Raw genomic sequence first — 222,961 nt, 5'->3', positions numbered from 1 at the left:
TCGATCGCACAGCGACCCGAACTCCGAGGGGGAGAAGATGTGCGGAAAGTGCGACCGGCCGGGCGGGCACCTGCGACACCTGTGCGAGATCATCGCCGAGCACGGCTGGGCGGTGATCTCCTTCGAGGGCAACGGATATCGCCCGCCGTGGGCCTACACGACGGGTCTGACGGGGCGCGGCAGACCGGAGTTGGTGGTGACAGCCATGGAGCCCCACCGGGCGCGCGACGTGCTGAACGAGGTCGCCGCGCACCTGCTCCGAACGGGCGAGCCGGACCTGGCGCCGGGGGAGCGCCTACCGGGCCCGCGCAACCTGCTGATGGAGGCTGTGACGGTCGAGGTGCCATCGGTGCACCTGCGCACCGCGGTCGACCTGTACGGCCCCGAGGTGCGCGCAACACAACTCGTCCACGCCGACGCACAAGGCCGCTGGCCATGGCGAGCAGGCTGGCAAGGCCCCGGCGGACGCCAACCAGTACTAGGCCCCCGCGCCGGAGCCCTCCTCATGGAGGCGGCCACCCCACCGTGGCCTTAACCGCACGGCGCCTACTCGCCCCGCCCGCAGGGGCGCGCGCCTAGCCCCACTTCGCCCCGCCCGCAGTGGTGCACTCAGCCGACTCGCCCCGCCCGGCAGGGGTGTGCTCAGCCGACTCGCCTCGCACGCAAGGGTGCGCGCTGCCCACGGGCCCCGCCCCGCGGGGCGGGCGGTAGGCCCGCGGCGGCCAGTCTCCCGTGGCTGTAACCGCCACTCGCCTCGCCAGCAGCGGTGCGCTCAGCCGACTCGCCCTGCACGTAGTGGCAGGCAGGCCCTCGGGCCGCGGCGGCCGCCCGTGGGCAGCCACCTGCCTTCAGCGGCCGCTCAGTGCACTCGCCCAGGCCGCAACGCCCGGCCCGTCGCCGCCCGTTTCGCAAACCCTGGAACCCGCCCCAGCACGTCCGGCGCTGGCCACGAAACAATCACCGCGGCTTGCGGCGGTGCACTGCCATCCAGCTGAGGTCGCGCACGCGGAAATTCACACCCTGCGCCGCATGCAGGTCGCGGCGGTGCTCGACGAGCTCGTCCGTCGCCCAGGGCTTCACCGGGCGCTTCCGGCGGGTGCGCAGGTCGTGCGCCCCCGCGGCGACCAGCAGCAAACCGATGATGCCGACGAAAACCACCAGGAGCACCATGAACGACCTCCCCAGTCCAGTCAGCTCCGATTCTGCCACCGATCGTGCCAAGAAGGAGGAAGTCACGTGTGAGAATCACGCACCTGGGACACCATGTGGGGTAACGCCGCCGCGACGACGGGAGGACCCGCATGGCCACCATGCTGGCCGGCAGGCTGGAGATCAGCTCGCGCAAGTTCGACGTCCGCGAGGTGCCGGTCCCCGAACCCGGGCCGGGCCAGGTCCGGATCAAGGTGCGCGCGGCCGGGGTGTGCCTGTCCGACGTCCATTTGATCGACGGCACCCTCACGCCGCTCTTCCTCGAAACCCCCGAGGTCACCCTCGGCCACGAGGTGGCGGGCGAGATCGACGCGATCGGCCCCGACGTGCCGGACCGGTGGCGGGAGGGCCAGCGCGTCGCCCTGGAGGCGGGGGAGCGGTGCGGCCAGTGCCCGAACTGCGTCCGCTTCCGCGACCCGTGCCTGCAGGTCCGCACCCGGGGTGTCGACTACGACGGTGGCTGGGCCGAGTACGCCCTCGCCACTCAGCACACCCTCATCCCGATCCCCGACGACCTGCCGTTCGTGCAGGCCGCGATCGTGCCGGACGCCGTGTCCACCCCGTGGGGCGCGGTCACCGGCACCGGCCAGGCCCAGCCTGCCCGGCCGGCGGGCGTGTGGGGTGCGGGCGGGCTCGGCGCGCACGCCGTGCAGCTGCTCCGGCTGATCGGCGCCGCCCCGATCGTGGCGGTGGATCCGCTCGGAGCGGCGCGGGAGCGGGCCCTCGAATTCGGCGCCGACCTCGCCCTGGACCCGGGTGACCCCACCCTGCGCGAGCAGATCCTCGCCCTCACCGGCGGTTCCGGGCTGGACGTGGCGTTCGACATGGCCGGCGTGCCCCCGGTGCGGGAGCAGGCGGTGAGCTGCCTCGGCCTCGGCGGGCGTCTCGTGCTCGTCGGCCTGACCCCGAAACCGCTCACGGTCACCGACGGCATCGGATTCAGCTACCGCGGCCAGCGCCTGCTCGGCCACTACGGCTCCCAGCCGGGCGCGGTCGAGCAGCTCATCGAGCTGGCGCGCTACCACCGCCTGGAATGGAGCCGCAGTATCAGCGGCACCTACCCGCTCGCCGACGCCGCGACGGCCGTCGAGCACCTGGAACGCAAGGAGGGCAATCCGATTCGCCTGGTCTTGGTCCCCTGACCGCCCGCACCGGACCTGCGGCGAGCTCGCCACAAGCCCGGCACGGACAGCGCTGGGTCACGCCCGCAGGAGGCTGGTCAGCTCACCGAGGTCAGTGAGCCCGGCGAGGCCGTACGTCAGCTCGGTGATCCGGTCCGCCGCGTCCGCGGACACCACGCGCGTCGCGTTCAGGCGGAACTTCAGCGCCAGCTCCTCGGCGGACAGCGGGTTCGCCGCCCCGCCGCGGTTGGCGTCCACCCGCTCCTCCAGCGTGCGCCCGTCCCGCAGGTGCGCGCGCAGCACCGCCGGGAACTGGTGCGGGAAGATCTCGTCGCACCGGGCGTCCGGCACGCAGGTCACCTTCGCCGCCAACGCCAGCCGCTCCGGGGAAGCCGCTGCCGTGTCGGTGAAGTCGTCGTGGAAGACGCCCAGCCCGCCGCCGCCGAGGAAGCCCGCGGCCACCGTGTACGGGCCCGAGAACGCGGCGTGGTAGCCGGACCGCGGGCGGATCTTGTCCTCCCGCGGCTCACCGATCGTGCGCAGCACCGCGGTCGGCGCGCCGAGTTCCAGCGACTCGATCTCCTCGACCGCCACGCCCCGCTCACGCAACCGCCGCGCGGCGTCGATCCCGGCGTGCGTGAAGTGGTTGCACGGGTAAGGCTTGAAGAAGATGCCGGGCAGCTCCCACTCGTCGCCGAGCCCGCGGCTGATCGCGTCCACGTCGGTCTGGTCACCGCAGAACGCCTGCAGCAGACCGAACCGGCCCTCCAGCACGGTCGGCGGACCGGTGATGCCGTGCCGCGCCATGCCTGCCGCCGTCACCGCCGCGTGCGCGGCCCACCCGCAGTGCACGCGCTTCACGGTGCCGCCGGTGCGGTTGGCCTCCAGCAGGCCGGACCCCATGCTCGACGCGATCCCCAGTGCGTCCGCGATGCCGTCTTCATCCACTTCGGACAGCATGGCGCACGCCACCGCCGCGCCCAGCGCGCCGCAGATCGCCGTGGCGTGCAGGCCGCGCTCGAAGAACACCGAGTTGCCCAGCTCCGAGTCGTACCCGGCCATGCCGAGCCGCACGGTGATCTCGACGCCGACGCCGATCGCGTCCAGCAGCTGCGCGCCCGAGCAGCCGCGGGCCTCCGCCACTGCGAGCGCCGCGGGCACCACCGACGCGGACGGGTGCAGGACGGACGGCAGGTGCGTGTCGTCGAAGTCCAGCGAGTGGGCCAGTGTCCCGTTGACCAGGGCCGCGCTGGGCTCCGGCAGCCGGTCACCCGACCCGATGGCCGTCGCCCGGCCGGACCCGCCCCACTCGCGAACGAGGGCGCCGACCGCGGCGGCCGGACGCTCGGAAGTGGCGGCGAGGCTGTTGCCCAGCACGTCGAGCGCCCGCCGCGCCGCGTCCTCCCGCAGCTCGGCGGGCAAGCCCTTCGCCCGCACCGAGGCGGCGAACTCCGCCAACCGCTGCACGATTGTTTGTGTCATGCCGTCACCGCCGTGGGGGGTTGTACCGGCGTGCCGGTGGTGCCGAGGGTGGGTCGTGGGGTGGGCAGGAACGAGCGCCTCATGCCGCCACCGCCGCGAGGGGGCGGATCGGCGAGCCCGTCCCGCCGACGATGCGCAACGGCGCGAGCATGAAGACGAACTCCCGCACGCCCGACTCGGCGATCGCCTCCAGGTTCAGGTGCTCCATGATGAAGATCCCCGACTCGACCAGCAGCACCCGGTGCACCGGCAGCACCGCGTGCCCCGCGCCGGCTGGGATCTGCTCGTACGCCGTCGTGTCCGCGCCGGTCGCGACGATCCCCCGCGCGGTCAGCCACGAAGCGGCCGACACGTCCGCGCCCGGCACGCCCGACTCCTTGCCCATGTACGCCACCGGGTCCGAGAAGTTCCGCGCCCAGCCCGTCCGGATCAACGCCACGTCACCGGGGCCCGGCTCGGCGCCGGCCAGCTTCGCCGCCGCCTCCAGGTCCTCCGCCGTCACGCCGTAGCCCGGCTCCAGCACCGGCACCCCGTGCACCGCCGCCACGTCCAGCAGCACCGCGCGCCGCAGCAGGCCGGGCAGGTTTTCCGCGCCGTGGGTCTTGAACACGCCACCCTGCTGGGCCTCCGCCGCGTCCACGTCCCCGTGCAGCTTGCCGCAATGACTCACGTGCGACAACGCGTCGATGTGCGTGCCGACGTGCCCGCCGGTCACGATGATCTCGTTCGCCGCCGAACCGCCGTCCGCCCGCTGCATGTCCCCGTGCCTGCGGATCAACGTCATCCGGAACCCGGGATGGTTCGGCGAGGTCGGCATGCCGGTGAAGAACGGCTGACCCAGCTCGATCAACCGCACCCCGCCGGACACCGCCGCCAGCAACGCATCCTGTGTCATGAACCCTTGCCTTCCTTCACGTACTGGTCCGCGATCTCGAGCACCCACCGGGCGCGCGCCACGATCGCGGCGTCCACGAACTGTCCGTTGTGGTCGATCCAGGCCGACTCCTCCGCGGCGAGCACCTCGCGGGCCCACGCCGTTTCGGCCGGGTCGGGGGCGCACACCTCGTGCACCACCGGGATCTGCGCGGGGTGGATCACCGACCGGCCGAAGAACCCGGCGTCCCGCCCCGCGGCCGTCGAGGCACGCAGACCGTCCAGGTCACGCACCGCCGTCCACACGCTCTGCACGGGGCTCGGCAACCCGGCCGCCCGCGCCGCCACCACGACCCGCGAACGGGGCCACGCCAGCGCGCCGGAATCCCGCACCCGCAGGTCCGCCATCAAATCGGCCTCCCCGAGGGAAATCCCCGCCACCAGCGGGTGCGCGGTCGCCAGCCCTAATGCGTTCTCCACCCCCAGCGCCGACTCCAGCACGGGGTACACCGGCACTCCGAGCGCGTCGGCGACCCGGCGCAGCTCGCCCGGATCCTCCGCCTTCGGCACGCGCACACCGGCCACACCGTCGACGGAAGCCAGCGCGCGGATGTCCGCCTCACCGGCGGAGGTCCCGGGCGCGTTGATCCGCACGAAAGCCGGCGCGGACGCGAGCGTCTCCAGCACGGTCCGCCGCGCGAAGTCCTTGGCGGCGGCGGAAACCGCGTCCTCCAGGTCGAGGATCACCGCGTCCGCGGGCCCGGCCAGTGCCTTGCCGATGCGGTCCGGCCGGTCGCCCGGCACGTACAGCCAGCTGCGGGGGATCACTTCACGACGCCCTTTTCCCGCAGCGCGGCCACATCCACCCCGTACCGGCCCAGGACCTCCTCGGTGTGCGCGCCGAGCGGGGCGCCTGCCGAGGTGATCCGCCCCGGCGTCTCGGACAGCCGGAACAACACGTTCTGCATCTTCACCGGCCCGAGCTCGTCGTCGTCGACCGTCGCGATGGTGCCGAGCGCCGCGAACTGCGGGTCGCTCATCACGTCCGCCGCCGTGTAGATCGGCGCGACCGCCGCCTCGGCCTCCTCGAACGCCTTGACCACCTCGTCGCGGTCCCGCTGCGCGATCCACGAACCGACCGCCTCGTCGAGCAGATCGGCGTGCCGCGCCCGTTCCGCGCCCGAGGCGAACCACGGCTCGTCGATCAGCTCGGGACGCCCGACCAGCCGCATGACCCGTTCCGCGATCGTCTGCGCGCTGGTGGAGATCGCCACCCAGCTGCCGTCGCGCGTGCGGTAGGTGTTGCGCGGCGCGTTGTTCACCGATCGGTTCCCGGTGCGCTCCTGCAGCTGCCCGAGCTGGTCGTAGGCGATGATCTGCGGCCCGAGCAGCGTCAGGATCGGCTCGATGATCGCCAGGTCGACGACCTGCCCGCGCCCGGTCTGCTCCCGCGCCCGCAGCGCGGTCATGATCGCGTACGCGGTGGTCAGGGCCGCGATCCCGTCGGCTAGCCCGAACGGCGGCAGCGTCGGCGGCCCGTCCGGCTCGCCGGTGATGGCCGCGAACCCGCTCATCGCCTCGGCCAGCGTGCCGAACCCGGGCCGCTTGGCGTACGGCCCGATCTGGCCGAACCCGGTGACGCGCGCGAGCACCAGGCGGGGGTTGATCTCGCGCAGTTCGTCGTATCCCAGGCCCCAGCGTTCCAGCGTGCCCGGCCGGAAGTTCTCGATCACCACGTCGGCGTCGGCGACCATCTTCCGGAACACCTCCTGCCCCTCGGGCGCGCCGAGGTACAGGGTGATGGCCTTCTTGCCGCGGCCGAGCATCTTCCACCACAGGCCGACACCGTCGCGCTGGGCGCCGTGGCTGCGGACCGGATCGCCCTTCGGGTGCTCGATCTTGATCACTTCGGCGCCGAAGTCGCCGAGCAGCGTCGCCGCCAGCGGGCCGGCGAAGAGGGTGGCCGTGTCGAGTACCCGGATCCCGGACAATGCGCCCGTCATGGGGCGTACCTGCCTTTCTCGTCCCGGCGAGCGTCGTTTCGCCAGGAGGAACATCAGTAAACATCCTGTTTCGTCGCCGACGCATCGCGCTGGTCACCAAGTTCGCACTGATAACGGCGCTCCGTCAAGTTATGACTGGATATTGACCTGACCTGGAGGCGGGTGTCACGATAGCCCGCATCACTCCCAATGTTTCTCTAAGCGGAACGAGGTGACATGTCCGCGCGAAAGCTCATCGCCGCGCTCGGTGCGTGCGCCCTGCTCGCGACCGGTTGCGGGGGCTCGGCTCCGATGGGGGCCGCCGGCGCGGCCGCCGGACGCGACGAGGGCCCGGTGAAGATCGGCGCGCTGCACCCGGTCAGCGGGTCCAATGCGGTGGACGGGCAGCAGATGCGCCGCGGCGCCCAGATGGCGGTGGACGCCATCAACGCGGCAGGCGGCATCAAGTCCCTCGGCGGCCGCAAGGTCGAGCTGGTCACGGGGGACACCCAGGGCAAGGCCGACATCGGCCAGAGCGAGGCGCAGCGGCTGATCTCGGCCGGTGCGGTCGGCCTGGTCGGCACGTACCAGAGCGCGGTCAGCACGAACGTCGCCGTGGTGGCGGAACGCAACCGCGTCCCGTTCGTCGCCGACGTGACCGCGTCCGACGCGATCTACGCCCACGGCTACAAGTACGTGTTCCGCGTGCAGCCGGGCAGCAAGGTCATCGCGACGGCCGCCGCGCATTACCTCCAGCAGGTGTCGCAGCAGGCGGGCAAGCCCGTCAAGAAGGTCGCGTTCTTGCACGAGCAGAGCGATTTCGGCAGCGGCGCGGCGGAGGCCTTCACCCAAGCCGCCCGGCAGCTGGGCATCGAGGTCGGCCCGAACATCAGCTACGACGCGGCGAGCGTCAGCGACCTGACCGCGCAGGTCACGCAGGTCAAGGCGTCCGGCGCGGACGTGCTGGCGGTGGCGGGCTACTACCGCGACAGCCTCCTGGCGGCCAAGGCGATCGCCTCGGTCAAACCGGATCTCAACGCGGTCTGGGGCGTGTCCAACGGCGCCTTCGACCAGCCGAAGTTCGTCACCGACGCCGGTGATCTCGGCGCGCTGTACTTCAGTACCAACTACCACTACGACGCGACCAACCCGCAGACCGCCGCGCTGCGCGAGCAGTACCAGCGCACGTACGGCGATCCGATGCGGACCGGCGCGGTGCTGTCCTACGACGCGGTCCAGGTGATCGCGCAGGCGGTCGAGAAGGCTGCCAGCACCGATCCGAAACTGGTCCGCGATGCCATCGCCGCCGCCCAGGTCGCACCCCTGACCGTGGGCGCGGGCCCGATCCAGTTCGCCCCCAACGGCGACAACCGCAACGCCATGGCGGTCCTGATGCAGATCCAGGACGGCCAGGTCAAGCAGGTCTATCCCCCGGAGAAAGCCGAATCCCGGCCCGAGTACCAGGTGACGTGGCGGCCATGAGCGAAACAGCACAGCGGGCGGCGCTCGCCCCCGAAGTCTCCCCACCCCAGAAGAAGGACCGCGGTTTCCTCGGCCGCGCCGGTGTCGTCGGCGGTGTCCTCGTCGTCGCGATCGTCGTCGCGCTGCTGCAGTCGGGCAGCGGGCTGGTGGTCTGGCAGTCGGTCGTTACCGGCCTGCTGACCGGCGGTCTGTACGGCCTGATCGCGATGGGCCTGACGCTGATCTTCGGCGTGCTGGACATCGTCAACTTCGCGCACGGCGCGTTGCTCGCGGTCGCGATGTTCATCTCCTTCGGCATGGTGCAGGCCACCGGCATGCACCCCTACCTGACGCTGGTCATCGCCATCCCGGCGTTGTTCCTGATCGGCGCGGCCGTCCACCGTGGACTGCTGTCCGGCACCGGCGGCAGCTCGCTGGAGAACCAGCTGCTCATCACGCTGGGCCTGTCGCTGCTGCTGGAGAACGGGCTGCTGATGTTCTTCGGCGCCGAGCCCAAGACCATCGCGCTGCCCGGCGACTTCCAGTTCCCGCTGCTGGGCGCGGTCGTCGCGGGTTCGCGGCTCTACGCGTTCCTCGGCGCGATCCTGCTCGGCGCGCTGCTGTACTGGCTGCTGCGCCGCACCCGGCTGGGCACCGCGATCCGCGCGGTCGCCGCGCACGGGCCGGGCGCGGAACTGGTCGGCATCAACGTCCGCCGGATCCACACGCTCACCTTCGCGATCGGCACGGCGTGCGCCGGTGCGGCCGCCGCGCTGGCGGGACCGCTGGTCACCGTGACGCCGACGCTCGGCGAGCAGTTCAACATCACCGCGTTCGTCGTGGTGGTGCTCGGCGGGATGGGCAACGTCGTGGGCGCGCTCGTCGGCGGCCTGCTGATCGGGCTGGTCGAGCAGCTCACCACGATCTACCTCGGCGGGCAGTCCTCGCTGCTGGGGGTGTTCGTGGTGTTCATCCTCGTGCTCTTCCTGCGCCCGCAGGGCCTGTTCGGAAGGAAGGCGGCATGAGCACCATCACCATCGCCGGTCCCGCCGGCGCGGAGAAGGTCAAGGCCCCGCCGCTGCGCCCGCAGAACCGGCAGCTCGCGATCCTCGCCGTGCTGGTGCTGATCGCGATCCCGCTGCCGCTAATCCTGCCGCCGGCGCAGGGCGCGGTCGCCGTGCGGATCCTGATCTTCCTGCTGATGGCCGTCGGCTGGAACATCATGAGCGGGTTCGGCGGCATGTTCAGCTTCGGGCACGCGGCCTATTTCGGGCTCGGCGCGTACACCAGCGCCTACCTGCTGGTGAAGCACAACGTGTCGCCGTGGATCGGGATGGTCGCCGGGATGGCGGTGGCCGCCGCGGCCGCCGTGCTGATCGGCTACTTCTCCTTCCGCTACAAGCTGCAGGGCGCGTACTTCGCGCTCGCCACGTTCGCCTTCGCCGAGATGCTGCGGCTGGTCGTGACCAGCAGCGCGTTCGCCAACAAGGCGGTCGGGTTCACCGTTCCGCTGATCCCGGACTCGTCGCTGTGGATGCTGCAGTTCGAGGCCGACTCGCCGGCGTACTTCTGGGTCGCGCTGGTGCTGGCCGGTGCGGCGGTCGCGATCAGCATCGTGTTCCTGCACTCCCGCGCCGGGAAGTACGTGACCGCGATCCGGGACGACGAGCTGGCCGCGGCCTCGCTCGGCACGCCCGTGATGCGGCACAAGCTGATGACGGTGGCGTTGTCCGCCGCGATCACCGCGGTCGCCGGCGCCTTCTACACCCAGTACTACCTGTTCGTGAACCCGGAACTGGGCTTCGGCTCGGCGGTGTCGATCCAGGCGATCGTGCCGGTGGTGATCGGCGGCATCGGCACCATCTGGGGCCCGGTGGTCGGCGCGATCATCGTCGGTTCGCTCACCGACGTGACCGCGACTCTGCTGCGCACGCCGCCCGAGTTCCTGGGCTTCCTGCAGGGGCGCAGCGGTCTGGACGTGGTGCTGTACGCGGTGCTGCTGATCCTGATCGTGCGCCTGCTGCCGAAGGGCATCGTCGGAACGATCGCGGCGAGGTGGCGTCGATGAGCATCGTCAGGGTCGACGGGGTCGGCAAGTCCTTCCGCGGGCTGCGGGCGCTGTCCGATGTGGACTTCGAGGTGGCCGAGGGGGAGATCCTCGGCATCATCGGGCCGAACGGCGCGGGCAAGACCACCCTGTTCAACGTCGTCTCCGGCGCGCTGGCCCCGGACACCGGGCGGGTCGCGTTCGCCGGGCAGGACGTCACCGGACGGGCGCCGGACCGCATCGCCCGCGCCGGGATGGTGCGCACGTTCCAGCTGATGCGGCCGTTCTCCAGCATGACCGTGCTGGAGAACGTGTGCCTGGCCGCGCAGCACCACCGGTTCGGGCGGCGCAAGCTGCGCGAGCACGCGCTGGAGGTGGTCGAGCGGGTCGGGCTCGGGCCGTGGGCCCACCGGGCCGCACCGGAGCTGCCGACGGCCGGTCTCAAGCGGCTCGAACTGGCCCGCGCGCTCGCGATGCGGCCGAAGGTCCTGCTGCTCGACGAGGTCCTCGCCGGTCTGGTGCCCGCGGAACGCGAACCGGTGCTGGACCTGCTGGCGCGGCTGCGCGAGGAGGAGGGCGTGACCCTGCTGTTCATCGAGCACATCATGGCCGCGGTGATGCGGCTGGCCGACCGCGTGCTCGTGCTGGACCAGGGCCAGGTCATCGCCGTCGGGTCGCCGCAGGAGGTCACCAGCGACGCGCGTGTCATCGACGCCTACCTCGGTGAGGAGCCGACCCATGCTGACGCTTGAGAAGGTGTGCGCCGGGTACGGGCGGATGCGGATCCTGCACGACGTCGACCTGCACCTGGGCGAGGGCGAGATCGTCGCGCTGGTCGGCGCGAACGGCGCGGGCAAGACCACGACGCTGCGCAGCATCTGCGGGCAGCTGAAGGCGTTGTCCGGCAGCATCACGTTCAACGGCGCGCCGACCACGGGTCGCCGTCCGGACCAGCTCGTGCGCGACGGTCTGGTGCATGTGCCGGAGGACCGGGCGCTGTTCGGCACGCTGACCGTCGAGGAGAACCTGCGGATGGGCGCGTGGACGCGCACCCCGGCGCAGGCGGCGAAGTCGCTGGCCGAGGTCTACGAGCTGTTCCCGGTCCTCGCCGAGCGGCGCACGCAGATCGCCCAGACGTTCAGCGGCGGTCAGCAGCAGATGCTGGCGATCGCCCGCGCGCTGATGGCGGCGCCGAAGCTGCTGATGCTGGACGAGCCGTCGACCGGCCTGTCGCCCAAGCTGACCTGGACGATGCTCGAAGCGGTGCGGCGGATCCGGGACAACGGGGTGTCGGTGCTGCTGGTCGAGCAGAACGCCAAGCAGGCGCTGGCGATCGCGGACCGCGCGTACGTGCTGGAGAGCGGGTCGACCGTGCTGTCCGGCAGCGGCGCGGAGCTCGCCGGCGACAGCCGGGTGCGAAAGGCGTACCTGGGACTGTGACAGCGGTGGAATCGACTCGACGGCTCGGCGCGTGGGTGTCCGAACTGGACACCCCGGACGCGGTTCGGGACCGGCTCGCGCTGGTCCTGCTGGACGTCCTCGGGGTGACCGCGGTGGGCGCGGCGCAGCCGGAGCAGCGGGCGCTGCGCGCGGCGTGGCGAGCCCCGGACGGACCGGCGCCGTTGCTCGGTGCCGGGCGATCCGTGACCGTGGACGCGGCGGCGTTCCTGAACGGGATGGCCCTGGTGTCGCTGGAGCTCGACGAGGGCAACAAGTACACCAAGGGACATCCCGCCGCGCACGGTTTCCCCGCGGTGCTGGCGCTGGCCGCGGACCTGGACAGCACCGGCGCCGAAACCGCGGCGGCGCTGCTGGCGGCGTACGAAGTCGCGTCCCGGTTCGGTCGCGCGACGTCCTTGAAGCCCGGCGCGCACCCGCACGGCAGCTGGGGTGTCCCCGGCGCGGCGGCGGGCTGCGCGCGGTTGCTGGGGCTCGACGCGGAGCAGACCGCCGCGGCCATCGACACCGCGGCGGGCATGGCGATCGCCGGGCACTTCGACTCGGCAACCACCGGCAACCCGGTGCGCAACGCCTGGATGGGCGCTTCCGCGACCTCCGGGTTGGCGGCCGCGCGGATGGCGGCGGCCGGGATGGCCCGCAACACCGGCACCGCGGCGCTGTCCCTCGGCACGCTGCTCGGTTCGTTCGACCCGGGTGAGCTGACCGCCGACCTGGGGACGCGGTGGGACATCCAGCACGGCTACTTCAAGCGGCACGCGTCCTGCTCGTTCACCCACCCGGCGGCCGACGCGGTCCTCGCGCTGCGCGGCGAGTTCCCGGCGGCCGGCATCACGTCGATCCTCGTCGAGTCACACGTGCTCGGCGCCGGCCTCACCGGCACGGACTGGACGAACCGGTTGTCGGCGATGTTCTCCACCCCGTTCGTGGTCGCCACCGCGGCACTGACCGGGCGGGTCGGCCCGGACAGCGCCCTCGACGACCCGGCGGTGCGAACGCTTGCGCAGCGGGTGCGGCTGGTCGCGGCCGACGACCTGACCGCCCGCCTGCCCGCCGAACGCGCCGCGCGGGTCACGGTCGCCTTCGACGACGGCACCACGCTCACCCGCGAGGTGCCCAACCCGGTCGGCGACGCCGACCACCACCCGCTGGCCGAGGACGACCTGGTCGCCCTGCTGAAGACGTGGCTGCCCCGGCAGCCCGGGCTCGTGGACCGCGCCGTCGCGGTCAGCCACGAGCTGCCCGGCCTGGCCCGCGTCGGGGACGCCCTGCGCGGGCTGGCCGGGCCGGACGAGAAGGAGCTGAACTGATGCGTGCCCTCGCGGTGACGCCCATCCACCTGCCCGCGGAGGAGATCCGGCGGCGGCAGGCCCGCTACGACCGGCTCGCCCCGCCCGGCCTGGAGGTCGAGCTCGTCGACGTCGGCGCCGCCGCGCCGGCTTCGCTGGACACCGACGAGTCCGTGCGTGCTTCCGAACGCCAGGTGGCCGCCGCCCTCGCGCGGGCGGGGGATGGCTACGACCTGGCCTTCCCGGACTGCGTGCTCGATCCCGCGGTGCCGGACACCGTCGCGGCGGATCCGCGGCCGGTGCACGGGCTGCTCAAGCTGTCCGCGACCTACCTCGCGGGCAAGGGCGTGCGGTTCGGCGCGGTGGTGCGCAACGAGGCCATCGCCGCCGAGTTCGGCAAGCGCATCGCCGCCTACGGGCTGAGTGCCTACTTCGCCGGCACCCGCGTGCTGGACCTGCCGTTCGAGGCGATCGCCGACACCGGCACGTGGAACCGGGCAGTGGGCGCCGCGGTGCGCGAACTGGCGTCGCTGGGCGCGACCGCGGTCATCAACGGCTGTTCGGCGGTGGACGTCGAACCCGCCGACCTGCCTGCCCGGATCGTCGACCCGACGGCGCTTGCGCTGCGGCTGCTGGCGGTGGAGGCGTGATGGATCTCGTCGTCGCGGGTGCCGGTGGCGGCCTGGCCGGTGCGCTGCGTGCCGCCGAGCTCGGGCTGAGCGTGGTCGTCGTCGAGGCCAGCGAGCACTTCCGGCGCGGCAACAACACGTCGATGTCGACCGCGATGTTCCCCGGCGCCGGTTCGCGCTGGCAGGCCGAGGCGGGCGTCGACGACTCGCCCGAGCGGTTCGTCGCCGACATCATGGCCAAGACGAAGGGCCAGGCCGATCCGCGGCTGGCCCGTACGCTGGCGGAGGTGAGCGCGCCGCTGGTGGAGTGGCTGGCGGATTCGGCGGGACTGCCGTTGTCGCTGGTCACCGACTTCAACTACCCCGGACACGCGGTGCCGCGCTGCCACTCGATCCCGGGGCGGCACGGCTCCGGGGTCATCGACCACCTGGCCCGGCGGGTCGCCGAGCACGAGAACATCGAGCTGCTCGCGCCGGCGAAGCTGGTCGACGTGCTCACCGGTGACGGCGGTGTCCGCGCCGCGGTGGTGCGGTACCCGGACGGCACGGAGGAGGAGATCCCGACCGGCGCGGTCCTGTTGGCCACCAACGGGTTCGGGGCCGATCGCGAGCTGGTCGCCCGGCACTTGCCGGAGATCGCGGACGCGTTGTACCAGGGCAGTGACCAGTCGCTCGGCGACGCGTTGCGGATCGGCGAGAAGCTCGGCGCCGCGGTCGGTTACCTGGACGCCTACCAGGGCCACGGTGCGGTCGCGGCGAACGCGGGCACCCTCGTCGGCTGGGCGACGATCATCCACGGCGCGATCCTGGTGGACACGACGGGCCGCCGCTTCGGCGACGAGACCCGCGGCTACTCCGAGTACGCCGCCGAACTGGCCGCCCGGCCCGGGGCGACCGGCTGGATCGTGCTGGACGAGACGATCTTCGAGCAGTGCCAGCCGTTCCAGGACTTCCGGGACACCGTCGCCTCCGGCGCGCTGGTGTGGGCCGATTCGGCTGAGGAGCTGGCCGCGGCGACCGGTTTGCCGGAGCTGGCCGACGAACTCGCCGTCGCCGGCGCGATCGCCCGCGGTGAGCGCACGGATTCGTTCGGACGCACCAACTGGGAGCGCCCGCTGTCCGGCCGACTCGCCGCGGTGCGGGTGGTGCCCGCGCTCTTCCACACCCAGGGCGGTTTGCTGGTGAACGAGAACGCCGCCGTCGTCGACGCCCAGGACCGGCCGATCCCCGGCCTGTACGCCGCGGGCGGCGCGGCGGCGGGCATCTCCGGTCACGGCGCCGCCGGATACCTGCCCGGCAACGGGCTCCTGCCGGCCTTCGGGCTGGCGTACCTGGCCGCGAACGACGTCGCACGTCGCCCGGCCTGATCGATCACGCGGAGGAAAACGAGAGATGGCAACGACGGAACTGCTGGTCCGCAACGTCCGGGTGGTCCGGCCCGACGGCCCCGACGGTGAGCCGGAACTGCTGGACATCGCCGTCAACGACGGCACGATCACGCGGGTGGCGCCGGACCTGCCCGCCGACGACGCCGCCCGGGTGATCGACGGCCGGGGCCTGCTGGCGTTCCCCGGCGTGGTGGACGCGCACCAGCACTGGGGCATCTACAACGAGCTGTCCACCGACACCCGGACGGAAAGCCGGGCGAGCGCGCAGGGCGGTGTGACGACGTCGCTGACCTACATGCGGACCGGGCAGTACTACCTGAACAAGGGCGGCAGCTACCGGGACTTCTTCCCGGAGGTGCTGAGCAAGTCCGCCGGGAACGCGTATGTCGATTACGCCTTTCACCTGGCGCCGATGAGCGCGCAGCACATCGAGGAGATCCCGTTCCTCGTCGAGGAGCACGGCGTCACGTCGTTCAAGATCTTCATGTTCTACGGTTCGCACGGGCTGCACGGCCGGTCGACGAGCCAGAGCGATTTCCTGATGATCCCGCCGGACGAGCGTTACGACATCGCGCACTTCGAGTTCGTGATGCGCGGCGTGCAGAAGGCGCGGGAAATCCTGACCGAGTACGCACCGCACCTGTCGTTGTCGCTGCACTGCGAGACGGCGGAGATCATGACGGCGTACACGAAGATGGTCGAGCAGGACGGCTCGTTGACCGGGCTGCGGGCGTACTCGGCGTCGCGGCCGCCGCACTCGGAGGGCCTGGCGGTGACGATCGCGTCGTACCTGGCGCACGAGACCGGGCTGCCGAACATCAACCTGCTGCACCTGTCGTCGGAGAAGGCCCTGTCGGCGGCGCTGACCATGGCGTCGGCGTTCCCGCACATCGACTTCCGCCGCGAGGTGACGATCGGCCACCTGCTGGCGGACGTCGACACCGCGTCGGGTATCGGTGGCAAGGTCAACCCGCCGCTGCGGGAGCGCGAGGACGTGGAAGCCCTGTGGCGGCACGTGCTGGCGGGCGAGGTGGACTGGGTGGTGAGCGACCACGCGTGCTGCCGGGACGAGCTGAAGTTCGGCTCGGACCGGGAGGACGTCTTCCTGGCGAAGTCCGGTTTCGGCGGCGCGGAGTACCTGTTGCCCGGCCTGGTGGGCGAGGGCACCAAGCGGGGCCTGTCGCTGCAGAAGATCGCCGCGCTGCTGTCGTGGAACCCCGCCCAGCGGTACGGCCTGCTGCGCAAGGGAAAGATCGCGGAAGGCTTCGACGCGGACTTCGCCCTGGTGGATCCGAACGTCCAGTGGACCGTGCGGGCGGCCGACTCGGAAAGCACCCAGGAATACACCCCGTTCGAGGGCTTCGAGATGACGGCAAGGGTCACGGACACCTTCGTGCGCGGCAACCACGTCTACGCGGACGGCAAGATCCAAGGCGAGCCCACCGGCAAATTCCTCAAGCGTGGCCGCTAACCACACAACACCAACCGCCGCCCGGCAACGAAAGAAGACCGACCACGCACCAGACCTCCCCCGCCCCCGATCCACAGCCGATCTTTAGTCGCCGATCAGCGGGGTCAAGGTACTCTTTCCCGCCTTGACGCCGCTGCTCGGCGACTGAAACACAATCAGGCATCGGGGGCGGGGGTGGTCGGAAGGTGACCTTTCAAGCGCCGTGAGGCGCTTTTCGCGCGACAGCGCGGCTTTAGAGATCAAAAGATAGTCCTCGCCGGACGGGCAGGCTCCGGGATGACCAGGGGACCGTTGTCGCCTCACCTCGGGTGGGTGGCTGGGTGGTCATCCCGTCGCCTTCCGGTTTGTGCATATCACCTTGAGCCAGGGCCGCAAGCTTTCTGTTTTCGGCTGCCGGACCCAGCGCGGGGTTGCGGCCCTGGCTCAAGGTGATCGCGCCGGTGTCAGGCGACGGGATGACCACCCAGCTGCCTTGTGTTCAAAGGCTTTTGCGCTATGCGCTGCCTGCTTCGCTGTCGCGGAGCCAGGTCCAGTTGTCCCGGATTTCTTCCGATGCCGCGCGGATCAGGGCCCGATAACGGTCGATCGCCTCCGGGGTGAAGCGGTATTGCGGGCCACAAATACTGATCGAGCCGTGGACCTCGCCGTCGGGGCCGAACAGTGGTGCGGCGACCGAGCCGGCTCCGGCTTGGCGTTCGCCGAGGGAGACCGCTACCCCCTCCCTTGCGGTTTCGGCCAGTGCGGTGCGGAGGGTGTCGACGTCGGTGATCGTCTTGTCCGTCAGCGGTTCCAGCGTTCGCCGCAGCACCGACTCCTGCCGGTCCTCCGGCAGGAAAGCCAGGATGACCTTGCCCGACGAGCCCGCGTGCAGGGGAAAACGACGGCCGATCTCCACCGTCATCTTGATCTCGCGCGGGCTCTCGAACTGGTCCAGGTACACCCGCTCGTCGCCGACCAGGCCGGACAGCGTCGTGGTCTCGCCGGTTTCGTCCCGCAGCCGGCGCAGTATCGGCGTCGCGACCGTGCGGGCGTCGAACCGGCGCAGGGCGCTCGCGCCGAGCGCCGCCGCGGCCTGTCCCAGCCGGTAGCCGTTCACGCCCGGGTCGGTCGCCAGCAGCTCACGCGACACCAGCGACTGCAGGATCCGGAACACGACCGCCTTCGACAGTCCCAGCTCGCGGCTGATCGCGCTCACCCCCAGGTAACGGGGACCGCCGGCGAAGAGCAGGAGCACGTCGGCGACCCGGGCCGCGGCCTCGGTGCCGGTGTTGTCGTTGGCCGGTGCGAGCTTGCGTCCGGCGGTACTCTTGGTGGTCAAAGCCGATGGTCCTCGGGGTAGCGTTCCGGTGAGAGGAACGGTATCGGTGCAGCTACTCCCATACTGTACCGGTTCCGAGCAAGATCTGTTCCGTCCAGCGAGACAAGGTGCGGGATGCACTGCGCGCCACGCTGCGGCAGGCTGGGGGCATGGCCGAGGACAGGGTGACGGTGCAGGTCGACGGGCGCCGTCTGTCGTTGTCCAACCTGGACAAGGTGCTCTACCCCGAAGCCGGGTTCACCAAGGGCCAGGTGATCGACTACTACGCGCGCGTCGCCCCGGTGATCCTGCCGCACCTGCGGGACCGGGCGCTCACCTTCCGCCGCTGGCCGGGCGGGGTGCAGTCGAACCCGTTCTACGAGAAGGACGCCGGACGGCACGCCCCCGACTGGGTGAAAACGGCGAAGATCGCGAGCGGCGGGCGCGGTCAGAGCTCGGACGTGAACGCGTATCCGCTGGTCAACGACGTGCCGACGTTGATATGGGCGGCCAACCTCGCCGCGCTGGAACTGCACGTGCCGCAGTGGACCGTCGGCCCGCGCGGGGCCCGCCGCAACCCCGACCTGCTGGTGTTCGACCTCGACCCGGGCGAGCCGGCGACGATCGTCGAGTGCTGCCGCGTCGCCGAGCGGCTGCGCGACCTGCTGGCGGCGGACGGGCTGCGGCTCTACCCGAAGACCAGCGGCTCGAAGGGCCTGCAGGTGTACGCGGCGGTGAAGACCGCGACCCCGGAGGACACCTCGGCCTACGCCAAGGCCGCCGCGAAGAAGCTCGCCGCCGAGACGCCGGGAGAGGTCACCGCGGCGATGACGAAAAGCCTGCGGCCCGGCAAGGTGTTCATCGACTGGAGCCAGAACAACCCGCACAAGACGACGGTCGCGCCGTACTCGCTGCGCGGGCGCCCGGAGCCGACCGTGTCCACACCGGTCACCTGGGACGAGGTGGAGGCGTGCCGCCGCCCCGCGCAGTTGAAGTTCCTCAGCGACGACGTCCTCGACCGGGTGGAGGAAATCGGCGACCTGTTCGAGGACCTGCACGACGACCCGGTCAAACTGCCCCGGGCGCGCGCCGGACAGTAACGTCACCCGCATGAGCCCACGCTGGTACGAAGAGGGGGAGGAGCCCGACTACCGCTTCACCCTGGCCAACGAGCGCACCTTCCTGGCGTGGCTGCGAACCGCGCTCGCGCTCATCGCCGGCGCCGTGGCGCTCATGCAGTTCGTCCCCCAGTTCTCGGTCGCCGGGTTGCGTGGCGTCCTCGCCGCGCTGCTCGCCGTCACCGGCACCCTGCTCGCGGCGTTCGCCTACCGGCGCTGGGCCCTGGTGCAGCGCGCGATGCGCAACAAGCGGCCGCTGCCGATGACGTGGCTGCCGTTCGTCGTCGGGTGGGCGGCCGCGCTCGCCGGTGCGGTCGTCCTCGTGGTCGCGCTGGCCACGGTCCGATGAGGGACCCCGGACTCCAGCCCGAGCGGACCGCGCTGGCCTGGCAGCGCACCGCGCTCGCCGCCGCGGTCGCGGCCGTCCTCCTGCTGCGCAGCGGCCTGATCCGCGGCGCCCCGCTGGAGATCGCCGCCGCTGGGTGCGCCGCCGCGGTCGTGGTGCTGTGGTTCATCGCCGTGCGGCGCCCGCCCACGACCGGCAGCGCGCGGCACATCCTCGGCGCGGCGACCATCGCGGTCGCGGCGGCCGGTCTCCTCACCGCGATCCAGGTCCTCCTGCTGCCCTGAAAGCGTCCCGCAGCAGGCGGAGCCCGGCCACGATCCCGTCCGGCGACACGGCCCCGTAGCCGAGCGCGAGCCCCTGTTCCGGCGGCGAGTCGGCGTAGTAGGTGTGCAACCGGTCGAACGCGACTCCCGGCGCGTGCAGGGCCGACGTGTCGACCACCGACCTGGCGCACACGTGCAGGCCCGCCGCCGAGGGCACGAGCCGGAGCCATTCGCCGAACTCCCGCTCCAGCGTGCGCAGCATCAGCTCGTGCCGGGCCGCGTACTCGCGAGTGGCCTTCCGGACGTGCCGGGTCAGCAGGCCTTCGTCCAGGAACCGGGCGAGCGCGGCCTGCGTGGTGAGGTCGCCGTGCCAGTCGGTGAGCTGCTTGGCCTTGAGCAGCGCGGGCCGCAGCGCGGCGGGCGCGATCAGGAAACCCAGTCGCAGCATCGGCAACAGCGTCTTGGAGAACGACCCGACGTAGATGACCCGCCCAGCGCGGTCCAAGCTCTGCAACGGGTCCAGCGGCCGCCCGGCGAAGCGGAACTCGCTGTCGTAGTCGTCCTCGACGATCACCGCGTCCCGCCGCCCAGCCCACTCGAGCAGGGCGGCCCGGCGGGCCGGCGACATCGGCGTGCCCAGCGGGAACTGGTGCGACGGCGTCACGTACACCAGGCGGGCAGCACCAGGGATCCGGTCCACGACGATCCCCTCGCCGTCCACCGGCACCCCGGTGACCCGCGCGCCGAGTGATGCGAGCAGCCGCCGGGCCGGGGGATAGCCGGGTTCCTCGACCGCGACGCACGCCCCCGGTTCGACGAGCACCCGGCCGACGAGGTCGAGCGCCTGCTGCGCGCCCTGGGTGACCAGGACGTCCTCGGCCGCCGCCCGCACCGACCGCGCGATGCCGAGGTGCCGCGCGATCGCCGCCCGCAGTCCACTGTGTCCGGACGGATCGGCGTAGCCGGATGGGATTTCGTGGCTCCGCAGGCTCTGCGAGACCAGCCGCCGCCAGGTCTGGAGCGGGAACAGCCTCGCGTTCGGGGCGCCGACGCGGAAGTCGTAGCGCACCGGGGCCGCCTCGACGGGGTCCGGCAGCGTGTCCCAGAACGGCCGCGCGGCGAGCACACCCCGGGGCGCTCGGCGGGGCCGTCCCGGTGCGGTGCCCGCGACGAACGTCCCGGCCCCGACGCGGCCGGTCAGCAGGCCTTCGGCGGTGAGCCGGTCGTAGGCGGCGGCGACCGTGTTGCGGGAGACGGCCAGGGTCCGCGCGAGCTCCCGCGACGGCGGCAGTCGCTCGCCCGGCCGGAGGCGGCCGTTGGCGATCGCGTCGCGGACCTGGCGGTAGATCTGCGCCACGAGGTCACCGCCGGTCAGGCTGATGTGCAGGTCCACCACGGCTCCGAAATGGCCCAAACAAGCAGGTCGGAATTGGAGCTTACCCCGGGCCAATCTGGTGTCTAGCGTTTTCGCCATGACGACCGCCGACCTCTGGTTCGACCCGAAGTGCCCGTGGGCCTGGATCACCTCGCGCTGGCTGCTGGAGGTGGAGCGGGTGCGGGACGTCCGGGTCCGGTTCCACGTGTTGAGCCTGTCGCTGCTCAACGAGGGGCGTGCGGTGGAGCCGTGGTACCGGGAGTGGCTGGACAGCGGCTGGGGCCCGGCGCGGGTCGCGATCGCGGCGGAGCGCAGGTGCGGCAACGAGGTGCTGCGTGACCTCTACACCGCGCTGGGCAGGCGGATCCACCTCGACCGCGCGCCGCTCGGGCGCGACCTGTACCGCGACGCGCTGGCCGAGTGCGACCTGCCCGCGGACCTCGCGGACGCCGCCGGCGCCACCGAGCACGACGACGCGCTTCGCGAAAGCACGGCGGCGGGGCTCGGGCCGGTGGGGGAGGACCTGGGCACCCCGGCGATCCACGTGACCGGCCCCGACGGCCAGGTCAACGCCTTCTTCGGCCCGGTGGTCACGCCGGTTCCCCGCGGTGACGCGGCAGGCGGCCTGTGGGACGGGGTGGTGCTGATCGCGGGCACCGACGGCTTCTTCGAGCTGAAGCGGGCGCGCACACGGCGCCCGGTCGTATCATGACCGCCGCGCGGTTGCTTGCCGCGGCGCGGTTGGTGAATTCGTTGGGCGACGGTGCGTGTTACGTCACGTCCGCCGGCTGGGTGGCGGGTGGCGTCGCGGGGGTGGGCGGGGGCGCTGGGGGCTTCGTCGAGCTGAAGGGCGCGTGCATGCGGCGCCCGGTCGTCGTAGAACCGCCGCGGTTGCTTGCCACGGCGCGGCTGGTGAATTCGTTGGGCGAGGGCGCGTGTTGCGTCACGTCCGCCGGCTGGGTGGCGGGTGCGGTCGCGGGGGTGTGCGGGGGCGCTGGGGGCTTCGTCGAGCTGAAGGGCGCGTGCATGCGGCATTCGGTCGCCGTAGAACCGCCGCGGTTGCGCACCGCGGCGCGGTTGGTGAATTCGTTGGGCGACGGCTCGTGTTACGTCACGTCCGCCCCTGGGCTGCCGCTCGGCTGGGCGGCGGGTGCCGTCGCCGGAGTGGGTGCGGGCCATCTCGCCGACCGGTACGGGCCGCGCCCGCTCGTGTCATGACCGCCGCGCGGTTGCTTGCCTCGGCGCAGCTGGTCAACTCGCTCGGCGACGGCGCCTACTACGTCACCTCCGCCCTGTACTTCACGCTGGTCATCGGTCTGCCGCCGGCCCAGGTGGGGCTCGGGCTGACGCTCGGCTGGGCGGCAGGCGCCGTCGCCGGGGTGGGCGCCGGTCACGTCGCCGACCGGTACGGGCCGCGCCGGGTCGCGGTGCTGCTCGCGCTCGGCACGGCCGTCGCGCTCGGCGGGTTCGTCTTCGCCCGCTCGTTCCCCGCCTTCCTCGCACTGGCCGGTGCCTACGCCTGCGGCCAGAGCGGGCTCGCCGCCGCGCGGCAGGCGCTGCTCGCCGGTCTGGTCGAGCCCGCCCACCGCACCCGCGTGCGCGCCCACCTGCAGGCGGCCACGAACGCGGGACTCGCGATCGGCGCCGCGGCCGGGGGCGTCGCGCTGCAGGCCGGCACCGCGCTCGCCTACCAGGTGGTGTTCGCCGCCGACGCCGCCGGGTTCGTGGTCGCGGCGGTGATCCTGTCGCGGCTGCCGGAAGCCGAGGTGGTCCGCGACGGCTCTCGCCTGGCGGTTCTGCGCGACCGGCCGTACGCGGTACTGGCCCTGCTGCACACGGTCATGATGCTGAACATGCCGCTGCTCAGCCTGGTCATTCCACTGTGGATGGTCGAGCGGACGGACGCGCCTGCTTGGCTGGTGTCGGCGCTGCTGCTGGTCAACACGGTGAGCGTGGTGTTGTTCCAGGTCCGGGTCGCGCGCCGGGTGTCGGGGCTGCGGACCGCCGCCCGTGCCGCGCGCGGCGCCGGGATCCTGATGCTGCTCGCCTGCGCGGTGTACGCGTCGTCGGCGAGCGTCTGGGTGGTGCTGCTCGTCGCGGCCGGCATCCAGGTGGCGGGGGAGATGCTGCTCGCCGCGGGCGCCTGGGAGATCAGCTTCACGCTGGCGCCCGACGGGAAACAGGGCCAGTACCAGGGGTTCTTCGCCTCCGGCGTGGCGATCGCCCGCATGGCAGGGCCGGTGTTGCTGACGACGTTGGTCCTCGGCGGCGGTGCGGTGGGGTGGCTGGTCCTCGGCGCGCTGTTCCTGCTGACCGGTCTCGGGTTCGCGCCCGTGACGCGCTGGGCGGCTCGCGAGCGCTTTCCGGAATGGTCTTCCGGCCCTAGGCCCGGCGCCGCGGACGTTCCTAGCATCGGGTCCTGACCGTTCAACGGCGAACGAGGAATCGAGGCGGCAGAACTCATGGCGGGCAACAAAGCGGTCACCTATCTGGGACCCGGCAAGGTCGAGGTCGACACCATCGACTACCCGACCTTCTCGATGAAGGACGGCCCCGGCGTGCACCAGGCCAACGTGGGCCGGGAAACCCAGCACGGTGTCATTCTCAAGAACGTCGCGACCAACATCTGCGGCAGCGACCAGCACATGGTGCGCGGCCGCACGACTGCGCCGGAAGGGCTGGTGCTGGGCCACGAGATCACCGGCGAGGTGGTCGAGACGGGCCGGGACGTCGAGTTCATCAAGGAGGGCGACCTGGTTTCGGTGCCGTTCAACATCGCCTGCGGACGGTGCCGCAACTGCAAGGAGGGCAAGACCGGGATCTGCCTCAACGTCAACCCGGACCGGCCGGGGTCGGCCTACGGTTACGTCGACATGGGCGGCTGGGTCGGCGGGCAGGCCGAGTACGTGATGGTGCCGTACGCGGACTGGAACCTGCTGAAGTTCCCGGACCGCGACCAGGCCATGGAGAAGATCCTCGACCTGGCCATGCTGTCCGACATCTTCCCGACCGGTTTCCACGGCTGCGTCAGTGCGGGCGTCGGTGTCGGGTCGACCGTGTACATCGCGGGCGCCGGACCGGTCGGGCTGGCCGCGGCGGCGTCGGCGCAGCTGCTCGGCGCGGCGGTGGTGATCGTCGGCGACCTCAACGCCGACCGGCTGGAGCAGGCCCGCAGCTTCGGCTGCGAGACCGTGGACGTGTCGAAGGGCGACCCGAAGGACCAGATCGCGGAGATCCTCGGCGTGCCCGAGGTCGATTGCGGTGTCGACGCGGTCGGGTTCGAGGCGCGCGGGCACGGCAAGGAAGCGTCCGACGAGCACCCGGCGACGGTGCTGAACTCGCTGATGGACATCACCGCGGCGGGCGGCGCACTGGGCATCCCGGGCCTGTACGTGACGGGTGACCCGGGTGCGGCCGACGAAGCCGCCCGGCACGGCTCGCTGTCCATCCGGATCGGCCTCGGCTGGGCGAAGTCGCACGCGTTCACCACCGGCCAGTGCCCCGTGATGCGCTACCACCGGCGCCTGATGATGGCCATCCTGCACGACCGGGTCCAGATCGCGAAGGCCGTCAACGCGACGCCGATCCCCCTGGCCGAGGCCCCGCGGGGCTACCAGGAATTCGACCAGGGCGCGGCACGCAAGTACGTGCTCGACCCGCACGGGATGCTGGCCAACGCCTGAGGGGAGGCCGTGCCGGGGGCGCACCGCTCCCGGCACGGCCGGTCAGCCGTAGGCGCGCAGGAAGGTGTCGACGGCCGCGGCGGCGACGGCGTCCCGTTCGGCCGCCGGGAGCGCCCGCGTGCCCAGCCGGGTCCGCGACTCCAGTGGCGCGGTGAGCAGCGCCCCGAACTGCTCCGCGGCCTGCGCCGGGTCCGTGATCTTCAACCGGCCGTCCAGGGCGAGGCGGGCCAGGCGGTCGGCCAGCGCGTCGGTCACGACGTTGGTTCCGGCGCGCGTCTGGACGGTGTCCAGCAGTTCCGGGAAGCGCGCCAGTTCGGCCTGCAGGAGCCGCCGGAAGGCCCACGACCGGTCGTCGGTGTAGCAGTCGATCAGCCGGCGGCCCACCTGCTCCAGCAGGGCCCGCAGGTCCTCGCCCGCGTCGCGGAGCCGGTCCACCGCCGCCAGGTTCTCCGCGATCGCCTTGGCTGCCTCCGCCGTCATCGCCTCGCGGAACAGGTTCGCCTTCTCGGTGAAGTGGTTGTAGACCGTCGGCTTCGCCACGCCGGCTTCGGCTGCGACCTCGGCGACGCACGCCTGCGCGTAGCCCTGCCGCGCGAACACCGTGAACGCCGCGTCCAGGATCGCCTGCCGTTTGTCGATGCGTCCACGCGTGGCCATACCCGGATGCTACTCGAATTGAACCCGTGGGTTCACTTGTCCTGACCAGTAAGCTAACTTGAACCCATGAGTTCAATCGATGCGGACGAACGCCTGGATCCGGCACTCGTCCGGATGATCACCGCGGTCCTGCTCGGCGGGATCCTGGGCATCCTCAACAGCACGATGGTCGCCACCGGGACGGACGTCCTCGCCGCTGACTTCCGCGCTTCGCTGAGCACGATCGGCTGGGCCACCACCGGTTTCCTGCTCGCGGTCACCGTCGCCATCCCGTTCACGACCTGGGCCGTGGACCGCTTCGGCGGACGCCGGATGTGGCTGTCCGGGCTGGCCGTGTTCCTGGCCGGATCGCTGGCCGCCGGGTGCGCGTGGGACGTCGGCAGCCTCATCGCCGCACGGGTCGTGCAGGGTCTCGGCGCCGGCATCCTGGACCCGCTGGTCCTGACGCTGCTCGCGCGCGCCGCGGGACCCGCTCGCGCCGGGCGCGTGATGGGCCTGATGGGCGTGGTGCTCTCGCTCGGGCCGGTGCTCGGGCCGGTCGCCGGAGGCGCGGTGCTGGACGTGCTCCCGTGGCGCTGGATGTTCCTGCTCAACGTGCCGCTCGGACTGGTCGCCGTGCTGCTCGCGCTGCGCTCGGTTCCGCGCGACGACGGTCCGGCAGCGGTTCCGGCACCGCTCGACGTGCGCGGGCTCGCGCTGCTCGGCCCGGGGTTCGCCGCCCTCGTCCTGGCGCTTTCGCGGGCCGCGGAGCACACCGCGTTCGCCACCGCGTCGGTCCTGGTCCCGCTCGTCGCCGGTGTCGTCCTGTTGCTCGCGTACGGCGGGCACGCCAGGCGCGCCGCGGCGCCGCTCATCGATCTGCGCCTCTTCGCGCGGGGCGGGTTCACCGCGAGCGTCGCCGTGATGGCGCTCGTCGGGCTCGGCACGTTCGCGAACTTGTTCGTCCTCCCGCTCTACTACCAGCAGGTGCACGGCCACGGCGTGCTCGCCGCCGGATTGCTCGTCGCACCGGTCGGCCTCGGCGGGGCGCTGTCGATGCCGCTGGCCGGGCGGCTGTCCGACCGGATCGGGGCGCGGGTGCTGGTGCGCGCCGGCGCGGTCGTGGCCCTGCTTGCCGGGCTCGCGTTCACCTGGATGGGCCCGGACGCGGGCCAGGCGTGGCCCGCGGTGGCCGCGTTCGTCATGGGCCTGGGGCTCGGCTTCGTCGGCGCGCCCACGATGGGTTCGCTGTACCGGACCCTGCCCGCGGAGCTGGTGCCGCAGGGCAGCTCGGCGCTGTACATGCTCAACCAGCTCGGCGCGTCGATCGGCGTGGTCGTCGTGACGCTGATCCTGGAAACCGCGGGCGACGCGATGGCCGGTTTCCACGGCGTGTACTGGTTCGCGGTCGGCGCGCTCGTCGTGGTGCTGGCGGCGAGCCCGCTGCTGCCCGGGAAGGCGGAGCGATGAGGACCGTCGTCATCACCGGCGGCACCGCCGGGATCGGTGCGGGAGTGGCGCGCGAGCTGCTGGCGCGCGGCGACCGGGTGGTCGTCGTGGGCCGGAACCCGGCGAAGGCGCTGCCGGGCGCGGACTTCGTGCACGCCGACCTGAGCCTGGTGGCGGCGGCGCACGCGGCAGCCGACGAGATCATCGCCAAGTACCCGCGGATCGACGCGCTCGTGCTGTGCGCCCGGTTCTTCCGCTCCCGCAGGCACGAGACCACGGAGGGCTTCGAGGACAACTTCGCCCTGTTCTACCTGAGCCGGTTCGTGCTGGCGGAGCGGCTGGCCGGTGCACTGTCCGAAGCGGACAGACCGGTGATCGTCAACGTCGCCGGGCCGGGCGCCCCGCTGGACGTCGTGAACCGGCACGACCTCCAGTTCACCCGGCACTACCATCCGATCGACGCGATGGCCCAGGGCGGCAAGCTCAACGACCTCCACGGTGTCTCGTTCGCCGAGCGGCACCCGCGGATCCGCTACGTGCTGGTGCACCCGGGTGTCACGGCGACCAGCTTCGCGGGTGAGTACGACGCCGCGAGCGCGCGACAGGTGGACCGGATGAAGCGGTTCGGCAAACCGGTGGGGGAAGCGGTGGCCCCGATCGTGCGGGCGCTCGACTCGCCGCCCGCCGAGCCCTTGAGCGCGTTCGTCGAAGGCAGGCGCATCCCCGTCGACGGGCCCGCGTTCGACGTCCAGACGGCGAGGTGGTTGCACGCCGAAACGCGGCGGCTCAGCGGAGTTTCGCGCGGAACTCCGGCGCGTCCCGGCTGAGCACCGTCGCCTCCGAGCCCGGCAGCTCGGCGCCCAGCGCGTCGAGCAGCCGGGGCACGTCCGTGGCAGCCGTGGCATGCAGGGCTTCCGCGACGATCAGTACCGACCGCGTCGCCGGGGTGACGGCCGATCGCGCGCTCTGCCGGTGCGTCCACCGGCGGGCGTGCGCCCGGCCGTGCTCGTCGGCGAAGACGATCTCGCCCGGGGCCGGGTGCTCGGTGGCGCCGGAGAACGCCGCGTATTCCTCGTTCCCCGTGGCGTACCGGACTTCCAGCAGGCCGTCGACGGCGTCCGCGTCGAACACGGCGACCGGGATCGCGAAGGCGAGCGAAACCGCGTTGCCCAGGTCGATCATCGGGTGGATCGACGGCAGCGACCCGTCCTTGCGGAAGCGGCGCAGCAACGATTCCGCCGCGCACCGGTACTGCGTCGGTTTCAGGCCCATCCGCGTGAACGCCTGCCGCCACGCCTGGATCTCGGGGAGCGCGGACTCCGGGCCGGCCGCGAGCCGTTCCGCCGCGATCCGCCAGTAGCGCGACGGATCACCGGACGGCCGCGCGTGTTCCGCAAACAGCACGCCCGGCACCAGCTGCGGGAAGTCCGACCAGATCGCGTCGGAGTGCCGGAAGCACATCATTCGGCGGCCAGCCGGACGGCGAGGGCGGCGAACGTGCCCGCGAACATCCGGCGCATCCACGCCCGCACCCGCGGCCGGGACAGCACGCGGTCGCGCATCGCCGCGGCGCCCGCCCCGTAGGCGACGAACACGACCAGCGTCAGGGCCATGAACACCGCGCTCAGCTCGGCCATCGTGACCAGCGAGCGCGGATCGCCGGGGTGCACGAACTGCGGCAGGAACGCGAAGAAGAAGATCGTGAGCTTCGGGTTGAGTACGTTGACCAGCACCGCGGACACGATCACGCGGGCGGCCGAGCGGGGCGCGGGCGCCTCCGGCGGCCGGTCCGGCTCGCGCAACGCCGACCACGCCAGGTAGAGCAGGTAGGCCACCCCGGCGTACTTGATCACCTGGAACGTCACGGCGCTGGCGTGCAGCAGCGCGGCGAGGCCGGTGATGGCGGCGATCGCGTGCGGAACGGTGCCCAGCGTGCAGCCCACCGCGGCGATGACGCTCGCGCGCGTGCCGTGCGCCAGGCCCGCACTCATGGTCAGCAGCGCACCGGTGCCCGGCGTGGCCACGACGACCAGCGCGGTGAGCAGGAATTCGACGGACATGGGACCAGCCTGGCGGGATACTGGTCCGGTGGACAGGTCCAAACCCGAGCCCGTCGAGAGGTCCGTAACGGGATCGGACTTCCTCCAGCTCGACATCGGCGAGGCCCCGCCGGGCGGGCGGTCGGCGTGGCTCGCGGCGCGCCTGCGGGACGCGATCGCGGACGGGCGGCTGCCGGTGGGCAGCAGGCTGCCGCCGACGCGGACGCTGGCGGCCGAGCTGGGCGTGTCGCGCGGGGTGGTGACCGAGGCGTACCAGCGGCTCGTCGAGGACGGGCACGTCGCAGGGCGCGGCCGTGGCGGGACCGTCGTGGTGGCGGTGCCCGTCACCGCGTCGCCCGCACCGGCTCCCGCGCCGAGCGCGGACGTCGTGTTCGAGCCTCGGCCGGACGTCTTCGACCGGTTGCGCGCGGCGCCGGCCCGCATCGACCTCACCCCGGGCGTGCCGGACCTGGCCGCGTTCCCGCGGGTGGCGTGGCTGCGGGCGGAACGGGCGGTGCTCGGCGGGCTCTCGGCGGCGGACTTCGGGTACGGCGACCCGCGGGGCGCGCCGGCGTTCCGGCTGGCGGTGGCGAACTGGCTGGCCCGAAACCGGGGCATCCGCGCCGATCCCGCCGACGTCGTCGTGGTCGCCGGGGTCGCGCAGGCGCTCGGCCTGCTCGCGACGGTGTTCCGCGCGCACGGCATCGGCGAGGTCGCGGTGGAGGACCCCGGCTCGCTCGGCGCGCGGCAGCACCTCCGCACCAGCGGCCTGGCCACTCCGCCGGTGCCGGTCGACGACGAGGGCGTCCTGGTGTCCGAACTGCGGTCGCCCGCGGTGCTGCTGACGCCCGCGCACCAGTTCCCGGCGGGCGTGGTGCTCGGCGGCGAGCGGCGGCGCGAGCTCATGCGGTGGGGCGGCCTGATCGTCGAGGACGACTACGACGCCGAGCACCGGTACGACCGCCCGCCGGTGCCCGCGCTGCGCTCGATGCTGCCGGAGCGGGTCTGCTACGCGGGCAGCATCTCGAAGCTGCTCGCCCCGGCGCTCCGGATCGGCTGGCTGCTGGTGCCCCCGCGGTACCAGCGGGACCTCGTGGACGCGAAGCGGTACGCCGACCTGGGCAACGCGGTGCTGCCGCAGCTGGTGCTGGGGCACCTCATGACATCCGGCGAGCTGGAGCGGCACCTGCGCTTCGTGCGCCGCCGCCACCGGCGCCGCCGGGACGCGATGATCGACGCGGTCCGCCGCCACCTGCCCGGTGTGCGCGTGCACGGCGCGGCGGCCGGCCTGCACCTGATGATCACGTTCGACCGTGAGCTGTCCGATGTGGACCTGGCGACCGCGGCGCTGACCCGCGGGGTCAAGGTGCAGCCGCTGTCCTGGCACCGCCAGCGCCCCGGCGCGCCCGGCCTGGTGCTCGGCTACGCCGCGAGGTCGCCGGGCGAGATCGAGGAGGGCGTGCGGATCATCGCGGAGCTGGTGGCCCGTCGTAGCGCAGCATGAAGTCCGCCAGCCCGCCGCCGACGTCGTCGCGCACCCTGGCCCGCACATCGGAAGGCAGTGCCCCAGCAGCACCACGTCGTCCCAGCCGCGCCGGGAACACCACCGGCAGGTGCGTGGCGACCGGCGCGCCATCGGACGGTGTCACCAGCAGCGCGAACGGGCTGCGCCGCACCAGGTCGATCTCGTCGGCGACCGACGGGGCCGCGTCCCGGGCGAACTCGTGCACCTCAGCCCCCGTGCTAGTGGCAGTGCGCCCCGCCCGGAGCAGGCACGTCGAAGTGGATGCAGATCGCGTCGGCCAGCGTCACCGGCTTGCCCTCGTCGTCGGCGACGATCGCGTCCAGGTAAGTGATCTCGCCGAGGCAGTCGCAGCAGAGCTCCAGCGAGTTGGACAGCTTGCCGAGCTGGTACTCGCCGGTGTCGAAGTAGTTCTGCCAGAACCTGATGGGCCCGGGGTCGGCGTAGGGCACGACCATCTCGGCCACCGACGCGCGGTGCACGACCGGCCGCAGCCGTCCGCCGTCGGTGAAGCTCAGCTCGTGCAGCACCAGGCCCTCGCGCATGTCGAACCCGACCCGGACCAGCCGCCTGCCCTCGTCGCCGGTGAAGCGGCGGCAGTGAGGTCGACGGACAGCACGACGCCCGCCGATTCGTCGCCGGTGAACCGGCTCCCACGGCCTGGTCGACCACGCCGAACACGAACGACATGTAGTACTCGGAGCGGGTGAGGATCTCCGGCAGGTGCAGCCCGATCACGCCGGTGCCGGCGCGCCGCAGCGAGCGCGCGGCCGGGTTCGGGGTGCAGCCGAGCCGCCGCGCCACGGCACCACGTGCTGCTTCGTCCGCTCCGACACCCGGCCGGAATCAGGCAACGCGTCCGACCCGGTCGTCTTGGACACCCCGGCGGCCTTCGCCACGGCGATCAGCGCGACGGGCTCATCCTTGCTCACCCGACGGCGGTATCCGTGCGGTGATCAGCGGTGCGGCGGGTAGGGGCCGGTGTTCAGCTCGATCTCGCTCTGCTCGCGGTCGGACAGCGACGCGTCGCGGTCGCCCTGGGACGCCGAGCGGTCCTCGTGTGACGCTCCCCGGTCCCGCGCCGCCTGGTGCCGGGATGTTCTCGCCGAGCCCTGGTCGCTCGCCGCCTTGTTGAGGAACGTCCGGACGTCGAACCGGTCCTCCGCCGCGGCGGCGCGGTCGCCTGCCGCCGCGAGCCGGTCCGACTCGGCCTCCGCCATGAACGCGGCCACCGCGTCCGGGTCGTCCGTCGCCAGTTCCTTTTCCCGCCGGGTCGCTTCGGCTTCACGTTGCAGCGCGGCCCGCTCCCGGGCCTCGGCGTTCGCCAGCGACGTGAAGATGGCGTGCCGCTCCCGCCGGTTCTGCGCCGCCTCGATCTCCGCGAGGGTGTCCCGGTCGATGGCTGCCCTGTCCCGGCGGTCGGCTGCCCGGTCGCGTGCGTCCGCCAGGTCGTCGCGTTCGTTCGCCGCGCGGTTCCGGTCGTCCGCTGCCTCGGTCATCTCCCCATCATTCCACCTCAGCGAGCCGGTCGCTGCCGCCTTCGCAGGGCACGTGACTCGTTCGTGAGCCGTTTCGCCTCTTCGCGTCGCCGTGCTGCCCTGGCTCGCTCGTCGGCCGCCCGCTCGCACGCCGCCTTGGCGTGCAGCCGGACCGCGGCGGCCGTGACGGCGATTTCCGTGCTGATTCCGCACACCAGCGCGGCGACGGTCCCAGCGTTGCGGTCCGGCCGTGCAGTGGCCATGTACGGGTGTGCCCGGGCACGAACCGGCGAAACTCGCCGGCGCTGGAATATCCCGTCGCGGGCGCACCGTTGCGCCGGGCATGAAGGCAATCGCGCTGCGGGAGTACGGCTCGGCGGACGACCTCCGGCTGGCCGATGTCCCGGATCCCAAGGTCGGTCCGGCGGAGGTCCTGGTCAGGGTCAAGGCCGCCGGGGTGAACCCGGTCGACTGGAAGCTCGCCGCGGGCGGGCTGGACGCCCTGATGGAGGTCCGGTTCCCGCTTGTGCCCGGCTGGGACGTGGCGGGCGTGGTCGAGCAGGTGGGCTTCGACTCCGGGGAGTTCGCCGTCGGCGACGAGGTGTTCGGGTACGTCCGCAAGGACTGGGTGCAGCAGGGTGCGTACGCCGAGCTGGTGACCGCGAACGTGCGGATGCTCGCGAAGAAGCCGCGCTCGCTGGATTTCGCGCAGGCCGCGGGTGTGCCGCTGGCCGGGCAGACGGCGTACCGCTCGTTGAAGCGGGTCGGGATCAAGGCCGGTGAGACGGTGCTGATCCACGCCGCGGCCGGTGGCGTCGGCTCGTTCGGCACGCAGATCGCGGTCGCGCTGGGCGCGCGGGTGATCGGCACGGCGAGCGAGCGCAACCACGACTACCTGCGTGAGCTGGGTGCGGAGCCGGTCACCTACGGCGAGGGCCTGGCGGACCGGCTCCGCGAGCTCGGCCCGATCGACGCCGCGGTGGATTTCGTGGGCGGCGACGCGGTGGAGGTGTCCCGCGAGTTCGTGAGCCCGGACCGGATCGCGTCGATCGCGAACCCGGCTGTCGGCGCGCACGGCTACGTGTGGGTCCGCCCGGACGGCGCCGAGCTGGCCGAGCTGGCGCGCCTGGCGGACGAGGGCAAGCTGATGGTGCACGTCGACCGGACGTTCCCGCTCGCAGAGGCCGCCGAGGCGTGGCGCTTGAGCCAGCAAGGCCGCACGCGCGGGAAGATCGTGCTGACCGTCTAGCCGACGAAGATGCAGAACGGGTGCCCGGCCGGATCGGCGTAGACGTACAACGGTTCGTCGGGGTCGTCGCTGCGGTCGCGGAGCAGCCGGGCGCCGAGGCGCAGCGCCCGCTCGTGCTGGGCCTGCAGGTCGGTCTTGGTGGGCACGGTGAGGTCGAGGTGCAGCTGCTGCGGCACCGGGCCATCCGGCCACGTTGCCGCCGGCAGTGTGCCGACCTGCTGGAAGGCCAGCTGGGGGCGGCCGTCCGGGGTGCGCAGCACGAGCCAGTCGGCGTCGCCGTCCTCGTCGCCCGGCCGGTACACCAGCCCGAGCAGCTCGCGGTAGAACTCCGCGAGCTGCCGGGCGTCGGTGCAGTCGAGGACGACCTGGCGGAACGTCGGCAGGGTCATGACGATCATCCTGCCGCAGCCTGTAAGCCGCGGCAGCGCAACGCGGTCCGGGCTGCCCGCCGACTGGTCCGGTTCCGGCCGTGCGGCTCACCACTCGCTCGACCAGCTCCTCCACCTCGGAAGTGACACCGGTCAGGGCGAACCGGTCGACCACATCGGACCGTCGAGACTTTGCCGTCCAGGGCGTAGGCGTGCATCCAGCGCCACAGCTTCGGTTCGAGGGCCGGCGCGGCGGCCCGGACCACGGCGTGGACGCGCTCGGCCATCGCCCTGCCCGACGGCGCCATCCCGGCGATCTTCGCGAGCATCTTCTGATCGAACCTGGCTGGGGCGGGGATTTTCCGCGGCCACCGTGGCGCAGTCGGCTCCGTGCTGCGCGCACACAACATTGCGCACAGATCCCCGATCTTGATCGGGCTCCGCCGTGGTCGGCCGGTGAACATGACTCGGCCCCTACCGCGTTCTCGCTGGTAGGGGCCGGCTTTGTGTGTTGGAACCTGGGTGCCCTCGGCAGGATTCGAACCTGCGACACCTGCCTCCGGAGGGCAGTGCTCTATCCCCTGAGCTACGAGGGCCCATCGCTGGGCGACGTGACACAGCCTAGCGCACCCGTGTTTCCACCTTGTGAGCGGCTACCCCTTCGGAGGGGGCGGCACGGCCGCCGCTCGGTTAGGCTGCGCGAAGAAGGCAAGCCTTACCTGCCCTTGAATACATGCGCATATCACTATATATTCCCGATGCGGGACAGAGGAGGACACCAGCGCATGGGACACGGCCACGGACACGGGCACCAACCGCCCGGTAGCGCGTCCGCCCGCTACCTGCCACGGCTCGCCGCGGCGCTCGGGATCGGCGTCGCCTTCCTGTTGCTCGAAGTCGTCGTCGGGGTGGTCACCGGGTCGCTCGCGTTGATCTCCGACGCCGGGCACATGCTCACCGACGTCCTCGGGCTGGCGATGGCCCTCACGGCGATCGTCCTGGCGCGCCGGTCCGGGCCGACCTACCGGCGCACCTTCGGGCTCTACCGCGCCGAGGTGCTCGCCGCGCTGGCCAACGCCGTCCTGCTCTTCGGGGTCGCCGGCTACGTGATCTTCGAGGCCGTCGAACGGCTCGCGAACCCGCCCGAGGTGCCCGGCCTGCCCGTGCTGCTCGTGGCGGTCGCCGGGCTCGCCGCGAACGTCGTCGCCTTCGCGCTGCTCCGCGACGGCTCCAAGGAGAGCCTCAACCTGCGCGGCGCGTACCTGGAGGTCCTCGCCGACCTGATCGGGTCGGTCGGCGTCCTCGTCAGCGGCGTGATCACCCTGACCACCGGCTGGCGCTACGCGGACGCCCTCATCGGTGTCGCGATCGGACTGTTCGTGCTGCCGCGCACCTTCACCCTCGCCCGGCGTGCGCTGCGCATCCTGTTCCAGCACGCCCCCGCCGAGGTGGACGTCGAACGAATCAGCGCGGAACTCGCCGAGCTCGCCGGGGTGTGCGACGTGCACGACCTGCACGTGTGGACGCTCACCTCGGGCATGGAGGTCGCCTCCGCGCACCTCACCCTGGAACGCACCGCGCAGCCTGCCGAGGTCCTCGCCGCCGCGCAGACGCTCCTCAAGGACCAGTACTCGATCGAGCACGCCACGCTGCAGTGCGAACCACGCGAATCGGCGGCGCGTTGCCAGGAACTCAGCTGGTGATCACGGACTGAGCGCCCCGGTGCGCCTCGCTCCCGGGAGTGTCAGGGGAACGGCAGTGGCTGCGCGCCCCGCGCGCTGAGCATGTTCCGCATCACCGTCATCTCCGCGCCCTGCGACGTCAGGATGCTCTGCGTCAGCGCCTTGACCGCGGACACGGACGTGTGGTCGTGCGCGTACTGCGCCATCTCGGTGCCGCCCTGGTGGTGCCGCAGCATCAGCTGCAGGAAGTACACGTCCAGCTCCGCGCCGGACAGCGAGCGCAGCTTCGCCAGCTCCTCGTTGGTCGCCATGCCGGGCATCGGCGCGCCCGCGGCCGCCGCGGCGGACGACGTCGGCGCCATCGCCATGTGGTCGTGCCCGGCGCCGGCCGTCATCCACGTCATGTACTCGCCCGTGGCCTGCTCGGGCTGGCCCCACAGCATGAGCCAGCCCTTCATCCGGCCGACCTGCTCGCGCTGCGTGGACTCGATGTCGAACGCCAGCTGCTTCAGCTGCGGATCGCTCGTGTGGTCGCGCTCCCAGCTGGCCATGGTCACGGCCTGCAGGTGGTGCACCGACATGTCCTGCGCGAACCCGACCTCGACCGAACCCTCCGCGGGCGTGGCGGAGGTCTCCGGACCCCGCGCCAACGACGTCAGGAACATCCCGAGCACCGCGCCGACCAGCAGCACCACGACCACCGTCGCGCCGATGACGACCGGACGGGGGCCCGGCCGGTCCGCCACCGGAGCGTCTTCTTCGTCCGCCATCAGGATCAGGACGTCGGGGCCGAGCTGGGCATCCCGGTGTCCTGCTGCGTGCCCGCGGAACCCTGGTAGTCCATCGGCTTCGCGTCCGGGCCCGGCGGCGTCGGGTCGAACGGCGGCGGGTTGTCCGGGTCGAAGGCGCCCGCGCCGAGGGCGTCGCACGAGGCACCGACCTCCGGGTAGGTGTTCTGGTTGGTCCGCAGCGCGGTGATGAACTGGTCGATCCGCTCGTCGGTGGCCGAGCCGACCTTCAGCTGGTGACCCCAGGACTGCAGGGAGACCGCGGAATCCAGACCGGGGTAGGGCGACATCATCGTGTACGGCTTGCCCTCGACCTTGGACTTGAGCGTGTTCAGCGCGTCACCGCTGACCTGGTCGGGGTTGTAGGCGATCCACACGGCCCCGTGCTCGAGCGAGTGCACCATGTTCTCCGTGCGCACCGCGACGGGGTAGACGACGCCGTTGCACGCCGCCCAGTAGCCGTCGTGCGGGCCGCCGTAGGGCGGGTTGTGGTCGTAGGCCACCCGCTCGGTCGGCAGGATGTGCACGCTGGCCTGGTACTGGCCGGTGACGATGCCGGGGATGCTCAGCGACGGGTCCGGGTTGTCCGCGGTGGGCGCCCAGCTGGCCAGCGCGCGCTTGGGCGCCGACTGGACCAGGTAGTAGGTGACCACCACGGCGGCGAGCGCGACCACCGCGACCACCGAGATGATCGTGCCCCAGGGCACACCCTTCTTGGACACCACCGAGCCGCGGGCCGCCTTCACGCTGCCCTTCTTCGGTGCGCCCTTCTTCTTAGTGCCGCTGGCCATGGCTCCCGCGTCTCCCGTCAAGTGGATATACCCGGGTAGAGTTTAGGGACCCCGTGTTCGGTCCCTGTCAACGGCCGAGGTCGCGGCCCTTACACTCGGCTGGTGACTCCCGAGGCCCTAGCTGACCTGGTCCGTACGTCCGCCGCGCAGGTGCTCACCGCCCGTGGCGCCGACCCCGCCGTGCTCCCCGCCACGGTGACCGTCGAGCGCCCGCGCAACCCGGAACACGGAGACTACGCCACCAACATCGCGCTGCAGGTGGCGAAGAAGGCCGGCCTGGCCCCGCGCGACTTCGCCCAGGAGCTGGCCGACGCGCTCGCCGCCACCGACGGCATCGACTCCGCCGAGATCGCGGGCCCCGGGTTCGTGAACCTCCGGCTGGCCGCCGACGCCCAGGGCGAGCAGATCCGCCAGGTCCTCACCCTCGGCGACGCCTACGGCCGCGGCACCGCACTGGCCGGCCGCAAGATCAACCTCGAGTTCGTGTCGGCGAACCCGACCGGCCCGATCCACCTCGGCGGCACCCGCTGGGCCGCGGTGGGCGACGCGCTCGGCCGGGTCCTGCAGGCGCAGGGCGCCGACGTCACGCGCGAGTACTACTTCAACGACGCCGGCGCGCAGATCGACCGGTTCGTCCGGTCGCTGATCGCCGCCGCGAAGGGCGACCCCGCGCCGGAGGACGGCTACGCGGGCGCCTACATCAGCGACATCGCCGCCGAGGTCCTGCGCCAGGAGCCCAGCGCGCTGTCGCTGCCGGAGGACGAGCGCAACGAAACGTTCCGCCGCATCGGCGTCGACCTGATGTTCGGCGAGATCAAGAAGAGCCTGCACGAGTTCGGCACCGACTTCGACGTCTACTTCCACGAGGACTCGCTGCACCAGAGCGGCGCGGTGGAGAAGGCCGTCGAGAGCCTCAAGGAGAACGGCAGCCTCTACCACGCCGACGGCGCCTGGTGGCTGCGCTCCACCGAGTTCGGCGACGACAAGGACCGCGTGGTCATCAAGAGCGACGGCGCGCCCGCCTACATCGCCGGTGACATCGCCTACCTGCAGGACAAGATCGGCCGCGGCTTCGACCTGTGCATCTACATGCTCGGCGCGGACCACCACGGCTACATCGCCCGGCTGAAGGCCGCCGCGGCCGCGATGGGCCACGACCCGTCGGTGGTCGAGGTGCTGATCGGCCAGCTGGTGAACCTGGTCAGCGAGGGCAAGCCGGTCCGGATGAGCAAGCGCGCGGGCACGGTGATCACGATGGAGGACCTCGTCGAGGCCGTCGGCGTGGACGCCGCCCGCTACGAACTGACCCGCTACTCCGTCGACTCCAGCATCGACATCGACCTCGACCTGCTGCGCAAGAGCAGCGACGAGAACCCGGTCTACTACGTGCAGTACGCGCACGCCCGGCTCGCCTCGCTCCAGCGCAACGCCGCCGACCTCGGACTGAAGTTCGACAACGACGCCGACTTCGGGCTGCTCACCCTCGACCGCGAGGGTGACCTCATCCGCACGATCGGGGAGTTCCCGACGGTCGTGCAGCGCGCCGCCGAGCTGCGTGAACCGCACCGCGTGGCGCGTTACCTGGAAAGCCTCGCCGGCGCGTTCCACAAGTTCTACGCCGTCGCGCAGGTCCTGCCCAAGGGCGACGAGGAAGCCACGCCGCTCACCTACGCCCGCCTCGCCCTGTGCGAGGCCGCGCGGCAGGTGTTCGCGAACGGCCTCGCCCTGCTCGGTGTCTCAGCTCCGGAACGGATGTAATCCCAGATGGCTCACCCCGCCGGCCCGCGGCACGCGGAGGTCTACCCGCATGCCGACACCTCCGGTTTCCCCCCGTCCAGTTCCGAAGAGCTCGACCGGCTCTACCCGAAGGTCTGGCCCCGCAACTCCTACCGCGCCCCGGACGGCGTGGTGCGGATCGCGGGCGTCGACGTGCGGCAGCTGGCCGAGACCTACGGCACGCCGTTGTTCGTCGTCGACGAGGCCGACTTCAAGTCGCGCTGCGCCGAGTACGCCGAGGCGTTCGACGACCCGTCGCTGGTGCACTACGCGGCCAAGGCGTTCCTGTGCACCGAGGTGGCCCGCTGGGTCGCCGCGCAGGGCCTGAGCCTGGACGTCGCGAGCGGCGGCGAGCTCGCGGTCGCGCTGCGCGCCGGCTTCCCGCCGGAGCGGATCACCTTCCACGGCAACAACAAGTCGGTCGCCGAGCTGGAGACCGCGGTCGGCGCCGGGGTCGGCACGGTCGTGCTGGACTCCTACTACGAGATCGCGCGGCTGGCCGACGTCGCGGCGCGGCTCGACGTCGAGCAGAAGGTGCTGATCCGCGTCACGGTCGGCGTCGAGGCGCACACGCACGAGTTCATCGCGACCGCCCACGAGGACCAGAAGTTCGGCTTCTCGCTGGCCGCGGGCGACGCCGCGGAGGCGGTGCGCCGGGTGCTGAACGCGCCGTCGCTGCGCCTGGTCGGCCTGCACAGCCACATCGGGTCGCAGATCTTCGACGCCGACGGCTTCGAGGTCGCCGCGCGCCGCGTCATCGGGCTGATGGCCGAACTGGTCAAGGAGCACGGCGAGCAGCTGCTGGAGCAGCTGTCGCTGGTGGACCTCGGCGGCGGGTTCGGCATCGCCTACACCGACAAGGACAACCCGCCCCCGCCGGCGCAGATGATCACCCAGATCCGCGAGATCGTCCGTAAGGAGTGCGAGTTCGCCGGGCTCCCGGTGCCGCGCATCGCGGGTGAGCCGGGCCGCGCCATCGCCGGCCCCGGCACGGTGACGCTGTACGAGGTGGGCACCATCAAGGACGTGTCGCTGGGGGACAACGAGTCCCGGCGCTACGTCAGCGTAGACGGCGGGATGAGCGACAACATCCGCACGCCGCTCTACGACGCGGTGTACGACGTCCGCCTGGTGTCGCGCGCGAGCGACGACGGGACGAGCGAGCAGGTCGGCGCGGCGCTGAGCCGCGTGGTGGGCAAGCACTGCGAGTCCGGCGACATCGTCGTGCGGGACTGCTGGCTGCCGGACACCCTCGCTCCCGGCGACCTGCTCGCCGTCGCGGCGACCGGCGCGTACTGCTACTCCATGGCCAGCAACTACAACCGGCAGCCGCGCCCCGCGGTCGTCGCGGTCCGCAACGGCAGCGCGCGGCTGCTCCTGCGCCGCGAGACGATCGACGACATGCTGCAGCTGGAGGTGTCGTGACTGCAATGTCCACTGTAGACGGCAAGACGGTGCGCGTCGCGCTGCTGGGCTGCGGCACGGTCGGCGCCGAGGTCGCGCGGCTGCTCACCGAGCAGGCCGACGAGCTCGCCGCCCGCGCCGGCGCCCCGGTCGAGCTGGCCGGCATCGCGGTGCGCCGCCCGGACAAGCACCCCGAGCTGCCGCAGCACCTGCTGACCAACGACGCCGCCGCGCTCGTGGAGTCCGATGTGGACGTCGTGGTCGAGCTGATCGGCGGCGTCGACCCGGTGCGCGAGTGGCTGCTCACCGCGCTGCGCAAGGGGAAGTCGGTCGTCACGGCGAACAAGGCGCTGCTGGCCGAGTACTCCGCGGAGCTGTTCGAGGCGGCCGACTCCAGCGGCGCCGACCTCTACTTCGAGGCGGCGGTGGCCGGCGCGATCCCGCTGCTGCGCCCGCTGCGCGAGTCGCTGGCCGGTGACCGCATCACCAAGGTGATGGGCATCGTCAACGGCACCACCAACTTCATCCTGTCCGCGATGGACTCCACGGGCGCCGGCTACGCCGAGACCCTCGACGAGGCCAGCCGGCTCGGCTACGCGGAGGCGGACCCGACCGCGGACGTGGACGGCTACGACGCCGCGTCCAAGGCGGCCATCCTCGCCTCGCTGGCGTTCCACACCCGCGTCACCGGGTCCGACGTGCACCGCGAGGGCATCTCGAACGTGTCCGCTTCGGACATCGCGGCGGCGAAGGCGCTGGGCCGCACGGTGAAGCTGCTCTCGATCTGCGAGCGCGTCGAGGGCGAGGACGGCGCGGAGTCGGTGTCCGCGCGCGTGCACCCGGTGATGCTCCCGCGCACCCACCCGCTGGCGAACGTCGGTGGCGCGTTCAACGCCGTGTTCGTCGAGGCGGACGCGGCGGGCAGCCTGATGTTCTACGGCCAGGGCGCCGGTGGCGCGCCGACGGCCAGCGCGGTGCTCGGCGACTTGGTCGCGGTGGCCCGCAACCGGGTGCTCGGCGGCCGCGGCCCGCGCGAGTCGGCGCACGCCCAGCTGCCGGTGCGGCCGATGGGCCAGACCCCGACGCGCTACCACGTCAGCCTCGACGTGGCCGACAAGCCGGGTGTGCTCGCGCAGGTCGCGCAGGTGTTCGCGGCCCACGAGGTGAGCATCGCCGCCGTCCGGCAGCGTGACCGGCACGACACCGCCAGCCTCGTCATCGTGACGCACCTCGCACCGGACGCGGCGCTCGAGGCGACCGTCGAGGCCATCGGGAAAATGGACGTCGTCAACGAGGTCGTGAGCGTAATGCGGGTGGAAGGCGAGGATTCATGACTGCGAAGGCCGGCTGGCCCGGGATCATCGAGGCGTACGCCGACCGGGTACCGGTTCCGGCCGGGGCGGAGGTCATCACCCTCGGCGAGGGCAACACGCCGCTGATGCCCGCGCCGCACCTGTCCGAGCTGACCGGCTCGACCGTCTACCTGAAGGTCGAGGGCGCCAACCCGACCGGGTCCTTCAAGGACCGCGGCATGACGGTGGCGATCACCCACGCGAAGGCCAGCGGCCTGCAGGCGGTCATCTGCGCCTCGACCGGCAACACCTCGGCCTCGGCCGCGGCCTACGCCGCGCGCGCGGGACTGACCTGCGCGGTCCTGATCCCGCAGGGCAAGATCGCGATGGGCAAGCTCGCGCAGGCCATCCTGCACGGCGCGCGCATCCTGCAGATCGACGGCAACTTCGACGACTGCCTCGAACTCGCCCGCAAGACCGCGATCGACCACCCGGTCACGCTGGTCAACTCGGTCAACCCGGTGCGCCTGATCGGCCAGAAGACCGCCGCGTGGGAGATCTGCGACGTACTCGGCCAGGCGCCGGACATCCACTGCCTGCCGGTGGGCAACGCGGGCAACATCACCGCCTACTGGGCCGGGTACTCCGAGTACGCCGCGGACGGTGTGGTGAAGAACACCCCGCGCATGTTCGGGTTCCAGGCGGCGGGCGCGGCTCCGCTGGTCAAGGGTGAGCCGGTCGCCGAGCCGGAGACGATCGCGACCGCGATCCGCGTCGGCAGCCCGGCCTCCTGGGAGGGCGCGGTCAAGGCGAAGAACGCCTCCGGCGGCCTGTTCGAGGCGGTGACCGACGAGAAGATCCTCGCCGCGTACCGCCTGCTGGCCAGCAAGGAGGGCGTGTTCGTGGAGCCGGCGTCGGCGACCAGCGTCGCGGGCCTGCTCGCCACCGCCGCCGACGGCCGCCTGCCGAAGGGCTCGACGGTCGTGTGCACCGTCACCGGCCACGGCCTCAAGGACCCGGGCACCGCGCTGGAGGGCAACGTCGAGGTGGAGCCGCTGGCGGTGGACCCGCAGGCCGTCGCCGCGGCGCTGGAGCTGACGTGACCGCTCTGAAGGTGACCGTCCCGGCGTCGAGCGCGAACCTCGGCCCGGGCTTCGACGCGCTCGGGCTGGCGCTCGCGCTGCACGACGTCGTCGAGGTGCAGGTCACCGACGCCGGGCTGAAGGTCGAGGTGTTCGACGCCGGGGCCGGTGGGGTGGAGGACGTGCCCACCGACGAGACGCACCTCGTGGTGCGGGCACTGCGGCGCGCGTGCGAGCACCTCGGCGTCACGCCGCCGGGGCTGCACCTGCGGTGCTTCAACAAGATCCCGCACGCGCGCGGGCTCGGTTCCTCGGCCGCGGCGGTGGTCTCCGGGATCGCCGCCGGGTACGCCCTCGCGGAGCGGCCGCTGGACGGCGACGCGGTTCAGCTGGCCGCCGAGTTCGAGGGGCACGCGGACAACGCCGCCGCCAGCCTGCTGGGCGGGTTCGTCCTGGCATGGTGTGAAAAGGGCCGTTTTCACGCGGAACGGCTGACGCCGCACCCGTCGATCCGCCCGGTCGTGGCGGTGCCGTCGGTCAAGTCGTCCACGGAGGCGACGCGCGGGCTGCTGCCGGAGAAGGTGCCGCACGCCGACGCCGCGTTCTCGGCGGGCCGCGCGGCGCTCGCCGTGCACGCCCTGACCAGCGATCCGTCGCTGCTGCTGCCCGCCACCGAGGACCGCCTGCACCAGGACTACCGCGCCCCCGCGTACCCGGCGACCGGGCGCCTGGTGCACGACCTGCGTGCCGCCGGGGTCGCGGCGACGGTGTCCGGCGCCGGGCCGACCGTGCTCGCCCTGACGGTCGACGGAATAATTCCGGCGTCGGTGGACGTTGCACGATTCGAAGTCATCGAGCTGCCGGTCGACCAGACCGGGGTTCAGGTCACGGGCCGGTAGCTTCCGTGCGGAGATTCGCGGCACGCCGGGGGGTGGTTGTTGCACCTCGTGCCAGGTCGGTCTACCCTCGGGGGCGTTCGATCACCGCGCGCAATCGCACCCGGTGTCGGTCCCGGGGGTTCGTCCCGGATCGCATTCTCTCGTTGAGTCGATAATTCCGCATAGCTGGTGCAGGGATTGACCTAGGCGGGTTTCCGGTAGCCACGGTGACACGAATTCGGCGCGTTCCACCTGGAGCACGCGAGAACCCCGTGTGGCGGCTCCGCCGCTGTGACCTGCGTGTCCCGGCCGGGGAAGCCACACCGGGCAGGAGCAGACCGCCTCGCGATCGGACGCGGGCGGTAGTCCGCTGATCCACCTGGAGGCGTGGATCGGTCAGGAAGGACATGTGTGAGCAACACCGATCTTTTGAGCGGCGACGTGGCGGCCGCCGCGACGAACGCTGAGCCAGGGGAGAGCAACGGCACGGCCGCGCCGAAGCGCCGCAGCGGCGGCCTGTCCGGCATGGTGATCGCCGACCTGCGGGAACTCGCCACCCAGCTGGGCATCGGCGACACCAAGGGGATGCGCAAGGGCGACCTGATCGCCGCGATCCGCGAGCGCCAGGGCAAGGCCCCGCGCAAGCGCGCCGCCGACGAGACCCTGCCCCTCGACGGCATCGCCGCGAAGGTGGAGGCTCCGGCGCCTGCCAAGTCCGCCGAGAAGGCGCCCCGGCAGGCCGCGGCCCCGGCCGACAAGCCCGCCCCGGTGGTGGAGAAGGCCGAGAAGCCGGCTCCGGCCGAGAAGCCCGTGAACGGCGCCGAGGCGCCCCAGCAGGGCGAGGACGCCCCCCGTCGCGAGGGCGGCGCCCGCCGTCGCCGTGGCGCGAACCGCGCCGCGGGCAGCCCGGACAACCGCGGTGGCAACGACCGCGGCGGCAACGACCAGCGCGGTGGCGACCAGGCCCAGCAGGGCGGTGGCGACCAGCGCAAGCAGAACAACCGCGACTCCGGCGCCGGCCAGTCCAAGCAGAACCCGGGCGGCGGCCAGAACTCCGGTGGCGGCCAGAACAACGCGGACGACGACGAGGGCGGCCGTCGCGGCCGCCGGTTCCGGGACCGCCGCCGTCGCGGTGGCAACCGCGGTGAGGGTGGCACGGACACCGAGATCCGCGAGGACGACGTCCTGCTGCCGGTCGCCGGCATCCTCGACGTCCTGGACAACTACGCGTTCGTGCGCACCTCGGGTTACCTGCCCGGGCCGAACGACGTGTACGTGTCGCTGTCGCTGGTCCGCAAGCACGGCCTGCGCCGCGGTGATGCGATCACCGGTGTCGTCAAGCAGCCGCGTGAGGGCGAGCAGCAGCGCCAGAAGTTCAACCCGCTGGTGCGCGTCGACAGCGTCAACGGCCTGGACCCGGACGAGGCCAAGCGCCGCCCCGAGTTCACCAAGCTGACCCCGCTCTACCCGAACGAGCGGTTGCGCCTGGAGACCGAGCCGCACAAGCTGACCACCCGCGTGATCGACCTGGTCATGCCGGTCGGCAAGGGGCAGCGCGCCCTGATCGTGTCGCCGCCGAAGGCGGGCAAGACCACGATCATGCAGGACATCGCGAACGCGATCACCACGAACAACCCCGAGTGCCACCTGATGGTCGTCCTCGTCGACGAGCGTCCGGAAGAGGTCACCGACATGCAGCGGTCGGTGAAGGGCGAGGTCATCGCCTCGACCTTCGACCGCCCGCCGTCAGACCACACCTCGGTCGCCGAGCTTTCCATCGAGCGGGCCAAGCGCCTCGTGGAGATGGGCATGGACGTGGTGGTCCTGCTCGACTCGATCACCCGCCTCGGCCGCGCCTACAACCTGGCGGCCCCGGCGTCCGGCCGGATCCTCTCCGGTGGTGTCGACTCGACCGCGCTGTTCCCGCCGAAGCGTTTCCTCGGCGCGGCGCGCAACATCGAGAACGGCGGCTCGCTGACGATCTTCGCCACGGCGATGGTCGAGACCGGGTCGACCGGTGACACGGTGATCTTCGAAGAGTTCAAGGGCACCGGCAACGCCGAGCTCAAGCTCGACCGCAAGATCGCCGAGCGGCGCGTCTTCCCGGCGGTGGACGTCAACCCGTCCGGCACCCGCAAGGAGGAGCTGCTGCTCTCGCCGGACGAGCTGGCAGTCACGCACAAGCTGCACCGGGTCCTGCACGCGCTGGACTCGCAGCAGGCCATCGACCTGCTGCTGTCCCGCCTGCGCAAGACGAAGACCAACATCGAGTTCCTGATGCAGGTCAGCAAGACGGCGCTCGCCTCGGACGACGACTAGTCGTTCGTAGCACGCGAAACGGCCACCCTCCCCCAGGAAGGGTGGCCGTTTTCGCGTCGTCCTACTGGTGGGGGACCGCGGCGGGGGTCCAGCCGCGGTAGTTGCTGTAGTAGCTGTAGCCGCCCTGGGCCTTGGTGACGTGCCCGATCTTGCCGCCGACGCTGGTCGCGTAGAACCCGCCGGCGCCGTCGGAGATGCCGACGTGGCCGTAGGGCGAGGAGATGTTCCAGTACACGAACGCGCCCAGCGGCGGGTTCCGGTCACCGGCGTGCTTGGGGCTCGCGCCGTTCCAATGCGCGTTGGCCGAGGCCCACACCCCGGTGGTGCCGTAGGCGTTCTCCACGGCCTTCTCGCAGTAGCCCTGGTAGGCGGTGCTGCCGATGCGGGCCTTGAACCACGCGATGGCGCCTGCCGGCGTGCCGTCACCGGCGGCGAGGACCGAGACGTCGCTGCTCGGGGCGACGGTGGCAAGGGTCGCGGCCTGGCTCGTGGCCGGCACGAGGGCGAGTGCCGAGGCGGCGAGCGCGGCGACGGCGGCGGACTTGGCGGTGCGCGAAAGTGACATCGGCTCCTCCTCACCCGGCGGGTCCGGGTCTCGGCCAGGAGCCTCGCGTGCGCCCGTACAAAACCCGTACACGTCCCGTACCCGGAATATGCGCCGCCCGGGGGGCGTTGACCTGCACGTCAGCGCGTCTGGCAGAATCAATCCGCTAACGTCCGGCTCCGGTTCACCCCACGTGTCGAAGAACGCCGCGGGGACCCGGCGGCCACCGAGAGAGGACTCCATGAAGAGCGGTATCCACCCCGAGTACGTGCCCACCACCGTCACGTGTGGTTGCGGCAACACCTTCACGACCCGCAGCACCAAGACCTCCGGCGCCATCACGGTCGAAATCTGCTCGAACTGCCACCCCTTCTACACCGGCAAGCAGAAGATCATGGACACCGGTGGCCGGGTCGCGCGCTTCGAGGCGCGCTACGGCAAGCGGGCCGGCAAGAAGGCCGACGCCAAGTAGCTCCACCGCCGGCGCCCACTCCCGACCATCGGGGGTGGGCGCCGCTTTTGTGTCCTGAGGCCATCAAGAGGAAGGTTCGGTCGTGGATTCGTCTTCCCTGCACGGGCTGCTCGCCGAGTACGCCGATCTGGAAAAGCAGCTGGCGGACCCGGCCGTGCACGCCGACCAGGGCCGGGCGCGCAAGCTCGGCCGCCGTTACGCCGAGCTGAGCCCGATCGTCAAGGTCATCAACGAGCTGGACCAGGCGCGGGACGACCTGGGCACCGCGCGTGAGCTGGCCGACGAGGACGCGGGCTTCGCGGCCGAGGCCGAGGAGATCGCGGCGCGCATCCCGCAGCTGGAGTCCCGGCTGACGGAGCTGCTGCTGCCGCGCGACCCGTACGACGGCTCGGACGTCCTGATGGAGATCAAGTCCGGTGAGGGCGGCGAGGAGTCGGCCCTGTTCGCCGGCGACCTGCTGCGCATGTACCTGCGCTACGCGGAGCGGCACGGCTGGAAGGCCGAGGTCCTCGACGCGGTGCACTCCGACCTGGGCGGCTACAAGGACGTCACGGTCGCGGTGAAGAGCAAGGGCACGGATGCCGACGGGGTGTGGGCGCGCCTGAAGTTCGAAGGCGGCGTGCACCGCGTCCAGCGTGTGCCGGCGACCGAGTCGCAGGGCCGGATCCACACCTCCGCCGCGGGTGTCCTGATCTACCCGGAACCCGAGGAGGTCGAGGTCGAGATCGACCCGAACGACCTGCGCATCGACGTGTTCCGGTCGTCCGGCCCCGGCGGGCAGAGCGTCAACACCACCGACTCGGCCGTGCGCGTGACGCACCTGCCGACCGGGATCGTGGTGTCCTGCCAGAACGAGAAGTCGCAGATCCAGAACCGGGCCCGCGCCATCCAGGTGCTGCAGGCACGGCTGCAGGCGATGGCGGAGGAAGAGGCCGCCGCCAAGGCCGCGGACGCGCGGAAGTCGCAGGTCCGGACGGTCGACCGGTCGGAGCGGGTGCGCACCTACAACTTCCCGGAGAACCGCATTTCGGACCACCGGGTGAACTACAAGGCGTACAACCTGGACCAGGTCCTGGACGGCGACCTGGACGCCGTGCTCGACGCCCTGGCCGCCGCCGACCGCGAGGAGCGCCTGGCCACCGCGGGCCAGTGACCCCTACCGGTCCAGGAAATCCCTGATCCGGGCGAGCCACTCGTCGCGGGCCTCGGCCTGCATCGAGTGGCCGCTCGCGATCTCCACCAACTCGGCGCCCGGGATCCCGTCGGCCAGTTCGCGCTGCACGCCGATCGGCACCAGCACGTCCTGTCGCGTACCGATGACCAGCGTCGGCACGGTGATCCGGCCCAGCTCGGCGCGGGTGTCCACCGACGCCACCAGGTCCACGTGCTCCGGCGCGCCCTCGGGAACGGCCAGCCCGGCCAGCGCGCCCTCGAGTTCCTGCGGCGACAGCGCGTTCAGGTACCCCGCGCCCACGCCTGCGAAGGTCAGGTACTTCGCCAGCAGCTCCTTGTTCCCGAGGTCCAGCAGCTCCCGCCACACGTCGACGGCGAGCCGCATCTGGTTCGTCGGGTGGGCGAACCCGGCGGTCAGCACGAGGCCGGTCACCCGGTCCGGGTGCCGCGTGGCCGCGCGCACCGCGACGGCCGTGCCCAGCGAATAGCCGAGGATCGTGAAGCGCTCCACGCCGGCGGACACGGCGGTCGCCACCACGGAGTCGGCCAGCCCGTCCAGGGTCAGCGGCCCGTCGCTGCGAGGTGTCGCCCCGCTGCCCGGGTAGTCCGGGCCGACCACGGTGTGCGTGCGGGCGAGGTCGTCCAGGATCGGGCCGAAGTTGGCCTCGATGCCGCCGCCACCGCCGTGGGCGAGCAGCAGGCCGGGGCCGGATCCGCGGACGACGTGCGAGAAATGTTCGGTCATGCCGCGACGTTAGGAACTGACACCGGTGTGAAGGTCAACTTTCGAGTGAGCGAGGTCGCATGCGGATCGGGGAGCTGTCCGCCCGGACCGGGGTCAGCCAGCGGTTGCTGCGGTACTACGAGGAGCAGGGGCTCCTGGTGCCGCGCCGGGACACGAACGGTTACCGGGTCTACGACGACGACGCCGTGGTCACCGTCCGGCAGATCCGCGCGCTGCTCGCGGCCGGGCTGTCGACGTGCGTGATCCGGGAGGTGCTGCCCTGCGCCCGGGGCGAGAAGCCGGAGCTGGAGATGTGCCCGTCGCTGGTGCGCACGCTGCGTGAGCAGCTCGACGCGCTGGACGAGCGCATCGATGATCTCCGGCAGACGCGCGGGGCGCTCGCGGCATACGTCCCCGCGAGCGGATGACCGCTGTGGAAAAGTTGGGTGCGTGAAGCGGCAACCGTTGCGACTGGCGATCCTCGAGGCGATGCGCATCCTGGAGGAGGCGGGGGTGGCGTCCCCGCGCGCCGACGCCGAACTCATCGCCGCGCACGTGCTCGGCGTCGACCGCGGTCGCCTGCCGCTCGTGCCCCTCGTCGACCCGCCCGTGGTCGAGGCGATCGGCAAGCTGGTGGCGCAGCGCGCCAAGCGGGTGCCGCTGCAGCACCTCACCGGGTGGGCCGGATTCGCCGGCATCACCCTGGACGTCGGCCCTGGTGTCTTCATCCCGCGGCCGGAGACGGAACTGCTGGTCGAGTGGGGGTTGCGGCTCATCCACGGCCGCGAGTACCCGGTGGTGGTCGACCTGTGCACCGGTTCCGGCGCGCTGGCGCTGGCGATCGCGCACGAGCGGCCGGACGCGGTGGTCTACGCCGTGGACATCGACCCGAACGCGCTCGCGTGGGCGCGGCACAACGCGGACAAGCAGGCCGCGGCGGGGGACACGCCGATCCGCCTGTACTCCGGCGACGTCGGGGACAGCACGATCTTCGCCGAGCTGGACGGCCTGGTGGACCTGGTGGTGTGCAACCCGCCGTACGTCCCGCCGGGCGGCGACCTGCCGCCCGAGGTGGTCGACTTCGACCCGCCGCAGGCGGTCTTCGCCCCGGACGGCGGTCTTGCGGTGGTCCGGCAGGCCGTGGCGACCGCCTGCCGCCTCCTCAAGCGCGGCGGCGGGGTGGCCATCGAACACGACGACACGCACGGCTCGGCCGCGCCGGCGCTGGTCGCGTCCCGCAAGGTGCTGACGGACGTCCAGGACCACCGCGACCTCGCCGGACGCCCCCGTTTCGTGACCGCCCTCCGCGGCTGACCCCGGCCGTCACAACACACCCAACACGCCACGCCCCACACCCCACCCGCACCGGCCGGCACGCTGCCCGAAGCGGCCGATCCACCGCCCAAACCGGCCAACTCGGCGCCCGGACCAGCCAACACACCGCCCGGAGTGGCCAACTCGGTGCCCGGAGCGGCGAACACGCTTGGCGCGGCGTGTTGGCCGGTGGGCGCGCTGTGTTGGCTGGTTGTGGCGGCGTGTTGGTCGGCCGGTGCGCGGCCGGTGCGGTGAGCGCCACCCGCAACCAAGCCGTTACCCGACCGGGAATAGTCTTCACCCCATGAGCGCGGTGTACGACTGCAGCCGTCCGGAGACGCGGGCCGAGGGGCTGGCCGCGGCGGCGAGCGCGGTGCGTTCGGGGCGGCTCGTCGTGCTGCCCACGGACACGGTCTACGGCATCGGGGCGGACGCGTTCGACTCGGCCGCCGTGCGGGCCCTGCTGCGGGCGAAGAACCGCGGCTCGGACCTGCCCGTCGGCGTCCTGGTCGGCTCATGGTCCACAGTAGACGGTCTCGTCCTCGGCGTGCCGCCGCAGGCGCGGGCCCTGATCGAGGCCTTCTGGCCCGGCGATCTGTCCATTGTGCTCCCGCACGCGCCGAGCCTGCGCTGGGACCTCGGCACCACCCGCGGCACCGTGATGCTCCGGATGCCGCTGCACCCGGTCGCGCTGGAGCTGCTCCGCGACGTCGGCCCGATGGCCGTCTCCAGCGCCAACGTCTCCGGGCGGTCCCCGGCGTCCAGCGCGGAGGAGGCGCAGGAGCAGCTCGGCGAGTCGGTCTCCGTCTACCTCGACGGCGGGCCCAGCGGCGAGCCGGTGCCCTCGTCGATCGTCGACCTGACCGGCGACGAGCCCGTGCTGCTGCGGGCGGGCGCGGTGAGCGCGGAAGCGGTGAGCGAGGTGCTCGGCGCACCGGTGAAGACCGCGGCCTGATGACCCCCGTAACCACCGCAGGCCTCCCGATCCGGGAGTACATCCTCGTCGGTCTCATCGCCGCGACACTGACGTTCCTGCTCACCGGCGTCATCCGGCGCCTGGCGATCCGCCTCGGCGCGATCGCCAACCCGCGCGCCCGCGACGTGCACGTCATCCCGATTCCGCGCATGGGCGGCGTCGGCATGTACCTGGGCGTCGTCGGCGGCATGGCGATGGCCCACCAGCTGCCGGTGCTGCGCCGCGCGTTCGACTTCTCCCTCGACCCGGTCGGCGTGCTGATCGGCGGGGGCGTCATCGTGCTGATCGGCGCGCTGGACGACCGGTTCGAGATCGACGCCTGGACCAAGCTCGCCGGCCAGGTGATGTGCGCGGGCATCCTGGTCATCTTCGGCGTGCAGTGGAACGTGTTCTGGGTCCCGTGGGGCGGCAACGGCGACGCGCTCGGCTCGGTGGTCACCCTGGACAACAACCAGGGCGGGCTGCTGATGGTGCTGCTCGTCGTGCTGCTGGTGAACGCGCTGAACTTCGTCGACGGGCTGGACGGCCTCGCCGCCGGGCTGGGCTTCATCGCGGCGGCCGCGACCTGCGCGTTCTCGCTCGGCCTGCTCAACTCCCAGGGCGGCGACGTCGGCGTCTACCCGCCGGCGCTGATCGCCGCCACGCTGGCCGGCGCGTGCCTCGGCTTCCTGCCGCACAACTTCCAGCCCGCGAAGATCTTCATGGGCGACTCCGGCTCGATGATGATCGGCCTGATGCTGGCCGGCGCCACCACGTCGGCCTCCGGCAAGATCAACTACACCCGGTTCGGCGGCTCCGACGCGCTGGCGCTGCTGTCCCCGCTGCTGGTCGTCGTCGCGGTGCTGTTCCTGCCGGTCCTCGACCTGCTGATGGCGGTCGTCCGGCGCACGCGGCGCGGCGAGAGCCCGTTCGCGGCCGACAAGATGCACCTGCACCACCGCCTGCTGGAGATCGGCCACTCGCAGCGCCGCGCGGTGCTGCTGATCTACCTGTGGGCGGGCCTGCTCGGCTTCGGCGCGGTCTCGGTGACGCTGTTCGACACGACGGCGGTACTCTGGATCGTCGGCGCGGGACTCGTCCTCGCCGCGATCGTGTCCGTCATTCCGCGCCTGAGGTCGCGGAACCAGGGAGTGTCATGACCGACAACACCGAGAACCCGCACGCGCAGTCGGTGCTCAAGCTGGCCGACGCGATGCTGCGCTTCGCGCTGTGGCCGGGGCTGGCCACGGTCGTGATCGGCGTGGTCGTGTCGACGATCCTGTCCGGCGTGCCGGGCCTGCTGGGCTCGCTGGTGGGCGGCGCGATCGCGTTCGCGTCGTCCCTGGTCACGCTGTTCATGATGCGCAAGTCGGCGGCGCTCGACCCGTTCATGGTGATGGCGGTGGCGATCGGCGGCTACATCCTCAAGGTGCTGGTGCTGTTCGGCGTCATGACCGCCCTCAAGGGCGTCGATGCGTTCAACCGCTACGCGCTCGCGTTCACCACGCTGGCGGTGATCCTGGTCTGGGCCGCGGCGGAGTTCCTGGCTTTCCGCAAGACCAAGATCCCGACGATCATCCCGAGCTGACTTCCGCAGGTCAGCGCCGGATTCCGGCGGCACTCCAACGGGTGGGAACCAATTAAGGAGTACGCCCGTACGGTGTCGATTTACCGGCTGGTATCGTCCGCACTGTGGAGGTGGGGCCTTCGGGCCGCGCTCCCGATGCGGAACCCGACCGGCAACGTGGCGATCGAGACGGATGGCCCCTGAGCCGGCCTGGCTGATTCTGCCGTCGGAGATCGTAGTGCCGAAACCCCCAGGTGGCTGAAAGTACACGCGCTGTTCACTCAGGGGATCCGCCTCCAAGCACCCGAAACGTATCGGGTACGTTAAGTCCAGATCGTGACGATTCCCCCGGCGGAGTGAACGCCGGCCGGGAGAACCGGAAGGAGCCCAGTTGGGCGCGCTGGTATTGGCCGAGGGCGACACGTTCGCGCCCCCGGGTGCCGGAGACTTCGACCTGCCGCCGATCTTCCTCGGCGTCACCAAGCCGATGATCCTGGTCGTGCTGTCGGTGATCATCATCGCGGCCTTCTTCCTGCTGACCTCGCGAAAGCTGAAGGTCGTGCCGGGCAAGGCGCAGTTCGCCGCCGAGTACGTCTACGACTTCGCGCGCAACGGCATCGCGCGTGAGCAGATCGGGTCGAAGGACTTCAAGCCGTTCATCCCGCTGGTGCTGGCGCTGTTCAGCTTCGTGCTGATCAACAACCTGTTCGGGATCATCCCGATCTTCCAGTTCCCGACGTTCTCGCACATCGGTTTCCCGATCGCGCTGTCGCTGCTGGTGGTCTACCCGGTGTACCACTACGTCGGGTTCAAGCGGCACGGTTTCGTGGGCTACCTCAAGCACGCGACCGTCCCGCCGGGCGCGCCCGGCCCGATCTACATCCTGCTGACGCCGATCGAGTTCCTGCAGAAGTTCGTCCTCAACCCGCTCACCCTGGCGGTCCGGGTGTTCGCCGCGATGTTCGCAGGCCACCTGATCCTGCTGGTGTTCACGCTCGCGGGCGAGTTCCTGCTGCTCCACGCGGGCGGGGTCTTCAAGCCCATCTCGCTGGTCTCGTGGGCGTTCGCCATCCTGATGACCTTCGTGGAAGCGCTGATCCAGGTGATCCAGGCGTATGTGTTCGCCGTGCTGTCGGCGAACTACATCGGCGCCGCGCTCGCCGAAGACCACTAGAAGAAAACGAACCGAAAAGCCCCCGATCCGCGTGGTAGCGGACCGAGTGAAAGGGAAACGCAAGTGAGCAACATCGTTCTTGCCCAGGCCGCCGAGACCGCCTCCAGCATCAACCCGGGCCTCGCCGCCATCGGCTACGGTCTGGGCGCGATCGGCCCGGGCATCGGTGTGGGTCTGATCTGGGCCGCCGTCATCAACGGCACCGCCCGTCAGCCGGAGGCCCAGGGCAAGCTCATGGGTATCGCCTGGACCACCTTCGTGCTTACCGAGGTGCTCGCCCTGATCGGTCTGGTCGTCTACTTCATCGCCTCCGCCGCCTGAGTTAACCGCTCACCGCTGAAGGAGTCGTTGTGGTGAAGACCCAGATCGTGCTGGCCGCGGAAGAGGCGCCGAACCCGGTGCTGCCGCATCTCAGCGAGATCATCCTCGGCCTGGTGGCCTTCCTGATCCTGCTGTGGCTGCTCAAGAAGTTCGCCGTGCCGCGCTTCGAGAAGATGTACGAAGAGCGCACGGCGGCCATCGAAGGTGGCATCGCCAAGGCGGAGAAGGCGCAGGCCGAAGCCGAAGAGGCGCTCGCGAAGTACCAGGCACAGCTCAAGGACGCCTACTCCGAGGCCGCCAAGATCCGTGACGACGCTCGCCTCGAGGCCGAGCGGATCAAGGAAGAGCTGCGGGCCGAGGCCCAGGACGAGGCCGCCCGGATCATCGCCCAGGGCCACGCCGCGCTGCAGGCCCAGAAGGCACAGATCGTCACGGAGCTGCGCAACGAGCTGGGCCGCAACTCGATCGAGCTGGCGAGCCGGATCGTCGGGGAGCACCTCGAGGACGAGGTCCGTCGCCGTGGCACGGTCGACCGGTTCCTCGCCGAGCTCGGCAGCAGCGCCGGTAACGGAGCAGGAAAGTAGTCCAGATGACGCTGACGCTGCACGCCGCGAGCCGCGAAGCGCTCGCCTCCGCCGAGACCCGGCTCGCCGAGGTCACCGGCGAGGCCGGCGCGGACTCGGCCGCCCTCGGCAACGAGCTGCTGGCCGTGGTCGACCTGCTCGGCAGGGAGATCGGGCTGCGCCGCGCGGTCGCCGACGCCTCGTCCGACCCGGAGGCCCGCACCCGGCTGGTCCGCGCGCTGCTGACCGGCAAGGTGTCCGAGCAGGCCCTGCGCGTGCTCGACGCCGTGGTCGCGGCCCGCTGGTCCAGCCCGCGGGAACTGGTCGACGGGGTCGAGTCGCTCGGCCGCAACGCGCTGCTCACCAGCGCGGAGAAGGCCGGGAAGCTCGACGCCGTCGAGGACCAGTTGTTCCGGATCGCCCGTATCGTGGTGAGCAACCCGGAGCTGGAGCAGACGCTGTCCGACCAGACGGCACCCGGCGACGCGAAGCGCAGGCTGGTGCGCGAGCTGCTGCAGAGCAAGGTGGAGGAAATCACCCTTGCCCTGGTGGAGCAGGTCGTTGGCCGGTCGGCGGGCCGCAGCGTCGGGTTCAACCTGGACCAGCTGGTCAAGCTGGCCGCGCAGCGCCGCGAGCGCTCGGTCGCGTACGTCACGAGCGCGAGCGAGCTGTCCGCGGAGCAGCGGGAGCGGCTGGCCGAGCAGCTGCACCGGATCTACGGGCGCCCGATCGGGCTGCACGTCGAGGTCGACGCCCGCCTCGGTGGCGGGCTCGTCGTCCGGGTGGGCGACGAGGTCATCGACGGCAGCACCGCGGGCCGGATCGCCGAGCTGCGCAGGCAGCTGGCCTGACACCACACAAAGACTTTGCACACCTGCAGGAACGAGAGAGCGGGAACGACATGGCGGAGCTGACGATCTCCTCGGACGAGATCCGTAGCGCGATCGAGAACTACGTCTCGAGTTACTCACCCGAAGTCAACCGGGAAGAGGTCGGCGTCGTCGTGGACACCGGCGACGGCGTTGCCCACGTCGAGGGTCTGCCCTCGACCATGGCCAACGAGCTGCTGGAGTTCCCCGGCGGGATCCTCGGGGTGGCCCAGAACCTGGAGCCGCGCCAGATCGGTGTCGTCATCCTCGGCAACTACGAGCAGATCGAGGAGGGTCAGGAGGTCAAGCGGACCGGCCAGATCCTCTCGATCCCGGTCGGCGAGGGCTTCCTCGGCCGCGTCATCGACCCGCTCGGCAAGCCGATCGACGGCCTCGGCGACATCCCGGCCGAGGACCGCCGCGCCCTCGAGCTGCAGGCCGCCTCGGTCGTGGAGCGCCAGCCGGTGTCCGAGCCGCTGCAGACGGGCATCACCGCGATCGACGCGATGACCCCGATCGGCCGCGGCCAGCGCCAGCTGATCATCGGCGACCGCAAGACCGGCAAGACCGCGGTCTGCGTCGACACGATCATCAACCAGAAGGCCAACTGGGCGACCGGCGACCCGAGCAAGCAGGTCCGCTGCATCTACGTCGCGGTCGGCCAGAAGGGCTCCACCATCGCCGGTGTCCGCAAGTCCCTCGAGGACGCGGGTGCGCTGGAGTACACCACTATCGTCGCGGCCCCCGCGTCGGACTCCGCCGGCTTCAAGTGGCTGGCCCCCTACACCGGTTCGGCCCTCGGCCAGCACTGGATGTACCAGGGCAAGCACGTCCTGATCGTGTTCGACGACCTGTCCAAGCAGGCCGACGCCTACCGCGCCCTGTCGCTGCTGCTGCGCCGCCCGCCGGGCCGCGAGGCGTTCCCCGGCGACGTCTTCTACTTGCACTCCCGGCTGCTCGAGCGCTGCGCGAAGCTGTCGGACGAGCTGGGTGGCGGCTCGCTGACCGGTCTGCCGGTCATCGAGACCAAGGCCAACGACATCTCGGCCTACATCCCCACCAACGTCATCTCGATCACCGACGGTCAGTGCTTCTTCCAGTCCGACCTGTTCAACTCGGGTCAGCGCCCCGCGGTCGACGTGACCACCTCGGTCTCCCGAGTCGGTGGTGACGCGCAGATCAAGGCGATGAAGACGGTGTCCGGTTCGCTGCGGATCGACCTGTCCCAGTACCAGGAGCTGCAGGCGTTCGCCGCCTTCGCCTCCGACCTGGACCCGACCTCGCGCGCCCAGCTGGACCGCGGTGCCCGCCTGTACGAGGTGCTCAAGCAGCCGCAGTACTCGCCGATCCCGGTCGAGCAGCAGGTCGTCACCGTGTACCTCGGCACCAAGGGGCACTTCGACGACGTGCCGGTGGAGGACGTGGCTCGCTTCAACACCGAGCTGCTGGAGAACATCCGCCACAAGCACGACGACATCCTCGCCGAGATCCGCGACAAGGGTAAGTGGACCGACGAGCTCGCCGAGCGCGTCGCCGCCGCGGCCGCCGAGTTCAAGAAGGGCTTCACCACCTCTTCCGGTGAGCAGCTCGTGAACGAGGCCGAGGCCGAGGCGATGGACGCCGACAAGGTCGGGCAGGAGACCGTCAAGGTCAACAAGCCCGCCCCGACGAAGTGACCGGATAGCTGATGGCGCAACTTCGCGAGCTCCGGGCAAAGATCCGGGCGACGAAATCGATCGGCAAGATCACCAAGGCGATGGAACTGATCGCCACCTCGCGGATCGGCCGTGCCCAGGCACGCGTCGAGGCTTCGCGCCCGTACGCCGAGGAGATCACCAAGGTGCTCTCCGCCCTGGCGGGCGGGGCCGCGAGCCTCGACGACCCGTTCCTCGTCGAGCGGCCCGACCCGAAGCGGGCGGCCGTGCTGGTGGTGACCAGTGACAAGGGCCTGTGCGGTGGTTACAACACCAACGTGCTGCGGGCCACCGAGGAGCTGCTCTCGCTGCTGCGCTCGGAGGGCAAGGAGCCCCAGGTCTACGTCATCGGCGGCAAGGGCCTGAACTACTACCGGTTCCGCAACCGCGAGGTCGTCGACAGCTGGACCGGCTTCTCGGACCAGCCGCACTACGAGAACGCCGCCGCCGCGGGCGAGACGCTGACCAAGGCGTTCCTCGCCGGCGCGGACGACGACGCGAACGGGCCGGGCGAGGACGGCGTCCTCGGCGTGGACGAGGTGCACATCGTGTACACCGAGTTCAAGTCGATGCTGACCCAGACCCCGGTCGCCAAGCGGATGGCGCCCCTCGAGGTCGAGTACGTGGAAGACGGCGCGGAGGGCGCCGCTCAGCCCGGCGAGATCCTCCCGGCGTACGAGTTCGAGCCCAGCGCGGACCGGCTGCTGTCGGCCCTGCTGCCGAAGTACATCAACACGCGGATCTTTTCGGCTCTGCTCGAGTCGGCCGCTTCCGAGCTGGCCGCCCGGCGCACCGCCATGAAGTCGGCGTCGGACAACGCCAGCGAGCTGGTGGAGACCTACACCCGGCTGGCGAACCAGGCGCGGCAGGCCCAGATCACGCAGGAGATCAGCGAAATCGTCGGTGGGGCCGATGCGCTCGCCGCTGTAGGAAGTGATGAGTAGATGACCACCACTGAAACCCGGACCAAGGGCCGGATCGTCTCGGTGACCGGCCCGGTCGTCGACGTGGAGTTCCCGCGCGGCGCCGTGCCCGAGCTGTTCAACGCGCTGAAGGTCGAGGTCGAGTTCGAGCAGCTGCGCAAGACGATCACCCTCGAGGTCGCGCAGCACCTCGGCGACAACCTCGTCCGCACGATCTCGCTGGCCCCGCAGGACGGTCTCGTCCGCGGCGCCGAGGTGATCGACACCGGCGCCCCGATCTCGGTGCCGGTCGGCGACGAGGTCAAGGGCCACGTCTACAACGCGCTGGGCGACTGCCTCGACCAGCCGGGCTACGGCGCGGACCTGGAGCGCTGGAGCATCCACCGCAAGCCGCCCGCCTTCGACCAGCTCGAGGGCAAGACCGAGATGCTGGAGACCGGCCTCAAGGTCATCGACCTGCTCACCCCGTACGTGCAGGGTGGCAAGATCGGCCTGTTCGGCGGTGCCGGCGTCGGCAAGACGGTTCTGATCAAGGAAATGATCACCCGTGTCGCCCGGAACTTCGGTGGCACCTCGGTGTTCGCCGGTGTCGGCGAGCGCACCCGTGAGGGCACCGACCTGTTCCTGGAGATGAGCGAGGACGGCGTCATCAACGACACCGCGCTCGTCTTCGGCCAGATGGACGAGCCGCCGGGCACCCGTATGCGGGTCGCGCTGTCCGCGCTGACGATGGCGGAGTACTTCCGCGACGTCAAGAACCAGGACGTGCTGCTGTTCATCGACAACATCTTCCGGTTCACCCAGGCCGGTTCCGAGGTGTCGACCCTGCTGGGCCGCATGCCCTCGGCCGTGGGTTACCAGCCGACGCTGGCCGACGAGATGGGTGAGCTGCAGGAGCGGATCACCTCGACCAAGGGTCGTTCGATCACCTCGATGCAGGCGATCTACGTGCCTGCGGACGACTACACCGACCCGGCCCCGGCCACCACGTTCGCCCACCTGGACGCCACCACCGAGCTTTCCCGGTCGGTGTTCCAGAAGGGCATCTTCCCGGCCGTGGACCCGCTGGCCTCCACGTCGACGATCCTCGACCCGGCCATCGTCGGTGAGGACCACTACCGGGTGGCCTCCGAGGTCATCCGGATCCTGCAGAAGTACAAGGAGCTGCAGGACATCATCGCGATCCTCGGTATGGACGAGCTGTCCGAAGAGGACAAGCTGACCGTGCAGCGGGCCCGCCGCATCGAGCGGTTCCTGTCGCAGAACATGCTCGTCGCCGAGCAGTTCACCGGCCAGCCGGGCTCGACCGTGCCGCGCGCGGAGACCGTCGAGGCGTTCGACAAGATCAGCAAGGGTGAGTTCGACCACTACCCGGAGCAGGCGTTCCTGGGCATCGGTGGCCTCGAGGACCTCGAGAAGAAGTACAAGGAACTCACCGGCAAGTGATGTCGGGACGACGGCGGGGCGGGTGTCCTTTAAGGACTCTCACCCCGCCGTTGTCGTAACCGGTCGCGAACCTATTAGACTGCGCTCATCGGCGCGGGAACGAAGGAGAACCACGTGGCTGAGATGACCGTCGAGCTTGTCGCCGTCGAACGCCGTCTCTGGTCCGGTCAGGCGACGTTCGTGGTCGCGCAGACCACTGAGGGTGAGATCGGCCTGATGCCGGGTCACGAGCCGGTGCTTGGTCAGCTGGTCGAGGGTGGCGTCGTCAAGGTGACGACCACGGACGGTGAGACCGTCCGCGCCGCGGTCCACGGTGGCTTCCTGTCCGTGACCGCCGAGCGGGTGAGCATCCTCGCCGAGTCGGCGGAGCTCGCCGACGAGATCGACGTCGAGGCCGCCCGCTCCGCGCTCGGTGACGAGGACGAGGCCGAGCGGGCCAGAGCAACCGCTCGTCTCCGCGCGGCCGGCCAGTCGGTCTGACCCGGCGACGAGCAGGAGCCGGCCGTGGAAATCACCCTCGTTGTCCTGGTCGTCCTGCTCGGTCTTGCCGTCGTCGCGTTCTGGTACAGCTTCCGCTGGGGGCGGATGCGGCGTCAGGGCGGCGTGAGCGTCGCGTTGCGCTGGGACCCGGACAACGCCCGTGCGGGCTGGCACCTGGGTCTGGGGCGCTACGAGGGTGAGGTGTTCGCCTGGTACCGGGTGTGGAGCTTGCGCACCGGCCCGGACCGGGTGTTCGAACGTGAAACGTTGATGATCGCGGACCGCCGCGACCCCGTCGGCACCGAGGCGTACGCGGTGCCCTCCGACGCGACGGTCCTGCGCTGCGAGTCGGCCCTCCAGGAGCCCATCGAGATCGCGATGGGCCCGGACGCGCTGACCGGGTTCCTGTCCTGGCTGGAGTCCGCTCCGCCGGGACGCCAGGTGCCGCGCGCGTCCTGATCTAGCCCCGTCTGGCACGTCATCGGAGCCGGAGGACGATGGCGGCCATAGTGAGTCCGGCGTAGCGGGTGGCCAGGTCCGATCCGGCCGACCACCATCCCGGCGAGCAGCGGCACCGCCCACATGCTGGTGCGCGGCCCGGGTGACGAGAGTCGCTCGCCCGCCGCAGCCGTCCCAACCTAGTCCCGTGTGAACCGGCGCACCCAGCGGCGTTGCCCCGGCGTTTCGACCGCCCGGGGGTGGTGGTGCTGCCGCGTCCACGAGACGGCTTCAGTGGGGTCTATGCCGGCCAGAACGGCGAGGCAGGCGATGACCGTGCCGGTCCGCCCGACCCCGCCGGCACAGGCGACTTCGACCGCTTCGCCGGCGCGCGCCCGCTCGTGCAGGGCGCGGATCTCCCGGACGGCGGCGTCCTGGTCGCGGGGCAGCCGGAAGTCCGGCCAGTCCAGCCAGGTGTGCGGCCATCCCAGACCGGCGTCGTGGTCGCGGCGCAGCCGCGCGGAGCCCAGGTAGAGGCCGAACTGGGGCGCCGGGCCGGTGGGCTGGGGGCGGCGCAGGCCCCGCCCGCGGACCCAGGCCCCGTCCGGCAGCCGGATGCTTCCCGGCAGCGGTGGGTTGTCGGTCATGGCACGAACCTAGGTCGCCGTGCTGGTGGCGGGTATGAGGATGACCGCATGCTTGCCGGAGTGGAGTCCGGCAGGCATCTCCGCGGCTTTCCGGAGCGTCGACGTGCTGGTGGCGGACACGCGCGCTCGCCCTGGGTCGACCGTCAGGCTTCTCCGCCGGGCTTCCAGAGCACGTCGCCGTCCGGGTTGGCCAGGCGGGCCAGGATGAAGAGCAGGTCGGAGAGCCGGTTCAGGTACTTCACGGCCAGTACGTTCGTGCGGTCCGCGTCCGCCTCCACCAGCGCCCACCCGGCCCGCTCGGCCCGCCGGCTCACCGTGCGTGCCTGGTGCAGGAACGCCGCCCCCGGGGTGCCGCCGGGCAGGATGAACGACGTCAGCTTCGGCAGGCGCTCGTTGAACTCGTCGCACCAGCCTTCGAGCCGCTCGATGTAGGCCTCGGTGATGCGCAGCGGGGGGAACTCCGGATCGGGCACCACCGGCGAGCACAAGTCGGCGCCGACGTCGAACAGGTCGTTCTGCACGCGGCGCAGCACCACCGCGATCTCCTCGTCGAGACCGCCCATCGCGAGCGCCAGCCCGACCACCGAGTTCGTCTCGTCGACGTCGGCGTAGGCGGCCAGCCGCGGGTCGGTCTTCGGCACGCGCGAGCCGTCGCCGAGCGCGGTCGTCCCGTTGTCGCCGACCCTGGTGTACACGCGGTTGATCCGTACCGGCATACCGAGAACCTTACGACTGCTCGAACAGCCGCATGGCCTCCGGCGCTTCGAAACACACCGCGGAATCGATTCGCGCCCGCAGGTCCCGCACCAGCGCCCGGCCGCCGCGCCAGTCGCCGGGACGCACGGTGATCGCCCCACCGTGGGTGCCGAACAGGTGCAGGATCGGCAACTGACCGTCGGTGTGCTCGATGCCGACCCCGGCGAGGTCGTCGAACCGCACGACAGCCGCCGGTGACGGGTTCTGCCCGAAGTAGGTGGACAGGCCCTCCTCACCAACCACGAGCCGGTAGCCGCGGGGCGCGGTCGAGCCGACCAGCGCCCGCTTCATCTCCCGGCCCGGCGGCGCGGGCAGCGGGCTGCCCGGCAGTTCCGGCAGGTCCCGCGGGACGTGTCGCTCCGGCGCGCACAGCACCAGCCGTCCGGCCAGCTCGCGGGCCGCCGCCGCGACCGCGGCCGGGTCGAGCCCGGCCAGCACGCGCTGCTGGTGCTCGGCCGCCGAGGGCCAGCCGGTCAGCTCGCTCATCGCCGCGTCGAACGCCCGGTAGACCGCGAAATCCCGCTCGGCGACCTCCTCGGCGAGCCCCGCCCGGTCGACGGCCAGTTCCTCCTCGGTCGGCCCGCTGCGGCCCAGCTCGGCCAGCTCGGTGCGGATCGCGTCGACGACCCGCGCGGCCTGCTTGTCCGGCACGTCGGTGCCGAACCCGAGGACGGCCCGGCGCGCGTCCACCATCTGGTGGTCGAAGGCGATGTCGTAGACCAGGCCCTCGAGGTGTCGCAGGCGTTCGGTGAGGCGGTGGATGAGGATGCCGGCCGCGCACGCGATCTCCGCGGTCCACTCGACCAGCGCGCAGCCCACGACGCCGTTGGGGATGCTCGTCTGGGCCGGGGTAGGCAGGTCGAACGGCTCGGCGGTCACCGGCTGCCGAGGCGGGCCCGGGGGCAGCGGGAGCTTCAGGCCGGCCGGGGGAGGGCCGGACAGCACGAGTGCGGCGTTGTCGCGGTGGAACCAGCGCGCGCACCACTCGCGGGCCTGCTCGGGGCCCGCGTGGACGGCGGCGAGCTGGACGTTGCCGGTCAGGCCGAACGCCCGGTTGCCGAACCACAGCGCCGACGGCAGCCACGCGGTCACGCCCGGGCCGTCGTTGCCGCGCTCCTCGGCCAGCAGCACGCCGCGCTCCAGCCGCAGCGGCCCGGTGTCGAGGTCGGCCAGCGACTCGCACACGCGCCGCAGGTGCTCCGCGACGGTCTCCGGGGTGCTGGTGACGTCGAAACTGGTGTGCAGGACCTCGGTGGAGGCGTTGTTCTCGTAGCGGCTCGTGCGCACGCGCCGCATCGCCAGGTGCTCGACGAGGTGCGTGATCCCGGTCTGCAGGAACGACTCGTGCGCGAGACCGACCCCGAACAACAGGCTCGCGCTGAGCCTGCCCGGCTGGTCGGTCCAGAAGACCGGCACGCCGTCGATCTCGGCCCGGTGCACCTCGGGCAGGGACGGAGGCGCGGGCGGGGTCAACATTTCGCTCAAGGTTCCCCCAGTCGAGTGGGACGCACGGGCGCGTTATCGCCGCGAGGGAGCACAGTGTTTCACACGATAGTGCGAACTCGGTCGCCCTCTGTTATGTCCCGCCCCTCCGTCCGGGTGCCTGAACCGGAAGGCATGATGACGGCCATGAGCGAGCACTTCGACGTGCACGGTGGTGCGCGGCTGGTGGGCGAGGTCGAGGTCGTCGGAGCCAAGAACAGTGTTCTGAAGCTGATGGCGGCCGCACTCCTCGCCGAGGGCACCACCACCATCACCAACTGCCCGCAGATCCTGGACGTCCCGCTGATGGCGGACGTGCTGCGCAGCGTCGGGTGCGAGGTGGTCCTGGACGGCGACACCGCGAAGATCACGACCCCGTCCGAGCTGTCCCACCGGGCCGACTCGCCCGCGATGGGCAAGCTGCGTGCGTCCGTGTGCGTGCTCGGCCCGCTGGTCGGCCGTCTGAAGCAGGCTGTCGTCGCGTTGCCGGGCGGTGACGCGATCGGGTCGCGGCCACTGGACATGCACCAGAACGGGCTGCGCGCGCTCGGCGCGACGAGCACCATCGAGCACGGCTGCGTCGTCGCCACCGCCGACCATCTCAAGGGCGCCCAGATCTGGCTGGACTTCCCGAGCGTCGGCGCGACCGAGAACATCCTGATGGCCGCGGTGCTGGCCGAGGGCACGACGGTGATCGACAACGCCGCGCGCGAGCCGGAGATCGTCGACATCTGCGTGATGCTGAACCAGATGGGCGCGAAGATCGAGGGCGCCGGAACGTCGACGCTGACCGTGCACGGCGTCACCGAGCTGCACCCCACCGAGCACCGCGTGATCGGCGACCGGATCGTGGGCGCGACGTGGGCCTTCGCGGCCGCGATGACCCGCGGTGACCTGACGGTGAAGGGTGTCAACCCGCACCACCTGGACCTGGTGCTGGAGAAGCTGCGGATGGCCGGCGCCGAGATCACGACGTTCGGCGAGAGCGGGTTCCGGGTGGTGCAGCACGACCGGCCCAAGGCGGTCGACTTCGTGACGCTGCCCTACCCGGGGTTCGCCACGGACCTGCAGCCGTTCGCCGTCGCGTTGTCCGCGGTGTCCGAGGGCACGTCGATGATCACGGAGAACGTGTACGAGGCGCGGTTCCGGTTCATCGAGGAAATGGTGCGGCTGGGCGCCGACGCCCGCACCGACGGCCACCACGCGGTGGTCCGCGGGGTCGAGAGGTTGTCCTCCGCGCCGGTCTGGGCGTCCGACATCCGCGCGGGCGCGGGCCTGGTGCTGGCCGGCCTGTGCGCCGACGGGGTCACCGAGATCTGGGACGTGTTCCACATCGACCGCGGGTACCCGTACTTCGTCGAGAACCTGAACCGGCTGGGCGCGCGCGTGGAGCGGGTCGTCGGCGCGGCGGAGCGCTGCTGACCGCGCTGCCCGGATGGCTGGCGCTGCCGCCGGAAGGGCTGACACACGAGGAGCACCAGGCGCTGCCCGAGGAAGTGCGTGCCCGCCTCGAAATCGTCGATGGCGCGGTCGTGGTGCACGAATCGCCGGACCGGTCGGCTCCGGCGCCGGGGCACCGCCTGTTGGTCGCCGAGGTGGTGTCCCGGGATTCGCTGACCGCGGACCGCACGAGCAAGCCGGCCCAACACGCGGCCGCGGGTGTCCCGCACTTCTGGCGTGTCGAGGGCCTACGCCTCGACGGGTGTGGGCACCGTGACGATCGACCTCGCCGCGCTGCTCTGACTCACTCCGCGGCCAGTCCGACGCCGAAGCCGATCAGCGCGGTGCCCGTCACGGCGTCCATCGCGCGGCGGACGCGTCGCCGGTTCAGCCAGCCCTTCGCCCAGCGGACCAGGAACAGCAACGTCAGCTGCCACGCCGTGCCGACCACCAGCACCGTGTACGCCAGCAGCAGCGCCTCGCCCGCGCCGGTCGTCGCCGGGTCGAGGAACTGCGGCAGCACCGACAGGTAGAACGCCATCACCTTCGGGTTGGTGATGTTCGACAGGAACCCCTCGCGGAACCGTCGCAGTCCGCTCGCCCGGCGCCGGTCCAGCTCGTCCAGCGCCTCGTAGTTCCCGCGCCACGCGCCGCGCAGCGCCTGGAACCCCAGCCAGCACAGGTAGGCGACCCCGGCCCACCGCACGGTCTCGAACAGCGGCCGCACCTGCACGATCAGCGTGCCCAGCCCGAGCCCGACCGCGGTGGCCTGCACCAGGTTGCCCAGCGCGATGCCGGAGCAGGTGAACAACCCGCCCCGCGCGCCGCCGGCCAGCGCGTTCTTCAGCACGACCATCGTGTCCGGACCCGGCACCACCGCGATCAGCAGGGCGAACACCAGGTAACTCGCGTACAGGCTCCACGTCACACCCACGAGGCTAACTCGGCAGTCATGATGGGGTCAGGCTGATTTCGCACCCAGTGAGATGCGTCCTTGCGGGGCTGCGCGCGAAGTTACCGACGAGTACGCTCTGTGTGTCGTTCATCTGGAGGTGCACCGATGCCCTACCCCACGGATCGCGAGCGAGACCGCCCCTGGGTCATGCGCACCTACGCGGGGCATTCGTCGGCGGCGGCCTCCAACGAGCTGTACCGGCGCAACCTCGCCAAGGGCCAGACCGGCCTGTCGGTGGCCTTCGACCTGCCGACGCAGACCGGCTACGACCCGGACCACCCGCTGGCCAAGGGCGAGGTCGGCAAGGTCGGCGTCCCCATCTCGCACATCGGCGACATGCGCCGCCTGTTCGCCGGCATCCCGCTGGCCGAGGCCAACACGTCGATGACGATCAACGCGCCGGCCATGTGGCTGCTCGCGCTCTACGTCACTGTCGCCAAGGAGCAGGCCGACGCCGAGGGTCGCGACCGCGACGAGGTGCTCGCCAAGCTCACCGGCACCACGCAGAACGACATCATCAAGGAGTACCTGTCCCGCGGGACCTACATCTTCCCGCCCGCGCCGAGCCTGCGCCTGATCACCGACGTGATCGCCTGGACGGTGCACCACATCCCGAAGTGGAACCCGATCAACATCTGCAGCTACCACCTGCAGGAGGCGGGCGCGACCCCGACGCAGGAGGTCGCCTACGCGCTGTCCACCGCGATCGCGGTGCTCGACGCCGTGCGCGACTCCGGCCAGGTCGAGCCCGCCGACATGGCCAAGGTCGTCGGCCGCATCTCGTTCTTCGTCAACGCCGGGGTCCGGTTCGTTGAAGAGATGTGCAAGATGCGCGCGTTCACCCGGCTCTGGGACGAGATCACGCGCGAGCGGTATGGCGTCGAGGACCCGAAGGCGCGCCGCCTCCGCTACGGCGTGCAGGTCAACTCGCTCGGGCTGACCGAGGCGCAGCCGGAGAACAACGTCCAGCGGATCGTGCTGGAGATGCTCGGCGTCGCCCTGTCGCGGGACGCCCGTGCCCGCGCGATCCAGCTGCCGGCCTGGAACGAGGCGCTCGGCCTGCCGCGGCCGTGGGACCAGCAGTGGGCGCTGCGCATGCAGCAGGTGCTGGCCTACGAGACGGACCTGCTGGAGTACGAGGACATCTTCGCAGGCTCGCACGTCATCGAATCCAAAGTGGACGAGATCGTGGCCGGGGCGCGTGCGGAGATCGAGCAGGTGCAGGATCTCGGCGGCGCGGTGGCCGCGGTGGAAAGCGGTTACATGAAGTCGCAGCTGGTGGCCTCGCTGGCCGAGTACCGGCGCGACGTGGAGTCCGGCGGGCGCGTCATCGTCGGGGTCAACAAGTTCGACACCACCGAGCCGAGCCCGCTGCAGGCCGAGGGCGCGAAGGCGATCGAAACCGTCGACCCGGCGGTGGAGAAGCACGCCGTCGCGGCGCTGGAGGAGTGGCGCCAGCAGCGCGACCACGCCGCGGTCGACGCGGCGTTGGCGCGGCTGCGCGAGGTGGCGAAGACGTCGGAGAACCTGTTCGACGCCACGCTCGCGTGCGCGGCGGCCGGGGTGACCACCGGGGAGTGGGCCGGCGCGCTGCGCGAGGAGTTCGGCGAGTACCGGGCGCCGACCGGCGTGTCGGCGGCCGCGATGTCGGGCGACGCCGCCGAGCTGTCCCGGGTGCGTGACCGCGTGCGGGCGACCGGCGAGGAGCTGGGCGAGAAGCTGCGGATCCTGGTCGGCAAGCCGGGCCTGGACGGGCACTCCAACGGCGCCGAGCAGGTCGCCGTGCGGGCCCGCGACGTCGGGTTCGAGGTCATCTACCAGGGCATCCGGCTCACCCCGGAGCAGATCGTGGCCGCCGCGGTGCAGGAGGGCGTGCACGTCGTCGGCCTGTCGGTGCTGTCCGGCTCGCACCTCGAGGTCGTGCCGCAGGTGGTCGACGGCCTGCGGGCGGCGGGCGCCGGGGACATCCCGGTGATCGTCGGCGGGATCATCCCGCCCGAGGACGCGCGGCTGCTCACCGAGCGCGGCATCGCCCGGGTGTTCACACCCAAGGACTACGAGCTGACCGAGATCATGGACGAAATCGTTTCGGTGGTGCGGGAACGCCACGAGTTGCCGCAGGACTGAGCCAGTTCTGTCACTTTCCGTGCGCATCGTCCACACGCAACGTTGATCTCTTTCCGATAACAGCGAGTGGCGATCTCGTTGCTTCTTTTGACCCCATCGGACGCACCGCCTACGTTCGGTGAACCGGCGGAACCGAATAAGGGGTGCGACGAAAATGACGCACGGTCAGTGGACACGACGGGATTTCTTCCGGCGATCGGCGGTCGTCGGCGCAGCGGCGGTGGCGGGACCGACATTGTTGGCAGCCTGCCAGAGCACCGAAAGCGGCAACACCCTCGACTCGGCGAAGAGCGCCAAGACGATCAGGATCGGAATCGCCAACGAGGCGCCCTACGGTTTCGCCGACACCTCGGGGAACACGACCGGTGAAGCCCCGGAAGTGGCCCGTGCCGTGTGCAAGGCGCTCGGAATCGACACCGTGCAGGCCAACGTGGTGCCGTTCGACCAGCTGATTCCGGCCCTGAACGCGAAGCAGTTCGACATCGTCGCGGCGGGCATGAACATCACGCCCACGCGCTGCAACGCGGCCTTGTTCTCGAATCCGGACTACTCGGCGCTGACCGCGCTGCTCGTGCCCAGCGGCAATCCGCAGGGCGTCAACACCCTCGCCGACGTCGCCGCCAAGAAGGTCAAGGTCGCGGTGCTCTCCGCCGCGGTGGAGAAGGGCTTCGCCACAGCGGCGGGGGTTTCCGAGGACCAGATCGAAACCCTGGACACGCAGGACAACATGTTGCGCGCGGTGACCGCGGGCCGCGTGTACTGCGCCGCGCTCACCGACATCTCGCTGAAGTGGCTGGTGAAGCAGAACCCGAACGCCGGCGTCGAGGTGACGCCCGGCTTCCAGCCCACCGAGAACGGCCAGCCGGTGCAGACCGCGGGCGGGTTCGTCTTCCGCAAGGACGACACCTCGCTGCGGGACGCGTTCAACCAGCAGCTGAAGACCTTGCACGACAACGGTGAGTGGCTGCGCATCGTGACGCCGTTCGGGTTCGACCAGAGCAACCTGCCCAAGGCCGACCTGACGACCGACAAGCTCTGCGCGGCCTGACGCTCGAGCCCGGGGACGCGTCGTGTCGGACTCGACATCCAACATCATCTCGACCATCCTCAGTGGACTCGGCACGACGGTGTACGCGACGGTCGGCGGCATCGCGCTGACGATCGTCCTGGCACTGATCGCCGGGCTCGCGATGCTGTCGCGGTCCCGGACGGTCCGGTTCGTCAGCCGCGTCTACGTCGAAGGGTTCCGCGGGACGTCGGAGGTCGTGCAGCTGTTCTGGCTGTTCTTCGTCCTGCCCGCGCTGGTCGGGTTCAAGCTCGTTCCGTTGTTCGCAGGCATCATCGTGCTCGGGCTGAACCACGGCGCCTACGGTGCCGAGATCGTGCGCGGCGCGGTGCAGTCGGTGCCGCGCGCGCAGCGTGAAGGCGCGGTGGCGCTGTCGTTCAGCCCGGCGCAGCGCATGTTCCGGGTGATCCTGCCGCAGGCGGTGGTGGAGATGCTGCCGCCGTTCAACAACCTGTTCATCCAGTTGATGAAGAGCACGGCCCTGCTGTACTTCATCTCGGCCGGGGAGATCACCGAGAAGGGCGAGCTCCTGCGGCCGGTGTACGGCAGCCAGCTCGTGTTGATCTACGGCGTCGAGCTGTTGTGCTACCTGGCGATCGCCGTCGTGATCACGATGATCATGCGGGCGCTGGAACGCGTGCTGGCGCGGCGGCTCGGGCGTGAGCCGCCCAAGCGTGAGCGCGCGTGGGCGAGGGCGGGGGCGCCCGGATGAACTGGAACTGGGACTACTTCTGGGAATCCGTCCCGCTGCTGCTGGAGGGTTTGCTGGTCACCCTCGAGCTGACCGTGCTCGGCTCCGCGGTGGCCTACGTGCTGGGCCTGGTGTTCGCGCTGGTGCGGCGGGCCCGGATCCCGGTGCTGAGCCAGCTGATGTACCTGTTCATCGAGGTGGTGCGCAGCACTCCGCTGCTCATCCAGGTGTTCATCGTCTTCTACCTGTTGTGGCCGGCACTGGGCATCACCCCGTCGGCGTTCGTGACCGGCGTGATCGCGCTCGGGATCCACTACGCCACCTACACCTCCGAGGTGTACCGCGCGGGGATCGAGGCCGTCCCGAAAGGACAGTGGGAGGCCGCGAGGGCGCTGAGCCTGCCGCGCGGCCGGGTGTGGACGGGGATCATCCTGCCGCAGGCGGTGCCACGGGTGGTGCCCGCGCTGGGCAACTACATGATCTCGATGTTCAAGGAAACCCCGCTGTTGATCAGCATCGGGGTGCTCGACGTGCTCAACCGGGCCAAGGGGCAGGGGGCCGAGACCTTCCAGGTGATCGAGCCCTACACCCTCGCGGGCATCCTGTTCCTGCTGATCAGTTACCCGTCGTCGATCCTCGTGCGAAGGTTGGAACGCCGTGTCGGACAGCTCTGAGATGATCCGGTTCGAGGGGGTCGTGAAGAAGTTCGGCGACCACGTGGTGTTGCGGAAGCTGGACTTTTCGGTGCGGCCAGGGGAGTTCGTGACGCTGATCGGGCCGAGCGGTTCGGGCAAGACGACGATCCTGCGGCTGCTGATGACGCTGGAGCAGGTGAACGCGGGGCGCATCTTCGTCGGCGGCGAATGCCTGTCGCACGTCGACAAGGGCGGTCGGATGGTGCCGGCTGGGGAGAAGCACCAGCGGCGCATGCGCAGGCGGATCGGGATGGTGTTCCAGCAGTTCAACCTGTTCCCGAACATGAAGGTGCTGCAGAACGTCACCGAGGCCCCGATCCGCGCGCTCGGCCTGTCCCGCGAGGAGGCCGAGCAGCGCGGACGGGAGCTGCTGGAGATGGTCGGGCTGAGCGAGAAGGCCGACGCCCACCCGTCTCAGCTGTCCGGCGGGCAGCAGCAGCGGGTTGCGATCGCCCGCGCGCTGGCGATGCGTCCCGAGGTGCTGCTGCTGGACGAGGTGACCTCGGCGCTCGACCCCGAGCTGGTGGCCGGCGTGCTGAAGGTGCTGAAGGAGATCGCGTCGACCACGGACATCACGTTCCTCTGCGTGACGCACGAAATGCAGTTCGCGCGGGACGTGTCGGACCGCGTGCTGATGTTCGACCACGGGCAGATCGTCGAGGACGCGCCGCCGGAGAAGCTGTTCACCGACCCGGACCACCAACGGACACGGGAGTTCCTGCAAGCGGTGCTCGACCGCGGGTGAGCCGGACCAGCGCGGCGGCCCTGGCGGCGATCACGGCGAGTTCCGTCGCGCTCCACAGCGCGAGCCAGATCACCAGCGCGGGTGAGAAGTACGCCGTCTGCAGCCAGGTGGCGTCGCGGCCGCCGAACAGCCCGCCTGCCAGGTCGGCCAGCGCCACCAGCGCGACGACCGGGATCAGCCGGGGCACCAGTCCGCGGACGACCCGCCACCGGGTGGCCCGTGCCGCCCATCGGCGGGCGCGGAGCGCGGTGCGAATCCCGATGCCGACGGTGAGCAGCGTCAGCGCGGCCAGGACGAGGTCGACCAGCAGCCGCGCCGAGGACGGGGCCGGCGGCTGCTGACCGTGCAGGATCGCGGCGATGCCCTCGGCGAGCTGGGTGGTCCCCTCGTTGCCGAGCGAGACGCCGCTGTCCACCATGACCGCGATGCCGTATCCGTCGGGCAGCATCAGCGCGCCCGCCGTGTAGGTGAACCAGATCCCGGTGTGGCTCACCCGGCCCTCGTCGTCGGTCTGCCAGCCCATGGCGTAGTTCTCGCGCGCGGCGGTGTGCATGAGCGCGAGGCCTGCCGCGGAGACGAGGCCGCCCCCGGTGCGCTGGACGGCGAGCCAGCGGGCCATGTCCTCGGCGGTGGTGATCACCCCGTCCGAGCCTGCGACGAAGCGGTCCGGTTCGGACGCCGCGGGGGTGAGCCCGTAGGCGTAGACGTGTCCGCGGTGGACGGTGGCGGGCAGGTCGCGGGGCGTCCGCGTGATGGCGGTCGTCGAGCGCATCCCCGCCGGTTCGAAGACGTGCTGCCGCAGGTAGTCGCCGAAGGCCTGGCCGCTGACGACCTCGACGAGCCGCGCCGCGAGGTGGAAGTTGGTGTTGGTGTAGTGGTACTCGGCGCCGGGATCGCTCGCCAGCGTCGCCTGACGGGCGCGCTGCACGGCGCCGGCCAGGTCGTCCGGCTGTGGGAGGCTCTTCTCCGGCAGGGTCCCGTCGGTGATCCCGGAGGTCTGGTTGAGCAGGTGCCGCACGGTGATCGCGCCGCCCCGCGGGTCGGCGAGGCGGAACTCCGGCAGGTAGGTGGCGACCGGGACGTCCAGGCCGAGCCTGCCGCTCTCGGCCAGCTGCACCACGGCCAGCGCGGTGAAGGCCTTCGACACCGACGCGATCGGCATCGGGGTCGTCGCCGTCGCGGTGCCGTAGCCGTGCAGGTGCACGACGCCGGTGTCCTTGGTGATCGCCACCGCGACCCCGGGATACCCGGCTGTCTCGGCGAAGTCGGCGACGTAGGAGTCGATCGAGGACGGGTCCGGTAGTTGATCTGCTGTCGCCGTACCGGGGATCAGGGCGACGATCGCGGCCACCGCCGCGCACACGCGTTTCACGGAAGTCAAGGTAGGAACCGGGCGGGTGTCCGCACAGGACACTGACGGCAGGGAAGGGATCCGACTTTCGTCATGGGTTGACCCGTCCGGGTGTCATCTCGCATACTCGTGTTCGTCAGACGTGCAACTGTACGTCAGGCGAACACAAGGGAGACGAAGATGTCCGCCGGATCGTTCTTGCGCACCGCCTTCACCACCAAGCTCTACGTCACCGTCCTGGTGGCGATCGTCCTCGGCGCGGCCCTCGGCTTCGTCGCGCCGGGGGTGGGCGCCGCGCTGCAACCCGTGGGTACCGGGTTCATCGAGCTGATCCAGATGCTCATCGCGCCGGTGGTGTTCTGCACGATCGTCACCGGGATCGCCTCGGCGGGCGAGCTGACCAGCGTCGGCCGCATCGGGGTCAAGGCGCTGGTCTACTTCGAGGTCCTGACCACGATCGCGCTCATCGTGGGCCTCGTCGTGATGGACCTGTTCGACCCGGGCAGCGGAATCCACGCCGACCCGGCGGCGCTGCACCTGTCGGGCACCGCGCAGCAGTACGCGCAGACCGGCGAATCCCAGCACTGGTACGACTTCCTGGTCAACATCATCCCGGACACCGTCGTCAGCGCCTTCACCGGCGGCAACGTCCTGCAGGTGTTGCTGGTCTCGATCCTGTTCGCGATCGCGGTCAAGGCGCTGGGCGAACGCGGCGCGCCGGTGATCCGCGGCATCGAGCGGATCGGCGAAGTGGTGTTCGGGATCGTCAAGCTCGTCATGTACCTCGCGCCGGTCGGCGCGTTCGCCGCGATGGCCTACACGACGGGCAAGTTCGGGGCGTCCACCCTGGCCAGCCTCGGTGGCGTCGTCCTCCTCTTCTGGGGCACCGGGATCGTGTTCTGCCTCGTCGTGTTCGGGGCTGTCGCCCGGCTGTGCGGCATCCGGATCCTCAAGCTGTACCGGTACTTCAAGGACGAGCTGCTCATCACGCTCGGGACCGCGAACTACGAGGTCGTGATGCCGCAGCTGATGCGCAAGCTGGAGCACCTCGGCTGCCCGAAGCGGATCGTCGGCCTCGTGGTGCCCTCCGGGTACGCCTTCAACGGCGACGGCGTGTGCCTGTACCTGGGCTTCGCCTCGCTCTACATCGCTCAGGCCTTCGACGTGAACCTGACCATCTGGCAGCAGGTCGGCCTGCTCGCCGTCTTCATGATCACCTCGAAGGGCAGCGCGGGCGTGGCAGGCGCCGGGTTCGTCATCCTCGCCGCGACCCTGTCCACGACGGGCGTCGTCCCGGTCGCCGGGATCATGCTGGTCCTCGGCATCGACCGGTTCCTCTCCACCATGCGCGGTCTCGTCAGCCTGTGCGGCCAGATGCTCGGCAGCATCGTCGTCAGCCGCTGGGAGGGCGTCTTCGACCGCGACCGGGCGCGCCGCGTCCTCGACGGGCACGAGCCCGTCCCCGCGACCGTCGCAGTGAACTAGAAGGGAAACACATGGCCAGGCTGGACTACGTGGAGACGGGCAGCGAGGTTGCCGACCGGATCCGCGCGCGCCGAGGGGGGCGCCTGACCCCGCTGGACGGCATGCTGCTGCACAGCCCGCCGTTCGCCGACGGCTGGAACAGCCTGCTGGGCGCCATCCGCGGGCAGGGCACCCTGCCCGGGGACCTGCGGGAGCTCGCGGTGCTGCGCGTCGCCGAGCTGAACGGCGCCGAGTACGAATGGGCGGCCCACGAACCGGTCGCCAAGGAGGAGGGCATGACGGTCGAGCAGATCGCCGCCCTGCGCGAAGGTGGCGACCGGAGCGTCCTGGACGGACGGCAGCGCGCCGTCCTCGCCTACACCGACGCGATGACCAGGCGGATCCGGGTGCCGGACGAGCTGTTCGCGACCCTGCGCGAGCATTTCGACGCCCGCGAGATCGTCGAGCTGACTGTGACGATCGGCGCCTACAACCTGGTGTCCCGGTTCCTGGTGGCGCTGGAGGTCGGGTCATGACGGGGCGGTTGGCCGGCAAGGTCGCGATCATCACCGGCGCGGGCAGCGTCGGCCCCGGCTGGGGCAATGGCCGGGCCGCCGCCGTGCTCTTCGCCAGGGAAGGCACGAAGGTGTTCGCCGTGGACCTCAAGGCCGAGGCGCTGGCGGAGACCGTCGCCACGGTCGAATCCGAGGGCGGCACGATCCGCACGCACCTGTGCGACGTGACCGACGGCGCGGCCGTGGCGGCGATGGTCGAGGCGTGCCGTGCGGAGTTCGGCCGCGTCGACGTCCTGGTCAACAACGTCGGCGGCTCGCGCAAGGGCGGACCGGTCGAACTGTCCGAACAGGACTGGGCCGCCCAGCTGGACTACAACCTGACCAGCGTGTTCCTGACCTGCAAGCACGTCATCCCGGTGATGAAGGCGCAGGGCGGCGGCGCGATCGTCAACACCGCGTCCACGTCCGGCACCCGCTGGACCGGCTCGGCTCAGGCCGGTTACGCGTCGGCGAAGGCGGGCGTGATCCAGCTGTCCAAGGTGATCGCGGTGCAGCACGCGCCGGACGGCATCCGCGTCAACACCGTGGTGCCGGGGCAGCTGCACACGCCGATGGTCGAGGCGCGCCTGGCCGGGCAGCGGGCGGGCGGGGACGTGGACGCGCTGCTCGCCCAGCGGCAGGCGCGCATCCCGCTCGGCTTCGCCGGCGACGGCCGCGACACCGCGTACGCCGCGTTGTACCTGGCCTCCGACGAGGCCCGGTTCGTCACCGGTACCGAAATCGTCGTCGACGGCGGCATGACCGCGAGGTGTGACTGATGACCGATCCCCGCAACCCCGGGCCGGACCCGAACCCGCACGCGCCCGCGATCCCGTTGCCCGCAAACGCTTGCGACGCGCACTGCCACATCTTCGGGCCCACCGCGAAGTTCCCGTACGCGCCGGACCGCACGTTCACCCCGCCGGAGGCGCCGAAGGAGGACCTGCAGGCGCTGCACCGGCTGCTCGGCTTCGAGCGCGCCGTCATCGTGCAGTCCGCCTGCCACGGCACCGACCACTCGGCGCTGCTCGACGCGCTGGAAACCGGCGGCGGCCGGTACCGCGGGGTCGCGTTGATCCGGCCGACCACGCCGAAGGTCGAGGTGGAGCGCCTGCACCGGGCCGGCGTGCGCGGCGCCCGGCTGCACTTCACGCCGCACCTCGGGCCGGCGCCGTCGCAGGAGGAGATCGACGCGATCGTCGCCCTGATCCGGCCGTACGGCTGGCACATCGCCCTGCACGTCGCGGGTGACGGCATCGCCGAGCATGCGGACCTGGTGCGATCGCTGGGCGTGCGGGTGGTGATCGACCACATGGCCCGCGTCGACCTGCGCCAGGGGCTGGACAGCGCCGCCGTGCGGTCGCTGTTGCGGTTGCTGGAGACCGGTTCGGTGTGGGTGAAGCTGAGCGGCGCCGACCGGATCGCGACCGCGCCGCCGGACATGGCCGATTCCGTGGAGCTGGCGCGGTTGCTGGCCGCCGAGGCGCCGGAGCGGGTCGTGTGGGGCACCGACTTCCCGCACCCGAACACGCACGGTTTCGTGCCGAATGACGGCGACCTGGCCGACCTGATCGCGGAGATCACGCCGGACCCGGAGGCGCTGCTCGTCACGAACCCGACGCGTTGCTTCTTCGCGGAGGACTAGTGCAGACCCTCGATGTCGCGGGTGATGGCCGCGGCGGTGTCCAGCAGGCGCGGCACGAACCGGTCGGTAAGTTCGTCCAGCGAGACGCGGGCCGCGTTGACCGACACGTTCAGCGCGGCCAGCGCCCGCCCGCCGGCGCCACGCACGGGCGCGGCGGCCGAGCGGACGCCCTCCTCGCGTTCGCCGTCCACCACCGCGTAACCGCGCTCGGCGACCCGGGCCAGTTCCGCACGCAGCTGGGCGGGGTCCGTGATGGTGTTGGGCGTGAGCTTCCGCAGTTCGACAGTGTCCAGATAGGACTCCAGCTCGGCGGGCGGCAGCGCGGCGAGCAGCACGCGGCCCATCGAAGTGGGGTAGGCGGGCAGGCGCGAGCCGACGTTGAGCGTGATGGACATCGAGCGCGACGCCGGAACCCGGGCCACGTAGACGATCTCGGATCCGTCCAAAGTGGCCATCGAGCAGGATTCCCGCAGCTCGTCGGCCAGCGCGCGCATGTGCGGCTGGGCGTGTTCCCAGAACGGCAGCGCGGCCAGGTAGCCGTAGCCGAGCCGCAGGACGCCCGCGGTGAGGCGGAAGCGGCGGTCGTCGACCTCGGCGAACCCGAGGCGTTCCAGCGTCAGCAGGATGCGGCGCGCGGTGGCGCGGGTGAACCCGGTGGCCGCGGCCGCCTCGCTCACCGTCATCGCCGGCCGTTCCGCGGAAAAGGCCTGCAGCAGCCGGAAGGCCTTCTCCACCGAGTCGATGACGTCGGGGTCCTCTCTCGACACTGCCGCTCCTCGCCGTGGTCGCCTGCCCGAAACGGTACCCGAGCGCGGGGGAGGAGTGGCGGATGACGGAGGGACTGCTGTACGTGCTGTCCGAGCCGGGCGAGGTCGCCGAGGCGGAGTTCCACGACTGGTACGACAACGAGCACGCGCCCGCGCGCGTCGGCGTGCCGGGGATCCGCAGCGGGTACCGGTACCGCGAGCTGGACGGGGCGCGGCCGTCGTGGCTGGCCTGGTACGAGCTGGACCTGGCGGCGCTGGCGAGCCCGGAGTACGAGGTGGTGCGGCGGCGGAGCCCGCGGGAGCAGTCGGTGGTCTCGCGGCTGGCGACGCTCGACCGGCGGGTGTACGAGCTGACCGGGTCCTGGGGTTCGTGCGTCGCCCCCGCGCCGGTGGTGGTGTCGGTGGCGTTGTCCGGGGACGCCGACGAACTGGAGCGCTGGTACCGCGAGGAGCACGTGCCGCTGTTGCTGGAGCTGCCCGGCTGGCACCGGATCCGGCGGTACCGGCGGGTCGAGGGGGCCGGGCCGGATCTGCTGGCCTTCCACGAGATCGCGGACGTGTCGCTGTTCGAGTCGCCTGCCTACCGGCACGCGACCAGCACGCCGTGGCGGGACCGCGTGATGTCGACGGTGACCGCGCGGGAGCGGCGCGTCTTCGGGTACCACAACACGGCCGCCGGGAGGTAGCGTCGGGTCATGGCCGAGTACGAGCACATCCTGGTCAAGCGCGACGACGCGACGGTGACGATCACGATGAACCGGGCCGCCCGCCGCAACTCCCTGTCCGAAGCCCACCTCGCCGAGCTGCTGGCGGCGTTCGAGGAGACGGCGGCGACCGACGCGACGGGCGTCGTGCTGGCCGGCGCGGGCCCGGTGTTCTCGGCGGGGCACGACTTCGGTGACGTGGCGTCGCGGGACCTGGCGGGGGTGCGGCGCCTGTTGACCCTGTGCACCCGGCTGATGCGCACGATGGAGTCGGTGCCGCAGGTGGTGATCGCGCGGGTGCACGGACTGGCGACCGCGGCGGGGTGCCAGCTGGTCGCGTCGTGCGACCTGGCGGTCGCGGCGGCCTCCGCGGGTTTCGCGCTGCCCGGCGGCAAGGGCGGCTGGTTCTGCCACACACCGGCGGTGCCGGTCGCGCGGGCGATCGGGCGCAAGCGGCTGATGGAGCTGGCGCTGACCGGGGACGTCATCGACGCGGCGACGGCCCTGGAGTGGGGCCTGGTGAACCGAGTGGTGCCGGACGAGGACCTGGACGCGGCGGTGGCCGACCTGCTGGCCAGGGCGACGCGTGGCAGCCGGGCCAGCAAGGCGCTCGGGAAGCAGACCCTGTACGCCCAGCTGGACCGCCCGGAGGCCGACGCGTACGCCATCGCGGTCGAGGTGATGGCGGCAGCGTCCCAAACGCCGGCGGCGCGGGAGGGGATGGCTTCCTTCCTGGAGAAGCGGAAGCCGGAGTGGCCCGAGTGAGGGATGCCCGGACTGCTCTGTTCGAGTGAACTGAAAATTCAACCACCACGTTCCGTCACGTCCGGAACGGCGCTCGTTCGCGCACTTCAGCGCCGCTGGAGACGCTCCCGGTCAAGATCCACTTCTGCCGGTTGGTCCGCCTGAACGCTGTTACAACCAGCAGCACGCGGCGATTCAGGGTGCGACGCAAGCGGGACGGCCCGCTGCGCACGCACTCAAGGAACGCTCGTGACTCATCCGCCCTATGCCCAGCCCACGCCCGTGCAGCCGAAGAACGGCCTCGGCACCGCGGGTTTCGTCCTCGGACTCGTCGGCCTCGTGTTCGCCTGCACGGGCGGCTGGCATGACTGAGACGACGCCCAGGAAGCTCACCGACTTGGGGCTGATGCGGCCGTGGAATTGGATCCAGACGGCTCCGATCCAGGCCAGCCATGGCCATATCGTCGAAGCCGACAGCCCGAGTGACGCGGCGAGGCAAATCGCGTTGGAGCAACTCTCGGTGCTGCACTCGATCCGCCGCATCCTGATGTGGGTGCTGGTGATCATCCCAGTGGTGGCCGCGACCATCTTCATCACGCTGGTCGTGCTGGCGAGCAACTCGAGTAGCAGCGGTTCGAGCTGCTCCTACACGTCGATCTACGACACAACCTGTTGACCCAGCCGGCCGGGCGCGGGGTCCCGAGACGGGACCCCGCGTTCCACGGCCTGGGACCGGTTCCACGCGATCGGATGAAGCACCGCGCCCCGCGATTGACCGCGCCGACCCACCGCCAATAAGCACGACGACGTGATCCTCCGGCGGCGCGGACCGCAGTTGGCCCTCGTCGCCCTCGTGCAGGTGCTCGCCATGAGCCTTTGGTTCTCCGCGTCCACCGTGGTCCCGGCGCTCCGCGCGGAGTGGGGCCTCTCGCGGCAGGCGGGGATTCTCCTGACCATCACGGTGCAGCTCGGGTTCGCCACCGGCGCCGTCGTCTCCGCCGCGGTCAACCTCGCCGATCGCACGCGGCCGCAGGTCCTCGTCGCCGCGGGCAGTGCGCTCGGCGCGGCCGCCACGTTCGCGTTCCCGTCGGCCGGGGCCGCGGCGGCCGCCCCGCTCCGGTTCGTCACCGGGTTCGCCCTCGCGGCCGTCTACCCGGTCGGCATGAAGATCGTCGTCTCCTGGTTTCCGCGTCAGCGCGGGACCGCGCTCGGTGTGCTCGTCGGCGCGCTGACCCTCGGCTCCGCGCTGCCCAGCCTCCTCGGCGGCACCGGCCACTGGCGGACCGCCCTGCTCATCGCCGCGACACTGGCCCTCCTCGCCGCCCCGATCGCCCTCACCCTGGTCCGGCCAGGGCCGGACTGGCGCCCGTCGCCGCCATGGGAACCCCGCTACCTGCTCCGCATGGCAGGCGACCGGGCGCAACGCCTGGTCTGCCTCGGCTACTTCGGCCACATGTGGGAGCTGTACGCGCTGTGGGCCTGGCTGCCCAGCTACGTCGCGGCCGCGGGCGACGGCGACACCTTCGCCACCATCGGCGTCGCGGGCGTCGCCGGGGCACTGCTCGGCGGCGTCCTCGCCGACCGATTCGGCCGCGCAGCAGTCACCACCGGCGCCATGCTCACCAGCGCCGCCTGCGGTCTGCTCTCCGTCGCGGCCTGGGGGACGCCCCTGCTCGCGCCGCTGCTGCTCGTGTGGGGCGCCGCCGTGATCGCCGACTCCGCGCAGTTCTCCGCCGCCCTGTCCGAGGTCGCCGACCCGCGTTACGCCGGCACCGCGCTCACCGCGATGACCGCCGCCGGGTTCGTCGTCAGCGCGATCACCATCCAGCTGCTCCCGCTGCTCGCCGACCTCACCGGCTGGCGCGACGCGGTCACCCTGCTGTCGGCCGGCCCGCTCCTCGGCGCCGTCGCGATGGTCAGCGTTCGTGCAGCAGCAGGAGCCCGTACGCCGCGATCGACTGGGCGTCCGTGATCTCCCCGCGTGCGATCATCTTCTCGAACTCGTCCCGGCTGAACCACGCCGTGCGCATGTCCTGTTCCTCGTGCTCGCGCTCGTGCGGGCCCTCGACCAGCTCCGTCGCCAGGTAGACCCGGCCGCGCTGGCTCGACATGCCCGGCGCGACGTCCAGCAGCCCGAGGTCGGTCAGCGAACCGGCCACCAGCCCGGTCTCCTCCCGCAGCTCCCGCGCCGCCAGCTCCAGCGGGTCCAGCTCGGCCAGCCCGGGCGCGGTGCCCTGCGGGAACTCCCAGCGCCGCAGGCCGAGCGGGTACCGGTACTGCTCGACCAGGTGCAGCCGGTCGCCGTCGAGCGGGACGACCAGCGCGTAGTCCGGCTTGTCGACGACGCCGTAGATGCCGGTCGAGCCGTCCGGGCGGCGGATGTCGTCCTCGCGCACCGTCATCCAGTTGTTCCGGTACACCTCGCGGGAGCCGAGCCGTTCGATGGGATCCACGCGACCAGTCTGCCGAAGCATCTTCTACCCTCGCCGGGTGCGTCTCGTGATCGCTCGTTGCCAAGTGGACTACGCCGGCCGTCTGACGGCCCACCTCCCGATGGCCACCCGGCTGCTGCTCATCAAGGCGGACGGCTCGGTGTCGGTGCACTCCGACGACCGCGCCTACAAGCCGCTGAACTGGATGAGCCCGCCGTGCTGGCTCATCGAGGACGGCGACGTCTGGACGGTGCAGAACAAGGCGGGCGAAAAGCTCGTCATCACCATCGAAGAGCGGATCGACGAGATCAGCCACGACCTGGGCGCCGAGCCGGGCCTGCAGAAGGACGGCGTCGAGGCGCACCTGCAGGAGCTGCTGGCCGAGCACATCACCACGCTCGGCGAGGGGTACACGCTGGTCCGCCGCGAGTACCCGACGGCGATCGGGCCGGTCGACATCCTGGCCCGCGACGCCGACGGCGGCTCGGTGGCGGTGGAGATCAAGCGCCGCGGGGAGATCGACGGCGTCGAGCAGCTGACCCGCTACCTGGAGCTGCTCAACCGCGACCCGCTGCTGGCGCCGGTGCAGGGCGTGTTCGCCGCGCAGCTGATCAAGCCGCAGGCGCGCACCCTGGCCGAGGACCGCGGCATCCGCTGCCTGACCCTGGACTACGACGCCCTCCGCGGCACCGAATCCGACGATCTCCGCCTGTTCTGAACACGCGGATCCGCCGCACCACGCCGGACGTGGTGCGGCGAATCCCCGTTCACATCAAAGGCTGTTGACGATCGCGCTGACCAGGTTGATCAGGCCGTAGACCAGGTCGTTCAGGCTCACCGGGGTCCTCCCTCGAAAATTGTCAACGGTGGTACGCCGCCGTACCCGGCGACCGCTGAATGCAATCGAAGGCGCATTGCCGCCGGGTAACGGGCGCTTTCCGCGGCGTTTCGCACCTCCCATGACGTGGATCACGATCACGATCGGGCGCCGAGTTGCGCCGGGTGACGCCGCGCTGTTGGGTTGTCACCGGTTTGATCTCGACACGGTCAAGGCGCGCCCGCTGGCGTGCACGGCTGGGATACCGCGTAGTAATGTGCGCTCGTCACTCGATCGTGGTGATTTTTGTTCGGAGATGTTGGACTCCCGGAGGTGGCATCGGTGCCCGTCCTAGCCGCAGCGAACCTGCGACTTGATGCGCACGCGATCGACTACGTGTTGCTCGCGTTCTACTTCGTGCTGGTGCTCGGCATCGGCTACCTGGCCCGGAAACAGGTGTCGAGCAGCATCGACTTCTTCCTGTCCGGCCGTTCCCTGCCCGCCTGGGTCACCGGGCTCGCCTTCATCTCCGCCAACCTCGGCGCCATCGAAGTGATGGGGATGTCGGCCAACGGCGCGCAGTACGGCCTGCCGACGGCCCACTACTTCTGGATCGGCGCGATCCCGGCGATGCTGTTCCTGGGCATCGTGATGATGCCGTTCTACTACGGGTCGAAGGTTCGCAGCGTGCCGGAGTTCATGCGGCGCCGCTTCGGCACCGGCGCCCACCTGACGAACGGCATCAGCTTCGCGCTGGCCCAGATCCTCATCGCGGGCGCGAACCTGTACCTGCTGGCCAGCGTGGTGAACCTGCTGCTGGGCTGGCCGATCTGGGTGTCGATCGTCGTCGCCGCCGTCATCGTGCTCGCCTACACCGCGCTCGGCGGCCTGTCCGCCGCGATCTACAACGAGGTGCTGCAGTTCTTCGTCATCGTTGCCGCGCTGGTGCCGCTGACGATCGTCGGCCTCTACAAGGTCGGCGGCTGGGACGGCCTGGCCGACAAGGTGACCGGCGGCCCCGGCGGCGCGGCCCAGCTGGAATCCTGGCCGGGCAACCAGCTCACCGGTTTCGGCAGCAACTTCCTGTCCGTGCTCGGCCTGGTGTTCGGTCTCGGGTTCGTGCTGTCCTTCGGTTACTGGACGACGAACTTCGTCGAGGTCCAGCGCGCGATGGCGTCGAAGAGCATGTCGGCGGCGCAGCGCACCCCGATCATCGGCGCGTTCCCGAAGATGCTGATCCCGTTCATCGTGATCATTCCGGGCATGATCGCCGCGGTCACCGTGACCGAGCTGCAGGGCGAGAACAAGCAGGCCCTGATCGACGGCGGCTCCGCGCCCAGCGGCGCGACCTTCAACGACGCGCTGTTGCTGCTGATGCGCGACCTGCTGCCCAACGGTGTCCTCGGGGTCGCCATCGCCGGTCTGCTGGCCTCCTTCATGGCCGGTATGGCGGCGAACCTGAGCTCGTTCAACACGGTGTTCACGTACGACATCTGGCAGGCCTACATCAAGAAGGACAAGCCGGACTCGTACTACCTGAACATGGGCCGCTGGGTCACCGCGGGCGCCACGATCCTGGCCATCGGCACGGCGGCCATCGCGTCGCAGTACTCGAACCTGATGGACTACCTGCAGCAGCTGTTCTCGTTCTTCAACGCGCCGCTGTTCGCCACGTTCATCCTCGGCATGTTCTGGAAGCGCATGACCCCGGCCGCGGCCTGGATCGGTCTGCTGTCCGGCACCGCGTCGGCCATCGTGGTGTTCCTGCTCGCCGAGACCGGCGTGTGGGACCTGCCCGGCCAGGGCGCCAGCTTCATCGGCGCCGGGGCGGCGTTCGTGGTCGACATCGCGGTCAGCGTGGCGGTCACCATGGTGACCAAGCCGCGCGAGGCCTCCGAGCTGACCGGCCTGGTCTACTCGCTGACCCCGCGGGAGTCGCTCAAGCGCTCCACCACCGGCGAGGACGCGGGCTGGTACCGCAACCCGGGCCTGCTCGCGGGCATTGTCCTGGTCCTCACGATCGCGCTGAACATCGCCTTCTAGGAGGTTGGCAGACATGGCTAGCGAAACCCCCGTGCGCACGCGCCGGGCAGGCGCGTTCGACATCCGGCTGATCATCGCGCTGCTGACCGGTGTCTACGGCGCGGTCCTGACGATCATGGGCATCGCGTTCACCGACGACGCCGAGCTGCAGAAGGCGGCGGGCGTGAACATCAACCTGTGGTCCGGCATCGGCATGCTGATCTTCACCGCCCTGTTCGTGCTGTGGGCCGTGCTGCGGCCGATCCGCGTCCCGGTGTCGGAAAGCGACGAGACCCCGGCCGAATAGGCAGGTTCGGAACATCCCGGCGAGGCCGGGCGGCTACGGTGCACCGCGTGCACCATGTCGCCCGGCCTCGCCGTTTCGTCCCCGTGGTCCTGCTCGCACTGACCGTTTCCGCGTGCGCCGGACCGGACCTCGGCAAGCAGAACTTCCCGCGCACGACCGTCACGCAGACCAGCGCCGCCACCGGTCCGGTCGACGACGCCGCGGTCAGCATGGACGCGCTGCGCACCGTCGACCCGTGCGGGGTGCTGCAGGGCGACACCGTTACCGGCGTCGGCACGCCGGTCGAGGACAGCATCCACTCGACCGGGCTGGACGGCTGCGCCGTCGAGGTCACCGACGCGGGAGGCAAGGAGGCCCGGCTGAGCCTCACGATGGGGGAGACGCTCCTGCTGTCCTCCACGACCCCGGTCGGCACCGTCGAAGGCCTGCCGATCGTCGAGAGCGACCTGGACGACCCGGACACCGCCGAGAACGAAGGCTGCGTGGTCACCGCGGTCACCTCCGAGACGCCGGCCATCGGCATCTCCGTCCAGGTCACCTACCAGGGCGGGGACGCCTGCGGCACCGGGCTGACCGTCATCCGCGAGGTCGTCGCCGAGATGCACGGCTCGCCGCCCCGGATGACCCGCGCGGCGAACTCGGCCGTGCCGCTCGACCCGTGCGCGCTGGTGGACGACACCGTCGCCACCGAGGTCCTCGGCCGCAGCACCGAGAAGCGGCCCGGCGGCCTGCACGAGTGCCACTGGTCGGGCGGCAACGCCACCGGCTACCTGCGGATCTCCGAGGCCGTCGAGCCGTCCGACGGCGACGACGGCACGCGGGTCGACCTGGGCGGCGGGATCACCGGCTACCAGGAGAAACGGACCACGGCGGGCAACAGCTGCACCATCGCGTGGACCCACTTGCGGACCGGAGACGGCGAGGGCGAGGTCGTGAAGTTCGAGTACGACAACTTCCACGACGACGCCGCCGGGGACGACTCGTGCGGGAAAGCGCGGCGCATCGTCGACACGATCCTGCCCAAGCTGCCCAAGTCCTGATAGGAAAGGGGCGACGACGGAGTCAGGAGGCGGGCATGAAGAAGATCATCAACGATCCGGCCGACGTGGTCACCGAGTCGCTGCGCGGGCTGGCCGCCGCGCACGCGGACATCCTGCGTGTTCAGGAGGACCCGAACGTGGTCGTGCGTGCCGACGCGCCGGTGGACGGCAAGGTCGCGGTGATTTCCGGCGGCGGGTCCGGGCACGAGCCGCTGCACGGCGGGTTCGTCGGCCTCGGCATGCTCGACGCGGCGGTGCCCGGCGCGGTGTTCACCTCGCCGACGCCGGACGCGGTGCAGGCCGCCATCAGCGCGACCACCGGCGCGGCAGGCGCCCTGCTGATCGTCAAGAACTACACCGGTGACGTGCTGAACTTCGAGACCGCGGGCGAGCTGGCCGCGGCGGAGGACCTGGACGTGCGCAGCGTGGTGATCGACGACGACGTCGCGGTCGCCGATTCGACCTACACCGCTGGGCGCCGGGGCGTCGGCGGCACGGTTCTGCTGGAGAAGATCGCCGGCGCCGCGGCCGAGCGGGGCGACTCGCTGGACGCGGTGGAAGCGCTGGCGCGCAAGGTCATCGGCCAGGTCCGGTCGATCGGGGTCGCGCTCACCGCGCCGACCGTGCCGCACGTCGGCGAGCCCAGTTTCGACCTCGGCGCCGACGAGATCGAGTTCGGCATCGGCATCCACGGCGAGCCGGGCCGCGAGCGGATCAAGGCCGAGCCCGCCGACGAGCTGGTGGCGCGCATGGTCGGGGCGCTCGTCGAGGACCTGCCGTTCACCGAGGGCGACCGGGTGCTGCTGTTCACCAACTCGATGGGCGCCACCCCGCTGGTCGAGCTGTACCTCGCGCACGGCATCGCCGAGCGGCTGCTGGCCGATCGCGGCATCATGGTCGAACGCCGGCTGGTGGGCCCCTACATCACCAGCCTGGAGATGCAGGGCATCAGCCTGACCCTGCTGAAGCTCGACGACGAGCTGACCGAACTGTGGGACGCGCCGGTGAACACCGCCGCACTGCGCTGGAAGGCCTGAGGACATGGGATGCACGCCGGAGGGCGTCGCGAACGCGTTGCGCGGCGCCGCGGCCGTGATCGCCGAGCACCGCGCCGAGCTGATCGAACTCGACCGGGCGATCGGGGACGGTGACCACGGCGAGAACATGAACCGCGGGTTCCAGGCCGTGGTGGCCGCGCTGGACAACGCCCTGCCGGAGACGCCGGGCGGGGTGCTCAAGCTCGCGGCGACGACGCTGATCTCGAAGGTCGGCGGCGCGGCGGGGCCGTTGTACGGCACGGCTTTCCTGCGTGCGTCGACGGTGGTGTCGAACCAGCCGGAGCTGGGGGCGGCGGAGGTCGTGGCCGCGTTGCGGGCGGGACTGGAAGGCGTGCAGGCGCGCGGCAAGGCGGTCGAGGGCGACAAGACGATGGTCGACGCGCTGCTGCCCGCGGTCGCGGCGGCGGAGAAGGCGGGCGGCGGGGACGTCGCGGCGGTCCTGTCGGCGGCCGCCGAGGGCGCGGCCACCGGTGCCGAGTCCACTGTGGATCTCGTCGCGCGGAAGGGCAGGGCGTCCTACCTCGGCGAGCGCAGCGCTGGACACCTCGACCCGGGTGCGCGCTCGACGGCGCTGCTGCTCGCCGCGTTCGCCGAGGCGGCCCGATGAGCGTCGGCCTGGTGCTGGTGTCGCACAGCGCGAAGCTCGCCGAAGGGGTCGCCGAGGTCGCCGCGCAGATGGCGCCCGACGTGACGATCGTGCCCGCGGGCGGGCTGCCCGACGGCGGGATCGGCACGGACTACGACTCGGTGGTGGCGGCGGTGCAGCGCGCCGATTCCGGGTCCGGGGTCGTGCTGCTGTACGACCTGGGCAGCGCGCAGATGACGGCGGAGCTCGCGGTCGAATCGCTGGCCGACCCGACCGCCGTCGTGGTGGCGGACGCGCCGCTGGTGGAGGGCACGGTCGCGGCGGCGGTGGCGGCCCAGAACGGAGCCGACCGGGCCGGGGTGCTGGACGCCGCCGCGGCGGCCGCCGCGCCCCCGGAGCTGGGCGCGCCGGCGGAGCAGGCCACGGAGTGCGTGGAGCTGACGCTGACCAACGAGGTGGGCCTGCACGCCCGCCCCGCCGCGGTGCTGGCGCGCAGCCTGGCCGCGCTGGAGGCCGAGGTGAGCGTGCGGCTGGGCGACCAGGAGGCCGACGCGCACAGCGTGCTGGCGCTGATGGCGCTCGGCGCACGGAAGGGCGACCGGATCGAGGTGTGTGCGGGCGGCCCCCAGGCGGCCGAGGCGCTGCGCGTGGTGCAGGACCTGGTGGAGGACAACTTCGGCGACCCCGCCTGACGGTTCGCCGGTCGTTTCGGGCCTCCCCGGGCGGCGCGCACCCGCGGCCCCGCGCTGGCGGCCGCGCGGCGCTCCGGGTCGCGGCCGCGCGCTGGCGGTCGCGGTCGTGCGCTGGCGGCGGTGCGACGCTGGCGTCGCGAGCCCTGCGTCCCTGCCCCGCGAGCCTGCGCTGCTGGTCGCCGGCCGTGCGCTGGCGGCGGTGCGGGTCTGGTGGTTGCGAGCCCTGCGTCCCTGCCCCGCGAGCCTGCGCTGCTGGTCGCAGTTCTGCACTCGCCGCCGCGAGTCTCACCGCCCACGGCGCGAGTCCGACGCTCCTGGTCGCCTGTTCTGCACTCGCCACCGCAAGTCCCACCTTCCCGATCGGCACCCGCATCCGGCCGGACTGCGCTCCGCGTCCACCTCGCCGCCCGTCTTCCGTCTCCCGGTACCAAGCCCAGCGGCGGTGGAACTCGCGCGGGTGCACCTGATTCGATACACCTCCCGTCCGGTCGCCGCGCGTCGCACCATCGAGGGCTACCGACGAGTAACCCGGAGGCCGCTATGGCGCGGACGATCGAAACGGCAGGCGTGGTCGGGCTCGGCACGATGGGCTCCGGGATCGCGGAGGTCCTGGCCCGCAGCGGCATCCGGGTGATCGGCGTCGAGGTGGACTCCGCCGCGGTGGAGCGCGCCCGCGGGCACGTCGAGCAGTCCACGGCCCGCGCGCTCACCGGCGGCAAGCTCGACGAGGACGACCGCGCGGCCCTGCTGGCACGCATCACCTACACCACGTCGCTGACCGACCTCGCCGAAGCCGACCTGGTCATCGAGGCCGTCCCGGAGAGCCTCGACCTCAAGGCCGAGGTGTTCGCCCAGTTGGACAAGATCGTCGGACCCGGCGCGGTCCTCGCGTCGAACACGTCGTCCCTGTCGGTCACCGAGATCGGCGTGCACACCTCGCGCCCGGGCAAGGTCGTCGGGATGCACTTCTTCAACCCGGCGCCCGTGCTCAGGCTGGTCGAGATCGTCCGGACCGTCGTCACCGAGCCGGACGTGATCGCCGACGTCACCGGTTTCGCCGAGCGCCTCGGCAAGACGCCGGTCGTCATCGGCGACCGCGCGGGGTTCATCGCCAACGCCCTGCTGTTCGGCTACCTGAACCACGCGGTGCGGATGTTCGAGCAGCGCTACGCCACGCGCGAGGACCTCGACGCGGCGATGCGCCTCGGCTGCGGGTACCCGATGGGCCCGCTCGCGCTGCTCGACCTGATCGGGCTGGACACCGCCTACGAGATCCTCGAGTCGATGTACCGGCAGTCGCGCAACCGCCTGCACGCGCCCGCGCCGCTGCTCAAGCAGATGATCACCGCGGGCCTGCTCGGCCGGAAGTCCGGTCGCGGGTTCTACACCTACGAGGGCCCGGACTCACCGGTCGTCGTCGACTCGGCGCCCGGCGTCGCACCCGTGGACCCCGGTGAGGTGCGGGCGGTGCGGGCGGTCGGCGTGATCGGCACCGGCACGATGGCGACCGGGATCGCGGAGGTGTTCGCCAAGCGCGGGTACGACGTCGTGCTCCGCGCCCGCACTACCGAGAAGGCCGAGGCCGCGGTGGCGCGGATCGCGAAGTCGGTGAACCGGGCGGTGTCGAAGGGCAAGCTGTCCGAGGCCGACGGCGCCGCCGCGCTGGCCAGGATCACGCCGGTCGCCGGCTTTGACGCGCTGTCCGATGTGGACCTGGTGGTCGAGGCGGTGGCCGAGGACCTCGCGGTCAAGCAGGAGGTGTTCGCCGCACTGGACGCGGTCGCGAAGCCGGGCGCGATCCTCGCGACGACGACCTCGTCGCTGCCAGTGATCGAGTGCGCGGCCGCGACCGAGCGCCCCGGGGACGTGGTCGGGCTGCACTTCTTCAACCCGGCGCCGGTGATGAAGCTGGTCGAGGTGGTGCGCACGATCGCCACCGCACCCGACGTGGTGGCCACCGCGCACGCGGTCTGCGCGGCGATCGGCAAGCACCCGGTGCACTGCGGCGACCGGGCCGGCTTCATCGTGAACGCGCTGCTCTTCCCGTACCTGAACGACGCGGTGAAGATGCTCGAGGCGCACTACGCGCAGGCCGCGGACATCGACACCGCGATGAAGGTCGGGTGCGGGCTGCCGATGGGCCCGTTCGAGCTGCTGGACGTCGTCGGGCTCGACGTGTCGCTGGCGATCCAGCGGACCCTGTTCAACGAGTTCCGCGAGGAGGGCTTCGCGCCCGCGCCACTGCTGGAGCACCTCGTCACCGCCGGGCGGCTGGGCCGCAAGACGGGGAAGGGGTTCGCGGACTACACCGCTCAGTGACCGCAGCCGCAGGCGCCGCCGCAGCAACCGCCGCCCGCGGGCGCGCCCGCGGCGGAACCGGTCAGCGCGACGGTGGTGAGCAGCTTGACCGTGTCCGTGTGGCCCTCGGGGCAGGTCGCGGGCGCGCTCGACTCGCTCATCGGCCGGTTCACCTCGAAGGTGCCGGTGCATTCGCGACAGCGGTAGGCGTAGGTCGGCATGTGGTCATTATCGGGCAAGGCGTGCGCACGGAGCCACTTTCCTGCCAAGCTGACCATGTGGAGCTGCCAACGCTGTCCGGCCAGGGGCATCTCGCCGAGGTGGTGCCGTCGGTCCTCGCGACGCTGGGCGTGCCCGGCTGCGTCGACACGCTCGGCCTGCCCGATGCCGCCGGCGTCTGTGTGTTGCTGATCGACGGTCTGGGTTCGGAGCTGCTGCGCGCGCACGCCGACGACGCGCCGGTGCTGACCGAGCTGGCGAAGGCGACGCTGACGGTCGGCTGCCCGTCGACGACGGTCGCCGGGCTGGCCGCGATCGGGACCGGGGTCGCGTCGGGGGAGCACGGCATGGCGGGGTACACGTTCGAGGTGCCCGGTTGCGGTGTGCTCAACGCCCTGCGCTGGCGCGAGCACCCCGGTGGCGGCGAGCTGGACCTGCGGCCGGAGGACGTCCAGCCGTTGCCCACGACGTTCGAGCGGGCGGCCGCCGCGGGCGTCGAGGCGGTGGTGGTGGCCGAGGCGAAGTTCGCGAACTCGCCGCTGACGCGGGCGGTGCAGCGCGGCGCGGAGTACCGCGGCGTGTACGCGATGGGCGACCTGGCCGCGGAGACGCTGCGCGCCCTGCGCGAGTCGCCTGGCTTCTGCTACGCCTACCACGGCCAGCTGGACGAGCTCGGCCACCGGTACGGCCCGGGTTCGCCGGCGTGGGTGATGCAGCTGAGGCAGGTCGACCGGCTCGTCGAGTTGCTTGTGGACGGTCTGCCGCCCGGCCGGGTGCTGGCCGTGGTGGCCGACCACGGGATGGTCGCGCTGGGCGCCAACGTGATCGACATCGACGTGACGCCGGAGTTGCGGTCCGGCGTGCGGGCGTTCGGCGGGGACCCGCGGGTGCGGCACGTGTACACCGAGCCCGGCGCTACGGAGGACGTGCTGGCCACGTGGCGCTCGGTGCTCGGTCCGCGGGCGTGGGTGACGCGCCGGGACGAGGCGATCGCGGCGGGCTGGCTGGGGCCGCGCGTGAGCGACCGGGTGCGCCCCCGCTTCGGCGACGTGATAGCCGCCGCCCGGGACGACTTCGGGATGCTGCGCCGCACCGCCGAGCCGCTGGAGTCGAAGCTGATCGGCCAACACGGCTCCATGACGCCCGCCGAACAACTGGTCCCGCTGGCGATCGCGCACCGCTGAGCCGCCGGGGGCGGGGGTTCGCCGGCCGATCGCCCAGGTTGTAGCGCTGGGCGGCTGGTGCCGCTGGTGATGGCGCACGGTGGGGGCGCTGGGCGGTTGGTGCCGCTCGCGGTTGCGCACCGGCGGGGCGCTGAACGCCTGGGCCCGCTGGCGATTCTGCACGGTGGAGGGGGGTGGGCGACTGGTTCCCGCTGGCGATCGCGCACCGCTGAGCCGCCGGGGGCGGGGGTTCGCCGGCCGGTCGCCCACGGTTGTGGCGCTGGGCGGCTGGTCCCGCTCGCGGTTGCGCGCCGTTCAGGGGCCGAGCGACTGGCCCCGCTGGTGATTGCGCTCTGTTGAGGCGCTGGGCGGTGGGTGCCGCTGGCGGTTACTCACCGGTGGGCTTCTGAACGGCTAGTGCCGCTGGCGTCGCCACCGGCGGGGCGCCGAGCGCCGGGCCACGCCGGCGGTCACCGAGCGAGCGGCTCCGCCCCGCCCACCTGGCCCGATCACGACTGACAGCAGCCCGGGCGGAACCGGCGCCTCAGCCGTGGGCAATCGCCAGGAGAGCGAGGCGCGATGCCTCAACGGCGCGCACGGCCCGGTCGGCCGGGATTCCCCTTGCCGTGGTACCCCGGCGGCTGGATTCCCGTCAAGCGGGGAGCCGCCCGCCGCCGTCGAACTCCTGTCGGCCGTGTGCCTCGGGCGTGGAATTTCGGGGCGGAGCCGTTCGATGCGGAATCCCCGCCGGCTCAGGGCTTCGGCCGGCGCAGGCCGTCGAGCAGCACGGTGAGCAGCCGCTCGGCCGTCTCGTCGTTGCCTTCCGCCGCCACGCCCACCCCGTGCCCGAGCAGGAGCAGGTCGCGCGGTCGCACGTCGTCGCGGATGGCGCCGCTTTCCTGCGCCCGGCTGAGCAGCACCGCAGCGGCGTCGTTGATCAGCGTCTTGCACACGGCGAACGTCTCGGAATCCCGGTCCATCGCCGCCTTCAGCGTGGCCGCCAGCCCGCGCTTGTGCAGCACGAACGCGACCTGCTCGCGCATCCACAGCTCCAGCGCCTCCGCCGGCTCGTGCTCCTCCAGCAACCGGTGCGCGGCGGAGCTCAGCCGCTCGATGTCGTCGCGGTAGACGGCTTCGATGAGCGTCTCCCTGGTCGGGAAGTGCCGGTAGAGGGTGCCCGCGCCCACGCAGGCCCGGCGCGCGATGTCGTCCAGCGGGGCGTCCGGTCCGTGCTCCCGGAACGCCTCGCGCGCCGTGACCAGGATCCGTTCGTAGTTGCGCCGCGCGTCAGCCCGCATCGGCCGCGGTGCCGTCATGCGCCTCACCCCAAAACCGGACACATTCTCCGGATACCCTTGCGCAACCGGAGACGTTCTCCATATGCTAGCTCCATTGAAGCGGAGAGTCCGTCCGCTTCTGTCGTCCTCTTCGATGGAGACTTCTTGTCCGAGACAACGCTGCCCGCGTCCGGCACGGCTGTCGCCGCGACCGCGGCGCGGCCACGCCCCGGCGTGGTGCTGGCAACCCTGCTCACCTGCCAGCTGATGATCGTCCTCGACATCACCGTCATGAACGTCGCGCTGCCCCGGATCCAGGCTGACCTCGGGTTCACCGCGGCCTCGCTGAGCTGGGTGATGTCGAGCTACACCCTCGTATTCGGCGGTCTGCTGCTGCTCGGCGGACGCGCCGGCGACCTCTTCGGCCGCAAGCGGATGTTCGTCGGCGGCGTGCTGCTGTTCACCGTCGCCTCACTCGCCGGCGGTCTGGCCGGATCGGCCGAGTGGCTGATCGTGGCGCGGATCGCGCAGGGCCTCGGCGCCGCCGCCGCGGGGCCGAGCACGCTGGCCCTGCTCACCACGACCATCACCGAAGCCCGCGCCCGGCTGCGCGCGCTCGCCCTGTTCTCCGGCATGTCCAGCGCCGGGTTCGCGGTCGGCCTCATCCTCGGCGGGCTGCTCACCGAGTGGCTGTCGTGGCGGGCGGTGCTGTTCATCAACGTGCCGTTCGGACTGGTGGTGGCCGCACTGGCCGCCCGGTTCGTGGTGGAGCCGCCGCGGCAGCGGGCACGGCTCGACCTGCCCGGCGCGGTGACCGGGACGGTGGGCGTGGCGGCCCTCGTCTACGGCTTCATCCGCGCCGCCGAGGCGGGCTGGTCGGACACGCTGACGTTGGTCTCGCTGATCGCCGGGCTGGTGCTGCTCGGCGCGTTCCTCGCCGTCGAGGTCCGCACCGCCGAACCGCTGCTGCCCTTGCGGTTGTTCGCCGACCGCAATCGCGCCGCCGCCTACGCCAACTTCTTCCTCGGCCCGATGGCGGGCATGTCGATGTTCTTCTTCCTCACCCAGTACCTGCAGGACGTGCGGGGCATGAACGCGCTCGGCACCGGGTTCGCGTTCCTGCCGATGGCGCTGCTGGTGTTCGCGCTGAGCCGGGCCATCCCGCGGCTGCTGCCCCGGTTCGGGCCCAAGCCGGTCGCGATCGCCGGGACGCTGTCGATGATCGCCGGGGTGAGCTGGTTGACGCAGCTGGGAACCGGCACCGCCTACCTGACCGGTCTGCTGGGCCCGATGGTCCTCATGGGACTGGGCATGGGACTGGCCTTCTCACCGCTCAACGTGATCATCATGGGCAGCGTCCCGGCGCGGGACGCCGGCGCCGCGGGCGGTGTGCTGCAGACGATGCAGCAGACCGGCGCGACCCTCGGCCTCGCCATCCTGGTCACCATCTTCGGCACGGCCACGCGCACCGCGACCGGCTCGGCGCACGACGTGCTGGTCACCGGGATGACGGCCGCGTTCATCGGCTCGGTGGTGATCGCGTGCCTCACCTTCGTGGTGGCACTCACCTTCCGCCGCGACGCGGACCGCGCCGCGTAGGCGTTACCGTGGCCGGGTGCCCCGCCGCAACCGACCACACCGTGGCCGCCCCGACGCCGACCGCGCCGGGGCGGCTCCTGGTTGGGCGCACGCCGAGTCCGGTCCGGACGGTGACTGGCTGGTGCGCAGCGTCCCGGGCAGCCAGGCGACCAAGGTGTACCGCTGCCCCGGGTGCGACCACGAGATCCAGCCCGGCGTGCCGCACGTGGTGGCCTGGCCCGCCGACGAGCTCGGCTCGGTGGCCGATCGCAGGCACTGGCACCGCGCCTGCTGGGACGCGCGCGGCCGCCGCGGCCCGACGCGCAAGCGTTTCTAGGCCCGCCGCGCGTCTTCAGGCTTCGGGAGCTTCCGGAAGTGGCGGGAGACGGCGCCGTCGTAGAAGGTTTCGGTGTAGGCGGTGAACCCGAGCCGCTCCGCGACGCGCAGTGACGGCTCGTTGGCGATGTTCACGCTGATCTGCACCGGAAACTGCGGCAGCTCCCGCTCCGCCCAGTCGACCACCGCCCGCGCCATCTCGGTCGCGTAGCCGCGACCCCACGCCTCGGGCCGGAAGCGGTAGTAGAGGTTCAGCAGCCGGGCGCCGCCGAACTCCAGGTGCTGCAGCCCGCCGATGCCCGCGACCCCACCGGTGGCGAGCGGCACCACCGCGAGGTAGCCGAACCCGTGGGCCTTCCAGTGCTCGAGCCAGGCCGTGAGCTTGACCTCGGTCTCCTCCTCGCCGGGCGGCGCGGGGTGGTAGCGGTTGGTCCGCGGGTCGGTTTGGATCTCGACGACGTCGTCCCGGTCCTCCGGGCCCAGTGGCCGCAGCAACAGGCGGTCAGTGCGGATCTCCCGCCACTCGACGCTCACAGGGCGACGGTAGCGCGCCGGTCCAGCACAATCTCGGTATGGCTGATCTTCCCCTGGTCCTCCTCCACGCCTTCCCGGTGGACGCCCGCATGTGGAACCCCGTCCGCGGCGGTCTGACCACCCGGCACCGGCTGATCACGCCCGACCAGCGGGGCCTCGGGCGGACGCCGCTGCCCGGGACCGACCGCGAGCCCAGCCTCGACGACGCCGCCCGGGACGTGGTCGCCCTGCTCGACAAGCTCGAACTGGAGCAGGTCGTGCTCGGCGGCTGCTCCATGGGCGGCTACGTGACCATGGCCGTGCTGCGCGCCGCGCCCGAGCGCGTCGCCGGGCTGGTCCTCATCGACACGAAGGCGACCGCGGACGCGCCGGAGGCGGCCCAGGCCCGGCGGGACCTGGCGCAGCGCGCGGAGTCGGAGGGCGTGACCGGCTGGCTCGCCGAGGCCATGCTGCCGAACGTGCTCAGCGCCGAGACCCGCGAGACCCGCCCGGACGTGGTCGAGACGGTGCGCGACCTCATCGACAGCCAGCCCCCGGCGGGTGTGGCATGGGCAGCCCGCGCGATGGCCAACCGGCCGGACTCCACCGCGCTGCTGGCCGCCACCGACGTGCCCGCCCTGGTGATCGTGGGCGAGGACGACGGACTCACCCCACCCGACGGCGCCCAGGCGATGGCCGAGACGCTGCCCAGCGGCGAACTGGTGGTCGTGCCCCAGGCCGGGCACCTCACGCCGCTGGAAGCGCCGGCCATGGTCACCGAGGCGATCCTAGGCTGGTGGCCCTTCGTGTGAGGGTGCTCGGCGAAGGTTCGCGTCGCCTTTGCCGATCACGGGGAAGTCGGCCGGCTGCTGGGCAGTCGTGTCCGTCGGCCGCCGGGCTCACAGCGCTGGGGTGGGGGTGCCGGTGGTGGTCGCCGGGTTGGGCTGAGGCCCTTCGAGCGAGGGCGTCGGCTGTGGAGCGCGTTGCCCTTGCCGGTGACGGGTAGTCCGCTGGCTGTTGCGCGGTCGTGCCCTGACGGCTGTCATCTGACGGCGGTGGAGGCGCCGCCCAGGGTCACCGAGGCGATCCTGGGCCGGTGGCCCTTCGTGTGGATCCTGGGCTGGGACCCTTCGTGTGAAGGTGCTCGGTCGTGTTCGCTGCGTTCGCAGGTTGCGGGGAGAGTCGGCTGGTTGATGCGGGGCAGTCGTGTCCGATGGCGGCCACCTCGCGGCCCGGGAGGCGCCGGTCATGGTCACCGAGGCGATCTTGGGCTGATGGCCCTGGGCGTGACGGTGTTCGGCCGAGATGCGCGCTGCGTCGCCGGGCAGCGCGCTGGGGGAGAGTCGCTGCCCACCGCGGGCCGTCGCGCGCACGGTGCCGCCGGGCGGCAGCGCGCAAGCCACCCGGCGCCGGAACGCCCCCTGCGCGTCCCAGCCCGCCTCGAGCGGCTCGCTGATCCGGCGACCAGCACCCACCCGGCTAATTCAGTTGAGAAACATCAACGAACTCCTCCAGGGCCCCGGCGTCGCCGAGTACCTCGACCTCTTCGGGGCCCTTCCGGCGCCACAACAGCAGCAACAGGTCCGACGCCGTCCCGCGCACCGCCGTCGTGGCCTTGCGGTGCTCGCCCGTCACCGACCAGCCCGCGGCGGACGGCCGGACCAGCCACTCGCCCGGACCGTCCGTCGCGTGCAGGTGCACGTCCGCCCGGAAGCCGGCCGGCGGGGCGTCCGGGAGGAAGAACCGCAGGAACTCGTCGATCCCGTCCACCGCGAGCTCCCGCTCGACCGGTTCGTCCCGCCCCGCCGCCGACAGCGCGTCCCAGCAGTGCACCGCCGTCTCCTGGGCCATCCGGCGCTGGATGAACCCCGCGTCCTTCCGCTCCGCCCACGTCCACCTGGGCTCGGCCGGATCGAGCGCAGCCAAGGCGCCCGCCAGCGCCTCGACCCCCTCGGCGAACCACGTCACCAGCTCGTCGTCCGCCGGCCGCGGCGGTTCCCGGTAGTCGTCCGGCCCGGGAACCGCTCCGGACGCGATCTGCCGCCAGAACCAGTGGACCTCGCCGGTGTGCCAGACCAGCTCGGCCACGTCCCAGCCCGGGCACGCCGCCACCGGCGCACGCAGGTCTCGCACCGCTTCCGCCAAGCGGCCGCCGTCCCTGCGCAACGCCGTGAGGTACCCGGGCTTCTCCATGCCCGGAAAGCTAGCGGGACCCACCGACAGTTTTGAATCGCCGCAGGTCAGCCTGCGCTTCCGGCAGCCTGTCCGGGAAGCGGCGCGCGATCGCGAACCGCCAGCACACCCCGAACAGGTCGCGCAGCCGCAGCCAGGGCGCCAGCTCGTCCGGATCCGGCGCGCCGGGGTACGCGGCGACCGCGGCGCGGCCGTCCAGCCGCGTGGTCAGCGCCAGGCATGCCAGGTCCCAGAGGACCGGCCCGGCCCAGGTGTCCTCGAAGTCGACCCAGCGCGGCCCGCTCGCCGTGGCCAGCAGGTTCCCCGGGTGCGCGTCGCCGTGCAGAGCCTGTGCCCGGCCGTCCGGCAGCGCCGCCTCGAGGGCGTCGACCTCGTCCGCCAGCTCCACCGGCAGGTCGAACCGCGCGATCCAAGACCGGGCCTCCGCCAGCGGCCCGGGCGCGTCCAGCGGATCGCGGAAATCCCGCAGCGCGGCGTGCAGTTCGGCCAGCGACCAGGCCACCTCGCCGGGCGCGAAGACGTGATCCGGGTCGTGACGTGTGAAACGCCACAATGTGACCGGAAGACCGTTTGCGACGTGCGGACCTGGGCTTTCGAACGGCGGCACGACCGGTGCGTCCCGCATCTCGAGGAACGACGAGAGTGCCACTTCGCGCGCCAGCGACTGGAGCACCCCGGGCCGCGCGACCAGCGTCGTCCCGGGCACCCTTGCCACGACCGCACCCAGCCTCACCAGCACGTTCGACCGCGTGGCCAGCACTTCCGGGTGCTCGGTGGGCAACCGGAACCGCTGCCCGACCTCGACCGCGGCCGCCACGGCGGCGGTCGTGTGGCGGTCTCCCATGGCGTGATCTTCCCAGCCGGTGCGCACCTGTGTCGGGGGCGAGGGATACGATCCGGACTGGTCGCGTCGCCGCGGCCGCTGACACACCGAAGAGGATCTTGGAGGCAGGAGTGACAGCCGTAGCCCCGCAGCCGATTGTCACGCGTCCGTACCCGGCGCGACAGGAGGCCAAGGGTTCGTTGCTGCTGCGGTTGTTCCGCACGACGGACCACAAGCAGATCGGCATCATGTACCTGGTCACGTCGTTCGCCTTCTTCATGGTGGGCGGCGCGATGGCGATGCTGATCCGCACCGAGCTGGCGCGCCCGGGACAGCAGTTCCTGTCGCAGGAGCAGTACAACCAGCTGTTCACCATGCACGGCACGATCATGCTGCTGCTGTACGCGACCCCGATCCTGTTCGGTTTCGCGAACTTCGTCATGCCGCTGCAGATCGGTTCGCCGGACGTGGCGTTCCCGCGGCTGAACGCTTTCTCCTACTGGCTGTACCTGTTCGGCGGCATCATCACCGTCTCCGGCTTCCTGACCCCGGGTGGCGCCGCCGACTTCGGCTGGTTCGCCTACACCCCGCTGTCGGACGCCATCCACTCGCCGGGCATCGGCGCGGACATGTGGATCGCCGGCCTCGCGGTCTCCGGTCTGGGCACCATCCTCGGCGCGGTCAACATGGTCACCACGATCGTGTGCCTCCGCGCGCCCGGCATGACGATGTTCCGGATGCCGATCTTCACCTGGAACATCCTGGTCACCAGCATCCTGGTGCTGCTCGCCTTCCCGATCCTCACCGCGGCGCTGATGGGCCTGATGGCCGACCGGCACATCGGGGCGCACGTGTTCGACCCGGCCAACGGCGGCGTGATCCTCTGGCAGCACCTGTTCTGGTTCTTCGGGCACCCCGAGGTGTACATCGTCGCGCTGCCGTTCTTCGGCATCGTCTCCGAGATCATCCCGGTGTTCTCGCGTAAGCCGATCTTCGGCTACAAGGGCCTGGTCTTCGCGACGCTGGGCATCGCGGCGCTGTCGGTCGCGGTGTGGGCGCACCACATGTACGCCACCGGCGCCGTGCTGCTGCCGTTCTTCTCCTTCATGACCTTCCTGATCGCGGTCCCGACCGGTGTCAAGTTCTTCAACTGGATCGGCACCATGTGGAAGGGCCAGCTGAGCTTCGAGACGCCGATGATCTTCTCGGTCGGCTTCCTCGTGACCTTCCTCTTCGGTGGTCTGACCGGCATCCTGCTGGCCGCCCCGGCCATCGACTTCCACGTGTCGGACAGCTACTTCGTGGTGGCGCACTTCCACTACGTGCTCTACGGCACGATCGTGTTCGCGACCTTCGCAGGCATCTACTTCTGGTTCCCGAAGATCACCGGGCGGATGCTGGACGAGAAGCTGGGCAAGCTGCACTTCTGGACCACGTTCCTCGGCTTCCACGGCACCTTCCTGGTGCAGCACTGGCTGGGCGCCGAGGGCATGCCGCGCCGCTACGCCGACTACCTGGCCAGCGACGGCTTCACCACGCTGAACACGATCTCGACCATCGGCGCCTACATCCTGGGCGCGTCGACCCTGCCGTTCATCTACAACGTGTTCAAGAGCTACCGCTACGGCGAGCTCGTCACGGTGGACGACCCGTGGGGCTACGGCAACTCGCTGGAGTGGGCCACCTCGTGCCCGCCGCCGCGGCACAACTTCACCGAGCTGCCCCGGATCCGGTCCGAGCGCCCGGCGTTCGAGCTGCACTACCCGCACATGGTCGAGCGGATGCACCACGAGGGTGAGATCGGCTTCTTCGGCAAGCCGAAGGTCCACGCCGGGGTCAAGGCCCCGTCGCAGGCCCTCACCGACGCGGTCATCCCGGGCGACCACGACAAGGACAACGCGAGCGAGCAGTGATCCGCGGCGTCCGGGTAGGAACGAGACCATGACGCCGGTGCTGATCACGACGACCGGGCCGGACAAGCCCGGCGTCACGTCGGTCCTCTTCGCCGCTCTCACGCGGCACGGTGTCGAGATGCTCGACGTCGAACAGGTCGTCATCCGCGGCCGGCTCACCCTCGGTGTGCTGGTCGCGGTGGCCGACGACCCGGAGGGCCTGCAGGAGTCCGTCGAGCAGGCGATGGCCAGCGTGGCCATGCACGTCGACGTCCGGGTCGGGGACGAGATCGGGGAAGACCCGTTCGCCCCCGCCCGGCAGGGCTCGACGCACGTCGCCGTGATCCTCGGGCGGCCGCTGACCGCCCGCGCGTTCACCGACTTCGCGGGCAGGCTGGCCGCGCTCGGCGCCAACATCGACGCGATCCGGCGCATCGCCGACTACCCGGTCACCGGGCTCGAGGTGCACCTGTCGGTCGCGGACGACACCGAACAGGCCGACACCGAGCTGCGGGCCGCGGTCGCGGACGTCGCGTCCGCGGGCGGCGTGGACATCGCCATCGAGCGCGGCGGGCTCGCGCGGCGGGCCAAGCGCCTGATCGTGTTCGACGTGGACTCGACCCTCATCCAGGGCGAGGTCATCGAGATGCTGGCGGCGCACGCCGGGGTCGAGCCGAAGGTCCGCGAGATCACCGAGGCAGCCATGCGCGGTGAGCTGAACTTCACCGAGTCGCTCGAACGGCGGGTCGGCCTGCTGGCCGGGCTGCCCGAGTCGGTGCTCGACGAGGTGGGTGAGCAGATCCAGCTGACCCCGGGCGCGCGCACCACCGTCCGGACCCTCAAGCGGCTCGGGTTCCGCTGCGGTGTCGTGTCCGGCGGGTTCACGCGGATCATCCAGCCGATCGCCGACCAGCTCGGGCTCGACTTCGTCGCGGCCAACGAGCTGGAGGTGGTGGGCGGCAAGCTCACCGGCCGGGTCGTCGGCGAGATCATCGACCGGGCCGGGAAGGCCACGGCGCTGCGCCGGTTCGCCGACCATTACGGCATCCCGCTCGCCCAGTGCGTGGCGGTCGGCGACGGTGCCAACGACATCGACATGCTCAAGGCGGCCGGCATGGGGGTCGCGTTCAACGCGAAGCCCGCTCTGCGCGAGGTCGCGGACACCGCGCTGTCCCACCCGTACCTCGACGCCGTGTTGTTCGTGCTCGGCGTCAGCCGCGCGGAGGTCGAGGCTGCCGACGCGGCCGACGGCCTCTCGCTCGCCCGGCCATGAGCGTTCTCGACCCGCTGGCCGCCAGGTACGCCACCTGGCTCGGGTTGCCCGCGGAGGAGACCGCGCTGCCGGAGGCCTCGCCCGAGCAGGTCCGGGCGATGCCGGTGATCCTGCGGCTGGAAAAGGCCGAACCGCCGTCGCGCACCCCGCTGCTCGAAGCCGCCGCCACCGCGGCGCTCGCCGTCTGCCTGGACGAACGCGCGCAGCCAGGCGGGGAGTGGCACGAGCCGGTGCACGACTGGGTCGCCGGGCACATCCGGAAGGTCGCCCGCCGAGCGCGGGGCGCGCACTGGGTCGCGGCGCAGGACTTCCCGGGCGTGACCGTGTCGGTCGAGGGAGCCGAGGTCCGGGCGCTGGTGCCGGGCCGCGTGGTCGACGTTCCGAAGGAGATCAGCCGCCTGCAGATCTCGGGCAGCGACCTGCCGCCCGACGAGCCCGGGCCCGCCCCGGACGACCTGCCGTTGCTGCTGCTCAACCCCGAGGTCGCGATGACCGTCGGCAAGGCGGCCGCCCAGGTCGGCCACGGCACGATGATCCTCGCGTCGCTCCTCGGCGACGACGAACTGGCCGCGTGGGCCGAGCGTGGCTACGCGTGCGCGGTGCGTACCGCGACCGTGGACCAGTGGAAGCAGTTGCACCCGGGAGACGACCCCGCGGCGGCCTGGCGCGAGCGGCGGGTCGTCGCCGTGCGGGACGCCGGGTTCACCGAGGTCGACCCCGGGACCGTCACGGTCCTCGCCCAGTGGCGTTGACCCCGATCGAGGAGTGCGTGTGAGCCTGGACGTCCGCCGCGAGGGCGAGCACGAGTTCGTCGGGCGCAACGAGCGTGGCGCGACGGTGCGGATCGGGCGGAAGGGCGCGCCCGGGTCGTTCTCGCCCGCGGAGCTGCTGCAGATCGCGGCGGCCGGCTGCGCTGCGGTGACGGCCGAGGAGCTGATCACCCGCCGGACCGACGCGCCGCTGCGGGTGGCGGTGACCGCCGACCGCCGCGAGGGCGCGTCCGAACTGGACGCCGTGCACGTGCTCTTCGACGTCGACCTGTCGACACTGGCAGAAGAAGAGCGGGAGAAGCTGGTGGCCGCGGTGGACCGGGCCGTCGAGCGGTTGTGCACGGTGTCGCGGACGCTGAAGAAGGGGATCCCGGTGACGGAGGAGTTCGCCGGTGGACCGGAGGACGGCTCGCGCCGGTAGAACAGGCGGGGGCTGGCGGCTGGGGACGCGGGCCCTCGCGTGAGTGCCCGGCCCGGGCCGGGGATGGTTCGGGTGCGCCGAGCGCGGAGCTTCGCGGCACTGGCGGGGAACTCGCACTGCTGACTCGCGCCGCTGAGGGTGGCGCTCGCGGCGGTGGGCGTGGGGGCTCGCGCGGCTGAAGGTGGAACTCGCGCGGCTGATGGTGGAACTCGCGGTGCTGGAGGTAGAACTCGCGCCGGTGGGCGTGGGACTTGCGGTGCTGGGGGTAGGGCTCGCGCCGGTGGGCGTGGCTCGCGCCGCTGAATGTGGGACTCGCGGTGCTGAGGGTCGGACTCGCGGCAGTGGGCGGGGATTCGCGCCGTTCAGTGTGGGGCTCGCGGCGCTGAGGGTGGGACTCGCGGCGGTGAGGTGGGGCTCGCGCCGGTGGGCGTGGGGCTCGCGCCGCTGAGTGTGGGACTCGCGGTGCTGAGGGTCGGACTCGCGGCGGTGGGCGGGGATTCGCGCCGTTCAGTGTGGGGCTCGCGGCGCTGAGGGTGGGACTCGCGGTGCTGGGCGTGGGACTCGCGCCGGTGTGCGCGAGTGGGGGACCGAGTGCACGGTGTGGGGCGCGCGAGTGGGGGCTCGCGCAGGGGAGGGCCGGCGTCAGCCGGTGGCTGCGTCCAGGCGTTTGAGCGCCGCTTTTGCCACCTCGGGGTCGTACGTCGGCCAGAACGGGGGGAGTGAGGAGCGCAGGAAGCCGCCGTAGCGGGCCGTTGCCAGGCGGGAGTCCAGCACCGCCACCACACCCTTGTCACCGACCGAGCGGTGCAGCCGTCCGGTGCCCTGCGCCAGCAGCAGCGCCGCGTGGGTGGCCGCCACCGTCAGGAAACCGTTGCCGCCGCGGGCTTCGACCGCCCGTTGGCGCGCCGACTGCACCGGGTCGTCCGGGCGGGGGAACGGGATCCGGTCGACGATCACCAGCTGCAGCGACGGCCCCGGCACGTCCACGCCCTGCCACAGCGACAACGTCCCGAACAGGCAGGTCCGCGGGTCCTCCGCGAACTTCGTCACCAGCAGCGAGGTGGTGTCCTCGCCCTGGCACAGGATCGGGAAGCCGACCCTGTCCCGCAGCTCCTCGGTCGCCTGCTTCGCCGCGCGCATCGACGAGAACAGGCCCAGCGTCCGGCCACCAGCGGCCTCGATCAGCGACGCGATCTCGTCCAGCGTCTTCTCGCCGAGACCGTCGCGGCCCGGCGGCGGCAGGTGCTTCGCCACGTAGAGGATCCCGTTGCGCCGGTGGTCGAACGGCGAACCGACGTCCAGACCGGACCACTTCAGCTCGTCGTCGTCCGCCGGCGGGGCCTTCTCCGTCGCCGTGCCCTCCGCGGCGACCACCCGCGCCTGCGACGGCGGCAGCCCCCACTGCCGCGCCAGCGTGTCGAACGCGCCGCCCAGCGCCAGCGTCGCCGACGTCAGCACCGTCGTCTTCTGCGCGAACACCCGCTCCCGCAGCAACCCGGCCACCGACAGCGGCGCCACGTGCAGCATCGGCGGCCTGCTGCTGAACGAGAACTTGTCGTTGGACAGCCACACCACATCCCGCTGGTGCGCGGTGTCCTCGGCGAACGCGTCGAGCAGCCGCACCGCGGTGTCGTGCACCTCCTCCAGCTGCGAGCGCGCGAGCTTGCGGGCCGTGGCCTCCTCGACGTCCTCCTTGCGGTCCGAGCCCAGCGCGCTCAGGCACGCGTGCGCGCCGTCCCGCACCGCGGCCACCGCACCGCCCAGCGCCTTCGGCAGCGTGTCCAGCCGCCCGGCCGGCATGTCCTCCAGGATCATCGCCAGGCCCTCGGAAGCCTCCTGCAGCCGGTCGGCCGTGTCGGCGTCGATCAGCTTCCCGCAGCGCCGCACGGCCACCGCGACCGCCGACGACGTCAGCTCGCCCGTCGCGACCGACGTGACGCGGTCGACCAGCTCGTGCGCCTCGTCGATGATCACCAGGTCGTGCTCCGGCAGCACCTGATAGCCCTGCAACGCGTCGATCGCCAGCAGCGCGTGGTTGGTGACCACTACGTCCGCCTTGCCCGCTTCACCGCGCGCCCGCTCCGCGAAGCAGTCCTGGCCGATGGGGCAGCGCGCCACGCCGAGGCACTCCTTGGCGGTGACCGACACCTGCCGCCACGCCTGCTCGGTCACGCCGGGCACCAGCTCGTCGCGGTCGCCGGTCTCGGTGTCGGAGGCCCACTCGCGCAGCCGCGTGACCTCCTTGCCCAGCCGTGACACCGCGAACGGGTCGAACAGGGCCGGGTCCTCCGGCTCCTCCGGCGCGCCGGAGTCGAGGCGGTGCAGGCACAGGTAGTTGCGGCGGCCCTTGAGGATCGCGAACGTCGGCATGCGGCCCAGCGGCTTCTTCAGCGCCTTCGCCAGCCGGGGCAGGTCGCGGTCGACGAGCTGGCGCTGCAGCGCGATCGTCGCCGTCGACACGACCACCGTGGTGTCCTTCTCGACCGCGTGCCGGATGGCCGGGACCAGGTACGCCAGCGACTTCCCGGTGCCGGTGCCCGCCTGCACGGCCAGGTGCTCGCCGGTGCGGATGGCGCGGCCGACCGCCTCGGCCATCTTGACCTGCCCCGGGCGCTCCGCACCGCCGAGCGCCTCGACAGCGGTCGTGAGGAGCTCGTTGACACCGGGGAACGCAGTACGGACGGCCACCAGGACACGGTACCGGGGGCCACCGTCAAGACCGGGCCACCGCCCCGCTCCCGGCAAGTCCGGGATCCACTCGTCCGGGTGGCATCCGGCCGGGTGGGTCAGGGTGCCGCCGCGACCTGCCGATTGTCGAGGAGGCATTTCTCAGGCGAAAGGAGCGGCTCATGAAGCGGGCCAGGCGGATCGTGGCGGCGGCGACCCTGTTCGGGGCGGTGGTGGCCGTGCCGGCGACCGCGCAGGCGCAGGCCGAGGCGACCGGCGCAGGTTCGGTGGGTGCAGTCGACATCACGGTCGACGGCGTGTCGGCCCACGCGGACCCGATCGCGCCGTGCGTCGTGGACACGACCGCGGAGGGCCGCACCGACCCGATCACCGTCGGCACCCGCACGAAGTACGGCCTGGGCAGCACCACCTGCACCCGCAACGCCGACGGCACGGCGAGCGTGAAGGTGACCGGCCAGCGGTTCGAGACGAGCGTGCTGCAGCAGTTCGGCGGGCCGGTGATCAAGGCGAGGACGTTCGGCGCGGGCTGCAACACCACGGCCAATGGCAGCAACGGCTACATGTCACTGGGCACCGTCACGGGCATCACGGTGCCGCAGAACATCCCGCCGAACCACGTGATCACCATCCCGGGCGCGACGCCGGGCGCGCCGCCGATGGCCGAGGTCGTGCTGAACGAGCTCGTCGTGCCGGTGCCCGCCGACGGCAGCCTCACGACGAACGCCATGCACATCAAGCTGTTCCCGCAGGGCGGACCGGCGTCCGGCGACATCCTCGTCGGGTCCGCGAGCTGCTCGCCGTTCGGGCTCTGACGGCTCAGGCGTAGCGGCCCGCGGTGGCCGCCAGCCGGGACGCGCGGTTGCCCAGCTCGTCGAGGCGGCCGCCGTCCAGGGCGTCGCCGAACAGGGGGGATCCGACGCCGACCGCGAGGGCGCCCGCGGCCAGGTAGGCGTCCACATCGGACAGTTCCACCCCGCCCGCGGGCACCAGCGGCACCTCCGGCAGCGCGGCCTGGACCTCCTCCAGGTACCGCGCCCCGCCGGCGGTGGCCGCCGGGTGGAGCTTCACCGCGGCCGGGCCGTAGCGCCAGGCCGCGTCCACCTCGGTGGGCGTGAGCGCGCCGCACACGATCGGCAGCGCGTACTCCTGCGCCCGCCACAGCACGTCCGGCGAAAAGACCGTCGTCGCGATGAAGTCCACGCCCGCGGCGGCGCACCGGTCCACCGCGGCCACCGTGCGCACCCCGCCGGCGCCGATCAGCGCGTCCTGACCCAGTTCGGCCTGCAGCACGCCGATCGCGTCCAGCGCGCCCGGCGTCGCCAGGTCGACCTCCAGCACACCGAGCCCCGCCTCGTAGAGGACCTGGCCCGCGTCGGCGAACCAGGACGGGTCGTCCGCGCGCAGGATCGCCACCATGCGGCCGGTCGCCAGCCGCTCCCGGAAGCGGTTGTTGTGCTTGCGCAGGACGGTGCGCATCAGCCGACCCGCGGGGTGCCCACGAGATCCACGTCCGCGGCCCGCAGCTGTTCCAGCGCCTTGTCCACGGTCTCGCGCGCCACGCCGGCGGTGAGGTCCAGCAGGACCCGCACCGAGAACCCGGCCGCCGCCGCGTCCAGCGCGCTCGCCCGCACGCAGTGGTCCGTCGCGATGCCCACCAGGTCGACGTCGGTGATCTGCCGCTCGCGCAACCAGTCGACGAGCTTCTCGCCGGCGTCGGTGTGGCCCTCGAACCCCGAGTAGCCGTCGCTGTACTGGCCCTTCGAGAACACCGCGGTGATCGGCCCGACGTCGAGCGCCGGGTGGAACGACGCGCCCGGAGTCCCGGCCGCGCAGTGCCGCGGCCACGACCGCACGTAGTCCGGGTTCTCGCTGAAGTGGGCGCCCGGGTCGATGTGGTAGTCGCGGGTCGCGGCGACCGCCGAATAACCACCGCGCGCGAGGTGCTCGGTGATCTTCGCGGCCACCTCGGCCCCGCCGGTGACGGCGAGTGCGCCGCCTTCGCAGAAGTCGTTCTGCACGTCGACGACGATCAGTGCCCTGCTCATCACGCCTCCTGAGGGAAGACGGTGGGGATCGCGGGTTCGCCGCTGGAGAGCTTGAGGCCCTCCCACGGCAGGCTGACCAGGCCCTCGCGCAGCCGCTGGCGGCTGTCCTCCAGCGTGGGCAGGCCGTCGACCGGCTTGCCGCCGCGCACCAGCGGGATCGGCAGCTCGCGGTCGTTCTCCCCGGCCTCGGGGCGCTGACCGGCCGCGTACACGACCTCCTCCAGCGCCGTCCCGGTCGGCTTGTGGCGGCGCAGCGCGGACTTCTCCCCACCGCGCGAGGCCTTGTTCTCGCTGCGCTTGGCGACCGGGCGGCCGTCGACCTCGACCAGCTTGTAGACCATCCCGGCGGTCGGCGCGCCGGACCCGGTGACCACCGACGTGCCGACGCCGTAGGCGTCGACCGGCTCGGCGCGCAGGGCGGCGATCGCGTGCTCGTCGAGGTCGCCGGACACCACGATCCGGGTGTCCTTCGCGCCGAGCGAGTCGAGCTGCTCGCGCGCCTTGCGGGCCAGCACGCCCACGTCGCCGGAGTCGATGCGGATCGCGCCCAGCTCCGGGCCCGCCACGCGCACCGCGGTCTCGATGCCGCGGGTGATGTCGTAGGTGTCGACCAGGAGGGTGGTGTCGGTGCCCATCTTCTCGACCTGGGCGCGGAAGGCGTCCTCTTCGCTGTCGTGCAGCAGCATGAACGCGTGCGCCACCGTGCCGCGGGTCGGGATGCCGTAGCGGCGCCCGGCCTCCAGGTTCGACGTGGTGGCGAACCCGCCGATGTAGGCGGCGCGCGCGGCGGCGACCGCGGCCATCTCGTGCGTGCGGCGGCCGCCCATCTCGATGATCGGCCTGCCGTGCGCGGCCGAGGACATGCGGGCGGCCGCGGAGGCGATCGCGCTGTCGTGGTTGAGGATGGACAGCGCGACGGTCTCCAGCAGGACCGCCTCGGCGAAGGTCCCCCGAACGGTGAGGATCGGCGAGCCCGGGAAGTACAGCTCGCCCTCGGGGTAGCCGTCGACGTCGCCGCCGAACCGGTAGTTCGCCAGCCAGGACAGCGTCTCGTCGTCGACCACGGCGGTGGCGGCGAGCTGGTCGATCTCGGTGTCGGTGAACCGGAAGTCGGCGATCGCCTCCAGCACGCGGCCGGTGCCGGCGACCACGCCGTAGCGCCGCCCGGCTGGCAGGCGGCGGGCGAAGACCTCGAACACACACTGGCGGTCGCCGGTGCCGTCGGCGAGGGCGCTGCCCAGCATGGTGAGCTCGTAGTGGTCGGTCAGCAGGGCCGTGCTGCCGTGCGTCTCGGGGAAACCCATGGGATCAGACTATGAGGTACTTGCGCGTTCGGCCGAATCACCCGAACAGACCCACCACCGGTCCACGCAGTGCCGGTTCCGTGACACCATGGGGCGCATGACCACGCCTGTCGCATCCGAACAGACGCAGGTTGAACCACTCGGCACCGAGGCAGGCGCCGAAGACCAGCCGTGGCAGACGATCGTCTGGAACGACCCGGTGAACCTGATGTCGTACGTGACGTACGTCTTCCAGAAGCTGTTCGGCTACAGCCGCGACCATGCCACCAAGCTGATGCTGGACGTGCACCACAAGGGGCGCGCGGTGGTGTCCTCGGGCACGAAGGAGAAGGTCGAGGCGGACGTGACGAAACTGCACGCCGCGGGACTGTGGGCGACGATGGAGCACACTTCGTGAGGGGCTGGCAGCGCAAGGGCGGCCGCGTGCACGCCGGGTTCGAGCAGCAGGAGGCCGCGGTGCTGCGCGGCCTGGTGAGCCAGCTCGAGGACATGCTGCGGGCGCGCGCCGAGGAGGCGCCGCAGGACCCGCTGGCCGAGCTGACCGGCATCCGCACCGGCCCGTCGCAGTCGCCGGACGACCCGGTGCTGTCCCGCCTGCTGCCGGACTACCACAAGATCGACCCGGACACGCCGAGCCAGGAGGTCCTGGACTCGGCGAGCGCGCTGCGGTCGCTGCACGAGCCCGAGCTGGTCGACGCGAAGGTCGGCGTGGCCGCGGTGGTCATGGAGACCCTGCCGCGCGACGGCGGCGACGTGAGGCTGACCTACGAGCAGGCCGACGCGTGGCTGTCCGCGCTCAACGACGTCCGGCTGGCGCTGGGCACCGCGCTCGACGTCACCGAGGACATGCCCGACGAGCTGCCGGAGGACGATCCGCGCTCGCCCCACCTCGGCGTCTACCACTGGCTGACCTGGGTGCAGGAAAGCCTGGTCCAGGCACTGACGGCGTGATCACGGACGTGCCGGGGGTGCTGGTCGGGCACCACCACCGGATCGGGGACGGCTGGGCGACCGGCACGACGGTCGTGCTCGCGCCGCCGGGCACGACGGGCGCGGTCGACCAGCGCGGCGGCGCGCCCGGCACGCGTGAGACGAACCTGCTGGAGCCGGAGAACCTGGTCCGGTACGTCGACGGGATCTGCCTGTCCGGCGGCAGCGCCTACGGGCTGGCGGCCGCGGACGGGGTCATGCGGTGGCTGGCCGAACGGGACCGCGGGTTCCAGGTCGGCGTCGAGCCGCACGAGGTGGTGCCGATCGTGCCCGGCGCGGTGATCTTCGACCTGCCGCGGTCGGATTGGGGCAACCGGCCGGACGCCTCGTTCGGGTACGCCGCCTGCGAGGCGGCGGGCACCGCGGTCGAGCAGGGCTGCGTCGGCGCGGGCGCGGGGGCGGCGGTCGGCTCGCTGAAGGGCGGGACCGGCACGGCGAGCGAGCGCGTAGGCGACTTCGTGGTCGGGGCGCTCGCGGTGGTCAACGCGCGCGGCGAGGCGGTGTCGTTCGACAGCGGCCGCCCGTACGCGGCGGACCACGAGGTGGCGGGCGAGTTCGGGGTGCGCTGGCCGGACCGGGCGGCGTCGGTGCCCGGCCGGGAGACGGACCTGAACACGACGATCGGCGTGGTGGCGGTCGACGCGGACCTGTCGAAGGCCGAGTGCCGCCGCCTGGCGGTGGCGGCGCAGGACGGCCTGGCCCGCGCGGTGCGCCCGGCGCACTCGATGTTCGACGGCGACACGGTGTTCGCGCTGGCCACGGGCGCGCGGGACCTGCCGGCGGCCGAAGGCCCCTTCGGCGTGACCACACGCGCGGCAGCACTGGACGAGCTGTGCGCGGCGGCGGCGCGGGTCTTCGCGCGGGCGTGCGTGCACGGGCTGGTGAGCGCGGTGGGCGTGGCGGGCGTGCCCGCGTACCGGGACGTGTGGCCGGAAGCGTTCGAGTAACGCGGCTGGTCACGGAGCGATCTGATGGCCGTGAGCGCAGAGCGGGCCTGGGCGGTCGTGGTGCACGACCACATGAACTCCTCCCCGTCGATCGCCTATGCGATCCACGAGGTCTTCGGCCTGCCGTTCGAGCGTGGACTCGAACTCGTGGAAGACGTCATCGAGCACGGGCGCGCGGAACTGACCCGGTGCGCCGGGCGGGAGCAGGCCGAGGAACTGGTCGCCCACCTCCAGGTGCTCGGCCTGCACGCGACGCTGCAGGGGCGCTGAGGTGGACTTCCTGAACGCCGTGCCGGGGGAGGGCGGGCACGTCCTGGTCGAGATGTCACCCAACGTCGCCGAGTGCCTGTACGCGATCGGCCGTGATCTGCTGACCGCGCTGGAGACCGGCTACCGGGGCAGGCGGCGGCTGCGGGACGAGGACCTGTTCCCGGACGCCTACCAGCTCATCCGCGACAGCAAGGCGTTCCGCGAGCGGCACGGCGCGGCGATGCGGGAGAGCGTGACCGCGGCGGTGCGCGCGGTGGTGCTCAACTACCGGGGGCAGACGGTGTTCACCCTGGACCGCGCCTGGCTGCGGGCCTGGTTCACCATGGTCGCCCACGCCCCCGCCCTGTACGTGCGCAAACCGCGGTGGACGGTCGGCGCCTGGACCCGGCTGCCGGTCACCGAGAACGAGGTCCGGCTCTTCTGGTTGCACTACACGCAGGCCGCGCTGGCGCAGGCGTGCGCAGTCTCACTCTGTGAACCCCCGGTGTCCGGCACGTAAGATGTCCGTCGTGCTTCGGATCCGCCGTGAACTCGTCGACGAGATCGTCGCCCACGCTCGCCGGGACCACCCGGACGAGGCGTGCGGCGTGATCGCCGGGCCCGAGGGCTCCGACCGCCCCGAGCGGTTCATCCCCATGCTGAACGCGGCGCGCTCGCCGACGTTCTACGAGTTCGACTCCGGTGACCTGCTCAAGCTCTACCGCGAGATGGACGCGAACGACGAGGTCCCGGTCGTGATCTACCACTCGCACACCGCGACCGAGGCCTACCCGTCACGCACCGACGTGTCCTACGCCTCCGAGCCCGACGCGCACTACGTGCTGGTCTCCACCCGCGACCCCGAGACGCACGAGTTCCGGTCGTACCGGATCGTCGACGGGGTCGTCACCGAAGAGCCCGTGGAGATCACGGAATAACGCCGGGCAGCCCGACGTCAGACCTGGAAGAAACCCAAGCGGAGGTAGTTACCCATGGCCGTGACCGTGTCCATCCCCACCATCCTGCGCACGCACACGGGTGGTCAGAAGTCGGTCGAGGCGGCCGGCAAGACCGTGGCCGAGGTGATCGACGACATCGAGTCGCGCCACGGCGGTCTCAAGGCCCGCCTGGTCAAGGAGGACAAGCTCCACCGCTTCGTCAACGTCTACGTCAACGACGAGGACGTGCGCTTCGCCGGCGGTCTGGACGCCGAGGTCAAGGACGGCGACACGGTCACCATCCTGCCCGCGGTGGCCGGCGGCGCCCGCTAGGCCATGGCCCGGTACGAATCGCTGCTCGAAGCCCTCGGCGGCACGCCGCTGGTGGGGTTGCCCCGGCTGTCCCCCACGCACGACGTGCGCCTGTGGGCGAAGCTCGAGGACCGCAATCCGACCGGCTCGATCAAGGACCGGCCCGCGCTGGCCATGATCGAGGCCGCCGAGCGCGAGGGCAGGCTGCGCCGGGGCTCGACGATCCTCGAACCGACCTCGGGCAACACCGGCATCTCGCTGGCGATGGCCGCGAAGCTCAAGGGCTACGGCCTGGTGTGCGTGATGCCGGAGAACACCTCCGCCGAGCGCAAGCAGCTGCTGCAGGCCTACGGCGCGCGGATCGTGTTCTCGCCGGCCGCGGGCGGCTCGAACGAGGCCGTGCGGCGCGCCAAGGAGCTGGCGGAGAAGAACCCGGACTGGGTGATGCTCTACCAGTACGGCAACCCGGCCAACCCGGACGCGCACTACCGCACGACCGGGCCCGAGCTGCTGAAGGACCTGCCGACGATCACCCACTTCGTCGGCGGCCTCGGCACCACGGGCACGCTGGTCGGCGTCGGCCGGTACCTGCACGAGCAGAAGCCGGACGTGCAGATCATCGCCGCCGAGCCGCGCTACGGCGAGCTGGTGTACGGGCTGCGCAACCTCGACGAGGGGTTCGTGCCGGAGCTGTACGACCCGGACGTGCTCAACGGCCGCTACTCGGTGGGCGCCTACGACGCGCTGCGCCGCACGCGTGAGCTGCTGGAGCACGAGGGCATCTTCGCCGGCATCTCCACGGGCGCGGTGCTGCACGCGGCGCTCGGCACGGCCGAGAAGGTCGCCGCGAAGGGCGAGAAGGCCGACATCGCGTTCATCGTCGCCGACGCCGGGTGGAAGTACCTGTCCACCGGCGCCTACAGCGGCACGCTGGACGAGGCCGCCGAGCGCCTCGACGGGCAGCTCTGGGCCTAGGACCACGCGCGAAAACGCCCCTCACCCCGGCTGGGAGAGGGGCGTTTTCGCTGTTCAGGCGCTCGGCGAGACGATGTCGGCGGACAGCGGGGCGACCGCGCCGATGATCGTGTTCGTGGTCTCCTCCGGTACCCCCGCGGCCAGCAGTGACTCGGTGAGGTGCTTGGCGACCAGGTCGAAGTGGTGCTGGGCGATGCCGCGGCCGCGGTGCACGTCCTTCATCGACCGGCCCCGGTACTCGTCGGGCCCGCCGAGCGCGGCGGCGAAGAACTCGACCTGCATGCCCTTCAGGCGCGGCAGGTTCGTGCCCGTGAAGAAGGGCGCCAGTTCGACGTCGTCGAGCACCCGCTCGTAGAAGTCGTCGACCACGGCGATCAGCGCGTCCTGCCCGCCGATCTGTTCGTAGATGCTCGTCACGCGTGTTCCTCCAGGCAGTGGTGGTCACCTGGGACCAGCGAACCGGAGCGCGGTTTCTGCCAGGTAATACCGGTGTCAATTCAGGGTTTTCACCCGATTCCGCAGGCCCGCGGCGCTCGTACCGTGGAGTCATGAGCACGCTGCCCGCACCCCAGGCCGACCAGGCGAAGCGCGTCCTGCCGGCGAAGCCGATGACCGCCGCGCTCGTGGTGCTGGCGTTCACCGCCCTGCTGTACCTCGTCGAGGGCGTCGACGTCGTGCTGGACAACCGGCTCGACGCGGAGGGCATCGCGCCGCGCTCGCTCGGCGGGCTGGACGGCGTGGTGTGGGCGCCGCTGCTGCACGGCAGCTGGGCGCACCTGCTGGCCAACACGCTGCCGGTGATGGTGTTCGCCTTTCTCGCGATGGCGAGCGGGATCGCCCGGTGGGCGCTCGTGACGGCCACGATCTGGCTGGTCAGCGGCCTCGGCGTGTGGCTCACCTCGGAGCCGGGCACGATCACCATCGGCGCGTCCGGGCTGGCCTTCGGCTGGCTGGCCTACCTGCTGGTCCGCGGGCTGTTCAACCGCGCGTTCTGGCAGATCGCGCTCGCCGCGGTGCTGTTGATCGGATGGGGCGGGATGCTGTGGGGCGTGCTGCCCGGCCAGCCCGGCATCTCGTGGCAGGCGCACCTGTTCGGCGCGCTCGGCGGGGTCCTCGCGGCCTGGTTCGCCGCGCGGGCCGGCCGGAAGCGGGCGGTACCCTCGAAGCCGTGAGCAGTCGTGAGGCCCCGATCGGTGTGTTCGATTCCGGAGTCGGGGGCCTCACGGTCGCCCGCGCGATCCTGAACCAGCTGCCGTCCGAGCAGCTGCGCTACGTCGGGGACACCGCGCACAACCCGTACGGCCCGCTGCCCATCGCACGCGCGCGGGAACTCGCGCTGACCGCGCTGGACAAGCTCGTCGCGGACGGGGTGAAGGCCCTGGTCATCGCGTGCAACACGGCGTCCGCGGCGTGCCTGCGGGACGCGCGCGAGCGCTACGACGTGCCGGTGATCGAGGTCGTGCTGCCCGCCGTGCGACGGGCCGTCGCCGCCACCCACACCGGTCGCATCGGCGTGATCGGCACCGAGGGCACGATCCGCTCCCGCGCCTACGAGGACGCCTTCGCCGCGGCGCGCGACGTGTCGGTCACCAGCGTCGCGTGCCCCCGGTTCGTCGACTTCGTCGAGCGCGGTGTCACGTCCGGCCGCCAGGTGCTGGGCCTCGCGCAGGGGTACCTCGAACCGCTGCTGCGCGCCGAGGTCGACACGCTCGTGCTCGGCTGCACGCACTATCCGCTGCTCACCGGGGTTCTGCAGATCGTCATGGGGCCGGACGTGACGCTCGTGTCCAGCGCCGAGGAGACCGCGAAGGACGTCGTCCGCGTGCTCACCGAACAGGACATGCTGGCCGAACGGGACACGCCGCCCCAGCACGAGTTCATCGCGACCGGCTCGCCGGAGCCGTTCGTCCGGCTCGCGCAGCGTTTCATGGGATTCGCACCCGGCGTGCTCTCGCCGATCAGCGCCTGAGCTGGCAGGGTGTTGTCCCGTGCGACTGACGATCCTCGGTTGTTCGGGCAGTGTTCCCGGCCCTGGCCAGCCCGCGTCCGGCTACCTGCTCGAAGCGGACGGTTTCCTGCTCGGTCTCGAGTTCGGCAACGGCGTGTTCGCCGAGCTGCAGCAGCGGCGTGACCCGTTCGACCTCGACGCGCTCGTGTTGTCGCACCTGCACCCGGACCACTGCGCGGACTTCAGCGCGCTGACCGTGCTGCGCCGCTACCACCCGGCCCCGCCGTACGACACCACCGCGCGCCGTCTCCCGGTGCACGCCCCGGCGAACGCGCCGGTCCGGCTCGCGATGGCCTACGCCCCGAACGAGGCGGAGCTGGCCGAGACCGACCTGTCCGACGTCTACGAGTTCCACGCCCTGTCCGGCGAGCCGGTGAAGATCGGCCCGTTCGAAGTCACCGCGATCCCGGTGGTCCACCCGACCGAGGCGTTCGGGTTACGGGTGCGGCACGCCGGCCGCACGCTCGCCTACACCGGCGACACCGGGCCCTGCGACGCGCTCGCCGACCTGGTCCGCGATGTCGACGTCCTGCTGGCCGAGGCGTCCTGGACCGACGCGGAGGACCGGCCGCCGGGCGTGCACCTGTCCGGCAAGCAGGCGGGCGAGCTGGCGCGGGACGCGGGTGTGGAGCGGCTGCTCATCACGCACGTCGCGCCCTGGAGCGACCGGGATGCCATCCTCGCCGAGGCGCGGGCGGTCTTCCCCGGCGCGGCGCTCGTCGAGCGCGGCGCGGTCTACGACCTCTGAGGCCCGCCGCAGCGCCGCCCAGCAGGCCAGCCCGATCGGGATGATCAGCCAGCAGGACAGCAGCCGGTAGGTGAGCACCGCCGCGGCGGCGGCCGGTTCCGCCGCGCCCGCCGAGACCAGCCCGGTAAGCAGGCTGACCTCGATGACGCCGATCCCGCCCGGCGTGAGCGGGATCTGCCGCACGAGCTGCACCGCGAGGTAGAGGGTGGCCAGTTCGAGCACGCCGAGGCCGATGCCGAAGGCGCGGGCCGCCGCGATCAGGCACACGAGATCGCCGAGCCAGTTCGCGGTGGCCGCGGCCAGCGCGAGCAGCCAGTGCCGGGGCGCCACCGGGCCGAAGCGGCGGGGGATCAGGGTGACCACCAGCACCGACACCGCGACGAGGACCACGCCGGCCGCCGGGTGGATCGCGGCGAGGGCGCCGGTCCCGTACAGCAGCGCCAGGCCCAGAGCCGAGAGCACGCCGGAGAGCACCATCACCGCGGCCGCCGACTTCCGGTCCGCGCCGCCCGCCCGGAACTGCTGGAACGCGTAGGCGGCGGACACCGCCGAACCCGCGGGGAGGCTGATCGAGATGGCGGACCGGCTGTAGGACAGGGCCAGGATCCGGCGGCGCTGCAGGGTCACGCCGAACGCGGTGAGCAGCCGCCGTTGCTGGCGCGCGAACATCCCCATCGACACGAACTCGGCGGCCGCCGCCACCGCCAGCCAGCGTGCATCCGCCTGGCGGAGCGCGGAGCCGATCTCCCCTGGCGAGGGGACGCGGTCGCGCAGGGTCAGGACCACGATCGCCAGGACGGCCGCGAGCCCGAGGGCCTGGAAGAGTCTGCGCCGCATCACGCACCCCCTAATTCACCTTACGATGAATTCTCCGCGCGGGTACGCGTTTGTCAACATGCGCTGAATTACACCGGGAGGTAGTCCTCGGCCAGCGCGTCGGCGTAGGCGGCGAACAGGGCCAGGAAGTTCAGCGTCCCGCCCGGCACGTCGAACTCGGCGAGGTCGTAGGCCAGGTGCGAGCCGCGGCGGGCGGGCACGTCGTTGGTGACGTCGGTGAACCAGTCGAGGAACGTCAGCTGCCGCTGGTCGCCCGGGCCGACCGGCGGGGTCAGCAGGTCCAGCAGCATCGGGCGGCTGCGCAGCGTCCAGCGGTAGAACTCGGAGAACTGGTAGAAGCGCTCCTCGACCGGGGTGGCGGCGATGCCGTGCACCCGCTCGGCCAGCGCGACGCCGTACTCGGTGGAGGCCTGCTCGGCCTCGCTCCACGCGCGGTCGTGGGCGGAACGGACCGTCAGCCTCCCGTCACGCAGGCGGGTGAGGTAGCTCGCCCACAAGGTCGCACCGGGGTTGCCGAAGGTGTCCGTGCTGTCCCCGCGGGCCAGCGCGATCCCCCGCTCGATGCCCTCCAGGATCCCGGCATCCACATAGGACACCCAGCTGCCCGGCGCGCCCAGCCCGCGGTCGGCGAAGAACTCCAGCACCCCCTCGATGTTGCGCCAGCGCGGCGCGTGACCGGGGACGACCTCCGCCGCCGGACCGGCCGACAGCGCGCGCACGAACTGAAGGCGCTGCGCGATCGTCATCCGGTTGATGTCCTCGGTGGTGCAGGTCAGCGTGTCGGCGCAGGTGGTGGTGGACGCGGTGGCCGGGGCGGCGGTCAGGCACAGCAGGCAGGCGAGCAGGGTCGCGAAGGCGGCGCGCATGAACAGGCACAGTAGCGGGGTTCTACGCTGCACGCGTGGTGCGAAAAGACGGCAGGAACGACGACCAGCTCCGCGACGTGAAGATCACGCGGGGATTCCAGCAGTGGCCGGCCGGCTCGGTGCTCATCGAGTTCGGCAACACCAAGGTGCTCTGCGCGGCGAGCGTCAGCGAGGGTGTGCCGCGGTGGCGGACGGGATCGGGCCTCGGCTGGGTGACGGCCGAGTACGCCATGCTGCCCTCGGCCACGCACGACCGCAGCGACCGCGAGTCGGTCAAGGGCCGGATCGGCGGGCGGACCCACGAGATCAGCAGGCTGATCGGCCGCTCCCTGCGGGCCTGCATCGACCTCGCCGCGCTCGGCGAGAACACGATCCAGCTCGACTGCGACGTGATCCAGGCCGACGGCGGCACCCGCACGGCCGCGATCACCGGCGCCTACGTGGCGCTGGCCGACGCGGTCACCTGGCTCGCGGCGGCCGGACGGCTGGCTGATCCGCAACCGCTTTCCGCGATGGTGTCCGCGGTCAGCGTCGGTGTGGTGGACGGGCGCGTGCGCCTGGACCTGCCCTACGAGGAGGACTCGCGAGCCGAGGTCGACATGAACGTCGTCGCCACCGACGCCGGGACGCTGATCGAGGTGCAGGGCACCGGCGAGGGCGCGACCTTCACGCGCTCCACTTTGGACAAGATGCTGGACCTGGCGCAGACCGGGTGCGCGGAGCTGACCCGGCTGCAGACGGCGGCGCTGGCCGAGCCGTACCCGTACGAGCTGCCGGAGCCGGCCACGGGCAAGAAGAAGGGCTCGAAGTGAGCCGCGTCCTGCTGGCCACCCGCAACGCCAAGAAGCTCGGCGAGCTGCGGCGGATTCTCGCGGCCGAGGGCATCCAGGGGCTGGAGGTGGTCGGTCTCGCCGACGTGCCGGAGTTCCCCGAGGCGCCGGAGACGGGCGCGACCTTCGAGGAGAACGCGGTCGCCAAGGCCAGGGACGCCGTCGCGGCCACCGGCCTGCCCGCCATCGCGGACGACTCCGGCCTGTCCGTGGACGCGCTGAACGGGATGCCCGGCGTGCTGTCCGCCCGCTGGGCCGGACGGCACGGCGACGACCAGGCGAACCTGGACCTGGTGCTCGCGCAGCTCACCGACACCCCGGACGAGCGCCGTGGCGCGGCCTTCGTGTGCGCGGCCGCGCTGGTGCTGCCGGGCGGCGAGGAGACGGTGGTGCGCGGCGAGTGGCGGGGCAGGCTGACGCGGAAGTCGCGGGGCGCCAACGGGTTCGGCTACGACCCGATCTTCGTGCCGGAGGGGGAGACCCGGACGTCGGCGGAGATGGAGCCGGCGGAGAAGGACGCGTCGTCCCACCGCGGCCGCGCCCTGCGGGCGTTGTTGCCTGCGTTGCGGGAGCTGGCGGGGCGCTGAGGTTGGAGCCCGGGAGCCACCCTGCCGGATGGCTCCCGGGAGATCAGGCGGCCGCCGGGAGATCGGCGGACACGAGGCGGAACGACACGGTCTGGCCCGGCCGCGCCTGGGCCATCACCGGCAGGTCGTCGGTCAGCACCACACCGATGACCGGATATCCGCCGGTCACCGGGTGGTCGGCGAGGAACACCAGCGGCAGCCCCGAGGGCGGCACCTGGATCGCGCCCGGCACCATGCCCTCGCTGAGCAGCTCGCCCTCGCGGGCCCGCTCCAGGACGGGGCCGGTGAGCCGGACGCCGACGCGGTTGCTCTCCGAGGTCACCTCGTAGGTCGCCGTCGCGAAGGTCTTCAGCGCCTCCGCGGTGAACCAGTCGTCCCGCGGGCCGGGCATCACGCGCACGGTCAGCGCGAACCCGGCCGGGTCGGGCACCGGCGCGACCTCGACCGAGGGCAGCGGGCCACACTCGTCGTCGCCGATCGGCAGCTCGTCGCCCTCGCTCAGCGCGGCGGGGCCGAGCCCGGCCAGCAGGTCGGTCGAGCGGGACTCCAGCACCTTGTCCACGCCGATCCCGCCACGCACGGCGACGTAGGTGCGCAGGCCCGAGGTCGGCGCACCCAGCGTCAGCTCCTCGCCGGGCCAGACGGTGAACGGCGCGTTCATCGCCTCACCGCGGCGGCCCCGCCGGATCGGGCACGGCGCGCCGGTCACCACGACCCGCGCCACCTGCCGGAACCGCAGCACCAGGCCGCCGAACGTGGTTTCCAGCACCGCGGCGCCGTCGAGGTTGCCGACGAGCCGGTTGGCCAGCGCGGCCGACCGCCGGTCGGCCGCCCCGGACCGGCCGACCCCCAGGGCGGCCAGTCCGGGACGTCCCAGGTCCTGCACCGTGGTCAGCGGACCCGGCCGCACCACCTCGATCATCGAACCTCCCGGAAGCGGATGCGGGTGCCGGGCCGCAGCAGGGCCGGCGGACGGCGGGCCGGGTCCCACAGCGGGACCTCGGTCCGGCCGACCAGCTGCCAGCCACCCGGCGAGGACCGCGGGTAGATGCCGGTGAACTCACCGGCGATGGCGACCGCCCCGGCGGGCACGTGCGTCCGCGGCGTGGCCCGCCGCGGCAGGTGCAGTTTCGGGTGCAGCCCGGTCAGGTAACCGAAACCGGGCGCGAACCCGCCGAACGCCACCGTGTACTCGGCGGCGGTGTGCATTTCGACGACGCCGTCCGCGCCGAGTCCGGTGTGCTTGCCGACCTCGGCCAGGTCGGCGCCGTCGTAGTACACGGGGATTTCCACCAGTTCGCCGCGCATCGCCTGGGCGGGCACCGGTTCGGTGCCCGTCAGCAGCTCCACCAGCTCACCGGTGCCGATCACGGCCGGGTCGAAGCGCACCAGGAGGGTGCGCGCCGCAGGCACCAGTTCCGTCACGCCGTCGGGACGAGGGTCGGACAGCGCGGAGTACAGGCCGAGCACCGCGTCGATCCCGCCGGTGTCCCCGACGTCGACCAGCAGCGCCTGGTCCCCGCATCGCCGGATGTTCATGCGAAGCTCCGCACCTCGACCCCGGCCGACACCAGGGCGGCCCGGGCCGCGGTGGCCAGTTCCACCGCGCCCGGGGTGTCGCTGTGCACGCACAGCGAACCCGCCTGGAGGGGGATGACCGTGCCGTCCACGGCCACCACCTCGCCGTCCCGCACCAGCCGGACGCACCGCCGCGCCACCTCGTCCGCGTCGGTCAGCACCGCCCCCGGCTCGCGCCGGGGGAGGAGCCGCCCGTCGGGCGAGTAACCGCGGTCGGCGAAGGCCTCGGCGATGGTGGTCAGCCCGGCCTCGGCGGCACGCGCCAGCCACCGGGACCCGGGCTGCCCGAGCACGGGCAGCGTCGGGTCGTACTGCCACACCGCCTCGGCCACCGCGCCCGCCTGCTTCTCGTGCGTGGCGATGGCGTTGTACAGCGCGCCGTGCGGCTTGACGTAGGCGATCTCGCCGCCCGACGCGCCGGCCAGTGCGTCGAGCGCACCCAGCTGGTAGAGGATTTCGTCGATCAGTTCGACGGGGTCCACGTCGAGGAACCGGCGGCCGAACCCGGCCAGGTCCCGGTACCCGACGTGGGCTCCGATGGTGACCCCGCGCTTCACCGCCGCCTCGCAGACGTGCCGCATGGTCGAGGGGTCACCGGCGTGGAAGCCGCAGGCCACGTTGGCGCCGGTCACGACGTCCAGCAGGGCTTCGTCATCGGCGATCCGCCACGCGCCGAACCCTTCGCCCACGTCGCAGTTCAGGTCGATGGTGGCGGTGGTCGCGGGGGCGCTCATCGTGCGACTTCCACCGTGTCGGCCGAGGTGACGACCGGCTCCTCCTCGCGCGCCCGGCGGCTCAGGGCGACACCGATGCCGGTGACGATCGCGGTCACCAGGACGTAGAGCGCCACGGCGAACCAGGAGTCGTACGCGTCGAGCAGGGCGGTGAAGATCAGCGGAGCGACAGCGCCACCGACGACACCGGCGAGGGTGTAGGCCAGCGAGCTACCCGTGTAACGCAGGCGCTCGGAGAACTGCTCGGTGATCATCGCGGCCTGCGGGCCGTAGAGCAGAGCGTGGATCGCCAGCGCGACGACCATGCCGACCGCGATCGCCAGGTAGGACTTGGTGCCGGCCAGCGGGAAGAACAGGAACGGCCAGACACCGGCGGCGATGGTGCCGATCGCGTAGAGCTTGCGACGGCTGACGCGGTCGGAGAGCGCACCGGCGGCCGGCATCAGGAACAGCTGGAACGCCGAACCGATCATGACCGCGGTCAGGCCCTGGCTGCGGCTCATGCCCAGCTCGCTGGTCATGTAGGTGAGGACGAAGACCGTGAACAGCGAGTACAGGACGTCCGGGCAGATGCGGATCAGGATGCCGGCGATCAGGGCACGCGGCTCCTGGGTGAAGACCTCCTTCAGCGGGGCCTTCGGCTTCTCGCCGCTCTCCGCGATCTTCTTGAAGACCGGGGTCTCCTCCAGCTTCATCCGCAGCCACAGACCGAACAGCACCAGGACACCGGACAGCAGGAACGCGATGCGCCAGCCCCAGGACTCGAACGCGGCGGTGGTCATCACCGCGGCCAGCAGCGCGATCACACCGTTGGCCAGCAGGTTGCCCGCGGGCGGGCCGATCTGGGCTGCCGAGGCCCAGAAACCGCGCTTCTTGGGATCGCCGAACTCACTGGACAGCAGTACCGCGCCGCCCCATTCACCACCGACACCGACACCCTGCGCGAACCGCAGCGCCACGAGCAGCACGGCGGCCCAGCCGCCGATCGCGGCGTGGGTGGGCAGGACGCCGATGAGGAAGGTGGCGATACCGGTCAGCAGGAGGGTGAACACCAGGACCTGCTTGCGGCCCAGCTTGTCGCCGAGGCGGCCGAAGATGAACCCACCGAGCGGGCGGGCGAGGTAACCGACGGCGTACGTCGAGAAGGCCGCCATGGTGCCGGCGAGGCTGTCACCCGAGGGGAAGAACAGCTTGCCGAACAGCGTCGCGGCCGCCACGGAGTAGGCCGCGAAGTCGTAGTACTCCAGAGTGGTGCCGGACAGGCTAGCCACGAACGCGCGGCGCAGTGAGCGCTTGTCCGTGGGCTCAGTCGAAGCGGTCATCACGGTGTCCATCCATCGAAGGGGAGTGAGGTAGGTCATGAAGTTAGGGATTGTTGAACGATCCGTCAATACTTTCGAGGAACATCGACACCGCTTCGAAGCGTCTGGATAGACTTTTCGTAGAACAAGTCGCAGGTTGGACCGTCCTTCGATGGACTGGTTAAGTTTCCGTTACACGGTCCGACCCCTGAAAAACCGGAGGCCCAGCGTGACCACCGACGCCGAGTCCATGGGCTCGATCCTCAGCACCGGGCTCGAAGCCGACCGCCTGTTGCTGGGCCGCACCAGCACGGCCGAACGGCTGGCGGACATCCTGCGGGGGCGCATCACCGAGGGCTTCTTCGAGCCCGGCAGCCGGCTCTCCGAGGAGGCGATCGGCGGGGCGCTCGGCGTCTCCCGGAACACCCTGCGGGAGGCGTTCCGGCTGCTCACCCACGAGAAGCTGCTGGTGCACGAGCTGAACCGGGGCGTCTTCGTGCGGCGCCTGTCGGTCGAGGACGTCATCGACCTGTACAAGGTGCGCAAGCTCGTGCAGTGCGCCGTGCTGCGGGAGATCACCAGCCCGCCGGGCGACAAGCTGCAGGCCGTCGAGGCCGCGGTCGCCGACGGGGAGGACGCGAAGAAGCGTCAGGCCTGGCGCGAGCTGGGCACCGCGAACATCCACTTCCACCAGGCGCTGATCACGCTCGCCGGCAGCCCACGGGTCGACGAGCTGGTCCGCGGGCTGCTCGCCGAGCTGCGGCTGGTGTTCCACGTGATGGCCGACCCGCAGCCGTTCCACGAGCCGTACCTGGAGCGCAACCGGGAGATCCTGGAGACGCTGCGCACCGGCGACGGCCTCACGGCGGAGCGCCAGCTGGCCGCGTACCTCGACGACGCCGAGGAGCAGCTGGTGGAGGCCTACCGCCGGGTGATGTGAGCGCGGTTCCGGCGCGGGCGGCACTGCGCCCACGCCGGAAGCGGGGTCAGGCGGAGATCTTGAGGTCCTTCAGCAGCTTGGCCACGTGGCCGGTCGCCCGGACGTTGTACATCGCCTTCACGATCGTGCCCTCGGGGTCGATCACGAACGTCGACCGGATCACGCCCTGCACGATGCGCCCGTAGTTCTTCTTCTCGCCGAACGCGCCCCACTCCGTGAGCACCGTCTTGTCCGGATCGGACAGCAGCGGGAACGTCAGCTGCTCCGCTTCGGCGAACTTCGCGAGCTTCTCCGGCTTGTCCGGCGAGATGCCGAGCACCTGGTACCCGGCGCCGTCGAGGTCACCGAGGTTGTCCCGGAAGTCGCAGGCCTGCTTGGTGCACCCCGGCGTGCCCGCGGCCGGGTAGAAGTAGACGACGACGTGCCTGCCCCGGAAGTCCGACAGCGAGACCTGCTTGCCCGTGCTGTCGGGAAGGGTGAAGTCGGGGGCCTTGTCACCGGCGGTGAGCCGCTGCGGGTCAGTCATGCCCCGAGCGTATCCGGGCGGCGGTCAGGCCGGACCGCAGTACACGGCGATGACCGGGCTGGTCGCCGTCGGGCGCAGCGTCAGCCGCATCTCGGCCGGCTCCGGTGGCGCGGTGAAGGCCAGGTTCACGCGCACGTCGCGCCCGGGCTGCACGTCCTTGCCGGCGTCGACGATGCCGCTGTAGCCCTGGGTGGAGTCCACGACCTGCTTCGACGCGACGTCCCCGACGGTCGCCGACACGCTCAGCCCGGACAGCCGGTACGGCTGGTCGCCGTCGTTGCGGATGATGATCTCGAACGCCACCGCCCGGTCGCTGCGCGGATACGCGCTGTTGCTGGGCTTGAACGGTTTCGGCGCGGACACCGACACCGCGACCCCGTCGTCGAACCGGTACTGGCCACCGAAGTCCAGCGTGTGCAGCGCGGGGACCGCCTGCTGGATCGCGACGTCACCGCCGGTGCTCGTCGACCCGCCCTCGACCTGCGCCGGCGCACCGCAAGCGGTCACCGCCACCAGGACGAGAGCGGCCATCGCGTGCCTCGGGGTGCGCACAGGGGCCACTTCCTCACATCTTCGGCTGCCCGGCCGGCTGGTCCGTTCGGGGTAGGTATTTCCGCCGGGCGCGCTCCACTCTGTCCCTAGTCGCGGGCGGGTGCGAGTCACGGCGCGGGGTTGACGCGGACCTGGTGTCGGGCTGTGGCCGATCCGTGATCGGCGGGCCACCAGCCGTGATCGCGCTCACCCCGGCCGGGTCACACGGCCATCGCGAGGAAGAGGATGAACGTCCCGCAACCGACCAGCCAGGCGACGATCAGCCAGCCGAAGTCGCGCCAGGGGTCGACCGTGTGGTTGTCCTCGCCCGGCACGTACACGCCACGTTGCTCGAACCAGTCCGCCACGCTGCTCACCCACGACAAGGGGTTGCGGCCCGCCACGCTGTCACCTCCGGAACTGCGCGATGCGGCTCACAGTATCGGGTCGCCTCAGCCATCGACTCGTCACGGTGTGTACGACATTTGGCCTAATGGCTGTGACCTCGATCACGACCTGAAGCAACGAACTGATAACAACAGTAATCATGTCGCGGGCAGTAAGCGGATTTGGAGAGGTTCAGCGTGACGAGCGACGACAAAGACACTCGACCGAGTGCCACGACGCGGCGGATCAGCGTCGCGGAGTTGCTGCGCAGGGAAGGCGTCACGCAGGAGTTCACCGCGATCAAGCTGCCGAAGGAGCCCGTCGACGACTCCGGCATCACCCCGGAGATGGCCGACGCGCCCACCGTGCGCATCCCGGCGGCCAGCATCCTGCGCCGCGAGAGCGAGCCGGGCAGCCGGTGGGACAAGCGCAAGGCGGGCCGCATCGGCGCCCTCGCCGCCGGTGTGGCGGCGCTGGCCGGGGTCGCGGTCAGCACCCTGACCACCGGGCAGCTGCACGACGCCGCCGCGCCGGGCGGCGCGGGTGGCGGCCCGGACACGAGCACCGGCCACACGCCGACCAGCACGATCGCCGCTCCGCAGCAGCAACTGCTCGCCAGCAGCACCCCGACCTCGACCAGCGCCGAGCTGCCGCCGTCGGGCAGCGCGTCGTCGCAGTCCCAGACGCCGGCCGCGAAGAACGGGACCAGCAGCGCGAGCAGCCAGGCGCGCACCAGCCAGTCGACGGCCGGTGGCACGACCGCGGCGCCGACCACCTCGCAGGCGGCCCCGGCGCCCGCCGTGAGCACGACGACCGGCTCCGGCAGCGCCCAGACCACGTCCCCGGAGGCGACCACGTCGCCGGAGACCACGACCGAGCCGACCTCGGAGCAGCCCAGCAGCTCGCCCGGCACGACTCAGCCGACCACCAAGAAGAACGGCGGCCTGCTGGACACCGTGGGCGGCCTGGTCGGCGGTCTCCTCGGCGGCTGACCGCTCCCTGACGCGGCGAAGGCCACTCCCGGCGGGAGTGGCCTTCGGTCTGTTCAGCGGGGCATCCGCCGCCAGATCGCGCGCGGCAGCAGTCGCATCAGGAAGAACACCGGCCGCAGCACCGGCGGCACCCACACCTCGCCACGTCCCCGCCGCAGCGCCCGGACCGTCGCCGTCGCGACCTGTTCCGGCGTGCTGGAGAACGGGGCGGGCGACATGCCCTCGGTCATGCGGCCGATGACGAAACCCGGGCGCACCAGCAGCAGGCGCACCCCGCTGCCGTGCAGGGCGTCGGCGAGGCCGCTCGCGAACCCGTCCAGCCCGGCCTTCGCCGAGCCGTACACGTAGTTCGCTCGCCGCACCCGCACCCCGGCGACCGAGGAGAACACCACGAGCTGCCCGCTGCCCTGCGCGCGCAGCAGGTTCGCCAGCTCGGTCAGGATGCTCACGTGCGCGACGTAGTCCGTGTGGATCACGGCCATCGCGTGCGCCGCGTCTCGTTCGGCCCGCTCCTGGTCGCCCAGGATCCCGAACGACACCACGACCGTCTCGAGTGGACCGTGCTCGGCGACGATCCCGTCGAGCACCTCGCGGTGCCTGGCCACGTCGTCCGCGTCGAACTCGACGCGGACCACTTCCGAAGCGCCGGCCCGGCGCAGCGACGCTTCCTCGGAGTCGAGGTCGCCGCTGCGCCGGGCCGCCAGCACGAACTTCCGCCCGCCGTCCACGAGTTTCCGTGCGACGGCGAGCCCGATCTCACTGCGCCCGCCGAGCACCAGCACCGTTCCGCTCACGCGGGGCAGTCTGCCCGACGGTCAGTGCGCGGTGCGGCCCGACCGGTGCATCCGCCAGCGCGACGGGCGGTGGTGGCCGGTCCGCGGTTCCGCCGCGGTCTGCTGCGGCACCGGCCGGGTCGGGACGTCCGCGTTGCCCGGCACGTTCTCGTCGGTGATCGGCAGCCGCATCGCTGCGGTGTCCACCTCGCTGTCGTCGACGTGCACCCGCTTGCGCGCCGGCATGATCGCCATGACCAGGCCCAGCAGGGCGGCCAGCACGTGCAGCCAGTTGTCGGCGGCGTCCAGGTTGAGCGGGTTGCCCAGACCGGACACCGGATTCGACGAGATGACGCCGGTGATCATCAGGCCCCAGACCGACGCCAGGCCGTACCCGATGAACAGGATCCAGCCGAACAGCCGCGCAGACGGCGAGGCCGCCGCGCACAGCAGGCCGAGCACGCCGATGACCGTGTGCACGAGATTGTGCAGCGGGTTGATCATGAAGCCCACGATCGTCTGGTGCTCGTTGCTGGTGAAGCCGCTGAAGCCGGTCCGCAGGAACCCGGCGATGCCGAGCACGAGGAAGAGCAGGCCGATCAGCGCGGCGAGCACCTGGACGGGTTGCATTCCGGATTTCCGGACGCGGGCATCTTCCGGGAAAGACATGTCGCCTGTCCCCTCTATTCGATGATGTGTGCCCATCGGGTTACCCGGGGGCCGAATCGGGCAAACTCACCGCACGAGCCGCCCGAGCAGGGCGGATGCGACGGCGATGGCGACGGCGGCGGAGCCGGCGAGCACCCCGAAATCCACCCATACGTGGTTCGCGGTGCCGATCAGCAGCCCCCGCAGGGCGTCCACTTCGTAACTGAGCGGGTTGACGTGGCTGAGCACGCGCAGCCAACCGGGCATCAAATCCACCGGGTAGAGCGCGTTCGACCCGAAGAACAACGGCATCGTGATCGCCTGCCCGATCCCCATCAGCCGTTCGCGGGACAGCACGAGCCCGGCGATCACGATCGACAGACAACAGAAGAACGCCGATCCGAGCACCACGGCGAGCGCCGCGCCGGCCAGCTTCAGCGGGTTCGCGGTCAGTCCGACGCCCAGGAGCGCGGCGAGGACCAGCACGATCACGGCCTGCGCGAGTGCCCGCACCCCGGCCGCGAAGGCCTTGCCGGTGACCAGCGCCGCGCGCGGGGTCGGCGTGACGAGCAGCTTGCCCAGCACACCGGCGTCCCGTTCCCAGATGATCTGGATGCCGTAGAAGATCGCGATGAACAACGCGGACTGCGCGAGGATCCCCGGCGCGAGGAAGTCCAGGTAGGGCGTGCTCCCGGTGGGGATCGCGCGCAGGCGGGTGAAGGTCTCGCCGAAGATCAGCAGCCACAGTGCGGGCTGGATCGCGCGGGTGAGGAGTTCCGCGCGGTCGCGGCGCAGCTTCTGCAGTTCGACCAGGCACATCGTGCCCACCCTGGACAGCAGGCGGCGGACCGCGCCGGGGTCAGCCGAGGCGGCGGGCGGTGCGGCGAGCGGCACGGACATCCCGGATCCCTCCCTTGTCTGCGTCGTCGAAGGCGTCCCCGGTGACCGCGCGGAAGACGTCGTCCAAAGTGGACTGTGGACCGAGTTCGGCCCGCAGTTCCGCGGGGCTGCCCATGGCCCGGATCCGGCCGCGGTGCATGAGCGCGACCCGTTCGCAGTGCTGCTCGGCCTCGTCCATGTAGTGCGTGGTCACGAGCACTGTCATGCCGGTGTCGGCGCGGACCTGTTGGATGCGTTCCCAGACGCTGGAGCGGGCCACCGGGTCGAGCCCGATGGTCGGCTCGTCGAGTATCAGCAGCCGGGGCGCGCTGACCAGCGCCTGCGCGAGTTCGAGGCGGCGGATCATGCCGCCGGAGTAGGTCGAGGCCGGGCGGTCGGCGTCGCTGAGCAGGCCGACGGCGCCCAGGGCGTTGTCGACCTGCTCGGCCCGCTCGCGGCGCGGGACGTCGAAGAGGCGGGCGAACAACGCGACGTTCTCCCGTCCGCTGAGCGCGCCGTCGGCGGAAAGTTGTTGCGGCACATAGCCGATGAGCCGCCGCACGCGCATCTTGCGGCGTGCTGCGTCGAGTCCGAACACCTCGATCGCGCCGGCTTTCGCGGGCAGCAGCGTGGTGATCATGCGGATGGTGGTGGTCTTGCCCGCACCGTTGGGGCCGAGCAGTCCGAAGACCTGGCCCGCCGGGATCTCCAGGTCGACGCCGTCGACGGCGACCGTGTCGCCGAAGGCGTGCCGGAGCCCGGCGCAGCGCACCGCGGGTGTGGTCATCTCTCCTCCTGGATCGCGGCGACCAGCCGGCCGAGAGCGGGCAGAGCGGCTTGGATCGCGTCGCGGTCCCCGGCAGGCAGGGTCGCGATCGCCTCGGCCACGAAGGCGGTGCGGGTGCGGCGCCAGTTGTCCAGCCGGGCCCGCGCCGCGCCGGTGAGTTCGAGTCGCGCGGCCCGCCGGTCGTCCGGGTCGACGTGGCGGTCCAGCAGCCCGGCGTCGACGAGCTGGTTGACGAGCGTGCTCACCGAGTTCCCGGCCAGGTGCAGGGCGCGAGCAGCAGCGGCGACGCCGATCCCGGGGTGTTCGTCGACCACGCGGAGCAGCTCGGCCTGCGCCGGGCGCAGGGGCGCGTGCGGCAGCGTGTCCCGCACGCGCCTGCGGACGACCCGCCGCAGCGCGGCCGTGGTGGTCATCAGCTTCTCGGCCAGTTCTCGCACGTCGTCCACGGTAGCTCTGACTGAGAGCTATTAGCAACGCTCGCTAATTTCCCGAACGGGAGAAACGGGAGTGTTCGCCCGGGCCGATCAGGGCAGGTGGAAGACGGCGCCGGGAGCCGCGTACGCGACCGGCCCTTCGAAGCGTGCCGCAGCGCGGGTGACGGCATCGCCCGGCGTGAGGAATGGCCCGACATGCGTGACGATCAGCCTCCGCACTCCCGCGCCGGCCGCGGCCTCGCCCGCGTCCTCCGGGGTGTGGTGCGCCTCCGACGGCGCCGGGCCGTCCGCCTCGCATAGCAACGCGTCGCAGTTCTTGGCCAGGCTGGTCACCGCCGGGCAGGGCGCGCTGTCGCCGGAGTAAGCCAGCGAAGCCGCGCCCGCCTCGATGCGCACACCGAACGCGGGCATGCCGTGCTCGACGGCCGCGGCGGTGAACGTCATCGGGCCGATCTCCGCCCGGTGCCCGTCGGACAGCTCCTGCACGGCGAAGGCCCGCTCGACCGGGCTGCGCGACGGCCCGTTGGTCAGGAAACCGGCCAGCCGGTCGGCGATCCCGGGCGGGCCGAACAGCGGGATCGGCGCGGGCAGCTCGACGTCCGCGAAGAGGGCGCCGTAGTACGCGGTGAGCAGGTCGGCGCAGTGGTCGGCGTGCAGGTGCGAGATCCAGATGGCGGCGAGCCGGTCCAGGCCGGTGTGGCGGCGCAGCTCGGCGAGCGTGCCGGGGCCCGCGTCGAGCCACACGTGCGTCTCACCGCTGGAGACCAGGTAGCCCGAGCACGGGTTGCCCGGCTCGGCGTACGGCGTGGCGGAGCCGAGGACCGTCAGGCTGAGATCGCTCACCGGGCCGAGCTTAGCCCGCGGCACATGATCGACAAATCGACATCTCTACTGTGGACGGAAACACCCGTCCGGGTAACGGGGCGCCCTCGCTAAAGTCCTGCGGGTGAGTACCGGAATCTCCACACTGGCGAGTCAGTGCCCAGCGCTGTCCCGGACGAGGGCGCTGGCGAGCTGGGTCGGCGACGGGAGACCCGTTACCCCCAAAGGAGTTCTGCGTCCCGCCGACGTCCCCTCGGTCGCCGGGGTGCTCGGCGTCGAGGTCGGCGAGAAGGTCCGCTCGGCCGCGGACGTCGTCACGATCCACCGGCCGTGGGTGGCCGCGGAAGGCGCGGGGCTGATCGAGGTCGGCGTCGCGGAGGCGGTCGCCCGCCCGCCGCACGACGATCCGGCGCAGCTGTGGCTCAAGGGCCTGGACGCGGTCCTGCGCGCGGAGTCGGCCGACCCGCGCCGTCGCGGTGCGTTCGCGATGTGCCGCGCGGTGCTGACCGCGCTGGCCAACGGCCCGCTGCTCGACGACCTGGTGTTCTCGGTGCACCGGCTGCTCAAGGGCAGCGAGGACGGGGACGCGGTCGCGTCGAGCTTCGGCGGCACGGACCTGTTCCCCCTCGACGCGGCGCTGGACGTGCTGACCGAGTTCGGCGCTCTCGACGCCGACCGGAAGGTGACGCCGCTGGGCCAGTGGGCGCTCGACGAGTGGGCTGCTCGGGAACCGCGCCCGGTCACGCCCGGGCTGCGCGCCGCCCAGCTGCTGGGCCGTCTCGCGCCGCTGCCCGCCGACGAGGCCTGGCGGCAGGCGCTGCGCTGGTTCGAGGGCAGGCGCCCGGTCGACGGCGCCGCGCAACTCCTGCACGCCGCGGAGTTCGCATCACCGGTCGAACGCGTCGCGGCGATCGAGGTGGTCGCCGGCTTCGGCGACGAGGTGCTGCCGGCCTGGCATGTCGCCCTGGGGTACCGCAACGTGCGCCCGCACGCCGCCGCGATGCTGGAGATGTGGGACGACGGGCCGGGTCTGTCCGAATCGGAGCGACGGCGGCTGGTCACCGAATACGCGTTGTCGGCGCGGGAACGCAGCGGCGTCGAGGAGGCCTACCACTACGTGCGCGACCGCGGCGGGCTCGACGCGCTCGAGACCGAGGCGACGGCGCTGCGGCGCGAGCTGCGGGCGTTCGCGGAAACCGTGAAGCTGGCCGTGTACCAGCTGAAGGTCACCGTGACCGGCCGCAAGCCGCCGCAGTGGTGGCGGTTGGTGATCCCGGCCAGCGTGACGCTCGGCGTGCTCGCCGAGGCGCTCGACGCGGACGGCGCGGAGCACCACTTCGAGGCCGACGGCGTCCGCTACGCCGACCCGTTCTTCGGCCTCGGCGAGGACCGCGACGAACACGACGTGCGGCTGTCCCACGTCCTGGTGCGGCCGGGCACGAGCCTGCGGTTCTTCCTCGGCGCGGACGAGCACTCCGTCACCTGCGAGAAGATCCTCGACCCGGAACCGGGCCTGACGTATCCGCGCTGCACGAGCGTGTCCAAGGTGGGGGAAAGCGCTTCCGCCCGGAACAAGCGCCTGGCCGCCGTGCGCATCCCGCACCCCGCGCACCCCTGACCGGCTTGTGGTGATCAGTCGTCCGGTCCCGCTTCGGCGTGGCGGGCCAGCCGATCCGCCAGTGCTCTGACGAGATCGCGAAGGGCGCCGGGCTGCTCGACGACGAACGGCTGGTCGAGCGCCGCGAGCAGGGGCGGTATCCAGTCGAGTCGCTGCGCCCGGATCCGTGCGCGCACCCAGGGATCACCGTCGGGGATCGTCTCCAGCGACGCGACGGACGGCGGGAAGACGGAGCGGATCCGTTCGGGCGTCGACCGGATCCGCACGGACACCTCGTGCTCGTACGGCGTCTCGGCGAGGGCGCTGAGCACCCGTTCCGCAGGATCGAAACCCGCCGGCACGTCGAACGTTCCCGCGCCCATTTCGACGGTTCCGATCCGGTCGATCCGGAACGTGCGCACCTGCCCGCTGGCCGAGTCGAAGCCGCTCAGGTACCACCGCCCGGAGTGCGCCACCACCCCGTACGGGTGGACGACGCGTTCGCTGGCGCCGCCGTGGCCCGCGGTGTAAGCGATTTCGACCGGCCGGCGATCCCGCGCCGCCTCCGCCACGGTGAGCAGCACCCCGGCCTCCGCCGTCAGCGCCGGTCGCGGCGGCGCGGTGAAACCGGCGATCTCCAGCAGCGCGTCGAGCCGCCGCCCGACGGCTCCGGGCAGCACCCGGCGGATCTTCGCGGCCGCGCTCTCCGCGGCCGCGACCGACGTGGTGATCAGGCCGGCTCGCCGCCCCGCGACCAGACCGAGCAGAACGGCGAGCGCTTCCTCGTCGGTGAGCATGAGCGGGGGCATCCGGTAGCCGGGCGACAGCCGGTACCCGCCGTGCCGTCCGCGCACCGTGCGGACCGGGACGTCGAGGTCGCGGAGGTGATCGACGTATCGGCGCACGGTGCGCTCGTCGACGTCGAGCCGACCGGCGAGCTCGGCGACGGTCCGGGTCCCGCCGCTCTGGAGGATCTCCAGCAGGGCCAGCACACGGGCGATCGGCCGGGTCACCCGAAGATCCTCGCAATACCGGGCGGATCCTGTCCACTATCGCCCCTAGCGTGGCCGGTGTCCCTCCCAGAAGTGCAGAAAGGACCCGCCGTGCAGCTCGTCTCCGTCCGTGTCATCACCAGCGACGTCGCACGCCTTGCCGAGTTCTACGAGCAGGTGACCGGCCTGCGGGCGCGATGGCTCGCCGATCAGTTCGCCGAGTTCGCCGGTTCCTCGTGCACGCTCGCGATCGGCGGCGCCGAGACGATGTCGCTGTTCAGCCCCGGGGCGGCCGTGCCCGCGTCGAACCGGACCGCGATCCTCGAGTTCCTCGTCGAGGACGTGGACCGGGCGTACGAACGGCTGACGTCGCTGGCGGTCGTCCCCGAGATCGTGCAGAAGCCGACGACCATGCCGTGGGGCAACCGCTCGCTGCTGTTCCGCGACCCCGACGGCAACCTGGTCAACTTCTTCGCGCCGCTCACCGAAGAGGCCAGGGCGAGGCTCGCCCGCTGACGACCGGTCCCCGGGGCTGTCAGGCCTGTGTCAGCCGCTCCAGGATGAAGCCCCGCAGGCCTTCCAGGTCGGTGTCCACGGCCACCTCGACGCGCCCCGGCGCGACGTCGCCTTCCGCGTCCGCGCGCAGCGCCTGCCGCCGCCGGTCGACCAGCGTCGCGCCGCGGGCGGGGCCCAGTGAGCACTCCACCTCGATCGGATAGCTCTCCGTCTTCAGAATCCCCGGCCGGATCGCCTCCGCCACCGCGACCGCGTCGTGCAGCACGATCCCGTCCCACCCGAGCGCCTTGCGGTAGTGCGCCAGGTAGTCCGGCGTCAACGCTTCCAGCGCGGTGCCGATGGGCCCGGACGCGGCCAGCTTGCCGAGCCACGTGCTGTCCACCGCGCACCGGTAGGTCAGGTCCATCGGCACGAGCACGCACGGCACCGGCTCCTCGACCAGCACCCGCCGCGCCGCCTCCGGGTCGCTCCAGATGTTGAACTCCGCCGCGCCGGTGGTGTTGCCGCCGGCCAGCCCGCCGCCCATGACGACGATGCGCGCGATCTTCTCCCGCACCTCGGGGTGCGCCGCGAGCAGCAGCGCGATGTTCGTGAGCGGGCCGATCGGCGCGATCGTGACCGGCTCCGCGGCCGCCTCCAGCAGCGAAACCAGCAGGCTCACCGCGCCGCCCGGCTCCAGCACCCGGGCCGGCTCGGGCAGCGCGGCCGACCGCCCGGACAGCCCGTCCGAGCCGTGCACGTGGCTGGCCCGCTGCAGCTGGGCGTGCACCAGCGGCCGCGCGGCGCCGGCCGCGACCGGCACGTCCGCGCGCCCGCACAGCGCCAGCACCCGGCGCGCGTTGAGGGTGGTCGCTTCGAGCGGGACGTTGCCGAAAACCGTGGTGACCCCCAGCAGTTCGACGTCCTCGCTCAGCGCGGCCAGCGCGATCGCGAACGCGTCGTCCACGCCCGGGTCGGTATCGATGATCAACGGAGTCGGCATACTGTCAACTTATGACATCGATGTGGGGATCGCCGGTGCTGTCCCGGGTGCAGGCCTGGCGCCGCGCCCGGCGCGACCCTCGTCAGGCGAAGTTCCTGACCGCCGACTCGCTGCGCTGGGTCCTGCGCAACCGCGCCTACACCCCCTGGTACCTGGTGCGGTACTGGCGCCTGCTCAAGTTCCGGCTGGCGAACCCGCACATCATCCTGCGCGGCATGGTCTTCCTCGGCAAGGACGTGGAGATCCACTGCCGCCCCGGTTACGGCCGCCTGGAGATCGGGCGCTGGGTCCACATCGGCGACGGCAACGCGATCCGCTGCCACGAGGGTTCGCTGCGCATCGGCGACAAGGCGGTCTTCGGGCGCCAGAACGTCGTCAACTGCTACCTCGACATCGAGCTCGGCGCGGCGACCCTGGTGGCCGACTGGGTCTACATCTGTGACTTCGACCACGTCACCACCGACATCAACCTGCCGATCAAGGACCAGGGGATCGTGAAGACCCCGGTGCGCATCGGGCCGGACACCTGGATCGGCACGAAGGTCTCGGTGCTGCGCGGCACCCGCGTCGGCCGCGGTTGCGTCCTCGGCGCGCACGCCGTGGTGCGCGGCGACATCCCGGACTACGGCATCGCGGTGGGCTCCCCGGCGCGCGTGGTGCGCGACCGCCGCGCCGACTACGAAGCCGACGCCGAACGCCGCGAGGCCATCGCCGACATGGCCCGCAAGGCGAACAAGGCGCTGCAGAAGACCCTGGAAGACAGGGTTTAGCGCGTTGCCAGCGCGGTCAGCGCCGCACGCACCCGATCGCGGATGGCTTCGTCGCCGATCAGACCGTCCGCGCCGATCGCCTCGCGCGGCACCGGGATGTGCACGCAGGCCTCCTCGACGATCCGCGTGCCCAGGTAGCCCAGCACGGTCCGCAGCGACTCGTGCGCCCCGACGGCGCCGGTGATCGACGACGACACGTTGATCCACGCCACCGGCTTGCCGCCCATCGCGTCCGAACCGACCGCCCAGTCGAGCAGGTTCTTGAACGACCCGGGCAGCGCGCCGGCGTACTCCGGCGTGCAGAACAGCACCGCGTCCGCTTCCTTGAGCTGTCCCCGTAGGTCGGCGACGGCGTCCGGGAGCGGGTCCCGGTCGTCGTCCGGATCGAAGTGCGGCAACGACCGGAGCCCGTCGTAGACCTCGACGACCGCGCCCTCCGGCGCGATCGCCTGCGCGGTGGCGAGCATCGCCGAGTTGGTCGAGCCCGCCCGCGTGCTCCCGCTGACGGCCAGGATCCGGAAGAGCGTCGTCATGCGCCCACGCTATCCCTTGGGCACCGCCGGGTACGGGACGAAGGTGCTGGTGTTCTCGTCGACCGTGAGCTGCTTGCCGATCGTCGGGAACGCGCGCTGCGGGCAGGCCGGTCGTTCGCACACCTTGCAGCCCATGCCGATCGGCGTGGCGGCCGCCTTGGCGTCCAGGTCCAGACCGGTCGAGTAGACGAGCCGCCCGGCGTGCCGGAGTTCGCAGCCGAGGCCGACGCTGAACATCTTGCCTGGGCTGCCGTAGCCCCCGATGTTGCGCGAGACCGTCCGCGCGATCCAGAAGTAGCTCTTGCCGTCCGGCAGCGTCGCGATCTGGGTGAGGATCTTGCCCGGCGAGCTGAACGCCTCGTAGACGTTCCACAGCGGGCACGACCCGCCGACGCGGGAGAAATGGAAGCCCGCCGCGGACTGCCGCTTCGACATGTTGCCCGCGCGGTCCACCCGCACGAACGAGAACGGCACGCCGCGCCGCTTGGGCCGCTGCAGGGTGGACAGCCGGTGGCACACCGTCTCGAACCCGACGCCGAAGTGGTCGCACAACCGCTCGATGTCGTAGCGGAAGGTCTCCGCCATGGACAGGAACGCGCCGTAGGGCAGGATCAGCGCGCCTGCGAAGTAGTTGGCAAGGCCGACCCGCGCCAGTGACCGGGCCGCCGGGCCGGAGAACGCCCACGAATCCGCCAGCTCGGTGATCAGGTCGTCGTACTCCAGCAACGCGATCTGCGAAGCCATCCGGAACGCCCGCTGGCCCACCCGCAGGCTCGGCGCGAGCCGCAGGATCCTCGAGTCGGGGGAGTAGCGGTGCTGCTCGCCCGCGGCCTCGTCGATGCCCTCGCTGGTCACCTGCACGCCGTAGTGGTCGGCGAGCCGGTCCTGCAAAGTCTTGTGAACGCCGCCGCGGCGCAGGCCGATGTCCTCGGCCATCCGCTCGGCGCGTTCGTCCAGCTCGGCGACGTAGTTCTCGCGCTCGTAGAAGAAGTCGCGGACCTCCTCGTGGGGCAGGGGCGCGGCGGCGCTGCCGTGCGGGCCCATGCCGTTCTCGGTGACCAGCGCGGCCGTGCTCTCCACCGCCGCCCGGTAGCTGCGGTGCAGCCGCACCAGTGCCTGCGCGATCGTCGGCAGGTTGGTGGCCAGCTCGTTGAGCTCGCTGGTCGTGGCCTCGACACCGAGCGCCTCGTCGAGCAGCGCTTCGCGCACGTCGGCGACCAGGCGGCTGGTGTCGTTGTTGGCGAAGAACTCGGTGTCGACCCCGAACGCCTCGGTGATGCGCAGCAGCACTGGAACGGTCAAGGGACGCGAGTTGTGCTCGATCTGGTTCAGGTAGCTGGGGCTGATCTCCAGCAACCTGGCCAGGTCCGCCTGGCTCATCGACCGGCTCTCGCGTAGGTGGCGCAGCTTCGCGCCGGCGAAAGTCTTCTCCACGACAGGCCCTTCCCGAGGATCTTTTCCCGACCGCACCGATCACGTGACCGATTCAGTCGGCGAACTTTGCAGCGGCTGCGAAACCTCGTTTCGCAACCTTCACAACATGCTACGCCAAAATTTGCAGAAATTGGCAAATTGGAGCGCTGGCGGTGTTTGCGCAGCGCATGTCATGGTCGTTCCAAGCAAGCGAGTCATCGCAAAGTTCGCAAAGGTGGAGAACTCCCATGGCAGAGCAGCCCAACGAGTTGCAGCAGGAAGCCGCGAAGCTCGAGCAGCAGTGGGCGTCGGACCCCCGGTGGAAGGGTGTCAAGCGCTCCTACAGCGCGGCCGACGTGGTGAAGCTGCGGGGCAGCGTCGTCGAGGAGCACACGCTGGCCCGTCGCGGCGCCGAGAAGCTCTGGAACCTGCTGCACACCGAGGACTACGTCCACGCCCTCGGCGCGCTGACCGGCAACCAGGCCGTCCAGCAGGTGCGCGCCGGCCTGAAGGCCATCTACCTGTCCGGCTGGCAGGTCGCGGCCGACGCGAACCTCGCGGGCCAGACCTACCCGGACCAGAGCCTGTACCCGGCCAACTCGGTCCCGGCCGTCGTCCGCCGCATCAACAACGCGCTGGGCCGCGCCGACCAGATCAACTGGGCCGAGGGCAACAACGACATCGACTGGTACGCGCCGATCGTCGCCGACGCCGAGGCCGGCTTCGGTGGCCCGCTGAACGCGTTCGAGCTGATGAAGGGCATGATCGCCGCCGGCGCCGCGGGTGTGCACTGGGAGGACCAGCTCGCGTCCGAGAAGAAGTGCGGCCACCTCGGCGGCAAGGTGCTGATCCCGACCAAGCAGCACGAGCGCACCCTGAACGCGGCCCGCCTCGCGGCCGACGTGCTGAACGTGCCGACCCTGGTCGTCGCCCGCACCGACGCGCAGGCCGCGACGCTGATCACCAGCGACGTGGACGAGCGCGACCGGAAGTACATCACCGGCGAGCGCACCTCCGAGGGCTTCTACAAGGTCCGCAACGGCATCGAGCCCTGCATCGACCGCGGCCTGGCCTACGCCGAGTACGCCGACCTGCTGTGGATGGAGACCTCCACGCCGGACCTGGAGGTCGCCCGCCAGTACGCCGAGGCGATCAAGGCCAAGTACCCGGACCAGATGCTGGCCTACAACTGCTCGCCGTCGTTCAACTGGAAGAAGCACCTGGACGACGCGACCATCGCGAAGTTCCAGCGCGAGCTGGGCCACATGGGCTACAAGTTCCAGTTCATCACGCTGGCCGGCTTCCACGCGCTGAACTACTCGATGTTCGACCTGGCGCACGGCTACGCCCGCGAGGGCATGACCGCCTACGTCGACCTGCAGGAGCGCGAGTTCGCTTCGGAGGAGCGGGGCTACACCGCCACGAAGCACCAGCGCGAGGTCGGCACCGGCTGGTTCGACCTGGTCAGCACCGCGCTGAACCCGGAGAGCTCGACCACCGCGCTCACCGGTTCCACCGAAGAAGCCCAGTTCTAGAAGAAGTCGCGAGCGGCCAGGGCGCGCTCGCCCTGGCCGCTCGCGGCCCCTCCAGGAAGGCTTGCCATGTCCCACAGGTTCACCTCGCAGATCGAGGTCGCCGGCCCGGCCGGCGAGCGGTACGACGAGATCCTCACCCCGGCGGCGCTGGCCTTCATCGCGCGGCTGGACAACGAGTTCGCCGGTCGGCGGCGCGAGCTGCTCGACGAGCGGCGGCTGCGGCGGGAGAAGCTCGCCAGCGGTGAGGAGGTGCTCGACTTCCGGCCGGAGACCCGCTGGATCCGCAACGACGACTCCTGGCAGGTGGCGCCCGCGGCGCCCGGCCTCGAGGACCGGCGCGTGGAGATCACCGGCCCGACCGACCGCAAGATGACCGTGAACGCGCTGAACTCCGGCGCGAAGGTGTGGCTGGCCGACTTCGAGGACGCGACCTCGCCGACCTGGTCGAACATCGTCGGCGGGCAGCTGAACCTGTTCGACGCCATCCGGCGCGACATCGACTTCACCACCGAATCGGGCAAGCGCTACACGATCTGCGACAACCCCGCGACGATCGTCGTTCGCCCGCGTGGGTGGCACCTGGTCGAGAAGCACCTGCGCATCGACGGGCGGCCGGTTTCGGCGAGCCTGGTGGACTTCGGGCTGTACCTGTTCCACAACGCGCGCCAGCTGCTGGCGCGGGGCAGCGGGCCGTACTTCTACCTGCCGAAGCTGGAGAACCACCTCGAGGCGCGGTTGTGGAACGACGTGTTCCGCCTCGCGCAGCAGGAGCTGGGCATCCCGCAGGGGACCATCCGGGCGACCGTCCTGATCGAGACGATCACCGCGGCGTTCGAGATGGACGAGATCCTGTTCGAGCTGCGTGAGCACGCGGCAGGCCTGAACGCGGGCCGGTGGGACTACATCTTCTCGATCATCAAGAACTTCGGTGACGCGGGTGCGGACTTCGTGCTGCCCGACCGCGCCGAGGTCACGATGACCGCGCCGTTCATGCGGGCCTACACCGAGCTGCTGGTCCGGACCTGCCACAAGCGCGGCGCCCACGCGATCGGCGGCATGGCGGCGTTCATCCCGAGCAAGGACCCGGAGGCGAACGCGCTGGCGTTCGAGAAGGTCCGCCAGGACAAGGAACGCGAGGCGCGCGACGGCTTCGATGGCTCGTGGGTCGCGCACCCCGGCCTGGTCCCGGTCTGCCGCGAGGTCTTCGACGACGTGCTGGGCGGGTGGCCGAACCAGCTCGGCCGGACCCGCGAGGACGTTTCGGTGACCGCCGAGGATCTGCTGAACGTGGCCAGCGCCGGCGGCGAAGTCACCGAAAAGGGTGTGCGGGCCAACATCAACGTCGCTCTGCGCTATGTGGACTCGTGGCTGCGAGGGACCGGCGCCGCCGCGATCTTCGGCCTGATGGAGGACGCGGCGACCGCGGAGATCGCCAGGGCGCAGGTGTGGCAGTGGATCCGCAACGGCACGAAGCTCGACGACGGCACGGCGGTGACGGATTCGCTGGTCCGGACCATGCTGGACGAGGAGCTCGCGTCGATCCGGGCCGACCTGGGCCCGGAGGCCAAACTGGACGATGCGCGTGAGATCTTCGTCGAGACGGCGCTCGGCGAGAAGCTGCCGAACTTCCTGACCACCGGCGCGTACGCGCGCTACCTGACGGATCTGGTCTAGAGCTCTGTTTGTGTCGAGAGGACCCCGGTTTTCCCTCTCCTGACGGGGAAAACCGGCTCGCGCTGGCTGTGGCCGGACAGCGCGGACACTCGGGCCCGGTAGGTATGCTCCACCTACCGGGCCCGACCTGTCCGCGAAATTTCTGTCTTTTGGTAGATGTGTAGAACCCTCCCGACGCGCAATCCTGGACTGCGACACCGTTCACCAGGGCGCCGAAGGAGCTGGTAATGATCCCTGCAGTCCGCCGTTTCACCCGTTCGATCGTGGTTCTCGCGAGTTTGGTCGCCGCGTGTGTGTGCGTGCCGGCCGCGCACGCGGAGCCCGGCATCGTCGGTGGCAAGCCCGCGAACATCGCGGAGTACCCGTTCACCGTGGCGCTGACCGATGCCACCGGCCTCCAGTTCTGCGGCGGGACGCTGGTCGCGGCGGACAAAGTGCTGACAGCGGCGCACTGCGCGCAGGGCGAGAGCCCGCCGTCGCTGCGAGTCGTCAGTGGACGGACGCAGCTGAGCGGCCGGGACGGGACGGTGTCCACTGTGTCCCACGTGTGGGTGCATCCCCAGTTCAAAGACGCCACGCAGGGCTACGACGTGGCGCTGCTGACCCTGACACAGCCGTTGACCGCGCAGCCGTTGCCACTGGCGACGAAGGACGACCCCGGCTACCAGGCCGGCACCGAGGCGACGATCCTGGGCTGGGGCAACACCGAGCCGATGGGCGATTCGTCGGACGTCCTGCTGAAGGCGACGGTGCCCGTCACGAGTGACGACTACTGCACGAAGGCGTACCCCCAGCAGTACAGCCCCGAGGCGATGGTCTGTGCCGGCTACCCGGAGGGCGGGGTGGACACCTGCCAGGGCGACTCGGGAGGCCCACTGGTGGCCGCCGGACGGGTCGTGGGAGTCGTCTCCTGGGGCGAAGGCTGTGCCGAGCCAGGAAAGCCCGGAGTCTACGCCCGGGTCGGCTCCTACCACGACGAGCTGCAAGCCCAGCTGACCCCGGCGGAAGTACTGCCCTGACGCGGACCTCCGCTAGTGCCGGTGCACTCCCGCGAGTGTTGGCGCACGCCGCCACGTGCCACGCACGCCCGCCCACCCTTCGCGGGGCGCGCCCAGGCCTGCAGGCACGCCAGCGGCTCCGCCCCGCCGAGGCATGCCGCCCCGCCAGCGGCTTCGCCCCGCCGAGGCATGCCGGCATGCCATCGGCTCCGCCGCGCTCAGGCAGGCCGGCGTGCGCCGGCACGTGCCGTGCACGCCTGTCACGCCCCTCGTGGGGGCGCGGCCAGGCAGGCCGCCCCGCCAGCGGCTCCGCCCCGCCCAGGCCTGCTGGCATGCGCCGGCACCTGCCACGCACGCCTGTCACGCCCCTCGGGGGCGCGCCCAGGCAGGCCGGCACATCAGCGGCTCAGCCCCGCCCGGGCATGCCGGCATGCCAGCGACTCCGCCCCGCCCAGGTATGTCGGCACGCCAGCGGCTTCGCCCCGCCCGGGCATGCCGGCGTGCGCCGGCACATGCCACGCACGCCTGCACGCCCCTCGCGGGGCGCGCCCAGGCAGGCCGGCACGACAGCGGCACTGTCCCGCCCAGGTATGTAGGCACGTGAGCGGCTCCGCCGCGCCCAGGTATGTTGGCACGTCAGCGGCACTGTCCTGCCCATGCATGCTGGCGGGCGCTGGCACCGGCCACGCACCCCTGTCACGCCTTTCGGGGGGCGCGCCCAGGTTTGCCGGCACGCCTGCGGCTTCGCCGCGCCCGGGCATGCCGGCATGCGCCGGCACATGCCACGCACGCCTGCACGCCCCTCGGGGGCGCGCCCAGGCAGGCCGGCATGTCAGCGGCTTCGCCGCGCCCAGGTATGCCGGCACGCCAGCAGCACCGCCCCGCCCGGAACAGCGACACCGCGTGCGGCACAGCCGGCAGCCCCGCTCCCGCAGCTCCACCAGCGCCGCGGGCAGGCGGGGCCGGGTGCCACAAGCACGCGGACGCGCCCTCCGCGTGGGGCCTTACGCCACCGGCCCCGCCTCTCGGGGCGATGTGTTCGCCTTGCCGACGTGCGATGGCTGACCCCCGCGGAGAGGCGGTGCCGGTGGCGCCGACTCCGCCAGCACGCCCCCGCGGAGGGGCGGTGCGCGGTGGCGCCGACTCCGCACCCTCCCGTACTACCAGCGGTGCCTCGCCCCATCGCGTCATCGGCACCGCCTCCCCTGGGCGCGATGACCGAGGCGGCTTGAGATTCGGTGCCGGGGGCATGACTCTTCCGGAGGAGCGGAGCTGATGGCGACTCCGCTCAGGGTGTGGAGCTGGTGGCGACTTCGCTCAAGGTGCGGTGCTGGTGGCGAGGCCCTCACCTCTCGGCGGAAGCCCGAAGCAGCGCCACCGCCGCAGTCTTGGCGCTCTCGGCCGCGCCCGGATCGCCCGTGATGCCCGCGATCACCGTCGCGCCTTCGACCAGCGCGAAAATCTGGTCGCCCAGCTCGTCCGAGCCAGCCAGGGCGCGCAAGTAGTCCCGCACCAGGTCCTTGTGCTCGCGCACCACCGCCGCGACACGAGGTGACCCGTCGCCCAGTTCGCCGAAGGAGTTGATGAACGCGCACCCCCGGAAGTCGTCCTCGCTGAACCACCGCCGTAGCCAGTCGAACACCGCCGGGACAGCGTCTTCCGGCGGCTGTGCCGACACGTAGTCCGCCAGCGACCGCCGCAAGCGTTCGTCGCGGCGGCGCAGGTAGGCCTCGACGAGATCGCTCTTCGCCGGGAAGCACTGGTACAGCCGCTTCAACGAGACGCCCGAACCCGAGCGGATGGCATCCATGCCCACCGCCTGGATGCCGCGCGCGTAGAACAGCTCTTCGGCCGTGTCGAGCAGCCGCACGCGTGCCTCGTCGTGATCCATCCCGGTCCTGCCCCTTGCGTGGAGAACGTGCGTTCTCTATCGTAGCGCACCAGTGGAGAACGTGCGTTCTCCAGATTGGGGTGCCCCATGTCCGACCGTCCGCCGTTCCCGCCGTTCGACGAGGCCACCGCGGCGCAAAAGGTCCAGGCCGCCGAGGACGCCTGGAACACCAGGGATCCGGAGAAGGTCGCGCTGGCCTACACGCCGGACTCGGTCTGGCGCAACCGGGACCAGCACGTCGTCGGCCGCGACGCGATCGTCGAGTTCCTGCGCCGCAAGTGGGAACGCGAGCTGGACTACGCGTTGCGCAAGGAGCTGTGGGGCTTCCGCGGCAACCGGATCGCCGTGCGCTTCCAGTACGAATGCCACGACGCCGAGGGCCAGTGGTGGCGCAGCTACGGCAACGAGCTCTGGGAGTTCACCGAGAACGGCCTGATGCGCCGCCGCGAGGCGAGCATCAACGACAGGCCCATCACGGAGGCCGAGCGTCGCATCTTTGGCCCCCGCCCCGAGTCCGAGCGTGGGCAACTGTTGCCGGTGTTCTGAACGGCCCCAACGGCGGCGGAGGTTTCGGCGCTGTGCTGGAGTCTGCCGAGCCTCGACGGCGAGCGTGGCGGACTCTGGGCGCGGCAGGTGTCCCGGTGGCAATTCGACCCGCAGGCCAATTACGGAGGCCGAGCGCCGGATCTTCGGTCCTCGCCTCGAGTCTGAGCGTGGGAAACTGTTGCCGGTGTTCTGAACGCCCCCAACGGCGGCGGAAGTTCCGGCGCTGTTCTGGAGTCCGCCGAGCCTCAGCGGCGAGCGTGGCGGACTCCGGGCGCGGCAGGTGTCCGGGTGGCAATTCGATCCACAGGCCAATTACGGAGGCCGAGCGCCGGATCTTCGGTCCCCGCCTCGAGTCTGAGCGTGGGCAACTGTTGCCGGTGTTCTGAACGGACCCAACGGCAGCGGAGGTTTCGGCGCTGTGTCGGAGCCTGCCGAGCCTCGGCGGCGAGCGTGGCGGACTCCGGGCGCGGTAGGTGTCCCGGTGGCAATTCGATCGACAGGTGAGCGGCCGGGCTGCGACGGTAGGGGCGTGCGCGTCGTTCCGTTGCCCCCGGACACCTATCACGCTCTCGCCGCAGGGGATCTCGCCGCGGCGAACCGTGTCGCGCCGGTTGAGCTGACGCCGTACTTCGTGAACCCCCGCTGGCTACCGGGCTGGCGCCGGGCGAGCACCCGCGTCCGTGCCGACCCGCGCGCCGCCGAGTGGCTTGCCGGCGCCGTTGCGGGGCCGGATGGCGTGGTCGGCCGCGCCGGCTACCACGGGCCGCCGGACGAGCAGGGCGTGGTCGAGGTGACCTACGAGATCGAACCTGCTTGGCGCCGACGCGGATTCGCCCGCGCCGCGCTGGCGGAACTCGTCGCGCGGGCCGTGCGCGAACCGGAGGTCCGGGTCGTGCGCGCGGTGATCCGGCCGCACAACACCGTCTCCCAGCGCCTGGTTGCGACGAGCGGATTCACCGAGGTGGACGGACCACCACTGCCTGACGGGCCGTGGCTGGTTTTCGAGCGCGTGGTGCGCTGATGGCGGGACAACCACAGTCACGCGACCGACCGCGGCTGGTCGTGGGCGTGCATAGGGCCACTTCTCAGCTCTGCGCGAAGGACGGCTTCAGCGCGCCGGCTTCCTCGGCCCGCTTTTCCGCGCCGCGGCGGTGGTCTTCCGCTCGACGACCACCGGCGGCGGCTCGGGGTTGAGCACGTTGCCCGTCGGGATCTTGGGGCGTCCAAGCTCGCCGTGCTCGCGGACGCGGGCCTTGCGGTAGACCTCCGCGGTGGTCGCCGCGATGCGGGCCCAGTCGAAGTCGTCGGCGAGGCGGGCCTGCGCGGTGCGGGCGCGGCTCTCCGCGGCGGCGCGGTCCCGCAGCACCGAGTTCACCGCCGCCGTCAGCGCGGGCACATCCCCGGGCGCGAAGGACAACCCGGTGACCCCGTCGACGACGACCTCGCCCAGCCCACCGGCCGTCGAAGCCACCAGCGGCGCCCGCGCGGCCGCCGCTTCCAGGGCGACGATTCCGAACGGCTCGTACCGGCTCGGCAGCACCACCGCGTCCGCCGCCGCCAGCACCGCCCGCAGCTCCCGGTCCCGCAGGTGCCCGGCGAACTCGACCGCGTGCTGCATCCGCATCCGCCGCGCCTGCTTGACCAGCTCGTCCAGGTGCCGCCCCCGCCCGGCGACGACCAGGCGCGTGCCGCGGTGCGCCCGCCGGATCTTCGGCAGCGCCGACACCAGGTCCTGGACGCCCTTCTCCCACTCCAGGCGCCCGAAGAACAACAGCAACGGCTCACCACCCGGCGCGTACTTCTCCCGCGCCCGCGCGACCTCGTCCGCCGCGACCTGCCAGCCGCGCTCCTCGATGCCGTTGTGGATGACCGTGATGTCGTCCGCCGACACCTCGAACAGCTTCGCGACCTCGGCGCGCATCGCCTGCGAACACGTGATCAGCGCGTCCGACCGGTTCGCCAGCCACCACTCCACGGAGTGCACCTGCTGATTCAGCGGCTGCGACAACCACCCCGAATGCCGGCCGGCCTCGGTCGCGTGGATCGTCCCGACCAGCGGGCGCCGCAGCGCGCCGGCCAGGCTGATCGCCGGGTGCGCCACCAGCCAGTCGTGGGCGTGGACGACGTCCGGCTGCCACGACCGGGCCAGCTCCAGACCCGCGCGCACCATGCCGTGGCCCATCGCGAGCGTCCACGCCACGAGGTCCCGCTCGAACGTCACGTGCATCGGGTCCTCGGCGACGCGGATGACGCGCACACCCTCGACCACCAGGTCCGTCGTCGGATGCGTGTGGGCGTCGGTGCCGGCCGGGTGCCGGGAGAGGACCACGACGTCGTGCCCGTCCTGGGCGAGGTGCCGGGCCAGCGCGTGCACGTGGCGGGCCAGCCCACCGACCACGACGGGCGGGTACTCCCAGGACAGCATCAGCACGCGCATGACAGGAGGTTACTCACTGGTCAACTAAGAACTGAACCGCCCGACGACACGCGATGCCGGTGGGTGATGTCGATCACATGGCGGGTGAGGACGCGGTGGTGTTGGGGGATTGCCGCGTGATCGGGCGGGCTGGGGAGTGGTGGGGTGGCTGGGTTGGGGTGGTGAGTGGTTTGGGTTGTGGCGCAGGTTGCCGCGTGGCTGGGCGGGCAGGGGAGTGGTGGAGTGGCCGGGCCGGGGTGGTGAGTGGTTCGGGTTGGCGGGCAGGTTGCCGCGTGGCCGGGCGGGCGAGGGGAGTGGCGGGGTAACCGGGTTGGGGTGGTGGTTGGTTTGGGTTGTGGGGCAGGTTGCCGCGTGGCTGGGCGGGCAGGGGGAGTGGTGGGGTGGCCGGGTTGGGGTGGTGAGTGGTTTGGGTTGGCGTGCAGGTTGCCGCGTGGCCCGGCGGGCAGGGGAGTGGTGGGGTGGCTGGGTTGGGGTGGTGAGTGATTTGGGTTGTGGCGCAGGTTGCGGCGTGGCTGGGCGGGCGAGGGGAGTGGTGGGGTGGCCGGGTTGGGGTGGTGAGTGGTTCGGGTCGTGGGGCAGGTTGCCGCGTGGCCCGGCGGGCAGGGGGAGTGGCTGGGGGCCGGGCCGGGGCGGCGAGTGGTGCTATCGGGCAGCGGGGAGTCGATACCAGCCGGCGACGGTTCAGGTTGTCCGGTTGGCGAGGCCTCAGAGCTGCCGCGCATCCAGTTGCCCGAAGGGGTTGTCCTCCCGCGCCCAGCGCTCCACCGACGGCGGGAGCGGGCCGCGGCCGATCAGGCTTGCCAGTTCGTCGAAACGCGCGGTGTGCACGGCCGCCCGCCGGCGGGCGTAGTCCGCCGCCGAGTCCTTCGTCACCATGAACGCCCAGTCGCTCGACAGGGCCATCGTCGCCTCGCCGACTGCCCAGTCCGCCACCCGGTCGCGCGTCTCGGCGCGGGGGAGGGCCAGCAACCGCTGCTGCAGCGCCGCGTTGTCCGCCACCATGTCGGCCACCTGCTCGCCGTCCCAGACGCGCCAGTCCTTGCCCGAACCCCACGACGACGCGGGCAACTCCACGGGCGCACCGACGAGCCCCGCGGAAACCGCGCCCTGCAGGGTCGTCACCCGCACGCCCGCCTCCGGCAGCGCCCGCAGCACGCCCTCCAGCCACGCCGGGCCCTCGTGCCACCAATGACCGAACAACTCGGTGTCATACGCCGCCACGACCAGCGCTTCCCGGCCGTGCAAAGAACGCAACTCACGCAGCCGCGACACCACCGTCTCCACGAAGTCCTTCACGTGCGCCCGCAGGGTGTCCGCCGCCAGCGCCGGGTCGTACGGCGCCTTGTCCGCGGGCTCCACCTGCTTGCCCGTCACCCGCGACGGCTTCAACCCCACCTCGTGCGCCCACGTGTGGAAATCCCGGTAGTTCGCGTGCCCCGGATAACCCGCCCGCGGGGACCACACCCGGTACGTGACCTCCAGATCCCGCCCGAAGCACAACACGTCCGTCGAACCCACCGGCCGCGCGAACGCCGTGTCCCCGTGCAGCGACGGGCCGTCCACCAGGAACCGCCGCACACCGGCCGCCGCGTAGTCCTCCTCCATGCCCGGCGCGTAACCGCACTCCGGCGCCCAGATGCCCGCCGGCCGGTGCCCGATCCGCAACTCGGTGTCCGCCAGACCACCACGCAACATGAACGACCGGACCCGCGGCTGGAGCAACGGCTGGAACGGGTGCGCGTACGGGCCGCCGAGCAACTCCACCACGCCCGAGTCCACAAGGGACCGCAGCACCGGCGAAAACCCGTGCCGCCACCGCGTTTCGAAGTCCTCCAGCGACCGCGTCGCCGTGCGGTACTCCGCCGCGGCCAGCTCCCGCAGCAACGGGACCTCCCGCCACAGCGTCCCGGCCTGCACCGTCCGCAACTGCCAGTGCCCGAGCCATTCGTGGAACGCCCGCAACGCGTACGGGTCGTCCAGCTGGGCCGCGAGCACCGGCGTCACCCCCAGCGTCAGCACGTCCCGCCTGCCCTCCGCCGCGAACCGCCGCAGCAGGTCCACCACCGGCAGGTACGAGTGCGCCCACGCCTGGTACAGCCACTCCTCGCCGACCGGCCACGACCCGTGGTGCGGCAGCCACGGCAGGTGGCTGTGCAGCACCAGGCAGAACGTCCCCTCCCCGGTCACGGCCGCACCGCCACCGCGACCAGATCCAGGCTCTCGTCCACGCGCTCGCCGTGGATCTCGAAGTCCGACGCGCGGATCGCCGCGACGTCCGCCAGCAGCTCCGGTGGCCACGGCGCCTGCCCCGGCAGGTGTCCCATCACGACCTCCAGCTGCGCGTCGATGATCGACCCGCCGTACCGCGCGTCCAGCTCCCGCACGCCCGGCCCGTGGTGCAGGCCGTGCATCAGCTCGACCGCGAAACCCGCCTCGCGCAACAACGAATCCAGCTCGTCCGCCGCGAGTTCCCTGGTGTGGAACGGGTTCAGGGGCGTGTCGCTGTCCGGGGTGAACGTGATCCGGTTCGGTGTCGTCACGAGCAGCCGCCCGCCCGGCCGCAGCACGCGCAGGCACTCCGCCAGGAACGCGCCCTGGTCCCACAGGTGCTCGATCACCTGGAAGTTCGCGACCACGTCGACGGACCCGTCGCGCAGCGGCAGCCGCACCAGGTTCCCCCGGGCTGTCCACACCTGGGGATAACGCCGGGCGACGTGCTCGGTGGTCGGCTGGTCGTAGTCGAGCGCGAGCACCGCTTTCGCCGTCGACGCGATCAGCCCGGCGCCGTAGCCCTCACCGCAGCCGGCCTCCAGCACCACGGCGCCGGCGCACCACGGCAGCAGCGCGTGGTAAGCCGCCTCGTGCCGCCGGAACCAATAATTCTCCTCGGCGATGCCCGGGACCGTGCGTTCCCCGGTCAGGTGCAGTGCTTCGGCGCGCGACGTACTCACCCCGGCGACACTACTGGGTGAGTCAGGGCCACTTCCGCAGCACGACCGACCACGACGAGGCGTCGACGCGGAACTCGGGCACCGGGTTGCCCGCCTTCGCCATCGCCGAGCGGATCCGGAAGATGCCGCGGCCGAAGCGGTTGACGTACCCCAGCGCCTTCATCGCACGCGCCAGGTTGGGGTTGCGGTAGTCGTGCACGCGGTCGAAGTTGTCCGGCCGGACCTGCCCGTACGGGCCGCCCGGGTTGGTCACCTCGATGCGGTCGTCGAACCAGCTGATCCGCACCGGCGCGTGCGAGGTCTCGTAGTTGCGGTGCATCACCGCGTTCATGCACGTCTCCCGCAGCGCCTCCAGCGGGTAGTCCGGCAGCTGCTCCTCGCGGAAGCCCTCGCCGTCGGCCAGCCGCGTCCGCAGGTGGCCGCTGAGCAGCGCGCTCAACCGAACCGCGGTCTCCACCAGGTTGCCGCGCAGCTCCTGCTGGTCGGCGACCGGCGCGTCCGGGTCCAGGCCCTGGTAGCGGACGAACTGGACGTACGCGCCGGGCACGTGCGCGCTCGGGTCGCGCCCGATCGTCAGCACGCCGAGCGCGGTCGGCACCCCGCCCGGCGTCGTGAGCCGCAGCCACGCCAGGTCCTTCTCGACCGGACGGGAATTTTCCTCCAGCGCCTCGCTGGCTACGAACGACGGCAGGTAGGTGGTGCGGAACAGGCGCACGTCCAGGTCGGCCTCGGTCGCGGTCGCCACCGGTCTGCTGTCGAAGGGCGCCGCGGCGAAGCGGCGGAGGTCGGGCTGGATGTGCTGGTCGTCCCGGACGCTCGTAGCCGTGTGCACCGTGACGGCTCCCCTCAGTAGCAGCAGTGCGAGCTGAGGCGTAACCCTATCGGGTGAGCAAGCTACTCCGTTACGGTTCCGGTGGAAACGATCCAACAACTTCCGGCTGTCACGTTCCGGACGGCTGCGCAGTCCTCATGGCATGCGACTCGGAATTCTCACACTGCTCGCGCTGACCGGCCTCGTGGTGGGCTTCTGGGCAGCGGTCCTGCCGGAGAGCTTCTACGGCGACTTCCCGGTGATCCGGCCGAGCTGGGTCTCGCTGGACGGCCCCTACAACGAGCACCTGATCCGCGACGTCGGCTCGATGTTCCTGGCGCTCGGCGCGGTGACGATCGGGGCGATCGTCGTGCGGACCACGACCGCCGCGCGCCTGGCCGGTGTCGCGTGGCTGGTCTTCTCGGTGCCGCACGCGATCTACCACCTGATGCACCTGCACGTGTTCCAGCCGCTGGACCAGGTGATCAACGCGGTCGCGCTGCCCGGGCTGGCCCTGCTGGCGCTGGCGGTCGTGGTGTGGCCGGGGAAGGTCAGTACGGCCGGCGACCGTGCCCGCTCACGCGTGCCTTGAGCTTGGCGATGGCCGACTTGGCCTGCGCGCGGCGGCGGGGGTCGTTGGCGAACTGCTGCGCCTGCCGGATGGCGCGCTTGCCCTGCGGGGAGTTGGCGAATCGGGCGATCTTGTTGAACAGCGAAGCCATGTCCGTCCTCCGGGGCGGTGTGCCGGTTTCGTCACCGGATCAACGGACGGGTTACCCCGCTGGTTCCACGGCTACCCTGGCGAGACCGTGATGCTCAGCGCACCGGGGCCGACGTGCGCGCCGATCACCGTGCTGGCCTCGACGATGCTCAGCTCGGTCACGTTCGGGATCCGGTCGCGCAGCTGCTGCACCAGCATCAGCTCGCGCTCGCTGGGACGGAAGTAGGAGATCGCCAGGTCGGTGGGCAGGTTGCCGGCCCGTTCCGCGGCCAGGTCGACGAGCTTCGCCAGCGCCCGCCTGCTGCCGGCGGCCCGCGTGAGCGGGGCCACCTCGCCGTCACGCACGGTGAGCAGCGGCTTGATCGACAGCGCGGTGCCGAGCAGCGCGGTCGCGCTGCCGATCCGGCCGCCGCGGCGCAGGTACTCCAGCGTGTCCACGTAGAGCAGTTCGCTGCTGGTGGCGAACCGCCGCTGCGCCGCCTCGATCACGCGCTCGACTCGTCCGCCCGCCGCGGCGGCCCTGGCCGCGGACAGCACGGCGAAGCCGAGGCTCATCCCGGTCGTGCCGCTGTCCAGCGGGTACACCGGGATCTGCACCTGTCGTGCCGCCTCGCGCGCGGACGCCAGCGTCGCCGACATGCGCTCGGAGATGTGCAGGCTGACGATCGCGCTCGCGCCTGCGGCGGCGGCGTCCTGGTAGGCCCAGAAGAAGGCGCCGGGATCCGGCGGGTTCGTGCTCACCCGCTGCCCGGACTTCAGCGCCTCGGTCAGCTCGCCGCGGTCGAACCGGTTCTCCTCGTCGACCTGGTCGCCCACCTGTAGCTGCAGCTGGATGACCGTGATGTCCCACTGCCTGCGCAGCTGCTCCGGCAGGGAGGCGGTCGAGTCGGTCACAACGGCGACGTGGTTGGGCACGGGAAGTCAGGTTAGACCGAACGCACCATCCGGGGTAACCCATCCGCGCAAGCGTCCACTCGGAGTAGCCTGGGCGCATCGGAGATAAAGCTGAACGATCGTCCCGATAAATCGGGATTCCGGGTGAATGCCGTCACCTCGGGGCGCGTCGGGGCTGAAATCTCCCTACGCTACCGACCAGTAAGGCTGGTTCAGGGAGGTCGAAGGGGACCAATGACGAACATTGTTGTCCTGGTCAAGCAGGTGCCGGACACCTATTCGGAGCGCAAGCTCTCCGACGGTGACCACACGCTCGACCGCGAGTCCGCCGACGCCGTTCTCGACGAGATCAACGAGAAGGCGGTCGAAGAAGCGCTGAAGATCAAGGAAGCCGGCGAGGGCGAGGTCACCGTGATCTCGGTGGGCCCGGACCGCGCGACCGACGCCATCCGCAAGGCCCTCTCGATGGGCGCCGACAAGGCCATCCACGTCTCGGACGAGGCCCTGCACGGCTCCGACGCCGTGGCCACCGCCAAGGTGCTCGCCGCCGCCGTCGGCAAGGTCGAGGGCTTCGACCTGGTCATCGCGGGCAACGAGGCCTCGGACGGCCGCGCCGGCGCCGTTCCCGCGATGCTGGCCGAGCTGCTCGGGCTGCCGCAGCTGACCCAGGTCCGGTCGCTGACCGTCGAGGGCACCACCGTCAAGGCCGACCGGGAGACCGACGACGGCCTGACCCACCTCGAGGCGAGCCTGCCCGCGCTGGTGAGCGTCACCGAGAAGATCAACGAGCCGCGTTACCCGTCCTTCAAGGGCATCATGGCCGCGAAGAAGAAGCCGGTGGAGACCCTCACGATCGCCGACCTCGGCGTCGACGCGGGCGCCGTCGGCCTCGGCAGCGCGCTGTCCACTGTGGTCGAAGCGGCCCCGAAGCCCCCGCGCACCGCGGGTGAGCGCGTCGAGGACGAGGGTGACGGCGGCAGCAAGATCGCCGAGTACCTGGTCGGCCAGAAGATCATCTGAGGCAGGAGCAACGGAGCAATGGCTGAAGTTCTGGTTCTCGTCGACCACCTCAACGGCGAGCTGAAGAAGACCACGTTCGAAGCGCTGACCGCCGCCCGCGAGCTGGGCGAGCCGTCGGCCGTCGTCGTCGGCGCCCCGGGCACCGCGGGCAAGTTCAAGGAGCAGCTGGGCGCCTACGGCGCGCAGAAGGTGTACGTGGCCGAGTCCGAGGACGCCGCGAACTACCTGGTGACCCCGAAGGTCGACGCGCTGGCCAAGCTGGTCGAGCAGGCCTCCCCGGCGGCGGTGATCGTCACCGCGTCCGCCGAGGGCAAGGAGGTATCGGGCCGTCTGGCGATCCGCGTCGGCGGCGGCCTGATCTACGACGCCGTGGGTGTCAACTCCGACGGCACCGTGGAGCAGTCCATCTTCGGTGGCGCGTACTCGGTGAAGTCCAAGGCCCAGGGCCTGCCGATCATCTCGGTGCGCCCCGGTGCGGTCGAGGCTTCGCAGGCCGAGGGCGCGGCGGCCGAGGAGGCCGTCGAGCTGCCCGCGGTGGACGCCGCCAAGTCCGCGAAGATCACCGGCGTCGAGCCGGTCGTCGGCGGTGACCGCCCCGAGCTGACCGAGGCCACGATCGTGGTGTCCGGTGGCCGCGGTGTCGGTTCGGCCGAGAAGTTCGAGGTCGTGGAGAAGCTGGCCGACTCGCTCGGCGCGGCCGTCGGCGCGTCGCGTGCCGCGGTCGACTCCGGCTACTACCCGGCGCAGTTCCAGGTCGGGCAGACCGGCAAGACCGTGTCGCCGCAGCTGTACGTCGCGCTCGGCATTTCCGGTGCGATCCAGCACCGGGCCGGCATGCAGACCTCGAAGACCATCGTCGCGGTCAACAAGGACCCGGAGGCGCCGATCTTCGAGATCGCCGACTTCGGTGTGGTCGGCGACCTGTTCAACGTCGCGCCGCAGCTGACCGAAGAGGTCACCAAGCGCAAGGGCTGAGGGTTCGCCTGATGCCTCACGGGCCACCGCCGGAAGTTCCCGGCGGTGGCCCGTCGGCGTTTCCGGGCCTACCGTTCCCCCGTGGACGCCTGGACCGCCGGCGGCGCGTACGAGACGTACATGGGCCGCTGGAGCGCGCTCGTGGCGGAGCAGTTCCTGCGCCGCCTCGCCGTGCCGGGCGGGAAGCGGTGGCTGGACGTCGGCTGCGGGACCGGGGTGCTTACCGATGCCATCCAGAAGAGGCGGCCGCGGCTCGTGGTCGGGATCGATCCGTCGGCGGGGTTCCTGTCCGCCGCGCGAGCGCGTCGCGCGGGTGTGTTCGTCCGGGGTGACGCACGGGCGCTTCCGGTGCGGGACAACAGTTTCGACGCGGTCGTCAGCGGGCTCGCGCTCAACTTCGTGCCCGGCCCCGCGGCCGCGATCGCCGAATTCGAGCGGGCCGCGGCGCCCGGCGCCACCGTCGCCGCCTACGTCTGGGACTACGCGGACGGCATGGGGATGCTGCGGACCTTCTGGGACGCGGCCGTCGAGCTGAACCCGGCCGCCGCCGAGCTCGACGAGGGTCGCCGCTTCCCGTTGTGCCATCCGGAGGTCCTTGCGCGGCTGTGGGCCGGCCTGCACGAGGTGACCGTCGCCGCCGTCGACGTGGACACCACGTTCGCGGACTTCGACGACTACTGGACCCCGTTCCTGAGCGGCCAGGGACCGGCCCCTGGCTACGTGGCCACGCTGGACGACCAGCGGCGCGACGCCCTCCGCGATCTGCTCCGCGAACGCCTGACCGGCACCGGACTCACCGCGCGCGCCTGGATGGTGCGTGGCGTCAAGCCTTCCCCGGGCCGTTGAACGCGTGCTCCCGCACCAGGCCGTCCACGCTGTCGCCGAAGACGCGGGCGTCGTGGTCGGGCGCGCTGTCCTCCACACGCCTCGCGGGAGTGCTCGGCACCTGCTCGGCGCGCAGTCGCGGCACGGCGTAGGGGTGCTTACCGCGGACCCACTGCACCAGCTGCTCCCGGACCAGGCAGCGCAGGTCCCACAGCGTGCCGGCGTCCACCGCGCTCACCAGCGCCCGCACGCGCACCAGGGTGTGCGTCGCGTCGGTCACCTGCAGCACGCTCACCCGGCCGTCCCACAGGTCGGTCGACTCCAGGATCCGTCGCAGCTCGTCGCGCATCTCGTCGACCGGCATCGTCCAGTCGACGTCCAGCTCCACCGTCCCGAGCAGCGCGGCGTCACGGCGGGTCCAGTTCTCGAAGGGCTGCGACATGAACTGCGCGGTCGGGATGACCAGCCGCCGGTCGTCCCACAGGTGCACCACCAGGTAGGTCAGCGTGATGTCCTCGACGCGGCCCCACTCGTTCTCCACGATCACGACGTCGTCCAGCCGGATGGCGTCGCTGAACGCGATCTGCAGTCCGGCGAACACGTTGCCCAGCAGTGACTGCGCGGCCAGCGCGGCGATCGCGCCGATGACCCCGGCGGAGGCCAGCAGGCTGGTGCCCGCCGTGCGCAGGCCGGGGAACGTCATCAGCATCGCGCCGAGCGCGATCACCGCGATCGCGGCGACGATCACCCGCCGCACCAGCCGGATCTGCGTCTGCATGCGCCGCGCGTGCCGGTTGTCGGCGACGTCGACGCGCCACCGGCCGAGCATCGTCTGCTCGACCGCGGTCAGCACGCCGGCCAGCAGCCACGCGCCGGTGCCGATCAATGCCAGCGTCAGCACGTGCGAGGTGGCGTTGCGCCAGGACCCGGTGGGCAACGCGACGAGCACGGTGATGCGCAGGACCACCATCGCGCCGAACCACCGCAGCGGCGCGTGGATGTGCTCGGCGAGCTCGCCGAGCACGGTCGCGCGCTGACCGAGCCGTCGCAGGACCCGCCGCAGCACGTACTCCACGGCCAGGAACAGGCCGAACACCACCGCCGCCACGCCGAGCGCCACCACGATCCGCAACCAGCTGCCGGACATCCCTCTCACTTCCGGTCGGCACCACGTTCCGTGGGGCCATACCCCAATCGTGTCGATCTCATGACTTGAGCCCGATCACGCGCGGCTTCCTGAGAGAACCCTGAGAACCCGCGGTTCATCCAACGTGCACGAGGTGGTCACGCGATGAACCTCCTGGCGGTTTCCTTCCCGCCGGTACACCTACAGGCATGACGCGGTCCCAGTTGCTCGTCAGCACCGACAGCCAGGACGGCCAGCTGCCCGATGGCGCTGCCCGCTACTCCCTCCTCGTCGCCTACGACAACGACGAAGTGGTTGCCGCCCAACGGCTCCGCTACCAGGTCTTCGCCGAGGAGATGGGGGCCACCCTGCACTCCGCGCCCGGCGTGGACGCCGACCGGTTCGACGAGTTCTGCGACCACCTCGTGGTGCGCGACGACAACACCGGCGAGATCGTCGGCACCTACCGGATGCTCCCGCCGGGACGCGCCGAGCGGGCCGGCGGCCTGTACTCGGAAACCGAGTTCGACCTGTCGAACCTTGCCGGACTGCGTGGCTCCCTGGTCGAGACCGGCCGCTCCTGCGTGCACCCCGACCACCGCACCGGCGCCGTGGTGAGCCTGGTGTGGGCCGGGATCGGGCGGTACATGCTGCTCTCCGGCCACCGCTTCCTCGGCGGTTGCGCTTCGGTCCCGCTCACCGACGGCGGTTCGTACGCCGCGGGCGTGTGGGACCTCCTCCGCGCCAAGCACTACGCGCCCGAGTCGCAGCGCGTGAGGCCGCTGAACCCGTGGCAGGACGCGGACATCGCCCGCCCGGCTCGCGCGTTGCTGCCGCCGCTGATCAAGGGCTACACCCGCCTCGGCGCGAAGGTGTGCGGCCCGCCCGCGCACGACCCGGACTTCGCCGTCGCCGACTTCTTCACCCTGCTCGACCTGCAGCAGATGGACGAGCGCTACCTCAAGTTCTTCCTCGGGAACCAGGCATGAGCCACCCCTGGATGCCCGCTTCGCCGTGCGGCGACGGGTGCCTGACGCCGGGCGCGCCGTCGGTCGGCGGGGTGCGGCGGGCGCTGCGGTTCACCGCCGCTGTCGGCGTGGTGCTGCTGGCTTTCGGCGCCCTGCCGGCGATGTTCGTGCCGCGGTGCCGGGATTCGGTGGTGCGCCTGGTGTTCCGCGGTGTGCTGCGGGCGTTCGGGGTGCGGCTGGTGGTCCGGGGCGAGCCGCTGGACGGCGGCGGCCGCGGAGCGCTGGTGGTGAACAACCACATCTCGTGGCTGGACATCGTGGCGGTCAACGCGGTGCGCCCGATGCGCGCGCTGGCGAAGCGGGAGATCGCGGGCTGGCCGGTGCTGGGCACGCTCGTCGCGCGCGGCGGCAGCATCTTCCTGGACCGCGAACGGCTGTCGACGCTGCCGTCCACGATCGACGAACTCGCCGCCGCCCTGCGGGCCGGTTCCCTGGTGAACGTCACGCCCGAAGGCACGACCTGGTGCGGGCTGGCGTCCGGCCGGTTCCGCCCGGCGACCTTCCAGGCCGCGATCGACGCCGGCGTCCCGGTGCGGCCGCTGGCGCTGCGCTACCGGATGGCCGACGGCCGCGAGACGACGCAGCCCGCGTTCATCGGGCCGGAGTCGCTCGTCGACTCGCTGAAACGGGTCGCGGCGTTGCGCGGGCTCGTGCTCGAGGTGACCGTGTGCGGGGAGATCGCCCCGGGGCGTGCGGGGGATCGGCGGGAGCTGGCTGCGCTGGCGGAGGCTTCGGTGCAGGCTGCTTTGGGGAATGTGGCCTTGCCTTCGCAGCGGGCGGTTGGGGCGAGGCGCTACGCGCGTGTCTGAGGAGCGCCGGCTTCGCTTCGCTACGCCCGGATGAGAAGTGCCCTTCCGAACCCGATCTTGAATTGTTCGGTTGCCGAGACACCGGGTCAAGGCGGGAAAGCGTGCCTTGACCCGGTGGCTCGGCAACCGATTTGGCTGGGGATCGGGTTGCGGGAGGGGAGTGGTTCGTGGGGTTTCGGGCTTTCGTTGCCGGGTGGCGGTTTGTGGCTTCTTTCTTGACCTCCAGTGTGGTGGAGGTGTCAGCCTGAATTCATGATCGTCGAAGCCCGGGCTCGGGGCGTGTTGTGGACGGCCGAGCACCGGACGACCACCGTGGCCAGCCTGCTCGTCGTCACCCTGATCGCGTTCGAGAGCATGGGCGTCGCCACCGCGATGCCCACCATGGTCGCCGACCTGGCGGGGCAGCGCCTCTACTCCTGGCCGTTCACCGCGTTCCTGGTGGCCAGCGTCGTCGCGACCGTGTTGTCCGGGCGGGTCTGCGACCGCCGCGGGCCCGCCGTCCCGATGGTCGCCGGGCCCGCACTGTTCCTCGCCGGCCTGGTCGTCGCCGGAACCGCCACGGACATGGGCTTCCTGCTCGCCGGCCGAGTCCTCCAGGGGCTCGGCTCGGGCACCGTGCTGGTCGCCGTCTCGCTGCTGATCGCGCTCGTCTACACCGACCGGGAACGACCGGTCATGTATGCGGCCAACGCGGCGGCCTGGGTGCTGCCGGCCGTCGTCGGGCCGACCGTCGCCGGCCTCATCACCGAGCACCTCGGCTGGCGCTGGGTGTTCCTCGGTCTCGTGCCGCTGGCGCTGGCCGGCCTGCTGATGCTCATCCCGGTCGCGCGACGGCTCACCCACACCGCGGGCGCCCAGCAACGTCGCGCCGGGATCGTGGTGGCCCTCGCCGCCGCGGCCGGGGTCGCCGCGTTGACCTGGGCCGCCCAGCACCCCAGCCCGGCCGCGCTCGGCTACGGCGCGGCCGGTCTCCTCGCGCTCGCCGTCGCCGTCCGCCGCCTCGTGCCGCCGGGGACGGTCACCGCGCGGCCCGGCCTGCCGACGGTCGTCGCCTCCCGCGCGCTGCTCGGCGGCGCCTTCGCCGGGATGGAGGCCTACCTCCCGCTGGCCATGGCCACCGTCCACGGCTACAACCCGGTGCTGGCCGGGCTCCCGCTGACCGCCTCCGCGCTCACCTGGTCCGCGGCCTCCGCCGTGCAGGGCCGACACCCGGACTGGTCCCGCGAGAAGCTGCTGCGCGCCGGGTTCGGGATGGTCGCCGTGGCCGTGCTGCTGTTCGGGTTCGTCGCGCAGCCGTGGTTCCCCGGCTGGCTCGCGTTCGTCGCGTGCCTGGTCGGCGGGGCGGGCATGGGCATCGCCTACCCGTCGATCTCCCTGCTGTTGCTGCGGTTCTCACCCGAGCACGAGCGCGGGTTCAACACCTCGGCCATGCAGCTGGGCGACTGGGTCACCTCGGCGCTCACCGTCGGCTTCGGCGGGGTCCTGCTCGGCCTGCTCGCCTCGGCGGCCGAACCCGCCCCGGCCCTGGGTGTGCTCGCGCTCACGCTCGCCGCGCTCGCCGTGGTGGGCGTCGTCATCACCCGGCGGTGGCCCACACGCGAGTGATACCGCACGGTCTACCCTGGTAGTGCGATGACCTATCTCGACCACGCGGCGACCACCCCGATGTCGCCGTCCGCCATTGCGGCGATGAGCGAGGCGCTGTCCACGGTGGGCAACGCCAGCTCGCTGCATTCCTCCGGCCGCCGCGCGCGGCGGGCCGTCGAGGAGGCGCGGGAGGTCATCGGCGAGGCGCTGGGCGCCCGTCCGTCCGAAGTGATCTTCACCGCGGGCGGCACGGAGAGCGACAACCTCGCGGTCAAGGGCATCTTCTGGGCGCGCCAGGCCGCCGACCCGAAGCGCCGCCGCGTGCTGGCGAGCGCGGTCGAGCACCACGCCGTGCTGGACGCGGTGCAGTGGCTGGCCGACCACGCACAGGCCGAGGTCACCTGGCTCGACGTGGACGAGCACGGCCGCGTGCTGCCGGAGACCCTGCGCAAGGCCATCGAGGCCGACCCGGACGACGTGGCCCTGGTCACCGTCATGTGGGCGAACAACGAGGTCGGCACGGTCAACCCGATGGCCGAGCTCGCGGCGATCTGCGCGGAGCACGACATCCCGCTGCACACCGACGCCGTGCAGGCCGTCGGCGGCGTCCCGGTGCACTTCGCGGACAGCGGCGTCAGCGCGCTCACCCTCACCGGGCACAAGCTCGGCGGGCCCTACGGCGTCGGGGCGCTCGTGCTGTCCCGCGACACCGAGTGCGTGCCACTGCTGCACGGCGGCGGCCAGGAGCGCGACGTCCGCTCCGGCACGCTCGACGTGCCCGCCATCCGCGCCTTCGCGACGGCCGTCGAGGAGGCGGTGCGCGAGCAGCCCCGCTACGCCGAGCGGGTCGGCGGCCTGCGGGACGCGCTCATCGAGGCCGTCCGGCGCGAGGTGCCGGACGTGATCCTCAACGGCATGCCGACGGGCGAGGGCAGGCTGCCCGGCATCGCGCACTTCACGTTCCCCGGCTGTGCGGGCGACAGCCTGCTGATGCTGCTGGACGCCAAGGGCATCGAGTGCTCGACCGGCTCGGCGTGCACCGCGGGGGTCGCCCAGCCCAGCCACGTGCTGCTGGCGATGGGCGCCGACGCCGCGTCGGCCCGCGGCTCGCTGCGGTTCTCGCTCGGCCACACGTCCACTCCGGACGACGTGGACGCGGTGGCGCGGGAGATCGCGGCCGTGGTCGCGCGGGCGCGGCAGGCCGGGCTGTCCGGGCTGCGCAAGAACAAGCAGGAGGTGTGATGCGGGTACTGGCCGCGATGAGCGGGGGAGTGGACTCGGCCGTGGCGGCGGCCCGCGCGGTGGAGGCCGGGCACGACGTGGTCGGCGTGCACCTGGCGCTGTCGGCCAAGCCGGGCACCCTGCGCACCGGTTCGCGCGGGTGCTGCACGATCGAGGACTCGCACGACGCGCGCCGCGCCGCGGACATCCTCGGCATCCCGTTCTACGTCTGGGACTTCGCCGAGCGGTTCACCGAGGAGGTCATCGAGACCTTCGTCGGCGAGTACGCCGCCGGCCGCACCCCCAACCCGTGCGTCACCTGCAACGAGAAGATCAAGTTCGAGGCGCTGCTGGAGAAGGCCATCGCGCTCGGCTTCGACGCCGTCGCCACCGGCCACTATGCCCGGCTGTCCGTTGTGGACGGTGTTCCGGAGCTGCGCAGGGCGGTCGACCCGGACAAGGACCAGTCCTACGTGCTGGCCTCGCTGACGCCCGAGCAGCTGCGCCACTCGATGTTCCCGGTCGGCGACACCCGCAAGCCGGACATCCGCGCGGAAGCCGAGCGGCGCGGCCTCGCCGTCGCCCGCAAGCCGGACAGCCACGACATCTGCTTCATCCCGGACGGCGACACGAAGAAGTTCCTGGAGAAGCGCCTCGGCCAGCGGCCCGGCGACCTGGTGGACGCCGAGACCGGCGCCGTGCTCGGCCGCCACACCGGCGTGCACGGCTTCACCATCGGGCAGCGCAAGGGCCTCGGCATCGACCGCTCGGTGCTGGACGGCAAGCCGCGGTACGTGCTGGCGCTGGAGCCGGTCTCCGGCACGGTCAAGGTCGGTTCGGCCGACGCGCTCACCGTCCGCGAGATCCGCGCTGACCGCCCGGTGTGGCCGGCGGGGCCGCTCGACGGCCCGACCGAGTGCGTCGTCCAGGTCCGGGCGCACGGCGGTCTCGGCGAGGCCGTCGCCGAGGTGGACGGCGACCAGGTGCGGATCCAGTTGCGTGAACCGCTCACCGGCGTCGCGCCCGGTCAGGTCGCCGTGCTCTACCGGCCGGACGCGGCAGGCGACGTCGTGCTGGGCAGCGCGAAGATCGCGGCAACCGACGGGTAACGCCCGATCCGGTGAACTGGGTGGCTGTTCGGTTTAGCCCGGTGGCGCTAGCATCGTGGTCCGGTTCCGGCCGGAGACGCGACCACGTGCCGAGGGGGCGAACCTGGTGTCCGACGAGCCGCGCACGCCGCTCACCGAGCGTCTGCTGGACCTTGCCGTCGAGTACCGGTCCGGGATGTCCGTCGTCCACGCGACCGGCGAGATCGACCTGTCCACCGCGCCGCGGCTCGCCGAGGCACTCGCCGAACAACCCGGGACCGTCGTGCTCGACCTGACCCGGGTCGCGTTCCTCAGCGCCGCCGGTGTGCAGGCCATGCTCGAGGTGTGCGGACGTGGGCGGGAGCTGCGTCTGGTCGCGCCGCGCAGCTGCCGCGCGGACCGCGTCCTCGACCTCACCGGCCTGACCTCGATCCTGCCGCGCTACGAGTCCGTGTGCGAGGCCGTGGCTCCATGATCTGCTGACCACCGCGAAAGGGGCTACCGTCGGAGGTGCGGACTCGGGACCCTCGCGGAAGGCGCATTCTGGTGGCCGAACGGTTCAGGGACATCGTCGTCGTCGGCGCTTCGGCCGGCGGAGTCGAGGCGCTGCGCAGTTTCGCCGGTGGTCTCCCCGGGGACCTGCCCGCCGCGGTCCTGGTCGTGCTGCACCTGCCCCCCGGCGGCGCCAGCGCGCTGCCTGCGATCCTGAGCCGGTCCGGCTCGCTGCCCGCGGTGGCGGCCAGCTCCGGCGAGCCGTTGCGGCACGGGCGGATCTACGTCGCCCCGCCGGACCACCACCTGCTCGTCGAGGACGGTGTGTGCCGGCTCTCGCGCGGTCCCACCGAGAACGGGTACCGGCCCGCGGTCGACGCGTTGTTCCGGTCCGCGGCCCTCTCGCACGGTCCCGCGGTGATCGGCGTGGTGCTCTCCGGCTCGCTCGACGACGGTTCGACCGGGCTGGACACGATCAAGTCCCGCGGCGGGCTCGCGATCGTGCAGGACCCGGAGGACGCCATCTACCCGGCGATGCCGGAGAACGCGATGGCCAGGGTGGCCCCGGACCATGTGGTTCCCGCCGTGGAGATCGGCCGCGTGCTGGCCGGTCGGGTGCGGGAGCCGGTCGAGGTGCGCGACGACGAACCCGTGCCCCTGATCGAGGAGATCGAAGCACGCATCGCCCGGTCCGACGGTCCGGGCAACGCGGTCTCGCTGGAGGTGCTCGACGTGACCGAGCCATCGGGCCTGGGGTGCCCGGACTGTCAGGGCGTGCTGTTCTCACTCGACAAGGAGGGCACCCGGTACCGCTGCCGCGTCGGCCATGCCTGGACGGCGAAAGCCCTCTTCCAGCAGCAGTCCCGCGACATCGAGCAGGCGCTGTGGGCGGCTCTGCGCGCGCTCGAGGAGAAGCGGGACCTGGCGGGCCGGATGACGCAGGACGCCGAACACCGCGGTTACCCCCTGGTCGCCGGGCGTTACTCCCGGCACCGCGACGAAGCGGGCCACGCGGCGACGGTGCTGCGGAAGTTCCTGTTCGAGGGGCTGCCCACCGTGACGGACCTGCCGGACGGCGCCTCGGACGAAACAGCCTGACCTTGTAAGGTCCGCAACGTGAACGAGCAGATCGAGCCTGCGACGGACGAGGGTTTCGAGGCCATCCTCGAATACCTGAAGGAAACGCGCGGATTCGACTTCACCGGGTACAAGCGCAGTAGCCTCATGCGCCGCGTCGGACGCCGGATGAGCGTCATCAGCTGCGAGGACTACGGAGACTACCTCGATCACCTGCAGGCCAACAGCGACGAGTTCGGCGCGCTGTTCAACACGATCCTGATCAACGTCACGAACTTCTTCCGCGACCCCGACGCGTGGGACTACCTGCAGTCGGACATCGTGCCGATGATCCTCGCCGAGCGCTCGCCCGACGACCAGATCCGGGTGTGGAGCGCGGGCTGCGCCTCCGGCGAGGAGGCCTACAGCCTGGCCATCGTGCTGGCCGAGGTGCTGGGACTGGAGCAGTTCCGGCAGCGGGTCAAGATCTACGCGACCGACGTCGACGAGGAGGCGCTGGCCCAGGCCCGGCAGGCCGCCTACACCGCGAAGGACGTGGAAGACCTCCCGTCGGAGTACGTGCAGCGCTACTTCGAGCGCACCGCGGGCCGGTACGTCTTCCACAAGGACCTGCGGCGGTCGGTGATCTTCGGCCGCAACGACCTGGTCCAGGACGCGCCCATCTCCCGCATCGACCTGCTCGTCTGCCGCAACACCCTGATGTACTTCACCGCCGACACCCAGACGAACATCCTGCGGAAACTGCACTTCGCGCTCGTGCCGCGCGGGGTGCTGTTCATGGGCAAGGCCGAAATGCTGCTGTCGCACAGCCGCATCTTCGACCCGGTGAACCTGCGCTACCGGATCTTCCGCAAGGTGCCGACGGCGATCGCGGGCGCCTCGCCGTTCGGCCACCCCCTGATCCCGGAGCGCCGGAGCTCACTGGACCAGATCGACGAGCTGCGTGCGCTGACGTTCGACTCGAACCCGCTCGCGCAGGTCGTGGTGACGGCCGACGACGTCGTCGCGCTGGCCAACCAGCAGGCGCAGCAGGTGTTCGGCCTGACCGACCGCGACATCGGCCGCCCGCTGCGGGACCTGGAGATCTCCTACCGGCCGGTCGAACTGCGGTCCTACATCGAACAGGTGCGCGTGGACCGGCGCGCCGTGCGGGTCAAGGACGTGGAGTGGCAGCGCGGGCCGGGGGAGGTGCTGGCGCTGGAACTGCACATCAGCCCACTGGTCTCGCTGACCGACGACATCGTCGGCGTGTCGGTGGTGTTCCACGACGTCACCACGAACCACCGCCTGCTGGCCGAGCTGGCGAGCGCGAACCGGCAGCGCGAGAACGCCTACGAGGAGCTGCAGTCCACGACGGAGGAACTGGAGACGACGAACGAGGAACTGCAGTCGACGGTCGAGGAGCTGGAGACGACGAACGAGGAACTCCAGTCGACCAACGAGGAACTGGAGACCACCAACGAGGAACTCCAGTCCACCAACGACGAGCTGCAGACGATCAACAACACGTTGCGGGACCGCACCAGCGAACTGGACGACGTCAACGAGTTCCTGGAGTCGGTACTGACCTCGCTGCAGGCCGGCGTCGTGGTGGTGGACCAGCAGATGCGCGTGGTCGCCTGGAACGCGGGCGCGGAGGACCTGTGGGGACTGCGCTCGGAGGAGGCCGAGGGCGAGCACCTGCTGAACCTCGACATCGGGCTGCCGGTGGCGGAGCTGCGCCCGGTCGTGCGGCCCGCCCTCGCCGACGCGTCCTTCACCGAGCAGGTCGTGCTCGAGGCGGTCAACCGGCGCGGCCGTTCGGTCACCGTCCGGATCGCCTGCGGCGCGTTGCGCAACCGCCGCGGTGAGTCGGCGGGCGCGATCCTGGTGATGGAAACCCTCGACGGGATTTCGGACGCGCTGCCGGAGGTCAAACAGGGAACGGCGCGAGGCGACGGGGACCGACGCTGAGCACGGCCCAGACGATCTTCCCGCCGTCCTGGGCGGGGGAGCAGCCCCAGGCCCGGGACAGGGCGGCGATGACCTGCAGGCCGTAGCCCTGCAGCCGGCCGCTCGGCCGCTGGCGCAGGACGGCCGGGTGCGGGTCCTCGTCCCGGACGGCGATGGTCAGGTAACCCGTGCGCAGCTCGAGCCGGACCTCCAGCGCCGTGCCCGCGTGCGTGATCGCGTTCTCGACCAGTTCGGTGGCGATGCCGAGCGCGTCCTCCAGCCGGTGCCGGATGTTCCAGTCGCGACAGGTCTCCTGGACGAACGCCCGCGCGCCGTGCGAACTGCTGGGGAGCGGGAGGAAGACGGCATTCCGCCGTCGCCGGGGCGGCGGCTCCGCCACTGCCTCGATCGCCGCGTTGAGGGAGGTGTGGACCGGGACGAACCGGCGGATGGCGCTGCCTGCGATCATCCGGTGCCGCTCCGGGTCGTGCGCGACGAGCAGCACCGGCACGGACGGCCACTCGTCGGTGCGCATCCGGACGGCGGAGAAGACCGCCAGCGCGGGCTCCCCGGCGATGTCGAGGTCGTCGACCTGTGCGATCAACGCCCGCGGCTGGTCCAGCGTGAGCTTGATCAGGTTGTCCCGGAGTTCCCCGTAGGTCCGGGCGTTCAGCCGGCCGGCGAGGTCGACGACGGTGCACCCGGCGACTTCCCGTTGCCGGATCAGGACCCGTCCAGCGGTGCTCATTTTCCCGACACCGCCTCCACACTTCTCGTCGGTCGTGTCAGCGGGGTGGTTACCCCGCCGGAGGGCCGGTCATTCCTCCCCATCGAACTCCTTGTGCGCCAATCCGCGCAACAGGGGGAGGAAGACTTCGTCGACAATCTCGGTAATCGTTTTCTCGTCGATTTCCCCGTGGTGGAAGATTGCTTCGGCACGGACGAGGTCAAGGGGGACGCGTGCGACGCGCGGGGTGATCTCGACGGGCGGGAGTTCGCCGCGTGCCACGGCTCTGCGCACGATGGTTTCGAAGGTGGGGCGGTGTTTCGCGGCCGCTATCTGCTTCAGCAGCAAAGCGAAAACCTCCGGGTCCCGGAACGTTTCGCTCATCAGTCCGGCCAGCACATCGCGGGGCGTGTCGTGAAACCGGTGCACCAATCGATGCAGGAATGCCAGCAAATCCGAGCGGAGGTCACCGAGGTCGGGCGGGTTGTCGGCGTCCGGGATGCGACGGCGCCACGCGGCGAGGACCAGTTCGGGGCGTCCGGGCCAGCGCCGGTAGACCACCGGTTTGCTGGTGCCCGCGCGGGCCGCGACGCCTTCCATGGTCAGTCTCGCGTACCCGACCTCGACGAGTTCGGCCCACGCCGCGTCCAGGATCGCGGCCTCCAGTTCGGCCCCGTGACGCCTCGACTTGGGCTCCGGCACCCACCCTCCTAAAAAACGTTGCGTTTCTTACGGGCGTAGCCTACACAGTGGATACCGACCGTTCCTAGGGGGAATTGTGCTCAACCGGATATTGCGGACATTCCTACGTCCGTACTGGCGAGCGCTCGCCGCGGTGGTGGTGCTGCAGCTCGCGGGCACCATCGCGTCGCTGTACCTGCCGAGCCTCAACGCCGACATCATCGACCACGGCGTCGCCACCGGCGACACCGGTTACATCCTCTCGGCGGGCGGCTGGATGCTGGCCGTGACGGTGCTGCAGATCGCCTGTTCCGTCGCGGCGGTGTACTTCGGCGCGCGCAGCGCGGCCGGTTTCGGGCGCGACGTGCGGGCCGCCGTCTTCCACCGGGTCGGCGGGTTCTCCGCGCGCGAGGTGGCGCAGTTCGGGGCGCCGTCGCTGATCACCCGCACCACCAACGACGTGCAGCAGGTGCAGCTGATCGTGGTGATGGGCTGCACGATCCTGATCGTGGCGCCGATCATGTGCGTCGGCGGCATCGTGCTCGCGCTGCGCCAGGACGTCGGGCTGTCCTGGCTGCTGCTGGTCGCGGTGCCGGTGCTGCTGGCGGCCATCGGGCTCGTGGTGTCGCGCATGGTGCCGCAGTTCCGGCTGATGCAGACCCGCATCGACCGCGTCAACCGCGTGCTGCGGGAACAGCTGTCGGGCATCCGCGTGGTGCGGGCGTTCGTGCGCGAGCGGGACGAGGTGCGCCGGTTCGCCGTCGCGAACGACGAGCTGACCGTCACCGCGCTGCGCGTCGGCCGCCTGCAGGCGGTCATCTTCCCGACGGTGCTGCTGGTGATGAACGCCAGCAGCGTCGCCGTGCTGTGGTTCGGCGCGCACCGGGTGGCCGGCGGCGAGATGCAGATCGGGGCGCTCACGGCGTTCCTGAACTACCTGATCCAGATCCTCATGTCGGTCACCATGGCCACCTTCATCGCGACGATGATCCCGCGCGCGTCCGTCTGCGCCGAGCGCATCGCCGAGGTGCTGGACACCGAGTCGTCGGTGCGGCCGCCGTTGCGCCCGGTGCGGGAGGTCGCCGAACACGGCGCCGTCGAGTTCCAGGGGGTCGAATTCCGCTACCCGGGCGCGGACGCACCGGTGCTGCGGGACATCGGTTTCCGCGCGGAGGCCGGGAAGACCACCGCGATCATCGGCAGCACCGGCGCGGGCAAGACCACGCTGCTGTCGCTGGTGCCGCGGTTGTTCGACGCGACGGCAGGCCGCGTCCTGGTCGACGGCGTCGACGTGCGGGAACTCGACCCGGACGTGCTGTGGAGCCGGATCGGGCTGGTGCCGCAGCGGCCGTACCTGTTCACCGGCACCGTGGCGAGCAACCTGCGCTACGGGAAACCGGACGCCACCGACGAAGAACTGTGGCAGGCGCTGGAGATCGCGCAGGCGCGGGAGTTCGTGGCGGAGATGCCCGGCGGCCTGGACGCCCCGATCGCGCAGGGCGGCACGAACGTCTCCGGCGGGCAGCGGCAGCGGCTCGCGATCGCGCGGGCGCTGGTGCGCAAACCGGAGGTGTACCTGTTCGACGACTCGTTCTCGGCGCTCGACCTGGCCACCGACGCCCGGCTGCGCGCCGCGCTGGCCCCGCACACCGCGGATGCGGCGGTGATCGTGGTGGCGCAACGGGTTTCCACGATCGTCGGCGCCGACCAGATCGTCGTGCTGGAGAACGGGGAGATCGTCGGGCTGGGCACGCACGCGGAGCTGCTGCGTGACTGCCCCACCTACCTCGAAATCGTGGAGTCCCAGCTCACCGCGGAGGAAGCGGCGTGACCAGACCAGGTTTTCCCGGCGCTCCCGCCGGGCCGGTGCAGAAGCCGAAGAGCTTCGGCGAGGGCGCCCGCCGCCTGATGGGCAGGCTGCGCCCGGAGCGGCTCACGCTCGTGTTCGTGGTCGCGCTCGGCGTCGCGAGCGTCGCGTTCACCGTGGTGGGGCCGAAGATCCTCGGTCACGCCACCGACATCATCTTCGGCGGGTTCGTCTCCAGCCGCCTGCCCGCGGGCACCACCACCGAGCAGGCGATCGCGGCGGCGCGTGCCGAGGGCAACACCAACCTCGCCGACATGCTCGCGAGGATGGACGTGGTGCCGGGCGCGGGCATCGACTTCGCCGCCCTCGGCCGGGTGCTGTCCTGGGTGCTGGTGCTGTATGTGGCGGCGTCGGTGTTCGGCTGGCTGCAGGGCTACCTGCTCAACGGCGCCGTGCAGCGCGTGGTGTACCGGCTGCGCGAGGACGTCGAGGCGAAGCTGCACCGGTTGCCGTTGCGGTACTTCGACGGGCAGCCGCGCGGGGAACTGCTGTCCCGCGTCACCAACGACATCGACAACATCGCGCTGACGCTGCAGCAGACCCTGAGCCAGCTGCTCACGTCGCTGCTGTCGCTGATCGGCGTGCTGGTGATGATGTTCGTGGTGTCGCCGCTGCTCGCCGTGATCGCGTTGCTGGTGGTGCCCGCGTCGATCGTGCTGACCAGGGTGATCGGGAAGCGTTCGCAGAAGCTGTTCGTGGCCCAGTGGAAGCACACCGGCGCCCTCAACGCGCACATCGAGGAGGCGTTCAGCGGGCACGAGCTGGTCACGGTGTTCGGCCGGCGCCGCGAGGTGGAGCAGGAGTTCGGGCGCCGCAACGCCGACCTCTACCGGGCCGGCATGGGCGCGCAGTTCATCTCCGGGATCATCATGCCGGCGATGATGTTCCTGTCGAACCTCAGCTACGTCGTGCTGGCGGTCGTCGGCGGGCTGCGGGTCGCGACGGGGACGATGACGCTCGGCGACGTGCAGGCGTTCCTGCAGTACTCGCGCCAGTTCACGCAGCCGCTGACCCAGGCGGCGTCGCTGGCGAACCTGCTGCAGTCCGGCGTCGCCTCCGCCGAGCGGGTCTTCGAGCTGCTCGACGCGGCGGAGCAGAAGCCGGACACCGCGTCCCCGGTCCTGCCGGAGCGGCGCCGCGGCCGGGTGGAGTTCGAGCACGTGGACTTCTCCTACGACCCGCAGCGGCCGCTCATCGAGGACCTGTCGCTGGTCGCCGAGCCGGGGCAGACGGTGGCGATCGTCGGGCCGACCGGGGCGGGCAAGACCACGCTGGTGAACCTGATCATGCGGTTCTACGAGCTGGACGCCGGGCGGATCACGCTCGACGGCGTGGACATCACCGCGATGACCCGCGACGACCTGCGCGGCCAGACCGGGATGGTGCTGCAGGACACCTGGCTGTTCAACGGCACGATCCGGGACAACATCGCCTACGGCAACCCGTCGGCGACGCCGGAGCAGGTGGAGGCGGCCGCGCGGGCCACGTTCGTGGACCGGTTCGTGCGCAGCCTGCCCGACGGCTACGACACGGTGATCGACGACGAGGGCACCAACCTCAGCGCGGGGGAGAAGCAGCTGGTGACGATCGCGCGGGCGTTCCTCGCCGATCCGTCGCTGCTGATCCTCGACGAGGCCACCAGCTCGGTCGACACCCGCACCGAGGCGCTGCTGCAGCAGGCGATGGCGGCGCTGCGCACCGACCGCACGTCGTTCGTGATCGCGCACCGCCTGTCCACGATCCGCGACGCCGACCTCATCCTGGTGATGGAGTCGGGGCGGATCGTGGAGCAGGGCACGCACGAGGAGCTGCTCGCCGCGGGCGGCGCCTACTACCGGCTGTACTCGGCGCAGTTCCGCAGCCCGGTGGAGGCGGCGACCTGACGGGCAGGGCGGCCTCGTCCCGCGACGAGGCTGCCCGCCAAGGCCGCGGCGATCACGACGGCGCCGAACGCGGTCGCGCCGGTCGCGAGGCCGGCGGCGTCGCTGAGGAACCCGGCGGCGAGCGGCAGGACCGCGGCGGGCACGTAGCCGCCGACGTTCTGCGCGGCGGTCGCCTCGGCGAGCCGGTTCGCCGGGACGCTCGCGTTGATCAGGGTGAGGCCGCCGAACTGGCCCATGCCCTGACCGGTCCCGGCGAGCACCGCGGCGACCGCCAGCAGGGCCGGCGACGCGGTCTGCAGGGAGACGACCAGCGCGACCATGCCGGCCGTGGTCGAGGCGGCGCCGGCGAGCAGGATCGCCCGCACCGGCAGGCCGCGCACCGCGAACTGAACGCCCGTCGCGCCGAGGAACATGACGAACGCGAGTGCCCCGGCGACGATCCGGTTGGTGGTGTCCAGCAGTTCGGTGAGGACGGACGGGCCGAGCGAGAGCACGAACGAAGTGGCCGTGATGCCCGGCGCGAACACGGCGACGCCGCGCAGGACCGCGCTGCGGCCGGCGGGGTGGACCTGCGGGATCCGGATCCAGGCGCGGGTGGTGCCCACCGGGCGGGGCAGCGGCAGCCGGGCGACGACGATCCCGGCGGAGACGAGCAGGACGATCTCGGCGAGGAAGATCGTCACCGTCGGCCCCGGCAGGGTTTCCGACGCGACACCAGCCAGCAGCGGCCCGAGACCGGCGCCGAGGACCATCGCGGTCGACGACGCCAGCGCCGCGGTCTTGCCCTTTCCCGGGGCGACGTCGTTCACCGCGGCCATGCCCGCGGAGACGGCGGCGCCCACCGCGAGCCCGGTGAGGAACCGCGCGACCGCGAGCACGAGCACCGAACCTGCCGTCGCGAAGAGGACGCACGCCATGATGCCCAGCGCGAGCGCGGGCAGCAGGACCGGTTTGCGCCCGATCCGGTCCGAGAGCACGCCCGCGACCAGGAGCGCGGCGAGCAGGCCCGCGATGTAGCACGCGAAGACGAATGTCAGGACGCCGGCGGAGAAGCCGAGTTCGCGTTGCCACAGCACGTAGACCGGGGTCGGGGCGTTGGACAGGACGAACACGGCGAGGACCGGCCAGGCGGCGAGCCAGGCGGTGCGTTTCACGATCTCCTCCTAGTTCGAGTTTTGTCGTACTAGTTGGAAGATAGTCGAACTGGCCCTTAGTACGATATTATTCGTACTGTGACGGAGGAGACGTTGCCGCAGCCGGCCCGGGAGGACCTGCGCCTAGAGGTGGTGCTGTCCGCGCTGAGCGACCCCCTGCGGCTCGGGATGGTGCGGAAGTTGCTGCTGGAGTCGCCGGGCGTGCCGCGCTCGTGCGGCTGGTTCGGGATCGACCGCCCGAAGTCGACGCTGACCCACCACTTCAAGCTGCTGCGCGAGGCCGGCGTGACGACCCAGCGGCAGTACGGCCTGGAGCGCCGCAGCGAGGTGCGCGTCGCCGACCTCGACGCGCGGTTCCCGGGCTTGCTCGACCTGGTGCGGAACTGGGAGCCGCCTACAGCGGCAGCTTGAAGCCCAGGTGGGTGGCCTCGAAGCCGAGCCGCTCGTAGAAGCGGTGCGCGCGGGTGCGGGAGGCGTCGGAGGTGAACTGCACCAGCGCGCAGCCCCGCCGCCGGGACTCCTCGACCGCCCACTCCATCAGCGCCGCCCCGAGCCCGCCGCCGCGCTGGTCGGACCGCACCCGCACGCCCTCGACCAGCGCCCGCGTCGCGCCGCGGCGGGACAGGCCCGGGATGAACGTCAGCTGCAGCGTGCCCACCACCTCGCCGTCCCGCTCCGCGACCACCAGCAGCTGGCCGGGATCGGCGTCGATCGCCTCGAACGCCCGCAGGTAGGCCGGGTCGCCGGGCGCTTCCCGCTGCGCGCCGAGGTCGTCGTCGGCCAGCATCGCCACGATCTCCTCGACATCGGAGCGCCGAGCACGTCTAATGTGGATCTCACTCACGACAGTCGAGTATGGCACCGGCGCCGAAGGAGGAGTCCCCCTTGACCACGCTCCGCTCCAGCACCGTCGCGGACATCCTCCGGCGCAGCGCCGCGCGCTGGCCTGCCCGTGTCGCGCTGAAGTTCGCCGACCGGGCCTGGACCTACGCCGAACTCGACGCGGCCGTCACCCGCGCCGCCGCGCACCTGCTCGGCCTGGGACTGGCCAAGGGCGACCGGGTCGCCGCGTACGGCAAGAACTCCGACGCCTACCTGATCGGCTTCCTCGCCTGCGCCCGCGCCGGGCTCGTGCACGTGCCCGTCAACTACAACCTGACCGGCGACGAGCTGGCCTACCTGGTGGAGCAGTCCGGCAGCCGAGTCGCGCTCGCCGACCCCGCACTGGCGGGCAACCTGCCGCCGCTGGAGCAGGTGGTGCCGCTGCGCGACGCCGAGGGCGCGCTGGTCGCGCTGTCCGGTGAGGCGCCCGCGCTGGACGTCGACGTGGCCGACGGCGACCTCGTGCAGCTGCTGTACACCTCCGGCACGACGTCCCGCCCCAAGGGCGCGATGATGACCCACCGCGCGCTGGTGCACGAGTACCTCTCGTGCATCACCGGCCTCGACCTCACCGCGGACGACGACCCGCTGCACGTCATGCCGCTCTACCACTCGGCGCAGATGCACGTGTTCCTCGTGCCGTGGCTGGCCGTCGGCGCGACGAACACCCTGCTGGAAACCCCGGATCCGACGGACATCCTGCGCAGGCTCGCCGAGGACCGGCACGGCGCGTTCTTCGCCGCGCCGACGCTGTGGGTCGCGCTGGCCAACCACCCCGACTTCGGCTCGCGGGACCTGAGCGCGCTGCGCAAGGCGTACTACGGCGCGTCGATCATGCCGGGGCCGGTGCTCGACCGCCTCCGCCAGGCCATGCCGGAGCTCGGTTTCTACAACTGCTTCGGGCAGTCCGAAATCGGCCCGCTGGCGACGATCCTGCGCCCGGAGGACCACGCCGAGCGCCCCGACTCGGCGGGCCGTCCGGCGCTGTTCGTGGAGCTGCGGGTGGTGGACGCCGAGGGCAACGACGTGGCGCCGGGCGAGTCCGGCGAATGCGTCTACCGGAGCCCCCAGCTGTGCGAGGGGTACTGGGACAAGCCAGACGAGACGGCGGAAGCCTTCCATGGAGGCTGGTTCCACTCCGGCGATCTGGTGCGGATCGACGAAGAGGGCTACATCTACGTCGTCGACCGCATCAAGGACGTGATCAACACCGGCGGCGTGCTGGTGGCGTCCCGCGAGGTCGAGGACGCGCTCTACACGCACCCGGCGGTCGCCGAAGCCGCGGTGATCGGCGTCCCGGACGAGAAGTGGATCGAAGCGATCACCGCGGTCGTGGTGTCCAAAGAGGACGTCGCGCCGGAGGAGCTGATCGCGCACGTCCGGGCACGGCTGTCCGCGTTCAAGGTGCCGAAGGCGGTCCGGTTCGTCCCGGACCTGCCGCGCAACGCCTCGGGCAAGATCCTCAAGCGCGAGCTGCGGGAGCAGTTCTCCTGAGCTCGTCGCCGATCAGGCTGTCCACAGTGTCGTCGCCGCCCGGCCGGGACGCGTCACGCATCGCCTTCGCCGCGGCGGCGTCGTTGGTGTCCGGCGGCACGACCAGCAGCGTCAGGCGGCGCATGCCCGTGCCGACCAGCGTGACGGTGCCGGGGCGCTGCGACCGGAACCCGTCCAGCCGCACCGTGCGCCCGCCGGTGGCGAGCTTGGTGCCTGCGGAGTCCCAGCCGTCCAGGTGGTAGGTCGACCGCTCGACGGCGCCCAGCCGGGTCGCCAGCGCCGCGAGCAGCGCGGGCAATTCGGCGGACAGGTCCCGGGACCTGGGCCACCACGCGCCGTCGACCTGCCCGGTGGTGGCCGCCTCCGGCTTCAGCGTCATGCGCAGACTCGGCCCGGGCTGCCCGGCGGCCGTGGAAGTGGTGGATTCGGGTGAACCCGACGTCATGCCGGCGCTCCCGTCCCCGGCCGGAAGAACGGCCGGTGTGGTGCCGGAAAGTCCCGGCACCACGAACACTACACGGTCCGCAGCGGTGCGCCCGTTTCGTGCAGGTGCCGCAACACTTCGCGGTAGGACTGCACCAGGCCGGTCTCGCGGTAGGAGATCCCGTGCGCGGCGCAGAACCGCCGCACGATGGGCTGCGCGTGCCGCAGGTGCGGCCGGGGCATGCTGGGGAACAGGTGGTGCTCGATCTGGTAATTCAGCCCGCCGAGCAGGAAGTCGGTGAACCGGCCGCCGCGGATGTTGCGCGACGTCAGCACCTGCTTGCGCAGGAAGTCCGGTGACTCGCCGGTCACCGTCGGCATGCCCTTGTGGTTCGGGGCGAACGAGCATCCCATGTAGACACCCCAGAGCGCCTGGTGCACCACGACGAACAACACGGCGACGCCGGGCGACAGGACGAGGAACACGGCGGCGAGGTACCCCACGGTGTGGGCGACCAGCAGCGCGCCTTCGAGGCGCCGGGCCCTGGTCTCGCCCCGCCACACCGAACGGATGCCGGAGGCGTGCAGGCTCAGCCCCTCCAGCGTGAGCAGCGGGAAGAACAACACCGCCTGGTGCTTGGCCATCCAGCGGAGGAAACCCTGTTTGCGGCTCGCCTGCCTGCGGGTGAAGGCCAGCGCAGCGATGTCCAGGTCCGGGTCGTGTTCCTCGTGGTTGGGGTTCGCGTGGTGCCGGTTGTGCCCGGAGATCCACGACTGGTAGCTCATGCCGATCAGGCCGCCGTGCAGAGTCCCGAGCGCGTCGTTGGGGCGGCGCGTCCGGAAGATCTGCTTGTGCCCGGCGTCGTGCCCGAGGAACGCCAGCTGTGCCGAGACCACGGCGAGCAGCGCGGCGATCAGCAACTGCCACCAGCTGTCGCCGAGGAAGGCGAAGGCCGTCCAGGCGCCGGCGAAGACGAGGAGCGTGGTCGCAATCCGGCGGGCGTAGTAGCCGTGGCGTCGCCGCAGCAGCCCCGCGGCGCGGATCTCGCGTGACAGGGCGGCGTAGTCGCTGCCGGTCTTGGACGACGTGGGCGCCGTGGCGCCGGTCACCGGCGGCGGGTCGGGGCGGACGTCGGCGCCGCGAAGCGGACGTGCCGCGCGGGGGTGACGTCCACCTCGCCCGCGGTCCGCGCGGGCTCCTCGACCAGGGGGTGGCTGAACAGGACGGGCGCGGCCGCGTCCGGGGTACGGGTGTGACGGGTGGTCTGCATCAAGGTGAGCTCCTGGAGGGGTGGCCGGCGCCGTCCGGCGCGGCAGCCAAGTGGTGAGGACGGCCGGCCCGGGGAACAGCCCGTGACCGGCGGAGTCGATGGCAGCGGGGGGCGAGCATCAGCATCGCAGCAGGTTCACCGTTCCGGTGCTCCTCGCAACCGGCGTCGACGGCGACCGAACCCGCCCGCCGGCACCCACCCTACGCGAAGTCGCGTCCGGCCGTCCTCGCCGCCCGCTCAGGCCACCGAGTAGCGCCGCACCCCGTCCTCGACGAGCAGCGCCAGCTTGCCCTGGTGCACCAGCAGGTCGAGGTGCGCCGCGGTCTCCAGGACGGCCAGCATCTGGTTGAACACGTCCAGCTCGCCCAGCTTGCGCTGCCGTCGCGTCCAACCCAGCCGCAGCGCGGACTCGTACGCGGTCGCGGCACCGTCCACAATGGTCGTCCCGATGACGTCGAGCCGCTGGGCGTGGTGGTCCAGCAGCTCGTCGACCCTGGCGTGCACGCTGTCGGCCACCGGGCCGTGCGCGGGCAGCATCCGCCGGTCCGGCATGCCCCGCACCAGGCGCAGCGAGTCCAGGAAGTCGCGCAGCGGCATCTCCGCCACCGCGGGCTGGAAACCGATCGACGGCGTGATGTGCGGCAGCACGTGGTCGCCGGTGAACATCAGCCCCGCCGCGCCGTCGTCGAACACGACGTGCCCGGCCGTGTGCCCCGGCGTGTGCACGACGTCGAGCTGCCTGCTGGGCAGCACGGACCGGCGGCCCGGCGTGAGCCACTCGTCGGGCCGCTCCCAGATCGACGCCTCCGTGTTGCGGCCGTGGATCTCGAACACCCGCACCAGTTCGTCGGCCACCGGATCCGCGCCGCACATGCGCAGCGACCGGATCTGCCCGATGAGCGGCACCACGTCCGGGTCCGCCGTCATGCGCAGCGACGGTTCCTCCAGCGCGCCCAGCGCGATCCGTCCGCCGAACTCCCGCCGCAGCGCGACCGCCTGCGTGTAGTGGTCGCGGTGCACGTGGGTGACCAGGAACTGGCTCACGTCACCGAGTTCCGCGCCCAGCCCCTTGAGCGCGGCGGCGAGCTGCTCGCGCGCCTCGTCCAGCGCCCACCCCGAATCGATGAGGACCAGGTCCGACCCCTCGGTGAGGGCGTAGACGTTGACGGCCCGCAGCCCGTCGTTCGGCAGCGGCAACGGGATCCGGTGCACGCCCGGCGCCACGGTGTACAGGCCGGGCTCGCTCCACTCGGCGCTGCCTTCCGGAGTTGCTTCCACGAGACCTCATCGTCCTTTCCGACCCGGGAAATTTCACTTTGGAACTTCCCGGGTGGAATGTCCACCTGCCGTGGTTGAGACCCGTGTCACCCCGGCCGCAGCGCGGTGTCCACGGTCAGCGCCGCGGCGAGCACCAGGCTCGCCAGCGGATCAGTGAGCTGCGCGAACACCTCCACGACGTAGTCGCGGCCGTCCCCGTCCGCCGCGCGCGCCACTTCCCGCCCGGAGGCGTCGGTGATGCTGAACTCCCGCGCCCGCCGGTGCTCCAGCACCCCCGCCGCGCGGCCGTGGGCCGACAGGGTGAACCGGTCCGGCCCGTCGGGCTCGATTCCGCCGATCGGCGTGCCGTCCGCGCGCGTCACCAGAAAGCGCGAGTCGTGCGCCCGCACTTTCAGCACGACACTTCCGCCGGAGTCGCGCACGGCGAAACAGTTCGGGCGGAAGCGGGCGGATCCGGTGAGCGCCCACAACGCTTTCCGGAACGTGCCGTGATCGGCTTCCGCGACACTTCCCAGCGGCCGTCCGTGCTGGTCCCGCACGCCGGGTCCGGCCGCCCCGGCACGGTGGCTGACCACCAGGAAGGGCTCGGTGAACAGGGTGCCACCGCCCGCGTGCCGCGAACCGCTCGTCATGCCCGTCAAGGTTAGCCAGCGGAAATCAAGAACGGGAGACGACCGGGGAATTGCGGAGAAATGTCCGGTTGACCGGATTTACCGACATCGGCGCCTTTCCGCTATTTCTCCCGGCGCCATTTTCCGGGCCGCGCGCGGGGCCGCGGCGCGACCGGCGGGGCGGCCTTGGAGAATCGGGGTGTGAGCGAACACGTCTGGCCACCCGGTGCGGCCACCGCGGTGGGATCGATGCCCGGCGCCGACCCCGCGGAGGCGGCCGCCGTCGTCTTCGGCGAGCTGCCCGACTTCCCGCACCTGCCGGAACTGCCTGCCCGGGGCGTCGGCGCGGACCTGATCGGCCGCACCGCCGCGATGCTGGTGGACCTCGCGATCGAGGTCGTGCCCAGCGGCTACCGGGTCGCGGCGCGGCCGGGGCGCGACCACCGGCGCGCGGTCGACCTGCTGCGCTGGGACCTCGACGCGGTCACCGAGGCGGGTGCCGCGCCCGTGATCAAGACGCAGCTGGCCGGGCCGTGGACGCTGGCCGCCGGGATCGAGTTGCCGCGCGGGCACCGCGTGCTCACCGACCGCGGCGCGGTGCGGGAGTTCGCCGAATCGGCGCTGGAGGGGCTCGCCGCCCACGTCGGGGAGCTCAAGGCGCGCACCGGCGCGGAGGTCGTGGTCCAGTTCGACGAGCCGACCCTGCCGGCCGTGCTCGCCGGTTCGCTGCCGACGCCGTCGGGATACGGCACCGTCCCGGCGGTCCCCGAGCAGGAGGCGCGGGAACTGCTGAGCCGCGTGATCGAGCGGGCGGGCGAGCTGACCGGGCAGCCGGTCGTCGTGCACTGCTGCGCCGCGCGTCCGCCGGTCGGACTCCTGCACGCCGCGGGCGCGGGGGCGCTGGCGATCGACGCGACGCTGCTCGGCGGAGCGCCCTCGACGCTGCTCGACGAGCTGGGGGAGGCCTGGGACAGCGGGACCGTGCTGTTCCTCGGCCTGGTGCCGGCGCTGGAGCCGGCCAGGCGGCCCGCGTTGCGGGAGCTGGCACAGCCCGCGCTGGCACTGGCCGACCGGCTCGGGTTCAACCGCTCGACGCTGGCCGACCGCGCGGTGCCGACGCCGACGTGCGGCTTCGCCGGGGCGACCGCGGACTGGGTGCGCCGCGCGCTGAAGCTGACCACGGATCTGGGCAAAGCGTTCGTGGAGCCGCCGGAAGGCTGGTAGGACCTACCCGATGCGATGGTTTCGACGACGGCGCCCGGAGGACGAGCTGCCCGACCCGCGCACGGCGTGGCCGGAGCAGGCGGTGCCGGACGACCCGGTGGCGGCCGCGGAACGCTTCTGGCGCCGCTGGGCGGAGATGCTGCCGGGGATCAGCGCGGCCCTGGGCGACCGCGAGCCGCAGCGCGTCGAGGGCGAGCTGGCCGCGGCCGTCGCCGAGCTGCACCCGCACCTGCACGTGTCACTCGAACGAGGGCAGCGGGCCATCTACGCCCTCGTGGTGAGCGGGCAGGAGGACCCGGCGCTGCGGCCGTTCACCGACGCGTGGAAGGCCGCCGCGCCGCCCGAGGACGCGATCTGGGAGTACCACGATTCGGTGCCGCCGGTGCCCGATCCGACGGGCGTGACGGTGAACCTCGGGACGCGCTCGGTCGCGCTGGCCGACGTCCGGGTCGCGGCGCAGGTGGACGAGGCCGAGGGGGTGGTCGACGTCGCGGTCCACCACCCGCTGCTGGGTGAACTCGACGCGGCCGCGCGGTCGGCGATGACGTTCCTGCCGCTGGACGCCACGCTCGGCGAACGCCTCGCGGCGGAACGGTTACGCAGGGTGGAGACGGCCGAGACCGAGCCCGCCGGTGCCATCACGCTCCTCGAACTGCGTGACCTGGTCCGTGGTCTGGACGAGGAACGCCCGGAAACTGTCGGTGGTGCTGACTAAGCTGACGGACTGTGAGTGAGACTCCAGCCGCACAGGACGTCACCGAGGTCCCCGCCGATGTCCGCGAGCGCCACGGCGCGCTCGCGGAAGAGGTGCGCGGGCACCAGTTCCGGTACTACGTGCTGGACTCGCCGGTCATCAGTGACGGCGAGTTCGACGCGCTGCTCAAGGAGCTGGAGCGGCTGGAGTCGGAGTACCCGGGCCTGGCGACGCCGGATTCGCCGACCCAGAACGTCGGCGGCACGTTCTCCACCGACTTCGTCGCGGTCGACCACCTCGAACGCATGATGAGCCTGGACAACGTCTTCGACGAGGAGGAGTTGCGGGCGTGGGTGGACCGGGTGGAGCGCGAGGTCGGCGGGTCCACGCAGTACCTGTGCGAGCTCAAGATCGACGGGCTGGCCATCAACCTGCTGTACGAGAAGGGGCGGCTGGTCCGCGGGCTCACCCGCGGCGACGGGCGGACCGGTGAGGACGTCACGCTCAACGTCCGCACCCTCGAGCAGGTGCCGGAGACGCTGACCGGCACCGACGAGTACCCGGTGCCCGACCTGGTCGAGGTGCGCGGCGAGGTGTTCTTCCGGGTCGAGGACTTCGCGGAGCTCAACGCCCGGCTGGTCGAGGCGGGCAAGCCGCCGTTCGCGAACCCGCGCAACACCGCGGCCGGATCGTTGCGGCAAAAGGACCCGAAGGTCACGCGCAGCCGCAAGCTGCGGCTGATCTGCCACGGCCTCGGCAAGCGCGAAGGTTTCGAGCCCGCCCGGCAGTCGGAGGCCTACGAGGCGCTGGCGGCGTGGGGGCTGCCGGTGTCCAGCCACACGAAGGTCGTCGACAAGGCGTCCGAACTGCTGGACCACATCCGGTACTGGGGCGAGCACCGGCACGACGCCGAGCACGAGATCGACGGCATCGTGGTGAAGGTCGACCAGGTGTCGCTGCAGCGGCGGCTGGGCAGCACGTCCCGCGCGCCGCGGTGGGCCATCGCCTACAAGTACCCGCCGGAGGAGGCGACCACCCGGCTGCTCGACATCCAGGTCAACGTCGGCCGCACCGGGCGGGTCACGCCGTTCGCGGTGATGGAGCCGGTGAAGGTGGCCGGGTCGACGGTGGCGATGGCGACGCTGCACAACGCGCAGGAGGTCAAGCGCAAGGGCGTGCTGATCGGCGACCGCGTGGTGATCCGCAAGGCGGGCGACGTGATCCCCGAGGTGCTCGGCCCCGTGGTCGACGTGCGCACCGGCGACGAGCGCGAGTTCATCATGCCCACGTTCTGCCCGGAGTGCGGCACGAAGCTGGCGCACCAGAAGGAGGGCGACGTCGACATCCGCTGCCCCAACGCGCGGTCGTGTCCCGCGCAGTTGCGGGAGCGGCTGTTCCACCTGGCCGGGCGCGGCGCGTTCGACATCGAGATGCTGGGCTACGAGGCGGCGACGGCGCTGCTGGAGTCCGGTGTGGTCGTCGACGAGGGCGACATCTTCGACCTGGACGAGGAGAAGCTGGGCCGGGTGGAGCTGTTCCGCACCAAGGCGGGGGAGCTGTCGGCGAACGGGCGCAAGCTGCTGGCCAACCTGGACAGCGCGAAAGACCGTCCACTGTGGCGCGTGCTGGTGGCGTTGTCGATCCGGCACGTCGGCCCCACCGCGGCGCAGGCGCTGGCGCGCGAGTTCGGCTCGCTGGAGGCGATCGAGAACGCCGACGAGGCCGCGATGGCCGATGTGGACGGCGTCGGCCCGACGATCGCCGGGGCGTTGCGGGAGTGGTTCGCCGTCGACTGGCACCGCGAGGTGGTGGAGAAGTGGCGCCGCGCGGGGGTCCGGATGGCGGAGGAGCGCGACGAGTCGGTGCCGCGCACGCTGGAGGGCCTGTCGATCGTGGTGACCGGTTCGCTGAACACCTTCTCACGCGACGAGGCCAAGGAGGCGATCATGTCGCGCGGCGGCAAGGCCGCGGGCTCGGTGTCGAAGAAGACGGCGTTCGTCGTGGTCGGCGACGCGCCGGGGTCCAAGTACGACAAGGCGGTGCAGCTGAAGGTCCCGATCCTCGACGAGGGCGGTTTCCAGGTGCTGCTGGACCGCGGCCCCGAGGCAGCCGCCGAGGTGGCGTTGCCGACGGAGGAGCCGGCCGGTGAGTGAGGCGCACGCCAGAGCGGTAGGGCCGGCCGTTGTGTCCGTCGTGATCTCAGCCGGAGGTGGCCGGTGAGCGAGGTGTCCGTAAGACCGGCGCGCCCCGAGGAGTATGCGGCCGTCGGCACCTTGACCGCGTCCGCCTACCTCGCGGACGGCCTGATCACCGCGGACGACGACTACGTGCGTGAACTGACCGACGCCGCCCACCGCGCCCAGCATGCCGAACTCCTGGTCGCCACCGACGACGACGGCCTGCTCGGCTCGGTCACGATCGTCCACCCGGGAACGCACTACTCCGAAATCGCCCGCGACGGTGAGCTGGAGTTCCGGATGCTGGCCACCGCACCGGCCGCCCGGGGCCGCGGCGTCGGCGAGGCCCTCACGCGAGCGGTGCTCGACCGGGCGCGTGCCATCGGCGCCCGCGCCGTGGTGATGTCCAGTCTGGACGCCATGCAGACCGCCCACCGCCTCTACACCCGGCTCGGTTTCAGCCGCCTGCCGGAGCGGGATTGGGAGCCGTTGCCGGGCTTGTGGCTGCGGGCTTTCCGGCTGCCTCTGTGAGGCGCTGACGCGGAGCCGGTGCCGGTCCGTGGCGCTGGTCAGGCCGCCTCGAGGAGCGGGTGGGTTTCGCCGGCGGCAGGTTCGGGAACCGTTGCCGGGCTCATGGTTGCGGGCTCTCCGGTTGCATCTGTGAGGCCTGACGCGGAGCCTGTCCCGGCGCCGAGGCGCCAGCCCGCCGCATCGCCTCTACACCCGGCTCGGGTCAGCCGGCGGGCTCGGGAGCTGCCACCCCGGCCGGGGCCGCATCTTCAGCAGCAATCGCGGCGGTCCGCTGCTCGATCGCATGCACCACCGCCGCCATGTCCTCCGCGGCGTGGCCCAACCGGAGCGTCTCCCCGTACAGCTCGTGGCACACGTCCAGCAGCGGGGACGCCAGCCCCGCCCCGCGAGCAGCCTCCGCGACCAGCTGGTTGTTCTTCAGCACGTCCGCGATCGCCGCCTGCACCCCGAAATCCCGCGCCACCAGCTTCGCCACCTTCACCCGGGACACGTCACTCGCCATCGGGCCCGCGTCCAGCACCTCCACGAACCGCGCCAAGTCCAGGCCCTGCCGCTCCGCGAAGTGCGTCGCCTCGGCCAGGCCCGTCACCATCGTGATCAGGTACAGGTTCACCGCGAGCTTCATCAGCAACGCGCCCGGCACCGGCCCGCACTCCACCACCTGACGGCACACCGGCGCCAGCAACGGCCCCACCTCGGCCACCGCCCCCGGCTCGCCCGCCAGCATCGCCACCAGCTGCCCCGCCTCGGCCGGCTTCCGCGACCCCGACACCGGCGCCTCGACGTACCGGCCACCCGCCGCGGCGACATCGGCCGCCAGCCCGCGCGAATACTCCGGCGACGTCGTCCCCATGTGCACGACGGTCCGCCCGCCGACGTTCGCCGCGAACCCGCTCCCGCCGCGGCCCAGCGCGGTATCCACCGCCACGCCGTCGGCGAGCATCAGGAACACCACGTCCGCCCGGCGGCACACCTCCGCCGCGCTCCCGGCGACCGCCGCCCCCGCCGCGCGCAGCACCTCGGCCTTCGCGGCGGTCCGGTTCCACACCACGAGCGGCGCGCCCGCGCGGACGAGGTTCAGCGCCATCGGCGTGCCCATCGTGCCCAGCCCCAGGAAACCCAGCTCCATGTCAGCACACTAGCGCGCGACTATGACAGTTGTCATGGTCCGGTCAGGTGCCCGATCAGCTCGATCAGCTGCCGCCGGAAGGCCGCGTCGTCGCCGAGTGCGCCGATCACCGACGAGTCCTCCCGCGCGATCTGCTCGGAGGTGGCCAGCACCTCTTCGCCCGCCGGGGTGAGCCGTGCCAGGGAGCGGCGGCCGTCGAGTGGATCGGGCACGCGCGTGACGTAGCCGGACCTGGACAGCCGGTCCAGGGTGCGGCTCATCGTCTGGTCCGTCACCTGGCACCGGCGGGCCAGCGCGCGCTGCGACAACGGCCCGCCGCGCAGGGTGTGCAACGCGATCAGCCCGGCGTGCGACAGCCCGAGCGTCTCCAGCCGCGCCGTCCACCGCTGCTCGACCAGCCGCGCCGCGGCGGACAGCAGTCGCCCGGTCGGCCAGGACGCCATCCCTTCCGCAGCCTCGGCAGATGTCCGATTTGCCGGGCCTTCCTCTGCGGGCAACCGCACCTCCCGGTAATGTTCAGCCTGCTGAACAACTCTCCGATCCCTAGGACTGTATTAGCCCATGAGGACCGCACGCCGGCTCGTCCCCGCCCTGCTCGTCGTCGCCTGGCTGGCGCTCGGGGGCTTCGGCGGCCCCTACGCCGGCAAGCTGAGCGACGTCGCCACCAACGACAACTCCGCCTTCCTCCCGGCGTCCGCCGAATCCACCCGCGCCCTCGACGAGCAGCGCACGTTCAGCACCGACCAGACGCTCCCGGCGATCGTCGTCGCCGAGCGGACGAGCGGCGTCGCGCCCCAGGACAACGCGTTCCTCACCGACGCCGCGGCCCGCATCCAGGCCATCCCCGGAGTCACGCAGGTCGCGAGCCCGCGGCCGTCGCAGGACGGCCAGGCCCTCGAACTCACCGTCTCCGTCCTCGTCGGCGGCGAACCCGGCGAGGTCGTCGAGCAGATCCGCGCCGAACTCCGCCAGGCGCCGCCGGGGCTGACCGTCCTCGTCGCCGGACCGGCCGCGCAGATCGCGGACCTGGTCACCGCTTTCGGCGGCATCGACGGCCTCCTCCTGCTGGTCGCCGGGCTCGTCGTGGCGCTGATCCTGGTCGTGGTCTACCGCAGCCCGCTGCTGCCCGTCGTCGTGCTGCTCTCCGCCGTCTTCGCGCTCGGGCTGGCCAGCCTGGTCGTCTACCTGCTCGCCGACCACGACGTCCTCACCCTCAACGGCCAGAGCCAGGGCATCCTGTTCATCCTCGTCTTCGGCGCGGCCACCGACTACGCGCTCCTCCTGGTCTCCCGGTTCCGCGAGCAGCTGCGCGACACCGAGAGCCGGCACGAAGCGGTCGAACTCGCCTGGCGCGCCACCCTGCCGCCGATCGCCGCGTCGGCCGGAACCGTCGTGCTCGGCGTGCTCTGCCTGCTGTTCTCCGACCTGCAGTCCAACCGCGGCCTCGGTCCGGTCGCCGCGATCGGCATCGCCGCCGCGTTCCTCGCGTCCGTCACGTTCCTGCCGGCCGCGCTCGCCCTGCTCGGCCGCGCCGCGTTCTGGCCGGTCCGGCCCAAGCTCGGCTCGCCGCACCCGGAGTCGCGCGGCATCTGGGGCCGGATCGCCAACGCCGTCGCGGCCAAACCGCGTGCGATCTGGATCGGCACCACCGTCCTGCTGCTGGTCGGCGCCGCGTTCGTCCCGCAGCTCAAGGCGGGCGGTGTCGCGCAGTCCGACCTGTTCCTCACGCCGGTCGACTCGGTCGCCGGCCAGGAGGTACTGGCCAGGCACTTCCCCGGCGGGTCCGGCTCGCCGACCACGATCATCACCAACGAATCCCAGGCCAAGGCGGTGACCCAGGCCGCCAGGGTGGACGGCGTGGCCCAGGTCGCGGCGGCGCCGAACGTGGTCAACGGCCGGGTCCAGGTCATCGCGATCCTCACTGACGCCGCCGACTCCGAAGCCGCGCTCGACACCGTCGGCCGCGTCCGGCAGGCCGTGCACGCGGTGCCCGGCGCGGACGCCGTCGTCGGCGGCACGACCGCCATCCAGCTGGACACGCAGGAGACCTCCGAGCGGGACCGGGCGGTGATCATCCCGATCGTCCTCGTGGTGATCTTCGTGGTGCTCGCGTTGCTGCTGCGCGCCCTGCTCGCGCCGCTGCTGCTGATCGCGACCGTCGTGCTGTCCTTCGCCGCCACCATGGGCGTGTCCGCGCTCGTGTTCAACCACCTGCTGGACTTCCCCGGCGCGGACCCGGCGGTGCCGCTGTTCGGGTTCGTCTTCCTGGTGGCGCTCGGGATCGACTACAACATCTTCCTGATGACCCGGGTGCGCGAGGAGGCCGTCCGGACGAACACGCACGACGGCACGCTGCGCGGTCTCACACTCACCGGCGGCGTGATCACCTCGGCCGGGGTGGTGCTCGCCGCCACCTTCGCGGCGCTGGCGGTCATCCCGATCCTGTTCCTGGCCCAGATCGCGTTCATCGTCGCGTTCGGCGTCCTGCTCGACACCCTGATCGTGCGGTCGCTGCTGGTGCCCGCCCTGACGCTGGACGTCGGACGGCGGATCTGGTGGCCGTCGAAGGTGCCGTGATCAGCCGTCGAGCACGACGGCGACGATCCCGGCCAGGTGCGCGAGGCGCGCGACCTCGGCGGCCCGGAACATCGGGCCGCCGGGACGGCCCACGAGCAGCGCCTTGTCCGGCTTGCCCAGCGGCGTCGCGGCCAGTTCGGTGCCCAGCTCCTGCCAGGTTTCCGGCACCCAGGAGTCCTCCGAGTCGAGGATGGTCGCGCGCTCCAGCGGCAGCCACGGCAGGTCGGTGATCGGCGCCTCGGGCGCCGCGCTGGAGGAGGCCAGGCGGTCCACACCCGGCTCGCTGACCGACACCACGATCGCCCAGCCCGCGCGGATGATCCGCGGCACGCCCTCGACCAGGACCGACAGCCCGGACGCCGGCTGCGCGGCGATCTCCTCGACCAGTTCCAGCTCGCGGTGGGTGTCCAGCACACCGGCGTACGGCCGCACCGCGTCGACCTCGACGCCCTCCACGCTCTCCGCCGCGGTGATCACGGCGTCCGGCAGCCTGCCGGAGGGCAGTTCGACGACCATGTCGTCGATCGCGACACCACCGCCGCGCTCGACCACGTCCACCGAGAGGATGTCCGCCCCGATCATGCCGAGAGCCGTCGCGACCGCTCCGAGGGTTCCTGGCGTGTCCGGGAGCTGCACCCGGATCAGGAAGGACAACGTGAACCCCTCTCGGGTCCGGCGCTCCCGCCTTGCCGGGGAGCGCAACCGGCCGCTGATTGTGACAGACGAAGGCCGTCACGGGGAGCCATCGTCTGAGTACCGAGACCGGATTGCGAGCCCGCCGTGCACAACCCGGTCGAGGTCGCAAGGCCCGCCGCCATAGACTTGTGACTTACCGAAACGCCGATCCGCACACCCCGGGAGTCACCCGCGTGCCCAACATTTCCCGCGACGAGGTCGCGCACCTGGCCAAGCTCGCCAGGCTCGCGGTCACCGACGACGAGCTGAACGTTTTCGCAGGTCAGCTCGACCAGATCCTGGACGCGGTTGCCAAGGTCAGCGAAGTCGCAGCCGACGACGTGCCGCCGACCTCGCACGCCGTGCCGCTCACGAACGTCTTCCGCGAGGACGTGGTCCGGCCCGGGCTGACCCAGCAGCAGGCGCTGGCCGGTGCGCCGGCCGCCGAAGAGGGCCGCTTCCGGGTGCCGCGGATCCTGGGGGAGGAACAGTGACCGACCTAACACGGCTGTCGGCCGCCGAGCTGGCCGAGAAGATCCACGCGCGTGAGGTGTCCGCCGCGGAGGTCACGCAGGCGCACCTGGACCGCATCGGCGAGGTCGACGACCACGTCCACGCGTTCCTCAACGTCGACGCCGACGGCGCGCTCGCGGCCGCCCGTGAGGTCGACGCCGCGCTGGCCGACGGCCAGGCCCCGGCCTCGCCGATCGCCGGTGTCCCGCTCGCCCTCAAGGACGTGCTGACCACCCAGGGCCTGCCCACCACCTGCGGTTCGAAGACCCTGGAGAACTGGATCCCGCCGTACGACTCGACGGTCACGCGCAAGCTGCGCGAGGCGGGCGTGCCGATCCTGGGCAAGACCAACATGGACGAGTTCGCGATGGGCTCCTCCACCGAGAACTCGGCGTTCGGCCCGACGCACAACCCGTGGGACCACGGCCGCATCCCGGGCGGCTCCGGCGGTGGGTCGGCCGCGTCGCTCGCCGCCTTCGAGGCGCCGCTGGCGATCGGCACCGACACCGGCGGCTCGATCCGCCAGCCGGGCGCGGTCACCGGCACGGTCGGCGTGAAGCCGACGTACGGCGGGGTGTCCCGCTACGGGCTGGTGGCGTTCTCGTCCTCGCTCGACCAGGCCGGGCCGTGCGCCCGCACCGTGCTCGACGCCGCGCTGCTGCACGAGGTCATCGGCGGCTGGGACCCGCTCGACTCGACCTCCATCAACGCGCCGGTGCCGCCGGTCGTCGCCGCCGCCCGCGAGGGCCTGCGCGGCGACCTCAAGGGCATCAAGGTCGGCGTGGTCAAGGAGTTCAGCGGCGAGGGCTACCAGGCCGGTGTCCAGCGCTCGTTCGAGGGCGCGGTCGAGCAGCTCACGGCGCTCGGCGCCGAGGTCGTCGAGGTGTCCTGCCCGAACTTCGTCTACGCGCTGCCCGCGTACTACCTGATCGCGCCGAGCGAGGCGTCGTCGAACCTGGCCCGGTTCGACGCCATGCGCTACGGCCTGCGGGTCGCCGACGACGGTTCGCACAGCGCCGAAGAGGTCATGTCGGCCACGCGCGAGGCCGGGTTCGGCCCCGAGGTCAAGCGCCGCATCATGCTCGGCACGTACGCGCTCTCCTCCGGCTACTACGACGCGTACTACGGCTCGGCGCAGAAGGTGCGCACGCTGATCTCCCGCGACTTCGCGGCCGCGTTCGAGAAGGTGGACGTGCTGGTCTCGCCGACCACCCCGACCACCGCGTTCAAGATCGGCGAGCGGGTCGACGACCCGATGGCCATGTACCTGGCCGACCTGTGCACGATCCCGGCCAACCTGGCGGGCAACGCCGCCATGAGCGTGCCCAGTGGACTGTCCGATGAGGACGGGCTGCCGGTCGGCCTGCAGATCATGGCCCCGGCGCTCGCCGACGACCGGCTCTACCGGGTCGGCGCCGCCTACGAGGTCGCGCGCGGGTCGATCATCGACCGGGTTCCGGAGCTGAAGGGAGTCTCGGCGTGACCGCCGTTGCCGAAGTGATGGACTACGCCGAGGTCGTCGAGCGGTTCGACCCGGTGCTCGGGCTCGAGGTCCACGTCGAGCTGAACACCAAGACGAAGATGTTCTGCGGCTGCGCCAACGAGTTCGGCGGCGAGCCCAACACCCACGTGTGCCCGACCTGCCTCGGCCTGCCCGGCGCGCTGCCGGTGCTCAACGGCAAGGGCGTCGAGGGTGCGATCCGCATCGGCCTCGCGCTGAACTGCGAGATCGCCGAGTGGTGCCGGTTCGCCCGGAAGAACTACTTCTACCCGGACATGCCGAAGAACTTCCAGACCTCGCAGTACGACGAGCCGATCGCGTTCAACGGCTACCTGGACGTGACGCTGGACGACGGCGAGGTCGTGCGCGTGGAGATCGAGCGCGCGCACATGGAGGAGGACACCGGCAAGTCGCTGCACGTCGGCGGCGCCACCGGTCGCATTCACGGCGCGGAGCACTCGCTGCTGGACTACAACCGGGCCGGCGTGCCGCTCATCGAGATCGTCACCAAGCCGATCGTCGGCATGGGCGAGCGGGCTCCCGAGGTCGCCCGCGCCTACGTGACCGCGCTGCGGGACCTGCTGCTGGCGCTGGACGTCTCCGACGTGCGCATGGACCAGGGCTCGCTGCGCTGCGACGCGAACGTGTCGCTGATGCCGAAGGGCGCCACCGAGTTCGGCACCCGCACCGAGACCAAGAACGTCAACTCCTTCCGCAGTGTCGAGCGCGCCGTGCGGTACGAGATGACGCGGCAGGCCGCGGTGCTGGTCGCGGGCGGCACGGTCACCCAGGAGACCCGGCACTTCCAGGAGTCCGACGGCACCACCTCGCCGGGCCGCACCAAGGAGACCGCCGAGGACTACCGGTACTTCCCGGAGCCCGACCTGGTCCCGATCGCGCCGTCGCGCGAATGGGTCGAGGAGCTGCGCGGGACGCTGCCGGAGATGCCGGCCGCGCGCCGCAAGCGGATCCAGACCGAGTGGAACCTGTCCGCCGAGGAGCTGCGCGACCTGTTCAACTCGGGCGCGGTCGAGCTGGTCGAGGCGACGGTCGCCGAGGGCGCGAAGCCGAACGACGCCCGCAGCTGGTGGGTGAACTTCCTGGCGCAGGAAGCCAACGCCCGCGAGACCGAGATCGCCGCGCTGCCGATCACCCCGGCGCAGGTCGCCAGGGTGGCCGCGCTGGTCGACTCCGGCGAGCTGACCAACAAGCTCGCGCGTGAGGTCGTCAAGGGCGTGCTGGCCGGCGAGGGCGAGCCGGACGAGGTCGTGGAGAAGCGCGGCCTGAAGGTCGTCTCGGACGACTCGGCGCTGCTGGCCGCGGTGGACGCGGCGCTGGCCGCGCAGCCGGACATCGCGGACAAGATCCGCGGCGGCAAGGTCCAGGCGGCGGGCGCGATCGTCGGCGCGGTCATGAAGGCGACCAAGGGCCAGGCCGACGCCAAGCGCGTCCGCGAACTCATCATCGAGCGGGTGGGCGCCTGAGGATGCCGTCGAAGGTGTCCGCCGAGCCCGAGCGGTTCTCGCTCGCCCGCGTCAGCTGGCGCGAGTGGACGGCGTTCGGGGCGGGCGTGGTCGCCACGCTCGCCCTGTTCCTGCCGTGGACGAACCTGTCCGCGACGAACCAGGTCGTCGACGAGGCCCTGCGGGAACTGCCGTCCTCCGACGTCGCGCGGGACGCCTGGACCACCGGGTTCCTCGCCTGGTGCGGGCCGTTGCTGCTGCTCCTCGCCGGTGTCGCGGTGGTCGCGTTCGGACAGTTCCGCAAGGTGCGCGTCGCCGGGCTGCCGCACCTGTGGCTGATCTTCGCCGGAGTGGCGCTGCTGCTGATGGTCCTCGGCTGGTTCGCGATGGGCTGGCAGTTCGACGAGGACACCCGCGGGCTGCTCGACGAGGGCGGCATCGGGCTGTACGCCGGGATCGGCCGGTACCTGGGGACGCTCGGCGCGCTGGCGTCGCTGGTGGCGGCCGTGCTGGATGTTCGGGCGCTGCGGCGCCGGTCCTGAGGTTCGCCGGTTCCCGGCCGTGAGGTCTGCGGTGCTAGTCCTTGCCGCTGCCGCCGCTCGGGGTGGCCTGCAGCGAGATCAGCACGACCCGGTCGTCGCTGGAAATCGGCTGGCCGCCGTCCTTGTTGACGGTGCCCACGAGCGCGAACTGGCTGTCGATCTGGTCCAGCCCTCCGTAGCGGCCGTACGCGGTGCCGTTCTTGCCGTCCATCAGCGTCTTCGGCTTGCCGCCCACCGAACCGTCCAGCGTGATGGGCAGTTCCTGCACGTTGGCGCCCACCGAGGTGGCGATGACGACCGCCGAGCCGCTGTCCGCGCAGCCCGCCAGCGCCGGCTTCTCCGGCCACGTCCACGTCGGCACCGCGAGCGACGCGCCCGGCGTGATCGGGTACAGCGCGTCCACGGAGGAGCCCCGGTCCGTGATCCACATCCGGGAACCGTCCGTCGCCTTGCAGAGGCCGCCGGGGGAGTGCACGCCGCTCGCGTACACCCGCGAGCCGGGCGTCGGGTTGCCCTGCGCCGCGTTGCCCGCCGTGTCGATGCGCAGGACCTTCCCGGCCAGCGAGTTCGGGTCCGCGGCCGCCGACGGGTTGCCCGCGTCGCCCGTCGCGACCAGCAGCGCGCCCTTGCCGTCGGTCATGATCGCGCCCCGGTTGCCCGTCGCGCCCTTCGGGATGCCCGTCAGCAGCGCCTTCGGCTGCTGGCCGCGCGTGAAGCGGACCACCCGGTTGTCGGTGGCCGTCGTGACGTAGGCGAACACCAGCTGGTCCTCGGCGAACGTCGGGGACAGCGCGAGCCCGGTCAGGCCGCCGTCACCGGTCGCCTGCACGTCCAGGCGGATGACCTCGGCCGGCGCCTGACCGCTCGACACCTGCAGCACGCGGCCTGTCTTGCGTTCCGCGGCGAGCGCGCTCGGCGCGGCGCCGGTGTCCGGCAACGCGGCGAGCGCGGACACCGTGTCCAGGCACGTCGCAATCACGGACTGGTCGTAGTCGGTGCAGCCCTGCGGCGGCGGGATCGACGTCTGCGGGGCGCTGGGCCGCGACTCGTCGTCACCGCCGTCGACCTCGGGCAGCTCGGGCTGCGGACCGGCCGGGGCGGTCAGCTCCGGGGCGGGTTCGAACGTCTGGTTCGCGGCCCGGTCGTCGAACCGGGCGCAGCCGGTCAGCAGCAGCCCGCAGGCCGCCACCAGCAGCCACGGCGCCTTCCCGTTCCCGACACGCACGCTCCCAGCCTAGGTGGCGGTGGGTGAACGACGGGTAAGTACCGTGGCGATCATGTCCGTCACGGTTCTGGTCCCCGACGAAGACGGCCTGCACGCGCTCGGCGAGCTGGCCGGGGTGCGGCCCGTCCGCTACAGCTGGCGCGAGCCGCTGCCGCCCGAGGCCGCCGACGCCGAGGTCCTCGTCCCCGGCGCGCACCGGCCCGAGGAACGCGACGCGGTGCTCGGCGCGCTGCCGAACCTGAAGTTGATCCAGCTGCTGTCGGCGGGCGCGGAGAACTGGATCGGCTCCGTGCCGGACGGTGTGCTGCTGTCCACCTGCCGCGGCGCGCACGGCGGCAGCACGGCCGAATGGGTCGTCGCGGTGCTGCTGTCGATCTACCGGGAGCTGCCCGGGTTCGCCGCCGATCAGGCCGCGCACCGCTGGAACCTGCACGCCACCGACACGCTTCAGGACAAGCGGGTGCTCGTCGTCGGGGCCGGTGACCTGGGGCGGCAGCTCAAGCGCCGCCTGGCCGCCTTCGACGCGCGGGTCACGATGGTCGGCGTCAGCGCGCGTGAGGGCGTCCACTCGGTCGACGAGCTGCCCGCGCTGCTGGGCGCGCACGACGTCGTCGCGCTGATGGTGCCACTGACCTCCCGCACCCGCGGGATGGTGGACGGGAAGTTCCTCGCCGCGATGCCCGACGGCGCGATCCTCGTCAACGCCGCGCGCGGACCGGTGGTCGATACGGACGCGCTGGTGGCCGAGCTGACCGCCGGCCGCCTGCGGGCCGCGCTGGACGTCACCGACCCCGAGCCGCTGCCCGCGGACCATCCACTGTGGACGGCGCCGAACGTGCTGCTGACGCCGCACGTGGCCGGCTCGGTGACGGGCAGCAAGCGGCGCTCGTACGCCGTGGTCGCCGCGGAGATCGCCCGCTACGCCGGCGGGGAGCTGCCGCAGAACCTCGTGCACGGGGAGTACTAGCGATGATCCTGCGCCACGTGACGATCGACTGCGCCGAACCCTACGAGCTGGCCCGGTTCTGGAGCCAGGTGACCGGGTGGCCGGTCTCCGGCGAGGACTCGCCTGGCGACGCCGAGGTGCTGGTCGAGGCGCCCGCGCCGGTGCCCGGCCTGCTGTTCATCCGGGTTCCCGAGGGCAAGACGGTGAAGAACCGCGTCCACTTCGACTGGATGCCGGAGGACCGGACCCGCGACGAGGAGGTGGCGCGGGTCGTCACCCTCGGCGCGACGCTGCACGAGGACCACCGGACCCCCGACGGGCTCGGCTGGGTCACGCTGCTCGATCCCGAAGGCAATGAGTTCTGCATCGAGCGCAGCGTGGGCGAGCGCCAAACCATCTGACACACCCACCGGGGCGTGTCAGGCGCCGTGTCAGCGCGGAGGCGGTGCGGTGTCAGGCCGGCGGGCGAACGTAGTCGCATCAAGCCGGACCGAACACAGGAGCGCACGATGCAGAACACCGCCACCATCACGCACCGCCCCGAGTTGCAGCAGGCCGTCCAGGCCCTCGTCGACGCCGGGTTCGCCGCCGCCGAGTTGTGCGTCCGCGACGACCGCGGCCGCTGGACCGGCCGGGCCGGCGTGAGCGAGCTGGGTGGGACCGCCGAGCCGCCCGCGGGCGCGCAGGGCTGGGCGGGCAGCGTCATGAAGACCTTCACCGCGACGCTGGTGCTCCAGCTGGTGGACGAGGGCCGGATCGAGCTGGACGGCCCGGTCGCCGGTCACCTGCCCGGGTTCGGGTTCGACGAGCGGATCACCGTTCGGATGCTGTTGCAGCACACCAGCGGCCTCTACAACTACACCGGCGAGCCCGACGCCGACGGCACCTTCGTGATGGGGCTTCCGTCGCAGGGCCGGGCGTGGGTGGACAACCGCTTCCACACCTACCGCCCCGAGGAGCTAGTGCGGTTCGCGCTGTCGCGGCCGCCGCGGTTCGAGCCGGGCGAGGGCCAGAGCTACTCCAACACCAACTACACCGTCGCCCTGCTGCTGATCGAGGCCGTCACCGGCAACACCTTCGCCGAGGAGGCCCAGCGGCGCATCCTCGGGCCGCTCGGCCTGGCGGACACCGTCGTGTCGGCGACCTCGCCGGACCTCCCCGGACCGCACGCCCACGGCTACTACCGCTACGAGGACGGCGGCGAGTGGCACGTCGTCGACGTCAGCCGCCAGAACCCCTCCCTGCTGGCCGGCGCGGGCGACTTGATCTCGACCGCCGAAGACCTGAACACCTTCATCTCCGCGTTGCTCGGCGGCCGGCTCCTGCCCGCCCCGTTGCTGGCCGAGATGCTCACCCCGCACGGCGAGCTCAACCTCGGTCTGGGCCTGTGGGTGCAGGACCTCGGCCCGGCGGGCACGATCGTGCACCACAACGGCGGCGCCCCCGGCGGCTACGGCGCCCTGATGATCAGCACGCCGGACGGCAGCCGGACCCTGACGGCGACACTGACCACCGGCGAGGCGGACCCGGCACAGGTGTTCCCCGCGGCGCTGGGCGCGCTCATCATGTCGGTGTTCGGCAGCTGAGCACCCGCTCGATGCCCCGGAAACTGTCGCGCTTCCGACCCGGATGGCCTAACCTGCGCGGGTGGCCAGCCCTCAGGACGAGTCGAAGACCCAGAACCTGTTCACGGAATCCGGGTACTACCAGCCCACCGAGAGCAGCAGCACCAGCATGCTCTCCGACGTCGAGGACCGGCCGTCACCGCCGGTGAACCGCTACCACGGCGGGATCGACTTCGGTCTGCTCGCGCTGCGGCTCGCGCTCGGGGCGATCCTCGGCGCGCACGGGTTGCAGAAGGTGTTCGGGCTGTTCGGCGGCCCCGGCATCGACGGCACGGCGCGGATGCTGGAGTCGATGGGCTACACGGCCCAGCCGACGCTGCTCGCGTGGGTCACCGGGTTGAGCGAACTGATCGGCGCGGTGCTCGTCGTGCTGGGCCTGTTCACCCAGATCGGCGCCGCCGCGATCCTCGGCGTCACCGTGAACATGATCTACGTCCAGTGGCGCGGCGGGTTCTTCGAGCCGAACGGGTTCGAGTTCGAGCTGCTGCTGGCGACTGTGGCGTTCGCGCTGCTGTTCACCGGCTCCGGACGGATCGCGCTGGACGTCAACACCCCGTGGCGGCGCCGCCCGGTGCCGTTCGGGTTGTTCTTCCTGCTGATCGCCGCCGCGGCGGCCGTCGTGGTCATCGTGCTGGCGCGCTGAACAACGAAAAAGGGCCCCGGCTGCTCGCAGCCGGGGCCCTTCGTCGTCAGGCCTACTTGTTCGGGTCGCGCACCGCGCCCGTGTCGGCGGAGGTGGCCATCCGCGCGTAGGCGCGCAGGGCCGCGGTCACGGGCCGCTGGCGCTCCACCGGCTGCCACGGCCGCTCCGAGGCCTCCATCTTCGCCCGGCGCTCGGCCAGCACGTCGGCGTCCACCAGCAGCTCCAGCTTCCGCTCGTGTACGTCGATCAGGATCTGGTCGCCGTCCTGGACCAGGCCGATCGTGCCGCCCGACGCGGCCTCCGGCGAGATGTGCCCGACCGAGATCCCGGACGAGCCGCCGGAGAACCGGCCGTCGGTGATCAACGCGCACTTCTTGCCCAGCCCGGCGCCCTTGAGGAACGCCGTCGGGTGCAGCATCTCCTGCATGCCAGGGCCGCCTGCCGGACCCTCGTAGCGGACCACGAGCACCTCACCCGGCTGAATCTTCTTGCTCAGGATGACCGAGACGGCCTCCTCCTGGCTCTCGACCACACGCGCCGGGCCCTGGAACCGCCACAGCTCCTCGTCGATGCCCGCGGACTTGATCACCGCGCCGTTCTCGGCCAGGTTGCCGCGCAGCACCGCGAGCCCGCCGTCCTTGGTGTAGGCGTGCTCGATGTCGCGGATGCAGCCGTTGGCCGCGTCCGTGTCCAGCTCGGTCCACCGGTTCGACGTCGAGAACGCCTCCGTGGTGCGGACCCCGCCCGGCGCGGCGTGGAACAGCTCGATCGCCTCCGGCGACGGCGACCCGCCGCGGATGTCCCACGTGGACAGCCACTGCTCCAGCGAAGAGGAGTGCACAGCAGTGACATCCCGGTTGAGCAGCCCGGCCCGGTTCAGCTCGCCGAGGATCGCCGGGATGCCGCCGGCCCGGTGCACGTCCTCCATGTGGTAGTCGGAGTTCGGCGCGACCTTCGACAGGCACGGCACGCGGCGGCCGATCTCGTCGATGTCGGAGATCGTGAAGTCGACCTCGCCCTCCTGCGCCGCGGCCAGGATGTGCAGCACCGTGTTGGTCGAGCCGCCCATCGCCATGTCCAGCGCCATCGCGTTCTCGAACGCCTTGCGGTTGGCGATCGAGCGCGGCAGCACGCTGTCGTCGTCCTCGCCGTACCAGCGCTTGCACAGCTCCATGACCGTGCGGCCGGCGTCCTCGAACAGCTTGCGGCGCGCGGCGTGCGTGGCCAGCGTCGAGCCGTTGCCCGGCAGCGACAGGCCCAGCGCCTCGGTCAGGCAGTTCATCGAGTTCGCGGTGAACATGCCCGAGCACGACCCGCACGTCGGGCACGCGGACCGCTCCACAATGGACAGCCCGTCCTCGTCGATGGCGGGGTTCGCCGAGGCGGAGATGCTGGTGATCAGGTCGGTCGGCGCGTGCGCGACGCCGTCCACGACCACCGCCTTGCCGGCCTCCATCGGGCCGCCGGACACGAACACCACCGGGATGTTCAGCCGCATCGCGGCGTTCAGCATGCCCGGGGTGATCTTGTCGCAGTTGGAGATGCAGACCAGCGCGTCGGCCTGGTGCGCGTTGACCATGTACTCGACCGAGTCGGCGATGATCTCGCGCGAGGGCAGCGAGTAGAGCATGCCGCTGTGCCCCATGGCGATGCCGTCGTCCACCGCGATCGTGTGGAACTCGCGCGCCACGCCACCGGCCTCGCGGATCGCCCCGGCCACGATGTCACCGAGGTCCTTGAGGTGCACGTGCCCGGGCACGAACTGGGTGTAGGAGTTGGCGATCGCGACGATCGGCTTGCCGAAGTCGCCGTCGGTCAGCCCGGTGGCCCGCCAGAGGGACCGGGCGCCCGCGGCGTTGCGGCCATGGGTGGTTGTTCGGGAGCGCAGAGCAGGCATGCCAGCCAGATTACGCCGGGTCCCGCGCGTCCCGATCAACCGGCGGCCCATCCCACACCGAATTCGGCGCATCACCTCCCCGCGTGACGAAAACCGCAGGTCAGCGCGGTGTCCGGAGAGTGAGAAGCGGCGTAACCGGGCGCAATGCCGTCGGATACGCGGCCGAAATACGCGATTCCTAACTTTCGCCGCACCCGAGCGAAGGGATCGGATATGGGCCTCGCTGACAACCCGGAAATGGAAGACTACTCACTGCGGTACACCCCGGCGGCGTTCCGGAAGTGGTCGCCGTGGATGGTGTTCCTGTCCTGCCTCGTCGGCATCTCCGCGATGGCGGGCTACGCGCTCGACGCCGCGTTCGTCGACGCGTTCGGCTTCGCCAACGCGCTCACCGGCTTCCTGGTCGCCGCGGCCGTGACGCTGCCGCTGACCCTGGTGATCGCGTTCGCGATCGCCCGCGGGCACGTGGACATCGACCTGCTGACCCGCGGCTCCGGCTTCGGCTACCTCGGATCCACGCTGACCTCGCTGGTCTACGCCACCTACACGCTGATCTTCCTGGCCTACGAGGGCGCGATCATGGCGCAGGCGGTGACCGCGTTGACCGGGCTGGACATCCACCTGTCCTACGTCGTGGTGTCCGCGGTGATGATCCCGCTGACCCTGTACGGGATGACGTTCAGCGCGAAGTTCCAGGCCTGGACGTGGCCGGTCTGGATCGCGCTGATCGGGCTGGCGCTGGGCACCGCGGCGACCGCGCCGGACGCCGGGCACAACATGGTCCACCCGGCGACCGTGTCGCCGTCCGGTCTGGCCGGGATGACCGTGCTCGCGGTGTTCACGATCGCCGCCGCGCAGCTGTCGCTGGCCACCCAGGTGGGGGAGCAGGGCGACTACCTGCGGCTGATGCCCGACCCCGAACCCGGCAGGCGGGGGCGGTGGCGGCTCGCGGTGATCATGGGCGGGCCCGGCTTCGCGTTGTTCGCGGTGGGCATCTTCTTCGCCTCGACGCTGCTGGTCGGGTACGCCTCGACGAAGATCGGCGCCGATCACGTCGGGGTGCCGGTGGACCTGTTCACCGCCGTCTACGAGCGGCTGACCGGGAACCACACCGTCGCGCTGGTCCTCGCCGGGGTACTGGTGCTGCTGTCCCAGATCAAGATCAACATCATGAACACCTACTCGGGGTCGCTGTCCTGGTCGAACTTCTTCTCCCGGCTGCTGCACCGCCACCCCGGGCGCGCCGCGTGGGTGTTCCTGCAGGTCGGGCTGTCCCTGGCGCTGATGGAGATCGACATCTTCAGCCACATCGTCGAGGTGCTCGCCTGGTACTCGAACGTCGGCGTCGCGTGGATCGCGGCGATGGTGTCCGACCTGGTGATCAACAAGAAGTGGCTGAAGCTGGCCCCGCCGCAGCTGGTGTTCCACCGCGCGCACCTCTACCACGTCAACCCCGTCGGGTTCGGGTCGATGATCGTCGCCGGCGCCGTGTCGATGGTCGCCTACTACGGCGCGTTCGGCCCGACAGCGGCCGCGTTGTCGCCGTTCATCGCGCTGGGCGTCGCGGTGGTCCTGCCGCCGGTCGTGGCCGCCGCCACCCGCGGACGCTGGTACGTCGCCCGCGAGTCGGTGCTGCCCGCCGGAGACGAGCTGCCGTGCTCGGTGTGCGCGGGCAGCTACGACCGCGCGGACATGGCGACCTGCCCCTTCCACGGCGGCACGATCTGCTCCCTGTGCTGCTCGACCGAGGCCGCCTGCCGGGACGCCTGCAAGCCCAGCGCGTGGCGGCCGCCCAAGGGTTCCGTGCCGCTCGGCATGCCGAAGTTCGCCCCCGACAAGGAACTGGAGGTCGCCTGATGAGCACCGCACTGCTGGTGGTGGATGTGCAGAACGGGTTCTGCCACCCGGACGGCTCGCTGCCGCGGCTGGGCCGGGAACTGGACGGCGCGGCGGCGGCGGTGGCGAACACCGCGGCCGCGGTGGCGCGGGCCAGGGAGGCGGGCGTGCCGGTGGTCTTCACCCGGCACGTCTACCGGCCCGGTCGCGTGGACGAGGGTCCCCGGCTGGCCGAGCTGTCCGGCGGGCTGGCCGAGCTGCACGGCCTGGAGGTGGGCACCTGGGACGCGGACGTGGTCGACGAACTCGGCTGCACGGCCGCGGACCTGGTGGTCGACAAGGCCCGGTTCGACGCGTTCCTGTGGACCTCGCTGGATCCGCTGCTCCAGGGGCTCGGCGTGACCGGACTGGTGGTCTGCGGCGTGGTGACCAACATCTGCGTCGAGTCCACCGTGCGCGCGGCCTTCATGCGGGACTACCGCGTCACGCTGCTCGAGGACTGCTGCGCGGCGATGACCCGGCGGCAGCACGAGATCGGCGTCGAGATCATGCGCGACATCGGGTTCGCCGCGATCGCCTCGATCGGCGGCGGCTTCACCTTCGGTGCTCTCCCGGAGGCCGCGTGAGCAGCGGTAACACGGCGGTGATGCCGTGGAGACCGAGCGGCAAACGACGCTCCTTAGCGTCCCCGGGAATGAGGAGTGCGGCACAGCGGGGTCACGAGGTGCGCCGGTTGCGGGACATGCTCCGCGCGGCCGTCCAGGGTGGCCGCTACCCCGACGGGCAGCTGCCTGGCGAGGCCGAGCTGATGGCGGCGCACCGCGCGTCCCGCGCCACCGTCCGGGAAGCGCTTTCCCTGCTGCGCGCGGAGGGGCTGATCGAGCGCGTCCAGGGCATCGGCACGCACGCAGTCGTCCGGCCCGCCGACGAGCGGCTCGTCGAAGCCCACGGCGTGATCCGCCCGGACCAGCACAGCCTGCTCAACCGCCGCACCCGGCCCCGGCTGCTCGACCGCTCCGAGATCGCCGCGCCCGCCGTGGTCGCCGACCGGCTCGGCGTGCTTGCCGGGACCCCGTGCCTGCGCCTGGAGTACGTCGCACTGCACCAGGAGGAGCCGGTCTGGCTCGCCACCAACTACGCCCTCTTCCCGGAGGCCGCGCGGTTGCGGGACTGCCCGTTCGTCACCGACTGGTACGCGCTCATGGCCGACGCCGGTGTCGAGTTCGGACAGTCCGAGTTCATCATCGGCGCCGAGCCCGCCGACCCGCTCGTCGCCGCCGTGCTCGGCATCGCGCCCGGCGCGCCCGTCCTGGTCACCGAGCAGACCATCGCCGACCCCGCCGGGCGCCTGTTCGACCTGGCCTTCATCCACACCCGCGCCGACCGGTTCCGGTTCGTCTCGCGCGGCACCCGAGTCCCCGGGAGGGAAGCATGATCCACACCGTCACCGACGCCGCCGCCGCGCTGCGGGCCGGCGCCACCACGTCCGTCGCGCTCACCGAAGCGGCCATCGCGGCCGCCGACCGCCACGACGCGGAGATCGGCACCTACCTGCACCGGCTCGACGACTACGCGCTCGAGCGCGCCGCTGAGGCCGACGCCGAACTGGCCCGCGGTGTGGACCGCGGCCCGCTGCACGGGATCCCGTTCGGCGTGAAGGACATCATCGCGATGGCCGAGGGCCCGACGACCGCGCAAAGCCTGGTGCTCGACCCGGCGTGGGGCGCGGGCCGGGACGCGCCCGTCGTCGCCCGGCTCAAGGCCGCGGGCGCGGTCATCACGGGCAAGACCTCGACGATGGAGTTCGCCTGCGGGATGCCGGACGACACCAAGCCGTTCCCCGTGCCGCGCAACCCGTGGAACCCGGACACCTGGCCCGGCGGGTCCAGCTCCGGCACCGGCAGCGGGGTCGCGGCCGGGATGTTCCTGGCCGGGCTGGGCACCGACACCGCGGGCAGCATCCGCATCCCGGCCGCGTTCTGCGGGGTCAGCGGCCTGATGCCGACGTTCGGCCGGGTGCCGAAGTCCGGGTGCGTGCCGCTGGGCTACAGCCTCGACCACATCGGACCGCTGGCGCGCTCCGCGCGGGACTGCGCCGCGGTGCTGGAGGTGCTGGCCGGTCTGGACACCAGCGACCCGGACTGCGTGGACGCGCCGTTCAGCGCGCCCGCCTTCGACGGCGACCTGTCCGGCCTGCGCGTCGGCGTGGTGCGCGAGGGGCACTTCCCGGACCACGCGGATCCCGCGCTGACCGGCGCGTTCGACGCGGCCGTCGCGGTGCTCGCCGAGCAGGGCGCGACGGTCGTCGAGGTCACGCTGCCGTACTGGCACGAGATGATCACCGCGGACATGGTGACCATGGGTTGCGAGGCGCTGGCCTACCACCGTAACGACCTCGCCGGCCGCTGGGGCGACTACTACGCGGCCACGCGCGCGATGCTGGTGACCGGGGCGATGGCGTCCGGCGCGGACTACGTGCAGGCCCAGCGGGTGCGCCGGGTGGCGCAGGACGCGCTGGCCCGGTTGTTCGAGACGGTCGACGTGATCGCCGCGCCGACGGCCGCGGTCGGCGCCCCGACCTTCGACAGCATCACCACACCCGGCGGGGGAGTCGACGTGAGCGAGCTGTTCTCGCTGATCTTCACGCCGTACTGGGACAGCGTCGGCAACCCGGTGCTGGCCGTGCCGATGGGTTTCACCGCGGACGGGATGCCGTTGTCCCTGCAGCTGGCCGGTCCCGCCTTCGGCGAAGCGGCGATCCTGCGCGCGGGCGACGCGTTCCAGCAGAGCACCGACTGGCACCTGCGGGTGCCGCGGCCGGCCGGCGTGGCCGCCGCCTGAAAGGAGAGACGATGGACGACCTGACGATGGTGCGCGGCCTGCTCGACGCGGCCGGGATCACGGCGAGCGAGGCGGAACTGGCCGCCTACGTCCCGGCCTACGCGGGGCAGCGCGCGTCGCTCGACGCCCTCTACGACGTGCCGGAAGCCCGGTACACCGACCCGGCGCTGCGGTTCCGCGCCGGCGCCCGCGTCGAGGACTGGGCCCGTTAGTCCGACGCCTCGTCCGTGGTCTCGTCCAGGTCGTCGGTCAGGCCGCTCGGGTCCTTCATGCGGCCCTCGCTGACCAGGGAGATCACCGGCAGGTGGCGGGTGCGGACCGACGGCAGCGGGACCTCGCTGCCGTCGGTCAGCACCGCGCGGACCTTGGCCTTGTCGTTGATCGCCAGCCCCTTGAGCGAGGACCACGGCATCTCGCGGTGGCCGAACACCGTCCGCACGTCCAGGCCGCGCGCGGAGGCGACCGTGCGGGTGCGCACCACGAAGACGAACAACCCGATCGGGACGACGTACATCAGCCACAGCCCCGGCACGTCGGCGAACGCGGCGGGGATCATGCACACCGCCAGGAACACGACGGCGAGCAGGGAGATCAGCGGGACGCGGAAGATCGCCTTCCGGCCCTGTTGCTCGGTTTCGGCCACGCCACCATGGTGCCTCCCGCCCGCCGGGACGCCACGGCCGGGTGTGCCCAGTATCCGGGATCACCGTCCCGCAGAGTTGACACTGTTCGACAAGACCCGTTAACGTCAGCGCCGTGAACCCGCAGATTGGCCTCGTACTTCCCCCGCGCGTCGACGCGTAGGGACCATCGAACCCACCTGCGTCGACGCGCGACCCTCGTGCGACCTTGAAAGGTCGGCGGGGGTTTTTTGTTGCCCACGCCAGCCCGAACCCCACCACCCGACGAGAAGCCCCACGAGACCCACGAGGCAGAACTGATGACAAGCGCCACGTCGCGATCGGAAACGAAACCCGGAGCGAATCCGGCCGCCGCGTCGCCGGCCCAGCTCGGCAACCGCCCCAAGCCAGCCCCGCCCGCAGGCACGCCGGTCCGGGTGACCGGCGCGCAGTCGCTGGTGCGATCGCTCGAGGCGATGGGCGTCGAGGTGGTCTTCGGCATTCCGGGTGGCACCATCCTGCCTGCGTACGACCCGCTCCTGGACTCGACGAAGGTGCGGCACGTCCTCGTCCGCCACGAGCAGGGCGCTGGGCACGCGGCCACCGGGTACGCGCAGGCCACCGGCAAGGTCGGCGTGTGCATGGCGACCTCGGGCCCCGGCGCGACCAACCTGGTCACCCCGCTGGCCGACGCGAACATGGACTCCGTCCCGGTCGTCGCGATCACCGGCCAGCAGACCCGGCCGCTGATCGGCACCGACGCGTTCCAGGAAGCCGACATCTGCGGCATCACGATGCCGATCACCAAGCACAACTTCCTGGTCACCGACCCCATCGACATCCCGCGCGTGATCGCCGAGGCGTTCCACCTCGCCTCCACCGGCCGTCCCGGCCCGGTCCTGGTCGACATCCCCAAGGACGTCCTGCAGGAGACCACCTCGTTCTCCTGGCCGCCGGAGCTGCACCTGCCCGGCTACCGGCCGACGCTGCGCCCGCACGGCAAGCAGGTCCGCGAGGCCGCGCGGCTCATCGCGCAGGCGCGCCGCCCGGTCCTCTACGTCGGCGGCGGCGTGATCAAGGCGCAGGCCCACGCGCAGCTGAAGGAGCTGGCCGAGCTGACCGGCATCCCCGTGGTCACCACGCTGATGGCCCGCGGCGCGTTCCCCGACTCGCACCAGCAGCACCTGGGCATGCCCGGCATGCACGGCTCGGTCGCCGCGGTCGCCGCGATGCAGCGCGCCGACCTGCTGGTCGCGCTCGGCGCCCGGTTCGACGACCGGGTGACCGGTCAGCTGTCGTCGTTCGCGCCGGAGGCCAAGGTCGTCCACGCCGACATCGACCCGGCCGAGATCTCCAAGAACCGCAAGGCCGACGTGCCGATCGTCGGGGACTGCGCGGAGATCATCACCGAGCTGATCGACGCGGTGAAGGCCGAGACCGACCGCATCGGCGAGCCGGACCTGGCGCCGTGGTGGACGCAGATCGACGCGTGGCGCCAGACCTTCCCGGCGGGCTACGAGTGGCCCGCCGACGGCACCCTGTCGCCGCAGTACGTCATCGAGCGCATCGGCCAGATCGTCGGCCCGGACGCCGTCTACGCCGCGGGCGTGGGCCAGCACCAGATGTGGGCCGCGCAGTTCATCAAGTACGAGAACCCGCGCACCTGGCTCAACTCCGGTGGCCTCGGCACCATGGGCTACGCGGTGCCCGCCGCGATGGGCGCCAAGTTCGGCGTGCCGGACAAGCAGGTGTGGGCCATCGACGGCGACGGCTGCTTCCAGATGACCAACCAGGAGCTGGCCACCTGCGCCATCGAGGGCGCGCCGATCAAGGTCGCCGTCATCAACAACGGCAACCTCGGCATGGTCCGCCAGTGGCAGAACCTGTTCTACGCCGAGCGGTACTCCAACACCGACCTCGGCACCCACAAGCACCGGATCCCGGACTTCACGCTGCTGGCCGAGGCGCTGGGCTGCGCAGGCCTGCGGTGCGAGACCAAGGACGAGGTCGACGACGTCATCCGCCGCGCGATGGAGATCAACGACCGCCCGGTCGTGATCGACTTCGTGGTCGGCAAGGACGCCCAGGTCTGGCCCATGGTTGCGGCCGGGACCGGCAACGACGAGATCATGGCCGCGCGCGGCATCCGCCCGCTGTTCGAGGACGACGAGGTTTCGCAGTGACCAGGCATACGCTGTCCGTGTTGGTGGAGAATGTCCCCGGGGTGCTCGCCAGAGTCGCCGGGTTGTTCTCCCGCCGCGGTTTCAACATCGAGTCCCTCGCCGTCGGGCCCACGGAAAACCCCGAGGTGTCCCGGATGACGATCGTGGTCGCCGTTGAGGAGCTACCGCTCGAACAGGTGACCAAGCAGCTCAACAAGCTGGTCAACGTCATCAAGATCGTGGAGCTCGAGCCCGTCTCGTCGGTGCAGCGCGAACTGCTGCTCGTCAAGGTGCGGGCCGATGCCACCGTGCGCAGCCAGGTCCTCGAGACCGTCCAGCTGTTCCGTGCGAAGGTGGTCGACGTGTCGCCCGAGGCGCTCACCATCGAGGCCACCGGCACCGGTGACAAGCTCGGTGCCCTGTTGCGCATGCTGGAGCCGTACGGCGTGCGTGAGATCGTGCAGTCCGGCATGGTCGCGGTCGGCCGGGGTCCCCGGTCGATCACCGCCTCCGCGCCCCGTTGAAGTTTTAGAACCGAAAGGAATCAGTTCCCCTCATGTCAGTCGAAATCTTCTACGACGACGACGCCGATCTCAGCATCATCCAGGGTCGCAAGGTCGCCGTGATCGGTTACGGCAGCCAGGGCCACGCGCACGCGCTGAGCCTGCGCGACTCCGGGGTCGATGTGCGCATCGGTCTTCCGGAGGGGTCGAAGTCGCGCGCGAAGGCCGAGGAGGAGGGCCTGCGGGTGCTCACCCCGGCGGAGGCGTCCGCCGAGGCCGACCTGATCATGATCCTCGCGCCGGACACCAAGCAGCGCTTCATCTACAGCGAGGACATCGAGCCGAACCTGAAGGACGGCGATGCCCTCTTCTTCGGCCACGGCTTCAACATCCGCTACGAGCTGATCAAGCCGCCGGCCAATGTGGACGTGGCGATGGTCGCGCCGAAGGGCCCCGGCCACCTGGTCCGCCGCCAGTTCGTCGACGGCAAGGGCGTGCCCGCTCTGATCGCGGTCGAGCAGGACGCCTCCGGCAACGCGCAGGCGCTCGCGCTGTCCTACGCCGCCGCCATCGGTGGCGCCCGCGCCGGGGTCATCAAGACCACCTTCAAGGAGGAGACCGAGACCGACCTGTTCGGTGAGCAGGCCGTCCTCTGCGGTGGCGCCTCCGCGCTGGTGCAGACCGGGTTCGAGGTGCTGACCGAGGCCGGTTACGCGCCCGAGATCGCCTACTTCGAGGTGCTGCACGAGCTGAAGCTCATCGTCGACCTCATGTACGAGGGCGGCATCGCCCGGATGCGCTACTCGATCTCCGACACCGCCGAGTACGGCGACCTCACCCGCGGCCCGCGTGTCATCACGCCCGCGGTGAAGGAGGAGATGAAGAAGATCCTGGGCGAGATCCAGGACGGCACCTTCGCCCGCGAGTGGGTCGGCGAGGACGAGGCGGGCCGGGCCAACTTCCGCAAGCTGCAGGAAGCCGGCGAGCAGCACCCGATCGAGGAGACCGGGAAGAAGCTGCGCGGCCTGATGTCGTGGGTCGACCGGCCGATCACCGAGACCGCCTGATTTTTCGGCGCGAAGGGACCGCTCCGGGGTGCGCCCCCGGGGCGGTCCCTTTTCGTTCCCGGAGTTACCGTGATCACGTGGACGACAAGGTGCGGGTTCGCGAGGAACTGGATCTCACCGGGGCGCGGTGGCAGGCCACCGAAGGCGAACTGGAGTTCGCGCAGGTCGAGCACGTCGACGGTCTCGTCTACACGGCGCTTCGCAAGGCGACCGACCCGGACGGGCCGGTCCTGGTCTTCACACCGTCCGAATGGGACGCATTCGTGGCCGGCGCGAGGGACGGCGAGTTCCACGACCTCGCCGGGCTGACCGCGGACTGAGCGGCCGCGAGCAGTTCCGGCAGGGTCCCGGCCGCGGTCGCGAAGGCCACAACGGCGGTTGTGACCACCAGCCCGGGATCGGCGTCCTGGTGGAAGACGACGTCCAGCGGGGTGAGTCCGTGCTGGTCCCGAACCCGACACCGAAGGGGTGCGTGACGCGCGCGTCCGCGGCGTAGCAGCCCGCGTGGGTGGCCGGCGGACTGGTCAGGGCCCGGCGCACGACCGCGCTCGGCGTGTGCCCTCCGGTGCCGGGTGGGTGGCTGCCCCGACCCCGGTGAAGTCCCCGCGGGCGGCGGCCATCCGCATGCGGTCGTGGGGAGCGAGCCACGGCACCGGTGCGGAGCCCGCACTCCGCTTGCGCGTCCGCGATCTTGTTCCCGCCGGGTTGCGCTCCCGTTAACAGGCCCGGTGAGCAGCGCGACTAGACTCGCGGGCGTCGTTTGAGCCCAGCCGCGTCAACGGGAGCCCCATCGTGACCAACCCCAGCAAGCCGGTCGTCCTCATCGCCGAAAAGCTCGCCCCGTCCACGCTGGCCGTGTTCGGCGACGAGGTCGAGGTCCGGCACGTGGACGGCACCGACCGCCCCGCGCTGCTGGAGGCCGTCAAGTCCGCCGACGCGCTGCTGGTCCGCTCCGCCACCAAGGTGGACGCCGAGGTGCTGGCCGCCACCACGCGCCTGAAGGTCGTCGCCCGCGCGGGTGTCGGCCTGGACAACGTCGAGGTGCCCGCCGCCACCGCGCGCGGCGTGCTCGTGGTGAACGCCCCGACCTCGAACATCGTCTCGGCCGCCGAGCACGCCGTCGCGCTGCTGCTCGCCGTGGCGCGCCGCGTGCCCGCCGCCGACCAGAGCCTGCAGGGCGGCGCCTGGAAGCGCAGCCAGTTCACCGGTGTCGAGCTGAACGGCAAGACCATCGGTGTCGTCGGCTTCGGCAAGATCGGCCAGCTGTTCGCGCAGCGCCTCGCCGCGTTCGACACCAAGATCGTCGCCTACGACCCGTACGTGCCCGCCGCTCGCGCCGCCCAGCTCGGCGTCGAGATGCTCAGCCTGGACGAGCTGCTCGCGCGGGCCGACATGATCTCGATCCACCTGCCGAAGACCCCGGAGACCAAGGGCCTGATCGACGCCGAGGCGCTGAAGAAGACCAAGCCGGGCGTCATCATCGTCAACGCCGCCCGCGGTGGCCTCGTCGACGAGGACGCGCTGGCCGAGGCCATCCGCAACGGCCACGTCGGCGGCGCCGGCATCGACGTGTTCGTCACCGAGCCGACCACCGAGAGCCCGCTCTTCGGCCTGCCCAACGTCGTCGTCACCCCGCACCTGGGCGCCTCGACCGCCGAGGCGCAGGACCGCGCGGGCACCGACGTCGCCCGGTCGGTGCTGCTCGCGCTGCGCGGCGACTTCGTGCCGGACGCGGTGAACGTCGCCAGCGGTGGCGTGGTGGGCGAGGAGGTCCGCCCGTACCTGCCGCTGACCCAGAAGCTGGGCACCGTGCTGGCCGCGCTGAGCCAGAAGGCGCCGTCGGCGGTCACCGTCGAGGTGCGCGGCGAGCTGTCGTCGGAGGACGTCAGCGTGCTGTCGCTGGCCGCGCTGCGGGGCGTGTTCGCCGGCGTGGTCGAGGACCAGGTCACGTTCGTCAACGCGCCGCGCCTGGCCGAGGAGTTCGGCGTGCGCACCGAGATCGTCACCGAGCCGGAGAGCCCGAACTGGCGCAGCCTGGTCACCGTCCGCGCGGTGCACGACGACGGCACCACGCTGTCGGTGTCGGGTTCGGTCACCGGCAACAACCAGGTGGAGAAGCTGGTGGAGGTCAACGGCCGCCACTTCGACCTGCGCGCCGAGGGCCACATGCTGCTCCTGGAGTACCCGGACCGCCCCGGCATCATGGGCCGCGTCGGCACCCTCCTGGGTGAGGCGTCGATCAACATCGAGGCGGCGCAGATCAGCCAGACCACCGACAGGTCGGACGCGGTGATGATCCTGCGCGTCGACCGCGAGGTGGACTCCCACCTGCTGGAGCCGATCGCCGCGACCGTCGGCGCGCGCACCATCCGCGCCGTCACGTTCGCATAACGCGCACTACCTCCCAAAGTCGGATTACTCCGATGCGCTCTAGGCGCATCGCGGGAGCACCGGCTAAGTTCGCACCCTCGCCTTGATCGGAGTGAGGGTGCGAACAAGCATGAGAAACACGACCCGGCGGTCGCTCGCCGCCGTCTTCGCCGCCGCGCTCGCCGCGACCGGTTTCGCGTCGGGCAGCGCGGCGGCCCAGGACGAGCCGCTGGCGGCGGGCAAACCCGTGGCCAAAGTGTCCGCGGACGGCCTGCAGGGCAAGCTGTCCCCACGGCTGGCGTCGGCCGCGGGCCGGACGACGGCCTTCATCGAGCTGACCCAGCAGCCCGCGGTGGACGCGTTCAACGCCGAGCGCGGCGCGGGCAAGGACCGCGCCAGGCAGGCGGCGAACAACGCGCGGGCCGGGGTCGCCGGGGTGGTGAACTCCGTGCTCGGCCAGCTGCGTTCGCTCGACGCGGGCACCGAGGTGCTCTACTCGACCGCGAACGCCGTGTCCGGTGTCGTGGTGACCGCCGACGCCGCGAAGATCCGCGAACTGGCCGCTCGCCCGGACGTCGCGTCGATCCGCACGGTCGTGCCGAAGACCCGTAGCAACAACAGCGCCGCGCAGCTGACCAACACGCTCAACGCCTGGCAGCAGACCGGCCGCCTCGGCGACGGCATCAAGGTCGGGGTCATCGACGACGGCATCGACTACACCCACGCCGACTTCGGCGGCCCCGGCACGAAGGCGGCCTACGACTCGGTCGACCGGGACGCGCCGACGCCGCTGTTCCCCAACGCCAAGGTGGTCGGCGGCACCGACCTGGTCGGCGACGAGTACGACGCGGGCACCGAGGGCGCGGACACCCCGAAGCCGGACCCCAACCCGATCGCCTGCGGTGAGCACGGCACGCACGTCGCCGGCACGGTCGGCGGCTACGGCGTCAACGCCGACGGCAGCACCTTCACCGGCGACTACTCGAAGCTGACCGCCGAGTCGCTGAACGCCATGAAGATCGGTCCGGGCATGGCGCCCAAGGCCTCGCTGTACGCGATCAAGGTGTTCGGCTGCGAGGGTTCCACCGACGTCACGTCGCAGGCGCTGGACTGGGCGCTGGACCCCAACGGCGACGGTGACTTCGACGACCACCTCGACATCGTCAACCTGTCGCTGGGCAGCGACTTCGGCGCGCCCGACGACCCGGACTCACTGTTCGTGCGCAAGCTGGCCGCGAACAACGTCCTGTCGGTCATCGCCGAGGGCAACGGCGGCGACCTCTACGACGTCGGCGGCTCGCCGGGCAACACGCCCGAGGCGCTGACCGTGGCGTCCAGCCGGGACGTGTCGGTCCTGCGCGACGCGGCGGACGTGACCGCCCCGGCCGGTGTCGCCGGCCCCAAGGGCGGCCAGTACAGCCAGAACTACACCGGCTACGACACCCTGGACCGCACCTCGGCGGTGGCGAAGCTGTCCTCGGCCAACGCCGACGGCTGCGCGCCCTACTCCGACGCCGACAAGGCCGCGGTCGCGGGCAAGTTCGCGTGGCTGGAGTGGGACGACAACGACGCCACCCGCGCCTGCGGTTCGGCTGCTCGCGCCAACAACGCGCAGGCCGCCGGCGCCACCGGCGTCCTGCTGTCGTCCAGCCTGGAGCACTTCGCCGCGGGCATCGCGGGCAACTCGGCCATCCCCATGTTCCAGTTCACCGCGTCGGCGACCAGCCAGATCCGCCCGGCGCTGGACGCGGGCACGCTGACCGTCCGCCTGTACGGGGCAGGCCGCGCCAGCCTGCAGACCTACGACCCGGCGATCGTGGACACCCCGAGCTCGTTCACCTCGCGCGGCGTGCGCGGCCCGGCCGTCAAGCCGGACGTGTCCGCGCCCGGTGACACGATCTCGTCCGCCCTGCGCGGCAGCGGCAACAACCGCACCGTGCTGTCCGGCACGTCGATGGCGACGCCGCTGACCGCCGGCGTCACCGCGCTGCTGCGGCAGGCGCACCCCGACTGGTCCGTCGAGGAGATCAAGGCCCTGGTGATGAACACCGCCGGGCACGACATCGTCGCCGACGGCAAGACCTACGCGCCGCAGCGCGTCGGTGCCGGGCGGCTGGACACGCAGGCCGCGCTGAACGACCAGGTGCTGGCCTACTCGCGGGACGACCGGGGCGCCGTCAGCGTCACCTTCGGCACCGTCGAGGTGGACCGGCCGACGACGATCACCAAGACCATCCAGGTGGTCAACAAGGGCGACAGCTGGGCCCGCTACGCCGTGGCCTACGAGGGCATCACCAACCTGCCCGGCGTGCAGTACGAGCTGTCCGACCGGTCCGTGTCGCTGCCGCCGCGCGGCACCGCGTCGGTCCGCGTCACGCTGCGGATCACCGACCCCACGGCGCTGCGCAAGGTCATCGACCCGACGGTGGCGACGGAGCAGGCCGGGATGGCCCGCCAGTTCGTCGCCGACGCCTCCGGGCGCGTCGTGCTCAGCCCGCCGCCCGGCGGGAGCAAGCCGACGCTGCGCGTGCCGGTCTACGCGGCGCCGAAGCCGGTGTCGTCGATCGACACCCCGAAGTCGTTGAACTTCGCGGCCGACACCGCGCGCTTCACGCTCACCGGCCGCGGCGTCGACCAGGGCACCGGGAGCCAGCGCTACGAGTCGCTGGTCAGCGTGCTGGAGCTGCAGGGCGAGTCCCCGCGGCTGCCGGAGTGCCGCGGCAGGGTGACCGACGGCTGCACGATCAACGACACGGCCAAGGGCGGTGACCTGCAGTACGTCGGGGCGGCGTCCACCATCGCGCAGGCGCGGCAGCAGGGCCACGCCGACCAGGCGTTGCTCGCGTTCGGGATCTCGACCTGGGGCAACTGGGCGAACCTGGGCAGCAACACGATCCCGTTCGTCGACATCGACACCACCGGCGACGGCGTGCCCGACTTCGAGTCCTACGTCGCGAAGGCGAGCGGCACCGACGTCTGGCTGGTCAACACCGTGGACCTGAACGCCGCGGGCTTCCCCACCGTGGACGTCCAGGCGGTCAACGGCCAGCTCGGTGACGTGGACACCAACGTGTTCGACACCAACGTCGTGCTGCTGCCGGTCAGCATCACGGCGCTGGGCATCGACCCGGCCGCGGCCTCGCACAAGATCAGCTACACCGTCGGCACCACCGGGTACTACGTGGCGCCCAGCAGCGAGAACGGGCTCATCGACGCCATCGGCACGCCGATGACGTTCGACGCGCTCGCGCCGGCCTACTCGGTCGCCGGTGCCAACGGGTCCGCGCTGATGTACTCGGCGAAGCCCGGCACGGCGCTCGACGTCACGCGCAACCCGGCGTCGGCCGACACGGTGCTCGGGCTGCTCGCGCTGAAGCACCACAACGGCAACGGCAACCGGGTGAGCGTGATCCGGGTGAACGGGGGTAGCCGGCCCTGACGACCGGGGCCACTCCGCCGATCGGGTGTCTCACTTCTCGGGAGATTCCGTCATAAGGGTGGTGCCGCTTCGGCTCGTTGGCGACAGCCGGTAACCTGCCGTCGCTGGAGTATGTGGGCAAACGGGTGCGAACGAGCCTCGTGGCCCTGATCGACGGAGGTGTCTGATGCGGCTGGCGGTGATCCCAGGTGATGGGATCGGACCCGAAGTGATCACCGAGGCCCTGAAGGTACTCGGCGAGGTCGCTCCCACGGTGGAGTACACGAACTACGACCTCGGCGCGGCCCGCTGGCACGCCACCGGCGAGCTGCTCCCCGAGTCGGTCCTCGGTGAGCTCCGGCAGCACGACGCCATCCTGCTGGGCGCGGTCGGCGACCCGACCGTGCCCAGCGGGATCCTGGAGCGGGGCCTGTTGCTCCGCCTGCGGTTCGAGCTGGACCACCACGTGAACCTGCGCCCGGCCAAGCTGTACCCGGGTGTGCGCGGCCCGCTGGCCGACAGCAACGCCGAGATCGACATGGTGGTCGTGCGCGAGGGCACCGAGGGCCCGTACGCGGGCAACGGCGGCCTGCTGCGCAAGGACACCGAGCACGAGATCGCCACGGAGGTCAGCGTCAACACCGCGTTCGGCATCCGCCGCGTGGTGTCCGACGCGTTCAAGCGGGCCGAGGAGCGGCCGCGCAAGCACCTCACGCTGGTGCACAAGACCAACGTGCTGCTGCACGCCGGTTCGCTGTGGTCGCGGATCGTCGAGGAGGTGTCGCTCGAGCACCCGGAGGTCACGGTCTCCTACTCGCACGTCGACGCCGCCACGATCCACATGGTCACCGACCCCGGCCGCTTCGACGTGATCGTCACCGACAACCTGTTCGGCGACATCATCACCGACCTGGCTGCCGCCGTGACCGGTGGCATCGGCCTCGCGGCCAGCGGCAACCTGGACATCACGCGCCGCAACCCGAGCATGTTCGAGCCGGTGCACGGCAGCGCGCCGGACATCGCCGGGCAGGGCATCGCCGACCCGACCGCCGCGGTGCTGTCGGTTTCGCTGCTGCTGGACCACCTGGGCCAGCGCGAGGCGGCCCGCCGCATCGAGGCGTCCGTCGCCTTCGACCTGGCGACCCGCGACCAGGCCAACCCGGGCACCACGCAGGCGATCGGTGACCGCCTGGCCGCCCTGGTCTCGTCGAACACGCGACCGGTCGCCTGATCGTTTCCCGCGCCGTGGAGGCCATCCCCGCTTCGGGGGTGGCCTCCGCCGCATTTTTGCCCTTTCGCGCACCGGTGTGGCATGATGCGGGCATGGCTTCCTCTTTCGCCGTGATCATTATCGGCAGGCGCGCCGGGTAGTGTCCGCATCGGACACCTGGCGCGCAGACCTCTCGCATCCGCGGGAGGTTTTTTTGTTGCCCGAGAAGCCTTCCACCACGCAAGGAGATGACCGTGACCCGCACGGAGCCAGCCGGACTGCCGCTCGGTGACGACTTCCACCTGTACGACACGACTTTGCGGGACGGCGCCCAGCGCGAGGGCATTTCCTACTCGGTGGCGGACAAGCTCGCCGTCGCGCGTCTGCTGGACGAGCTGGGTGTGGGCTTCATCGAGGGCGGCTGGCCGGGCGCGCTGCCGAAGGACACCGAGTTCTTCGCCCGCGCCGCGGACGGGGAGCTGATCCTCAAGCACGCGGCGCTCGTCGCGTTCGGATCGACGCGCAAGGCGGGCACGACGGCGGCGGAGGACGCCCAGGTGCGGGCGCTGCTCGACTCGCGGGCGCCGGTGGTGACGCTGGTCGCGAAGTCCGACCGCCGCCACATCGAGCGCGCGTTGCGCGTGGACGTCGACGAGGCCTGCGCGATGGTCGCCGACACCGTGTCGTTCCTGGTCGGTGAGGGGCGCCGGGTGTTCCTCGACGCCGAGCACTTCTTCGACGGCTACGCCTTCGACCCGGACACCGCGCTGCGCGTGCTGGAAGCCGGGTTCACCGCAGGCGCCGACGTCGTCGTGCTGTGCGACACCAACGGCGGCCAGCTGCCGCTCGGGATCGCCGAAACCGTGCGGGAAGTCGCCGCACGCACCGGTTTCCGCCTCGGCATCCACTGCCAGGACGACACTTCCTGCGCCGTCGCCAACAGCATCGCGGCGGTGCAGGCCGGCGCGACGCACGTGCAGTGCACCGCGAACGGGTACGGGGAGCGGGCCGGCAACGCCGACCTGTTCGCCGTGACGGGAAACCTCGTGGCCAAGCTCGGGATGGACGTGCTCCCCACCGGGGGCGCCGCCGAGCTGACCCGCGTCTCCCATGCCCTTGCCGAAATCGCGAACATCGCACCCGACACCCACCAGGCCTACGTCGGGTCGTCGGCCTTCGCCCACAAGGCGGGGCTGCACGCGAGCGCGATCAAGGTGGATCCGTTGCTGTACAACCACATCGATCCATCTTCCGTCGGCAACGACATGCGGGTCCTGGTCACCGAGATGGCCGGCAGGGCCAGCCTGGAGCTCAAGGGACGTGAGCTCGGGGTGGACCTTGCCGGCCGGCCTGACGCGGTCACCAGCGTGGTGGCGAAGGTGAAGGAGCTGGAGGCCGAGGGCTGGTCGTTCGAGGCCGCCGACGCGTCGCTGGAACTGCTGCTGCGCGAGGAGGTCGACGGCCCGGCCGAGCCGCCGTTCACGCTGGAGTCCTACCGCGTCGTGCTGGACCACCGCGGCGACGGGGAGGTGATCTCCGAGGCGACGGTGAAGGTGCACGTCGCGGGGGAGCGGGTGATCGCGACCGCGGAGGGCAACGGCCCGGTGCACGCGCTGGACGCGGCGCTGCGGAAGGCCCTGTCGCCGTCGCTGTCCTGGTTGGACAGTGTCGAGCTGTCGGACTACAAGGTGCGGATCCTGCCGAGCCACCCGGGCAGCGACGCGGTGACCCGGGTGCTGCTGAAGTCCAGCGACGGCGACCAGGAGTGGACCACGGTCGGCGTGCACGGCAGCATCGTCGAAGCGAGCTGGCTCGCCCTGTGCGACGCCCTGGTGCACAAGAGCATGCGCGGCTAGGACTGTTCGCCACCTCGCGTGGCCGCCCTCGCGGCGGGACTCGCCTCTCTGCAACTGCCGGCCCTGAGCGGCCAGGGTGGGTGCGGTGGAGCCATGGCGGGCGATCCTCGACGGCCTCCCGGACAACGCCCGGGTGGTGCTGCGCTGCCCGACCGGCGACGCGTTCGCCGAGCTGCTGCTGGCCTGCGCCGACCGCAGGCTGGTGGCGGTTCCATTGCGCGCCCGTGTGCCGGACACCGAGGTGGCCAGGGTCGCCGCGGCGGTCGGAGCCTCCGCGGTGGTCGATGGGCCGCCCCGCGTGTCGCGGGTGAGCCTGCTCGACGGCGAGCCCGGTCATCCGGACGCCGCCGGCCTGGCGTTCCTCGTGCACACCCCGGGAGCCGGCCGGTGCGTCATGCTCGGCCGCGACGAGGTGGCAGGCAACGCGGCGCGGACCGCGGCCCTGCACGGCTTCTCGCCGGTCCGCCCGCACGCCACCGCGCTGCCGCTGCACCACGTCACCGCGCTCGTCATGTCGCTGGTCGGCACCCGGCTCACCGACGCGCCCCTGGTGCTGACCGAGAGGTTCGACCCCGTCACGTTCTTCGCGGCGGTCGAGGCGGAGGGTGCGCAGACCGCATCGCTTGTGCCGGCGCAGCTGCGCGATGTGGTCCGCGCCGGTGTGCACTGGCCGGACTGCCTGGAGTACGTGATCACCTCCGGCGCGCCGCTCTCGCGGGAACTGGCCGCGGACTTCGCCGCCCGGTACGGGCCGCGGTTGCGGCAGGCCTACGGGCTCACCGAGGCCGTCAACCTCAGCACCACCATGCCGCTGCTCGACGCCGCCGGGTTCCGGGAACAGTACGTGCGGCACCAGGGCCCGGTCGGGGTGCCGTTGCCGGGCACGGAGCTGCGCCTGGAGGACGGGGAGGTGTGGCTCCGTGCGCCGGAGCTGATGCGCGGGTACTGGGGCGCCCCGGAGGCGAGCCCGGTGACGCCGGACGGCTGGCTGCGCACCGGGGACCGCGGCGACCTGCGTGACGGTTTCCTGGTCCTGCACGGGCGTTCCGCGGAACTGATCGAGCGCGGCGGGCAGCGGCTGCACCCGGCGGACGTCGAGGGGGAGTGGCGGGCGGCCGGGCTGTCCGGGGAGTTCGCCGCGGTGGCGGTGCCGGAACCCGCGCTGGGCCACGAAGTCGCGCTCGTGGGCGCGGTGGCAGGGTTGCGGGGGGTGTGCCGGACCGCGCGGGTGCGGCCCGCGGTGTTCTCGTCTTCCGGGTTCCTGGCCGCGGAGAACGGGCAGCCGCTGCGCGACGCGATGGCGCGCGGGCTCACCGTGCGGCGGGAGAGCGCGTTGCGGTACGAGGAGCTGCTCGACCACGCCTGCCGTGCGGCGCGGGCGATCCTGGCCTCGCCGGTGCGGCCGGAGTGCGCGCGGGCGCGCCACGTGTACCGCGAGGCACTGGCGTTGACCGCGGCGCATTCCCCGCCGCGGCAGGCACTTCCGGGCACCCGCACCGCCGCGCACGACGCGCTGGACGCCCTCGTCGTGGCCTGGCCGGCTCTCGCGGAGGGCGCGCCGTTCGAGGAGTGGCGCCGCGTGCCGGCCGACTGGCCGATGTCGGTGTACGCCGAGTACGCGGCGGAAGTGGTGATCGCGTCGGGGCGCACGCGCGGCCGGGTACTGGACGCGGGACCGGACGATCTGGACAGTGGGCCGGGACCGGAGATGTTCGACACCATCGTGGCCACGAACACCGTGCACCGCGCCGCCGACAAGGAGATGGCGCTGCGGCGCCTGCGCGACATGCTCACCGATGGCGGACGGCTCGTCCTGGCCGAGGGCACGAGCCCGACCGCCGGGGCGACGCCGTGGGCGCTGGACCTGCTCTTCGCCGCCGTCGACGGCTGGTGGGACCGCGGTGGTCTCCGCGGCCGCTGGGAGTGGCTGCGCTTGCTCCGCGACGCCGGGTTCCGTGAACCGGGTTACGCCGCACTGCACGCGGGACACCACGACCTCGGCGGCGTCGTCTGGGCGACCAAGTAGGAAGGGGACGGCCGTGGCCGAACTCGAACTCGTCACGTGGGCCCGCAGCCGGGTCCACAGGGGACACACCGAACTGGACGTGCACCACGGCTCGCGCTCCACGGCGCTGCACGGCGCGCCCGCCGCGAGCGGGGACGCCCTGGTGTCCAACGGTGCCGTGGGCGCGGACCTGTTGCGCCTGCCCGCAGGCGCCGGGTTCGTGCCGCACACGCACCCCGGTCACCACGTGCTGGTGGTGACCGCGGGGATCGGCACGATCACCTACGCGGGCCGGATCCACGAGACCCGCGCCGGCCAGGTGTACCTCATCGAAGGCGAGGTGCCGCACGCCGTCGGCGCGATCACCGACCACGTCATCCTGGCCGTGGGCTCGCCGCACCGCGCGATCGACGCCGAGGACCGGATGGCGCCCGTGCCGTACGAGGAGGTCGTCTCGCTCGACGGTGAGCTGTGCTGCCTGATCTGTGACGTCATCACCAGCGCGCCGCGGCGGCCGCACGACGTGGGTTGCCCGCACTGCCCGTGCCACGCATGCGCCGGTCAGAACACCGGTTCGTCTGCGCCTGCCGGCACGGGGATCTCCAGCTCGACGTAGAACGCGTCGTCCGCGGCCTGTTCCAGCACGCTCACCGCGGTGCGGCAGACCGGGCACCGGGATCTCCGCCAGGATCCGGCGAAGATCCAGCGGCGGCAGCCTTCGCAGTAGCCCCAGCGCGGGGTTTCGTCGTGGCGTCTCAGCATCGGGTCACTCCGGTGCGCAGCCGGGCGAGCTCGGCGTGGTCGGGTTCGTCTTCGAGCCGTTCCAGGTGCTCGAAGACGCGGCGCAGCAGGACGACCGCACCGTCGGTCTTCACGGGCACGTCCTCGTGGCCCCGCTCGGGGTGGGCGAGCATCGATTGCTGAGCCTCGATCGCCCACCGGTACTCGCGGATCACCCAGGCGATCCCGTCCGCGACCCGGTCGGCCAGCTCCCGCGACCGGCAGCTCACGGTCCACCACCACCGCAGCCGCCCCGGCGCGACCGGCGTGTGCAGGTGGTGCAGGACGTACCCCTTCTCCCGCTCGCCGCCCAGCCCGGCCGGCCCGACGCGCAGTTCGATCCGCGTCAGGCCGGGGTTGAGCACGTGGTGGGTGTGCTCGCGGTCGACGACGTCGTAGCCGAACCAGTCCCGCATCACGTCGGGCAGCTGCTGGTCCCGGGCGCGGCGCACCGTCTTGACGGTCTCGACGCCGCCGATCGTCCGGCGTTCCAGGCGCATCGCGATCCGCGTGCCGCCGGACAGGCTCCGCACGTGCAGCGGGTAGGAGCGCCGGATGTCGAGCAGGGTTCTCCACCAGCAGGCGGCTGCTCGCCGCGACCTCCACCGGCTCGGAGCGGACCGTCGCCCAGCCCGGGATCTCGGGGGTGTCCGGCACGGCGACTCGTTGGGCGCGGCCGGGCGCGCCCGGCCACACCCAGACGAGTCCGTCCTTTTCGGTCACCGGGCGGCGGGGGAGCACGGTCGACGGCGCGGATCCGGGGGAGCACGGCCCCGGCTGGTCGTAGCAGATTCCGTGGTAGGCGCACTGCAGGTCGCCGCCGGACCGGAGCAGCGGGAACCGCTTGTGCCGGCACCGCCCGTCGTAGGCGACGACGTCACCGTCGACGGTCCGCCACAGCACGAGGGGCAGCCCCGCGACGACGGGTGCGTGCAGTCGGCCGCGCACGAAGTCGGGCGAGAATCCGGCGACGTACCAGGCGTTGGTGATCACCGAGCCTCCACGTTTCGGTCATCGAAATGAAAGTGCCGTTTAATGAGACGCCCGTGGGGTACCCCGTGTCAATGACCACCCGTGTGCCCGGGGGAGGGCGGCTGGTTAGGGTGGGTGGGTGCGTCTAGCTCGAGTTGCTCATGCCGGTGGGGTCGCCTTCGCTTCCGTCGACGGCGACGAGCTCCTGGAAATCGCCGACCACCCCTTCGGACAGCCGAACTACACGGGCAAGCGGTTCTCGCTTGCCGACGTTCGGCTGCTCGCGCCGATCCTCCCGTCGAAGGTGATCGCGATCGGCCGGAACTACGCGGAGCACGCGGCCGAGTTCGGCAACGAGGTGCCGCAGTCGCCGATGATGTTCCTCAAGCCGTCGACCAGCGTGATCGGCCCGAACGCCGCCATCAAGCTGCCCGCCGCGTCGCAGCGGGTGGACTTCGAGGGCGAGCTCGCGGTGGTCATCGGCCAGCCGATCCGCAACGTGAAGGCGGCGCAGGCCCCGGCGGCGATCCTCGGATACACGATCGCCAACGACGTCAGCGCTCGGGACCTCCAGAAGGCCGACGGCCAGTGGGGCCGCGCGAAGGGCTTCGACACGTTCTGCCCGCTCGGACCGTGGATCGAGACCGCCGTGGACGCCTCCGACCTGGCGATCCGCACCGAGGTCGACGGCGAGCTCAAGCAGGACTCGCGGACCTCGCTGCTGATCCACAAGATCCCCGAACTGGTGGAGTTCGTGTCCGGCGTGATGACGCTGCTGCCCGGCGACGTCATCCTCACCGGCACGCCCGCCGGAGTCGGCCAGATCACCGACGGCCAGACGGTGTCCATCACGATCGAGGGCATCGGCACACTGACCAACCCGGTACAGAACGCGTAGCGCCAGGGCTTTGAACCCAAGGTAGCTGGGTGGTCATCCCGTCGCCTGGAACTGGACGATCACCTTGAGCCAGGGCCGCAACCTCCGTCCTCACCGGCGGATCAAATGCCAACCTTGCGGCCCTGGCTCAAGGTGATATGCACAAACCGGAAGGCGACGGGATGACCACCCAGCGACCACCTCGCCAAGGTGGGACGAGGCACCCAACCCCTGGTCATCCCGGAGCCTGCCCGTCCGGCGAGGACTATCTTTTGATCTTTTCCGCCCTGCGGGCGGTGCGCCTCACGGCGCTCGAAAGGTCACCTTCCGACCACCCCCGCCCCCGATGCCTGATTGTGTTTCAGTCGCCGAGCAGCGGCGTCAAGGCGGGAAAGAGTACCTTGACCCCGCTGGTCGGCGACTAAAGATCGGCTGTGGATCGGGGGCGGGGGAGGTCTGGTTGGGGTAGTCGGTGTCGTTTCGTTGCCGGCTTGCGTTTTCGGGGCGGGGGAGGTCTGGTGCGTGGTCGGTCTTCTTTCGTTGCCGGCTTGCGGTTGCGGCGCGGGGGGTCTGGTTGGGGTAGTCGGTGTCGTTTCGTTGCCGGCTTGCGTTTTCTTATTTGCTTTCGGTGTTGTTGTTTCGCCGTGCCCATTTTGGTGCGTGCTCGGGCAGTAGGCCCACCCCGATGACGTAGGCGGGGATCCTCCGGGCCCACGGCACCGCGTTCATCACCGTCACCAGCGGCTTCGGCGGTCCGTTTCGCCGTCCCTCGATCGCCGGCCGGACGACTGCCCGGTGCATAAATCGCTGGATCGCCTGGACCACCATCGTCGGCAGCAATCGGCGCCGTCGGATCCGCGCCAGGTCCCGGGCAACCACTCCGCGCCGCAGGGGGACGGCCAGCAACCGGGCCGTCGCGACCGCGTCCTGCACCGCCAGGTTGATCCCCACACCCCCGATGGGCGACATGGCGTGAGCCGCGTCGCCGATGCACAGCACGCCGTTCCGGTGCCAGCGTGTCATCAGGTTCAGCCGCACGTCCAGGTGCTTCACGTCGTCCATCGAGGTGATCGCGTCCACCCGGTCCGCCAGCTGCGGCAGCACCGTTCTGATCCGGTCGCGGAACGCCTCCACGCCCTCGGCGCGCAACTGCCCGTCCAGTCCCTTCGCCGCCAGGTAGGCGACCTGGAAGTACTCCTCGCGCGGGATGATCACCGCGAAGTGCCCGTGTCGCATGCCCGGCATCAGCTCCGGCCGCTCCTCCCCGCGCCGGGGCAACCGCAGCCACCACGTGTCGAACGGCACCGGGAACTCCCGCGCCCGCAGGCCGGCCTCCCGCCGCACCACCGACCAACGACCGTCGCACCCCACGGTCAGGTCCGCCCGGATCTCCCCGGTCGCGCCGTCCGCCGTCCGGTACCGCACGCCCGCCACCCGGCCCGCCTCCCGCACCAGCGAAGTCACCTCGGTGCTCATCCGCAGGTGGAACGCGGGCTCGGCCCGGCCCGCGTCCGCCAGCAGGTCCAGCAGGTCCCACTGCGGCACCATCGCCAGGTACGGGTGCGCGATCCGCAGCCCGCGGAAATCCGCGATCGTCAGCGGGGGCGGGCCGGGCAGCGACACGGTGCTCAGCCTGCTCTGCGGCAGCTTCGCGAACCGCTCGCCGAGGCCCAGCTCGTCCAGTAGCTGCAGCGTCGACGGATGCACCGTGTCGCCCCGGAAGTCCCGCAGGAAGTCCGCGTGCTTCTCCAGCACGGTCACCTCCACCCCGGCCCGCGCCAGCAGCAGTCCGAGCACCATCCCGGCCGGTCCGCCACCGACGACGACGCAGGTCGTGCGCTCGACCACGGCCACCACCCCCTTAATTCATCCTGTGTTGAATAAGACCAGCATGGCGCTCTCCGAACGCCTGGTCAAGCGGGATAGGCTGAACGGGTTATGACTGAGACAGTCCGCGCCCGCTTCTGCCCGTCGCCCACCGGAACCCCGCACGTGGGGCTCATCCGCACGGCGTTGTTCAACTGGGCCTTCGCCCGGCACCACGGCGGCAGCCTGGTGTTCCGCATCGAGGACACCGACGCCGCCCGGGACAGCGAGGAGTCCTACCAGCAACTGCTGGAGGCGCTGCGCTGGCTCGGTCTCGACTGGGACGAGGGTCCCGACGCGGGCGGCGAGTACGGCCCGTACCGGCAGAGCGAGCGACGCGACATCTACGCCGACATCGCGCGCCGCCTGCTGGAGGCCGGCGAGCTGTACGAGGCGTTCTCCACCAACGAGGAGGTCGCCGAGCGCCGCAAGGCCAAGGGGCAGGACCCGCAGCTCGGCTACGACAACTTCGACCGCGACCTCACCGAGGAGCAGCGCGCCGCCTACCGCGCCGAGGGCCGCGCCCCGGTGCTGCGGCTGCGCATGCCGGACGAGGACCTCGCCTGGAACGACCTGGTGCGCGGTGACATCAGCTTCCCCGCGGGCTCGATCCCGGACCCGGTCCTGGTGCGCGCCAACGGCGATCCGCTCTACACGCTGACCAACCCGGTCGACGACGCGCTGATGCGGATCACGCACGTCCTCCGCGGTGAGGACCTGCTCCCGTCGACGCCGCGCCAGATCGCGCTGTACCGGGCGCTGGAGCGGATCGGTGTCGCGGAGTTCACGCCGCAGTTCGGCCACCTGCCGTACGTGATGGGCGAGGGCAACCGCAAACTGTCCAAACGGGACCCCCAGTCCAACCTGTTCAACTACCGCGACCGCGGGTTCATCCGCGAGGGCCTGCTGAACTACCTGGCCCTGCTCGGCTGGTCCATCGCCGACGACAGGGACACGTTCACGGTCGACGAGCTGGTCCAGGCGTTCGAGATCTCGAAGGTGAGCGCCAACCCGGCCCGCTTCGACGTCAAGAAGGCCGAGGCGATCAACGGCGTGCACGTCCGCGCCCTCGACGCCGAGGACTTCGTGCAGCGGGTCGTGCCCTACCTCCAGGCGGCCGAGCTGCTGCCCGCCGAGCCGAGCGAGGAGCAGCTGGCCAGGTGGCGCACCATCGCGCCGCTCGTCCAGGAGCGGGTGACCGTGCTCGGTGACGCGGCGCCGCTCGTGCGGTTCCTGTTCGTGCCGGAGGAGGAGTTCGCGCCCGAGGAGGACGCGGCCGCCAAGAACCTCAAGCCGGACGCCGAACCCGTGCTGCGCGCGTCGATCCAGGCGCTGGAGGCGCTGCCGTCGTGGGAGACCGCGGCCATCGAGCAGGCGCTCAAGGACGCCCTGGTCGAGGGCCTCGGCCTCAAGCCGCGCAAGGCTTTCGCCCCGGTTCGCGTCGCCATCACCGGTCGCACGGTGTCGCCGCCGCTGTACGAATCGATGGAGCTGCTCGGCCGGGAAGTTTCACTCGGACGTCTGCGTAACGCTCTGCCCGGCAACGCAGAGTAGAAGCAGTCGCCGTCGAAACGACGCACTGAATCACCTTGTCGGCCGAACCGCTCAGCGTAGTTCTCGCCTAGCCTCGCTGGGTGGATTTTGCGCGTCCCGGCACACCAACCCGCGTCCGTGTCCCCGAGCCCGGTCTGGGGGATCCGGCGGATCCGTGGAGACCGTCCAGCCTGCGGCTGGTGTGCCTGGACATCGACGACACGTTGATCGACTTCACCTCCGCGGGCAAACGCGCGCTGTCGCTGCTGATCGGCCGGGCCGACCTGTGGCCGCTGTGGGAGCGAATCACCGACTGGCACGTCGCCCGTGTCGTCGCGGGGGAGATCGACTACGCGTCCATGCACCACCGGCGCACCCAGTGCTTCCTCGCCGAGATCGGCGTCGTGCTGGAAGCGGAGGACGTGGCCCGGTTCGAGCGCCGCCGCAAGGAGGTGCTGCGCAGCTCGTGGCGCCTCTTCGACGACGTCCTGCCCTGCCTGGAGTGGCTGCGCGCGGCGGACGTCCTCATCGCCGCTGTGACCAACGCCTCCGGCGCCCACCAGCGCGCCAAGCTCGCCGATCTGGGGCTCACCCGCTTCTTCGACCACGTGGCGATCGCCGGTGAGGTCGGGGCCGCCAAGCCCGATCCGGTGATGTTCCACGCCGTGTGCACGGTGCTCGACTGCGACCCGAGTGAGGCCGCCCACGTGGGCGACAAGCTGCATACCGACGCTGTCGGCGCCCGGGACGCCGGCCTGGAGGGGGTGTGGCTCGACCGGACCGGCGGTGACGCGGAGGTGCCGGAGGGCGTGCACGTCATCGGCGGGCTGGACGAGCTCCCGCAGCTGCTGGTCAGCGAGTTCGCGCGGATCGGCGTGCCCGCCCAGCGCTGAACCCCACCCCCCGGTTACGCACCGCTGACGGGGCTAGGCTATATTTCTTCCCAGCGGAGCTGCTCCGAGTCGCGAATCGGAGTGGCAAACCGTTGGGGTATGGTGTAATTGGCAGCACGACAGATTCTGGCTCTGTTAGTCTAGGTTCGAGTCCTGGTACCCCAGCTGCAAGAGGAAAAACCGCCTCTGGTAAGGTTCCTCTCGCAACAAGGGAAAGAGCAAGTGCCTAGCCCCCGTCGTCTAGCGGCCTAGGACGCCGGCCTCTCACGCCGGTAGCGTGGGTTCGAATCCCATCGGGGGTACGTACCGTCAAGGAGCGCTGACTCATCGAGTCAGCGCTCCTTGCTTTGTTGTGGGGTATGGCTTCGATGCTCCTCTCTGCCGTCGGGCACCGAGGTTGGTGAAAACTGGGCGGGCACCTGGCCCGGCGCCCGCCCAGTGATCGTCCACTCGGGATTGTTCAGGTCACGACACCGGGCGTCGCAGACGCCGGCGCAGCGCCCAGCCGCCGCCGAACAGGCCCAGCACCCCGGCGACACCCGCCGCCACCATCGGCACGGTCACGACCGTCACCGCGGCGTTGGAGGTGTTGTTCGCGGGTGCCGGGTCCGGCTGAATACCCCGCACGGTCGCGGTGTTGCGCATCAGCTCCACGGTGCCGTCCGCGGTCGCGGTCACCGTGATCTGGCTGCTCTGGCCCGCGGGCAGCAGCCCGCCGGTGCAGGTCAGGGGCGAACCGGAGACCGCGCAGCCCGGCGTGCTCGACGACACGTTCGTCAGCCCGGCCGGGATCTGGTCGGTGACCGTGTAGCCGGACGAGTCGCCGCGGCCGTCGTTCGTGACGACGAGCAGGTACGTCACCGTCTCGCCCGCGTTCACCTGCGGCGTCGCGGCCTTCGCGATCGCCGGGTCGGCCGGGAGCGGGGTGTTGGTGATGGTGCACGTGATGTCGTCACCGGGTTGCGGGGCCACCGCCT

227 protein-coding genes, 3 tRNA genes and 3 pseudogenes (1 of these 233 only partly in view) are annotated in these 222,961 nt (G+C 71.5%); 148 read left to right on the top strand and 85 right to left on the bottom strand.

Annotated features, from left to right (window positions below; all coding sequences use genetic code 11):
- The first annotated feature begins 37 nt into the window (after positions 1-37).
- The gene (locus tag AMYTH_RS45390) at positions 38-535 is read left to right on the top strand and encodes a DUF4262 domain-containing protein (RefSeq protein WP_037323978.1); all 498 of its coding nucleotides are present in this window, start codon (positions 38-40) and stop codon (positions 533-535) included.
- 422 nt (positions 536-957) lie between these two features.
- On the opposite strand, the gene AMYTH_RS0121695 is transcribed toward AMYTH_RS45390, so the two are convergent.
- Positions 958-1,170 (bottom strand): hypothetical protein, encoded by a 213-nt coding sequence (locus tag AMYTH_RS0121695; protein ID WP_027932085.1) that lies wholly within the window; start codon positions 1,168-1,170, stop codon positions 958-960.
- A gap of 131 nt (positions 1,171-1,301) precedes the next feature.
- On the opposite strand from AMYTH_RS0121695, the gene AMYTH_RS0121690 reads away from it, so the two are divergent.
- A complete protein-coding gene (locus tag AMYTH_RS0121690; RefSeq protein ID WP_027932084.1) occupies positions 1,302-2,351 on the top strand; it encodes a zinc-binding dehydrogenase in 1,050 nt (349 codons plus the stop codon).
- 57 nt (positions 2,352-2,408) lie between these two features.
- Here the strand turns inward: AMYTH_RS0121690 and AMYTH_RS0121685 are convergent, their stop codons facing one another.
- The 4 genes from AMYTH_RS0121685 to AMYTH_RS0121670 form a co-directional block, all read right to left on the bottom strand.
- Positions 2,409-3,812, bottom strand: a complete 1,404-nt coding sequence (locus tag AMYTH_RS0121685; protein ID WP_209440780.1) for an MmgE/PrpD family protein — start codon at positions 3,810-3,812, stop codon at positions 2,409-2,411.
- 79 nt (positions 3,813-3,891) lie between these two features.
- Positions 3,892-4,707: a cyclase family protein gene (locus AMYTH_RS0121680; protein WP_027932082.1), complete on the bottom strand. Its 816-nt coding sequence runs from the start codon at positions 4,705-4,707 to the stop codon at positions 3,892-3,894.
- Positions 4,704-5,513 (bottom strand): HpcH/HpaI aldolase/citrate lyase family protein, encoded by an 810-nt coding sequence (locus AMYTH_RS0121675; RefSeq protein WP_027932081.1) that lies wholly within the window; start codon positions 5,511-5,513, stop codon positions 4,704-4,706. The genes AMYTH_RS0121680 and AMYTH_RS0121675 overlap by 4 nt, the downstream gene beginning before the upstream one ends.
- A complete protein-coding gene (locus AMYTH_RS0121670) occupies positions 5,510-6,688 on the bottom strand; it encodes a CaiB/BaiF CoA transferase family protein (protein WP_027932080.1) in 1,179 nt (392 codons plus the stop codon). The genes AMYTH_RS0121675 and AMYTH_RS0121670 overlap by 4 nt, the downstream gene beginning before the upstream one ends.
- 216 nt (positions 6,689-6,904) lie before the next feature.
- Here AMYTH_RS0121670 and AMYTH_RS0121665 point away from each other — a divergent pair, with 216 nt between their 5' ends.
- From AMYTH_RS0121665 to AMYTH_RS0121625, 9 genes are read left to right on the top strand one after another with little or no spacing between them, the layout of a single operon-like run.
- On the top strand, positions 6,905-8,149 hold the full coding sequence (locus AMYTH_RS0121665; RefSeq protein ID WP_027932079.1) for an ABC transporter substrate-binding protein: 1,245 nt from the start codon (positions 6,905-6,907) through the stop codon (positions 8,147-8,149).
- The gene (locus AMYTH_RS0121660; protein WP_228684902.1) at positions 8,146-9,153 is read left to right on the top strand and encodes a branched-chain amino acid ABC transporter permease; all 1,008 of its coding nucleotides are present in this window, start codon (positions 8,146-8,148) and stop codon (positions 9,151-9,153) included. Before AMYTH_RS0121665 ends, AMYTH_RS0121660 begins: the two co-directional genes overlap by 4 nt.
- A complete protein-coding gene (locus AMYTH_RS0121655) occupies positions 9,150-10,196 on the top strand; it encodes a branched-chain amino acid ABC transporter permease (protein ID WP_027932077.1) in 1,047 nt (348 codons plus the stop codon). Before AMYTH_RS0121660 ends, AMYTH_RS0121655 begins: the two co-directional genes overlap by 4 nt.
- Positions 10,193-10,927 (top strand): ABC transporter ATP-binding protein, encoded by a 735-nt coding sequence (locus AMYTH_RS0121650; RefSeq protein ID WP_228684900.1) that lies wholly within the window; start codon positions 10,193-10,195, stop codon positions 10,925-10,927. The genes AMYTH_RS0121655 and AMYTH_RS0121650 overlap by 4 nt, the downstream gene beginning before the upstream one ends.
- A complete protein-coding gene (locus AMYTH_RS0121645) occupies positions 10,914-11,615 on the top strand; it encodes an ABC transporter ATP-binding protein (RefSeq protein WP_027932075.1) in 702 nt (233 codons plus the stop codon). The genes AMYTH_RS0121650 and AMYTH_RS0121645 overlap by 14 nt, the downstream gene beginning before the upstream one ends.
- A 5-nt stretch (positions 11,616-11,620) precedes the next feature.
- Positions 11,621-12,943, top strand: coding sequence for an MmgE/PrpD family protein (locus AMYTH_RS0121640; protein WP_027932074.1), 1,323 nt, complete (start codon positions 11,621-11,623; stop codon positions 12,941-12,943).
- Positions 12,943-13,572 carry an aspartate/glutamate racemase family protein gene (locus AMYTH_RS0121635; protein WP_027932073.1) on the top strand — a complete coding sequence of 210 codons (630 nt, stop codon included), beginning with the start codon at positions 12,943-12,945 and terminating at the stop codon, positions 13,570-13,572. The genes AMYTH_RS0121640 and AMYTH_RS0121635 overlap by 1 nt, the downstream gene beginning before the upstream one ends.
- Positions 13,572-14,918 (top strand): FAD-dependent oxidoreductase, encoded by a 1,347-nt coding sequence (locus tag AMYTH_RS0121630; RefSeq protein WP_027932072.1) that lies wholly within the window; start codon positions 13,572-13,574, stop codon positions 14,916-14,918. The genes AMYTH_RS0121635 and AMYTH_RS0121630 overlap by 1 nt, the downstream gene beginning before the upstream one ends.
- 25 nt (positions 14,919-14,943) lie before the next feature.
- The gene (locus AMYTH_RS0121625; RefSeq protein WP_027932071.1) at positions 14,944-16,410 is read left to right on the top strand and encodes a dihydroorotase; all 1,467 of its coding nucleotides are present in this window, start codon (positions 14,944-14,946) and stop codon (positions 16,408-16,410) included.
- Between the two features lie 493 nt (positions 16,411-16,903).
- On the opposite strand, the gene AMYTH_RS0121620 is transcribed toward AMYTH_RS0121625, so the two are convergent.
- Entirely contained in the window at positions 16,904-17,728 is an 825-nt protein-coding gene (locus tag AMYTH_RS0121620; RefSeq protein WP_020417745.1) for an IclR family transcriptional regulator, read from the bottom strand.
- A gap of 149 nt (positions 17,729-17,877) precedes the next feature.
- Here AMYTH_RS0121620 and ligD point away from each other — a divergent pair, with 149 nt between their 5' ends.
- From ligD to AMYTH_RS0121605, 3 genes are read left to right on the top strand one after another with little or no spacing between them, the layout of a single operon-like run.
- A complete protein-coding gene (gene ligD, locus AMYTH_RS0121615) occupies positions 17,878-18,807 on the top strand; it encodes a non-homologous end-joining DNA ligase (RefSeq protein ID WP_027932070.1) in 930 nt (309 codons plus the stop codon).
- A 10-nt stretch (positions 18,808-18,817) separates the two neighbouring features.
- Positions 18,818-19,174, top strand: coding sequence for a YidH family protein (locus tag AMYTH_RS0121610; RefSeq protein WP_027932069.1), 357 nt, complete (start codon positions 18,818-18,820; stop codon positions 19,172-19,174).
- On the top strand, positions 19,171-19,455 hold the full coding sequence (locus AMYTH_RS0121605) for a DUF202 domain-containing protein (RefSeq protein WP_027932068.1): 285 nt from the start codon (positions 19,171-19,173) through the stop codon (positions 19,453-19,455). Before AMYTH_RS0121610 ends, AMYTH_RS0121605 begins: the two co-directional genes overlap by 4 nt.
- Here the strand turns inward: AMYTH_RS0121605 and pdxR (AMYTH_RS0121600) are convergent.
- A complete protein-coding gene (gene pdxR / locus AMYTH_RS0121600; protein ID WP_027932067.1) occupies positions 19,424-20,827 on the bottom strand; it encodes a MocR-like pyridoxine biosynthesis transcription factor PdxR in 1,404 nt (467 codons plus the stop codon). The two genes, AMYTH_RS0121605 and pdxR (AMYTH_RS0121600), sit on opposite strands and share 32 nt — an antisense overlap.
- Positions 20,828-20,906: 79 nt before the next feature.
- On the opposite strand from pdxR (AMYTH_RS0121600), the gene AMYTH_RS0121595 reads away from it, so the two are divergent.
- The 3 genes from AMYTH_RS0121595 (at position 20,907) to fdhA (ending at position 24,492) form a co-directional block, all read left to right on the top strand.
- A complete protein-coding gene (locus tag AMYTH_RS0121595; RefSeq protein WP_027932066.1) occupies positions 20,907-21,521 on the top strand; it encodes a mycothiol-dependent nitroreductase Rv2466c family protein in 615 nt (204 codons plus the stop codon).
- Between the two features lie 502 nt (positions 21,522-22,023).
- Positions 22,024-23,232, top strand: a complete 1,209-nt coding sequence (locus AMYTH_RS0121585) for an MFS transporter (protein ID WP_037322631.1) — start codon at positions 22,024-22,026, stop codon at positions 23,230-23,232.
- 39 nt (positions 23,233-23,271) lie between these two features.
- Complete coding sequence (fdhA, locus tag AMYTH_RS0121580; RefSeq protein ID WP_027932063.1) at positions 23,272-24,492, top strand: formaldehyde dehydrogenase, glutathione-independent; 1,221 nt, start codon at positions 23,272-23,274, stop codon at positions 24,490-24,492.
- A 42-nt stretch (positions 24,493-24,534) separates the two neighbouring features.
- On the opposite strand, the gene AMYTH_RS0121575 is transcribed toward fdhA, so the two are convergent.
- The gene (locus tag AMYTH_RS0121575) at positions 24,535-25,149 is read right to left on the bottom strand and encodes a TetR/AcrR family transcriptional regulator (protein ID WP_027932062.1); all 615 of its coding nucleotides are present in this window, start codon (positions 25,147-25,149) and stop codon (positions 24,535-24,537) included.
- Between the two features lie 66 nt (positions 25,150-25,215).
- On the opposite strand from AMYTH_RS0121575, the gene AMYTH_RS0121570 reads away from it, so the two are divergent.
- Both AMYTH_RS0121570 and AMYTH_RS0121565 read left to right on the top strand, forming a co-directional pair.
- Positions 25,216-26,598 (top strand): DHA2 family efflux MFS transporter permease subunit, encoded by a 1,383-nt coding sequence (locus AMYTH_RS0121570; RefSeq protein WP_027932061.1) that lies wholly within the window; start codon positions 25,216-25,218, stop codon positions 26,596-26,598.
- Complete coding sequence (locus AMYTH_RS0121565) at positions 26,595-27,404, top strand: SDR family NAD(P)-dependent oxidoreductase (RefSeq protein ID WP_027932060.1); 810 nt, start codon at positions 26,595-26,597, stop codon at positions 27,402-27,404. Before AMYTH_RS0121570 ends, AMYTH_RS0121565 begins: the two co-directional genes overlap by 4 nt.
- Here the strand turns inward: AMYTH_RS0121565 and AMYTH_RS0121560 are convergent.
- On the bottom strand, positions 27,364-28,041 hold the full coding sequence (locus AMYTH_RS0121560) for a B3/B4 domain-containing protein (RefSeq protein WP_157360636.1): 678 nt from the start codon (positions 28,039-28,041) through the stop codon (positions 27,364-27,366). The two genes, AMYTH_RS0121565 and AMYTH_RS0121560, sit on opposite strands and share 41 nt — an antisense overlap.
- Positions 28,038-28,637 (bottom strand): LysE family translocator, encoded by a 600-nt coding sequence (locus tag AMYTH_RS0121555; RefSeq protein ID WP_027932058.1) that lies wholly within the window; start codon positions 28,635-28,637, stop codon positions 28,038-28,040. The genes AMYTH_RS0121560 and AMYTH_RS0121555 overlap by 4 nt, the downstream gene beginning before the upstream one ends.
- A gap of 28 nt (positions 28,638-28,665) precedes the next feature.
- On the opposite strand from AMYTH_RS0121555, the gene pdxR (AMYTH_RS0121550) reads away from it, so the two are divergent.
- On the top strand, positions 28,666-30,120 hold the full coding sequence (gene pdxR / locus AMYTH_RS0121550) for a MocR-like pyridoxine biosynthesis transcription factor PdxR (RefSeq protein WP_027932057.1): 1,455 nt from the start codon (positions 28,666-28,668) through the stop codon (positions 30,118-30,120).
- On the opposite strand, the gene AMYTH_RS0121545 is transcribed toward pdxR (AMYTH_RS0121550), so the two are convergent.
- From AMYTH_RS0121545 to AMYTH_RS0121530, 4 genes and pseudogenes are all read right to left on the bottom strand, one after another.
- Entirely contained in the window at positions 30,083-30,346 is a 264-nt protein-coding gene (locus AMYTH_RS0121545) for a PNPOx family protein (RefSeq protein ID WP_027932056.1), read from the bottom strand. The genes pdxR (AMYTH_RS0121550) and AMYTH_RS0121545 overlap by 38 nt on opposite strands.
- Positions 30,347-30,398: 52 nt before the next feature.
- Positions 30,399-30,701 (bottom strand): annotated as a pseudogene (locus AMYTH_RS0121540) (copper amine oxidase); the annotation flags it as partial.
- 171 nt (positions 30,702-30,872) lie between these two features.
- The gene (locus AMYTH_RS0121535; RefSeq protein ID WP_027932054.1) at positions 30,873-31,070 is read right to left on the bottom strand and encodes a LacI family DNA-binding transcriptional regulator; all 198 of its coding nucleotides are present in this window, start codon (positions 31,068-31,070) and stop codon (positions 30,873-30,875) included.
- Between the two features lie 24 nt (positions 31,071-31,094).
- Positions 31,095-31,637: a hypothetical protein gene (locus AMYTH_RS0121530; RefSeq protein WP_027932053.1), complete on the bottom strand. Its 543-nt coding sequence runs from the start codon at positions 31,635-31,637 to the stop codon at positions 31,095-31,097.
- Between the two features lie 322 nt (positions 31,638-31,959).
- Here AMYTH_RS0121530 and AMYTH_RS0121525 point away from each other — a divergent pair, with 322 nt between their 5' ends.
- Positions 31,960-32,865 (top strand): NADP-dependent oxidoreductase, encoded by a 906-nt coding sequence (locus AMYTH_RS0121525; RefSeq protein ID WP_027932052.1) that lies wholly within the window; start codon positions 31,960-31,962, stop codon positions 32,863-32,865.
- On the opposite strand, the gene AMYTH_RS0121520 is transcribed toward AMYTH_RS0121525, so the two are convergent.
- Together AMYTH_RS0121520 and AMYTH_RS0121515 are read right to left on the bottom strand one after the other, a co-directional pair.
- Positions 32,862-33,263, bottom strand: coding sequence for a VOC family protein (locus AMYTH_RS0121520; protein ID WP_027932051.1), 402 nt, complete (start codon positions 33,261-33,263; stop codon positions 32,862-32,864). The two genes, AMYTH_RS0121525 and AMYTH_RS0121520, sit on opposite strands and share 4 nt — an antisense overlap.
- A 493-nt stretch (positions 33,264-33,756) precedes the next feature.
- Positions 33,757-33,829, bottom strand: a tRNA-Arg gene (locus tag AMYTH_RS0121515).
- A 189-nt stretch (positions 33,830-34,018) separates the two neighbouring features.
- On the opposite strand from AMYTH_RS0121515, the gene AMYTH_RS0121510 reads away from it, so the two are divergent.
- Entirely contained in the window at positions 34,019-34,936 is a 918-nt protein-coding gene (locus AMYTH_RS0121510; RefSeq protein WP_027932050.1) for a cation diffusion facilitator family transporter, read from the top strand.
- 41 nt (positions 34,937-34,977) lie between these two features.
- Here AMYTH_RS0121510 and AMYTH_RS0121505 read toward each other — a convergent pair whose 3' ends face one another.
- Together AMYTH_RS0121505 and AMYTH_RS0121500 are read right to left on the bottom strand one after the other, a co-directional pair.
- Positions 34,978-35,685: a DUF305 domain-containing protein gene (locus AMYTH_RS0121505; protein ID WP_027932049.1), complete on the bottom strand. Its 708-nt coding sequence runs from the start codon at positions 35,683-35,685 to the stop codon at positions 34,978-34,980.
- A gap of 5 nt (positions 35,686-35,690) precedes the next feature.
- Entirely contained in the window at positions 35,691-36,494 is an 804-nt protein-coding gene (locus AMYTH_RS0121500; protein WP_027932048.1) for a DUF3105 domain-containing protein, read from the bottom strand.
- A gap of 102 nt (positions 36,495-36,596) precedes the next feature.
- On the opposite strand from AMYTH_RS0121500, the gene argS reads away from it, so the two are divergent.
- The 6 genes from argS to rho all read left to right on the top strand — a co-directional run bounded on the left by argS (position 36,597) and on the right by rho (position 45,245).
- The gene (gene argS / locus AMYTH_RS0121495) at positions 36,597-38,252 is read left to right on the top strand and encodes an arginine--tRNA ligase (protein WP_027932047.1); all 1,656 of its coding nucleotides are present in this window, start codon (positions 36,597-36,599) and stop codon (positions 38,250-38,252) included.
- Between the two features lie 6 nt (positions 38,253-38,258).
- Entirely contained in the window at positions 38,259-39,695 is a 1,437-nt protein-coding gene (gene lysA, locus AMYTH_RS0121490; RefSeq protein ID WP_020417774.1) for a diaminopimelate decarboxylase, read from the top strand.
- A 5-nt stretch (positions 39,696-39,700) separates the two neighbouring features.
- On the top strand, positions 39,701-41,008 hold the full coding sequence (locus AMYTH_RS0121485) for a homoserine dehydrogenase (RefSeq protein ID WP_027932046.1): 1,308 nt from the start codon (positions 39,701-39,703) through the stop codon (positions 41,006-41,008).
- Positions 41,005-42,069: a threonine synthase gene (thrC, locus tag AMYTH_RS0121480; RefSeq protein ID WP_027932045.1), complete on the top strand. Its 1,065-nt coding sequence runs from the start codon at positions 41,005-41,007 to the stop codon at positions 42,067-42,069. The genes AMYTH_RS0121485 and thrC overlap by 4 nt, the downstream gene beginning before the upstream one ends.
- Positions 42,066-42,947 carry a homoserine kinase gene (gene thrB / locus AMYTH_RS0121475; protein WP_027932044.1) on the top strand — a complete coding sequence of 294 codons (882 nt, stop codon included), beginning with the start codon at positions 42,066-42,068 and terminating at the stop codon, positions 42,945-42,947. Before thrC ends, thrB begins: the two co-directional genes overlap by 4 nt.
- Before the next feature lie 390 nt (positions 42,948-43,337).
- Positions 43,338-45,245, top strand: a complete 1,908-nt coding sequence (gene rho / locus AMYTH_RS0121470; protein ID WP_027932043.1) for a transcription termination factor Rho — start codon at positions 43,338-43,340, stop codon at positions 45,243-45,245.
- A 61-nt stretch (positions 45,246-45,306) separates the two neighbouring features.
- Here rho and AMYTH_RS0121465 read toward each other — a convergent pair whose 3' ends face one another.
- A complete protein-coding gene (locus AMYTH_RS0121465; protein ID WP_027932042.1) occupies positions 45,307-45,810 on the bottom strand; it encodes a hypothetical protein in 504 nt (167 codons plus the stop codon).
- Between the two features lie 220 nt (positions 45,811-46,030).
- Here AMYTH_RS0121465 and rpmE point away from each other — a divergent pair, with 220 nt between their 5' ends.
- Entirely contained in the window at positions 46,031-46,261 is a 231-nt protein-coding gene (gene rpmE / locus AMYTH_RS0121460) for a 50S ribosomal protein L31 (RefSeq protein WP_017987296.1), read from the top strand.
- An 82-nt stretch (positions 46,262-46,343) separates the two neighbouring features.
- Positions 46,344-47,414, top strand: a complete 1,071-nt coding sequence (gene prfA / locus AMYTH_RS0121455; protein ID WP_027932041.1) for a peptide chain release factor 1 — start codon at positions 46,344-46,346, stop codon at positions 47,412-47,414.
- A 3-nt stretch (positions 47,415-47,417) separates the two neighbouring features.
- Here prfA and AMYTH_RS0121450 read toward each other — a convergent pair whose 3' ends face one another.
- A complete protein-coding gene (locus AMYTH_RS0121450; RefSeq protein ID WP_027932040.1) occupies positions 47,418-48,179 on the bottom strand; it encodes an alpha/beta fold hydrolase in 762 nt (253 codons plus the stop codon).
- Positions 48,180-48,238: 59 nt separating this feature from the next.
- Here AMYTH_RS0121450 and AMYTH_RS0121445 point away from each other — a divergent pair, with 59 nt between their 5' ends.
- The 14 genes from AMYTH_RS0121445 to AMYTH_RS0121380 all read left to right on the top strand — a co-directional run bounded on the left by AMYTH_RS0121445 (position 48,239) and on the right by AMYTH_RS0121380 (position 59,923).
- Entirely contained in the window at positions 48,239-48,586 is a 348-nt protein-coding gene (locus AMYTH_RS0121445; protein WP_017987299.1) for a MerR family transcriptional regulator, read from the top strand.
- A 22-nt stretch (positions 48,587-48,608) separates the two neighbouring features.
- Complete coding sequence (gene prmC / locus AMYTH_RS0121440; protein WP_020417783.1) at positions 48,609-49,472, top strand: peptide chain release factor N(5)-glutamine methyltransferase; 864 nt, start codon at positions 48,609-48,611, stop codon at positions 49,470-49,472.
- A gap of 304 nt (positions 49,473-49,776) precedes the next feature.
- Entirely contained in the window at positions 49,777-50,427 is a 651-nt protein-coding gene (locus tag AMYTH_RS0121435; RefSeq protein WP_027932039.1) for an L-threonylcarbamoyladenylate synthase, read from the top strand.
- Complete coding sequence (locus tag AMYTH_RS0121430; protein ID WP_020417785.1) at positions 50,427-51,587, top strand: glycosyltransferase family 4 protein; 1,161 nt, start codon at positions 50,427-50,429, stop codon at positions 51,585-51,587. Before AMYTH_RS0121435 ends, AMYTH_RS0121430 begins: the two co-directional genes overlap by 1 nt.
- A complete protein-coding gene (locus AMYTH_RS0121425; RefSeq protein WP_020417786.1) occupies positions 51,584-52,015 on the top strand; it encodes a hypothetical protein in 432 nt (143 codons plus the stop codon). The genes AMYTH_RS0121430 and AMYTH_RS0121425 overlap by 4 nt, the downstream gene beginning before the upstream one ends.
- A 370-nt stretch (positions 52,016-52,385) precedes the next feature.
- Positions 52,386-53,168, top strand: a complete 783-nt coding sequence (gene atpB, locus AMYTH_RS0121420; RefSeq protein ID WP_027932038.1) for a F0F1 ATP synthase subunit A — start codon at positions 52,386-52,388, stop codon at positions 53,166-53,168.
- Between the two features lie 63 nt (positions 53,169-53,231).
- Entirely contained in the window at positions 53,232-53,489 is a 258-nt protein-coding gene (locus tag AMYTH_RS0121415; RefSeq protein WP_017987305.1) for an ATP synthase subunit c family protein, read from the top strand.
- A gap of 29 nt (positions 53,490-53,518) precedes the next feature.
- Entirely contained in the window at positions 53,519-54,073 is a 555-nt protein-coding gene (locus AMYTH_RS0121410) for a F0F1 ATP synthase subunit B (protein ID WP_017987306.1), read from the top strand.
- A gap of 11 nt (positions 54,074-54,084) precedes the next feature.
- The gene (locus AMYTH_RS0121405) at positions 54,085-54,903 is read left to right on the top strand and encodes a F0F1 ATP synthase subunit delta (RefSeq protein ID WP_027932037.1); all 819 of its coding nucleotides are present in this window, start codon (positions 54,085-54,087) and stop codon (positions 54,901-54,903) included.
- Positions 54,904-54,953: 50 nt separating this feature from the next.
- Positions 54,954-56,597 (top strand): F0F1 ATP synthase subunit alpha, encoded by a 1,644-nt coding sequence (gene atpA / locus AMYTH_RS0121400; protein WP_017987308.1) that lies wholly within the window; start codon positions 54,954-54,956, stop codon positions 56,595-56,597.
- 8 nt (positions 56,598-56,605) lie between these two features.
- Entirely contained in the window at positions 56,606-57,559 is a 954-nt protein-coding gene (locus tag AMYTH_RS0121395; protein ID WP_027932036.1) for a F0F1 ATP synthase subunit gamma, read from the top strand.
- Positions 57,560-58,984: a F0F1 ATP synthase subunit beta gene (atpD, locus tag AMYTH_RS0121390; RefSeq protein WP_017987310.1), complete on the top strand. Its 1,425-nt coding sequence runs from the start codon at positions 57,560-57,562 to the stop codon at positions 58,982-58,984. It abuts the gene before it with no gap.
- 114 nt (positions 58,985-59,098) lie between these two features.
- Positions 59,099-59,464 carry a F0F1 ATP synthase subunit epsilon gene (locus AMYTH_RS0121385; protein WP_027932035.1) on the top strand — a complete coding sequence of 122 codons (366 nt, stop codon included), beginning with the start codon at positions 59,099-59,101 and terminating at the stop codon, positions 59,462-59,464.
- Between the two features lie 24 nt (positions 59,465-59,488).
- A complete protein-coding gene (locus AMYTH_RS0121380) occupies positions 59,489-59,923 on the top strand; it encodes a DUF2550 domain-containing protein (RefSeq protein ID WP_027932034.1) in 435 nt (144 codons plus the stop codon).
- A 179-nt stretch (positions 59,924-60,102) separates the two neighbouring features.
- On the opposite strand, the gene AMYTH_RS0121375 is transcribed toward AMYTH_RS0121380, so the two are convergent.
- The 3 genes from AMYTH_RS0121375 to AMYTH_RS0121365 all read right to left on the bottom strand — a co-directional run bounded on the left by AMYTH_RS0121375 (position 60,103) and on the right by AMYTH_RS0121365 (position 62,781).
- Positions 60,103-60,549 (bottom strand): protein-tyrosine phosphatase family protein, encoded by a 447-nt coding sequence (locus AMYTH_RS0121375; protein ID WP_027932033.1) that lies wholly within the window; start codon positions 60,547-60,549, stop codon positions 60,103-60,105.
- A 143-nt stretch (positions 60,550-60,692) separates the two neighbouring features.
- Entirely contained in the window at positions 60,693-61,265 is a 573-nt protein-coding gene (locus AMYTH_RS0121370) for a cob(I)yrinic acid a,c-diamide adenosyltransferase (RefSeq protein ID WP_017987314.1), read from the bottom strand.
- Positions 61,266-61,275: 10 nt separating this feature from the next.
- Complete coding sequence (locus tag AMYTH_RS0121365; RefSeq protein ID WP_027932032.1) at positions 61,276-62,781, bottom strand: insulinase family protein; 1,506 nt, start codon at positions 62,779-62,781, stop codon at positions 61,276-61,278.
- 153 nt (positions 62,782-62,934) lie between these two features.
- Here AMYTH_RS0121365 and murA point away from each other — a divergent pair, with 153 nt between their 5' ends.
- Positions 62,935-64,209 carry a UDP-N-acetylglucosamine 1-carboxyvinyltransferase gene (gene murA, locus AMYTH_RS0121360; RefSeq protein WP_027932031.1) on the top strand — a complete coding sequence of 425 codons (1,275 nt, stop codon included), beginning with the start codon at positions 62,935-62,937 and terminating at the stop codon, positions 64,207-64,209.
- A 322-nt stretch (positions 64,210-64,531) separates the two neighbouring features.
- Here murA and AMYTH_RS0121355 read toward each other — a convergent pair whose 3' ends face one another.
- Positions 64,532-65,161, bottom strand: coding sequence for a LysE family translocator (locus AMYTH_RS0121355; protein WP_037322630.1), 630 nt, complete (start codon positions 65,159-65,161; stop codon positions 64,532-64,534).
- Positions 65,162-65,287: 126 nt separating this feature from the next.
- On the opposite strand from AMYTH_RS0121355, the gene AMYTH_RS0121350 reads away from it, so the two are divergent.
- The 5 genes from AMYTH_RS0121350 to ehuA all read left to right on the top strand — a co-directional run bounded on the left by AMYTH_RS0121350 (position 65,288) and on the right by ehuA (position 70,506).
- A complete protein-coding gene (locus AMYTH_RS0121350) occupies positions 65,288-67,309 on the top strand; it encodes a protein meaA (protein WP_084022645.1) in 2,022 nt (673 codons plus the stop codon).
- 154 nt (positions 67,310-67,463) lie between these two features.
- Positions 67,464-68,357, top strand: coding sequence for an ectoine/hydroxyectoine ABC transporter substrate-binding protein EhuB (ehuB, locus tag AMYTH_RS0121345; RefSeq protein WP_027932028.1), 894 nt, complete (start codon positions 67,464-67,466; stop codon positions 68,355-68,357).
- 22 nt (positions 68,358-68,379) lie between these two features.
- Positions 68,380-69,087: an ectoine/hydroxyectoine ABC transporter permease subunit EhuC gene (gene ehuC, locus AMYTH_RS0121340; RefSeq protein ID WP_017987321.1), complete on the top strand. Its 708-nt coding sequence runs from the start codon at positions 68,380-68,382 to the stop codon at positions 69,085-69,087.
- Entirely contained in the window at positions 69,084-69,740 is a 657-nt protein-coding gene (ehuD, locus tag AMYTH_RS0121335) for an ectoine/hydroxyectoine ABC transporter permease subunit EhuD (protein ID WP_027932027.1), read from the top strand. The genes ehuC and ehuD overlap by 4 nt, the downstream gene beginning before the upstream one ends.
- A gap of 1 nt (position 69,741) precedes the next feature.
- Positions 69,742-70,506 (top strand): ectoine/hydroxyectoine ABC transporter ATP-binding protein EhuA, encoded by a 765-nt coding sequence (gene ehuA, locus AMYTH_RS0121330; protein ID WP_027932026.1) that lies wholly within the window; start codon positions 69,742-69,744, stop codon positions 70,504-70,506.
- Here the strand turns inward: ehuA and AMYTH_RS0121325 are convergent.
- Positions 70,445-71,878: a serine hydrolase domain-containing protein gene (locus tag AMYTH_RS0121325; protein WP_027932025.1), complete on the bottom strand. Its 1,434-nt coding sequence runs from the start codon at positions 71,876-71,878 to the stop codon at positions 70,445-70,447. The two genes, ehuA and AMYTH_RS0121325, sit on opposite strands and share 62 nt — an antisense overlap.
- A 159-nt stretch (positions 71,879-72,037) precedes the next feature.
- On the opposite strand from AMYTH_RS0121325, the gene dctA reads away from it, so the two are divergent.
- The 4 genes from dctA to AMYTH_RS0121305 are packed head-to-tail and all read left to right on the top strand — an operon-like array spanning position 72,038 to position 75,520.
- Positions 72,038-73,342 (top strand): C4-dicarboxylate transporter DctA, encoded by a 1,305-nt coding sequence (dctA, locus tag AMYTH_RS0121320; protein ID WP_027932024.1) that lies wholly within the window; start codon positions 72,038-72,040, stop codon positions 73,340-73,342.
- A gap of 11 nt (positions 73,343-73,353) precedes the next feature.
- Complete coding sequence (locus AMYTH_RS0121315; protein WP_027932023.1) at positions 73,354-73,857, top strand: carboxymuconolactone decarboxylase family protein; 504 nt, start codon at positions 73,354-73,356, stop codon at positions 73,855-73,857.
- Positions 73,854-74,654, top strand: a complete 801-nt coding sequence (locus tag AMYTH_RS0121310; protein ID WP_027932022.1) for an SDR family NAD(P)-dependent oxidoreductase — start codon at positions 73,854-73,856, stop codon at positions 74,652-74,654. The genes AMYTH_RS0121315 and AMYTH_RS0121310 overlap by 4 nt, the downstream gene beginning before the upstream one ends.
- A complete protein-coding gene (locus AMYTH_RS0121305) occupies positions 74,654-75,520 on the top strand; it encodes an amidohydrolase family protein (RefSeq protein ID WP_027932021.1) in 867 nt (288 codons plus the stop codon). The genes AMYTH_RS0121310 and AMYTH_RS0121305 overlap by 1 nt, the downstream gene beginning before the upstream one ends.
- Here AMYTH_RS0121305 and AMYTH_RS0121300 read toward each other — a convergent pair.
- On the bottom strand, positions 75,517-76,287 hold the full coding sequence (locus tag AMYTH_RS0121300; RefSeq protein WP_027932020.1) for an IclR family transcriptional regulator domain-containing protein: 771 nt from the start codon (positions 76,285-76,287) through the stop codon (positions 75,517-75,519). The genes AMYTH_RS0121305 and AMYTH_RS0121300 overlap by 4 nt on opposite strands.
- Positions 76,288-76,349: 62 nt before the next feature.
- Between AMYTH_RS0121300 and AMYTH_RS47115 the strand changes: the two genes are divergently transcribed.
- The 5 genes from AMYTH_RS47115 (at position 76,350) to AMYTH_RS0121275 (ending at position 79,707) form a co-directional block, all read left to right on the top strand.
- Positions 76,350-76,973: a hypothetical protein gene (locus AMYTH_RS47115; RefSeq protein WP_051362767.1), complete on the top strand. Its 624-nt coding sequence runs from the start codon at positions 76,350-76,352 to the stop codon at positions 76,971-76,973.
- A 9-nt stretch (positions 76,974-76,982) separates the two neighbouring features.
- On the top strand, positions 76,983-77,756 hold the full coding sequence (locus tag AMYTH_RS0121290; protein ID WP_027932019.1) for an enoyl-CoA hydratase-related protein: 774 nt from the start codon (positions 76,983-76,985) through the stop codon (positions 77,754-77,756).
- A gap of 228 nt (positions 77,757-77,984) precedes the next feature.
- Positions 77,985-78,107: a hypothetical protein gene (locus AMYTH_RS50915; RefSeq protein WP_267283896.1), complete on the top strand. Its 123-nt coding sequence runs from the start codon at positions 77,985-77,987 to the stop codon at positions 78,105-78,107.
- Positions 78,100-78,411 carry a hypothetical protein gene (locus tag AMYTH_RS0121280; protein WP_027932018.1) on the top strand — a complete coding sequence of 104 codons (312 nt, stop codon included), beginning with the start codon at positions 78,100-78,102 and terminating at the stop codon, positions 78,409-78,411. The genes AMYTH_RS50915 and AMYTH_RS0121280 overlap by 8 nt, the downstream gene beginning before the upstream one ends.
- A 132-nt stretch (positions 78,412-78,543) precedes the next feature.
- Entirely contained in the window at positions 78,544-79,707 is a 1,164-nt protein-coding gene (locus AMYTH_RS0121275; protein ID WP_027932017.1) for an MFS transporter, read from the top strand.
- Here AMYTH_RS0121275 and AMYTH_RS0121270 read toward each other — a convergent pair.
- Positions 79,652-80,179 carry an NUDIX domain-containing protein gene (locus tag AMYTH_RS0121270; RefSeq protein WP_209440873.1) on the bottom strand — a complete coding sequence of 176 codons (528 nt, stop codon included), beginning with the start codon at positions 80,177-80,179 and terminating at the stop codon, positions 79,652-79,654. The two genes, AMYTH_RS0121275 and AMYTH_RS0121270, sit on opposite strands and share 56 nt — an antisense overlap.
- 46 nt (positions 80,180-80,225) lie before the next feature.
- Here AMYTH_RS0121270 and nucS point away from each other — a divergent pair, with 46 nt between their 5' ends.
- Positions 80,226-80,885, top strand: coding sequence for an endonuclease NucS (gene nucS / locus AMYTH_RS0121265; protein WP_026153883.1), 660 nt, complete (start codon positions 80,226-80,228; stop codon positions 80,883-80,885).
- A gap of 54 nt (positions 80,886-80,939) precedes the next feature.
- Here the strand turns inward: nucS and AMYTH_RS48960 are convergent, their stop codons facing one another.
- Positions 80,940-81,140 carry a hypothetical protein gene (locus AMYTH_RS48960; protein WP_157360635.1) on the bottom strand — a complete coding sequence of 67 codons (201 nt, stop codon included), beginning with the start codon at positions 81,138-81,140 and terminating at the stop codon, positions 80,940-80,942.
- Between the two features lie 186 nt (positions 81,141-81,326).
- Between AMYTH_RS48960 and AMYTH_RS0121260 the strand changes: the two genes are divergently transcribed.
- From AMYTH_RS0121260 to AMYTH_RS0121230, 7 genes are all read left to right on the top strand, one after another.
- On the top strand, positions 81,327-83,027 hold the full coding sequence (locus tag AMYTH_RS0121260; RefSeq protein WP_027932015.1) for a sodium:solute symporter family protein: 1,701 nt from the start codon (positions 81,327-81,329) through the stop codon (positions 83,025-83,027).
- A 13-nt stretch (positions 83,028-83,040) separates the two neighbouring features.
- Positions 83,041-83,313 (top strand): hypothetical protein, encoded by a 273-nt coding sequence (locus tag AMYTH_RS0121255; protein ID WP_027932014.1) that lies wholly within the window; start codon positions 83,041-83,043, stop codon positions 83,311-83,313.
- A gap of 47 nt (positions 83,314-83,360) precedes the next feature.
- The gene (locus AMYTH_RS0121250; protein WP_228684898.1) at positions 83,361-84,353 is read left to right on the top strand and encodes a DUF3558 domain-containing protein; all 993 of its coding nucleotides are present in this window, start codon (positions 83,361-83,363) and stop codon (positions 84,351-84,353) included.
- Positions 84,354-84,388: 35 nt separating this feature from the next.
- Complete coding sequence (gene dhaK, locus AMYTH_RS0121245; protein WP_027932012.1) at positions 84,389-85,390, top strand: dihydroxyacetone kinase subunit DhaK; 1,002 nt, start codon at positions 84,389-84,391, stop codon at positions 85,388-85,390.
- Positions 85,391-85,394: 4 nt separating this feature from the next.
- Positions 85,395-86,018: a dihydroxyacetone kinase subunit DhaL gene (dhaL, locus tag AMYTH_RS0121240; protein ID WP_027932011.1), complete on the top strand. Its 624-nt coding sequence runs from the start codon at positions 85,395-85,397 to the stop codon at positions 86,016-86,018.
- Positions 86,015-86,689: a dihydroxyacetone kinase phosphoryl donor subunit DhaM gene (gene dhaM / locus AMYTH_RS0121235; RefSeq protein WP_027932010.1), complete on the top strand. Its 675-nt coding sequence runs from the start codon at positions 86,015-86,017 to the stop codon at positions 86,687-86,689. Before dhaL ends, dhaM begins: the two co-directional genes overlap by 4 nt.
- 540 nt (positions 86,690-87,229) lie before the next feature.
- A complete protein-coding gene (locus AMYTH_RS0121230; protein WP_027932009.1) occupies positions 87,230-89,008 on the top strand; it encodes a 3-hydroxyacyl-CoA dehydrogenase family protein in 1,779 nt (592 codons plus the stop codon).
- On the opposite strand, the gene AMYTH_RS0121225 is transcribed toward AMYTH_RS0121230, so the two are convergent.
- Positions 89,002-89,208: an FmdB family zinc ribbon protein gene (locus tag AMYTH_RS0121225; RefSeq protein ID WP_017987344.1), complete on the bottom strand. Its 207-nt coding sequence runs from the start codon at positions 89,206-89,208 to the stop codon at positions 89,002-89,004. The genes AMYTH_RS0121230 and AMYTH_RS0121225 overlap by 7 nt on opposite strands.
- 57 nt (positions 89,209-89,265) lie before the next feature.
- Between AMYTH_RS0121225 and AMYTH_RS0121220 the strand changes: the two genes are divergently transcribed.
- Entirely contained in the window at positions 89,266-90,390 is a 1,125-nt protein-coding gene (locus tag AMYTH_RS0121220; RefSeq protein WP_027932008.1) for an alkaline phosphatase family protein, read from the top strand.
- Between the two features lie 731 nt (positions 90,391-91,121).
- On the opposite strand, the gene AMYTH_RS0121215 is transcribed toward AMYTH_RS0121220, so the two are convergent.
- Positions 91,122-91,685, bottom strand: a complete 564-nt coding sequence (locus AMYTH_RS0121215) for a TetR/AcrR family transcriptional regulator (protein ID WP_027932007.1) — start codon at positions 91,683-91,685, stop codon at positions 91,122-91,124.
- Between the two features lie 126 nt (positions 91,686-91,811).
- Here AMYTH_RS0121215 and AMYTH_RS0121210 point away from each other — a divergent pair, with 126 nt between their 5' ends.
- Both AMYTH_RS0121210 and AMYTH_RS0121205 read left to right on the top strand, forming a co-directional pair.
- Positions 91,812-93,245 (top strand): MFS transporter, encoded by a 1,434-nt coding sequence (locus AMYTH_RS0121210; protein WP_228684896.1) that lies wholly within the window; start codon positions 91,812-91,814, stop codon positions 93,243-93,245.
- Between the two features lie 16 nt (positions 93,246-93,261).
- Entirely contained in the window at positions 93,262-93,561 is a 300-nt protein-coding gene (locus AMYTH_RS0121205) for a hypothetical protein (protein ID WP_017987348.1), read from the top strand.
- Here AMYTH_RS0121205 and AMYTH_RS0121200 read toward each other — a convergent pair.
- Positions 93,558-94,094 (bottom strand): GNAT family N-acetyltransferase, encoded by a 537-nt coding sequence (locus AMYTH_RS0121200; protein ID WP_027932005.1) that lies wholly within the window; start codon positions 94,092-94,094, stop codon positions 93,558-93,560. The genes AMYTH_RS0121205 and AMYTH_RS0121200 overlap by 4 nt on opposite strands.
- 38 nt (positions 94,095-94,132) lie before the next feature.
- Between AMYTH_RS0121200 and AMYTH_RS0121195 the strand changes: the two genes are divergently transcribed.
- The gene (locus tag AMYTH_RS0121195; protein WP_027932004.1) at positions 94,133-94,885 is read left to right on the top strand and encodes an alpha/beta fold hydrolase; all 753 of its coding nucleotides are present in this window, start codon (positions 94,133-94,135) and stop codon (positions 94,883-94,885) included.
- 667 nt (positions 94,886-95,552) lie between these two features.
- Here AMYTH_RS0121195 and AMYTH_RS0121190 read toward each other — a convergent pair.
- Together AMYTH_RS0121190 and AMYTH_RS0121185 are read right to left on the bottom strand one after the other, a co-directional pair.
- Entirely contained in the window at positions 95,553-96,266 is a 714-nt protein-coding gene (locus AMYTH_RS0121190) for a maleylpyruvate isomerase family mycothiol-dependent enzyme (RefSeq protein WP_027932003.1), read from the bottom strand.
- 10 nt (positions 96,267-96,276) lie between these two features.
- Complete coding sequence (locus AMYTH_RS0121185; protein ID WP_027932002.1) at positions 96,277-97,110, bottom strand: aminoglycoside phosphotransferase family protein; 834 nt, start codon at positions 97,108-97,110, stop codon at positions 96,277-96,279.
- A gap of 110 nt (positions 97,111-97,220) precedes the next feature.
- Here AMYTH_RS0121185 and ctaD point away from each other — a divergent pair, with 110 nt between their 5' ends.
- Genes ctaD through AMYTH_RS0121165 form a run of 4 tightly spaced genes read left to right on the top strand, consistent with a single transcriptional unit; the run spans position 97,221 to position 101,445 of the window.
- Positions 97,221-99,002, top strand: coding sequence for an aa3-type cytochrome oxidase subunit I (gene ctaD / locus AMYTH_RS0121180; protein ID WP_027932001.1), 1,782 nt, complete (start codon positions 97,221-97,223; stop codon positions 99,000-99,002).
- A 28-nt stretch (positions 99,003-99,030) separates the two neighbouring features.
- On the top strand, positions 99,031-100,254 hold the full coding sequence (serB, locus tag AMYTH_RS0121175; RefSeq protein WP_037322629.1) for a phosphoserine phosphatase SerB: 1,224 nt from the start codon (positions 99,031-99,033) through the stop codon (positions 100,252-100,254).
- Positions 100,251-101,006, top strand: a complete 756-nt coding sequence (locus tag AMYTH_RS0121170; RefSeq protein WP_027931999.1) for a peptidyl-tRNA hydrolase — start codon at positions 100,251-100,253, stop codon at positions 101,004-101,006. The genes serB and AMYTH_RS0121170 overlap by 4 nt, the downstream gene beginning before the upstream one ends.
- A gap of 19 nt (positions 101,007-101,025) precedes the next feature.
- A complete protein-coding gene (locus tag AMYTH_RS0121165; protein ID WP_027931998.1) occupies positions 101,026-101,445 on the top strand; it encodes an OsmC family protein in 420 nt (139 codons plus the stop codon).
- A 642-nt stretch (positions 101,446-102,087) separates the two neighbouring features.
- Here the strand turns inward: AMYTH_RS0121165 and AMYTH_RS0121160 are convergent.
- A complete protein-coding gene (locus AMYTH_RS0121160) occupies positions 102,088-104,133 on the bottom strand; it encodes an ATP-dependent DNA helicase (protein WP_027931997.1) in 2,046 nt (681 codons plus the stop codon).
- A 161-nt stretch (positions 104,134-104,294) separates the two neighbouring features.
- Here AMYTH_RS0121160 and AMYTH_RS0121155 point away from each other — a divergent pair, with 161 nt between their 5' ends.
- On the top strand, positions 104,295-104,945 hold the full coding sequence (locus AMYTH_RS0121155; RefSeq protein ID WP_051362766.1) for a choice-of-anchor P family protein: 651 nt from the start codon (positions 104,295-104,297) through the stop codon (positions 104,943-104,945).
- Positions 104,946-104,949: 4 nt separating this feature from the next.
- Here AMYTH_RS0121155 and AMYTH_RS0121150 read toward each other — a convergent pair whose 3' ends face one another.
- From AMYTH_RS0121150 to AMYTH_RS0121140, 3 genes are read right to left on the bottom strand one after another with little or no spacing between them, the layout of a single operon-like run.
- Positions 104,950-105,609 carry a bifunctional 4-hydroxy-2-oxoglutarate aldolase/2-dehydro-3-deoxy-phosphogluconate aldolase gene (locus tag AMYTH_RS0121150; RefSeq protein WP_037322628.1) on the bottom strand — a complete coding sequence of 220 codons (660 nt, stop codon included), beginning with the start codon at positions 105,607-105,609 and terminating at the stop codon, positions 104,950-104,952.
- Entirely contained in the window at positions 105,609-106,178 is a 570-nt protein-coding gene (locus AMYTH_RS0121145) for an isochorismatase family protein (RefSeq protein ID WP_027931994.1), read from the bottom strand. The genes AMYTH_RS0121150 and AMYTH_RS0121145 overlap by 1 nt, the downstream gene beginning before the upstream one ends.
- On the bottom strand, positions 106,178-107,482 hold the full coding sequence (locus AMYTH_RS0121140) for a nicotinate phosphoribosyltransferase (protein WP_027931993.1): 1,305 nt from the start codon (positions 107,480-107,482) through the stop codon (positions 106,178-106,180). Before AMYTH_RS0121140 ends, AMYTH_RS0121145 begins: the two co-directional genes overlap by 1 nt.
- Positions 107,483-107,579: 97 nt before the next feature.
- On the opposite strand from AMYTH_RS0121140, the gene clpS reads away from it, so the two are divergent.
- From clpS to AMYTH_RS0121100, 8 genes are read left to right on the top strand one after another with little or no spacing between them, the layout of a single operon-like run.
- Complete coding sequence (gene clpS / locus AMYTH_RS0121135) at positions 107,580-107,879, top strand: ATP-dependent Clp protease adapter ClpS (protein WP_017987362.1); 300 nt, start codon at positions 107,580-107,582, stop codon at positions 107,877-107,879.
- Complete coding sequence (locus AMYTH_RS0121130; protein ID WP_027931992.1) at positions 107,876-108,433, top strand: DUF2017 domain-containing protein; 558 nt, start codon at positions 107,876-107,878, stop codon at positions 108,431-108,433. Before clpS ends, AMYTH_RS0121130 begins: the two co-directional genes overlap by 4 nt.
- Positions 108,430-109,419 carry a P1 family peptidase gene (locus AMYTH_RS0121125; RefSeq protein WP_027931991.1) on the top strand — a complete coding sequence of 330 codons (990 nt, stop codon included), beginning with the start codon at positions 108,430-108,432 and terminating at the stop codon, positions 109,417-109,419. Before AMYTH_RS0121130 ends, AMYTH_RS0121125 begins: the two co-directional genes overlap by 4 nt.
- Positions 109,420-109,443: 24 nt before the next feature.
- Positions 109,444-109,689 carry a hypothetical protein gene (locus tag AMYTH_RS0121120; protein ID WP_027931990.1) on the top strand — a complete coding sequence of 82 codons (246 nt, stop codon included), beginning with the start codon at positions 109,444-109,446 and terminating at the stop codon, positions 109,687-109,689.
- A 1-nt stretch (position 109,690) separates the two neighbouring features.
- Entirely contained in the window at positions 109,691-110,188 is a 498-nt protein-coding gene (locus AMYTH_RS0121115; RefSeq protein WP_027931989.1) for a hypothetical protein, read from the top strand.
- A gap of 1 nt (position 110,189) precedes the next feature.
- A complete protein-coding gene (locus AMYTH_RS0121110; RefSeq protein WP_017987367.1) occupies positions 110,190-110,606 on the top strand; it encodes a M67 family metallopeptidase in 417 nt (138 codons plus the stop codon).
- Positions 110,607-110,660: 54 nt separating this feature from the next.
- On the top strand, positions 110,661-110,939 hold the full coding sequence (locus tag AMYTH_RS0121105; protein ID WP_017987368.1) for a MoaD/ThiS family protein: 279 nt from the start codon (positions 110,661-110,663) through the stop codon (positions 110,937-110,939).
- A gap of 3 nt (positions 110,940-110,942) precedes the next feature.
- Positions 110,943-111,893, top strand: a complete 951-nt coding sequence (locus tag AMYTH_RS0121100) for a PLP-dependent cysteine synthase family protein (RefSeq protein ID WP_017987369.1) — start codon at positions 110,943-110,945, stop codon at positions 111,891-111,893.
- Between the two features lie 54 nt (positions 111,894-111,947).
- Here the strand turns inward: AMYTH_RS0121100 and AMYTH_RS0121095 are convergent, their stop codons facing one another.
- On the bottom strand, positions 111,948-112,310 hold the full coding sequence (locus AMYTH_RS0121095; RefSeq protein WP_017987370.1) for a group I truncated hemoglobin: 363 nt from the start codon (positions 112,308-112,310) through the stop codon (positions 111,948-111,950).
- A gap of 131 nt (positions 112,311-112,441) precedes the next feature.
- Between AMYTH_RS0121095 and AMYTH_RS0121090 the strand changes: the two genes are divergently transcribed.
- The 3 genes from AMYTH_RS0121090 to AMYTH_RS47995 are packed head-to-tail and all read left to right on the top strand — an operon-like array spanning position 112,442 to position 114,649.
- Positions 112,442-113,065: a rhomboid family intramembrane serine protease gene (locus AMYTH_RS0121090; protein ID WP_027931988.1), complete on the top strand. Its 624-nt coding sequence runs from the start codon at positions 112,442-112,444 to the stop codon at positions 113,063-113,065.
- Positions 113,062-113,862 (top strand): glutamate racemase, encoded by an 801-nt coding sequence (gene murI / locus AMYTH_RS0121085; RefSeq protein ID WP_027931987.1) that lies wholly within the window; start codon positions 113,062-113,064, stop codon positions 113,860-113,862. The genes AMYTH_RS0121090 and murI overlap by 4 nt, the downstream gene beginning before the upstream one ends.
- 19 nt (positions 113,863-113,881) lie before the next feature.
- Positions 113,882-114,649: an MBL fold metallo-hydrolase gene (locus AMYTH_RS47995; protein ID WP_084022644.1), complete on the top strand. Its 768-nt coding sequence runs from the start codon at positions 113,882-113,884 to the stop codon at positions 114,647-114,649.
- A 27-nt stretch (positions 114,650-114,676) separates the two neighbouring features.
- Here the strand turns inward: AMYTH_RS47995 and AMYTH_RS50410 are convergent.
- Both AMYTH_RS50410 and AMYTH_RS0121070 read right to left on the bottom strand, forming a co-directional pair.
- Positions 114,677-115,126, bottom strand: a pseudogene (locus AMYTH_RS50410) (flippase-like domain-containing protein); the annotation flags it as partial.
- Positions 115,127-115,554: 428 nt separating this feature from the next.
- A complete protein-coding gene (locus AMYTH_RS0121070) occupies positions 115,555-116,352 on the bottom strand; it encodes a hypothetical protein (protein WP_027931984.1) in 798 nt (265 codons plus the stop codon).
- A gap of 35 nt (positions 116,353-116,387) precedes the next feature.
- Here AMYTH_RS0121070 and rph point away from each other — a divergent pair, with 35 nt between their 5' ends.
- Both rph and rdgB read left to right on the top strand, forming a co-directional pair.
- Positions 116,388-117,164: a ribonuclease PH gene (gene rph / locus AMYTH_RS0121065; RefSeq protein WP_027931983.1), complete on the top strand. Its 777-nt coding sequence runs from the start codon at positions 116,388-116,390 to the stop codon at positions 117,162-117,164.
- On the top strand, positions 117,161-117,769 hold the full coding sequence (rdgB, locus tag AMYTH_RS0121060) for an RdgB/HAM1 family non-canonical purine NTP pyrophosphatase (RefSeq protein WP_027931982.1): 609 nt from the start codon (positions 117,161-117,163) through the stop codon (positions 117,767-117,769). Before rph ends, rdgB begins: the two co-directional genes overlap by 4 nt.
- 43 nt (positions 117,770-117,812) lie before the next feature.
- Here the strand turns inward: rdgB and AMYTH_RS0121055 are convergent, their stop codons facing one another.
- Genes AMYTH_RS0121055 through AMYTH_RS0121040 form a run of 4 tightly spaced genes read right to left on the bottom strand, consistent with a single transcriptional unit; the run spans position 117,813 to position 121,415 of the window.
- Positions 117,813-118,691: a 5-oxoprolinase subunit C family protein gene (locus AMYTH_RS0121055; RefSeq protein WP_027931981.1), complete on the bottom strand. Its 879-nt coding sequence runs from the start codon at positions 118,689-118,691 to the stop codon at positions 117,813-117,815.
- A complete protein-coding gene (gene pxpB, locus AMYTH_RS0121050) occupies positions 118,688-119,308 on the bottom strand; it encodes a 5-oxoprolinase subunit PxpB (RefSeq protein WP_027931980.1) in 621 nt (206 codons plus the stop codon). Before pxpB ends, AMYTH_RS0121055 begins: the two co-directional genes overlap by 4 nt.
- Positions 119,305-120,081 (bottom strand): LamB/YcsF family protein, encoded by a 777-nt coding sequence (locus AMYTH_RS0121045; protein WP_020422448.1) that lies wholly within the window; start codon positions 120,079-120,081, stop codon positions 119,305-119,307. Before AMYTH_RS0121045 ends, pxpB begins: the two co-directional genes overlap by 4 nt.
- Positions 120,078-121,415 carry an MFS transporter gene (locus AMYTH_RS0121040; RefSeq protein WP_027931979.1) on the bottom strand — a complete coding sequence of 446 codons (1,338 nt, stop codon included), beginning with the start codon at positions 121,413-121,415 and terminating at the stop codon, positions 120,078-120,080. Before AMYTH_RS0121040 ends, AMYTH_RS0121045 begins: the two co-directional genes overlap by 4 nt.
- A gap of 217 nt (positions 121,416-121,632) precedes the next feature.
- On the opposite strand from AMYTH_RS0121040, the gene AMYTH_RS0121035 reads away from it, so the two are divergent.
- A complete protein-coding gene (locus AMYTH_RS0121035) occupies positions 121,633-122,322 on the top strand; it encodes a GntR family transcriptional regulator (protein ID WP_027931978.1) in 690 nt (229 codons plus the stop codon).
- A 46-nt stretch (positions 122,323-122,368) separates the two neighbouring features.
- Here AMYTH_RS0121035 and bcp read toward each other — a convergent pair whose 3' ends face one another.
- The 3 genes from bcp to AMYTH_RS45380 form a co-directional block, all read right to left on the bottom strand.
- Positions 122,369-122,848 (bottom strand): thioredoxin-dependent thiol peroxidase, encoded by a 480-nt coding sequence (gene bcp / locus AMYTH_RS0121030; protein WP_027931977.1) that lies wholly within the window; start codon positions 122,846-122,848, stop codon positions 122,369-122,371.
- A gap of 24 nt (positions 122,849-122,872) precedes the next feature.
- Positions 122,873-123,409 (bottom strand): hypothetical protein, encoded by a 537-nt coding sequence (locus AMYTH_RS0121025; protein WP_027931976.1) that lies wholly within the window; start codon positions 123,407-123,409, stop codon positions 122,873-122,875.
- Positions 123,410-123,600: 191 nt separating this feature from the next.
- Entirely contained in the window at positions 123,601-123,783 is a 183-nt protein-coding gene (locus tag AMYTH_RS45380; protein WP_017987385.1) for a hypothetical protein, read from the bottom strand.
- Positions 123,784-123,963: 180 nt separating this feature from the next.
- On the opposite strand from AMYTH_RS45380, the gene AMYTH_RS0121015 reads away from it, so the two are divergent.
- On the top strand, positions 123,964-124,758 hold the full coding sequence (locus AMYTH_RS0121015) for a hypothetical protein (RefSeq protein WP_027931975.1): 795 nt from the start codon (positions 123,964-123,966) through the stop codon (positions 124,756-124,758).
- A gap of 53 nt (positions 124,759-124,811) precedes the next feature.
- Here AMYTH_RS0121015 and AMYTH_RS0121010 read toward each other — a convergent pair whose 3' ends face one another.
- The 6 genes from AMYTH_RS0121010 to AMYTH_RS0120985 all read right to left on the bottom strand — a co-directional run bounded on the left by AMYTH_RS0121010 (position 124,812) and on the right by AMYTH_RS0120985 (position 129,122).
- Positions 124,812-125,552, bottom strand: coding sequence for an SDR family NAD(P)-dependent oxidoreductase (locus AMYTH_RS0121010; RefSeq protein WP_026153897.1), 741 nt, complete (start codon positions 125,550-125,552; stop codon positions 124,812-124,814).
- 21 nt (positions 125,553-125,573) lie between these two features.
- Positions 125,574-126,161: a DUF4383 domain-containing protein gene (locus AMYTH_RS45375; RefSeq protein WP_228684891.1), complete on the bottom strand. Its 588-nt coding sequence runs from the start codon at positions 126,159-126,161 to the stop codon at positions 125,574-125,576.
- 105 nt (positions 126,162-126,266) lie between these two features.
- Entirely contained in the window at positions 126,267-127,079 is an 813-nt protein-coding gene (locus tag AMYTH_RS0121000) for an ABC transporter permease (RefSeq protein ID WP_027931974.1), read from the bottom strand.
- Entirely contained in the window at positions 127,039-127,845 is an 807-nt protein-coding gene (locus AMYTH_RS0120995; protein WP_027931973.1) for an ABC transporter ATP-binding protein, read from the bottom strand. The genes AMYTH_RS0121000 and AMYTH_RS0120995 overlap by 41 nt, the downstream gene beginning before the upstream one ends.
- Complete coding sequence (locus tag AMYTH_RS0120990) at positions 127,842-128,282, bottom strand: MarR family winged helix-turn-helix transcriptional regulator (protein ID WP_027931972.1); 441 nt, start codon at positions 128,280-128,282, stop codon at positions 127,842-127,844. Before AMYTH_RS0120990 ends, AMYTH_RS0120995 begins: the two co-directional genes overlap by 4 nt.
- Before the next feature lie 87 nt (positions 128,283-128,369).
- The gene (locus AMYTH_RS0120985) at positions 128,370-129,122 is read right to left on the bottom strand and encodes an MBL fold metallo-hydrolase (protein ID WP_027931971.1); all 753 of its coding nucleotides are present in this window, start codon (positions 129,120-129,122) and stop codon (positions 128,370-128,372) included.
- Between the two features lie 103 nt (positions 129,123-129,225).
- On the opposite strand from AMYTH_RS0120985, the gene AMYTH_RS0120980 reads away from it, so the two are divergent.
- Positions 129,226-130,719: a plasmid pRiA4b ORF-3 family protein gene (locus AMYTH_RS0120980; RefSeq protein WP_228684889.1), complete on the top strand. Its 1,494-nt coding sequence runs from the start codon at positions 129,226-129,228 to the stop codon at positions 130,717-130,719.
- A 14-nt stretch (positions 130,720-130,733) separates the two neighbouring features.
- Here AMYTH_RS0120980 and AMYTH_RS0120975 read toward each other — a convergent pair whose 3' ends face one another.
- The gene (locus tag AMYTH_RS0120975) at positions 130,734-131,711 is read right to left on the bottom strand and encodes a helix-turn-helix transcriptional regulator (RefSeq protein WP_027931969.1); all 978 of its coding nucleotides are present in this window, start codon (positions 131,709-131,711) and stop codon (positions 130,734-130,736) included.
- Positions 131,712-131,801: 90 nt separating this feature from the next.
- Between AMYTH_RS0120975 and AMYTH_RS0120970 the strand changes: the two genes are divergently transcribed.
- On the top strand, positions 131,802-132,206 hold the full coding sequence (locus AMYTH_RS0120970; RefSeq protein WP_027931968.1) for a VOC family protein: 405 nt from the start codon (positions 131,802-131,804) through the stop codon (positions 132,204-132,206).
- 19 nt (positions 132,207-132,225) lie between these two features.
- Here the strand turns inward: AMYTH_RS0120970 and AMYTH_RS0120965 are convergent, their stop codons facing one another.
- On the bottom strand, positions 132,226-133,188 hold the full coding sequence (locus tag AMYTH_RS0120965) for a nucleoside hydrolase (protein WP_027931967.1): 963 nt from the start codon (positions 133,186-133,188) through the stop codon (positions 132,226-132,228).
- A gap of 11 nt (positions 133,189-133,199) precedes the next feature.
- Here AMYTH_RS0120965 and AMYTH_RS0120960 point away from each other — a divergent pair, with 11 nt between their 5' ends.
- Positions 133,200-133,958 (top strand): acyltransferase, encoded by a 759-nt coding sequence (locus AMYTH_RS0120960; protein ID WP_017987396.1) that lies wholly within the window; start codon positions 133,200-133,202, stop codon positions 133,956-133,958.
- On the opposite strand, the gene AMYTH_RS0120955 is transcribed toward AMYTH_RS0120960, so the two are convergent.
- Together AMYTH_RS0120955 and AMYTH_RS0120950 are read right to left on the bottom strand one after the other, a co-directional pair.
- Positions 133,955-134,491, bottom strand: a complete 537-nt coding sequence (locus tag AMYTH_RS0120955; RefSeq protein ID WP_027931966.1) for an NADPH-dependent FMN reductase — start codon at positions 134,489-134,491, stop codon at positions 133,955-133,957. The two genes, AMYTH_RS0120960 and AMYTH_RS0120955, sit on opposite strands and share 4 nt — an antisense overlap.
- A 9-nt stretch (positions 134,492-134,500) precedes the next feature.
- Entirely contained in the window at positions 134,501-135,925 is a 1,425-nt protein-coding gene (locus AMYTH_RS0120950) for a short-chain fatty acyl-CoA regulator family protein (RefSeq protein ID WP_027931965.1), read from the bottom strand.
- A 227-nt stretch (positions 135,926-136,152) separates the two neighbouring features.
- Here AMYTH_RS0120950 and aceA point away from each other — a divergent pair, with 227 nt between their 5' ends.
- The 3 genes from aceA (at position 136,153) to AMYTH_RS0120935 (ending at position 140,132) form a co-directional block, all read left to right on the top strand.
- On the top strand, positions 136,153-137,439 hold the full coding sequence (aceA, locus tag AMYTH_RS0120945) for an isocitrate lyase (protein ID WP_017987399.1): 1,287 nt from the start codon (positions 136,153-136,155) through the stop codon (positions 137,437-137,439).
- Between the two features lie 66 nt (positions 137,440-137,505).
- Positions 137,506-139,113 carry a malate synthase A gene (aceB, locus tag AMYTH_RS0120940; protein WP_027931964.1) on the top strand — a complete coding sequence of 536 codons (1,608 nt, stop codon included), beginning with the start codon at positions 137,506-137,508 and terminating at the stop codon, positions 139,111-139,113.
- Positions 139,114-139,340: 227 nt separating this feature from the next.
- On the top strand, positions 139,341-140,132 hold the full coding sequence (locus tag AMYTH_RS0120935) for a S1 family peptidase (RefSeq protein WP_017987401.1): 792 nt from the start codon (positions 139,341-139,343) through the stop codon (positions 140,130-140,132).
- 1,324 nt (positions 140,133-141,456) lie between these two features.
- Here AMYTH_RS0120935 and AMYTH_RS0120930 read toward each other — a convergent pair.
- The gene (locus AMYTH_RS0120930) at positions 141,457-142,002 is read right to left on the bottom strand and encodes a TetR/AcrR family transcriptional regulator (protein ID WP_027931963.1); all 546 of its coding nucleotides are present in this window, start codon (positions 142,000-142,002) and stop codon (positions 141,457-141,459) included.
- An 87-nt stretch (positions 142,003-142,089) separates the two neighbouring features.
- On the opposite strand from AMYTH_RS0120930, the gene AMYTH_RS0120925 reads away from it, so the two are divergent.
- Both AMYTH_RS0120925 and AMYTH_RS0120920 read left to right on the top strand, forming a co-directional pair.
- Positions 142,090-142,548 carry a nuclear transport factor 2 family protein gene (locus AMYTH_RS0120925; RefSeq protein ID WP_027931962.1) on the top strand — a complete coding sequence of 153 codons (459 nt, stop codon included), beginning with the start codon at positions 142,090-142,092 and terminating at the stop codon, positions 142,546-142,548.
- Between the two features lie 529 nt (positions 142,549-143,077).
- Positions 143,078-143,569 carry a GNAT family N-acetyltransferase gene (locus tag AMYTH_RS0120920; protein ID WP_027931961.1) on the top strand — a complete coding sequence of 164 codons (492 nt, stop codon included), beginning with the start codon at positions 143,078-143,080 and terminating at the stop codon, positions 143,567-143,569.
- An 87-nt stretch (positions 143,570-143,656) separates the two neighbouring features.
- On the opposite strand, the gene AMYTH_RS0120915 is transcribed toward AMYTH_RS0120920, so the two are convergent.
- From AMYTH_RS0120915 to AMYTH_RS0120900, 4 genes are all read right to left on the bottom strand, one after another.
- Positions 143,657-144,985, bottom strand: coding sequence for a glycosyltransferase family 4 protein (locus AMYTH_RS0120915; protein WP_027931960.1), 1,329 nt, complete (start codon positions 144,983-144,985; stop codon positions 143,657-143,659).
- Between the two features lie 705 nt (positions 144,986-145,690).
- Positions 145,691-147,172 (bottom strand): 1,4-alpha-glucan branching protein domain-containing protein, encoded by a 1,482-nt coding sequence (locus AMYTH_RS0120910; RefSeq protein ID WP_027931959.1) that lies wholly within the window; start codon positions 147,170-147,172, stop codon positions 145,691-145,693.
- Positions 147,169-147,936: a class I SAM-dependent methyltransferase gene (locus AMYTH_RS0120905; protein WP_027931958.1), complete on the bottom strand. Its 768-nt coding sequence runs from the start codon at positions 147,934-147,936 to the stop codon at positions 147,169-147,171. Before AMYTH_RS0120905 ends, AMYTH_RS0120910 begins: the two co-directional genes overlap by 4 nt.
- 22 nt (positions 147,937-147,958) lie before the next feature.
- Entirely contained in the window at positions 147,959-148,768 is an 810-nt protein-coding gene (locus AMYTH_RS0120900) for an ATP-binding protein (RefSeq protein ID WP_020422728.1), read from the bottom strand.
- Between the two features lie 142 nt (positions 148,769-148,910).
- On the opposite strand from AMYTH_RS0120900, the gene AMYTH_RS0120895 reads away from it, so the two are divergent.
- Positions 148,911-149,339: a hypothetical protein gene (locus AMYTH_RS0120895; protein WP_027931957.1), complete on the top strand. Its 429-nt coding sequence runs from the start codon at positions 148,911-148,913 to the stop codon at positions 149,337-149,339.
- Here AMYTH_RS0120895 and AMYTH_RS49575 read toward each other — a convergent pair.
- Both AMYTH_RS49575 and AMYTH_RS0120885 read right to left on the bottom strand, forming a co-directional pair.
- Positions 149,299-149,469 carry a hypothetical protein gene (locus tag AMYTH_RS49575; protein WP_017987410.1) on the bottom strand — a complete coding sequence of 57 codons (171 nt, stop codon included), beginning with the start codon at positions 149,467-149,469 and terminating at the stop codon, positions 149,299-149,301. The genes AMYTH_RS0120895 and AMYTH_RS49575 overlap by 41 nt on opposite strands.
- A 71-nt stretch (positions 149,470-149,540) precedes the next feature.
- The gene (locus AMYTH_RS0120885; RefSeq protein ID WP_027931956.1) at positions 149,541-150,383 is read right to left on the bottom strand and encodes a DegV family protein; all 843 of its coding nucleotides are present in this window, start codon (positions 150,381-150,383) and stop codon (positions 149,541-149,543) included.
- Positions 150,384-150,596: 213 nt separating this feature from the next.
- Here AMYTH_RS0120885 and AMYTH_RS0120880 point away from each other — a divergent pair, with 213 nt between their 5' ends.
- From AMYTH_RS0120880 to AMYTH_RS0120870, 3 genes are all read left to right on the top strand, one after another.
- Positions 150,597-151,382 carry an electron transfer flavoprotein subunit beta/FixA family protein gene (locus tag AMYTH_RS0120880; RefSeq protein ID WP_027931955.1) on the top strand — a complete coding sequence of 262 codons (786 nt, stop codon included), beginning with the start codon at positions 150,597-150,599 and terminating at the stop codon, positions 151,380-151,382.
- An 18-nt stretch (positions 151,383-151,400) separates the two neighbouring features.
- Positions 151,401-152,357, top strand: a complete 957-nt coding sequence (locus tag AMYTH_RS0120875) for an electron transfer flavoprotein subunit alpha/FixB family protein (protein WP_027931954.1) — start codon at positions 151,401-151,403, stop codon at positions 152,355-152,357.
- Positions 152,358-152,438: 81 nt separating this feature from the next.
- Positions 152,439-153,203 (top strand): class I SAM-dependent methyltransferase, encoded by a 765-nt coding sequence (locus AMYTH_RS0120870; RefSeq protein WP_027931953.1) that lies wholly within the window; start codon positions 152,439-152,441, stop codon positions 153,201-153,203.
- On the opposite strand, the gene AMYTH_RS0120865 is transcribed toward AMYTH_RS0120870, so the two are convergent.
- A complete protein-coding gene (locus AMYTH_RS0120865) occupies positions 153,181-154,329 on the bottom strand; it encodes a mechanosensitive ion channel family protein (protein WP_027931952.1) in 1,149 nt (382 codons plus the stop codon). The genes AMYTH_RS0120870 and AMYTH_RS0120865 overlap by 23 nt on opposite strands.
- A gap of 188 nt (positions 154,330-154,517) precedes the next feature.
- Between AMYTH_RS0120865 and AMYTH_RS0120860 the strand changes: the two genes are divergently transcribed.
- The 8 genes from AMYTH_RS0120860 to AMYTH_RS0120825 all read left to right on the top strand — a co-directional run bounded on the left by AMYTH_RS0120860 (position 154,518) and on the right by AMYTH_RS0120825 (position 163,563).
- Entirely contained in the window at positions 154,518-155,297 is a 780-nt protein-coding gene (locus tag AMYTH_RS0120860; RefSeq protein ID WP_027931951.1) for a GNAT family N-acetyltransferase, read from the top strand.
- Complete coding sequence (locus tag AMYTH_RS0120855; RefSeq protein WP_027931950.1) at positions 155,294-156,145, top strand: lysophospholipid acyltransferase family protein; 852 nt, start codon at positions 155,294-155,296, stop codon at positions 156,143-156,145. Before AMYTH_RS0120860 ends, AMYTH_RS0120855 begins: the two co-directional genes overlap by 4 nt.
- Before the next feature lie 252 nt (positions 156,146-156,397).
- Positions 156,398-157,750, top strand: coding sequence for an MFS transporter (locus AMYTH_RS0120850; protein ID WP_027931949.1), 1,353 nt, complete (start codon positions 156,398-156,400; stop codon positions 157,748-157,750).
- 27 nt (positions 157,751-157,777) lie between these two features.
- Complete coding sequence (locus tag AMYTH_RS0120845; protein ID WP_027931948.1) at positions 157,778-158,974, top strand: cysteine desulfurase family protein; 1,197 nt, start codon at positions 157,778-157,780, stop codon at positions 158,972-158,974.
- Positions 158,974-160,062, top strand: a complete 1,089-nt coding sequence (mnmA, locus tag AMYTH_RS0120840) for a tRNA 2-thiouridine(34) synthase MnmA (protein WP_027931947.1) — start codon at positions 158,974-158,976, stop codon at positions 160,060-160,062. Before AMYTH_RS0120845 ends, mnmA begins: the two co-directional genes overlap by 1 nt.
- A gap of 55 nt (positions 160,063-160,117) precedes the next feature.
- Positions 160,118-160,516, top strand: a complete 399-nt coding sequence (locus AMYTH_RS0120835; protein WP_027931946.1) for an STAS domain-containing protein — start codon at positions 160,118-160,120, stop codon at positions 160,514-160,516.
- Between the two features lie 71 nt (positions 160,517-160,587).
- Positions 160,588-161,631: a chemotaxis protein CheB gene (locus AMYTH_RS0120830; RefSeq protein WP_027931945.1), complete on the top strand. Its 1,044-nt coding sequence runs from the start codon at positions 160,588-160,590 to the stop codon at positions 161,629-161,631.
- An 18-nt stretch (positions 161,632-161,649) separates the two neighbouring features.
- Positions 161,650-163,563, top strand: coding sequence for a CheR family methyltransferase (locus AMYTH_RS0120825; protein ID WP_027931944.1), 1,914 nt, complete (start codon positions 161,650-161,652; stop codon positions 163,561-163,563).
- Here AMYTH_RS0120825 and AMYTH_RS0120820 read toward each other — a convergent pair.
- On the bottom strand, positions 163,523-164,290 hold the full coding sequence (locus AMYTH_RS0120820) for an ATP-binding protein (protein WP_027931943.1): 768 nt from the start codon (positions 164,288-164,290) through the stop codon (positions 163,523-163,525). The two genes, AMYTH_RS0120825 and AMYTH_RS0120820, sit on opposite strands and share 41 nt — an antisense overlap.
- Positions 164,291-164,359: 69 nt before the next feature.
- On the bottom strand, positions 164,360-164,971 hold the full coding sequence (locus AMYTH_RS0120815) for a TetR/AcrR family transcriptional regulator (protein ID WP_027931942.1): 612 nt from the start codon (positions 164,969-164,971) through the stop codon (positions 164,360-164,362).
- 76 nt (positions 164,972-165,047) lie between these two features.
- Here AMYTH_RS0120815 and AMYTH_RS0120810 point away from each other — a divergent pair, with 76 nt between their 5' ends.
- Both AMYTH_RS0120810 and AMYTH_RS0120805 read left to right on the top strand, forming a co-directional pair.
- Positions 165,048-166,781 (top strand): ABC transporter ATP-binding protein, encoded by a 1,734-nt coding sequence (locus AMYTH_RS0120810; protein WP_027931941.1) that lies wholly within the window; start codon positions 165,048-165,050, stop codon positions 166,779-166,781.
- A 35-nt stretch (positions 166,782-166,816) separates the two neighbouring features.
- Positions 166,817-168,700 (top strand): ABC transporter ATP-binding protein, encoded by a 1,884-nt coding sequence (locus AMYTH_RS0120805; protein ID WP_027931940.1) that lies wholly within the window; start codon positions 166,817-166,819, stop codon positions 168,698-168,700.
- On the opposite strand, the gene AMYTH_RS0120800 is transcribed toward AMYTH_RS0120805, so the two are convergent.
- Positions 168,649-169,854, bottom strand: coding sequence for an MFS transporter (locus AMYTH_RS0120800; RefSeq protein WP_027931939.1), 1,206 nt, complete (start codon positions 169,852-169,854; stop codon positions 168,649-168,651). The two genes, AMYTH_RS0120805 and AMYTH_RS0120800, sit on opposite strands and share 52 nt — an antisense overlap.
- A 78-nt stretch (positions 169,855-169,932) precedes the next feature.
- On the opposite strand from AMYTH_RS0120800, the gene AMYTH_RS0120795 reads away from it, so the two are divergent.
- Positions 169,933-170,265, top strand: coding sequence for an ArsR/SmtB family transcription factor (locus AMYTH_RS0120795; protein WP_027931938.1), 333 nt, complete (start codon positions 169,933-169,935; stop codon positions 170,263-170,265).
- Here AMYTH_RS0120795 and AMYTH_RS0120790 read toward each other — a convergent pair.
- Positions 170,249-170,689: a GNAT family N-acetyltransferase gene (locus AMYTH_RS0120790; protein WP_323807256.1), complete on the bottom strand. Its 441-nt coding sequence runs from the start codon at positions 170,687-170,689 to the stop codon at positions 170,249-170,251. The two genes, AMYTH_RS0120795 and AMYTH_RS0120790, sit on opposite strands and share 17 nt — an antisense overlap.
- 50 nt (positions 170,690-170,739) lie before the next feature.
- Between AMYTH_RS0120790 and AMYTH_RS0120785 the strand changes: the two genes are divergently transcribed.
- A complete protein-coding gene (locus AMYTH_RS0120785) occupies positions 170,740-172,230 on the top strand; it encodes an acyl-CoA synthetase (protein WP_027931936.1) in 1,491 nt (496 codons plus the stop codon).
- On the opposite strand, the gene AMYTH_RS0120780 is transcribed toward AMYTH_RS0120785, so the two are convergent.
- The 5 genes from AMYTH_RS0120780 to AMYTH_RS0120760 all read right to left on the bottom strand — a co-directional run bounded on the left by AMYTH_RS0120780 (position 172,199) and on the right by AMYTH_RS0120760 (position 175,834).
- The gene (locus AMYTH_RS0120780; protein WP_063630494.1) at positions 172,199-172,675 is read right to left on the bottom strand and encodes a DUF5994 family protein; all 477 of its coding nucleotides are present in this window, start codon (positions 172,673-172,675) and stop codon (positions 172,199-172,201) included. The genes AMYTH_RS0120785 and AMYTH_RS0120780 overlap by 32 nt on opposite strands.
- Positions 172,676-172,743: 68 nt before the next feature.
- A complete protein-coding gene (locus tag AMYTH_RS0120775) occupies positions 172,744-173,763 on the bottom strand; it encodes a fatty acid desaturase family protein (protein ID WP_027931934.1) in 1,020 nt (339 codons plus the stop codon).
- Positions 173,760-173,924: a hypothetical protein gene (locus tag AMYTH_RS49570; protein ID WP_167344601.1), complete on the bottom strand. Its 165-nt coding sequence runs from the start codon at positions 173,922-173,924 to the stop codon at positions 173,760-173,762. The genes AMYTH_RS0120775 and AMYTH_RS49570 overlap by 4 nt, the downstream gene beginning before the upstream one ends.
- Before the next feature lie 237 nt (positions 173,925-174,161).
- Positions 174,162-175,202 (bottom strand): MBL fold metallo-hydrolase, encoded by a 1,041-nt coding sequence (locus tag AMYTH_RS0120765; RefSeq protein ID WP_027931933.1) that lies wholly within the window; start codon positions 175,200-175,202, stop codon positions 174,162-174,164.
- An 86-nt stretch (positions 175,203-175,288) separates the two neighbouring features.
- Complete coding sequence (locus AMYTH_RS0120760) at positions 175,289-175,834, bottom strand: LURP-one-related/scramblase family protein (RefSeq protein ID WP_027931932.1); 546 nt, start codon at positions 175,832-175,834, stop codon at positions 175,289-175,291.
- A gap of 180 nt (positions 175,835-176,014) precedes the next feature.
- Here AMYTH_RS0120760 and AMYTH_RS0120755 point away from each other — a divergent pair, with 180 nt between their 5' ends.
- From AMYTH_RS0120755 to AMYTH_RS0120740, 4 genes are all read left to right on the top strand, one after another.
- Positions 176,015-177,037 carry a uroporphyrinogen decarboxylase/cobalamine-independent methonine synthase family protein gene (locus tag AMYTH_RS0120755; protein ID WP_027931931.1) on the top strand — a complete coding sequence of 341 codons (1,023 nt, stop codon included), beginning with the start codon at positions 176,015-176,017 and terminating at the stop codon, positions 177,035-177,037.
- 10 nt (positions 177,038-177,047) lie between these two features.
- Positions 177,048-177,752 carry a hypothetical protein gene (locus tag AMYTH_RS0120750; RefSeq protein ID WP_027931930.1) on the top strand — a complete coding sequence of 235 codons (705 nt, stop codon included), beginning with the start codon at positions 177,048-177,050 and terminating at the stop codon, positions 177,750-177,752.
- A gap of 11 nt (positions 177,753-177,763) precedes the next feature.
- Positions 177,764-179,884, top strand: coding sequence for an NAD-dependent DNA ligase LigA (gene ligA, locus AMYTH_RS0120745; protein WP_027931929.1), 2,121 nt, complete (start codon positions 177,764-177,766; stop codon positions 179,882-179,884).
- Between the two features lie 63 nt (positions 179,885-179,947).
- Positions 179,948-180,439 (top strand): GNAT family N-acetyltransferase, encoded by a 492-nt coding sequence (locus AMYTH_RS0120740; protein ID WP_027931928.1) that lies wholly within the window; start codon positions 179,948-179,950, stop codon positions 180,437-180,439.
- 202 nt (positions 180,440-180,641) lie between these two features.
- Here AMYTH_RS0120740 and AMYTH_RS0120735 read toward each other — a convergent pair whose 3' ends face one another.
- Positions 180,642-181,568 carry an NAD(P)-dependent oxidoreductase gene (locus AMYTH_RS0120735; RefSeq protein WP_027931927.1) on the bottom strand — a complete coding sequence of 309 codons (927 nt, stop codon included), beginning with the start codon at positions 181,566-181,568 and terminating at the stop codon, positions 180,642-180,644.
- A 32-nt stretch (positions 181,569-181,600) separates the two neighbouring features.
- Positions 181,601-182,011 (bottom strand): MarR family winged helix-turn-helix transcriptional regulator, encoded by a 411-nt coding sequence (locus AMYTH_RS0120730; RefSeq protein ID WP_027931926.1) that lies wholly within the window; start codon positions 182,009-182,011, stop codon positions 181,601-181,603.
- Between the two features lie 118 nt (positions 182,012-182,129).
- Here AMYTH_RS0120730 and AMYTH_RS0120725 point away from each other — a divergent pair, with 118 nt between their 5' ends.
- The gene (locus AMYTH_RS0120725; RefSeq protein WP_027931925.1) at positions 182,130-184,145 is read left to right on the top strand and encodes an MMPL family transporter; all 2,016 of its coding nucleotides are present in this window, start codon (positions 182,130-182,132) and stop codon (positions 184,143-184,145) included.
- On the opposite strand, the gene AMYTH_RS0120720 is transcribed toward AMYTH_RS0120725, so the two are convergent.
- Positions 184,146-184,799 (bottom strand): ACT domain-containing protein, encoded by a 654-nt coding sequence (locus tag AMYTH_RS0120720; protein ID WP_027931924.1) that lies wholly within the window; start codon positions 184,797-184,799, stop codon positions 184,146-184,148.
- A 215-nt stretch (positions 184,800-185,014) separates the two neighbouring features.
- Here AMYTH_RS0120720 and gatC point away from each other — a divergent pair, with 215 nt between their 5' ends.
- From gatC to AMYTH_RS0120700, 4 genes are read left to right on the top strand one after another with little or no spacing between them, the layout of a single operon-like run.
- Positions 185,015-185,314: an Asp-tRNA(Asn)/Glu-tRNA(Gln) amidotransferase subunit GatC gene (gatC, locus tag AMYTH_RS0120715; protein WP_017987443.1), complete on the top strand. Its 300-nt coding sequence runs from the start codon at positions 185,015-185,017 to the stop codon at positions 185,312-185,314.
- Complete coding sequence (gene gatA, locus AMYTH_RS0120710; protein ID WP_027931923.1) at positions 185,311-186,816, top strand: Asp-tRNA(Asn)/Glu-tRNA(Gln) amidotransferase subunit GatA; 1,506 nt, start codon at positions 185,311-185,313, stop codon at positions 186,814-186,816. Before gatC ends, gatA begins: the two co-directional genes overlap by 4 nt.
- Positions 186,813-188,318 (top strand): Asp-tRNA(Asn)/Glu-tRNA(Gln) amidotransferase subunit GatB, encoded by a 1,506-nt coding sequence (gatB, locus tag AMYTH_RS0120705; protein ID WP_027931922.1) that lies wholly within the window; start codon positions 186,813-186,815, stop codon positions 188,316-188,318. The genes gatA and gatB overlap by 4 nt, the downstream gene beginning before the upstream one ends.
- 2 nt (positions 188,319-188,320) lie before the next feature.
- Positions 188,321-188,839 (top strand): hypothetical protein, encoded by a 519-nt coding sequence (locus tag AMYTH_RS0120700; protein WP_027931921.1) that lies wholly within the window; start codon positions 188,321-188,323, stop codon positions 188,837-188,839.
- Positions 188,840-188,873: 34 nt separating this feature from the next.
- On the opposite strand, the gene AMYTH_RS0120695 is transcribed toward AMYTH_RS0120700, so the two are convergent.
- Positions 188,874-190,064 carry a PQQ-dependent sugar dehydrogenase gene (locus AMYTH_RS0120695; RefSeq protein ID WP_027931920.1) on the bottom strand — a complete coding sequence of 397 codons (1,191 nt, stop codon included), beginning with the start codon at positions 190,062-190,064 and terminating at the stop codon, positions 188,874-188,876.
- Between the two features lie 52 nt (positions 190,065-190,116).
- On the opposite strand from AMYTH_RS0120695, the gene AMYTH_RS0120690 reads away from it, so the two are divergent.
- From AMYTH_RS0120690 to AMYTH_RS0120675, 4 genes are all read left to right on the top strand, one after another.
- Positions 190,117-191,031 carry a 2-hydroxyacid dehydrogenase gene (locus tag AMYTH_RS0120690; protein ID WP_037323967.1) on the top strand — a complete coding sequence of 305 codons (915 nt, stop codon included), beginning with the start codon at positions 190,117-190,119 and terminating at the stop codon, positions 191,029-191,031.
- A 2-nt stretch (positions 191,032-191,033) separates the two neighbouring features.
- Positions 191,034-191,411: a VOC family protein gene (locus AMYTH_RS0120685; RefSeq protein ID WP_027931918.1), complete on the top strand. Its 378-nt coding sequence runs from the start codon at positions 191,034-191,036 to the stop codon at positions 191,409-191,411.
- A 108-nt stretch (positions 191,412-191,519) separates the two neighbouring features.
- Positions 191,520-192,596 (top strand): serine hydrolase domain-containing protein, encoded by a 1,077-nt coding sequence (locus AMYTH_RS0120680; RefSeq protein WP_027931917.1) that lies wholly within the window; start codon positions 191,520-191,522, stop codon positions 192,594-192,596.
- Positions 192,597-192,657: 61 nt separating this feature from the next.
- Positions 192,658-193,278 carry a DoxX family protein gene (locus AMYTH_RS0120675; protein WP_027931916.1) on the top strand — a complete coding sequence of 207 codons (621 nt, stop codon included), beginning with the start codon at positions 192,658-192,660 and terminating at the stop codon, positions 193,276-193,278.
- Positions 193,279-193,330: 52 nt separating this feature from the next.
- Here AMYTH_RS0120675 and ilvD read toward each other — a convergent pair whose 3' ends face one another.
- Positions 193,331-195,175, bottom strand: coding sequence for a dihydroxy-acid dehydratase (gene ilvD, locus AMYTH_RS0120670; protein WP_027931915.1), 1,845 nt, complete (start codon positions 195,173-195,175; stop codon positions 193,331-193,333).
- Positions 195,176-195,412: 237 nt separating this feature from the next.
- On the opposite strand from ilvD, the gene AMYTH_RS0120665 reads away from it, so the two are divergent.
- The 5 genes from AMYTH_RS0120665 to AMYTH_RS0120645 all read left to right on the top strand — a co-directional run bounded on the left by AMYTH_RS0120665 (position 195,413) and on the right by AMYTH_RS0120645 (position 200,064).
- The gene (locus tag AMYTH_RS0120665; protein WP_228684887.1) at positions 195,413-197,032 is read left to right on the top strand and encodes a purine-cytosine permease family protein; all 1,620 of its coding nucleotides are present in this window, start codon (positions 195,413-195,415) and stop codon (positions 197,030-197,032) included.
- Positions 197,032-197,637 carry a cysteine hydrolase family protein gene (locus tag AMYTH_RS0120660; RefSeq protein ID WP_027931913.1) on the top strand — a complete coding sequence of 202 codons (606 nt, stop codon included), beginning with the start codon at positions 197,032-197,034 and terminating at the stop codon, positions 197,635-197,637. Before AMYTH_RS0120665 ends, AMYTH_RS0120660 begins: the two co-directional genes overlap by 1 nt.
- Before the next feature lie 68 nt (positions 197,638-197,705).
- Positions 197,706-198,446, top strand: a complete 741-nt coding sequence (locus AMYTH_RS0120655) for a GntR family transcriptional regulator (protein ID WP_228684885.1) — start codon at positions 197,706-197,708, stop codon at positions 198,444-198,446.
- A complete protein-coding gene (locus tag AMYTH_RS0120650) occupies positions 198,443-199,852 on the top strand; it encodes an amidase (RefSeq protein WP_027931911.1) in 1,410 nt (469 codons plus the stop codon). The genes AMYTH_RS0120655 and AMYTH_RS0120650 overlap by 4 nt, the downstream gene beginning before the upstream one ends.
- An 11-nt stretch (positions 199,853-199,863) precedes the next feature.
- Positions 199,864-200,064, top strand: a complete 201-nt coding sequence (locus AMYTH_RS0120645) for a hypothetical protein (protein WP_027931910.1) — start codon at positions 199,864-199,866, stop codon at positions 200,062-200,064.
- Here AMYTH_RS0120645 and AMYTH_RS0120640 read toward each other — a convergent pair.
- Positions 200,061-200,495, bottom strand: a complete 435-nt coding sequence (locus AMYTH_RS0120640; RefSeq protein WP_017987457.1) for a PH domain-containing protein — start codon at positions 200,493-200,495, stop codon at positions 200,061-200,063. The two genes, AMYTH_RS0120645 and AMYTH_RS0120640, sit on opposite strands and share 4 nt — an antisense overlap.
- Before the next feature lie 297 nt (positions 200,496-200,792).
- Between AMYTH_RS0120640 and AMYTH_RS0120635 the strand changes: the two genes are divergently transcribed.
- The 10 genes from AMYTH_RS0120635 to AMYTH_RS45370 all read left to right on the top strand — a co-directional run bounded on the left by AMYTH_RS0120635 (position 200,793) and on the right by AMYTH_RS45370 (position 215,679).
- A complete protein-coding gene (locus AMYTH_RS0120635; RefSeq protein WP_037322625.1) occupies positions 200,793-202,655 on the top strand; it encodes an acetolactate synthase large subunit in 1,863 nt (620 codons plus the stop codon).
- On the top strand, positions 202,652-203,158 hold the full coding sequence (gene ilvN, locus AMYTH_RS0120630; RefSeq protein ID WP_027931908.1) for an acetolactate synthase small subunit: 507 nt from the start codon (positions 202,652-202,654) through the stop codon (positions 203,156-203,158). The genes AMYTH_RS0120635 and ilvN overlap by 4 nt, the downstream gene beginning before the upstream one ends.
- Before the next feature lie 32 nt (positions 203,159-203,190).
- Complete coding sequence (ilvC, locus tag AMYTH_RS0120625) at positions 203,191-204,204, top strand: ketol-acid reductoisomerase (protein WP_017987460.1); 1,014 nt, start codon at positions 203,191-203,193, stop codon at positions 204,202-204,204.
- Positions 204,205-204,281: 77 nt separating this feature from the next.
- Positions 204,282-204,524 carry a DUF397 domain-containing protein gene (locus AMYTH_RS0120620; RefSeq protein WP_027931907.1) on the top strand — a complete coding sequence of 81 codons (243 nt, stop codon included), beginning with the start codon at positions 204,282-204,284 and terminating at the stop codon, positions 204,522-204,524.
- Positions 204,525-204,996: 472 nt separating this feature from the next.
- The gene (serA, locus tag AMYTH_RS0120615) at positions 204,997-206,595 is read left to right on the top strand and encodes a phosphoglycerate dehydrogenase (RefSeq protein ID WP_027931906.1); all 1,599 of its coding nucleotides are present in this window, start codon (positions 204,997-204,999) and stop codon (positions 206,593-206,595) included.
- 109 nt (positions 206,596-206,704) lie between these two features.
- Positions 206,705-210,013: a S8 family serine peptidase gene (locus AMYTH_RS0120610; RefSeq protein ID WP_027931905.1), complete on the top strand. Its 3,309-nt coding sequence runs from the start codon at positions 206,705-206,707 to the stop codon at positions 210,011-210,013.
- 166 nt (positions 210,014-210,179) lie between these two features.
- Positions 210,180-211,223 (top strand): 3-isopropylmalate dehydrogenase, encoded by a 1,044-nt coding sequence (locus AMYTH_RS0120605; protein ID WP_020421964.1) that lies wholly within the window; start codon positions 210,180-210,182, stop codon positions 211,221-211,223.
- A gap of 233 nt (positions 211,224-211,456) precedes the next feature.
- On the top strand, positions 211,457-213,058 hold the full coding sequence (cimA, locus tag AMYTH_RS0120600; RefSeq protein WP_027931904.1) for a citramalate synthase: 1,602 nt from the start codon (positions 211,457-211,459) through the stop codon (positions 213,056-213,058).
- Between the two features lie 85 nt (positions 213,059-213,143).
- Complete coding sequence (locus AMYTH_RS50405) at positions 213,144-215,084, top strand: AMP-binding protein (RefSeq protein WP_037323965.1); 1,941 nt, start codon at positions 213,144-213,146, stop codon at positions 215,082-215,084.
- Between the two features lie 13 nt (positions 215,085-215,097).
- On the top strand, positions 215,098-215,679 hold the full coding sequence (locus tag AMYTH_RS45370) for a cupin domain-containing protein (RefSeq protein WP_051362765.1): 582 nt from the start codon (positions 215,098-215,100) through the stop codon (positions 215,677-215,679).
- Here the strand turns inward: AMYTH_RS45370 and AMYTH_RS50400 are convergent.
- From AMYTH_RS50400 to AMYTH_RS51230, 3 genes and pseudogenes are all read right to left on the bottom strand, one after another.
- Positions 215,625-215,825 carry a hypothetical protein gene (locus tag AMYTH_RS50400; RefSeq protein ID WP_027931902.1) on the bottom strand — a complete coding sequence of 67 codons (201 nt, stop codon included), beginning with the start codon at positions 215,823-215,825 and terminating at the stop codon, positions 215,625-215,627. The two genes, AMYTH_RS45370 and AMYTH_RS50400, sit on opposite strands and share 55 nt — an antisense overlap.
- Positions 215,819-216,376: a hypothetical protein gene (locus AMYTH_RS50395; protein ID WP_027931901.1), complete on the bottom strand. Its 558-nt coding sequence runs from the start codon at positions 216,374-216,376 to the stop codon at positions 215,819-215,821. The genes AMYTH_RS50400 and AMYTH_RS50395 overlap by 7 nt, the downstream gene beginning before the upstream one ends.
- A 229-nt stretch (positions 216,377-216,605) precedes the next feature.
- A pseudogene (locus tag AMYTH_RS51230) lies at positions 216,606-216,836 on the bottom strand (Rieske 2Fe-2S domain-containing protein); the annotation flags it as partial.
- A gap of 118 nt (positions 216,837-216,954) precedes the next feature.
- Between AMYTH_RS51230 and AMYTH_RS0120575 the strand changes: the two are divergent.
- Positions 216,955-217,713: a fumarylacetoacetate hydrolase family protein gene (locus AMYTH_RS0120575; RefSeq protein ID WP_017987469.1), complete on the top strand. Its 759-nt coding sequence runs from the start codon at positions 216,955-216,957 to the stop codon at positions 217,711-217,713.
- A 594-nt stretch (positions 217,714-218,307) separates the two neighbouring features.
- Here the strand turns inward: AMYTH_RS0120575 and AMYTH_RS0120570 are convergent.
- Positions 218,308-219,540 (bottom strand): FAD-dependent oxidoreductase, encoded by a 1,233-nt coding sequence (locus AMYTH_RS0120570; RefSeq protein ID WP_027931900.1) that lies wholly within the window; start codon positions 219,538-219,540, stop codon positions 218,308-218,310.
- A gap of 90 nt (positions 219,541-219,630) precedes the next feature.
- Here AMYTH_RS0120570 and gltX point away from each other — a divergent pair, with 90 nt between their 5' ends.
- The 4 genes from gltX to AMYTH_RS0120550 all read left to right on the top strand — a co-directional run bounded on the left by gltX (position 219,631) and on the right by AMYTH_RS0120550 (position 222,286).
- On the top strand, positions 219,631-221,112 hold the full coding sequence (gene gltX / locus AMYTH_RS0120565) for a glutamate--tRNA ligase (protein ID WP_027931899.1): 1,482 nt from the start codon (positions 219,631-219,633) through the stop codon (positions 221,110-221,112).
- Between the two features lie 179 nt (positions 221,113-221,291).
- Positions 221,292-221,984, top strand: a complete 693-nt coding sequence (locus AMYTH_RS0120560) for an HAD family hydrolase (RefSeq protein ID WP_027931898.1) — start codon at positions 221,292-221,294, stop codon at positions 221,982-221,984.
- A gap of 93 nt (positions 221,985-222,077) precedes the next feature.
- Positions 222,078-222,149: transfer RNA gene (locus AMYTH_RS0120555), tRNA-Gln, on the top strand.
- A 64-nt stretch (positions 222,150-222,213) separates the two neighbouring features.
- A tRNA-Glu gene (locus AMYTH_RS0120550) sits at positions 222,214-222,286 on the top strand.
- A 163-nt stretch (positions 222,287-222,449) separates the two neighbouring features.
- Here the strand turns inward: AMYTH_RS0120550 and AMYTH_RS0120545 are convergent.
- Positions 222,450-222,961, bottom strand: partial view of a DUF11 domain-containing protein gene (locus AMYTH_RS0120545; RefSeq protein ID WP_228684883.1) — the 3' portion only. It continues 361 nt past the right edge of the window; the window shows 512 of its 873 coding nt (coding positions 362-873); the start codon falls outside the window, past its right edge; the stop codon is at positions 222,450-222,452.

This window comes from Amycolatopsis thermoflava N1165 (assembly GCF_000473265.1).
GTDB lineage: Bacteria > Actinomycetota > Actinomycetes > Mycobacteriales > Pseudonocardiaceae > Amycolatopsis_E > Amycolatopsis_E thermoflava.
This window is presented reverse-complemented; position numbering and strand designations above follow the sequence as displayed.

Bases quoted from the DNA above. Each gene is read 5' to 3' on its own strand.
- AMYTH_RS0121655 (WP_027932077.1), top strand. From the start codon at position 9,150: ATGAGCACCATCACCATCGCCGGTCCCGCCGGCGCGGAGAAGGTCAAG.
- AMYTH_RS0121000 (WP_027931974.1), bottom strand. From the start codon at position 127,079: ATGTCCGTGCCGCTCGCCGCACCGCCCGCCGCCTCGGCTGACCCCGGC.
- AMYTH_RS0121585 (WP_037322631.1), top strand. From the start codon at position 22,024: ATGACCGCCGCGCGGTTGCTTGCCTCGGCGCAGCTGGTCAACTCGCTC.
- AMYTH_RS0121110 (WP_017987367.1), top strand. From the start codon at position 110,190: ATGTCCGTCGTGCTTCGGATCCGCCGTGAACTCGTCGACGAGATCGTC.
- AMYTH_RS0121375 (WP_027932033.1), bottom strand. From the start codon at position 60,549: ATGACCGACAACCCACCGCTGCCGGGAAGCATCCGGCTGCCGGACGGG.
- AMYTH_RS0121635 (WP_027932073.1), top strand. From the start codon at position 12,943: ATGCGTGCCCTCGCGGTGACGCCCATCCACCTGCCCGCGGAGGAGATC.
- AMYTH_RS0120685 (WP_027931918.1), top strand. From the start codon at position 191,034: ATGATCCTGCGCCACGTGACGATCGACTGCGCCGAACCCTACGAGCTG.
- AMYTH_RS0121530 (WP_027932053.1), bottom strand. From the start codon at position 31,637: ATGACCGAGGCAGCGGACGACCGGAACCGCGCGGCGAACGAACGCGAC.
- AMYTH_RS0121280 (WP_027932018.1), top strand. From the start codon at position 78,100: ATGACTGAGACGACGCCCAGGAAGCTCACCGACTTGGGGCTGATGCGG.
- AMYTH_RS45390 (WP_037323978.1), top strand. From the start codon at position 38: ATGTGCGGAAAGTGCGACCGGCCGGGCGGGCACCTGCGACACCTGTGC.
- AMYTH_RS0121520 (WP_027932051.1), bottom strand. From the start codon at position 33,263: ATGATCGTCATGACCCTGCCGACGTTCCGCCAGGTCGTCCTCGACTGC.
- rpmE (WP_017987296.1), top strand. From the start codon at position 46,031: ATGAAGAGCGGTATCCACCCCGAGTACGTGCCCACCACCGTCACGTGT.
- AMYTH_RS47115 (WP_051362767.1), top strand. From the start codon at position 76,350: ATGACGGAGGGACTGCTGTACGTGCTGTCCGAGCCGGGCGAGGTCGCC.
- dhaL (WP_027932011.1), top strand. From the start codon at position 85,395: ATGGGATGCACGCCGGAGGGCGTCGCGAACGCGTTGCGCGGCGCCGCG.
- ehuD (WP_027932027.1), top strand. From the start codon at position 69,084: ATGAACTGGAACTGGGACTACTTCTGGGAATCCGTCCCGCTGCTGCTG.
- AMYTH_RS0120700 (WP_027931921.1), top strand. From the start codon at position 188,321: ATGCCGTCGAAGGTGTCCGCCGAGCCCGAGCGGTTCTCGCTCGCCCGC.
- AMYTH_RS0121435 (WP_027932039.1), top strand. From the start codon at position 49,777: ATGAGCGCGGTGTACGACTGCAGCCGTCCGGAGACGCGGGCCGAGGGG.
- atpA (WP_017987308.1), top strand. From the start codon at position 54,954: ATGGCGGAGCTGACGATCTCCTCGGACGAGATCCGTAGCGCGATCGAG.
- AMYTH_RS0121680 (WP_027932082.1), bottom strand. From the start codon at position 4,707: ATGACACAGGATGCGTTGCTGGCGGCGGTGTCCGGCGGGGTGCGGTTG.
- AMYTH_RS0121090 (WP_027931988.1), top strand. From the start codon at position 112,442: ATGAGCACGCTGCCCGCACCCCAGGCCGACCAGGCGAAGCGCGTCCTG.
- AMYTH_RS0120960 (WP_017987396.1), top strand. From the start codon at position 133,200: ATGACATCGATGTGGGGATCGCCGGTGCTGTCCCGGGTGCAGGCCTGG.
- dhaK (WP_027932012.1), top strand. From the start codon at position 84,389: ATGAAGAAGATCATCAACGATCCGGCCGACGTGGTCACCGAGTCGCTG.
- dhaM (WP_027932010.1), top strand. From the start codon at position 86,015: ATGAGCGTCGGCCTGGTGCTGGTGTCGCACAGCGCGAAGCTCGCCGAA.
- AMYTH_RS0121500 (WP_027932048.1), bottom strand. From the start codon at position 36,494: ATGGCCAGCGGCACTAAGAAGAAGGGCGCACCGAAGAAGGGCAGCGTG.
- ehuA (WP_027932026.1), top strand. From the start codon at position 69,742: ATGATCCGGTTCGAGGGGGTCGTGAAGAAGTTCGGCGACCACGTGGTG.
- AMYTH_RS0120645 (WP_027931910.1), top strand. From the start codon at position 199,864: ATGGACGACCTGACGATGGTGCGCGGCCTGCTCGACGCGGCCGGGATC.
- AMYTH_RS0121190 (WP_027932003.1), bottom strand. From the start codon at position 96,266: ATGGAGAAGCCCGGGTACCTCACGGCGTTGCGCAGGGACGGCGGCCGC.
- AMYTH_RS0121305 (WP_027932021.1), top strand. From the start codon at position 74,654: ATGACCGATCCCCGCAACCCCGGGCCGGACCCGAACCCGCACGCGCCC.
- AMYTH_RS0121140 (WP_027931993.1), bottom strand. From the start codon at position 107,482: ATGGGTTTCCCCGAGACGCACGGCAGCACGGCCCTGCTGACCGACCAC.
- AMYTH_RS0121370 (WP_017987314.1), bottom strand. From the start codon at position 61,265: ATGCCGGTACGGATCAACCGCGTGTACACCAGGGTCGGCGACAACGGG.
- AMYTH_RS0121185 (WP_027932002.1), bottom strand. From the start codon at position 97,110: ATGGGAGACCGCCACACGACCGCCGCCGTGGCGGCCGCGGTCGAGGTC.
- AMYTH_RS0121230 (WP_027932009.1), top strand. From the start codon at position 87,230: ATGGCGCGGACGATCGAAACGGCAGGCGTGGTCGGGCTCGGCACGATG.
- AMYTH_RS0121425 (WP_020417786.1), top strand. From the start codon at position 51,584: ATGACCGACAACACCGAGAACCCGCACGCGCAGTCGGTGCTCAAGCTG.
- AMYTH_RS0121195 (WP_027932004.1), top strand. From the start codon at position 94,133: ATGGCTGATCTTCCCCTGGTCCTCCTCCACGCCTTCCCGGTGGACGCC.
- AMYTH_RS0121055 (WP_027931981.1), bottom strand. From the start codon at position 118,691: ATGATCGAGGTGGTGCGGCCGGGTCCGCTGACCACGGTGCAGGACCTG.
- lysA (WP_020417774.1), top strand. From the start codon at position 38,259: ATGGCTCACCCCGCCGGCCCGCGGCACGCGGAGGTCTACCCGCATGCC.
- AMYTH_RS0121485 (WP_027932046.1), top strand. From the start codon at position 39,701: ATGTCCACTGTAGACGGCAAGACGGTGCGCGTCGCGCTGCTGGGCTGC.
- AMYTH_RS0121645 (WP_027932075.1), top strand. From the start codon at position 10,914: ATGCTGACGCTTGAGAAGGTGTGCGCCGGGTACGGGCGGATGCGGATC.
- AMYTH_RS0120665 (WP_228684887.1), top strand. From the start codon at position 195,413: ATGGAAGACTACTCACTGCGGTACACCCCGGCGGCGTTCCGGAAGTGG.
- pxpB (WP_027931980.1), bottom strand. From the start codon at position 119,308: ATGAACATCCGGCGATGCGGGGACCAGGCGCTGCTGGTCGACGTCGGG.
- serB (WP_037322629.1), top strand. From the start codon at position 99,031: ATGACGCCGGTGCTGATCACGACGACCGGGCCGGACAAGCCCGGCGTC.
- AMYTH_RS0121555 (WP_027932058.1), bottom strand. From the start codon at position 28,637: ATGTCCGTCGAATTCCTGCTCACCGCGCTGGTCGTCGTGGCCACGCCG.
- AMYTH_RS0121625 (WP_027932071.1), top strand. From the start codon at position 14,944: ATGGCAACGACGGAACTGCTGGTCCGCAACGTCCGGGTGGTCCGGCCC.
- AMYTH_RS0120750 (WP_027931930.1), top strand. From the start codon at position 177,048: ATGCGATGGTTTCGACGACGGCGCCCGGAGGACGAGCTGCCCGACCCG.
- AMYTH_RS0120605 (WP_020421964.1), top strand. From the start codon at position 210,180: ATGCGGCTGGCGGTGATCCCAGGTGATGGGATCGGACCCGAAGTGATC.
- AMYTH_RS0121310 (WP_027932022.1), top strand. From the start codon at position 73,854: ATGACGGGGCGGTTGGCCGGCAAGGTCGCGATCATCACCGGCGCGGGC.
- AMYTH_RS0120895 (WP_027931957.1), top strand. From the start codon at position 148,911: ATGCGACTCGGAATTCTCACACTGCTCGCGCTGACCGGCCTCGTGGTG.
- AMYTH_RS0121100 (WP_017987369.1), top strand. From the start codon at position 110,943: ATGGCCCGGTACGAATCGCTGCTCGAAGCCCTCGGCGGCACGCCGCTG.
- AMYTH_RS0121525 (WP_027932052.1), top strand. From the start codon at position 31,960: ATGAAGGCAATCGCGCTGCGGGAGTACGGCTCGGCGGACGACCTCCGG.
- AMYTH_RS49570 (WP_167344601.1), bottom strand. From the start codon at position 173,924: ATGCAGACCACCCGTCACACCCGTACCCCGGACGCGGCCGCGCCCGTC.
- mnmA (WP_027931947.1), top strand. From the start codon at position 158,974: ATGCGGGTACTGGCCGCGATGAGCGGGGGAGTGGACTCGGCCGTGGCG.
- ehuB (WP_027932028.1), top strand. From the start codon at position 67,464: ATGACGCACGGTCAGTGGACACGACGGGATTTCTTCCGGCGATCGGCG.
- gltX (WP_027931899.1), top strand. From the start codon at position 219,631: ATGACTGAGACAGTCCGCGCCCGCTTCTGCCCGTCGCCCACCGGAACC.
- AMYTH_RS45375 (WP_228684891.1), bottom strand. From the start codon at position 126,161: ATGCAACCCGTCCAGGTGCTCGCCGCGCTGATCGGCCTGCTCTTCCTC.
- AMYTH_RS50400 (WP_027931902.1), bottom strand. From the start codon at position 215,825: ATGCTGAGACGCCACGACGAAACCCCGCGCTGGGGCTACTGCGAAGGC.
- AMYTH_RS0121670 (WP_027932080.1), bottom strand. From the start codon at position 6,688: ATGACGGGCGCATTGTCCGGGATCCGGGTACTCGACACGGCCACCCTC.
- AMYTH_RS0120725 (WP_027931925.1), top strand. From the start codon at position 182,130: ATGAGGACCGCACGCCGGCTCGTCCCCGCCCTGCTCGTCGTCGCCTGG.
- AMYTH_RS0121365 (WP_027932032.1), bottom strand. From the start codon at position 62,781: ATGTTGACCCCGCCCGCGCCTCCGTCCCTGCCCGAGGTGCACCGGGCC.
- AMYTH_RS0120935 (WP_017987401.1), top strand. From the start codon at position 139,341: ATGATCCCTGCAGTCCGCCGTTTCACCCGTTCGATCGTGGTTCTCGCG.
- AMYTH_RS0121255 (WP_027932014.1), top strand. From the start codon at position 83,041: ATGGCTAGCGAAACCCCCGTGCGCACGCGCCGGGCAGGCGCGTTCGAC.
- AMYTH_RS0121650 (WP_228684900.1), top strand. From the start codon at position 10,193: ATGAGCATCGTCAGGGTCGACGGGGTCGGCAAGTCCTTCCGCGGGCTG.
- AMYTH_RS0120845 (WP_027931948.1), top strand. From the start codon at position 157,778: ATGACCTATCTCGACCACGCGGCGACCACCCCGATGTCGCCGTCCGCC.
- AMYTH_RS0121045 (WP_020422448.1), bottom strand. From the start codon at position 120,081: ATGAGCGCCCCCGCGACCACCGCCACCATCGACCTGAACTGCGACGTG.
- AMYTH_RS0120965 (WP_027931967.1), bottom strand. From the start codon at position 133,188: ATGCCGACTCCGTTGATCATCGATACCGACCCGGGCGTGGACGACGCG.
- AMYTH_RS0121040 (WP_027931979.1), bottom strand. From the start codon at position 121,415: ATGGACACCGTGATGACCGCTTCGACTGAGCCCACGGACAAGCGCTCA.
- ilvD (WP_027931915.1), bottom strand. From the start codon at position 195,175: ATGCCTGCTCTGCGCTCCCGAACAACCACCCATGGCCGCAACGCCGCG.
- AMYTH_RS0121690 (WP_027932084.1), top strand. From the start codon at position 1,302: ATGGCCACCATGCTGGCCGGCAGGCTGGAGATCAGCTCGCGCAAGTTC.
- AMYTH_RS0121575 (WP_027932062.1), bottom strand. From the start codon at position 25,149: ATGGCCACGCGTGGACGCATCGACAAACGGCAGGCGATCCTGGACGCG.
- aceB (WP_027931964.1), top strand. From the start codon at position 137,506: ATGTCCCACAGGTTCACCTCGCAGATCGAGGTCGCCGGCCCGGCCGGC.
- AMYTH_RS0121145 (WP_027931994.1), bottom strand. From the start codon at position 106,178: ATGAGCAGGGCACTGATCGTCGTCGACGTGCAGAACGACTTCTGCGAA.
- AMYTH_RS0121445 (WP_017987299.1), top strand. From the start codon at position 48,239: ATGCGGATCGGGGAGCTGTCCGCCCGGACCGGGGTCAGCCAGCGGTTG.
- AMYTH_RS0120855 (WP_027931950.1), top strand. From the start codon at position 155,294: ATGAGCCACCCCTGGATGCCCGCTTCGCCGTGCGGCGACGGGTGCCTG.
- AMYTH_RS0120680 (WP_027931917.1), top strand. From the start codon at position 191,520: ATGCAGAACACCGCCACCATCACGCACCGCCCCGAGTTGCAGCAGGCC.
- AMYTH_RS0121070 (WP_027931984.1), bottom strand. From the start codon at position 116,352: ATGCGCGCCGCCTTCGCGACCCTGCTCGCCTGCCTGCTGTGCCTGACC.
- AMYTH_RS0121665 (WP_027932079.1), top strand. From the start codon at position 6,905: ATGTCCGCGCGAAAGCTCATCGCCGCGCTCGGTGCGTGCGCCCTGCTC.
- AMYTH_RS0121565 (WP_027932060.1), top strand. From the start codon at position 26,595: ATGAGGACCGTCGTCATCACCGGCGGCACCGCCGGGATCGGTGCGGGA.
- ligD (WP_027932070.1), top strand. From the start codon at position 17,878: ATGGCCGAGGACAGGGTGACGGTGCAGGTCGACGGGCGCCGTCTGTCG.
- AMYTH_RS0120655 (WP_228684885.1), top strand. From the start codon at position 197,706: ATGAGGAGTGCGGCACAGCGGGGTCACGAGGTGCGCCGGTTGCGGGAC.
- AMYTH_RS0121150 (WP_037322628.1), bottom strand. From the start codon at position 105,609: ATGCGCACCGTCCTGCGCAAGCACAACAACCGCTTCCGGGAGCGGCTG.
- AMYTH_RS0120690 (WP_037323967.1), top strand. From the start codon at position 190,117: ATGTCCGTCACGGTTCTGGTCCCCGACGAAGACGGCCTGCACGCGCTC.
- AMYTH_RS0120880 (WP_027931955.1), top strand. From the start codon at position 150,597: ATGACGAACATTGTTGTCCTGGTCAAGCAGGTGCCGGACACCTATTCG.
- AMYTH_RS0121610 (WP_027932069.1), top strand. From the start codon at position 18,818: ATGAGCCCACGCTGGTACGAAGAGGGGGAGGAGCCCGACTACCGCTTC.
- AMYTH_RS0121510 (WP_027932050.1), top strand. From the start codon at position 34,019: ATGGGACACGGCCACGGACACGGGCACCAACCGCCCGGTAGCGCGTCC.
- AMYTH_RS0120735 (WP_027931927.1), bottom strand. From the start codon at position 181,568: ATGGAGCTGGGTTTCCTGGGGCTGGGCACGATGGGCACGCCGATGGCG.
- AMYTH_RS0121170 (WP_027931999.1), top strand. From the start codon at position 100,251: ATGAGCGTTCTCGACCCGCTGGCCGCCAGGTACGCCACCTGGCTCGGG.
- AMYTH_RS0120915 (WP_027931960.1), bottom strand. From the start codon at position 144,985: ATGCGCGTGCTGATGCTGTCCTGGGAGTACCCGCCCGTCGTGGTCGGT.
- AMYTH_RS0121350 (WP_084022645.1), top strand. From the start codon at position 65,288: ATGCCCTACCCCACGGATCGCGAGCGAGACCGCCCCTGGGTCATGCGC.
- AMYTH_RS0120780 (WP_063630494.1), bottom strand. From the start codon at position 172,675: ATGACGTCGGGTTCACCCGAATCCACCACTTCCACGGCCGCCGGGCAG.
- atpD (WP_017987310.1), top strand. From the start codon at position 57,560: ATGACCACCACTGAAACCCGGACCAAGGGCCGGATCGTCTCGGTGACC.
- AMYTH_RS0121120 (WP_027931990.1), top strand. From the start codon at position 109,444: ATGGCCGTGAGCGCAGAGCGGGCCTGGGCGGTCGTGGTGCACGACCAC.
- murA (WP_027932031.1), top strand. From the start codon at position 62,935: ATGAGCGAGCACTTCGACGTGCACGGTGGTGCGCGGCTGGTGGGCGAG.
- AMYTH_RS0120820 (WP_027931943.1), bottom strand. From the start codon at position 164,290: ATGAGCACCGCTGGACGGGTCCTGATCCGGCAACGGGAAGTCGCCGGG.
- AMYTH_RS0121660 (WP_228684902.1), top strand. From the start codon at position 8,146: ATGAGCGAAACAGCACAGCGGGCGGCGCTCGCCCCCGAAGTCTCCCCA.
- AMYTH_RS0121225 (WP_017987344.1), bottom strand. From the start codon at position 89,208: ATGCCGACCTACGCCTACCGCTGTCGCGAATGCACCGGCACCTTCGAG.
- AMYTH_RS0121105 (WP_017987368.1), top strand. From the start codon at position 110,661: ATGGCCGTGACCGTGTCCATCCCCACCATCCTGCGCACGCACACGGGT.
- AMYTH_RS0120955 (WP_027931966.1), bottom strand. From the start codon at position 134,491: ATGACGACGCTCTTCCGGATCCTGGCCGTCAGCGGGAGCACGCGGGCG.
- AMYTH_RS0120650 (WP_027931911.1), top strand. From the start codon at position 198,443: ATGATCCACACCGTCACCGACGCCGCCGCCGCGCTGCGGGCCGGCGCC.
- AMYTH_RS0120995 (WP_027931973.1), bottom strand. From the start codon at position 127,845: ATGACCACACCCGCGGTGCGCTGCGCCGGGCTCCGGCACGCCTTCGGC.
- AMYTH_RS0121315 (WP_027932023.1), top strand. From the start codon at position 73,354: ATGGCCAGGCTGGACTACGTGGAGACGGGCAGCGAGGTTGCCGACCGG.
- AMYTH_RS0120850 (WP_027931949.1), top strand. From the start codon at position 156,398: ATGATCGTCGAAGCCCGGGCTCGGGGCGTGTTGTGGACGGCCGAGCAC.
- bcp (WP_027931977.1), bottom strand. From the start codon at position 122,848: ATGACTGACCCGCAGCGGCTCACCGCCGGTGACAAGGCCCCCGACTTC.
- AMYTH_RS0121215 (WP_027932007.1), bottom strand. From the start codon at position 91,685: ATGACGGCACCGCGGCCGATGCGGGCTGACGCGCGGCGCAACTACGAA.
- AMYTH_RS0120875 (WP_027931954.1), top strand. From the start codon at position 151,401: ATGGCTGAAGTTCTGGTTCTCGTCGACCACCTCAACGGCGAGCTGAAG.
- AMYTH_RS0120730 (WP_027931926.1), bottom strand. From the start codon at position 182,011: ATGGCGTCCTGGCCGACCGGGCGACTGCTGTCCGCCGCGGCGCGGCTG.
- AMYTH_RS0121630 (WP_027932072.1), top strand. From the start codon at position 13,572: ATGGATCTCGTCGTCGCGGGTGCCGGTGGCGGCCTGGCCGGTGCGCTG.
- fdhA (WP_027932063.1), top strand. From the start codon at position 23,272: ATGGCGGGCAACAAAGCGGTCACCTATCTGGGACCCGGCAAGGTCGAG.
- AMYTH_RS0121035 (WP_027931978.1), top strand. From the start codon at position 121,633: ATGGGCTCGATCCTCAGCACCGGGCTCGAAGCCGACCGCCTGTTGCTG.
- AMYTH_RS0120925 (WP_027931962.1), top strand. From the start codon at position 142,090: ATGTCCGACCGTCCGCCGTTCCCGCCGTTCGACGAGGCCACCGCGGCG.
- dctA (WP_027932024.1), top strand. From the start codon at position 72,038: ATGTCCGCCGGATCGTTCTTGCGCACCGCCTTCACCACCAAGCTCTAC.
- AMYTH_RS0121605 (WP_027932068.1), top strand. From the start codon at position 19,171: ATGAGGGACCCCGGACTCCAGCCCGAGCGGACCGCGCTGGCCTGGCAG.
- AMYTH_RS0121505 (WP_027932049.1), bottom strand. From the start codon at position 35,685: ATGGCGGACGAAGAAGACGCTCCGGTGGCGGACCGGCCGGGCCCCCGT.
- AMYTH_RS0120610 (WP_027931905.1), top strand. From the start codon at position 206,705: ATGAGAAACACGACCCGGCGGTCGCTCGCCGCCGTCTTCGCCGCCGCG.
- AMYTH_RS0121450 (WP_027932040.1), bottom strand. From the start codon at position 48,179: ATGACCGAACATTTCTCGCACGTCGTCCGCGGATCCGGCCCCGGCCTG.
- thrC (WP_027932045.1), top strand. From the start codon at position 41,005: ATGACTGCGAAGGCCGGCTGGCCCGGGATCATCGAGGCGTACGCCGAC.
- AMYTH_RS0120860 (WP_027931951.1), top strand. From the start codon at position 154,518: ATGACGCGGTCCCAGTTGCTCGTCAGCACCGACAGCCAGGACGGCCAG.
- AMYTH_RS0121430 (WP_020417785.1), top strand. From the start codon at position 50,427: ATGACCCCCGTAACCACCGCAGGCCTCCCGATCCGGGAGTACATCCTC.
- clpS (WP_017987362.1), top strand. From the start codon at position 107,580: ATGACCACGCCTGTCGCATCCGAACAGACGCAGGTTGAACCACTCGGC.
- AMYTH_RS0121560 (WP_157360636.1), bottom strand. From the start codon at position 28,041: ATGATGTGCTTCCGGCACTCCGACGCGATCTGGTCGGACTTCCCGCAG.
- AMYTH_RS0120865 (WP_027931952.1), bottom strand. From the start codon at position 154,329: ATGTCCGGCAGCTGGTTGCGGATCGTGGTGGCGCTCGGCGTGGCGGCG.
- aceA (WP_017987399.1), top strand. From the start codon at position 136,153: ATGGCAGAGCAGCCCAACGAGTTGCAGCAGGAAGCCGCGAAGCTCGAG.
- AMYTH_RS0121465 (WP_027932042.1), bottom strand. From the start codon at position 45,810: ATGTCACTTTCGCGCACCGCCAAGTCCGCCGCCGTCGCCGCGCTCGCC.
- AMYTH_RS49575 (WP_017987410.1), bottom strand. From the start codon at position 149,469: ATGGCTTCGCTGTTCAACAAGATCGCCCGATTCGCCAACTCCCCGCAG.
- AMYTH_RS0120660 (WP_027931913.1), top strand. From the start codon at position 197,032: ATGAGCACCGCACTGCTGGTGGTGGATGTGCAGAACGGGTTCTGCCAC.
- AMYTH_RS0121695 (WP_027932085.1), bottom strand. From the start codon at position 1,170: ATGGTGCTCCTGGTGGTTTTCGTCGGCATCATCGGTTTGCTGCTGGTC.
- AMYTH_RS0120635 (WP_037322625.1), top strand. From the start codon at position 200,793: ATGACAAGCGCCACGTCGCGATCGGAAACGAAACCCGGAGCGAATCCG.
- AMYTH_RS0120760 (WP_027931932.1), bottom strand. From the start codon at position 175,834: ATGACGAGCGGTTCGCGGCACGCGGGCGGTGGCACCCTGTTCACCGAG.
- AMYTH_RS0121685 (WP_209440780.1), bottom strand. From the start codon at position 3,812: ATGACACAAACAATCGTGCAGCGGTTGGCGGAGTTCGCCGCCTCGGTG.
- AMYTH_RS0120930 (WP_027931963.1), bottom strand. From the start codon at position 142,002: ATGGATCACGACGAGGCACGCGTGCGGCTGCTCGACACGGCCGAAGAG.
- AMYTH_RS0121155 (WP_051362766.1), top strand. From the start codon at position 104,295: ATGAAGCGGGCCAGGCGGATCGTGGCGGCGGCGACCCTGTTCGGGGCG.
- AMYTH_RS0121595 (WP_027932066.1), top strand. From the start codon at position 20,907: ATGACGACCGCCGACCTCTGGTTCGACCCGAAGTGCCCGTGGGCCTGG.
- AMYTH_RS0121290 (WP_027932019.1), top strand. From the start codon at position 76,983: ATGGCCGAGTACGAGCACATCCTGGTCAAGCGCGACGACGCGACGGTG.
- ilvC (WP_017987460.1), top strand. From the start codon at position 203,191: ATGTCAGTCGAAATCTTCTACGACGACGACGCCGATCTCAGCATCATC.
- AMYTH_RS0121570 (WP_027932061.1), top strand. From the start codon at position 25,216: ATGAGTTCAATCGATGCGGACGAACGCCTGGATCCGGCACTCGTCCGG.